161 protein-coding genes, 1 tRNA gene, 1 rRNA gene, 4 pseudogenes and 1 riboswitch are annotated in these 171,636 nt (G+C 74.0%); of the genes and pseudogenes, 94 read left to right on the top strand and 73 right to left on the bottom strand.

Features of this window, described 5'->3' with window-relative positions; translation table 11 throughout:
- The first annotated feature begins 163 nt into the window (after window positions 1-163).
- Window positions 164-280, top strand: a 5S ribosomal RNA gene (rrf, locus tag BM339_RS39815).
- A gap of 62 nt (window positions 281-342) precedes the next feature.
- On the opposite strand, the gene BM339_RS50355 is transcribed toward rrf, so the two are convergent.
- On the bottom strand, window positions 343-1,323 hold the full coding sequence (locus BM339_RS50355; protein ID WP_177287890.1) for a hypothetical protein: 981 nt from the start codon (window positions 1,321-1,323) through the stop codon (window positions 343-345).
- On the opposite strand from BM339_RS50355, the gene BM339_RS39810 reads away from it, so the two are divergent.
- Both BM339_RS39810 and BM339_RS39805 read left to right on the top strand, forming a co-directional pair.
- Complete coding sequence (locus BM339_RS39810) at window positions 1,312-2,163, top strand: hypothetical protein (RefSeq protein WP_256255736.1); 852 nt, start codon at window positions 1,312-1,314, stop codon at window positions 2,161-2,163. The genes BM339_RS50355 and BM339_RS39810 overlap by 12 nt on opposite strands.
- Window positions 2,164-2,269: 106 nt before the next feature.
- Window positions 2,270-3,436, top strand: a complete 1,167-nt coding sequence (locus tag BM339_RS39805; protein ID WP_218163883.1) for an alkaline phosphatase PhoX — start codon at window positions 2,270-2,272, stop codon at window positions 3,434-3,436.
- Between the two features lie 53 nt (window positions 3,437-3,489).
- Here BM339_RS39805 and BM339_RS39800 read toward each other — a convergent pair whose 3' ends face one another.
- Window positions 3,490-4,428 carry an MBL fold metallo-hydrolase gene (locus tag BM339_RS39800; RefSeq protein WP_075024216.1) on the bottom strand — a complete coding sequence of 313 codons (939 nt, stop codon included), beginning with the start codon at window positions 4,426-4,428 and terminating at the stop codon, window positions 3,490-3,492.
- Between the two features lie 7 nt (window positions 4,429-4,435).
- Window positions 4,436-5,782 carry a DUF1015 family protein gene (locus BM339_RS39795; RefSeq protein WP_083598427.1) on the bottom strand — a complete coding sequence of 449 codons (1,347 nt, stop codon included), beginning with the start codon at window positions 5,780-5,782 and terminating at the stop codon, window positions 4,436-4,438.
- Between the two features lie 72 nt (window positions 5,783-5,854).
- On the opposite strand from BM339_RS39795, the gene BM339_RS39790 reads away from it, so the two are divergent.
- Window positions 5,855-6,298: a tetratricopeptide repeat protein gene (locus BM339_RS39790; protein WP_021598871.1), complete on the top strand. Its 444-nt coding sequence runs from the start codon at window positions 5,855-5,857 to the stop codon at window positions 6,296-6,298.
- Window positions 6,299-6,353: 55 nt separating this feature from the next.
- Window positions 6,354-7,355, top strand: a complete 1,002-nt coding sequence (locus BM339_RS39785) for an HAD-IIA family hydrolase (RefSeq protein ID WP_021598872.1) — start codon at window positions 6,354-6,356, stop codon at window positions 7,353-7,355.
- 41 nt (window positions 7,356-7,396) lie between these two features.
- On the opposite strand, the gene BM339_RS39780 is transcribed toward BM339_RS39785, so the two are convergent.
- Window positions 7,397-7,738, bottom strand: coding sequence for an SCP2 sterol-binding domain-containing protein (locus BM339_RS39780; RefSeq protein WP_021598873.1), 342 nt, complete (start codon window positions 7,736-7,738; stop codon window positions 7,397-7,399).
- Window positions 7,739-7,853: 115 nt separating this feature from the next.
- On the opposite strand from BM339_RS39780, the gene BM339_RS39775 reads away from it, so the two are divergent.
- The 11 genes and pseudogenes from BM339_RS39775 (at window position 7,854) to BM339_RS39725 (ending at window position 21,643) form a co-directional block, all read left to right on the top strand.
- Window positions 7,854-8,129 (top strand): hypothetical protein, encoded by a 276-nt coding sequence (locus BM339_RS39775; RefSeq protein WP_075024215.1) that lies wholly within the window; start codon window positions 7,854-7,856, stop codon window positions 8,127-8,129.
- A gap of 52 nt (window positions 8,130-8,181) precedes the next feature.
- Window positions 8,182-8,982, top strand: a complete 801-nt coding sequence (locus BM339_RS39770) for a TlyA family RNA methyltransferase (protein ID WP_075024214.1) — start codon at window positions 8,182-8,184, stop codon at window positions 8,980-8,982.
- 112 nt (window positions 8,983-9,094) lie between these two features.
- A pseudogene (locus BM339_RS39765) lies at window positions 9,095-9,982 on the top strand (NAD kinase); the annotation flags it as partial.
- 211 nt (window positions 9,983-10,193) lie between these two features.
- A complete protein-coding gene (recN, locus tag BM339_RS39760) occupies window positions 10,194-11,900 on the top strand; it encodes a DNA repair protein RecN (RefSeq protein ID WP_024935086.1) in 1,707 nt (568 codons plus the stop codon).
- Between the two features lie 134 nt (window positions 11,901-12,034).
- Window positions 12,035-13,273 (top strand): putative cytokinetic ring protein SteA, encoded by a 1,239-nt coding sequence (steA, locus tag BM339_RS39755; protein ID WP_021599456.1) that lies wholly within the window; start codon window positions 12,035-12,037, stop codon window positions 13,271-13,273.
- The gene (locus BM339_RS39750; RefSeq protein WP_024935087.1) at window positions 13,270-14,226 is read left to right on the top strand and encodes a copper transporter; all 957 of its coding nucleotides are present in this window, start codon (window positions 13,270-13,272) and stop codon (window positions 14,224-14,226) included. The genes steA and BM339_RS39750 overlap by 4 nt, the downstream gene beginning before the upstream one ends.
- 4 nt (window positions 14,227-14,230) lie before the next feature.
- Window positions 14,231-15,211, top strand: a complete 981-nt coding sequence (locus BM339_RS39745) for a hypothetical protein (RefSeq protein WP_075024213.1) — start codon at window positions 14,231-14,233, stop codon at window positions 15,209-15,211.
- A gap of 46 nt (window positions 15,212-15,257) precedes the next feature.
- Window positions 15,258-16,922: a murein biosynthesis integral membrane protein MurJ gene (gene murJ, locus BM339_RS39740; protein ID WP_244938675.1), complete on the top strand. Its 1,665-nt coding sequence runs from the start codon at window positions 15,258-15,260 to the stop codon at window positions 16,920-16,922.
- On the top strand, window positions 16,912-18,108 hold the full coding sequence (locus BM339_RS39735; protein WP_177287893.1) for a glycosyltransferase family 4 protein: 1,197 nt from the start codon (window positions 16,912-16,914) through the stop codon (window positions 18,106-18,108). The genes murJ and BM339_RS39735 overlap by 11 nt, the downstream gene beginning before the upstream one ends.
- A gap of 258 nt (window positions 18,109-18,366) precedes the next feature.
- Window positions 18,367-19,371, top strand: coding sequence for a TerC family protein (locus tag BM339_RS39730; RefSeq protein WP_024935091.1), 1,005 nt, complete (start codon window positions 18,367-18,369; stop codon window positions 19,369-19,371).
- Window positions 19,372-19,447: 76 nt separating this feature from the next.
- Complete coding sequence (locus tag BM339_RS39725; RefSeq protein ID WP_075024211.1) at window positions 19,448-21,643, top strand: acyl-CoA dehydrogenase family protein; 2,196 nt, start codon at window positions 19,448-19,450, stop codon at window positions 21,641-21,643.
- Between the two features lie 7 nt (window positions 21,644-21,650).
- On the opposite strand, the gene BM339_RS39720 is transcribed toward BM339_RS39725, so the two are convergent.
- Entirely contained in the window at window positions 21,651-22,007 is a 357-nt protein-coding gene (locus tag BM339_RS39720; protein ID WP_075024210.1) for a hypothetical protein, read from the bottom strand.
- Window positions 22,008-22,135: 128 nt separating this feature from the next.
- Between BM339_RS39720 and BM339_RS39715 the strand changes: the two genes are divergently transcribed.
- From BM339_RS39715 to BM339_RS39705, 3 genes are read left to right on the top strand one after another with little or no spacing between them, the layout of a single operon-like run.
- Entirely contained in the window at window positions 22,136-22,582 is a 447-nt protein-coding gene (locus BM339_RS39715; RefSeq protein WP_143118781.1) for a hypothetical protein, read from the top strand.
- A complete protein-coding gene (locus BM339_RS39710; RefSeq protein WP_021598962.1) occupies window positions 22,579-23,448 on the top strand; it encodes an AAA family ATPase in 870 nt (289 codons plus the stop codon). Before BM339_RS39715 ends, BM339_RS39710 begins: the two co-directional genes overlap by 4 nt.
- 1 nt (window position 23,449) lies before the next feature.
- Window positions 23,450-24,847 (top strand): vWA domain-containing protein, encoded by a 1,398-nt coding sequence (locus tag BM339_RS39705; protein ID WP_075024209.1) that lies wholly within the window; start codon window positions 23,450-23,452, stop codon window positions 24,845-24,847.
- Between the two features lie 13 nt (window positions 24,848-24,860).
- Here BM339_RS39705 and BM339_RS39700 read toward each other — a convergent pair whose 3' ends face one another.
- Window positions 24,861-26,246: an MFS transporter gene (locus tag BM339_RS39700; RefSeq protein WP_075024208.1), complete on the bottom strand. Its 1,386-nt coding sequence runs from the start codon at window positions 26,244-26,246 to the stop codon at window positions 24,861-24,863.
- A gap of 90 nt (window positions 26,247-26,336) precedes the next feature.
- Between BM339_RS39700 and BM339_RS39695 the strand changes: the two genes are divergently transcribed.
- Both BM339_RS39695 and BM339_RS39690 read left to right on the top strand, forming a co-directional pair.
- Window positions 26,337-26,831 carry a winged helix-turn-helix transcriptional regulator gene (locus tag BM339_RS39695; protein WP_021600420.1) on the top strand — a complete coding sequence of 165 codons (495 nt, stop codon included), beginning with the start codon at window positions 26,337-26,339 and terminating at the stop codon, window positions 26,829-26,831.
- A gap of 74 nt (window positions 26,832-26,905) precedes the next feature.
- On the top strand, window positions 26,906-28,576 hold the full coding sequence (locus BM339_RS39690) for an adenylate/guanylate cyclase domain-containing protein (protein WP_083598423.1): 1,671 nt from the start codon (window positions 26,906-26,908) through the stop codon (window positions 28,574-28,576).
- Here BM339_RS39690 and BM339_RS39685 read toward each other — a convergent pair.
- The 3 genes from BM339_RS39685 to BM339_RS39675 all read right to left on the bottom strand — a co-directional run bounded on the left by BM339_RS39685 (window position 28,573) and on the right by BM339_RS39675 (window position 31,124).
- On the bottom strand, window positions 28,573-29,331 hold the full coding sequence (locus BM339_RS39685) for an RlpA-like double-psi beta-barrel domain-containing protein (RefSeq protein WP_075024207.1): 759 nt from the start codon (window positions 29,329-29,331) through the stop codon (window positions 28,573-28,575). The genes BM339_RS39690 and BM339_RS39685 overlap by 4 nt on opposite strands.
- Window positions 29,332-29,409: 78 nt before the next feature.
- A complete protein-coding gene (locus BM339_RS39680; RefSeq protein ID WP_218163884.1) occupies window positions 29,410-30,042 on the bottom strand; it encodes an MBL fold metallo-hydrolase in 633 nt (210 codons plus the stop codon).
- Window positions 30,039-31,124 (bottom strand): S-(hydroxymethyl)mycothiol dehydrogenase, encoded by a 1,086-nt coding sequence (locus BM339_RS39675; RefSeq protein ID WP_075024206.1) that lies wholly within the window; start codon window positions 31,122-31,124, stop codon window positions 30,039-30,041. Before BM339_RS39675 ends, BM339_RS39680 begins: the two co-directional genes overlap by 4 nt.
- Before the next feature lie 160 nt (window positions 31,125-31,284).
- Between BM339_RS39675 and BM339_RS39670 the strand changes: the two genes are divergently transcribed.
- The gene (locus BM339_RS39670) at window positions 31,285-32,544 is read left to right on the top strand and encodes an alpha/beta hydrolase (protein WP_075024205.1); all 1,260 of its coding nucleotides are present in this window, start codon (window positions 31,285-31,287) and stop codon (window positions 32,542-32,544) included.
- On the opposite strand, the gene BM339_RS39665 is transcribed toward BM339_RS39670, so the two are convergent.
- Together BM339_RS39665 and BM339_RS39660 are read right to left on the bottom strand one after the other, a co-directional pair.
- Entirely contained in the window at window positions 32,537-33,112 is a 576-nt protein-coding gene (locus BM339_RS39665; protein ID WP_021599116.1) for an ATP-binding protein, read from the bottom strand. The genes BM339_RS39670 and BM339_RS39665 overlap by 8 nt on opposite strands.
- A 97-nt stretch (window positions 33,113-33,209) precedes the next feature.
- A complete protein-coding gene (locus BM339_RS39660) occupies window positions 33,210-33,875 on the bottom strand; it encodes an MBL fold metallo-hydrolase (RefSeq protein WP_021599115.1) in 666 nt (221 codons plus the stop codon).
- A 197-nt stretch (window positions 33,876-34,072) separates the two neighbouring features.
- Here BM339_RS39660 and BM339_RS39655 point away from each other — a divergent pair, with 197 nt between their 5' ends.
- The 3 genes from BM339_RS39655 (at window position 34,073) to BM339_RS39645 (ending at window position 39,222) form a co-directional block, all read left to right on the top strand.
- Window positions 34,073-34,561 (top strand): hypothetical protein, encoded by a 489-nt coding sequence (locus BM339_RS39655; protein ID WP_075024204.1) that lies wholly within the window; start codon window positions 34,073-34,075, stop codon window positions 34,559-34,561.
- Between the two features lie 4 nt (window positions 34,562-34,565).
- The gene (locus BM339_RS39650) at window positions 34,566-38,408 is read left to right on the top strand and encodes a tetratricopeptide repeat protein (RefSeq protein ID WP_075024203.1); all 3,843 of its coding nucleotides are present in this window, start codon (window positions 34,566-34,568) and stop codon (window positions 38,406-38,408) included.
- Between the two features lie 100 nt (window positions 38,409-38,508).
- Window positions 38,509-39,222, top strand: a complete 714-nt coding sequence (locus BM339_RS39645; RefSeq protein ID WP_075024202.1) for a Crp/Fnr family transcriptional regulator — start codon at window positions 38,509-38,511, stop codon at window positions 39,220-39,222.
- On the opposite strand, the gene BM339_RS39640 is transcribed toward BM339_RS39645, so the two are convergent.
- Window positions 39,219-39,965 (bottom strand): maleylpyruvate isomerase family mycothiol-dependent enzyme, encoded by a 747-nt coding sequence (locus BM339_RS39640; protein ID WP_075024201.1) that lies wholly within the window; start codon window positions 39,963-39,965, stop codon window positions 39,219-39,221. The genes BM339_RS39645 and BM339_RS39640 overlap by 4 nt on opposite strands.
- A gap of 69 nt (window positions 39,966-40,034) precedes the next feature.
- On the opposite strand from BM339_RS39640, the gene BM339_RS39635 reads away from it, so the two are divergent.
- From BM339_RS39635 to BM339_RS39620, 4 genes are all read left to right on the top strand, one after another.
- Window positions 40,035-40,826, top strand: a complete 792-nt coding sequence (locus tag BM339_RS39635) for an MBL fold metallo-hydrolase (protein WP_218163882.1) — start codon at window positions 40,035-40,037, stop codon at window positions 40,824-40,826.
- Between the two features lie 299 nt (window positions 40,827-41,125).
- The gene (uvrA, locus tag BM339_RS39630) at window positions 41,126-43,960 is read left to right on the top strand and encodes an excinuclease ABC subunit UvrA (protein ID WP_024935099.1); all 2,835 of its coding nucleotides are present in this window, start codon (window positions 41,126-41,128) and stop codon (window positions 43,958-43,960) included.
- A gap of 47 nt (window positions 43,961-44,007) precedes the next feature.
- On the top strand, window positions 44,008-44,451 hold the full coding sequence (locus BM339_RS39625) for a Rieske (2Fe-2S) protein (protein WP_075024199.1): 444 nt from the start codon (window positions 44,008-44,010) through the stop codon (window positions 44,449-44,451).
- A gap of 107 nt (window positions 44,452-44,558) precedes the next feature.
- The gene (locus BM339_RS39620) at window positions 44,559-45,062 is read left to right on the top strand and encodes a Rieske (2Fe-2S) protein (RefSeq protein ID WP_075024198.1); all 504 of its coding nucleotides are present in this window, start codon (window positions 44,559-44,561) and stop codon (window positions 45,060-45,062) included.
- Here the strand turns inward: BM339_RS39620 and BM339_RS39615 are convergent.
- On the bottom strand, window positions 45,049-46,281 hold the full coding sequence (locus tag BM339_RS39615; protein WP_052357446.1) for a mechanosensitive ion channel family protein: 1,233 nt from the start codon (window positions 46,279-46,281) through the stop codon (window positions 45,049-45,051). The two genes, BM339_RS39620 and BM339_RS39615, sit on opposite strands and share 14 nt — an antisense overlap.
- Window positions 46,282-46,392: 111 nt before the next feature.
- Here BM339_RS39615 and uvrC point away from each other — a divergent pair, with 111 nt between their 5' ends.
- The 4 genes from uvrC (at window position 46,393) to whiA (ending at window position 51,379) form a co-directional block, all read left to right on the top strand.
- Complete coding sequence (gene uvrC, locus BM339_RS39610) at window positions 46,393-48,444, top strand: excinuclease ABC subunit UvrC (protein ID WP_412521009.1); 2,052 nt, start codon at window positions 46,393-46,395, stop codon at window positions 48,442-48,444.
- Window positions 48,441-49,319 (top strand): RNase adapter RapZ, encoded by an 879-nt coding sequence (rapZ, locus tag BM339_RS39605; protein WP_021595676.1) that lies wholly within the window; start codon window positions 48,441-48,443, stop codon window positions 49,317-49,319. Before uvrC ends, rapZ begins: the two co-directional genes overlap by 4 nt.
- Window positions 49,320-49,371: 52 nt before the next feature.
- The gene (locus BM339_RS39600; protein WP_033331494.1) at window positions 49,372-50,337 is read left to right on the top strand and encodes a gluconeogenesis factor YvcK family protein; all 966 of its coding nucleotides are present in this window, start codon (window positions 49,372-49,374) and stop codon (window positions 50,335-50,337) included.
- A gap of 61 nt (window positions 50,338-50,398) precedes the next feature.
- Window positions 50,399-51,379: a DNA-binding protein WhiA gene (whiA, locus tag BM339_RS39595; protein WP_021595674.1), complete on the top strand. Its 981-nt coding sequence runs from the start codon at window positions 50,399-50,401 to the stop codon at window positions 51,377-51,379.
- Between the two features lie 7 nt (window positions 51,380-51,386).
- Here the strand turns inward: whiA and BM339_RS39590 are convergent, their stop codons facing one another.
- Genes BM339_RS39590 through BM339_RS39570 form a run of 3 tightly spaced genes read right to left on the bottom strand, consistent with a single transcriptional unit; the run spans window position 51,387 to window position 54,554 of the window.
- A complete protein-coding gene (locus tag BM339_RS39590; protein ID WP_075024197.1) occupies window positions 51,387-52,583 on the bottom strand; it encodes a hypothetical protein in 1,197 nt (398 codons plus the stop codon).
- Complete coding sequence (locus BM339_RS49210; RefSeq protein WP_111833649.1) at window positions 52,573-53,844, bottom strand: hypothetical protein; 1,272 nt, start codon at window positions 53,842-53,844, stop codon at window positions 52,573-52,575. The genes BM339_RS39590 and BM339_RS49210 overlap by 11 nt, the downstream gene beginning before the upstream one ends.
- Complete coding sequence (locus tag BM339_RS39570) at window positions 53,841-54,554, bottom strand: hypothetical protein (protein ID WP_143118780.1); 714 nt, start codon at window positions 54,552-54,554, stop codon at window positions 53,841-53,843. The genes BM339_RS49210 and BM339_RS39570 overlap by 4 nt, the downstream gene beginning before the upstream one ends.
- Before the next feature lie 172 nt (window positions 54,555-54,726).
- Here BM339_RS39570 and gap point away from each other — a divergent pair, with 172 nt between their 5' ends.
- From gap to BM339_RS39520, 10 genes and pseudogenes are all read left to right on the top strand, one after another.
- Window positions 54,727-55,731 carry a type I glyceraldehyde-3-phosphate dehydrogenase gene (gap, locus tag BM339_RS39565; protein ID WP_024935105.1) on the top strand — a complete coding sequence of 335 codons (1,005 nt, stop codon included), beginning with the start codon at window positions 54,727-54,729 and terminating at the stop codon, window positions 55,729-55,731.
- Window positions 55,732-55,809: 78 nt separating this feature from the next.
- The gene (locus tag BM339_RS39560) at window positions 55,810-56,997 is read left to right on the top strand and encodes a phosphoglycerate kinase (protein WP_021595669.1); all 1,188 of its coding nucleotides are present in this window, start codon (window positions 55,810-55,812) and stop codon (window positions 56,995-56,997) included.
- Between the two features lie 3 nt (window positions 56,998-57,000).
- On the top strand, window positions 57,001-57,810 hold the full coding sequence (gene tpiA, locus BM339_RS39555; RefSeq protein WP_021595668.1) for a triose-phosphate isomerase: 810 nt from the start codon (window positions 57,001-57,003) through the stop codon (window positions 57,808-57,810).
- 137 nt (window positions 57,811-57,947) lie between these two features.
- A complete protein-coding gene (gene secG / locus BM339_RS39550) occupies window positions 57,948-58,187 on the top strand; it encodes a preprotein translocase subunit SecG (RefSeq protein WP_021595667.1) in 240 nt (79 codons plus the stop codon).
- An 81-nt stretch (window positions 58,188-58,268) separates the two neighbouring features.
- Complete coding sequence (locus BM339_RS39545; RefSeq protein WP_075024192.1) at window positions 58,269-58,640, top strand: RNA polymerase-binding protein RbpA; 372 nt, start codon at window positions 58,269-58,271, stop codon at window positions 58,638-58,640.
- Between the two features lie 215 nt (window positions 58,641-58,855).
- Window positions 58,856-59,781: pseudogene (gene bla / locus BM339_RS39540) on the top strand (class A beta-lactamase).
- A gap of 24 nt (window positions 59,782-59,805) precedes the next feature.
- The gene (locus BM339_RS39535; protein ID WP_075024191.1) at window positions 59,806-60,993 is read left to right on the top strand and encodes an MFS transporter; all 1,188 of its coding nucleotides are present in this window, start codon (window positions 59,806-59,808) and stop codon (window positions 60,991-60,993) included.
- Window positions 60,994-61,088: 95 nt separating this feature from the next.
- Window positions 61,089-61,580 carry an Lrp/AsnC family transcriptional regulator gene (locus BM339_RS39530; protein ID WP_021595663.1) on the top strand — a complete coding sequence of 164 codons (492 nt, stop codon included), beginning with the start codon at window positions 61,089-61,091 and terminating at the stop codon, window positions 61,578-61,580.
- A 110-nt stretch (window positions 61,581-61,690) separates the two neighbouring features.
- Window positions 61,691-62,491 (top strand): annotated as a pseudogene (locus BM339_RS52785) (DMT family transporter); the annotation flags it as partial.
- A gap of 104 nt (window positions 62,492-62,595) precedes the next feature.
- Window positions 62,596-62,682, top strand: a riboswitch (ZMP/ZTP riboswitch).
- 53 nt (window positions 62,683-62,735) lie between these two features.
- Entirely contained in the window at window positions 62,736-64,007 is a 1,272-nt protein-coding gene (locus tag BM339_RS39520) for a serine hydroxymethyltransferase (protein ID WP_021595661.1), read from the top strand.
- Between the two features lie 18 nt (window positions 64,008-64,025).
- Here BM339_RS39520 and BM339_RS39515 read toward each other — a convergent pair whose 3' ends face one another.
- Together BM339_RS39515 and BM339_RS39510 are read right to left on the bottom strand one after the other, a co-directional pair.
- Window positions 64,026-64,808, bottom strand: a complete 783-nt coding sequence (locus BM339_RS39515) for a class I SAM-dependent methyltransferase (RefSeq protein WP_021595660.1) — start codon at window positions 64,806-64,808, stop codon at window positions 64,026-64,028.
- Window positions 64,792-65,874 (bottom strand): GNAT family N-acetyltransferase, encoded by a 1,083-nt coding sequence (locus BM339_RS39510; protein ID WP_024935108.1) that lies wholly within the window; start codon window positions 65,872-65,874, stop codon window positions 64,792-64,794. The genes BM339_RS39515 and BM339_RS39510 overlap by 17 nt, the downstream gene beginning before the upstream one ends.
- Window positions 65,875-66,038: 164 nt before the next feature.
- Here BM339_RS39510 and BM339_RS39505 point away from each other — a divergent pair, with 164 nt between their 5' ends.
- Genes BM339_RS39505 through BM339_RS39495 form a run of 3 tightly spaced genes read left to right on the top strand, consistent with a single transcriptional unit; the run spans window position 66,039 to window position 68,793 of the window.
- Complete coding sequence (locus BM339_RS39505; protein ID WP_024935109.1) at window positions 66,039-66,719, top strand: carboxymuconolactone decarboxylase family protein; 681 nt, start codon at window positions 66,039-66,041, stop codon at window positions 66,717-66,719.
- On the top strand, window positions 66,719-67,306 hold the full coding sequence (locus BM339_RS39500) for a GNAT family N-acetyltransferase (protein ID WP_021600361.1): 588 nt from the start codon (window positions 66,719-66,721) through the stop codon (window positions 67,304-67,306). Before BM339_RS39505 ends, BM339_RS39500 begins: the two co-directional genes overlap by 1 nt.
- A gap of 50 nt (window positions 67,307-67,356) precedes the next feature.
- Window positions 67,357-68,793 (top strand): NAD(P)/FAD-dependent oxidoreductase, encoded by a 1,437-nt coding sequence (locus tag BM339_RS39495; RefSeq protein ID WP_075024190.1) that lies wholly within the window; start codon window positions 67,357-67,359, stop codon window positions 68,791-68,793.
- Window positions 68,794-68,811: 18 nt separating this feature from the next.
- Here the strand turns inward: BM339_RS39495 and BM339_RS39490 are convergent, their stop codons facing one another.
- On the bottom strand, window positions 68,812-69,306 hold the full coding sequence (locus tag BM339_RS39490; protein ID WP_177287892.1) for a MarR family winged helix-turn-helix transcriptional regulator: 495 nt from the start codon (window positions 69,304-69,306) through the stop codon (window positions 68,812-68,814).
- A 50-nt stretch (window positions 69,307-69,356) separates the two neighbouring features.
- Between BM339_RS39490 and BM339_RS39485 the strand changes: the two genes are divergently transcribed.
- Window positions 69,357-70,493 (top strand): amidohydrolase family protein, encoded by a 1,137-nt coding sequence (locus BM339_RS39485; RefSeq protein ID WP_218163880.1) that lies wholly within the window; start codon window positions 69,357-69,359, stop codon window positions 70,491-70,493.
- Here the strand turns inward: BM339_RS39485 and BM339_RS39480 are convergent.
- Complete coding sequence (locus tag BM339_RS39480; RefSeq protein ID WP_021599690.1) at window positions 70,483-71,214, bottom strand: aspartate/glutamate racemase family protein; 732 nt, start codon at window positions 71,212-71,214, stop codon at window positions 70,483-70,485. The genes BM339_RS39485 and BM339_RS39480 overlap by 11 nt on opposite strands.
- A gap of 99 nt (window positions 71,215-71,313) precedes the next feature.
- On the opposite strand from BM339_RS39480, the gene BM339_RS39475 reads away from it, so the two are divergent.
- Window positions 71,314-71,859, top strand: coding sequence for a helix-turn-helix domain-containing protein (locus BM339_RS39475; protein WP_075024188.1), 546 nt, complete (start codon window positions 71,314-71,316; stop codon window positions 71,857-71,859).
- Window positions 71,860-71,879: 20 nt separating this feature from the next.
- Here BM339_RS39475 and BM339_RS39470 read toward each other — a convergent pair whose 3' ends face one another.
- Genes BM339_RS39470 through BM339_RS39455 form a run of 4 tightly spaced genes read right to left on the bottom strand, consistent with a single transcriptional unit; the run spans window position 71,880 to window position 76,109 of the window.
- The gene (locus BM339_RS39470) at window positions 71,880-73,274 is read right to left on the bottom strand and encodes an MmgE/PrpD family protein (RefSeq protein ID WP_024935113.1); all 1,395 of its coding nucleotides are present in this window, start codon (window positions 73,272-73,274) and stop codon (window positions 71,880-71,882) included.
- Window positions 73,271-74,083 (bottom strand): cyclase family protein, encoded by an 813-nt coding sequence (locus tag BM339_RS39465; protein WP_024935114.1) that lies wholly within the window; start codon window positions 74,081-74,083, stop codon window positions 73,271-73,273. Before BM339_RS39465 ends, BM339_RS39470 begins: the two co-directional genes overlap by 4 nt.
- The gene (locus BM339_RS39460) at window positions 74,080-74,925 is read right to left on the bottom strand and encodes an HpcH/HpaI aldolase/citrate lyase family protein (protein ID WP_024935115.1); all 846 of its coding nucleotides are present in this window, start codon (window positions 74,923-74,925) and stop codon (window positions 74,080-74,082) included. The genes BM339_RS39465 and BM339_RS39460 overlap by 4 nt, the downstream gene beginning before the upstream one ends.
- Entirely contained in the window at window positions 74,922-76,109 is a 1,188-nt protein-coding gene (locus BM339_RS39455; protein ID WP_024935116.1) for a CaiB/BaiF CoA transferase family protein, read from the bottom strand. The genes BM339_RS39460 and BM339_RS39455 overlap by 4 nt, the downstream gene beginning before the upstream one ends.
- Window positions 76,110-76,350: 241 nt before the next feature.
- Between BM339_RS39455 and BM339_RS39450 the strand changes: the two genes are divergently transcribed.
- From BM339_RS39450 to BM339_RS39405, 10 genes are read left to right on the top strand one after another with little or no spacing between them, the layout of a single operon-like run.
- A complete protein-coding gene (locus tag BM339_RS39450) occupies window positions 76,351-77,601 on the top strand; it encodes an ABC transporter substrate-binding protein (protein ID WP_021599156.1) in 1,251 nt (416 codons plus the stop codon).
- Window positions 77,598-78,620 carry a branched-chain amino acid ABC transporter permease gene (locus BM339_RS39445; protein WP_081842563.1) on the top strand — a complete coding sequence of 341 codons (1,023 nt, stop codon included), beginning with the start codon at window positions 77,598-77,600 and terminating at the stop codon, window positions 78,618-78,620. Before BM339_RS39450 ends, BM339_RS39445 begins: the two co-directional genes overlap by 4 nt.
- The gene (locus BM339_RS39440; protein ID WP_021599154.1) at window positions 78,617-79,672 is read left to right on the top strand and encodes a branched-chain amino acid ABC transporter permease; all 1,056 of its coding nucleotides are present in this window, start codon (window positions 78,617-78,619) and stop codon (window positions 79,670-79,672) included. The genes BM339_RS39445 and BM339_RS39440 overlap by 4 nt, the downstream gene beginning before the upstream one ends.
- Window positions 79,669-80,403, top strand: coding sequence for an ABC transporter ATP-binding protein (locus BM339_RS39435; RefSeq protein WP_024935117.1), 735 nt, complete (start codon window positions 79,669-79,671; stop codon window positions 80,401-80,403). Before BM339_RS39440 ends, BM339_RS39435 begins: the two co-directional genes overlap by 4 nt.
- Entirely contained in the window at window positions 80,390-81,088 is a 699-nt protein-coding gene (locus BM339_RS39430) for an ABC transporter ATP-binding protein (protein ID WP_021599152.1), read from the top strand. Before BM339_RS39435 ends, BM339_RS39430 begins: the two co-directional genes overlap by 14 nt.
- Window positions 81,085-82,443, top strand: a complete 1,359-nt coding sequence (locus BM339_RS39425; protein ID WP_218163879.1) for an MmgE/PrpD family protein — start codon at window positions 81,085-81,087, stop codon at window positions 82,441-82,443. Before BM339_RS39430 ends, BM339_RS39425 begins: the two co-directional genes overlap by 4 nt.
- Complete coding sequence (locus tag BM339_RS39420; RefSeq protein WP_075024187.1) at window positions 82,443-83,090, top strand: aspartate/glutamate racemase family protein; 648 nt, start codon at window positions 82,443-82,445, stop codon at window positions 83,088-83,090. Before BM339_RS39425 ends, BM339_RS39420 begins: the two co-directional genes overlap by 1 nt.
- The gene (locus BM339_RS39415; RefSeq protein WP_021596822.1) at window positions 83,087-84,478 is read left to right on the top strand and encodes an FAD-dependent oxidoreductase; all 1,392 of its coding nucleotides are present in this window, start codon (window positions 83,087-83,089) and stop codon (window positions 84,476-84,478) included. Before BM339_RS39420 ends, BM339_RS39415 begins: the two co-directional genes overlap by 4 nt.
- 11 nt (window positions 84,479-84,489) lie before the next feature.
- On the top strand, window positions 84,490-85,959 hold the full coding sequence (locus BM339_RS39410; protein ID WP_075024186.1) for a dihydroorotase: 1,470 nt from the start codon (window positions 84,490-84,492) through the stop codon (window positions 85,957-85,959).
- Between the two features lie 22 nt (window positions 85,960-85,981).
- Complete coding sequence (locus BM339_RS39405) at window positions 85,982-86,770, top strand: IclR family transcriptional regulator (protein ID WP_021596820.1); 789 nt, start codon at window positions 85,982-85,984, stop codon at window positions 86,768-86,770.
- On the opposite strand, the gene BM339_RS39400 is transcribed toward BM339_RS39405, so the two are convergent.
- The gene (locus BM339_RS39400) at window positions 86,755-87,483 is read right to left on the bottom strand and encodes a phosphodiesterase (protein WP_021596819.1); all 729 of its coding nucleotides are present in this window, start codon (window positions 87,481-87,483) and stop codon (window positions 86,755-86,757) included. The genes BM339_RS39405 and BM339_RS39400 overlap by 16 nt on opposite strands.
- Window positions 87,484-87,530: 47 nt before the next feature.
- Between BM339_RS39400 and pdxR the strand changes: the two genes are divergently transcribed.
- Window positions 87,531-88,967: a MocR-like pyridoxine biosynthesis transcription factor PdxR gene (gene pdxR, locus BM339_RS39395; protein ID WP_075024185.1), complete on the top strand. Its 1,437-nt coding sequence runs from the start codon at window positions 87,531-87,533 to the stop codon at window positions 88,965-88,967.
- Between the two features lie 86 nt (window positions 88,968-89,053).
- Here the strand turns inward: pdxR and BM339_RS50350 are convergent, their stop codons facing one another.
- The 11 genes from BM339_RS50350 to BM339_RS39340 all read right to left on the bottom strand — a co-directional run bounded on the left by BM339_RS50350 (window position 89,054) and on the right by BM339_RS39340 (window position 97,178).
- Window positions 89,054-89,377, bottom strand: a complete 324-nt coding sequence (locus tag BM339_RS50350) for a hypothetical protein (RefSeq protein ID WP_021596817.1) — start codon at window positions 89,375-89,377, stop codon at window positions 89,054-89,056.
- A 120-nt stretch (window positions 89,378-89,497) separates the two neighbouring features.
- Window positions 89,498-90,085 (bottom strand): TIGR03086 family metal-binding protein, encoded by a 588-nt coding sequence (locus tag BM339_RS39385; protein ID WP_075024184.1) that lies wholly within the window; start codon window positions 90,083-90,085, stop codon window positions 89,498-89,500.
- Entirely contained in the window at window positions 90,072-90,554 is a 483-nt protein-coding gene (locus BM339_RS39380) for an SRPBCC family protein (RefSeq protein WP_024935119.1), read from the bottom strand. Before BM339_RS39380 ends, BM339_RS39385 begins: the two co-directional genes overlap by 14 nt.
- Window positions 90,487-90,882, bottom strand: a complete 396-nt coding sequence (locus BM339_RS39375; RefSeq protein ID WP_021596814.1) for an ArsR/SmtB family transcription factor — start codon at window positions 90,880-90,882, stop codon at window positions 90,487-90,489. The genes BM339_RS39380 and BM339_RS39375 overlap by 68 nt, the downstream gene beginning before the upstream one ends.
- A 120-nt stretch (window positions 90,883-91,002) precedes the next feature.
- Complete coding sequence (locus BM339_RS39370; RefSeq protein ID WP_021596813.1) at window positions 91,003-91,797, bottom strand: SDR family NAD(P)-dependent oxidoreductase; 795 nt, start codon at window positions 91,795-91,797, stop codon at window positions 91,003-91,005.
- A 27-nt stretch (window positions 91,798-91,824) separates the two neighbouring features.
- Window positions 91,825-93,933: an MMPL family transporter gene (locus BM339_RS39365; protein WP_075024183.1), complete on the bottom strand. Its 2,109-nt coding sequence runs from the start codon at window positions 93,931-93,933 to the stop codon at window positions 91,825-91,827.
- Between the two features lies 1 nt (window position 93,934).
- On the bottom strand, window positions 93,935-94,147 hold the full coding sequence (locus tag BM339_RS39360) for a hypothetical protein (RefSeq protein WP_143118779.1): 213 nt from the start codon (window positions 94,145-94,147) through the stop codon (window positions 93,935-93,937).
- Window positions 94,148-94,237: 90 nt separating this feature from the next.
- Window positions 94,238-94,912: a response regulator gene (locus tag BM339_RS39355; RefSeq protein ID WP_021596810.1), complete on the bottom strand. Its 675-nt coding sequence runs from the start codon at window positions 94,910-94,912 to the stop codon at window positions 94,238-94,240.
- Window positions 94,909-96,048: a sensor histidine kinase gene (locus tag BM339_RS39350; RefSeq protein WP_075024181.1), complete on the bottom strand. Its 1,140-nt coding sequence runs from the start codon at window positions 96,046-96,048 to the stop codon at window positions 94,909-94,911. Before BM339_RS39350 ends, BM339_RS39355 begins: the two co-directional genes overlap by 4 nt.
- 129 nt (window positions 96,049-96,177) lie before the next feature.
- Window positions 96,178-96,858, bottom strand: a complete 681-nt coding sequence (locus BM339_RS39345) for a permease prefix domain 1-containing protein (protein ID WP_075024180.1) — start codon at window positions 96,856-96,858, stop codon at window positions 96,178-96,180.
- The gene (locus BM339_RS39340) at window positions 96,855-97,178 is read right to left on the bottom strand and encodes a PadR family transcriptional regulator (RefSeq protein ID WP_021599466.1); all 324 of its coding nucleotides are present in this window, start codon (window positions 97,176-97,178) and stop codon (window positions 96,855-96,857) included. Before BM339_RS39340 ends, BM339_RS39345 begins: the two co-directional genes overlap by 4 nt.
- Window positions 97,179-97,292: 114 nt before the next feature.
- On the opposite strand from BM339_RS39340, the gene BM339_RS39335 reads away from it, so the two are divergent.
- Complete coding sequence (locus BM339_RS39335) at window positions 97,293-97,736, top strand: hypothetical protein (RefSeq protein WP_021599465.1); 444 nt, start codon at window positions 97,293-97,295, stop codon at window positions 97,734-97,736.
- A 5-nt stretch (window positions 97,737-97,741) separates the two neighbouring features.
- On the top strand, window positions 97,742-97,996 hold the full coding sequence (locus tag BM339_RS39330; protein ID WP_075024218.1) for a DUF3817 domain-containing protein: 255 nt from the start codon (window positions 97,742-97,744) through the stop codon (window positions 97,994-97,996).
- Here the strand turns inward: BM339_RS39330 and BM339_RS39325 are convergent.
- Window positions 97,984-98,439 (bottom strand): MarR family winged helix-turn-helix transcriptional regulator, encoded by a 456-nt coding sequence (locus BM339_RS39325; RefSeq protein WP_075024179.1) that lies wholly within the window; start codon window positions 98,437-98,439, stop codon window positions 97,984-97,986. The genes BM339_RS39330 and BM339_RS39325 overlap by 13 nt on opposite strands.
- Before the next feature lie 85 nt (window positions 98,440-98,524).
- Between BM339_RS39325 and BM339_RS39320 the strand changes: the two genes are divergently transcribed.
- Window positions 98,525-100,039, top strand: coding sequence for an MDR family MFS transporter (locus BM339_RS39320; RefSeq protein WP_075024178.1), 1,515 nt, complete (start codon window positions 98,525-98,527; stop codon window positions 100,037-100,039).
- On the opposite strand, the gene BM339_RS39315 is transcribed toward BM339_RS39320, so the two are convergent.
- The 5 genes from BM339_RS39315 to BM339_RS39295 all read right to left on the bottom strand — a co-directional run bounded on the left by BM339_RS39315 (window position 100,036) and on the right by BM339_RS39295 (window position 104,593).
- On the bottom strand, window positions 100,036-100,701 hold the full coding sequence (locus tag BM339_RS39315; protein ID WP_024935121.1) for a response regulator transcription factor: 666 nt from the start codon (window positions 100,699-100,701) through the stop codon (window positions 100,036-100,038). The two genes, BM339_RS39320 and BM339_RS39315, sit on opposite strands and share 4 nt — an antisense overlap.
- Window positions 100,702-100,729: 28 nt before the next feature.
- A complete protein-coding gene (locus BM339_RS39310; RefSeq protein ID WP_024935122.1) occupies window positions 100,730-101,158 on the bottom strand; it encodes a pyridoxamine 5'-phosphate oxidase family protein in 429 nt (142 codons plus the stop codon).
- Window positions 101,139-102,338 (bottom strand): sensor histidine kinase, encoded by a 1,200-nt coding sequence (locus tag BM339_RS39305; protein WP_075024177.1) that lies wholly within the window; start codon window positions 102,336-102,338, stop codon window positions 101,139-101,141. Before BM339_RS39305 ends, BM339_RS39310 begins: the two co-directional genes overlap by 20 nt.
- A gap of 127 nt (window positions 102,339-102,465) precedes the next feature.
- On the bottom strand, window positions 102,466-103,989 hold the full coding sequence (locus BM339_RS39300; protein ID WP_075024176.1) for a DHA2 family efflux MFS transporter permease subunit: 1,524 nt from the start codon (window positions 103,987-103,989) through the stop codon (window positions 102,466-102,468).
- A 73-nt stretch (window positions 103,990-104,062) separates the two neighbouring features.
- Window positions 104,063-104,593 (bottom strand): TetR/AcrR family transcriptional regulator, encoded by a 531-nt coding sequence (locus BM339_RS39295; protein ID WP_075024175.1) that lies wholly within the window; start codon window positions 104,591-104,593, stop codon window positions 104,063-104,065.
- Between the two features lie 156 nt (window positions 104,594-104,749).
- Between BM339_RS39295 and BM339_RS39290 the strand changes: the two genes are divergently transcribed.
- From BM339_RS39290 to BM339_RS39275, 4 genes are all read left to right on the top strand, one after another.
- Entirely contained in the window at window positions 104,750-105,715 is a 966-nt protein-coding gene (locus tag BM339_RS39290; RefSeq protein ID WP_075024174.1) for a serine hydrolase domain-containing protein, read from the top strand.
- 11 nt (window positions 105,716-105,726) lie between these two features.
- On the top strand, window positions 105,727-107,265 hold the full coding sequence (locus BM339_RS39285) for an alpha/beta hydrolase (protein WP_075024217.1): 1,539 nt from the start codon (window positions 105,727-105,729) through the stop codon (window positions 107,263-107,265).
- A gap of 65 nt (window positions 107,266-107,330) precedes the next feature.
- Window positions 107,331-107,654 (top strand): ferredoxin, encoded by a 324-nt coding sequence (gene fdxA, locus BM339_RS39280; protein WP_021599582.1) that lies wholly within the window; start codon window positions 107,331-107,333, stop codon window positions 107,652-107,654.
- 5 nt (window positions 107,655-107,659) lie between these two features.
- On the top strand, window positions 107,660-108,319 hold the full coding sequence (locus tag BM339_RS39275) for a helix-turn-helix transcriptional regulator (RefSeq protein ID WP_075024173.1): 660 nt from the start codon (window positions 107,660-107,662) through the stop codon (window positions 108,317-108,319).
- Here the strand turns inward: BM339_RS39275 and BM339_RS39270 are convergent.
- The 9 genes from BM339_RS39270 to tkt all read right to left on the bottom strand — a co-directional run bounded on the left by BM339_RS39270 (window position 108,297) and on the right by tkt (window position 121,458).
- Complete coding sequence (locus BM339_RS39270; RefSeq protein WP_021599584.1) at window positions 108,297-109,502, bottom strand: L,D-transpeptidase; 1,206 nt, start codon at window positions 109,500-109,502, stop codon at window positions 108,297-108,299. The genes BM339_RS39275 and BM339_RS39270 overlap by 23 nt on opposite strands.
- Window positions 109,503-109,631: 129 nt before the next feature.
- Window positions 109,632-110,411: a 6-phosphogluconolactonase gene (gene pgl / locus BM339_RS39265; RefSeq protein WP_075024172.1), complete on the bottom strand. Its 780-nt coding sequence runs from the start codon at window positions 110,409-110,411 to the stop codon at window positions 109,632-109,634.
- On the bottom strand, window positions 110,408-111,451 hold the full coding sequence (gene opcA, locus BM339_RS39260) for a glucose-6-phosphate dehydrogenase assembly protein OpcA (protein ID WP_075024171.1): 1,044 nt from the start codon (window positions 111,449-111,451) through the stop codon (window positions 110,408-110,410). The genes pgl and opcA overlap by 4 nt, the downstream gene beginning before the upstream one ends.
- The gene (zwf, locus tag BM339_RS39255; RefSeq protein ID WP_021600164.1) at window positions 111,452-112,978 is read right to left on the bottom strand and encodes a glucose-6-phosphate dehydrogenase; all 1,527 of its coding nucleotides are present in this window, start codon (window positions 112,976-112,978) and stop codon (window positions 111,452-111,454) included.
- Between the two features lie 138 nt (window positions 112,979-113,116).
- Window positions 113,117-114,733, bottom strand: coding sequence for a hypothetical protein (locus tag BM339_RS39250; protein WP_024935127.1), 1,617 nt, complete (start codon window positions 114,731-114,733; stop codon window positions 113,117-113,119).
- Complete coding sequence (locus BM339_RS39245) at window positions 114,730-116,430, bottom strand: phosphoheptose isomerase (RefSeq protein ID WP_024935128.1); 1,701 nt, start codon at window positions 116,428-116,430, stop codon at window positions 114,730-114,732. Before BM339_RS39245 ends, BM339_RS39250 begins: the two co-directional genes overlap by 4 nt.
- Before the next feature lie 125 nt (window positions 116,431-116,555).
- A complete protein-coding gene (locus BM339_RS39240) occupies window positions 116,556-118,211 on the bottom strand; it encodes a glucose-6-phosphate isomerase (RefSeq protein ID WP_075024170.1) in 1,656 nt (551 codons plus the stop codon).
- Window positions 118,208-119,323, bottom strand: a complete 1,116-nt coding sequence (gene tal / locus BM339_RS39235) for a transaldolase (protein ID WP_075024169.1) — start codon at window positions 119,321-119,323, stop codon at window positions 118,208-118,210. The genes BM339_RS39240 and tal overlap by 4 nt, the downstream gene beginning before the upstream one ends.
- 83 nt (window positions 119,324-119,406) lie before the next feature.
- Window positions 119,407-121,458 (bottom strand): transketolase, encoded by a 2,052-nt coding sequence (tkt, locus tag BM339_RS39230; protein WP_337959948.1) that lies wholly within the window; start codon window positions 121,456-121,458, stop codon window positions 119,407-119,409.
- 736 nt (window positions 121,459-122,194) lie between these two features.
- Between tkt and BM339_RS39225 the strand changes: the two genes are divergently transcribed.
- From BM339_RS39225 to BM339_RS39215, 3 genes are all read left to right on the top strand, one after another.
- Window positions 122,195-123,124, top strand: a complete 930-nt coding sequence (locus tag BM339_RS39225) for a heme o synthase (protein WP_052357450.1) — start codon at window positions 122,195-122,197, stop codon at window positions 123,122-123,124.
- 83 nt (window positions 123,125-123,207) lie between these two features.
- Window positions 123,208-124,428 (top strand): PrsW family intramembrane metalloprotease, encoded by a 1,221-nt coding sequence (locus BM339_RS39220; protein ID WP_021595148.1) that lies wholly within the window; start codon window positions 123,208-123,210, stop codon window positions 124,426-124,428.
- 62 nt (window positions 124,429-124,490) lie between these two features.
- Window positions 124,491-125,498 (top strand): COX15/CtaA family protein, encoded by a 1,008-nt coding sequence (locus tag BM339_RS39215; protein WP_420865748.1) that lies wholly within the window; start codon window positions 124,491-124,493, stop codon window positions 125,496-125,498.
- Between the two features lie 24 nt (window positions 125,499-125,522).
- On the opposite strand, the gene polX is transcribed toward BM339_RS39215, so the two are convergent.
- The 5 genes from polX to BM339_RS39190 form a co-directional block, all read right to left on the bottom strand.
- On the bottom strand, window positions 125,523-127,241 hold the full coding sequence (gene polX / locus BM339_RS39210; protein ID WP_075024167.1) for a DNA polymerase/3'-5' exonuclease PolX: 1,719 nt from the start codon (window positions 127,239-127,241) through the stop codon (window positions 125,523-125,525).
- Between the two features lie 39 nt (window positions 127,242-127,280).
- Entirely contained in the window at window positions 127,281-128,117 is an 837-nt protein-coding gene (gene prcB, locus BM339_RS39205) for a proteasome subunit beta (protein ID WP_021595151.1), read from the bottom strand.
- Window positions 128,118-128,246: 129 nt separating this feature from the next.
- Window positions 128,247-129,239, bottom strand: a complete 993-nt coding sequence (locus BM339_RS39200) for an EamA family transporter (protein ID WP_083598420.1) — start codon at window positions 129,237-129,239, stop codon at window positions 128,247-128,249.
- Window positions 129,240-129,242: 3 nt separating this feature from the next.
- A complete protein-coding gene (locus tag BM339_RS39195; RefSeq protein WP_083598425.1) occupies window positions 129,243-129,959 on the bottom strand; it encodes an ABC transporter permease in 717 nt (238 codons plus the stop codon).
- An 80-nt stretch (window positions 129,960-130,039) separates the two neighbouring features.
- Window positions 130,040-130,978: an ABC transporter ATP-binding protein gene (locus tag BM339_RS39190; protein WP_075024165.1), complete on the bottom strand. Its 939-nt coding sequence runs from the start codon at window positions 130,976-130,978 to the stop codon at window positions 130,040-130,042.
- Between the two features lie 187 nt (window positions 130,979-131,165).
- On the opposite strand from BM339_RS39190, the gene BM339_RS39185 reads away from it, so the two are divergent.
- From BM339_RS39185 to BM339_RS39145, 9 genes are all read left to right on the top strand, one after another.
- Entirely contained in the window at window positions 131,166-132,101 is a 936-nt protein-coding gene (locus BM339_RS39185; protein ID WP_075024164.1) for a carbamate kinase, read from the top strand.
- Between the two features lie 162 nt (window positions 132,102-132,263).
- The gene (locus BM339_RS39180; RefSeq protein ID WP_177287891.1) at window positions 132,264-133,094 is read left to right on the top strand and encodes a helix-turn-helix transcriptional regulator; all 831 of its coding nucleotides are present in this window, start codon (window positions 132,264-132,266) and stop codon (window positions 133,092-133,094) included.
- A gap of 93 nt (window positions 133,095-133,187) precedes the next feature.
- Window positions 133,188-134,600, top strand: coding sequence for a Fe-S cluster assembly protein SufB (sufB, locus tag BM339_RS39175; protein WP_021595157.1), 1,413 nt, complete (start codon window positions 133,188-133,190; stop codon window positions 134,598-134,600).
- Window positions 134,600-135,736: a Fe-S cluster assembly protein SufD gene (gene sufD / locus BM339_RS39170; protein ID WP_021595158.1), complete on the top strand. Its 1,137-nt coding sequence runs from the start codon at window positions 134,600-134,602 to the stop codon at window positions 135,734-135,736. The genes sufB and sufD overlap by 1 nt, the downstream gene beginning before the upstream one ends.
- Complete coding sequence (locus tag BM339_RS39165) at window positions 135,733-136,047, top strand: non-heme iron oxygenase ferredoxin subunit (protein ID WP_021595159.1); 315 nt, start codon at window positions 135,733-135,735, stop codon at window positions 136,045-136,047. The genes sufD and BM339_RS39165 overlap by 4 nt, the downstream gene beginning before the upstream one ends.
- A 26-nt stretch (window positions 136,048-136,073) precedes the next feature.
- On the top strand, window positions 136,074-136,838 hold the full coding sequence (sufC, locus tag BM339_RS39160; RefSeq protein ID WP_021595160.1) for a Fe-S cluster assembly ATPase SufC: 765 nt from the start codon (window positions 136,074-136,076) through the stop codon (window positions 136,836-136,838).
- The gene (locus BM339_RS39155; RefSeq protein WP_021595161.1) at window positions 136,835-138,100 is read left to right on the top strand and encodes a cysteine desulfurase; all 1,266 of its coding nucleotides are present in this window, start codon (window positions 136,835-136,837) and stop codon (window positions 138,098-138,100) included. Before sufC ends, BM339_RS39155 begins: the two co-directional genes overlap by 4 nt.
- A 57-nt stretch (window positions 138,101-138,157) precedes the next feature.
- On the top strand, window positions 138,158-138,616 hold the full coding sequence (gene sufU, locus BM339_RS39150) for a Fe-S cluster assembly sulfur transfer protein SufU (RefSeq protein WP_075024163.1): 459 nt from the start codon (window positions 138,158-138,160) through the stop codon (window positions 138,614-138,616).
- Window positions 138,613-138,978 carry a metal-sulfur cluster assembly factor gene (locus BM339_RS39145; RefSeq protein ID WP_075024162.1) on the top strand — a complete coding sequence of 122 codons (366 nt, stop codon included), beginning with the start codon at window positions 138,613-138,615 and terminating at the stop codon, window positions 138,976-138,978. The genes sufU and BM339_RS39145 overlap by 4 nt, the downstream gene beginning before the upstream one ends.
- A 49-nt stretch (window positions 138,979-139,027) precedes the next feature.
- On the opposite strand, the gene BM339_RS39140 is transcribed toward BM339_RS39145, so the two are convergent.
- The gene (locus BM339_RS39140) at window positions 139,028-139,597 is read right to left on the bottom strand and encodes a hypothetical protein (RefSeq protein ID WP_021595164.1); all 570 of its coding nucleotides are present in this window, start codon (window positions 139,595-139,597) and stop codon (window positions 139,028-139,030) included.
- 154 nt (window positions 139,598-139,751) lie between these two features.
- Between BM339_RS39140 and BM339_RS39135 the strand changes: the two genes are divergently transcribed.
- Both BM339_RS39135 and BM339_RS39130 read left to right on the top strand, forming a co-directional pair.
- Complete coding sequence (locus tag BM339_RS39135) at window positions 139,752-140,933, top strand: sensor histidine kinase (protein ID WP_075024161.1); 1,182 nt, start codon at window positions 139,752-139,754, stop codon at window positions 140,931-140,933.
- Entirely contained in the window at window positions 140,930-141,607 is a 678-nt protein-coding gene (locus BM339_RS39130; protein WP_021595167.1) for a response regulator, read from the top strand. Before BM339_RS39135 ends, BM339_RS39130 begins: the two co-directional genes overlap by 4 nt.
- 16 nt (window positions 141,608-141,623) lie before the next feature.
- Here the strand turns inward: BM339_RS39130 and BM339_RS39125 are convergent, their stop codons facing one another.
- The gene (locus BM339_RS39125) at window positions 141,624-142,754 is read right to left on the bottom strand and encodes an EAL domain-containing protein (protein WP_075024160.1); all 1,131 of its coding nucleotides are present in this window, start codon (window positions 142,752-142,754) and stop codon (window positions 141,624-141,626) included.
- Between the two features lie 121 nt (window positions 142,755-142,875).
- The gene (locus tag BM339_RS39120) at window positions 142,876-143,271 is read right to left on the bottom strand and encodes a hypothetical protein (RefSeq protein WP_021596732.1); all 396 of its coding nucleotides are present in this window, start codon (window positions 143,269-143,271) and stop codon (window positions 142,876-142,878) included.
- Between the two features lie 68 nt (window positions 143,272-143,339).
- Here BM339_RS39120 and BM339_RS39115 point away from each other — a divergent pair, with 68 nt between their 5' ends.
- From BM339_RS39115 to BM339_RS39105, 3 genes are read left to right on the top strand one after another with little or no spacing between them, the layout of a single operon-like run.
- A complete protein-coding gene (locus tag BM339_RS39115; protein ID WP_235206403.1) occupies window positions 143,340-143,978 on the top strand; it encodes an AIM24 family protein in 639 nt (212 codons plus the stop codon).
- On the top strand, window positions 143,978-144,631 hold the full coding sequence (locus BM339_RS39110; protein ID WP_021596734.1) for an AIM24 family protein: 654 nt from the start codon (window positions 143,978-143,980) through the stop codon (window positions 144,629-144,631). Before BM339_RS39115 ends, BM339_RS39110 begins: the two co-directional genes overlap by 1 nt.
- A gap of 2 nt (window positions 144,632-144,633) precedes the next feature.
- On the top strand, window positions 144,634-145,395 hold the full coding sequence (locus BM339_RS39105; protein WP_021596735.1) for an AIM24 family protein: 762 nt from the start codon (window positions 144,634-144,636) through the stop codon (window positions 145,393-145,395).
- A gap of 39 nt (window positions 145,396-145,434) precedes the next feature.
- Here the strand turns inward: BM339_RS39105 and BM339_RS39100 are convergent, their stop codons facing one another.
- The gene (locus BM339_RS39100) at window positions 145,435-146,226 is read right to left on the bottom strand and encodes a VOC family protein (protein WP_021596736.1); all 792 of its coding nucleotides are present in this window, start codon (window positions 146,224-146,226) and stop codon (window positions 145,435-145,437) included.
- 334 nt (window positions 146,227-146,560) lie between these two features.
- On the opposite strand from BM339_RS39100, the gene BM339_RS39095 reads away from it, so the two are divergent.
- The 3 genes from BM339_RS39095 to BM339_RS39085 all read left to right on the top strand — a co-directional run bounded on the left by BM339_RS39095 (window position 146,561) and on the right by BM339_RS39085 (window position 149,456).
- Window positions 146,561-148,159, top strand: a complete 1,599-nt coding sequence (locus BM339_RS39095) for an ABC-F family ATP-binding cassette domain-containing protein (protein ID WP_075024159.1) — start codon at window positions 146,561-146,563, stop codon at window positions 148,157-148,159.
- A 116-nt stretch (window positions 148,160-148,275) separates the two neighbouring features.
- Entirely contained in the window at window positions 148,276-148,488 is a 213-nt protein-coding gene (locus BM339_RS39090) for a helix-turn-helix domain-containing protein (protein ID WP_021596738.1), read from the top strand.
- Window positions 148,489-148,634: 146 nt separating this feature from the next.
- On the top strand, window positions 148,635-149,456 hold the full coding sequence (locus BM339_RS39085) for an enoyl-CoA hydratase/isomerase family protein (RefSeq protein ID WP_021596739.1): 822 nt from the start codon (window positions 148,635-148,637) through the stop codon (window positions 149,454-149,456).
- 42 nt (window positions 149,457-149,498) lie between these two features.
- Here the strand turns inward: BM339_RS39085 and BM339_RS39080 are convergent, their stop codons facing one another.
- The gene (locus tag BM339_RS39080; protein ID WP_075024158.1) at window positions 149,499-151,415 is read right to left on the bottom strand and encodes a Xaa-Pro dipeptidyl-peptidase; all 1,917 of its coding nucleotides are present in this window, start codon (window positions 151,413-151,415) and stop codon (window positions 149,499-149,501) included.
- A gap of 182 nt (window positions 151,416-151,597) precedes the next feature.
- Between BM339_RS39080 and BM339_RS39075 the strand changes: the two genes are divergently transcribed.
- A complete protein-coding gene (locus BM339_RS39075) occupies window positions 151,598-153,547 on the top strand; it encodes an ABC transporter ATP-binding protein (protein ID WP_412521002.1) in 1,950 nt (649 codons plus the stop codon).
- 6 nt (window positions 153,548-153,553) lie between these two features.
- On the opposite strand, the gene BM339_RS39070 is transcribed toward BM339_RS39075, so the two are convergent.
- Window positions 153,554-154,522 (bottom strand): sulfotransferase family protein, encoded by a 969-nt coding sequence (locus BM339_RS39070; protein ID WP_075024156.1) that lies wholly within the window; start codon window positions 154,520-154,522, stop codon window positions 153,554-153,556.
- A gap of 143 nt (window positions 154,523-154,665) precedes the next feature.
- Here BM339_RS39070 and BM339_RS39065 point away from each other — a divergent pair, with 143 nt between their 5' ends.
- The 4 genes from BM339_RS39065 to BM339_RS39050 all read left to right on the top strand — a co-directional run bounded on the left by BM339_RS39065 (window position 154,666) and on the right by BM339_RS39050 (window position 158,648).
- A complete protein-coding gene (locus tag BM339_RS39065) occupies window positions 154,666-155,433 on the top strand; it encodes an SIR2 family NAD-dependent protein deacylase (protein ID WP_256255714.1) in 768 nt (255 codons plus the stop codon).
- Window positions 155,434-155,521: 88 nt separating this feature from the next.
- Window positions 155,522-156,634: a S66 peptidase family protein gene (locus BM339_RS39060; protein WP_021596748.1), complete on the top strand. Its 1,113-nt coding sequence runs from the start codon at window positions 155,522-155,524 to the stop codon at window positions 156,632-156,634.
- Entirely contained in the window at window positions 156,631-157,521 is an 891-nt protein-coding gene (locus BM339_RS39055) for a hypothetical protein (RefSeq protein ID WP_021596749.1), read from the top strand. Before BM339_RS39060 ends, BM339_RS39055 begins: the two co-directional genes overlap by 4 nt.
- Complete coding sequence (locus BM339_RS39050) at window positions 157,521-158,648, top strand: glycerate kinase (protein ID WP_075024154.1); 1,128 nt, start codon at window positions 157,521-157,523, stop codon at window positions 158,646-158,648. The genes BM339_RS39055 and BM339_RS39050 overlap by 1 nt, the downstream gene beginning before the upstream one ends.
- Here the strand turns inward: BM339_RS39050 and yczE are convergent.
- Window positions 158,645-159,277 (bottom strand): membrane protein YczE, encoded by a 633-nt coding sequence (gene yczE / locus BM339_RS39045; RefSeq protein WP_021600518.1) that lies wholly within the window; start codon window positions 159,275-159,277, stop codon window positions 158,645-158,647. The genes BM339_RS39050 and yczE overlap by 4 nt on opposite strands.
- Before the next feature lie 93 nt (window positions 159,278-159,370).
- Between yczE and yczR the strand changes: the two genes are divergently transcribed.
- Window positions 159,371-160,852 carry a MocR-like transcription factor YczR gene (yczR, locus tag BM339_RS39040; RefSeq protein ID WP_075024153.1) on the top strand — a complete coding sequence of 494 codons (1,482 nt, stop codon included), beginning with the start codon at window positions 159,371-159,373 and terminating at the stop codon, window positions 160,850-160,852.
- A gap of 24 nt (window positions 160,853-160,876) precedes the next feature.
- Here yczR and BM339_RS39035 read toward each other — a convergent pair whose 3' ends face one another.
- The 9 genes and pseudogenes from BM339_RS39035 to BM339_RS38995 form a co-directional block, all read right to left on the bottom strand.
- Window positions 160,877-161,311 (bottom strand): CBS domain-containing protein, encoded by a 435-nt coding sequence (locus BM339_RS39035; RefSeq protein WP_024936717.1) that lies wholly within the window; start codon window positions 161,309-161,311, stop codon window positions 160,877-160,879.
- Window positions 161,312-161,495: 184 nt separating this feature from the next.
- A complete protein-coding gene (locus BM339_RS39030) occupies window positions 161,496-163,109 on the bottom strand; it encodes a phytoene desaturase family protein (RefSeq protein WP_075024152.1) in 1,614 nt (537 codons plus the stop codon).
- Between the two features lie 50 nt (window positions 163,110-163,159).
- Window positions 163,160-164,929: an SDR family oxidoreductase gene (locus BM339_RS39025; protein ID WP_075024151.1), complete on the bottom strand. Its 1,770-nt coding sequence runs from the start codon at window positions 164,927-164,929 to the stop codon at window positions 163,160-163,162.
- Window positions 164,930-165,000: 71 nt separating this feature from the next.
- Window positions 165,001-165,933: a metal-dependent hydrolase gene (locus tag BM339_RS39020; protein ID WP_021597796.1), complete on the bottom strand. Its 933-nt coding sequence runs from the start codon at window positions 165,931-165,933 to the stop codon at window positions 165,001-165,003.
- Window positions 165,934-166,093: 160 nt separating this feature from the next.
- Entirely contained in the window at window positions 166,094-166,906 is an 813-nt protein-coding gene (gene fdhD, locus BM339_RS39015; RefSeq protein WP_021597797.1) for a formate dehydrogenase accessory sulfurtransferase FdhD, read from the bottom strand.
- Between the two features lie 48 nt (window positions 166,907-166,954).
- Entirely contained in the window at window positions 166,955-167,581 is a 627-nt protein-coding gene (locus tag BM339_RS39010) for a trimeric intracellular cation channel family protein (RefSeq protein ID WP_075024150.1), read from the bottom strand.
- A pseudogene (locus BM339_RS39005) lies at window positions 167,578-167,781 on the bottom strand (DUF3099 domain-containing protein); the annotation flags it as partial. The pseudogene BM339_RS39005 and the gene BM339_RS39010, both read right to left, overlap by 4 nt.
- 39 nt (window positions 167,782-167,820) lie before the next feature.
- Window positions 167,821-167,916: transfer RNA gene (locus tag BM339_RS39000), tRNA-Sec, on the bottom strand.
- Between the two features lie 10 nt (window positions 167,917-167,926).
- Window positions 167,927-169,765: an AMP-dependent synthetase/ligase gene (locus tag BM339_RS38995; RefSeq protein ID WP_075024149.1), complete on the bottom strand. Its 1,839-nt coding sequence runs from the start codon at window positions 169,763-169,765 to the stop codon at window positions 167,927-167,929.
- 178 nt (window positions 169,766-169,943) lie between these two features.
- Between BM339_RS38995 and selD the strand changes: the two genes are divergently transcribed.
- Window positions 169,944-170,936, top strand: coding sequence for a selenide, water dikinase SelD (selD, locus tag BM339_RS38990; RefSeq protein WP_021597800.1), 993 nt, complete (start codon window positions 169,944-169,946; stop codon window positions 170,934-170,936).
- Window positions 170,937-171,017: 81 nt separating this feature from the next.
- Window positions 171,018-171,290 carry a hypothetical protein gene (locus BM339_RS38985; RefSeq protein WP_075024148.1) on the top strand — a complete coding sequence of 91 codons (273 nt, stop codon included), beginning with the start codon at window positions 171,018-171,020 and terminating at the stop codon, window positions 171,288-171,290.
- A gap of 24 nt (window positions 171,291-171,314) precedes the next feature.
- Here BM339_RS38985 and BM339_RS38980 read toward each other — a convergent pair.
- A partial coding sequence (locus BM339_RS38980; protein WP_143118777.1) for an integrase core domain-containing protein occupies window positions 171,315-171,636 on the bottom strand: 322 nt, incomplete at its 5' end.

The raw sequence follows: 171,636 nt of genomic DNA, 5'->3' as shown, positions 1-171,636 counted from the left end.
CTTGAACACACATGACGTTCAAACCGAATCGCTGTTGTGAGTTGTTCGCGTCCCTGTGTGGTTCCTGGAAAACAACCGGGAACCCGCATTAATCAAGTGAATACCGAGCCTGGCTCGGACGTTGAGGCTTGCACACCCCTGCTGGGGGTGGTGCGTTGAGGCGTTCGGTGGTTTTGGCGAGGGGGAAACACCCGGTCCCATTCCGAACCCGGAAGTTAAGCCTCTCAGCGCCGATGGTACTGCATGGGAGACTGTGTGGGAGAGTAGGACACCGCCGGACTCATATTGGTCGAGGGTCGCCCCGATTTCCCGGGGCGGCCCTCGACGCATGTGGTGGTCTTCTCAAAGTAGGGTGAAGAGTCCACCGAACTTCCATCGAGAACAGTGACGGACGTGATGAGCGCGGAAGAGGACGGCCGCGGCGACGACAGCCGCGAGCGGCGGGGCGACAACGGGCGGCGGAACGCGCCGGCGCGGCGCGGGGGATACCCCCGCGGCGGTCAGGGAGCGTCGCCTTCCGGACCCCGCAAGGGCGGCGGCCCCCGTGGCGGTGCTCCTCGCGGTGGTGCTCCTCGCGCCGGTGGCCCGCAGGGCGGGCGCGGTCGTCCCGGTGGTGGCAAGGAGTGGGACGCGCGCGGCAAGCGTGATGACCGCGGTCAGCGCGGCGAGCGTCGTTTCGATGGTCCCCGTGCCGGTCAGGGAAGGCCGGGAGAGCGACGGCCTTCCGGAGGCCAGGGCGGCGAGCGTCGAGAGGGCCGTCCGGCCGGACCCCGTGGTCCGCGTGCGGGTCAAGGCGGTGGGCCGCGTCGCGACGGGCGTCCGGGTGGTCCCCAGGCCCGCGGCGGCCAGGGTGAGCGGCGCTTTGAGGGACGTCCGCAGGACCGCCCCGCCAGGGGACGCCGTGATGAGCGTGACGAAAGACGTCCGGGCGCGCGTCCGTTCGAGGGGAAGCGCGAAGACCGCCCCGGCGCGCGTCCGTTCGAGGGGAAGCGCGATGGCCGCTCCGGCGGGCGGCGGTTCGAGGGCAAGCGCGAAGGACGTCCGGGAGAGCGCGAGAAGCCGTTCAAGGGCCGTGGCGGACCGAAGCGTCCGCAGGACCGGCGTCGGCAGGACGGGCGCCCGCAGGGCGCGGGCAACCGCTCCTACGGGCCTCCTCGCGAGCGAGACGGCCGGAAGGCCCGGTTCGAGGAACGTGAGCGGCCGGCGCCGAAGCACGATGATCCGCTGCTGCCGGACGAGGTCACCGGTGACGAGCTGGACGCGGACGCGCGCGTCGAGTTGCGCACCCTGCCGAAGGAACTGGCCGCCAAGGTGGCCCGCCACCTCGTGATGGCCGGGCGGCTCGCCGAGGAGGAGCCGGAGCTGTCCTACCGGCACGCCAAGGCCGCAAGGCGGCTGGCGTCCCGTGTCGGCATCGTCCGGGAGGCCGCCGGGATCGCCGCCTACCACGCCGGGGAGTGGGCGGAGGCGCTCGCCGAGCTGCGGGCCGCGCGGCGGCTGGGCGCCGGTGACGACGCCTACCTGCCGTTGATGGCCGACTGCGAGCGCGGCCTCGACCGTCCCGAGCGGGCCCTCGACCTCGTCAAGTCACCGGAGGCCGAGAAACTCGACCCGATGGGACGCGTCGAGCTGCGCATCGTGGAGTCGGGCGTGCGCCGCGACCTCGGGCAGTACGACGCGGCCGTCGTCACGCTGCAGATCCCCGAGCTGCGCGACCGCCGGCTCAGGCCGTGGTCGATGCGGCTGTTCTACGCCTACGCGGACGCGCTCGTCGAGGCGGGACGCGAGGGGGAGGCGGCCGACTGGTTCGCGCGGGCCGCGGCGGCCGACCGGGACGGCGACACCGACGCCGCCGAACGCTACGCCGAGATCGAGGGCCTCCACATCCTCGACACCGAGGAAGACGGCGAAGCGCAGACCGGCGAAGCGCAGACCGGCGAAGCGCAGACCGGCGAAGCGCAGACCGGCGAAGCGCAGACCGGCGCAGAGCAGGCCGGCGGCGACCACGGGGCGGAGCCCGGCGAGGTCTCGGCGACCGACATCGCGTTCAAGCCAGCCGAACCCGAGGTGCAGGACGCCCTAGACGAGGACGCGCCCGAGGCCGCGGCGGTCTTCCTGGAGCCGAAGCCCGCCGGTGAGGAGCAGCCTCCTCCCGCGGAGTGACGCCCGGTACTTGACTGGCGGGTAGCTTTCCCGGATATTCCACGGGACCGCGCCATTCGGGGGGCCGCCGGAACAGCCCGGCGGTGATCGACCCCCGAGGAGTGCCATGCCCCTGAACCGCCGCTCGTTCCTGCGCGTCACCGCCGTCGCCGGAGGCACGACCGCCCTCTCAGGCGCCCTGTGGGGGCGGGCGTTCGCGTCCGGCCCGGCACAGCCCGGACCCAGCCCGTACGGTCCGCTGCGGGCCGCCGACGGCAACGGGCTGCAACTGCCGGACGGGTTCACCAGCAGGATCGTGGCGCGTTCCCTGCAACGCGTCGAGGGGACGAGGCACACGTGGCATCCGGCGCCCGACGGCGGCGCGTGCTTCCCCGCCGGGGATGGCTGGATCTACGTGAGCAACTCGGAGGTCCCGATCGTCGGCGGTGTGTCCGCGGTGCGGTTCGACGCGTCGGGGAAGGTCACGTCCGCCTACCGGATCCTGAACGGCACCTCGCTGAACTGCGCGGGCGGGGCGACGCCGTGGAACACGTGGCTGTCCTGCGAGGAACATGACATCGGGCTCGTCCACGAGACGGACCCGACAGGGCAGCAGGGGGCCACGGCCCGCCCGGCGATGGGCCGGTTCAAGCACGAGGCTGCGGCGTCCGACCCCGATCGGAAGGTCATCTACCTGACCGAGGACCAGTCGGACGGCTGCTTCTACCGGTTCCGGCCGAACACGTGGGGTGATCTGTCGTCGGGCAGGCTCGAAGTGCTGGTCGGCTCAGGGACAGGTCCCGTCCAGTGGGCGAAGGTGCCCAATCCCGAGTTCTGGCTCACGCCTACCCGTGAGCAGGTGGAGGGCGCCATGCATTTCGACGGTGGTGAAGGCTGCTACTACACGCACGGCGTCTGCTACTTCACCACCAAGGGGGACAACCGCGTCTGGGCGTATGACGCGGCAGCCCAGCGCCTCGACATCGCGTACGACGACGACCTCGTCACCACCGGCGAGGCCCCGCTGCACGGCGTCGACAATCTGACCGCGACGGCGTCCGGCGACCTCTACGTCGCCGAGGACGGCGACAACATGGAGATCAACATCGTGACGACGGACGGGGTGGTGGCGCCGGTCCTGCGCATCATCGGCCACGACGAGTCGGAGATCACCGGGCCGGCGTTCAGCCCGGACGGATCGCGCCTCTACTTCTCGTCCCAGCGCGGTAAGAGCGGGTTCATCGGCGGCACGGACGGCTACACCTTCGAGGTCACCGGCCCGTTCCGCCGCTGAGGCCCTCCCGGCCCGTTCCTCCGCTAGGCGGGCTTGCCCGGCCCGCTCCGCCGCTAGGCGGGCCTGCTGAGGGCGTGCAGGATGCCGGCGACGTTGCTCTCGGCGCTGTTCAGCACCTCGTACCTGGCGGCCAGCTCGGGGTCGATGTCGTCGCCAAGGATGGCGTAGCGGTCCTTGGTGCGCTCGACGACCATCGCGACGGCGTGGTCGAGGTCGAGGCCCTCGTCCTTGGCGTCGCGGACGGCGTCCACCCAGACCCGGAGCTCCTCCGCGGACCGCTCCAGCGTGTCGTCGACCTCCGCCACGGGCCCGTAGTGGGCGAACAGCAGCCGCTGCGGGCCCAGCGACCGGAACATCCCGAGCGACTTCAGCGCCGTGTCGAGGTCGAAGTCCGGCGGCGGCGTCGAGGGCTTCACGTCCGCCGTCTCGGGGATGTAGACGCCGGCCGCGTCGCCGACGTACAGGTCGCCGGTCTGCGAGTCCATCAGCCCGACATGGTGCTTGGCGTGCCCGGGGGAGTAGTGCGACTCCAGCCGGCGCCCGCCGCCGAGGTCGATCACGCCGGTGTCCTCGACGGCCCGGATCCGCGCCGCCTCCGTCGGCTTCAGCTCCCCGAACAGCGTGTCGAGGGCGTCGCCGTACACCATCCGGGCGCTGCGCAGGAGCCGGGACGGGTCCGCCAGGTGCCGCGCGCCCTTCTCGTGGACGACGACCTCGGCGCGCGGGTAGAGCCGGGCGATGTCGCCGACGCCGCCCGCGTGGTCGAGGTGGATGTGGGTCACGACCACGCTCGCGAGATCGTCCGGCCCGACGCCCAGCTCCCGCAGCGCCCACTGCATGGTGGGAGCGGAGGTGGACGTGCCGGGCTCCACCAGGCATGGCCGGTCGGACAGAATCAGGTATCCGGCGGTGATGCCGCTGTATCCGGCCATCCGGGTGTCGATCTCGTAGACGTCCCCGCCGAGCGGCGTGACCGTGGTCGTGGTGTCCATCCCCCGATCATGGCCTCTCGTCCAGGGCTGGGTCGAGAAGGCGCAGGACGAGGCCTGTGCGGGGCTTCGGGCCGAACGAGGTGGATTTGCGCGGTACGCGCTCGCCCTGTCCGGCGATGGCCAGCACGTCCTCCGTCTTGAGCGGGTTGAGGATCACCGCCGTGCCGCCCACGCGCCTGGCCCGGACGATCGCGGCGGACGGGTCGTCGTGCACCACCTCGATGGCGTTCTCGTTCTCCGGGACGTTCCACACGTTCCCGATGAGCAGATGGTCGAGGACCGCCGTGTCGAGCCGCCGCCAGCGCGGTGAGTGCTCGGACGGCATCGACCGGTTCAGCGCGTCCGGGTCGGGGTCGGCCAGCAGGTGGAGCGGGCCGCCGCCGAGCAGGAAGGCGGGGCCGTCCGCCGCCGCGAGCGCGTCGAGCGCCGCGCCCTCGTCCCCGAAGCCGGTCACGCGGAACACCTTGCGGGCCCTGCTCAGCGCCTCGTCCGGACGCAGGCCCGGCAGGACGCGGTGGATCGCGCCCAGGTGCGGCGGGTACCGCGTGGAGTCGACGAGCAGGGCGAGGCCCGCGTCCCAGGGGCCGGGGCCGTCGCCCGCGGCGTGATGGCGGGCCTGGAGGGCGCGGTAGGTGGCGTAGCGGTGGTGCCCGTCCGCGATGAGCGCCTGCCTGCCGCGCAGATCGGCGGCCACCCGGGCGTGCAGCGCGGGGTCGGTGACGCGCCACAGCCGGTGCGTCAGCCCGTCGTCGGCGCCGAACTCCAGCAGCGGCGGCTCGGCCGCGGCGCCGTCGACGATGCGGGCCGCGTCCCCGCCGCCCTCGTACACCAGGAAGATCGGCTCCAGGTTCGCGTTCGCCGCCGCCATCAGCGCCAGCCGATCGCGGACCGGGCCGGGGAAGACGTTCTCGTGCGGCAGGACGACGCGCTCGGCCTCCGCGCGCAGGCCCAGCCCGCCGATCAGGCCGCGCTGCAGGACCGTCCCGCCGCGGGCCGCCTCGTAGACGTACAGGGCCGGGACGGGGTCGACGGTGAGCGCGCCCTCGGCCAGCCAGCGGCGCAGGCGGTCGCCCGCCGCGTCGTAGCCCTCCCCGGCCGCGCGCGGCAGGTTGAGCCGGACGATGTTGTGGCCGCCGCCCGCCAGCAGCCGCATCGCCGCCGCCTCGTCGATGAGGTCGTAGGGCGGCATGGTCACCGACGCCAGATCGCCCGCGACCTCGGGGACGAAGCGGACGCCGCGGAACGGGGCCAGCTCCAGGCCCCCACCCGTCCGCGGCCCCGCCGTCCCGAAGATCCTGGCGCTGAACTCCTCCGGCCCGAGCCCGGAGGGGAGGTCGTCGTCCACGGGGGGCATCGTATGCACCCCGTGGCGTCCGGCGGCGTGCCGGGTACGTTCATAGTGGTCGGTGTCCGAGGGGAGGTCCACGTGAGTGATCAAGGGACCGGACGGCCCGAGGATTCCCCGGGCGACGATCCCGGCGAGCATGCGGCCTCGCCGGGAGGCGGGGTCTACGAGTGGTACACCCGGGGCCTGGAGCTGCTGAGGTCGGGCAGCGCCGCGGCGGCGCTGCAGCTGCTGGCGCGGGCCGCCGAGGCCGAGCCGCGGTCGCACAGCATCCGGGAGGCGCTCGCCCGCGCGCAGTTCGGCGCGCGGCAGTTCGGCGCGGCGGCGGAGAGTTTCCGCGGGATCGTGGAGGAGGAGCCCGCGGAGGACTACGCGCGGTTCGGGCTCGGGCTGGCGCTCAGCCGCATGGGCGACTTCCAGGGCGCCGTCGAGCATCTGGCGCTGGCGGCGGCCATGCGGCCGGAGAACCAGGACTACGCGAAGGCGCTGCGGCACGCCAGGGCCACGCTCGCGTCACGGCGCTGACCCGGCCGTTACCAGCCGGTACCGCCCCCTTACGATCGCAGGCATGAGGAGCCCCATGAAAGGCAGCGAGCGTCCGCTGAGCGAGGCGTACGACGTCGCCCTGCTCGACCTCGACGGGGTCGTCTACATCGGCCGCAGGCCCGTCCCGGCGGCGGCCGAGTCGCTCGCCAAGGCCCGCGCGGCGGGGCAGCGGCTCGCGTTCGTGACCAACAACGCCTCCCGGACGCCGTCGGCGGTCGCGGCCCTGCTCACCGACGTCGGCGTCCCGGCCGACCCGCGGGACGTGGTGACCTCCGCGCAGGCCGCCGCGCGCCTGCTCGCCGAACGGCTGCCCGCCGGGGCGGAGGTGCTCGTGGTCGGCGGCATGGGGCTGCGCCACGCCCTGTACCAGCAGGGCCTGCGCCCGGTGTCGACGGCGGCCGGACGTCCCGCCGCGGTCGTGCAGGGCTACCACCCCGACCTCGGCTACGGGCTCCTCTCCGAGGGCGCGCAGGCGGTCAGCATGGGCGCCCTGTTCGTCGGGTCCAACGGCGACCTGACCATCCCGGGCGGCGACGGGCCGCCCCATCCCGGCAACGGGTCCCTCCTCCGCGTGATCAGCGGTGCGACCGGGGTCGAGCCGATCGTCACCGGCAAGCCCGAGCGGCCCCTGCACCACGAGTCGATCCTGCGGACCGGCGCCGAGCGCCCGCTGGTGGTCGGCGACCGCCTCGACACCGACATCGAGGGCGCGCACAACGGGGGCGCCGACAGCCTCCTCGTCTTCACCGGGGTCACCGACCCCCTCCAGGCCCTGACCGCCCCGCCCGAGCGGCGGCCCACCTACTTGGCCGCCGACCTGACCGGGCTGCTCGTCCCGCACCCGGAGCCCGTCCGGGAGGACGGCGGCCACCGGTGCGGCGGCTGGACGGCCCGCCGCGACGGCGGCGCGTTCGCGGTCAGCGGATCCGGCGACCCCTACGACGGCCTCCGCGCCCTCGCGTCCGCCGCCTGGGAGACCGCAGCGCCCCCGTCGGCCGAAGCCCTGAGCGAGGCGCTGGAGACCCTCGCGCTCTGAGCCCGCCGCCGCGCGCCCCCGCGGATCGCAGGGACCGCGGGTCAGAGGAACTTGCGCAGGCGGAGGAGGTCGAAGATGCTCGCCTCGATCTTGAGGCGCCCGGCCGCCCACGCCTTGGCCGGGTTCAGCTCGTCGTTGGCCATCGCGACGAGGTCGTCGCTGTCCATGGTCAGCCGCACCTGCGCGGCCCCCGGGTCGCCGTCGGGCTCGAACGGGTCGAGGCCGCCCGCGTGCAGGCGGGTGCGGTAGGCCAGCCCGAGGTCCGGCACCCGGCAGCTGATCGTCCGCTCGACGACGTGCTCGGCGAGCCGGTCGGCGTCCACCTCCGCCAGGCGCGCCGCGACGCGCTCCAGCGCCGCGCGGCAGTCCTCCTCGTTCGCCATGGTCAGGCCGTTCCCCGTTCGTCCGGCAACGATGTCGTTCAGGGACGGTAGCGTTCATGGTGAGCCGGAGGCGACTCGTCACGGGCGCTCCGGGAGCACTGGGAGGTAAAACGTGATGTCCGACGAGGCCGCGGAGGAGCCGGGCTTCCCGGCCGTGCCGCCGCCCGACCCCACCGGCGACCCCCGCGTGGACGCCGCCGTGGCGCGCCTCGGCGAGCTCGGCGGGCGGCCCGTCCCCGAGCACGTGGAGATCTTCGAGGACGTCCACCAGCGGCTCCAGGAGCTCCTCGCGTCCGCCGGCCAGGACGAGGGGCCCGGCCTAGCCGAGCGGCCCGAGCGGCCCGAGCCGCCCCGTCCCGCCTTCCCCGGCGCCCTGCGCCCGCGCCCGTGAGCCGTGCGAGGGGCCCGGCGCGCCCGCCGGGCGGCCGGGCGGAGGCCCGGCGATGAGCAGGCGCAGGCTGGACGCGGAGCTGGTGCGGCGCGGCCTTGCCCGGTCGCGCGAGCACGCCGGGCAGCTGATCGGCGACGGCCGGGTCCGCGTCGGCGGGCAGACCGCGGCGAAGGCGGCGACGCAGGTCGAGGCCGGGGCCGCGATCGTCGTGGACGAGGCCGGCGGCGGCCCCGAGTACGTCTCCCGCGGCGGGCACAAGCTCGCCGGCGCGCTGGAGGCGTTCGGTGACCTGCGCGTGAAGGGCCGCGTATGCCTGGACGCGGGCGCCTCGACCGGCGGGTTCACCGATGTCCTGCTGCGCGCGGGCGCGGCGCGCGTGTACGCGGTCGACGTCGGCTACGGGCAGATCGCCTGGTCGCTGCGCACCGACGACCGGGTCACCGTCCTTGAACGGGTCAACGTCCGCGACCTGGAACCCGGCATGCTCGGCGGCCCGCCCGCGGGCCTGGTCGTCGGCGACCTGTCGTTCATCTCGCTGAAGCTCGTGCTCGCGCCGCTCCAGAGGTGCGCGGCCCCCGAGGCCGACTACGCCGTCATGGTGAAGCCGCAGTTCGAGGTCGGCAAGGACCGGGTGGGCGCGGGCGGCGTCGTACGCGACCCGGAGCTGCGCGCCGGCGCCGTGCGCGGCGTGGCCGGGCACGCGGCCACGCTCGGCCTCGGCGTCCTCGGGGTGACGGCGAGCCCGCTGCCCGGCCCGTCCGGCAACGTGGAGTACTTCCTGTGGCTGCGCGCGGGCGCCCCGCCGCTCGACGACGAGGCGCTGCGGAAGGCCATCGAGGCGGGTCCGCAATGAGCGGCGGCGGTCCCCGGAACGTACAGAGGACGTCCGAACCGGGAACGTCCCAGCGAGGGACGTTCGTCCAGACGTCTGTACGCCGTAGCGCGTCGGGGAGTGGGGCGAGAGCATGAGCAAGAGGTCGGTGCTGGTCGTGGCGCACACCGGGCGGCCCGAGGCGGTCCGCAGCGCGCAGCTGGTCATCGAGCGGCTCAGCCAGGCCGGGATCTGCGTCCGGGTCCTGGACGAGGAGGCCGGGGAGATCGGCTGCACGGGCGTGGACGTGATGCCCGGCACCGCCGCGGCGGCCGACGGCGCCGAGGTCGTCATGGTCCTCGGCGGCGACGGGACGCTGCTGCGCGCCGCCGACCTGACCCGCTCGTCCGGCACCCCGCTGCTCGGCGTCAACCTCGGCCACGTCGGGTTCCTCGCCGAGGCCGAGCGGGACGACCTCGCCGCCACCGTCGACCGCGTGTGCACCCGCCGCTACGACGTCGAGGAGCGGATGACCATCGACGTCATCGCGCGCCGCAACGGCACCGTCCTCGGCACGACCTGGGCGCTGAACGAGGCGAGCATCGAGAAGGCCGAGCGGGAGCGGATGCTGGAGGTCGTCGCCGAGATCGACGGCCGGCCGCTGTCGAACTGGGGCTGCGACGGCGTGGTGTGCGCCACACCGACCGGCTCCACCGCGTACGCGTTCTCCGCCGGCGGCCCGGTCGTGTGGCCCGAGGTGGAGGCGATGCTGGTCGTCCCGATCAGCGCGCACTCGCTGTTCGCGCGGCCGCTGGTGGTGTCGCCGCGGTCGTCGGTCGCGGTCGAGGTGCTGCCGGGCACGCCCCGCGCCGTCCTGTGGTGCGACGGGCGCCGCACCCTCGACCTGCCGCCGGGGGCGCGGGTGGAGGTCCGCCGCGGCGCCGAGCCGGTGCGGCTCGCGCGGCTGCACCTCACCCCGTTCACCGACCGGCTGGTCACCAAGTTCGGGCTGCCCGTGACGGGGTGGCGCGGGCGGGTCAGGCAGCCCTCCCGGCCGTCCCCGCCGCTCGGGGACTCGCAGGTCGGGGACGCCCCGGCGGCCGGCGGCATCGCCGAGTACCCGGGCCCCGGATTCGCCCCGGAGGGCGTGCCCCCGGAGCGGGACGGGGAGGCGTCCGGCGGGCAGAGGGGATAATCTCCACAGGCGCTGATCGGGGATCTGTTTGCGGAGGGTTGTGACGCTGGTGCGTCCGATGGTCGATGAGGTGCGGATCCAGGGCCTCGGTGTGATCGACGAGGCCGTGCTCGATCTGTCGCCGGGCTTCAACGTGGTGACCGGGGAGACCGGGGCGGGCAAGACCATGGTGGTCACCAGCCTCGGCCTGCTGTTCGGCGGCCGCGCCGACCCGCAGCGGGTCAGGCCGGGCGCGGACCGCGCCACGGTCGAGGGCCGGATCGTCGTCGATCCCGGCGGCCGGGTGGTCGAGCGGGTCGAGGAGTCCGGCGGCGAGCTGGACGACGGCGCGCTGATCGTCACCCGGTCGGTGTCGGCGGAGGGCCGCTCCCGCGCGTTCCTCGGCGGCCGGTCCGTCCCGGTGAACGTGCTGATCAACCTGGCCGACGACCTGGTCGCCGTGCACGGCCAGTCCGACCAGCAGCGGCTGCTCCAGTCGTCCCGGCAGCGCGGCGCGCTCGACCGGTACGCGGGCGGCGCGCTGACCAAGCCGATGCGGGCCTACACCAAGGCGTACCAGCGGCACCGCCAGGTCAGCGCGCTGCTGGAGGAGCTGACCACGCGGGCCCGCGAGCGCGCCCAGGAGGCGGACCTGCTGCGCTTCGGCCTGGAGGAGATCGAGAAGGTCGACCCCAAGGAGGGCGAGGACACCGACCTCGCAGCCGAGGAGGAGCGGCTCGGTCACGCCGACGCGCTGCGCGGCGCCGCCGACACCGCGCACGAGGCGCTGCTCGGCGACCCGGCCGCCGCGTTCGAGGCCGCGAACGTGACGAGCCTGCTCGGCACCGCCCGCAACGCGCTGGAGGCCGTCCGCGACCACGACCCGGAGCTGGCGGCGCTCGCCGACCGGCTCACCGAGGCCGGCTACCTCGTCTCCGACGTCGGCACCGACCTCGCCTCCTACGCCGAGTCGGTGGACGCCGACCCGGCGCGGCTCGCCGCCGTCCAGGAGCGGCGCGCCGAGCTGACCGCGCTGACCCGCAAGTACGGCGGGACGGACGGGAGCGTCGCCGAGGTCCTCGAATGGGCCCGCACGTCCGCGTCCCGGCTCGGGGAGCTGGAGGGCGACGACGACCGCATCGACGAGCTGCGCGCCGAGCACGCCGAGCTGACCGAGCGGCTCACCGCCGAGGCGGCGGAGCTGACCGCCGTCCGCACCCGTGCCGCCGAGCGGTTCTCCGGCGCCGTCACCGAGGAGCTGACCGCGCTGGCGATGCCGCACGCCCGCGTCGTCGTCACCGTGACCCCGACCGGGGACTACGGCCCGCACGGCGTCGACGAGGTCGAGGTGCGGCTCGCGCCGCATCCGGGGTCGCCGCCGCTGCCGCTGCACAAGGGCGCCTCGGGCGGCGAGCTGTCCCGGGTGATGCTGGCGATCGAGGTCGTGTTCGCCGGCGCCGACCCGGTGCCGACGTTCGTGTTCGACGAGGTGGACGCCGGCGTCGGCGGCAAGGCCGCGGTGGAGATCGGGCGGCGGCTGGCCCGGCTGGCCCGCAACGCGCAGGTGATCGTCGTCACGCACCTGCCGCAGGTCGCCGCGTTCGCCGACCAGCACCTGCTGGTGGAGAAGTCCGACGACGGGACGGTCACCAGGAGCGGCGTGACCGCGCTGGACCGGGAGGGCCGCGTGCGGGAGCTGTCCCGGATGCTCGCCGGGCTGGAGGACTCCGAACTCGGCCGCGCCCACGCCGAGGAGCTCCTCGCCATGGCGGCCGAGGAGGACTGACCGCTCCACCCGGGCGCCGCGGCGGAGCCAGCACCGGCCGTCCCGGCAAAGACTACAGAGAGTGCGCGAACGGACACGCCAGGACAGTCGATCTTTCCGGCGGCCACCGCCGTGCTCTGGCAGGATGGTTGGTGATGAACGAGTCGTCACCCGCCACTGAGCGCCGCGTCCGGCTGACCGGAAAACTGCCGCGGCGCGTGCTCACGCTGGGCCGAGGCCGCGACGACGGCCGGCCGGGGGTCTGCGCCACCGTCCGGCTCGACCGCCGCACCAAGGACCTGACCAAGCGGCTGCAGCCCGGCGAGGTCGCGGTGATCGACCATGTCGACCTGGACCGGGTCAGCGCCGAGGCGCTGGTGTCGCGCGAGGTCGGCGCGGTCGTCAACGTCGCGCCCAGCATCTCCGGCCGGTACCCCAACCTCGGCCCGCAGATCCTGATCGAGGCCGGCATCCCGCTGGTGGACGACGTCGGCCCGGAGATCTTCGGCAAGCTGCACGAGGGCGACCAGGTCCGCGTCGAGGGGTGCGCCGTGCACCGCGGCGAGGACGTCGTCGCCAAGGGCACCGAGCAGACCGCCGAGTCCGTCGAGGAGGCGCTGACCGAGGCCAAGGCGGGGCTGTCGGCCCAGCTGGAGGCGTTCGTCGCCAACACGATGGAGTACGTCAAGCGCGAGCGCGACCTGCTCATCGACGGCGTCGGCGTCCCCGAGGTGGCCACGAAGATCAGCGGGCGGCACGCGCTGATCGTCGTCCGCGGCTACCACTACCGCGAGGACATCGCGACCCTGCGGCCCTACCTGCGCGAGTACCGGCCCGTGCTGATCGGGGTGGACGGCGGCGCCGACGCGCTGATGGAGGCCGGCTACCGCCCCGACATGATCGTCGGCGACATGGACTCGGTCTCCGACGACGCCCTCACCAGCGGCGCCGAGCTCGTCGTGCACGCCTACCGGGACGGGCGGGCGCCCGGCCTCAAGCGCGTCCACGAGCTGGGGCAGGAGGCCGTGGTCTTCCCGGCCGCCGCCACCAGCGAGGACATCGCCATGCTGCTCGCCGACGACAAGGGCGCCTCGCTGATCGTCGCGGTCGGCACGCACGCCAACATGGAGGAGTTCTTCGACAAGGGGCGCGCCGGCATGGCCAGCACGTTCCTCACCCGCCTGCGCGTCGGCAGCAAGCTCGTCGACGCCAAGGGCGTGAGCCGGCTCTACCGCAGCCGCATCTCCACCTGGTCGCTGCTGTTCCTCGTCCTCGGCGCGTTCATCGCCATCGTCACCGCCGTCGCCATGTCCCCGGCGGGGGACGTCATCAGTCCCCTGCTCGCCGACCGCTGGCACGCCTTCGTCTTCTGGCTGACCGGACTCTTCACGTGATCGATTTCCGTTACCACCTCGTCTCCATCGTCGCGATCTTCCTCGCGCTGGCGCTCGGCATCGTGCTCGGCTCGACCACGCTGTCGAACTCGGTGAGCGACACCCTGCGCCAGCAGGCGAACTCCGCGGCCAAGACCGCCCAGCAGGCCCGGCTGGCGCAGCGCGACCTGCAGCACCAGGTGAACGGGCAGGAGCAGTTCACCGAGGTGCTCTCGCCGCAGCTCGTCGAGAACCGGCTCAAGGGCCAGTCCGTGGTCCTGGTCGAGACGCCGGGCGCCGGCGACGACAGCATCGAGCAGGTCAGCGAGCTCGCCAAGAACGCCGGTGCCGCCGTCACCGGGCGTGTCACGATCCAGACCAAGTTCCTGGACGACGACCAGCAGACCACCGTCGACGAGCTCGCCACGCAGCTCAAGGCCGACGACGTCACGTTCCCCGACGACGCGAACGCCTACACCAAGGCCGGCGCGGTCCTCGCCAACGCGCTCGTCACCAAGGACCCCGCCAAGTCCGGCCGCGAGGACGCCGCCGGCGGCGCCGTCCTCAACGGCTTCAAGGAGGCCGGATACGTCACCACCAGCGGCAAGCCCGGCCAGCACGCGACGCTCGCGGTGATGGTCGCCCCCTCCGCGCCCTACGCCTACGACGGCGGCGGCGACGACAACAAGGCACTGATCTCGCTGGCCTCCGCACTCGACGGCGCCGGGCGCGGTACCGTCGTCGGTGGCCCGCCGACCTCCGCGCAGGAGGGCGGGCTGATCGCGGCGCTGCGCGACTCCGACGCCGCCGACTCGGTCTCCGCCGTCGACGTGGTGGACACCGCGTCCGGCCAGGTCGTGGCGATCCTGGCGCTGCAGAAGGAGATCGGCGGCAAGTCCGGGCAGTACGGCACGGGCGCCGGCGTGAGCGGCTACCTGCCCTCGCCCGCGCCCACGGCGGGGAAGAACGGGTGACCTGATGAGACGAGGCATCGCCACCGGTGCGCGGTTCGCGGCCGGGCTCGGCCTGGGCGCCGCGGCCGCACGCGCCGCCTACGCCGCGCTGACGCGCCGCCCTCCGGGCCTGAACGGCCTGCCCGGCGAGGAGGTCTGGGGCCGCACCAACCACCGCGGCGAACCGGTGACGCTGCTGGAGGGGCCCGCCGTCGTCGCGGGCGCCGCCGCGGCCGGGCTGGTCGCGCCCGGGGTCCCCGGCCGGATGCGCGCGGCGGCCCTGCTCGCGGGCGCCGGCTCCGGCGTCCTCGGCGGCTATGACGACCTCGCCGGCTCCGGCTCGTCCCGCGGCTTCAAGGGCCACCTGGCCGCCCTCGCCCGCGGCGAGGTGACCAGCGGCGCGGTGAAGATCCTCGGCATCGGCGCGACCGGGCTGGCCGCCGCGGCCGTCGCCGGGTCGCCCGCCCCGTCCCGGACGGGACGCGCGTTCGACACCCTGCTCAACGGCGCGATCATCGCCGGGTCGGCGAACCTGATGAACCTGTTCGACCTGCGTCCCGGCCGCGCCGTCAAGGTCGGGCTCATCGCCGGCACGCCGCTGGCGCTGACCCGGTCCGGCTCCGCGGTCGTCGCCGCGCCGCTCGGCGCCGCCGCCGCGCTGCTCCCCGAGGACCTCGGCGAGCGCGCGATGCTCGGCGACACCGGCGCCAACGCGCTCGGCGCGCTGCTCGGCCTCGCCGCGACCCGCCTCGGGCGGGGGCCGCGGCTCGCCGTCCTCACCGGGATCGCCGGGCTGAACGCGGCCAGCGAGTTCGTCAGCTTCACCAAGGTCATCGCCGGCAACCCGGTGCTGAACCGCATCGACATGCTCGGCCGCCGCCCGGCCGCCGTGCCCGTCCCCGCCCCGGCGGAGGCGGACAAGCCGGTGACGGACGACGCGTTCCACGCGTCCGTGCCGCCGCAAGCGGGCCCGGCGGGCAACGGCGTGGCCGCCGACCCGGCCTAGCGCGCGGACGGCCCCCCGCCCCTCTCGCAGCGTGCCTTCCTCCACCGTGCCCTCGTCCGAAGCGTCCCCGCCGACCAGGCCGGCGTCCGCCATGCGCAGGCTGACCGGCGGGCTCGCCGGTGCCGCCCTGGTCATCGCGGTCATCACGGTGCTGTCCAGGCTCGCCGGGTTCGGGCGCACCTACGCGTTCTCGCAGACGGTCACCACGTCCTGCCTCAGCCAGGCGTACTTCACCTCCACGCAGTTCCCCAGCATCGTGTACGAGATCGTCGCGGGCGGCGCGCTCGCCAGCATGGTCGTGCCGGTGCTGGCGGGCCCCGCCGAGCGCGGCGACCGGGACGAGGTCCGCCGGATCGGGTCGGCGCTGCTCACCTGGATCGTCGTGCTGATGGTGCCGCTGTCGGCGCTGATGGCGCTCGCGTCCCGCCCGGTGATGGAGCTGCTGGCGGGCGGCGACCTGCAGGGATGCTCGCGCGGCCAGATCGTCGACGTCGGCTCGACCATGCTCGCGATCCAGTCCGTCCAGATGGTGATGTACGGGATGGCGGTCGTGCTGTACGGGCTGCTGCAGTCGCACCGCCGGTTCGTCGCGCCGGCGCTGGCGCCGCTGATGTCGAGCCTGGTGGTGATCGGCGCCTACGTCGCGTACGCGCCCCTCGGCCGCGGGTTCGAGAACGACCTCGCAGGGCTCCCGACGGGCGCGATGCTGACGCTGTCGGTCGGGACGGCGCTCGGCGGTGTCGCGATGGCCGCCACCGCGGGGATCGCGGCCTGGCGGCTGCGGCTCCGGCTGCGCCCGACGCTGCGCTTCCCGGACGGGGTGGCGCCGCGGGTGCGGCGGCTCGCGGTCGCCGGCCTGGCGACGGTCGCGGCGCAGCAGCTGTCGGCGCTGCTCGTGGTCCGGCTCAGCTACGAGGGGACGGGCGGCGCGCTCGCGAACTACCAGTACGCGTGGGCGATCTACCTGCTGCCGTGGGCGATCCTGGCGGTGCCGATCGCGACCAGCGCGTTCCCGATGCTGTCGGCGCGGATGAGCGCCGGGGAGCGGGAGCGGTTCGACCAGGTCACCGCGTCCACCACCCGCGCGGTGGTCCTGGTGTCGTGCGCGGGGGCCGCCGTGCTCGCGGCCGTCGCGCTGCCGGTCGGGGCCGTGTTCAACCCTGGCCACCCCGGCCAGCAGGACGTGCTGTCCAAGGCGGTGCTCGCGTTCGCGCCCGGCCTGCTCGGATACGGTCTCGTCGCGCATCTCCAGCGGGTGCTGTTCGCGTGCCACAAGGGCCGGATGGGCGCCTCGGCGATCGTCGTGGGCTGGCTCGTCGTGATGGTCGCCGACGTCGCGCTGGTGCTGTCGGTCGACCGGCAATGGGTGGTCGCCGCGCTCGGCATCGGCAACGCGGCCGGCATGACGGTCGCCGGGGTGCTGCTCCTCGGGACGCTCGCCCGCGCGCGGGGCGCGGCGTCCGTGCGCGGGCTCCCGCGCGCGCTGGCCGCCGGGCTGCTCGGCGCCGCCGCGGGCGGGGCCGCCGGATACGCGACGGCCGCGCTGCTCGGCCTCGGCGGGACCGGCCCGGCGGGGGAGCTGCGCAACGCCGGGACGGGGGCGCTCGCCGCGCTCGTCGCCGCCGCGGTGTTCCTGATCATCGCATTCGTGATCGACGGCCGGGATCTGCGGGCCGTCCTCAGCCGGAAGGTCACCCGCAATGTCCGATGAGCATCTGGACGGCCTGCGCGTGGCGCTGGTCCTCGGCACCAGCGCCGGCGGCGTCGGCCGGCACGTCCGGTCGGTCGCCGAGCGCCTGGCCGGGCGCGGCGCCCGCGTCCTGGTCTGCGGCCCGGCGTCGACCGAGGAGCTGTTCGGGTTCGCCGAGGGCGGCGCCCGCTTCGCCGAGGTCGACCTCGCCGACCGGGCACGTCCGGTGAGCGACGCCAGGGCCGCCGCCCGGCTGCGTGGGCTGCTGCGCGACGCGGACGTCGTCCACGCCCACGGGCTGCGCGCGGGAGCCCTCGCGGTCGCGGCGTGCGCGCGCGTCGCGCCGGGGCCGCTGCGCTTCGCGCGGGGCGGGCCGCCGCTGGTCGTCACCCTGCACAACGCCGTCATCGCGGGCGGGCGGACCGCCGCCGTCTACGGGCTGCTGGAGCGCGTCGTGGCGCGCGGCGCCGCCCGGGTCCTCGGCGTCTCACCCGATCTGGAGGACCGGATGCGCGGCCTCGGCGCCCGCTCGGTCGGGCATGCGATCGTCCCCGCCCCCGCGCCGCGGGCCCAGCCGGGCCCCGCCGTGCGCGCCGACCTGCGGGCGGAGCTGGGCGTGGGGGAGCGGCCGCTGATCGTCACGGTCGGGCGGCTGGCCCGGCAGAAGGGCCTGCCGACCCTGCTGGACGCGGCGCGCGGCTGGACGGGGCGCACCCCGCCGCCGCTGGTCGCGATCGCCGGCGACGGGCCGCTGGAGGACGAGCTGCGCGCCCGCGTCGAGGCCGAGGACCTGCCCGTCCGGCTGCTCGGCCGCCGCTCCGACGTCGCCGCGCTGCTGGCCGCCTGCGACGTGGCGGTCGTGCCGAGCGTGTGGGAGGGGCAGCCGCTGATCGTCCAGGAGATCCTGCGGGCCGGGCGGCCGCTGGTGGCGACCCGGGTCGGCGGCATCCCCGGGATGCTCGGCGCGGCGGAGCGTGGCGGGGAGGAGCCGCTGCTCCAGGGGCCGGAGAGCGAGGCGGCCCTGCTGGTGCCGCCGAACGACGCGGAGGCGCTCGGCCGCGCGGTGGACCGCGTCCTGGACGACCCGTCGCTCGCGGCGCGGCTCGCCTCGGCCGCCGCCCAGCGGTCGGCGCTGCTGCCGGACGAGGACGACGCCGCCGATCAGCTCGCGGCCCTCTACCTGGAAGTGGTGGGAACCCGCCGCTGACCCCCGCGGGGGTGGGAGGTGACCGGACCTTAGACGCCGCGTCCGGCGCTCCGGTTCGGAACGGGATCAAGAATTTTCGCCGGCCCGGGAACCACACCGCCCCGGGCCGCGTTCAAGGAGGTAATCGGAGGGGAGTATCCCTGCGCGCGGTTCCCGTCAATACGGCCGGTCCATACCTGCCCGGGTTCCGCGGCCCTCGCGCACTCTGGGCGGGAGAGACCTCCGGCGCTCGTTTCGTGTCCGCCGGAGGGGTTCACGTTGTCTGTTCCACCCTTGGTCTGGGCCCTCACCATCGCGGGCATTCTCGCGATCATCGCGGCCGACCTGTTCCTGATCCACCGCAACGACACGCGGGAGTTCACCACCCGCAGGGCCGCGTTCTGGTCCACCGTCTACATCGGCCTCGCCGCGCTGTTCGGCCTCGGCGTGTGGGCGTTCTCCGGCGGTGAGCACGCCGCGGAGTACTTCGGCGGGTTCGTCACCGAGAAGAGCCTCAGCGTCGACAACCTGTTCGTGTTCATGGTGATCCTGACCCGGTTCGCCGTGCCGAAGCACGCGCAGCACACCGTGCTGATGGCGGGCATCGTGATCGCGCTGGTGCTGCGCGGCATCTTCATCGCGGTCGGCGCCGCGGCCATCGCGACCTTCACGTGGGTCTTCTTCATCTTCGGCGCGTTCCTCATCTGGACGGCGATCGGCCTGGTCCGCGGCGGCGACGAGGACGAGTTCAAGGAGAACGCGCTGCTGCGCTGGGCGAAGCGCGTCATCCCCACGTCCGACGAGTACGACGGCAGCCGGTTCGTCACCCGGAGGTCGGGGCGCCGGCTGGTCACCCCGATGGCCATCGTCATGATCGCGATCGGCTCCACCGACGTGCTGTTCGCGCTGGACTCGATCCCCGCGATCTTCGGGCTGACGACCGAGCCGTACCTGGTCTTCACCGCCAACGCGTTCGCCCTGATGGGCCTCGTCCAGCTGTACTTCCTGCTCGGCGGGCTCACCGACCGGCTGGTCTACCTCGGGCACGGGCTGGCGTTCATCCTCGGGTTCATCGGGGTCAAGCTGATCTTCCACGCGCTGCACGAGTACGGCGTCGCGTGGGCGCCGGAGGTGCCGATCTGGCTGTCCCTGGCGGTGATCGCCGGGACGCTGGCCGCCACCACCGTCGCGAGCCTCGCCGCCGGGCCGAAGCGGTCCGGCGGCAAGCCGGCCGTGACCGGGCCCGCGGCCGAGCCCGCCGCGGAGACGACACGCGACGGATGAGAGCGGGATCACCTCCCCCAGACATCCGAATGCTGTTCTAGAATCGCGGTCAAAAGGTCTGAGAGAGGGTTCACGCATGGCCATCGGGCTGACCGAGGAGCACGAGGCGCTCGCCGAATCGGTGCGCGGCTTCGCCGACCGCAACATCCCCGCGACGGCCGTCCGGGCCGCGCTGGACGCCGACGAGGAGACCAGGCCCGCGTTCTGGCCGGCCCTCGCCGAGCAGGGCCTGCTCGGCCTGCACCTTGACGAGGAGCACGGCGGGCAGGGCTTCGGCCTGCTGGAGCTGGCGGTCGTCCTGGAGGAGCTCGGCCGCGCCGCGGCGCCGGGCCCGTTCCTGCCGACCGTGCTCGCGAGCGCGGTCATCGACGCCTCCAGCAACGCCAAGCTGCGCGCGGAGCTCCTGCCGGGGCTGGCCGACGGGTCGAGGACGGCCGCGGTGGCGCTGGACGGCGAGCTGACCGGCCGCCGCGACGGCGACTCCCTGGTGGTCTCCGGGACGTCGGCGACGGTGCTCGGCGCCGCGCTCGCCGACGTGCTCGTCCTGCCGGTGTCGGACGGTGACGGCGAGCATTGGGTCGCGGTCGACGCGGCCGACCTCACCGTCACGCCGGTCGTGAGCCTGGACCGGGTCCGCCGCGTCGCCTCCGTCGAGGCCTCCGCCGTCGCCGTCGCCGCCGACCGCGTCCTGGACGGCCTCACCACCGGCCGGGTCAGGGACATCGCCGCCGCCCTCTTCGGCGCGGAGGCCGCGGGCCTGTCCGGCTGGCTGGTGTCGACCGCGGCCGAGTACGCCAAGGTCCGCGAGCAGTTCGGCCGCCCGATCGGGCAGTTCCAGGGCGTCAAGCACAAGGCCGCCCGCAGCCTCATCGCGCTGGAGCAGGCCCGCGCCGCCGCGTGGGACGCCGCCCGCGCGCTCGACGAGGGCACCGGGGACGCCGGGTTCGCCGCCGCGGTCTCAGCCGTGATCGCGCTCGACGCGGGCGTGCAGACCGCGCGCGACGCCATCCAGATCCTCGGCGGCATCGGCTTCACCTGGGAGCACGACGCGCACGTCTACCTGCGCCGCGCCCTCACCCTGCGGGCGCTGCTCGGCCCGTCCAAGGAGTGGGCCGCCAAGGTCGCCGGGCTCGCGCTGGACGGTGGGCGCCGCGAGGTCGTGCTGGAGTTGGACGAGGACGCCGCGCCGCTGCGCGAGCGCATCCGCGCCGAGGTCGCCGAGCTGGCCGCGATCGAGGACAAGGCCGAACTGCACGCCCGGCTGGGGGACGAGGGCTGGACCGTCCCGCACTTCCCCGAGCCGTGGGGGCGGGAGGCCGGGCCGGTCGAGCAGATCCTCATCCAGCAGGAGTTGCGTGCCGCGAAGGTCAAGACCCCTAACCTCGGGATCGGCGCCTGGCTGGTGCCCTCCCTCGTTCGGTACGGGTCGGACGAGCAGAAGGAGCGGTTCCTGCGCCCGACGCTGCGCGGGAAGATCGTCTGGTGCCAGCTGTTCTCCGAGCCGGGCGCGGGCTCCGACCTGGCGTCCCTGTCGATGAAGGCGGAGCGGGTCGAGGGCGGCTGGAAGCTCACCGGCCAGAAGATCTGGACGTCGCTCGCCCACCAGGCCGAGTGGGGCTTCTGCATCGCCCGCACCGACCCCGACGCGCCGAAGCACGACGGCATCACCTACTTCCTGATCGACATGAAGTCGGCGGGGGTGGACGTTCGCCCGCTGCGCGAGCTGACCGGTGACGCGCTGTTCAACGAGGTGTTCCTCGACGGCGTCTTCGTCCCGGACGAGCACGTGGTCGGCGAGGTGAACCGGGGCTGGCAGGTCGCGCGCAACACGCTGTCCAACGAGCGGGTGTCGCTGTCCACGGGCGGCGGCCTCGGCATGGGCGTCCCCGAGCTGCTGGCGTTCTTCGCCCGGCGGGAGCCGGACGCGATCGCGGCCGCCGAGGTCGGACGGCTCGTCGCGCAGGGCCAGTCGATCGACCTGCTCGGCCTGCGGACGACGCTCAAGCAGCTGAACGGCGTGGAGCCGGGCGCGGAGGCCAGCGTCCGCAAGCTCCTCGGCGTCCAGTTCAACCAGGACGTCGCCGACTACTGCTGGGCGGCCCAGGGCACCGCCGCGGCGACGGAGGTGCCGATGGCCGAGAGCGGCATCGTGGGCCGCGCCATGCTGTTCAGCCGCGCGATGACGATCTACGGCGGGACCACGGAGGTGCAGCTCAACATCATTGGCGAGCGCATCCTGGGCCTTCCCCGCGACCCCGAGCCCGGTAGGTGACCGAGCGCTAGCGGCGCGGCCGGAAGGTGTAGGTGAAGTTCACCAGCACGATGGCGGCGAGAGCGAGCAGCAGCCCCGGCAGGCCGGCGTTGACCACCCCGATCGCGCTCAGCGGGATCGCGGCGAGCAGCGACAGCACGGCCATGGCGAGACTGTGATCGCGGTCGCCGCCCTCGCGCCGCGGCTCCGGCTCAGGCCAGGCCCGGGACCGCGGCCGCGGCGCGGCGGTGGCACGCGCGTCCAGCGCCTCCTCGATGCGGTCCACGACCGTCTCGATGAAGGCGTCGTCGTAGTCGGGCCCGAGCTCGCGCCGGGCCGCCATGGCCGCCGTGATGTCCTCGCGCGGCAGTTTCGGGGGCGTCATGGTTCCGTTATAGGCGGGTTCGCTCGGACGCCGCGTCACCCTGCCGGGCGAGCTCTCGGCTCACCCTCAGGTGTGAGCGGACTCGTCGGTAAACTTCCGCTTTCGCCCCAGAACATCCGGAGGTATCCGTGACAGTGCGGGCCCGTTCGACCGCCCTCGCCGTCTGCGCCGCCGTGGCGGGGCTGCTCCTCGCGGGGTGCGGCGGCGGCGAGAAGAAGGACGCCGCCGGTTCGTCCGCGCCGCCCACCACCCTGGCGCCGCTGCCCGCGGTCCGGCCCGCGGACATGAAGCCGCTGGTCGGACGCTGGGTCGGCGCGGCCAAGGACTACTTCCAGTTCACGGCCGACGGGAGGGGCGTGTGGGTGCGGGCGGGCCAGAAACTGTGGAGCGGCTCGGTCATCCCCGAAGGCGGCGGGAAGTACCGCTTCTCCTGGAAGGGCGGTGACCCACAGACCGCGTCCTATTGGGGGGTCGCCCTGAGCGAGAACAAGACGTCCTTCGTGTTCGCCGGCACCAACCAGACCTACAAGAAGGCCGCGGTGAAGACGCGCGCCACGAAGAGGGGCAACGGATGACCGACGGGATGTTCGCCTCGCCCGCCGATGTGGAGCGCAGGCTGGCCGGCGTCCGCTACCTCGCGGACGAGGCGATCGCGACGACCGTCTACCTCGCGCAGGCGCTCGGCAAGCCGCTGCTCGTGGAGGGCCCCGCCGGGGTCGGCAAGACGGAGCTGGCCAAGGCCGTCGCGACCGCGACCGGCGCGGAGCTGATCCGCCTCCAGTGCTACGAGGGCCTGGACGAGGCCCGCGCGCTCTACGAGTTCAACTACAAGAAGCAGCTCCTCGCCATCCAGGCCGCTCCGGCGGACCGGGCGTGGCAGGAGACCCACGACGACATCTTCTCCGAGGAGTTCCTGCTCGAACGGCCGCTGCTGGCGGCGATCCGGCGGGCGGACCCGACCGTCCTGCTGATCGACGAGGCGGACAAGGCCGATGTCGAGGTGGAGGGCATGCTGCTGGAGGTCCTGTCGGACTTCCAGGTCACGATCCCCGAGCTGGGCACGGTCGCCGCCGTCCGCCGCCCGTTCGTGGTGATCACTTCGAACGCGGCGCGGGAGCTGTCGGAGGCCCTCAAGCGCCGCTGCCTCTACCTGCACCTGGACTACCCGGCGCCGGACCGGGAACGCGACATCGTCCTCGCCCAGGTCCCGGGGATCGAGGCGGAGCTGGCCGAGCAGCTCGTCCGGACCGTGGGCACGCTGCGCGACCTGGAGATCAAGAAGGCGCCGTCGATCGCCGAGACCGTCGACTGGGCCCGCACCCTGCTCGCCCTCGGGCTGGACGACCTGGACGAGGCCGCCGTCGGCCGGACCCTCGGCGTCGTCCTCAAGCACGTCTCCGACCAGGAACGCGCGGCCAGGGAACTCGGGCTGAAGGGCTGACATGGCGTCCCTGGTCGACCGGCACACCGGGTTCGTCGCGGAGCTGCGGCGGGCCGGGCTGCCGGTGTCGGTCGCCGAAGGGCTGGACGCGGTGCGGGCCATGCAGGCGGTCGACCTGCTCGACCGCGAGTCGCTGCGCGCCGCCTACGCGGCGACGGTCGTCAAGCGGCCCCAGCACCGCCCGACGTTCGACACGCTCTTCGACCTGTGGTTCCCCGCGGCGGTCGGCGACGGCGCGGGCGCCGGGCCCGCTCCGGGACGGGACGCCCGCACGCTGGACGAAGACGGCCGTCCCGTCCCGCCGGCGCTGGACCCCCGGGTGCAGGCTCGCCGCGGCGAGCTGGCGGACCTCCTGCTCGCCGGGGACGACGCCGGGCTGCGCCAGTTCGCCCGCCTGGCCGTCGCCGAGTTCGGCCGGACGCCCGGGCAGGAATCGTGGTTCTCGTCCGGCGTCCTGAACGCGCTGTCGCCGGAGACGCTGATGGCGCGGCTGCTCGGCGCCGTCCTCGGCGGCCAGGAGCGCGGCGGCATGGCCGAGCGGGTCGCGCGCCGCACGTTCCGCGACCGCATCGCCCGGTTCCAGGACCTCGTCGCGGGCGAGGTGCGGCGCCGCATCGCCGAGGACACCGGCGTGGAGCGGACCGCCCGGATCGCCGTCCGGCCGCCGCTGGAGCGGCTCGACTTCGCCGGCGCCACCCGCGCCGAGATGGAGGCGCTGCGCCGCGAGGTGTACCCGCTGGCGCGCAAGCTCGCCTCCCGGCTCGTGCAGAGGCAGCGGCACGGCAGGCGCGGGCGGCTCGACTTCCGCCGGACGGTCCGCGCGTCCCTGGCCAGCGGGGGAGTGCCGCTCACCACCCACCACCGGCCGCGGCGCCCGCACAAGCCCGAACTGGTCGTGCTGTGCGACGCCAGCGACTCGGTGTCGGCGTTCGCGCACTTCACGCTGCTGCTGACGTTCGCGCTGCGGGAGCAGTTCAGCAAGGTCCGCGCGTTCGCGTTCATCGACGCCACCGACGAGATCACCAAGTACTTCGCCCCGGGCGTGGACGTCGCGGACGCGATGACCCGCCTCGCCGCCGAGGCCGACCTGGTCTGGATCACCGGGCGGTCCAACTACGGGCACGCGATCAAGGTGTTCGACGACCGGTACCGCGACGCGATCACGCCGAAGACGTCCCTGCTGATCCTCGGCGACGCCCGCTCCAATTACGGCGAGCTGTCGCTGCCGATCCTGCGGTCGCTGGTGGACCGCGCCCGCCACGCCTACTGGCTCAACCCCGAGCCGCGCAGGCAGTGGGACACCGGCGACTCGGCCGCGTCCCGTTACGGCGAGCTCGTCCCCATGTACGAGTGCCGCAACCTGACGCAGCTCGCCGCGTTCGTCGAGGAACTCGCCTAGCCGGCCGGCCCGCTCAGGCCCGCTCGCGGATCACCAGGGCCAGTCCCGCGTAGGCGAGGGCGGCGGCGGCCGAGACGACCAGCGCGACGTTCGTGCCGTGCGCCAGCGCGGACGGGTCGTGCCCCGACCCGGTCGCGATGGCCCCGACGATCGCCACGCCCAGCGACGCGCCGATGTAGCGGGCGGTGTTGTTGGCGCCCGCGCCCATGCTCGCGCGGCCGGCGGGGACGCTCTCCACGGCCAGCCGGGCGAGCATCGCGTTGGTCACGCCGCTGGCGACGCCGGCGGCGGCCAGGCCGGGGGCCAGCCGCCACCAGTGCGCGCCGGGCGCCAGGCCCGCCATCGCGAGCTCGCTGCCGGCGGCGAGCGCGAACCCGCCGGCCAGCAGCCGCCGGACCGGCAGCCGCGCGGGAAGGCGGTGCGCCTGCAGCGCGACGACGAACGACAGCGCCGACCAGATCGCGAGCACCAGCGCCGCCCCGACCGGGGACAGGCCCATCACCAGGATCATCATCGTCGCGAGGTAGGTCATGATCCCGATCACGGAGAGCCCGGTGACGAGCGCCCCCGACACCGACAGCAGGAACGCGGGCCGCCGGAACAGCGCCAGGTCGACCATCGGTTCCCGCCGCCGCGCCTCGACCAGGGTGAACGCGGCGAGCAGGACGGCCGCCGCCGCGAACAGCGCGAGCACGCCCGGGGCGGTCCAGCCGGTGCGCCCCCAGGTGATGGCCGCCAGCAGTGCCGCCACGCCCAGGCTCATGGTGACCAGACCCGGCACGTCGAGCCCGCGCGGGCGTTCGGCCCGGGACTCGCCGAGCCCGCGGGCCGCCGCCGCGCCGAGCAGCACCGCCGCGGCGACCGTCGCCCAGTACCACGACCGCCAGCCGGCGGCGACGGTCAGCCCGGCGGCCGCGATCGGGCCGAGCGCGATGCCGAGGCCGACCATCGCGCCCCACATGCCGGTGGCGCGCGCCCGGCGGGGGCCGGACTCGAACGAGGCGCCGAGGATGCCGAGGCCGGTCACCAGCAGCGCGGCGCTCGCCGCGCCCTGCGCGATCCGGCCCGCGATGAACACCGGGGCGTTGGGCGCGAGGGCGCAGGCGACGCTGGAGACGGCGAGCGCCGCCGCGCCGATCACGAACGTCCGCTTGCGGCCGTGGTCGTCGGCCAGGCTGCCGGCGGCGAGCAGCGCCGCCGAGAGGCCCAGGCTGATCGAGCTCATCAGCCAGATCTGCGCGGTCGGCCCGGCGTGCAGCCCGCGGGCGGTCTCGGCCAGAGTCGCCGCCGGGGCGCAGTAGTTCATCAGCGCCAGCAGGGTGGCGGCGGCCGTCAGCGTCAGCGCGGCGGCGGAGCCGGGCGCGCGCCGTGCGGTCCGGGGGGTCGCCAGGGTCGTCATCCGGTCTCCAGGTTCAGTGAACGAACTGATGGGGCGACGGTAGCACGCGGAGTTCAGTGAACGAACCTCGGAGTGGGTAGTGTGGTGCGCATGGCACTCGGCAAGGACTACGCGGCGCAGGACTGCTCGCTGGCCCGCGCGCTGGAGGTCGTGGGGGAGCGCTGGACGCTGCTCATCGTCCGGGACGCCTTCTACGGCGTCCGCCGGTTCAGCGACTTCCTCGTCCACCTGGACATCCCCCGGGCTGTGCTGTCCGCACGCCTCCAGGCGCTCGTCGACACCGGCGTCCTCGTCAAGGACGGCCACGACTACGTGCTGACGGACAAGGGCAAGGATCTGTGGCCCGTCGTCCATTCCCTCGCCCGCTGGGCGGAGGACCACCTGTCCGCCGAACCGTGCCGCCTGTTCGTGCACGTGGCCTGCGGAACCCAGGTGGGCCCGGACGGGACCTGCGCCGCGTGCGGGCGCCATGTGAAGCCGGAGGATCTGGAGATCCACGCGGGCCCCGGCGTCCGCCGCCGCACCGACCCGGTCAGCATGATCCTGCGCTCCCCGCACCGGCTCTTCGACCCGATCCGCACCTGAGTGAGCAATCCCTCCCCGAGGTCGCTCCGCGGGCGTGGCGATACGGCCGATCCGACCGGATAACCTGCACGCTCATGGAGACCGAACAGGCGGAGCCCGCGCCGCGACCGGGGCGGACCCCGATCGGTCTCGCCACCGGCGGCGGCCGGCCGGGCGGCCCGGCCCCGGCCTCCTCCCAGGCGCCCCGCCGGGGGCCCTGGCTCGGCCCCCTGTGGCGCTTCGTCGACGGGGCGCCCGGCGACTCGCGCGCCCGCATCGCCCGCCGGGCCCGCATCCTGGTGACCGTCGCCACCGGCCTCGCCAACCTCGGCGGCGCCCTGGTCGTGCTGGCGTTCGCGGTCGTCGTCCCCGACCCGGTCGGCGAGGTCTCCGAGCGGCTCCGGCTCGTCAACCTGATCGTCTTCGCCGCCTACGTCGCCGCCGCGGTGCCCGTCGGGCTCCTGCTCGGCGAGCGGTTCTTCCGCCGCGTCCGGCGCATGGCCGAGGCGCACGACGAGCCCGACCGGCACGAGCGCCTCCTGCTGCTGTACGGGCCGCTGCGGCTGATGGCGCTGCACCTGACGCTCTGGGGGATCGGGACGGTCGGCTGGGTCGTCATCAACGCCCCGTTCTCCGCGCTGCTGGCCGTCAAGCTCGGCCTGACGAGCCTGCTCGGCGGCCTCACCACCTGCACGGTCGTCTACCTGCTGACCGAGCGGCTGCTGCGGCGCACGGTGACCGCGACGCTGCGCAGCGAGATGCCGCGCCGCACCGGGCTGCCCGGCGTCGTCGCCCGCTCCGTGCTGGCCTGGGGGCTCGGCACCGCCGTCCCGATCCTCGGGCTGATCACCCTGGCGATCGGCTCGTTCCTCATCGCGAAGATCACCGTACGGGACTTCGCGGTCGCCGTGCTCGCCCTCGGCGGTATCGCGCTGATCGTCGGCCTCGGCGTCACCTACGGCGCCGCCCGCGCCATCGCCGACCCGGTCGAGTCGGTCCGGCTCGGCCTCGCCCGCGTCGAGCGCGGCGACCTGGACGTCGAGGTGCCCGTCTACGACGCCAGCGAGGTCGGGCTGCTGCAGGCCGGGTTCAACCACATGGCCGCCGGGCTGCGCGAGCACGAGCGGCTCCAGGACCTGTTCGGCCGCCAGGTCGGCGCGGACGTCGCCCGCGTCGCCCTGGAGCGCGGCATCGACCTCGGCGGCGAGCTGCGCGAGGTCGCGGTGATCTTCGTGGACCTGCTCGGCTCCACCCGGCTGGCCGCCGACCGGCCGCCCGGCGAGGTCGTCCGGCTGCTGAACGCCTTCTTCGCCGTGGTCGTCGAGGTCATCGGCGCGCACGGCGGGTGGATCAACAAGTTCGAGGGCGACGCCGCGCTGGCGGTGTTCGGGGCGCCGCTCGCGCTGGAGGGCGCCCCCGGCCGCGCGCTCGCCGCCTCCCGGGAGCTCGACCGGCGGCTGCGCGCGGACGTCCCCGAGCTGGAGGCGGCCATCGGCGTCTCGGCGGGCGAGGCCGTCGCCGGGCACATCGGCGCCGAGGAGCGCTTCGAGTACACCGTGATCGGCGACCCGGTGAACGAGGCCGCCCGCCTGACCGACATGGCCAAGACCACCGAGGCGCGGGTCCTGGCGGCCGGCTCCCTCCTCTCGCAGGCCTCCCCGGGGGAGGCGGCCCGCTGGTCGCTCGGCGACGAGGTCACCCTGCGGGGCCGGACCCGGGCCACCCGGCTCGCCTCACCCCGTCCGGGCGACCGCGTCCCGTCCTAGGACGGGACGAGGGTGGCGCCCTTCAGCGTGGTGTAGAAGGGCGAGCCGGACATGAGGGATCCCTTCTCCTCGCCGAGGTAGACGTCGGCGTGGTTCTCGCCGCCGTATCCCGGACGGAAGAGATCGGTGACCGTCCAGCGAGCCTTCCGGAACCTCTCGCACACCTCGGCGGGAATCGGCCGCCCGTTCCCGTCCCCGCCGCAGCCGGCGATCGCGAACCGCTGCCCGCGCGCGAGGACCGACTTGTCGGCCGCCGCCGACACCCACGGCTTGAGGGGACGCCCTCGCGAGTCGCGCGTGGTGTCGTCCAGCCAGAAGCCCACGCTGTGCGACCAGTTGAGGTACCGGCCCCGCTGCGGGCCCGCGGTGATGCGTCCGCTGCCCTCGGTCTGGACGACCTTCAGGAAGTCCGCCGGATAGCTGCCGAGCGGTGTCTTCCCATGCGAGCAATGGAACCGGGTGCAGCCGCGCACCGCCTTCCGTTTGCCGCGGTAGAGGCTTTCCAGCGCCGTGTAGTACGTGGTGATGCGCCACCCGCCCTGCCGCCCGAGCAGAGCCGGAGCCGACGACGACGAGGAGGGCGGCGACGCCGGGACGGCCGAGGTGGGCGCGGGCACGGTCGATGTGGGGACCCTCGATGCGGGGACGGTCGGCGGGGGCACGGCCGGCGGCTCGGCGCCCGCGCCGCGAGCGCTCTGGCCGCAGCCCGCGACGGCCGCGCACAGCAGGAGCGCCAGGGGTGCCCTGCGCCGCATCGCACCCCCTAGGGCCGCGGTGGAATCCGGGACGGCTCGCCCGCCACCGCGGACCCTATCGCCACCTCGCCGCGGCGGTCAGTGGCCGCGCGCCATCCACTCCTCCAGGTGCGGTGCCTCGGCCCCGATGGTGGTCGAGTCGCCGTGCCCGGTGCGGACGACCGTGTCCGCCGGGAGCGTCAGCAGGCGCTCCCGGATCGAGGTGATGATCGTCGGGAAGTCGGAGAACGAGCGCCCGGTCGCGCCCGGACCGCCGTTGAACAGGGTGTCGCCGGAGAAGACCGTCCCCAGCGCGGGCGCGTGCAGGCACACGGCCCCGGGGCTGTGGCCCGGCGTGTGCAGGACGGTGAGGTCCGTGCCCGCGACGCTGATGACCTGGCCGTCGGACAGGTCGCCGTCGGGGGAGGAGTCCGGGTGCTTCTGCTTCCACAGCATCAGGTCGTCCGGATGCAGCAGGACGGGCGCGCCGGTGCGGGCCTTCAGCGCGGGCGCGGCGTCGATGTGGTCGTCGTGCCCGTGCGTGGACACGATCGCCACCAGCCTCCGGCCGCCGAGCGCCTCCGCGATCGCCCCGGCGTCGTGCGCGGCGTCGATGACGATCGCCTCGCTGTCGTCGCCGACGATCCAGACGTTGTTGTCGACGTCCCACGTCCCGCCGTCCAGGGAGAACGTCCCGGACGTGACGACGTGGTCGACGCGGGCCGCCATCAGAGGACCACCACCGACCGCAGCACGTCGCCGTGGTGCATCTTCTCGAAGGCGGCCTCGACACCGTCCAGCTCGATCGTCTCCGACACGAACGTGTCGAGGTCCAGGCGGCCCTGCAGGTAGAGGTCGATCAGCATCGGGAAGTCGCGCGAGGGCAGGCAGTCGCCGTACCAGGACGACTTGAGCGACCCGCCGCGCCCGAAGACCTCCAGCAGCGGCAGCTCCAGCTTCATCTCCGGCGTCGGCACCCCGACCAGCACCACGGTCCCGGCCAGGTCGCGGGCGTAGAACGCCTGCTCGTAGGTCTCCGGGCGGCCGACCGCCTCGACGACGACGTCGGCGCCGAACCCGCCGGTCAGCTCCCGCACCGTCTCGACGACGTTCTTGTCCTTGCCGTTGACGGTGTGCGTCGCGCCGAGCGACGAGGCGGTGGCGAGCTTGCGCTCGTCCAGGTCCACCGCGATGATCGTCGCGGCCCCGGCCAGCCGGGCGCCGAGCACCGCCGCCGCGCCGACGCCGCCGCAGCCGATGACCGCGACCGAGTCGCCGCGCCCGACCCCGCCGGTGTTGATCGCCGCGCCGAGCCCCGCCATCACGCCGCACCCGAGCAGGCCCGCGACCTCCGGCCGGGCCGCCGGGTCGACCTTCGTGCACTGCCCGGCCGCGACGAGCGTCTTGTCGGCGAACGCGCCGATCCCGAGCGCGGGCGACAGCTCGGTGCCGTCCTCGAGCGTCATCTTCTGCTTCGCGTTGTGCGTGTTGAAGCAGTACCAGGGACGTCCCCGCAGGCAGGCCCGGCACTGGCCGCACACCGCCCGCCAGTTCAGGATCACGAAGTCGCCGGGCTCCACCTCGGTCACCCCGTCGCCGACCGACTCGACGACCCCGGCCGCCTCGTGGCCCAGCAGGAACGGGAACTCGTCGTTGATCCCGCCCTCGCGGTAGTGCAGGTCGGTGTGGCAGACCCCGCACGCCTGGACCCTGACGACCGCCTCCCCGGGCCCGGGGTCCGGAACGATGATCGTCTCGATCCGCACCGGCCGTCCCTTGCCCGGTGCGACGACCCCGCGTACCTGCTGCGCCATGCTCCCGCCTCTCATAGCCTCGATCTTTCCCGACCCTATCCATCCCGCCTCCGGCCCGTCCGTGCCCTTCTGTTGCCTGGAAGGCCCTCTCAGGTAGGGGGTGGGAGATCACCTGCGTGCGCGATGCGGGTTCGGGCGGGCGGAACGAACGCTGGACCCCATGAAACGCACCATCTCCGCCCTGACGGCCGGCCTGGCGGTCGCCGCCGTCACCGCCACCGTGACCGCCACCATGCCCGCCACCGCGTCCGCCAGTGTCCCCGAGCGGCCCGCCGTCGGCCACGAGCACACCGCTCGCGGGCACCTCGTCTCCGCCGTCCATCTGCGCACCATGCCGGCCGGCCAGGTGCGCGCCTGGCTGGCGACCGAGGGGTTCGACGCCGCGTCCGTCCGGTACGGCGTGGACACCTACCGGCTCGTGTACCGGACGATCGACACCCGCGGCCGGGCGACGACGGCCAGCGGCCTGCTCGTGCTGCCCCGCAACGACGACCGCCGCCTGCGCACCGTCTCCTACGCGCACGGGACCATGAACTACAAGCCGGACGCCCCGTCGACGGCCGGCGACGTCTGGGGGCCGGGGCCGGCCGTGACCTTCGGAGCCGCGGGCTTCGCCGCCGTCGCCCCCGACTACCTCGGGCTCGGGAAGGGGCCGGGCGCGCACCCGTGGAAGGACGTGCCGTCCGAGACGTCCGCGTCCCTCGACATGTTGCGCGCGGCCCGCCAGTTCGTGCCGCGGGAGGGCCGGGTCCTCGACGGCCGGGTGCTGGTCACCGGGTTCTCGCAGGGCGCCTCGTCCGCGCTCGGCCTGGCCCGGGCCCTGCAGGAGGGCGCCGACCCGCACTTCCGGCTTCGTGCCGCCGCCCCGATCAGCGGCGCCTACGACTTCCGCGGCGCCGAGCTTCCGGCCTTGCTGAACGGCGAGGTGGCCCCGAAACTGGCCGTCGCCTACACCTCCTACCTGCTCACGGCGTGGAACCGCATCCACGGCGGTATCTACAGGCAACCGTCCGATGTGTTCCAGGAGCCGTACGCGAGCCGGGTCGAGAAGCTCTTCGACGGCACGACTCCCGGGCAGGTCATGCTGGAGGGCCTTCCCGACGAGCTCGGCCAGCTCCTCACCCCTCGGGGATTCCGGCTCCTGCGCCACCCGTCCGGGACGTTCGCCGAGGCGCTGCGCGTGGACGCGCAGGTGTGCACGGCATGGACCCCGCGGGTCCCCGTGCGCCTCTACAAGATCAGCGATGACGAGCAGGCCGTCGACGCCAACACCCCCGCCTGCGTCGCGGGCTTCCGCGCACGCGGCGCGGACGTCCCGGTCGTCGACGTGGGCGACACGGTCTACGAGGGCTCCCGCCATCTCGGCGCGAACCTGGCCGGCACCGCGATGATCGTCCGCTGGTTCGGCGCGCTCAGCTGAAGCGGATGGCCTGGAGCTTGTCGGCGGCGTCGCGGTCGAGGACCGTGACGCCGGCGGCGGGCGGGAGGGGGTCGCCGCTGCGGGCGCGATCGATCAGCGGCCGCCAGCGGCGGCAGTGCCGGGCGAACGTGGTGGCCGTGACGACGCGGCCGCGGGCGAACTGGCCGGCGCGGGCCGTCTCGGGGGCGACGTCGATGAGGATCAGGTGCAGCGTGCGGCCCCGGCGGCGCGCCAGCCAGGCGAAGCAGTAGAGGATGTGCGGCCAGGTGCCGCGGGTGTGCGCGACGACGGCGTGCCCGGCGACGATCGCGCGGCCGATGCGCCACACGTGCGTGGCGTGCACGAGCGGGGTCCGCATCCGCACGGGCAGCGGGCGCAGGAACCGCGCCCACCAGTTCCGGGCCTGCCGCGAGTCGATCACGAGGACGTCGTCGGCGCACACCGGTGCCGTCTCGTCGCCGTGCAGCCCGTACAGGCGGTTGAGCAGCGTGCTCTTGCCGGCCCCTGGGAGGCCGGCGACCAGTACCAGGGAACCCGCGGGGTAGCGCAGGGCGGGTCCCGGATCCACCTCGTGGGGTTCGCGGATGTCGACTCCTGGGCTCGGGCGGAAGTGTGTTGGGGCCAACGAACACCCCACACCGCTTGTTCCGTCCCGCGCCGGGGAGTCACCAGCCGCGGGCGCGCCACTCCGGGATCGACGGGCGCTCCCGGCCGAGCGTCGAGTCCTTGCCGTGGCCCGGGTAGAACCAGGTCGCGTCGGGGAGGCGGTCGAAGACGCGCTCCTCCACGTCCGACAGCAGCTGCTTGAACCGGGTGGGGTCGCCCCACGTGTTGCCGACGCCGCCGGGGAACAGGCTGTCGCCGGTGAACAGGTGCGGGCCGTCGGCCAGCTCGCCGCCGGCGTCGTACAGCAGCGCGATCGAGCCGGGCGTGTGGCCGCGCAGGTGGATGACGTCGAGGGACGCGCGCCCGACGGTGACGGTGTCGCCGTGCTCGACGGGCTCGGCGACCGGCTCGGGCAGGGCGCCGGCGTCGCGCGGGTTGGCGGCGACGGGCGCGCCGGTGGCGCGCACCACCTCGCTCAGCGCCATCCAGTGGTCCTCGTGCCGGTGCGTGGTGACGATCCGCGCCAGCGGCCCGTCGCCGATCAGCTCAAGCAGCCGGGGCGCCTCGTTCGCCGCGTCGATGAGCAGCCGCTCCCCGGTGGCGGTGCAGCGCAGGATGTAGGCGTTGTTGTCGTACGGGCCGACCGCCACCTTCGTGACCGTCAGCCCGGGCAGCTCCCGGACGTCGGGACGCCCGCCGGTCTCCACGTTCCCGGTGTAGGTCATGGGGTCCTCCCGTCGGTGGTTCGGAGACCATCTTCCATCATCGGCGGGGGTGATCCCGCCGCGCGGGGACCCTGGAAACGGAAATGAGTCACCAGACGCAGCCGGAACGTGTGCTCGCGGACGGAAATTCTCTCCTTGCCACCGCACCATGGTGAATGGAAGATCAGGATCGACTCCGTGAGGACGGTGACGCCTTGGTGACCGCTTTCCGTCCCGGACCGGACAGGGAGACGCCGGAGGACCTCCTCGGGCACGCCTGCACGCTGGTCCGGCTGTGCGGCCGGGACTCCGCCATCGCCGCGGTGTTCCTCGCACTCGTGCTGGCCGGGACCGCCACCCGGCTCGCGGCCGGCGTGCCCGGCCTCCCCGCGCTGGCGCTGCTGCCGGTGCTGGCCGGCGCGTTCGCCGTCTCCGTCGGCCACGCCGTCCGGGCCCGCCGGACGCTGGTGGCGGTGCTCGGCGAGGTGCGCGGCCGCACCGGCTCACCCCTCGACCCGGCCGTGCCGTGGACGCCGTTCGCCTCCGCGGTAGCGCTGGACGACCGGGTCCGCGACGCGGAGCTGCGCCGGCTGCTGTCGGCGGCCCACCGCTGCGGCGAGTTGTCCTGGCAGGCCGTCGCCTGGTCGGCGGCCACCGGCGTGCTGTTCCTGTTCTGGACGCTGGCGGCGGCGATGGCGGGAGGATGACCGGGTGATCGGCGACATCGCCGGCGGGGGGACGGGCCAGGGCGCCGCCCTGGACGTCCGGCCGGGCAGCTTCTGGGAGCGGCTGGCGCCCACCGACCGGCAGGCCCTGCGCGCCATGGGCCGGCGCACCGACATCCCGCCCGGCGGCATGCTGTGCCACCAGGGCTCGGTCGCGCCGGCCGTGTACGTGGTGTTCAAGGCGTCGCCGCGCGCGGCGAGCAACGCGGTCGCCAAGGAGTTCGTCGACTCCAGCGACGGCGACGAGTCGATCATCGATCTGTTCGGGGCGGGCGACCTGGTCGGCGTCCTCGGCCCCTGGGGGCACCCGCAGCGCGGCACGGTCGCCGCGCTCGACCACGTCACGGCGCTGCGCGTGGACCGCCGCAAGTTCCGCAGCCTGCTGGCGGCGAGCCCGCAGGTCGCCGAGGCGATGATGCACGCGATCTCCGAGAGCGTCACGTTCGGCGGCCGGCGGCACGCGGTGCGGGCGGCCGACCATCCGCAGCGGCTCGCCTACCACCTGCTGGAGCTGGCGCACCGGTTCGGCGAGCACCGTCCCGGGCAGGGGACGCGGATCCCGCTGAAGCTCAGCCAGGCGGAGCTGGCGAACTGGGCGGGGATCTCCCGCGAGACGCTGGTCCGCTGGTTCCGGCTGTGGCGGGCGCGGGGGATCCTCGACCGGCGGGCCCGCCCGCTGACCATCCTCGACGTCGAGCGGCTCCGCCGCGCCGCGAGCCCCTGGGGCGACGAGTGGCCCGTCACCGAGCCCGAGCGCGCAGCCGCCGCCGAGGGCGGGCCGGAGGGGGCCGGCATCGCGGCGCACGAGCCGGTGCGCCTCGACGCCCCGGGCGGCCGGCCCGCCGTGCGGCTGCCCGCCGACAACCCGTACTTCGCCGGGCGGACGGTGAGCCTCGGCAAGCTCGACCTGCTCGTCGGCCAGTCGGTGTGGCCGCGCGCGGTGGTCGTCCAGGGCATGGCGGGGGTCGGGAAGACGACGCTCGCGCTGCACTGGGCGCACCGCGTCGTGGACCGCTTCCCCGATGGCGTCCTGTTCGCCGACCTGCGCGGCACGAGCGGCGGCCCGGTCACGCCCGCGGAGGCGATGGGCCAGGTGCTGCGCGCGGCGGGGGTGCCCGGCGACCAGCTCCCGCGCACCGAGTCGGAGCTGGCCGCGCAGTGCCGGTCGCTGCTGGGCGACCGCAGGATGCTGCTCATCCTCGACAACGCCGTCCGGCCCGAGCAGATCAGGCCGCTGCTCGCCGCGGTGTCGTCCGGGCTGGTGCTCGTCACCAGCCGGTGGCGGCTGCCCGCCCTGCTCGAAGGCGCCGACATCCGGACCCTGGAACTGGGGGAGATGGCGACGCAGGAGGCGGTCGACCTGATCTCCAACGTCCTCGGGCCGGGCGACGCCCGGGTCCGCGACGAGCACAAGGCGGTCGTGCGGCTCGCCCGCGAGTGCGGACACCTGCCGCTGGCGCTCGGCGTCATGGCCGGGCGGCTCGCCGAGAACCCCGGCGAGTCGATCGCCGGGACCGTCCGGGAGCTGGCCGCCCGGGACGCGCAGGGCGCCGCGCCGTACGGGCCGGGCCTCGCGGGGGCGGGCCTGGGCGAGGGCGCGGCGCACGGCGCGTCCGGACCGGGCCTGAGCGCCGTCGTCAACCCGACCTTCGACGTCGCCTACCGGAGCCTGCGCCGCCACCAGCGGGAGGCGTTCCGCAGGCTCGGCCTCGTCGCCGGCCCCGACTTCACGCCCGCCGCGCTCGCCGCGCTGCAGGACCTGACGGTGGACGAGGCGCGCGAATGCCTGGAGGGGCTGCGGCAGGCGTACCTCGTCCAGGACGTCGGCCCCGGCCGGTACCGCATGCACGACCTGCTGCGCGAGTTCGCCCGCGAGCGCGGACTCGGGGAGGACTCCGACGGCGAGCTGCAGGCGGCGCAGCGGCGGCTGCTGGCCGGGTACCTCGCCGAGGCGCGGCGGGCGGGCGCGGCCCTGCCCGGACGGCCGCGCCCGGCCGTGCACCGAGCCGAGGCCCGCGGCCGGCCGCCGGACGCGGCCGAGCGCGCGGCGGGCCTCGCCTGGTTCGAGGCCGAGCGCCGCAACCTGGTCGCGGCGGTGCACCAGGCCGCGCGGCTCGGCCTGCACCGGACCTGCTGGGAACTCGCCGACGCGCTGTTCGACTTCCAGGACTTCCGGCGCTACAGCGAGGACAACATCGCCGTCCACCAGGCGGGCCTGCACGCCGCCCGGACCGAGGAGGACTGGGCGGCGGCGGCCGTCATGCTGCACAACCTGGCGGTTGCGCACTTCGAGATGGGCAGCTCCGTCCAGGCCATCGGGTACGGGGAGGACGCGCGGCGGGGGTTCCGCGCGGTCGACCCGCCCGACCGGTACGGGGAGGCCGTCACGCTGGCCACCCTCGCCGACGTCCACGTGGTGCTGGGCCGCTACCTCACGTCGATCGACCATGCGCGGCGGTCCCTGGAGATCCACGAGGACCTGCGGGACGACGCGGGCGTGGCCAAGAGCCGCAGCACCCTCGCGCGCGCCCATCTGGGCCTCGGCGACTACGAGACGGCACTGGAACACGCCGCGCTGGCGCTCGACGTCCGCCGCCGGCTGAACGACCAGGCGGGCGTGGCCGAGACGCTGCTCACCGTGGCGGGGGTCCATCGCCGCCAGGGGAACGTCCACGAGGCGGTGTCGCACGCACTGGAAGCCCTGTACATCCGGCAGGAGCTCGCCGACATGCACGGCGCGGCGCAGGCCCTGACGGAACTGGCCCGCATGAACGCCTCGCTCGGCCTGCGCGGAATGGCGCAGCAGGACGCCGAACAGGCACTCCGCACGTACCGGGCACTGGGCGCACGCCACGGGGAGGCGCGCGCGCTGACCACGCTGGGCATGCTGATGTGCGAGGCGACGAAGTTCGCGGAGGCCTTCACCTACTGCGGGCAGGCGCTCCGGCTGCACCGCGACATCAGCGACCGGCACGGCGAGGCCGAGGCGCTCGCGCAGATCGGGATCGTCCACTGGCGCCTCGGCCGGTACCGGGACGCGCGCGAGCACCTGCTCCGGGCGCTGGAGATCCGCCGCGAGATCGGCGACCAGCACGGCGAGGCCAACGACCTGGAGCACCTGTCGGTCGTGATGCGCCGCCTCGGCCGCCACCAGGAGGCGCTCGTGCTCGGCCTGGAGGCCCTCGACCTGTGGCACCAGCTCGGCGCGCAGGGCCGGATGGCCGGGACCCTCGGCAGCCTGGCCCGCACGTACTCGCGGCTCGGCCTGCCCGCCGAGGCCGAGCGCGCCGCGCGGCAGGCGCTCGGCATCCGCGAGTCCGGCGGCGACTGGTACGGCCTCGGCGTCGGCATGGACACCCTCGCCGCCGTCCTGCGCCGCGCCGGGCGGCACGAGGAGGCGCTGGAACGGGAGCTGGAGGCGCTGCGCCTGCTCGGCGAGGTCGGCGACCGGCACAGCGAGGCCACCGGCCTGGTCCACCTCGCCGCCATCCACCTCGACCTCGGGCACGCCGACGAGGCGCTGGAGACGGGCCGGCGCGGCCTCGACCTCGCCGCCGAGCTCGGCGCCGCCCGCGAGCAGGCGTACGCGCTGCACGCCATGGCCCGCGCATCCCAGCTGATCGGCAAGCACGCCCGCGCGGTCGAGCACGTGAACGCCGAGATCGTCATCCGCCGCGACATGGACGACCAGCGGGGCCTGCGGCAGGCGCTGGAACTGCTGCGCGACTCGCACCTCGCGCTCGGCGACCAGGCCGCGGCGGCGGACTGCGTCCGGCGCGTTCGCGCCCTCGACAACCTGCTGGAATCGGAAAGATCGCTCGACATGTGACGAACGACCTGGTCCATCGGCGCAGCGCCGCGTTCACTGGACCCTGCGGCCCCGGTCATGGGTGACCCCTGCCCGGATCCGGTCCCGGTGAGGAGGCGAGATGGAGATCACCAGCTTCTGGGACGCGCTGGCCCCGCCCGTCCGGGAGGAGCTGCGGCGGACGGGCGCGCCCGTGGTGATCAGGCCGGGCGCGTTCCTCATGCGCGAGCACACCCGCGCCTCCCAGGTCTTCGTGCTGCGCTCCGGGGCGGTCAGGGTCTGGGTGGACCGGCACGGCGAGATCGCCATCCTCGACGTCCTCGGCCCCGGCGACCTGGTCGGGGAGCTGGAGGCGGCGGACGGCGGCGTCCGGCACGCCAACGTCGAGGCGCTGACCCGCGTCGAGGCGCTCGTGCTGCCCGCCGCCCGGTTCCGGCGCGTCCTGGACGCCCACCCCGGCGCGGCGTGGGCCGTCGCCGCCGTCCTCGCCGAACGGCTCCGCGACTCCAACGAGCTGCGCGTCGCCCACTTCCCCGACGACCCGGGGCGCCGCCTCGCCGGCCGGCTCCTGCGGCTGGTCGCCCGGTTCGGCTCCCCGGCCAAGCAGGACGGTCCGGACGGCGTGACCGAGGAGGCCGTGCACGTCCGGGTCCCCGTCTCCCAGCAGGACCTCGGCCGGTGGGCCGGCATGGGCCGCCGCAAGGTCGCGCAGCTGCTGGCCGCCGAGCCGGTCCGCGGCGGGCTGACCCTCACCCGGAGCGCGATCGTCGTCCGCTCGGTGGACGCCCTGCACCGCCTCGCCGGGCACGACTCCGACCAGAGGGACTTCGACTAGAGGCCCGCCGGCGCGTGCGGCCAAGGCGGCGGCACCGGCGGCGGCCCCTCCGGCCGGACGCTCACGCCCGCGCCGTCCGACCGGCCGCTCAGCCAGCCCAGCAGGGCCCGCCCCGACCCGGACGCCTCCGGCCCGCCGGGCGCCCAGCCGAGGTCGGCGGACTCCCCGGAGTCGGTCGCGGTGATCCGGTACCCGGCCAGCCCGCCGAGCAGCTCCTCCGGCAGCGCCGCCATGTCCGTCAGCGTGGCCGCCGCGGACCACCGGACGTAGGGCTCCGGCCAGTCGGCCGGCCCGTACCCGGCGGCGAGGTCGACATGGTGCGCCTCCACCTCGTTCCAGCGGCGGTACACCGAGTACCAGGCGGGGTGCCACCACCCCATCATCGACCGCACGGGAGCGTTCCAGGCGTCCTCCGGGAGCGTGCGCGCCTGTTCGGAGAAGCGGGCCGCCGTGGCCATGACGTCCTCGACCAGCTCGGCGCGGCCGCGTCCCGCGCCCGCGTCGAGATCGGCGTTGCGCGTGTCGATGCTCGGGTACTGCGGGATCTCCACGCCCGTCCGCGCCCATTCGAGCAGGTTCCACAGGGACTCGGCGTTCCGTGCGACGTGCGTGGCCACATGCCCGCGGCTCCACCCGGGCAGGGCCGAGGGGGCGCGCATCTCCTCGTCGGAGAGCCTCTCCAGCGTCCCGACGACGGCCAGCACGCCCCGGTCCAGTTCGTCGAGCGCATCGCGCCAGTCCATGACCCCTCCTCAGCGAGACGGCCCTCCATCCTTTCGCACGGGCCCGGCCCGTGCCAGAGAATGGTGATCATGGAGCTACCGATCTGCGTGACCTGCGGCGTCCAGTACGGGGGACCTCGCGCTGACTGCCCGATCTGCGAGGACGAGCGGCAGTACGTCGGCTGGGACGGCCAGAAATGGACGACGCTGGAGGAACTGCGCGCCGGCCACCGGGGCCGGGTCGCCGAGGAGGGGCCGGACGTCATCGGGATCGGCGCGGAGCCGTCCACCGCCATCGGCCAGCGCGCCCTGCTGGCGCGCACCCCGTCCGGCAACGTCCTGTGGGACATGATCACTTACATCGACGACGACCTGGTCCGCCAGGTGACCGAGCTCGGCGGCGTCTCGGCCGTCGCGGTCAGCCACCCGCACTTCTACGGCAGCATGATCGAGTGGGCGCACGCGTTCGACGCCCCCGTCTACATCCACGAGGCCGACCGCCAATGGGCGGCCCGCCCGGACGACTCGGTCGTCTACTGGACGGGCGACACCCACGAGCTGGCCGACGGCCTCACGCTGATCAACGCGGGCGTCCACTTCGACGGCGGCCAGGTCCTGCACTGGCGGGACGCCCGCGCGCTCTTCTCCGGCGACATCCTCACGGTCGTCAACGACCGCGACTGGGTGAGCTTCATGTACAGCTATCCGAACTTCATCCCGGAGCGTCCCCGCACCATCCGGCGTGCCCTGCGCCTGCTGGAGCCGTACGACTTCGACCGCGTCTACGGCGCCTGGTGGCGGAAGATCGTCCACACCGACGGCAAGAGCGCCGTCCGCCGCTCCGCCGACCGCTACCTGGACTTCGCGCTCGACGACGAGTGACTCGGCAGAGCGCCTCTGCGATCGCGGCCCGGTCCTGGCCCTCGTCCTGGACGCCCTCCGTGCCCGTTGAAGGTGCCCGCTGATGATGCTCGGGGTGTTCCGGTGGCGGGGGGTGTTCGAACACGTGTACGGTCGGAGTGCCGTCCGGACCTCTCGGGACGGACGGGTAGCTTCATGAAATGCAGCGGCGAGCGCCGCTGTTGAGGACTCGGGGGATTCTGTCGTACCCCGTGGCTAGCCTTGAGACCGACCTGTCTCTCCCCACAGCCGCGCCCCAGAAGAGGAACCGGAAGTACACCGTGCATGACCGACTCATCGTGCGTGGAGCACGCGAGCACAACCTGAAGGACGTCTCGCTCGACCTCCCGCGGGACTCCATGATCGTGTTCACCGGTCTGTCGGGTTCCGGGAAGTCCAGCCTGGCCTTCGACACGATCTTCGCGGAGGGCCAGCGCCGGTACGTGGAGTCGCTGTCGGCCTACGCCCGGCAGTTCCTCGGCCAGATGGACAAGCCCGACGTCGACTTCATCGAGGGGCTGTCCCCGGCGGTGTCGATCGACCAGAAGTCGACCAGCAAGAACCCGCGGTCGACGGTCGGGACGATCACCGAGGTGTACGACTACCTGCGGCTGCTCTACGCCCGGATCGGGCACCCGCACTGCCCCGAGTGCGGCCGGCCGATCAGCCGGCAGGCGCCGCAGCAGATCGTCGACCGGGTGCTGGAGCTGGAGCCCGGCACCCGCTTCCAGGTCCTCGCGCCGGTGATCCGCGGGCGCAAGGGGGAGTACCTGGAGCTGTTCCGCGAGCTGCAGTCCAAGGGCTACTCGCGGGCGCTTGTCGACGGGCAGATGGTCCGCCTGGACGAGCCGCCCAAGCTCAAGAAGCAGGAGAAGCACGACATCTCCGTCGTGGTCGACCGGCTCTCGGTGAAGGACTCCGCCCGGCAGCGCCTCGCCGACTCGGTCGAGACGGCGCTGGGGCTCGCGGGCGGCACCATCGTTCTCGACTTCGTCGACCTGCCCGAGGACGACGAGCACCGCACCCGGATGTACTCCGAGCACCTCTACTGCCCCTACGACGACCTGTCGTTCGAGGAGCTGGAGCCCCGGTCGTTCTCGTTCAACTCGCCCTACGGCGCCTGCCCCGACTGCACCGGCCTCGGGACGCGGATGGAGGTCGACCCCGAGCTCGTCATCCCGGACGGCGAGCTGACCCTCGGCGAGGGCGCGATCCAGCCGTGGTCCAACGGGCACGTGAGCGACTACTTCCTGCGCCTGCTGTCCGCCCTCGGCGACGCGATGGGCTTCGACCTGAACACGCCGTGGGACAAGCTGCCCGCCAAGGCGCGCAAGGCCATCCTGAACGGGCACGAGACGCAGGTCCACGTCCGCTACAAGAACCGGTACGGGCGGACGAGGTCGTACTACACCGCGTACGAGGGCGTGATCCCCTACATCCAGAGGCGGCACGCCGAGTCCGAGAGCGACTCCAGCCGGGAGCGGTACGAGGGCTACATGCGGGAGATCCCCTGCCCGACGTGCGAGGGCGCCCGGCTCAAGCCGGTCGTGCTCGCCGTCACCATGGGCGGGCGGTCGATCGCCGAGGTCGCCGCGATGCCGATCGGCGAGGCCGCGAAGTTCCTGCTCGCGATGGAGCTGGGCGAGCGCGAGCGGCACATCGCCGAGCGCGTGCTCAAGGAGATCAACGCCAGGCTCGGCTTCCTGCTGGACGTCGGCCTCGACTACCTCACCCTCGACCGGGCGTCGGCGACGCTCGCCGGCGGCGAGGCGCAGCGCATCCGGCTGGCGACGCAGATCGGGTCCGGCCTGGTCGGCGTCCTCTACGTGCTGGACGAGCCGTCCATCGGCCTGCACCAGCGCGACAACCACCGGCTGCTGGAGACGCTGCTCCGGCTCCGCGACATGGGCAACACCCTGATCGTCGTCGAGCACGACGAGGACACCATCGCCTCCGCCGACTGGATCGTCGACATCGGCCCCCGCGCGGGCGAGCACGGCGGCGAGATCGTCGTGTCCGGCACGGTCGAGGACCTGAAGAAGTCCGAGCGCTCCCTGACCGGCGCCTACCTGGACGGGCGCCGCGAGATCGCCGTCCCGCAGATCCGCCGGCCCCGGACCAGGGGCCGGGAGGTCACCGTCAAGGGCGCCCAGCAGAACAACCTCCGCGACGTGGACGTCTCGTTCCCGCTCGGCGTGCTCACCGCCGTGACCGGAGTGTCGGGGTCCGGCAAGTCGACGCTGGTCAACGACATCCTCTACAGCGCGCTGGCGAAGAAGCTGAACGGGGCGAAGACCGTCCCCGGCAAGCACAAGCGCGTCAACGGCGTCGACCAGCTCGACAAGGTCGTGCACGTCGACCAGTCGCCGATCGGCCGCACCCCGCGGTCCAATCCGGCGACCTACACCGGCGTCTTCGACCACATCCGAAAGCTGTTCGCGCAGACCACCGAGGCGAAGGTGCGCGGCTACCAGCCGGGCCGGTTCTCCTTCAACGTCAAGGGCGGCCGCTGCGAGAACTGCTCCGGCGACGGCACCATCAAGATCGAGATGAACTTCCTGCCGGACGTCTACGTCCCGTGCGAGGTCTGCCACGGCGCCCGGTACAACCGGGAGACCCTGGAGGTCCACTACAAGGGCAAGACGATCTCCGAGGTGCTCGACATGCCGATCGAGCAGGCCACCGGGTTCTTCGAGCCGATCAAGGCGATCCACCGGCACCTGAAGACCCTCAACGACGTCGGCCTCGGCTACGTCCGGCTCGGCCAGCCCGCCCCCACCCTGTCCGGCGGCGAGGCGCAGCGCGTCAAGCTGGCCTCGGAGCTGCAGAAGCGCTCCACGGGGCGCACCATCTACGTCCTGGACGAGCCGACCACCGGCCTGCACTTCGAGGACATCCGCAAGCTCCTCGGCGTCCTGAACGGGCTGGTCGACAAGGGCAACACGGTGATCGTCATCGAGCACAACCTGGACGTCATCAAGACCGCCGACTGGATCATCGACATGGGTCCCGAAGGCGGCTCGCGCGGCGGCACCGTCGTCGCCACCGGCACGCCCGAGGACGTGGCCGCGGTGGAGGCGAGCCACACCGGCCAGTTCCTCAAGAAGATCCTCTGACCCCGCCCCGCGCGGGGCGCCCGTGGGCCGTCCACCAAGATGGGACCATGGGAGACGATGTGACGCCCGGGGTCGAGCACGCCTCCGGCGAGCGGGGGATCGGACGGCGGGCCGTGCTGTGCGGCGGGGCCGGTGCGGCCGGTGCGGCCGTGCTCGCCGGCTGCGCCGGGGGAGGCGGGGCGCCGCCCGCCGCCGACCTGAAGGGCGAGGAGATCGCGAAGGCCGCCGACATCCCGGTCGGCGGCGGGAAGGTCTACGGGGACCGCAAGGTCGTCGTGACGCAGCCGACCCAGGGCGCCTTCAAGGCGTTCACGGCGGTGTGCACGCACCAGGGGTGCACCGTGGGCGGCGTCGCCGACGGGTTGATCAACTGCCCGTGCCACGGCAGCGAGTTCGCCATCGCGGACGGATCGGTGCGGCGCGGCCCGGCAAAGGAGCCGCTCAAGGAGTATCCGGTGCAGGTCAAGGGCGGTGCCGTCGTCGTCACCTGACCGCCCGCGTACATGAGAATTTGGTTTCGCTTTGAACCACCTTGGTCGCGCATCCGTGCTTCCTGGTGACGGACAGATACCGACGAACATGTCACCGGAGGGCGAGAATGCCACAGAGGTCCGAGACGCAGGCGGACGAATCGGAGCAGCAGCCGGGGGAGGCGCCGGCCGCGGGCGGGACCCGCAGAGGCCTGCTCATCGGTGCCGGGCTCGCGGGCGTGGCCGGGCTGGCGGCGGCGTGCGGCGGGTCCGGCGGCGACGATGACGCGGGCGGCTCCGGCGGCGACTCGGGCGGCTCGGGCGGCGGCTCGGGCGGGTCCGGCGGTGGCGCGCTGGCGGCGGCGAGCGAGATCCCGGTCGGCGGCGGCAAGGTCTTCGAGGACGCCAAGGTCGTCGTGTGCCAGCCCCGGCAGGGCGAGTTCAAGGCGTTCTCCGCCGCCTGCACCCACCGCGGGTGCAGCGTCGGGTCGGTGTCCGGCGGCACGATCAACTGCCCGTGCCACGGCAGCAAGTTCAAGATCGACGACGGGTCGGTGGTGGCCCCGCCCGCGGACAAGCCCCTGGAGGAGAAGAAGATCACCGTCCAGGGGGACCAGATCATGCTCGCCTGAGCGTCTCCGCGTGCGCCGGGCCGTCCTCGCGCGGGACGGCCCGCGCGCCGTCGGCGTGCCGTCCCTCCGCGACGGCGCCGTCCGCCGGCGGCCCGGCACCGGGCCCGGCGGGCCCGGCGGGCTGCGCGGGTTCCGCGCCGTCCGCGACGGGGTCGGGGCCGACGCGGAACCGGGGGAGGGCCTCCGGGTGATGGTCGCGGACATAGGAGACGAGGTGCTCCCGCACGTCGCAGCGCAGGTCCCAGGTGCTGGCCGAGTCGGCGGCGCTCATCAGCGCCCGGAGCCTGACGACGCCGTTCGGCAGGACGTCCACCACCTGCAGCATCCACTCCCGGCGGTCCCACAGCGGGTTCTCCTGCAGCGCCTTGTACAGTTCGGCGCGCAGTTCCTCGACCGGGACCGTCCAGTCCACGTGAAGTTCCACCGAGCCGAGGAGCCGGCTGGAGTGGCGCGTCCAGTTCTCGAACGGCTGCTCGGTGAAGTGCGACACCGGGAAGATCATCCGCCGGTCGTCCCAGAGCTGGAGCACCACGTACGACAGCGTCAGCTCCTCGACCCGCCCCCAGATGTCCTGCGTGACGACGACGTCGTCCAGCCGCAGCGCGTCGCTGAACGCCAGCTGCAGCCCGGCGAGCAGGTTGCCGAGCGTCGGCCGCGCCGCGATGCCGACGACCAGCCCGGCGACGCCCGCCGACGCCAGCACCCCGGCGCCGACCGCCCGCACGGCCGGGAAGGTGAACAGGGCCGCGCCGACCGCGAGGACCACGATGATCATCGCGGTGATGCGGCGCAGCAGCAGCATCTGCGTGCGGGCCCGCCTGGCCCGCCGGTTGCGCTCTCCCTCGATGCGCATCAGCCGCGCCAGCGGCGGGTCGCTCAGCGCGTAGGCGATGCGCAGCACCAGCCAGGTGGTCGCGCCGATGGCCGCGATCCGCAGCGCGTGCCGGACGGCGCCCTCGGCCTGGCCGTCGACGAGCTGGTACGGCATCGCGGCGCTGGAGCTCACCACCGCCGCGAAGGCGAACGCCGGCGCGGCGCAGCGGCGGGCGACGCGTCCGGCGCCGGGCCAGCGCGCCGACAGCCGGCCCGCGAGCAGCCGCCGGCCTCCTTCCACGATGATCACGGACGTGGCGACGACGGCCGCCAGGACGATCCATGCCCAGAGGGCGGACATCTGCGGAACGACCCCCTTCCCGTGCTGCCGGGGAACGATGCTCAACCTGCGTCTGACCTTCCCTTTCCGCGTACTTTGCGGTCATCCGGCATTAAACGGGAGATCTACATCACTCCCCGACGTACGGCGACAGAACGGGCGCGCACCGGCGCACGCCTGTCGGTACGGCCCATTAGGCTTCTGAACGTGGCAGATCCGGCGACCTACCGACCCGCACCGGGCTCCATCCCTGAATCCCCCGGGGTGTACCGATTCCGGGATGAGCACGGCCGGGTCATCTACGTGGGCAAGGCGAAGAACCTGCGCTCGCGCCTGAACTCCTACTTCGCCGACTTCTCCGCGCTGCACCCCCGAACCCAGACGATGGTGCAGACGGCCGCGAGGGTCGACTGGACGGTCGTCGGCACCGAGGTCGAGGCCCTCCAGCTGGAGTACTCCTGGATCAAGGAGTTCGACCCCCGGTTCAACGTCCGCTACCGCGACGACAAGTCGTACCCGTATCTCGCCGTCACCCTGAACGAGGAGTTCCCGAGGGTGATGGTGATGCGGGGCGCCAAGCGGAAGGGCGTGCGCTACTTCGGGCCGTACTCCCACGCGTGGGCGATCCGGGAGACGGTCGACCAGCTGCTGCGCGTGTTCCCCGTCCGGACGTGCAGCGCCGGGGTGTTCAAGCGCCAGCACCAGCTCGACCGCCCCTGCCTGCTCGGCTACATCGGCAAGTGCTCCGCGCCGTGCGTGGGCCGCGTCTCCCCGGAGGAGCACCGCCTGCTCGCCGAGGACTTCTGCGACTTCATGGCGGGCACCACCTCCCGCTTCATCAAGCGCCTCGAACGCGACATGCGCGAGGCCGCCGCGGCCCAGGAGTACGAGCGCGCCGCCCGCCTGCGCGACGACATCCGCGCCCTGGAGCGCGCCCTGGAGAAGCAGACGGTCGTCCTGCCCGACCGCACCGACTGCGACATGATCGCCTTCGCCGAGGACGAGCTGGAGGCGGCCGTCCAGGTCTTCTACGTGCGCGGCGGCCGCATCCGCGGGCAGCGCGGGTGGGTCGTCGACAAGGTCGAGGACGTCACCACCTCCGACCTCGTCGAGCACTTCCTCATCCAGGTCTACGGCGAGAGCGAGTCGGTGCCCCGCGAGGTCTTCGTGCCGGCCCTGCCGCCGGAGGAGGACGCCATGACCGAGCTGCTGTCCGAGCAGCGCGGCGGGCCCGTCCGGCTGCGCGTCCCGCAGCGGGGCGACAAGAAGACGTTGCTGGAGACGGTCGCCCGCAACGCCCACGAGGCGCTCAAGCAGCACAAGACGCGCCGCGCGTCCGACCTCACCACCCGCAGCCGCGCCCTCCAGGAGATCCAGGACGCCCTGGAGCTGGACGACGCGCCCCTGCGCATCGAGTGCTACGACGTCTCCAACCTCCAGGGCACCAACGTGGTCGCGTCCATGGTCGTGTTCGAGGACGGCCTGGCCCGCAAGAGCGAGTACCGCCGCTTCACGATCAAGGCCGTGGAGGGGCAGGACGACGTCCGGTCCATCCACGAGGTCATCACCCGCCGGTTCCGCCGCTACCTCGCCGAGAGCGAGAAGACGGGCGAGCTGGACACGCTCGGCGATCCCTCGGAGGCGGCCGCCGAGGCGGCCGAGGGCGGCTCCCCGGAGAGCGAGGCGGACGAGGGCGCGCACCAGCCGATCGACCCGGAGACGGGGCGGCCGCGCAAGTTCGCCTACCCGCCCAACCTGGTGATCGTCGACGGCGGCCCGCCGCAGGTCGCCGCCGCGCAGCGCGCCCTCGACGAGCTGGGCGTCGACGACATCGCGGTCTGCGGGATCGCCAAGCGGCTCGAAGAGATCTGGCTGCCCGGCGAGGCCGACCCCGTCGTCCTGCCGCGCAACAGCGAGGGCATGTTCCTCGTCCAGCGGGTACGCGACGAGGCGCACCGGTTCGCCATCACCTTCCACCGGCAGCGGCGGTCGAAGTCCATGACGGTCAGCGAACTCGATAACGTTCCTGGTCTGGGCCCGGCGCGGCGCGCGGCGCTGCTGAAGCACTTCGGCTCGCTCAAGCGGCTGAAGGACGCGACGCCCGAGCAGGTCGCCGAGGTCCCGGGCATCGGCATGCGCAGCGCCGAGAGCATCGTCGCGGCGCTGCACGGCGGCGCCGTCCCGGCGGGCGGCGCGGGCGACGGGGAGCACAGGGGGAGACGGTCATGACGAGCGAGACGAAGATCCCGGACATCGTGATAGTCACCGGCATGTCCGGGGCGGGCCGCAGCACCGCGGCCAAGTCCCTGGAGGACCTCGACTGGTTCGTGGTCGACAACCTGCCGCCGGGACTGCTCGCCACGATGGCCGACCTCGGCGGCCGGGTGAAGGACGCGGTGCCGCGCATCGCCGTGGTCGTCGACGTCCGCAGCCGCGCGTTCACCGAGGACCTGCACTCCTCGATCGCCGAGCTGGAGGCGCGCGGCGTCCACCCGCGGGTGGTGTTCCTGGAGGCCGGCGACGCCGACCTCGTGCGCCGTTTCGAGAGCGTCCGCCGCCCGCACCCCTTGCAGGGCGACGGGCGCCTGGTGGACGGCATCGCCCGCGAGCGCGAGCTCGTCCGCGAGGTCCGCGCCGAGGCCGACCTGGTCATCGACACCAGCGGCCTGAACGTGCACGAGCTGCGCAACAAGATCATCGGGTTCTTCGGCAACGACACCGGCGAGTCCAGCCTGCGCGCGACCGTCGTGTCGTTCGGCTACAAGTACGGCCTGCCCGTCGACGCCGACCTGGTGGTCGACTGCCGGTTCCTGCCGAACCCGCACTGGGTGCCGGAGCTGCGGCCGAAGACGGGCCGCGACGCCGCCGTCCGCGACTACGTCCTCGGGCAGCGCGGCGCCAAGGAGTTCCTGGACGCCTACTCCGAGGTGCTGCGGCTCCTCGCCGACGGCTACGAGCGCGAGGGCAAGCACTACGTGACCCTCGCCGTGGGATGCACGGGCGGAAAACACCGTAGTGTGGCCATGGCGGAACAGATCGCCGCCCGGCTGCGGGACGAGGGCCTCGAGGTGCAGGTCGCCCATCGTGACCTCGGCCGCGAGTGACAGCCCGCGCCGGGCCCCGGCGGGGCTCCCGGACGAGGAGAGAAACGGCACGGTGAAGCCGCCAGGCCCGAAGGTCGTCGCGCTCGGCGGGGGCCACGGCCTCTACGCCTCGCTGTCGGCGCTGCGCCGCGTCACCGACCGGCTGACGGCGATCGTCACCGTCGCCGACGACGGCGGCTCCAGCGGACGGCTCCGCCGCGAACTCGGCGTGCTGCCGCCCGGCGACCTGCGGATGGCGCTCGCCGCCCTGTGCGGCGACGACGAATGGGGGCAGACCTGGCGGGACGTGGTCCAGCACCGCTTCCGCAGCCAGGGCGACCTGCAGGACCACGCCGTCGGCAACCTCCTCATCGTCGCGCTGTGGGAACTGCTCGGCGGCGACGCCGCGCCCGGCTCCACCGTCGCCGGCCTCGACTGGGTCGGCCGCCTGCTCGGCGCGCACGGCCGCGTCCTGCCGATGGCCGCCGTGCCGATGGACATCGTCGCCGACGTGCGCGGCGCCGACCCGTCCCGCCCCGACGAGATCACCCACGTCAAGGGGCAGGTGGCCTGCGCGAAGACGCCCGGCAGCGTGCTCGGGGTGTCGCTCGTGCCCGCCGACCCGCCCGCCTGCCCGGAGGCACTCGCCGCCGTCGACGACGCCGACTGGATCGTGTTCGGCCCCGGCTCCTGGTTCACCAGCGTCCTGCCGCACCTCAAGGTGCCCGCGCTGGCCCGCGCCCTCACCACCTCCCGCGCCCGCCGCGCCGTCGCGCTGAACCTCGCGCCGCAGCCCGGCGAGACCGACGACTTCTCGCCGCAGACCCACCTGGAGGTCTTGCAGGCGCACGCGCCGGACCTTCGTGTGGACGTCGTCCTCGCCGACCGCGGCGTGGTGGACGACACCGCGGCGCTCGACAAGGCCGTCCAGGACCTCGGCGGGCGCCTCGTCCTCGCCGACGTCGCCGCCGACGACGGCTCGCCGCGTCATGAACCCGCCCGCCTGGCCCAAGCCTTCGTACAGATATTCGCCGAGTGACGACCGGCGCGGCCGTCATCGGCCAGACTGCTGGAAGTCCGATAGGGGGAGGGTTCATCAGATGGCGATGACCGGTGTGGTCAAGGACGAGCTGAGCAGGCTCACGGTGCTGAAGCCGTGCTGCCGCAAGGCCGAGGTCTCGACGCTGCTGCGGTTCGCGGGCGGCCTGCACCTGGTCAGCGGCCGCATCGTGATCGAGGCCGAGATCGACACCGGGGTCGCGGCCCGGCGCCTGATCAAGGACATCGCGGAGGTGTTCGGGCACACCTCCGAGGTCGTCGTCCTCGCGCCGAGCGGCCTGCGCAAGGGCAACCGCTACGTGGTCCGCGTCTTCCGGGACGGCGAGTCGCTGGCCCGCCAGACCGGCCTCATCGACAACAACGGCCGCCCCGTCCGGGGCCTGCCCCGGCACGTGGTCGCGGGTGCCGCCTGCGACGCCGAGTCGGCCTGGCGCGGCGCCTTCCTCGCGCACGGCTCCCTCACCGAACCGGGCCGGTCCATGTCCCTCGAAGTGACCTGCCCGGGCCCGGAGGCCGCGCTCGCCCTCGTGGGCGCCGCCCGCCGCCTGAAGATCCACGCCAAGGCCCGCGAGGTCCGCGGCGTCGACCGCGTCGTCGTCCGCGACGGCGACGCCATCAGCGCCCTGCTCACCCGGCTCGGCGCGCACGACAGCGTCCTCGCCTGGGAGGAGCGCCGCATGCGCCGCGAGGTCCGCGCCACCGCCAACCGCCTCGCGAACTTCGACGACGCCAACCTCCGCCGCTCCGCCCGCGCCGCCGTCGCCGCCGGCGCCCGCGTCGCCCGCGCCCTGGAGATCCTCGGCGACGACGCCCCCGAGCACCTCGTCAACGCCGGCCGCCTCCGCCTGGAGCACAAGCAGGCGTCCCTGGAGGAACTCGGCCAGCTCGCCGACCCGCCCCTCACCAAGGACGCCATCGCCGGCCGCATCCGCCGCCTCCTCGCCATGGCCGACAAGCGCGCCGGCGACCAGGGCATCCCCGGCACCGAGGCCAACCTCACCGCGGACATGCTGGCGCCGTAGGTCCGGGTCAGTCGCCTCTGAGGATCCGGGGGATCAGGTCTTCGCGGAGCTGGCCGTAGCCGGTCTCGGCCCAGACGCTCTGGGCGGGGTCGGCCTCGTAGTAGGGGACCTTGCGGCCGTCGCGGCGGTCGGTGAGGACGTCGGGGGTCTGCTTTTCGCGGGTGGCGCGGGCGCACGGGCGGCAGGTCTGGACGCGGAGGCGCTCGCGGGAGCCGACGGGGCGCCAGTCGAGCTTGTTCGTGGCGTCGCCGTGGAGGGGGTTGAAGAAGCACAGGGGGACCGGCGGGATCTCCGGCTTGCCGTTCGCCAGGGACCGGGCGGAGGCGAGCGCGTCCCGGCCCTGGTCGAGCAGGACGAGGACGCCGGCCAGGTCGGGGACGCCTTCCGCGGCGTCGAGGGTCTTCCCGGCGGCCTGGTAGGCGTCCAGGGCCGTGGCCATCAGGGTGCGGGTCCGCTCGTCGGTGGTGGGGACGGTGGTCTCGTCCAGAAGCTCGCCGAACGCGATGACCTCGCGGGAGGCCTGCTCGCGGAGCTGGTCCTCCGTGGCGCGGTTCGCCGTGGCGAACACCGTGCGCGGCATGAGAAGGCCTTCGGCCTCGCGGCGGACGGACGGCATGCGGCGGCGGCGCCACAGGAGGAAGCCGCCGACGCCGAGGACGGCCAAGCCGGCCACCCCCGCGCCGAGCGGGACGAGTGAGCCGTCGCCCTCCTCCTCGGCTGCCTCGGGTCGCGTGCTGCGGCGTGCGTTGACGCGCTTGTCGAGCTCGTCGGAGAGGCGGTCGTACTCCCGTGCGGCGGTGCCGGAGATGAGCAGGTCGAGGGCGCGGCCGAGCTTCGCCGCGAGCGGCGCGTCGTCCATGGCGCGGTCGATGGTGACGGCGCCGGTGGCGTCCCGGGCGCTGTGGTCGCCGCCCCACTCCCGGGCCGTCAGGTTCTCGGTGTCGTCGTCGAAGGTGATGAAGACGCCGTCGCGGCCGAGGCGGTCGTGGACGACGGTCGCGAGCTGGTCGGCGTCCGTCCACGTGCCGCCCTTGACCATGGGGACCAGCACGATGAAGACCCGGGTCGGCGCCTTCCTCAGCTTGGAGAGGAGCCTGCGGCGCTCCGCCGCGGGGAGCGCGGAGGCGAGGGACGGGTCGACGTGGATCGGGGAGCGGCGGAGGGACGCGGCCAGCCGCTCGCCAGGGGACGGTTCAGTCAACACCGAGGTACCTCATCACACGGGGGAGGAAGTTCTTGCCGCGGCTGCCCCACGCCGTGTCCTGCCACACTCCGGGGACGAGGGTGTGGGGGCGGCGGCCGTCCGGGCCGGGGATCTTGAGGAGGTGCTGCTCGCCGAGGCCGTACCGCTTGTCGAACTCGTGGCAGTTCCTGCAGAGCGGGCATTCCCGGGGCAGGCCGTGCTCCTCCAGCTTCCGGACGCGCTTGCGGAGGGCGGATTCCCCGTGGAGGGGGTTGACCAGGCACGGCGAGGGCGGGGACGCGAGGTCCCGGTCGAGCGCGAGGCGACCCTGCCGGGCGAGGACGATGGCGCCGACCAGGTCGATCGCCTTGTCCTGGTCGTCCTTGGCGTCGTCGTAGAGGATCTGTGCGGCGTCGTAGGCGGAGACGGCGTAGCGGCGCCCGCGCCCCTCGTCCGTGGCGGCGAGCAGGCGGTTCAGCCGCGCCACCTCCTTGGCCGCCTCGCGCCGGAGGCGGCGCATGCTCGGGGTGCGGCTCGCCCAGGAACGGCGCCGGACCTCGGTCCCCTCGCGGCGGCGGCCGAGGAGGGCGAGGACGCCGATGCCGAGCCAGTACAGGACCGCGGCGCCGGCCGGGCCGGCGAGGAGGAGGCCGGTCAGGAGCGGAGCCTGGATCTCGGGGTCGGCCGGCGTCAGCTCGTTCTCCTTCCCGAACGGGTCGGGGGTGGAGTACAGCTCCGGCGTTTCCGGCGACGCCGTGGGCGCCGTGGCGTAACCGTCCAGGCGCTGGGAGATCCGGTCCGCGAGCCCGGTGAACGGGCGTTCGGGGTCGGCCGGCTCGTAGCCGCCCGGATCGTCCTCGTCCAGGGAGGAGTAGGGGAGCCGGCGGGGGACGCGGAAGGCCACCGACTCCAGGTATCCGCGCCCGTTGACCATCAGGTAGAGCCCGTCGCGGCCCGAACGGTCGTGGAGCATGTGCAGGAACGCCCTGTCGCGGCCCTGCGACTCCGATTCGCTCGGGTTCGGGATCACCACGACGTACACCGGCGTGCCGATCAGCTTCGCGGTCCTGCCGATGGCCGCGTGGAGCCGTGCGCGGTCGGGCCCGCCGAGCGCCGCGGAGACGTCCGGGTCGACGAACAGCGGGTCCTTGGCGAGCGCCGCACCGACCCGGTCCAGCCGGTGGTAGGCGTGCGGCGGCTCCTCCGCGAAGGCGGCGGACGGCCGCGCGGCGGGCCACGCGGCGAGGACGATGGCGGCGAGCAGAAGGCAGATCCGTCTCATCGGCGCCCCTTCGCCGGTGTCTTCTTCTTCTTCGGTTTCGCGCGGCGGACGCGGTGGCCGATGAGCAGGGCGAGGATGGTCCCTCCGCTGAGGGCCGTCCCGGCACTGAACACGCCCCATTCGATGTAGGCCGCGCGCCGGTCGGCCGCGTCGTCGGCGTCCAGCGCCTTCCTGACTTCGGACTCGGGCCTCGGACGCGGATGGTCGCGGCGTTCTCTGGCCCGGCCCGACAGGGCGATCTCCACGAACCGCTCGATCATCTCGGCCGCGCTCGCGTCATAGGGGAGCTCGAACTTCGCGGCCCACCAGGCGTCGTCGACCGCGAGCCGCCGTCCCCCGCCGAACTGCCGCGCCTCGCCGTAGCCGCTGGACGGAGAGACCACGATGTACACGCCGTCCTTGCGCAGCCGGTCCCGGAGCAGGGACACCAGGGAGTCGGTGGGGTCGTCCTCCCCCAGCCCGGAGGTGGGCGTCACCGCCACGTACGCGGGGACGCCGAGCCGCGCGACGGACGCCTTGATCCGTGCGGCCGCGTCGGCGGGCAGGCCGCGCGGGGCGTGGTCGGTCACGTAGACGGGATCGCGGCGGAGCGCGGCGGCGATGTGGTCCGCCCTGCTCACCGGCTTGGCGGGCTTCGGCGCCGCCGAAGCGGCAGGAGCCAACATCGCCCCCACAAGTCCCACGAACAGGACGAAGCACCCGCGCCACATGGTCGGGGAGTGTAGTGATGATCGTGCCCGATCCCCCCATCGGGGGAGCGGTGGATCACCCTGGAATCCCACGCGACCGGTGTCGGGCTACCCGTGGGTCATTGGATAGGGTCTGAGGTGGGGGAGAACCCCGGATCGACAGTAGCTGACGATGTACGAGGAGAGCCGTTCCGTGACCATCCGAGTAGGCATCAACGGGTTCGGCCGGATCGGCCGTAACTTCTACCGCGCGGTGAAGGCGTCCGGGGCCGACATCGAGGTCGTGGCGGTCAACGACCTGACGGACAACGCCACGCTGGCCCAGCTGCTCAAGTACGACAGCATTCTCGGCCGTTTCCCCGAGGACGTGCGCGCCACCTCCGACGAGATCGTCGTCGGCGGCAAGGCGATCAAGGCGTTCGAGGAGCGCGACCCAGCGAACCTCAAGTGGAGCGACGTCGGCGCCGACGTCGTCGTGGAGTCCACCGGCTTCTTCACCGACGCCACCAAGGCCAAGGTGCACGCCGACAACGGCGCCCAGAAGGTGATCATCTCCGCGCCGGCCAAGAACGAGGACCTCACCGTCGTCCTCGGCGTGAACGAGGACAAGTACGACCCGGCGAACCACACGGTGATCTCCAACGCGTCCTGCACCACCAACTGCCTGGCCCCGCTGGCGAAGGTCCTGCACGACAGCTTCGTCATCGAGAAGGGCCTGATGACGACGATCCACGCCTACACGCAGGACCAGAACCTGCAGGACGCGCCGCACAAGGACCTGCGCCGCGCCCGCGCCGCCGCGCTGAACGTCGTGCCGACCTCCACCGGCGCCGCCAAGGCGATCGGCTTGGTGCTGCCCGAGCTGAACGGCAAGCTGGACGGCTACGCGCTGCGCGTCCCGGTGCCGACCGGCTCCGCCACCGACCTCACCGCCACGCTGTCCCGCGAGGTGACGGCGGAGGAGGTCAACGAGGCGTTCAAGGCCGCCGCCGAGGGCCCGCTGAAGGGCTACCTCACCTACACCGAGGACCCGATCGTCTCCAGCGACATCGTCACCGACCCGGCGTCCTGCATCTTCGACTCCGGGCTGACCAAGGTCATCGGCGACCAGGTGAAGGTCGTCGGCTGGTACGACAACGAGTGGGGCTACTCCAACCGCCTCGTCGACCTCGTCAAGCTCGTCGGCGCGTCGCTGTAATCGACCGCCACCCGCGCCGTGGCCGCGCACGAACCCGCGGCCACGGCGCGGCCGTGCACGGAAGGACATCGCAACCCGATGCGCACCATTGACGATCTCGACGTCGCCGGCCGGCGCGTCCTCGTCCGCGCGGATCTGAACGTCCCCCTGGAGGACGGCCGGATCACCGACGACGGCCGGATCCGGGCCAGCCTGCCGACGATCGAGACGCTGCGGACCCGGGGCGCCAAGGTCATCGTCTGCGCCCACCTGGGCCGCCCCAAGGGCCAGGTCAAGCCCGAGTTCTCGCTGGCCCCGGTGGCCGCGCGGCTCGGCGAGCTGCTGGGCACGGACGTGGCGTTCGCCGCGGACGTCGTCGGCGACTCCGCCCGCGCCGCGGCCGAGGGCCTCTCCGGCGGCGGGGTCGCGCTGCTGGAGAATTTGCGCTTCGAACCGGGCGAGACGAGCAAGGACGACGCCGAGCGCGGCGCCCTGGCCGACCGGCTGGCCGCCCTCGCCGACCTCTACGTCGGCGACGGGTTCGGCGCCGTGCACCGCAGGCACGCCTCGGTCTACGACGTTCCGGCGCGGCTCCCGCACGCCGCCGGCGGGCTGATCGCCGCCGAGGTCGAGGTGCTGAGGAGGCTCACCGAGGACGTCGAGCGCCCCTACGCGGTGGCCCTCGGCGGCTCCAAGGTGTCCGACAAGCTCGGGGTGATCGACAACCTGCTCGGCAAGGCCGACCGCATCCTGATCGGCGGCGGCATGGTGTTCACCTTCCTCAAGGCGCAGGGCCACGAGGTCGGCAAGAGCCTCCTGGAAGAGGACCAGCTCGGCACCGTCCGCGAGTACCTGCGGCGCGCCGGGGAGTCGGGCGTGGAGTTCGTGCTGCCCGTCGACGTCGTCGCGGCCGCGGCGTTCGCCGCCGACGCCGACCACGACGTGGTGGCTGCGGACGCGATCCCGTCCGACCGGCTCGGCCTCGACATCGGCCCGGAGTCGGGCAAGCTGTTCGCCTCGCGTCTCGCCGACGCCAGGACGATCTTCTGGAACGGCCCCATGGGCGTGTTCGAGATGGAGCCGTACTCGCACGGCACGCGTGCCGTCGCGCAGGGCCTCATCGACTCGGGCGCGTTCACCGTGGTCGGCGGCGGCGACTCCGCCGCGGCCGTCCGGCGGCTCGGCTTCGACGAGGCCGCCTTCTCCCACATCTCGACCGGCGGCGGCGCGAGCCTCGAATACCTCGAGGGCAAGACGCTGCCGGGCCTGCAGGCTCTGGAGGACTGACCGATGGCCCCCGCGACACCGTCCGGCAGGCAGAGCGGCCGCAAGCCGCTGATGGCCGGCAACTGGAAGATGAACAAGACGCACCTCGAGGCGATCGCGCTCATCCAGAAGATGGCGTTCGCGCTCAAGGACGCCGACTACGACGCCGTGGACGTCGTCGTGCTCCCGCCGTTCACCGCGCTCCGCTCGGCGCAGACGCTGATCGAGGCGGACAAGCTCGGGATCCAGTACGGCGCGCAGGACGTCTCCCAGCACGCCTCCGGCGCCTACACCGGCGAGATCTCCGCCGAGATGCTGGCCAAGCTCGGCTGCTCCCACGTCACCGTCGGGCACTCCGAGCGCCGCCAGTACCACGCCGAGGACGACGCGACCGTCAACGCCAAGGCCAGGGCCGCGCTCGCCGCCGACATCTCCCCGATCCTGTGCATCGGGGAGGGCCTGGACGTCCGCAAGGCCGGCGGCCACGTCCCGCACTGCGTCGAGCAGCTCGACGGCGGGCTGGAGAAGATCACCGCCGAGCAGGTCCGGCGCACCGTGATCGCCTACGAGCCGGTCTGGGCGATCGGCACCGGCGAGGTCGCCACCCCGCAGGACGCGCAGGAGGTCTGCGCGGCCGTCAGGACGCGGCTCGCCGAGCTCTACGACGGCGGAGTGGCCGACGAAGTGCGTATCCTGTACGGCGGTTCGGTCAAGGGCGGCAACGTCGCCGGGATCATGGCGCAGGACGATGTGGACGGCGCCCTGGTCGGTGGTGCCAGCCTGGACCCGGGAGAGTTCGTCAAAATCTGCCGGTACCGGGATCTGCCCGCCTGATCAAAACTGATCAATTCTGCGTGAACTGGGGGTTCTTGCCGAACCAGCGGGCACTTCGTCGTACCCTTCGTAGCTGACGGGTAAACCGCCCGGCCCGGCCCCCAGGTCCTGAACTACAGACAAGGCGCTGAAGAAACGTGATCATCGCATCTTCCATCGTGCTCATCGTCACGAGCCTGCTGATGGTGGTCCTCGTCCTGATGCACAAGGGCAAGGGCGGCGGGCTGTCGGACATGTTCGGCGGCGGGGTCTCGTCGTCCCTGGGCGGGTCGTCGGTGGTCGAGCGCAACCTCGACCGGCTGACCGTAGGGGTCGGGGTGGTCTGGTTCGCCTCGATCATCGTGCTCGGGCTGCTGTTCACGCACAAGGGCGTCTGAGCCGCCCGTCCAACACATGCGAGCGCCGCGCCGTCCTCGGAGGTCACGGGCGGCGGCGGAACACCAAGCGAGGAGTAATCCGTGGGTAGTGGCAACGCGATCCGGGGCAGCCGTGTCGGGGCCGGTCCGATGGGAGAGGCGGAGCGCGGCGACGCCGCCCCCCGCGTCTGGGTGACCTTCTACTGCGCCAACCGGCACGAGACCCGCCCCAGCTTCGCGACGGACGTCGCGGTTCCCGAGACCTGGGACTGCCCGCGCTGCGGGTTCCCCGCCGGGCAGGACGCGGACAACCCTCCGGCCCCGCCGAAGACCGAGCCGTACAAGACGCACCTCGCGTACGTGAAGGAGCGCCGCAGCGACGAGGACGGCGAGGCCATCCTCGAGGAGGCGCTGGCCAAGCTGCGCGAGAAGCGCGCCGCCGTCAAGCAGGCCATGCAGGCCGCGGCCCGCTGACGACGCGCCCGCACCCTGTGGCCCGGCCCCGCTGAGGGGTGCGGGCCACTTGCCGTTCCAGGGGCGTGGCGCCCGGCCGACCAGGGTGTGCGACCTGGTTCGATATCGGCTTCCCTATCGGTTCCGGGTGGATATCCATATTGGACACCGCATGATCGACTCTGGTCTGCTGGGCGGCGTCGGAACCACCTCCCGGGGGAAGCAGGTGCCACCGCATGCCGTTCGAGCAGCCCGGCCCGTCGCGCCGCGCCCTTTTGGTGGCCTCCGCGCTCCTGCCGCTGGCGGGATGCGGCGGGGACGACCGGCCGGCCTCCGCGACGCCCACGGCGCCGGAGAGCACCGCGCCCCGGACGGCGGACGTCTCCCGCTACGCGGCGCTCGAACGCGAGCACGGCGCCCGCCTGGGCGTGTTCGCCGTGGCGACCGGTACCGGCGCCACGGTCGCCTACAGGGCGGGCGAGCGCTTCGCGTTCTGCTCCACCTTCAAGACGCTCGCCGCGGCGGCGGTGCTGCACCGCCATCCGCTCGCCCACCTGGAGGACCGCGTCACCTACACGCGGGCCGACATCGACTCCATCTCACCGATCACCGAGGACCACGTCGCGACCGGAATGACCATCAGGCAGCTGTGCGACGCCGCCATCCGCTTCAGCGACGGCACGGCCGGCAACCTGCTGATGCGCGACATCGGCGGCCCGGCGGGGCTGACCGCCTACCTGCGCGAACTGGGAGACGGCGTCAGCCGCATGGACGACTACGAGCCCGAGCTGAACAGGGTCCGCCCAGGGGATCCGCGGGACACGACCACGCCGCGGGCGATCGCCGAGGATTACCGCAGGCTCGTGCTGGGGACCGCGCTGCCCCCGGACAAGCGCGCTCTGATCAAGGACTGGCTCGAACGCAGCACCACGGCAGTCGGCGCCAAACGCATCCGGGCCGGGCTGCCCGGAGGGTGGAAGGCGGCGGAGAAGACCGGAACCGGCGACTACGGCAGGGCCAACGCGACATCGCGGTCGTGTGGCCGCCCGGTGCGGCCCCGCTCGTCGTGGCCGTCCTGTCCGACCGGCCGGGCCGTGACGCGCGGCCCGACGACGCGCTGATCGCCGCGGCCACCAGGCGGATCGTCGCCGACCTCGCCTAGGGCGTGCCGCGAAGTGAGAAGGCCATGACCGTCGCCGCTCCCGCTCCCGCCGCCGCGGCGCCCGCCGGGGCCCCCTCCGGCCGCCGGGTGGTCGTGACCGTCGTCGCGATCCAGCTCGCCGCCTGCCTGGGGTTCTTCTCGGTGATGGCGCACCTGGTCGCGCATCTCCGGCACGACCTCGGGCTGCTGGCCGGAACGGTCGGGCTCGTCCTCGGGGTGCGGGTCGGCCTGCAGTTCGCGCTCCTGCTGCCCGTCGGGGCGGTCACCGACGCGATCGGCGCGCGGCGCACCGGGGCGATCGCCTGCGCCGTCCGCGCGGCGGGCTTCGCGCTGCTCGGCGCCGCCGACGGGGTCGGCGCGCTGCTGTGCGCGGCCGTGGTCCTCGCCGTGGGCGGGGCGCTCTACAACCCGGCCGCCCAGAGCCTGCTGGCCGGGGTGGACCCCGCCCGCAGGTCCGGCGGCTTCGCCGCCTACGTCGCGACCCAGCACATCGCGACGGTCGCGGGCCCGCCCCTGGGGCTCGCCCTGGTCACCATCGGGCCGGGGTTCGGGGCCCTGGCGGGCACGGCCGCCTCCCTGTGGGCGATCGCCGGCGGCCTGTTCCTCCTCCTGCCCCGGTCCGGTGGGAGGCCGGAGCCCGCGCGGTTCGGCGCCATCGCCGCGGGAGCGCGGGCGGCGCTCGGCGACCGCTCGTTCCTGCTGTTCGCGCTGATGACCGCCCCCACGACGCTGCTCGCCAACCACATCATGACCGCCGTGCCGCTCCTCGGGTTCACCTCCGGGGCGGCGACCCTCTGCTTCTGCGTGCTGGCCGCGGTCGCGGCGGCCCTCCAGCCGCTGGTGGCCGCCGGGCGCCGGGGCGAGCGGCCGTGGGTGCTGCGCCTCGGGCTGCTCTGCGCGGCGGCGGCGTTCTGCGTCCTCGCGCCGCTGGACGGGACGCAGACCGGCCCGCTGATGCTCGCGGCCGTCCTGAACGGCGTGGCGAACGGCCTCATCCAGCCGGCGATCTTCCGGCGCGCCGCCCGGCACGCGCCGTCCGGGCGCTTCGGCTCGTACTACGGCGTCCTGGCGTTCTGCGCCGGAATGTTCGCGTTCGCGGGGGACCTGGTGATCGGACGGCTGTTCGACCTCGGCCCGGCGGGCGCGGCCGGGGCGCTGCTCGGGGTCGGCGCCTTCGCGCTCGCCGCCGCGATCGGCACCCGTGGCCCGTGACCCGCGGCGTCGAATAATCTTCGGTGTACGGGACGTCCGGGCGCGTTTTCCGCGCGGGAGTTCGGCGTCCGGCGGCGAGTTCGGAAGGCGGGGACGTGGACGCGATCGACCAGGCGATCCTGCGGCGCCTGCAGCGGGACGGGCGGCAGACCAACCGGGAACTGGCCGAGGCGGTGGGGATCGCGCCGTCCACCGCCCTTGAGCGCACGAGGGCGCTGCGCGCCCGGGGCGTCATCACCGGCGTCCACGCGGCCGTCGACCTGGAGCGGCTGGGGCGCGGAGTCCAGGCGCTGATCTCGATCAGGATCCGGCCGCAGTCGCGCGAGGCCATCGAGTCCGCCCGCGACAGCATGGCGTCGATGCCCGAGACGATCGGCGTCTTCGTCGTCACGGGGAACGAGGACCTGCTCGTCCACGTGGCCGTGTCGAGCACCGCCTACCTGCGCGACTTCGTCCTCGACCGGCTGGCCCGCCGCAAGGAGTACGTGGACGTCCGGACCATCGTCGTGTACGACTACGTCCAGCCGGTGGAGCAGTCCGAACTTCCGTCGGCAGGGCCGCCCGAGAGCCGAACGCCGTACAGCTGATCGACGATAACCGCGTCTCAGGCCGAACGATCGACCGGCACCTAGTAGGAGAGTCGAACGAACGACGTCCCGTCGGACGATGGGCCGCACGTTTTCCTAGCGTCGTTCGCATGCACCGACGAAACACCTCCCTTGGCGCGTGGTCAGTCCTGGCAGCGGGCGTTCTGTGGGGGACGGTCGGGCCGGCGCAGGTGCTGGCCGACTCCTCCGCCGGCGCCGTCGCGGTCGGCGGCGCCCGGATCTTCTCCGGCGGGCTGATCCTCGCCGTCCTGGTGCTGGCGACGGACCGGCGCGCCTACCGCGCGCTGACCCGGCGGGCCTGGCCGCCGGTGCTGGCGGCCTCGGCCGCGACCGGGATCTTCCAGGCGTCGTTCTTCAGCGCGGTCGACCGGACCGGCGCCGCCGTCGCGACCGCCGTCGTGTTCGGGCTCGCCCCCGTCTCCACCGGCCTCTGCGAGCGGCTCGTCCTCGGCACCCGGCTCGGCCGCCGCTGGTGGGCGGGCACGGCCTGCGCGATCGGCGGCGTCGCGCTGCTGATGGTCCCGGCGTCGGCCGTCCACGCCGACCCGGCCGGGATCGCGCTCAGCCTCGTCGGCGGCACGTGCTTCGGCGTCTACACGGTCTCCGCCAAGGTCCTGACCGGCCGGGACGTCGGCATGGCCGCCGCGGTGTCGGTCACGCTGCTGGCCGGGGGAGCGGCCCTGCTGCCCTGGACGCTCGCCGAGCTGCCGGCCCTGGCCGAGCCGCGGTCGGCGGCGCTGGTGGCCTGGCTCGGCGTCGCCGCGACCGCCGTCGCGTACATGTCCTTCGTCGCCGGCCTCGGCCGCGTGACGGCCGCGACCGCGGGGACGCTCAGCCTCGCCGAGCCGCTCGTGGCCACCGCGCTCGCGATCGTCGTCCTCGGGGAACGGCTGTCGGCGCCGGTCGCGGCCGGATCGCTGCTCCTGCTCGGCGGCCTGTTCGTCGTCTCGGTCCCGGCGAAGGCCCGGCGCCGGGAGGAGCCGGCTCGGTATGATGGCTGGCACGCGACTGGCGCAGTCAAGGTGGAGACGACCACCGGGGAGCGAAAGTAGTCCGCACACCGCGCGCCTGGGTGTACGGGTCCCCGTCGCCGGGGCGCCCGAAGTCCCGGCGCCAACAGCGCGGAGGCTTGCGATGCACGAACCGGCCGTACCCCATCTGCAGGGCCAGGACCCCGAGATCGCCGGCCTGGTGGAGGCCGAGGCCCGCCGCCAGTACGAGAAGATCCGGCTGATCGCCTCGGAGAACTACGTGTCGGCCGCGGTCCTGGAGGCCGCCGGCACGGTCCTGACCAACAAGTACTCCGAGGGCTACGCGGGCAAGCGGTACTACGAGGGCCAGCAGAACGTCGACCCGATCGAGCTGCTCGCCATCGAGCGGGCGAGGGAGCTGTTCGGCGTCGAGCACGCCAACGTCCAGCCCTACTCCGGCTCGCCCGCCAACCTCGCCGTCTACATGGCGTTCCTGGAGCCCGGCGACCCGGTGATGGGCCTGTCGCTGCCGATGGGCGGCCACCTCACGCACGGCTGGTCGGTGTCGGCGACCGGGAAGTGGTTCCGCCCCGTCCGGTACGACGTGCGCGCCGACACCGGCCGGGTCGACATGGACCAGGTGCGCGACCTCGCCCTCAAGGAGCGCCCGAAGCTGATCTGGTGCGGTGGCACCGCCATCCCGCGGACGATCGACTTCCCCGCGTTCGCCGAGATCGCCCGCGAGGCTGGCGCGGTGCTCGCCGCCGACATCGCGCACATCGCGGGCCTCGTCGCCGGCGGCGCGCACCCGTCCCCGGTGGGCCACGCCGACGTGATCACCACGACCACGCACAAGACGCTGCGCGGTCCGCGCGGCGCGATGGTGCTGTCGACCGCCGAGCACGCGAAGGCGGTCGACAAGGCCGTCTTCCCCGGCCTGCAGGGCGGCCCGCACAACCACACCACCGCCGCGATCGCCGTCGCGCTGAAGGAGGCGGCGCGGCCGGACTTCACCGGCTACGCCCGGCAGGTCGTCGCGAACGCCAAGGTCCTCGCCGCCGCGCTGCTGGACCGCGGCTACGACCTGATCTCCGGCGGCACCGACAACCACCTGATCCTGATCGACCTGACGAACAAGGGCGTCGCCGGCAAGCCCGCCGCGCAGGCCCTCGACCGCGCCGGGATCGAGCTGAACTACAACGCCGTCCCGTTCGACCCGCGCAAGCCGTTCGACCCGTCCGGGCTGCGGCTCGGCACCGCCGCGATCACCACCCGCGGTGTCGGGGAGGACCGGATGCCGCGGATCGCGGCGTGGATCGACGAGGTCGTCCAGGCCGCCGCCAAGCAGGACGAGACGGTCGTGGATCGGGTCGCCGGGCAGGTCCGCGAGATGCTCGCGGCCTACCCGATGCCCGGCTGGAAGCCCGCGCCCTGACCCCGGCGGGGGAGGGCCTCAGCTCGGGCGCAGCAGCGTGATCATGCGCCAGGCCTCGGGGTCGGTGAGGGCGACCGCGTCCTCGCCGGCCCCGAAGTCGCCGTACCGCGCCACCGCCTCCAGGCCGCCGGCGAGGCGGACCGCGGCGTCCAGCTCGGTGGCGCTCCAGAACCGGTAGGGCACCACGTCGCGGATCACGCGCGTCGCGCCGTCCCCGGTGATGGTCATGGTGACGTGGTCGTCGGCGATCTGGGTGACCGGGTCCAGCCGGTCGGACGGCTCGCCCCACCGCACGCTCGCCTGGACGCCGTCCCGCTCGACCGTCCACCCCGTGCTGACGCTCGGTTCGTCGCCCAGCCGGTCCCGCGGGTGCGACATCTCCACGATGTAGAGGCCGCCGGGCGCCAGGTGCGCGACCACGCGGCGCAGGTGCGCGACGAACGCGTCCAGCGTCATCAGGTGGGACGTGGAGTCCAGCATGGTCACGACGAGGTCGAACCGGCGGCCGAGGTCGAACCGCGTCATGTCGTCCTGGACGACCTCCAGCCCGACGCCCCCGCGCTCGGCCCGGCGGGCGGCGTGGGCGCACATCCGCGGGTTGAGGTCGAGCGCGGTCGCGGCCACCCCGCGGCGGGCGAACTCGCGGGCGTGCTCGGCGGGCCCGGCGGCCAGCTCCAGCACCGTCGCGGGCGCCGCGCCCCGTTCGGCGCACCAGGCGAGGAGCACCTCCACCTCGGCCGGCACGTCGCGGAACGAGCACGCCAGCTCGTACGCCCACGGGTCGTCATAGATGCCGCTCACCCGCCCATCCTGCCAGCGCGCCGTCGGTCCCGGCGGGGCGGCCGTCGAGCCGCAGCCTGATCTCCACGACCGCGGTGTCCCCGGTGCGGCGCGTCCGCCCGCCGAGCGAGGTCAGCAGCCGCCGCATCCGCGCGTTCTCGCTGAGCGCCGTCGCGCGCACCTCGACCAGGCCGCGGTCGCGGGCCAGCGCCAGCAGCAGCCCCGCGAGCCCGCGGCCGAGCCCCCGCCCCTGCCAGGCGTCCTCGACCAGGAACGCGAGCTCCGCGACGCCCGGATCGACGACGTGGATGAGGTGGGCGAGTGCGAGCAGCGACCCGTCCGGTCCCTCCGCGACCAGCGTCAGGCCGCGCGACCGGTCGCAGAACCGCTCGATGACCCGCCGCGGCGGGTACGGCTCGGGGCTGAAGTACCGCATCCTCCGGCTGTCCTGCGAGCAGCGCTCGTGCAGCGCCCGGACGGCCTCGGCGTCGCGCCGCTCGATCGGCCGGACGACCACCTGCGTGCCGTCGCGCAGCACGATCCGGCGGGACGCGGGGCGGCGGGGCGCGGCGGGCAGCGCGGCCCGCACCAGCGCGTCCGCCCGCGCCGCCTCGGTCGCGGTGAACGGCAGCCCGAACCTGCGCAGCCGCACGGAACGGCCGCGGACCGGCACGTCCAGGACGCACCGGTCCGGGTCGCGCCCCTCCGGGGCCGCACCCGCGGGCGCGGCCCACCGCGCCTCGTCGGCGCGCAGCAGCTCGCCCAGGACCTCGGGCACCGCGTGCGGTTCGGCGCGCAGGCGGGCGGCCAGGGCGAGGGCGCGGGTCGGCTCGTCCACCAGCTCGTGCGGCCGGGCCGGGAGCACCGCGGTGCGCGCCCCGCCCGCCGCGCCCAGCGTCTCGGCGAGGGTCCGCGCGTCCGCGCCGCCGCGCGGCACGTCCACGATGAACTCGTCCACCACCCCGTCGGCGTCGAGCTGGACGGACAGCCCGAGGATGTTGGCGCCGCGCCGGCCCAGCGCGGCGGTGAGCAGGGCCAGCCGGCCGGGCCGGTCCTCGATCTCGGTGCGGATGCGGAACAGCGGCATGGGAACGTTCCCTCCGGGGTCCGGGAGCCCCGTTCGTGCCCGGTGCGGTCGCCGACCAGGCTCGCCGACCCGTGTTACGCGACCGCTACGTCATCGTGTGCCAGGGGTTTCACATTCCGGACGGGGGGTTGAGCCGCCCGCGCCGACCGCCTAGCGTGCGGTAAGTGATCGACCCCGTGAGCGGTGAGCACGTCAACGATCGACCGCGGCCCGGCCCGTCCACGACGCGGCTGCCGCTGCTGCTCCCCGGCTCGCTCAGCGACGAGCAGCGAGCCGTGTACGAGGCGGTGACGGGCGGTCCCCGCGCCGCCGGCCGCACCCCGCCGTTCGGGCTCGCCGACGACATCGGCCGGCTCCAGGGCCCGTTCAACGCGATGCTGTACAGCCCGGCCGTCGGGCTCCCGCTGCAGGACCTCGGCGCCGCGCTGCGCTTCCGGACCGGGTTCACCAAGCGCGAGCGGGAGATCGCGACGCTGGTCGTCGCGGCGCACGCCCGGTCCGACTACGAGTGGTACGCGCACGAGCGGATCGGGCGCCGGCACGGGCTCGGCGACGACGAGATGGACGCGCTGCGCCAGGGTCGCGCGCCGATGTTCGCCGACGTCCGAGAGCGCGTGGTGTACGAGGCGGCGCGGCAGCTCGCCGCCGAGGGCGACCTCGCCGACGCGGTGTTCACCGAGGCCGCCGCGACGCTCGGCCGCGCGGCCGTCGTCGAGCTGGTCGCGCTCGTCGGCTACTACCAGGCGCTCGCGCTGCAGCTGCGCGTCTTCCGGGTCGGCGTCCCGGAGGGCGAGCCCGCGCCCGAATGGCCCGCGGAACCCGCCGCGGGGGACGGCGATGACTGATGACTGAGGTGCTGCGCACGGTGCGGCTCGTCCTGCACCCGGTGTCGATGCGCGACCACCGCGCCCTGCTGACGCACTGGACGGGGCCGCTCGTCCGGCGCCACCTGTTCGACGACCGGATGGTCACGCCCGTCCAGGTCAGCGAGATCATCGAGGCCAGCGAGCGGGACTTCGCGACCGAGGGGTACGGGCTGTGGGCGCTGCGCCCCGCCCGCTGGTCCGCGGGCGTCGACGACCCGGTGCCGGGCGACCCGCTGGTCGGCGTGGCGGGGCTGAGCCACCACGAGGGGCCGCTCGGCCACGGCGTGGACGTGGAGATCCTCTACAGCCTGGAGCCGGACCACTGGGGGCAGGGCCTGGCCGCCGAGGCGTCCCGCGCGGTGCTCGACTACGCGTTCGGGGTGGTCGGGGTGCACCGGATCACCGCCGAGATCGACACGGCCAACGCCGCGTCGGCGGAGATCGCCCTGCAGCTCGGGATGCGCCGGTGGCGGGACGGGCCGGCCGGTCCGGACGGCGCCGCCTATTACGCGGCCGACCGGTCGCGCTGGATCGGATCCCGTCGAATTGTCGACGCGGTCCCATAGATTCCGTTGTCAACGGTTGATTTTGGTGCCGAATACAGCAGTATGAGCCCATGAGTTCCTCTGCGGGCCGGGTGCCGCTCGCCCCCGGCTTCGTCAACGGCGGCGTGTCCTTCTGGTACCGGGAGGCCGGGCGCCCGGTCCCCGGGCCCCGCCTGCCGGGCCCGCGCACCGCCGACGTGTGCGTCGTCGGCGCCGGGTACACCGGGCTCTGGACGGCCTACTACCTCAAGCGAGCCCGCCCCGACCTGCGGATCGTCGTGCTGGAGCGCGAGTTCGCCGGGTTCGGCGCGTCCGGCCGCAACGGCGGCTGGGTGCTGGGCGAGATCGCCGGGTCCCGGGAGCGCTATGCCGCCCGGCACGGCCGGCCGGCCGCGATCGCGCTGCAGCGCGCCATGTTCGGGGCGGTGGACGAGGTCGTCCGGGTCGCCGCCGAGGAGGGCATCGACGCCGGGCTCGTCAAGGGCGGCGTCCTGCACGTCGCCCGCAACGCCGCCCAGCGGGCCCGGCTCGCCGCCATGGTCGCCGAGGCCCGCTGCTGGGGCTGGACCGACGACGACTTCGTCCCGCTGCCCGCCGGCGAGCGCGACGACCGGCTGCGCGTCGAGGGCGCCACCGGCGCCGCCTGGAGCCCGCACTGCGCCCGCGCGCAGCCCGCCGCGCTCGTCCGCGGCCTCGCCCGGGTGGTCCGGGACCTCGGCGTGCGGATCTACGAGGGGACGCCCGTCGTCCGCATCAACCCCCGCCGCACCGGCGGGCCCGCCGCCGCGGTCACGCCGTACGGGACCGTCACCGCCGGGTACGTCCTGCGCGCCACCGAGGGGTTCACCGCCGGGCTCCCCGGGCACCGCCGCGACTGGCTGCCGATGAACAGCTCCATGATCGTCACCACCCCGCTGCCCGCCCGGACCTGGAAGGCGATCGGCTGGGAGCGCCGCGAGCTGCTCGGCGACATGGCGCACTACTACATATACGCCCAGCGCACCGCCGGCGACCGGATCGCGTTCGGCGGCCGGGGCCGCCCGTACCGCTACGGGTCCCGCATCGACGACGGGGGCCGCACCGAGCCGTCCACGATCGACGCGCTCTGGACGACGCTGACCGCGATGTTCCCCGCCGTCGCCGACGAAGGGCGGGTCGACCACGCCTGGTCGGGTGTTCTCGGCGTCCCCCGCGACTGGTGCGCGACGGTCGTGCTCGACCCCGCGACCGGCCTCGGCCACGCCGGCGGCTACACCGGGCACGGCGTCGCCGGCGCGAACCTCGCGGGCCGCACCTTCCGCGACCTCGTCCTGGGGGAGGACACCGAGCTGACCGCGCTGCCCTGGGTGGATCGGCGCGTCCGCCGCTGGGAGCCGGAACCGCTGCGCTGGCTCGGCGTCCACGCGATGTACGCCCTCTACCGCGCGGCCGACGCCCGCGAGTCGTCCGCCGGGTCGGCGCGGACGTCGTCCCTGGCCCTCCTCGCCGACCGGATCACCGGCCACTGACGAGGCGCCCGCCCAAGGTCAGGAGCGCCCGGATTCCTCGCCGGACGCCGGCGCCGCCGCGCGTTCCACGATGCCGGCGAGCAGCGCGACGAGCCGTTCGCGGTCGGCGGGGGAGAGCCGTCCGAACAGCCGCCCCCCGACGGCGCCCGCCGTCTCCGCGGACGAGCGCGCGCGCCGCCGGCCCTCGGCGGTCAGCTCGATCGCGTAGGCGCGCCGGTCGTGGGCGCTTCTGTTGCGCACCGCGAGCCCGAGCCGCTCCAGCTCGTCCATGATCCGGACGACCGCGGACTTGTCCAGGCCGAGGAGCGCGCCGAGGCGCCGCTGGCTGGTGGGCCCGAGCCGGTCGAGCGCGGACAGCACGGCGAAATGCCTCGTCTCGATCCCCAGCGGCCGCAGCTCGTCGCCCAGCGCGCCGCGCGCGGCCTGGTGGGCGGAGGCGAGCAGGAAGCCCAGCGCGGCGTCGTCGGTCCGCGGGTCGCCGAGCGCGGTCGGCTCCGGAGATTGGGTGTCCACCCTCCAGATATTAGGGGCCGATCATATAGTCTCACATAAGATGTTCTCGTATGCTCCTAGTGGGCGGCTTCGACGAGAGGTTGGAGGCACGTATGCGCGCCGAGGACGACGACCGTTCGAGTGGCGGGCCGAGCCGCCGGCGGGTGCTGACGTCGGCGGCCGCGGCCGGCGCCGCCGTGGCCGTGACCGGGCTGGGCTCGGCCGGTGCCGCCGCGGCGCCGGGGAGCGGCCAGCGGAGGGGACGGATCGACACCCACCACCACGCGCTGCCGCCCGCGCTCAGGGAGTGGGCGATCGAGCACGGCCTGCTGCCGCCCGAAGGCGGGCCGAACTGGGGCCGGTGGGACCTGAACCGGACCCTGGACACCATGGACGCCCTCGGCATCGCCGCCGGGGTGGCCTCGGCGCCCGCGCCGCCCGAGGCGCTGCGCGACCGGAAGACCGCCGTCTCGGGGACGCGCGTGTTCAACGAGTCGCTGGCGGGCCTCGTCCGCGACCATCCCACCCGGTTCGGCTTCTTCGCCTACCTGCCGCTGTTCCACGTCGATGTGGCGATCAAGGAGGCCGCCTACGCCCTGGACGAGCTGGGCGCCGACGGCGTCCTGCTGATGACCCACGCCGGCGGCCGCTATCTGGGGGACCCCGTGTTCGAGCCGCTGTTCGCCGAGCTGGACCGGCGCCGCGCGGTCGTGTTCACCCACCCGGTGGGCCTCGCCGACGCGCGGCCCGTCCCGGGGATCGACGAGTGGATCGCCGACTTCATGCTCGACACCACCCGCACCGCCCTCAGCCTGATCAACGCGGGCACCCTCGACCGGCACCGGCGCCTGTCGGTGATCCTCTCCCACGCGGGGGGCTTCCTGCCCTACCTTGGCGGACGGGTCGAGCACGCCGGCCGCCAGGGCGAGGGGCCGAGCCCCGGGGCGTTCCGGCGCGCCGTGCGGCGCTTCTACTACGACACCGCCATGCCCGCCTCGCCGTACGCGACGCCCAGCCTGCTGGCAGCAGCGGGAGCGGGGCGCCTGCTCTTCGGCACCGACTGGCCGCAGGTCGAGCGTCCCGAAGTGGACAGGACGACGGCGCTGCTCGACCGCGACCCGTCGCTGAGCCGGCGGGCGCGCGCCGCCGTCGTCCGGGAGAACGCGCTGCGCCTCCTGCCGACCCTGGCGAGGCGGCTCAGGCGGTGAGAGCCGGGCCGCCGCGCCAGGTAGGGATGGCGCGGCGGCCCACCGCCGCGTCGAACGCGGCGCGGGCCAGCAGGCGCGTGGAGTCGAGCGTCGGCAGCGGCGAGACCTCCGGCGCGACCAGGAGCGGGATCTCGGTGCACACCAGCGCGACGGCGTCGCAGCCGCGCTCGGCGAGCCGGCCGATGATCCGGACGTACTCGCGCCGGGAGTCCTCGGTGACGACCCCGTTCACCAGCTCCTCGAAGATGATCCGGTTGACGGTCTCCCGGTCGGCGGCCTCGGGGACCTCGGCGGCGATGCCGCGCGCGGCCAGCTCGCGCGGGTAGACGGGGCCGTCCATGGTGTAGCGGGTGCCGAGCACGCCGACGCGCGTGCGGCCGTCGCGGGCGGCCCGGTCGGCGACGACCCGCGCGATGTGCAGTCCGGGCAGCGCCAGGTCGCCGCCGGGGCGTTCCAGGGCCATGTGCGCGGTGTTGTCCGGGCACGCGAAGAAGTCCGCGCCCGCCGCGGCGAGCCGCCGGACGCTCTCGGCCAGGGTCTCCCGGATCGAGTCGTGGTCCCCGGCGTCCCACGCGGGCATGCTGCGCGCCAGCGCGATGAGGTCGAGCGTCACGTCCGGATGGTCGTCGGGGCCGAGCTCCCGGAAGCCCTCCTGGCAGAAGGTCCGGAAGCACAGCGCGGCGCCTTCGGCGCTGTGGGCGAGGATGCCGAGATGCCTCATGGGCCCGCTCCAGTTCGATATGGCGAACAATCGTCCAGTAGCCTGAACATACCCGAGAATGTTCGCCGAACCGAATATGTGGACGTCTGGAGCGAACGCATGGACCTCATCGCGCGGATCGCCGCGTCGATCCGCCGCGAGCGCAAGCGCGCCGGGCTCTCCCAGACCGAGCTGGCCAGGCGCGCCGGGCTGGCGAAGTCGACGCTCTCCCAGCTGGAGTCGGGCACCGGCAACCCGAGCGTCGAGACCCTCTGGGCCCTCGGCACGGCCCTGAACGTCCCGTTCAGCCGCCTGGTCGATCCGCCGCGCCCGGCCGTCCGGGTGATCCGCGCGGGGGAGGGGCCCGCCGCGCACTCGGACACGTCCGACTACACGGCCGCGCTGCTCGCGTCCTGCCCGCCGAACGCCCGCCGCGACCTCTACCGCGTCACCGCGGAGCCCGGGACGCCGCGCCTCTCCGATCCCCATCCACCGGGCACGACCGAGCACGTAGTCCTGAGCGCGGGCCGTGCCCTCGCCGGGCCCTCGGCCGAGCCGGTCGAACTGGCCCCCGGCGACTACATCACCTACCCCGGCGACGCCCCGCACGTCTTCGAGGCCCTGGCCCCCGGCACCTCGGCGATCTACCTGATGGAGCACATCTGAGGTCAGGCCGGGATCCGAGGTCAGGCCAGCAGGGACGTCAGCGAGCGCAGGTCCTCCACGCCGGCGAGACCGTAGGCGATGTCGGTGATCCGCTCGGCCTGGGACTCCGTGACACGCCGCACGGCGTTCAGCCGGAACTTCGTCGCCAGCTCGTCCGCCGAGAGCGGGTCGTCCGGCCCGCCCCGGTTGGCGTCCACCCGCTCCTCCAGGAGCGCCCCCTCCCGGGTGCGGACGCGCAGGACGGCCGGGAACTGGTGCGGGAAGATCTCGTCGCAGCGGGCGTCCGGCACGCAGCGGACCTTGGCGGCCAGCGCCAGGCGGCGGGGGTCCGCGGCGGCCTCGTCGGTGAAGTCCTCGTGGAAGACCCCGAGCCCGCCGCCGCCGAGGAGGGCCGCCGCGACGGTGTACGGGCCGGAGAACGCGGCGTGGTACCCGGACTCGGGACGGACCTTGTCCTCGTGCGGCTCGCCGATCGTCCGCAGGACGGGGCCCGGCGCGCCCAGCTCGATCGACTCGACGTCGCCTGGGTCCAGGCCGCGGGCGCGCAGCCGCAGCGCGGCGTCGATGCCGGCGTGCGTGAAGTGGTTGCACGGATACGGCTTGAAGAAGATGCCGGGAAGCTCCCAGTGCTCGCCCAGGCCGGAGGTGAGCGCGTCCAGGTCGACCCGGTCGCCGCAGAACGCCTGGAGCAGGCCGAACCGGCCTTCGAGGACGGTCGGCGGCCCCGTGATCCCCGTGCGGGCGAGCCCGGCGGCGGTCACGGCGGCGTGCGCGGCCCACCCGCAGTGGATCCGCTTCACCGTGCCGCCGGTGCGGTTGGCCTCCAGGATCCCCGCGCCCATGCTCGCCGCGATGCCCATGGCGTCGGCTATCCCAGCGGCGTCCAGGCCGGACAGCACGGCGGCGGACGCGGCGGCGCCGACCGCCCCGCAGATCGCCGTGGCGTGCTGGCCGCGCTCGAAGAACACCGAGTTGCCGAGCTCGCGGTCGTACCCGGCCATGCCGAGCCGCACGGTGATCTCGACGCCGGCCCCGACCGCGTCCAGCAGCCGGGCCCCGCCCGCCCCCCGCGCCTCCGCGACGGCCAGCGCCGCGGGCACCACGGACGCCGACGGGTGCAGGACGGACGGCAGGTGCGTGTCGTCGAAGTCCAGCGAGTGGGCGAGCGTCCCGTTGAGCAGGGCGGCGCTCGGCTCGGGGAGCCGCGCGCCGGTGCCGATCGCGGTGGCGCGGCCGGCCCCGCCCCATTCGGCGACCAGCTCCCCGACGGCCCTGGCCGGGCGCTCCCCGGTGGCCGCCAGGCTGTTGCCGAGCGCGTCCAGGACGCGGCGGGCGGCGTCGGCGCGCAGCTCCGCGGGCAGGCCGCGGGAGGCGGCGGACGCCGCCAGGTCCGCGAGCCGCTGGACGGGCGTCATGCCGACACCGCGGCGAGGGGGCGGACGGGAGAGCCGGTCCCGCCCTTGATCCGCAGCGGGGCCAGCACGAACACGAACTCGTGCAGCCGGGCCTCGGCGAGCGCCTCCAGGTTCAGGTGCTCCAGGATGAAGATCCCCGACTCGACCAGCAGGATCCGGTGCACGGGCAGCACCGCGTGGCCCGCGCCCTCGGGGATCTGCTCGTAGGCGGTCGTGTCGGCGCCCGTCGCGACGACCCCCCGCTCGGCCAGCCACCGCGCGGCGGACGGCGTCGCGCCCGGCACGCCGGTCTCCTTGCCGAGGTAGGCGGTCGCGTCGCCGAAGGTGCGGGCCCATCCGGTGCGGATCAGCGCCACGTCGCCCGGCCCGGGCTCGGCCCCCGCGCGCTTGGCGGCGAGGTCGAGGTCCTCGGCCGTGACGCCGTGGCCGGGCGGCAGCGTCGCCACCTCGTGGACGGCCGCCACGTCCAGCAGGACGCCCCGGCGGAGCAGGCCGGGAAGGTTCTCGGCCCCGTGCCGGGTGAAGACGCCCCCGCGCTGCGCGTCGGCCGCGGAGACCCCGCCGTGCAGCTCCCCGTCGTGGCTGACGTGCGAGAGCGCGTCGATGTGCGTGCCGACGTGCCCGCCCGTCACGATGATCTCGTTGGCGGCGGAGCCGCCGTCGGGGCGCTCCATGTCGCCGTGCCGCCGGATCAGCGTCATCCGGAACCCCGGATGGTTGGGGGAGCAGGGCATGCCGGTGAAGAACGGCTGGCCCAGCTCGATGAGCCGGACTCCTCCGGCCACGGCGGCGAGGAGCGGGTCGGTCATGGGGTGCGGCCTTCCTTGAGGGGGCGGGCGGCGGACTCGGCGGAGGCGGCGGCGTCGAGGACCCAGGCGGCGCGCTCGACGACGGCCCTGTCCACGAACCGGCCGGTGGAGTCGATCCACGCGGCGTCGCCGCGTTCGGTCAGCCGGCTCATCAGCTCGCGCGCCCAGGCGACGTCGCCGGGGTCGGGCGCGCAGGCCTCGTGCACGACGGGGATCTGCGCGGGGTGGATCACCGAGCGGCCGAAGAACCCGGCGCGGCGCCCGGCGAGGGTGTCGGCGCGGAGCCCGTCCAGGTCGCGGACGGCGGTCCACACGCTCTGCGGCGGGGACGGGAGCCCGGCGGCCCGCGCCGCCACCACCACCCGGGACCGCGGCCACGCCAGCGCGTCGCCGCCGGACACCCGCAGGTCGGCGGCCAGGTCGGCCTCGCCGAGCGAGATCCCGGCGACCAGCGGGTGCGCGGTCGCGAGGGCCAGGGCGTTCTCGACGCCGAGGGCCGACTCCAGGAGGGGGAACACCGGGACGCCGAGCGCGCCGGCGACGCGGCGCAGCTCGCCCGGGTCCTCGCATTTGGGGATCCGGACCCCGGCGAGCCCGCCCGGCGCGCTCGCGAGCAGGGCGATGTCGTCGGCGCCGTCCGGCGTGGCGGGCGCGTTGATCCGCACGTGGGCGGCGTGCCCGGCGGTGAGCGTGTCGAGGACGGTGCGCCGCGCCCCCGACTTGGCGGACGGGGCGACCGCGTCCTCCAGGTCGAGGACCACCGCGTCCGCGCCCGACGCGAGCGCCTTGCCGATGCGGTCCGGCCGGTCGCCCGGGACGTACAGCCAGGAGCGGGGCGTCACCTGATCACCCCCTTGCCGCGCAGGTCGTCCAGGCCGGCCTCGTCCACCCCGTACCGGGCGAGGATCTCGGCGGTGTGCGCGCCGAGCGGAGGCCCGGCCGACGCGATCCGCCCCGGGGTCCGCGACAGCCGGAACAGGATGTTCTGCATCCGCACCGGCCCGAGCTCGTCGTCGGGGACGGTCGCGATGGTGCCGAGCGCCTCGAACTGCGGGTCGGCCATGACGTCGGCGGCGGTGTAGACGGGCGCGACCGCGGCCTGCGCCTCCTCGAAGGCCGTGACGACCTCGTCCCGGTCGCGCGCGGCGATCCAGGAGCCGACGGCCTCGTCCAGCACGTCGGCGTGCGCGGCGCGCTCGGCCCCGGTGCCGAACCACGGCTCGTCGATCAGCTCGGGCCGGCCGACCAGCCGCATCACGCGCTCGGCGATCGACTGGGCGCTGGTGGAGATCGCGACCCAGCCGCCGTCGCGGGTCCGGTAGGTGTTGCGCGGCGCGTTGTTGTGGGAGCGGTTCCCGGTGCGGGCCTGCAGCTCGCCGAGCTGGTCGTAGGTGATGATCTGCGGGCCGAGCAGGGTGAGGATCGGCTCGATGATCGCCAGGTCGACCACCTGCCCCTCGCCGGTCGCCTCCCGCGCCCGCAGCGCCGTCATCACCGCGAAAGCGGTGGTCAGCGCGGCGATCCCGTCGGCGAGGCCGAACGGCGGCAGGGTCGGCGGGCCGTCCGGCTCCCCGGTGATCGCGGCGAACCCGCTCATCGCCTCGGCGAGCGTCCCGAACCCGGGCCGCCCGGCGTACGGTCCGGTCTGCCCGAACCCGGTCACCCGCGCGAGGACGAGCCGCGGGTTGGTCCTGCGCAGCTCGTCGTAGCCGAGGCCCCAGCGCTCCAGCGTCCCCGGCCGGAAGTTCTCGATCACCACGTCGGCGTCGGCGGCCATGCGGCGGAACAGGTCCTGGCCCTCGGGCGAGCCGAGGTAGAGGGTCATCGCCTTCTTGTTCCGGCCGAGCATCTTCCACCAGAGCCCGACGCCGTCGCGCCGCGCGCCATGACTGCGCACCGGGTCGCCCCTCGGGTGCTCGATCTTGATGACCTCGGCCCCGAAGTCGCCGAGCAGCGTCGCGGCGAGCGGGCCGGCGAACAGCGTGGCCGCGTCGAGGACCCGGACTCCGGACAGGGCGTCGGTCATGGACGGTACCGCCTTCACAGGAAGATCGTTCCGCTGGGAGAAACGGTTGTCGGTGATTCGGCCGGTTCGCGGACGCGCCCCGGACTTTCCAAATTGGCACTGCCTGTTGAGTTACGTCAAGTTAGCCCCAGATATTGACCGGGCGGCGTGACGGGTGCCACGATGGCGCATCAGTGACCTGCTGTTCCTCCTAGCGGAACACACGAGGGTGGAGCATCGGGCAGAGCGGCAGGAGAGATGAATGTCGGCTCGAAAGCTCGCCGCCGGGCTGGCGACGTGCGCGGTCCTGCTGGCCGCGGCCGGCTGCGGCGGCTCGGCGCCGTCCGGCGCGGCCGGAGTGGCGGCCGGACGCGACGAGGGCCCGGTGAAGATCGGTGCGCTGCATCCGGTCAGCGGCGCCAACGCGGTCGACGGCCAGCAGATGCGGCGCGGCGCGCAGATGGCGGTGGAGGCGATCAACGCCGCGGGCGGCATCAGGTCCCTCGGCGGACGCGAGGTCGAGCTGGAGACGGGCGACACCCAGGGCAAGGCGGAGGTCGGCCAGAGCGAGGCCCAGCGGCTCATCTCCGAAGGGGCGGTCGGGCTCGTCGGCACCTACCAGAGCGCCGTCAGCACCAACGTCGCGGTCGTCGCCGAACGCAACCGGGTGCCGTTCGTCATGGACGTCACCGCCTCGGACGCGATCTTCGCGAACGGCTACCGGTACTCGTTCCGGGTCCAGCCCGGCAGCGCGGCCATCGCGGGCGCCGCCGCCCGCTACCTCAAGGAGGTGTCGGACCGGGCGGGCAGGCCCGTGCGGAAGGTCGCGTTCCTGCACGAACAGACCGACTTCGGCAGCGGCGCCGCCGAGGCGTTCGCCAAGGCGGCGGGAAGGCTCGGCATCGAGGTCGGCCCCGACATCAGCTACGACGCGCTCACCGTGTCCGACCTCACCGCGCAGGTCACCCAGGTCAAGGCGTCCGGCGCGGACGTGCTGGCCGTCGCCGGCTACTACCGCGACAGCCTGCTCGCCGCCAAGGCGGTCGCCGCGGTGAAACCGGACCTGAACGCGGTCTGGGGCGTCTCGAACGGCGCCTACGACCAGCCGAAGTTCGTCACCGACGGTGGCGCCACCGCCGAGCGGATCTTCAGCACCAACTACCACTTCGACGCCAGGAACCCGAAGACGGCCCGGCTGCGGGCGGACTACCAGCGGCGCTACGGCGCCCCCATGCGCACGGGCGCGGTCCTCGCCTACGACGCGGTCCAGGTGATCGCGCAGGGCGTGGAGCGCGCGGGCACCACCGACGCGGAGAAGGTGCGCGACGCCATCGCGTCCTCGAAGGTCGAGCCCCTCACGGTCGGCACCGGCCCGATCACCTTCGCCCCCAACGGGGACAACGGCAACGCCCTGCCCGTCCTCATGCAGGTGCAGGGCGGCCAGGTCAAGCAGGTCTATCCGCAGGAGAAGGCCGAATCCCAGCCCAACTACTCGGTGACGTGGCGGTCATGAGCGACACAGGAACGAAGGCCCAGTCCCCTCCCGCCCCCGCTGCCCCCCGCCGCCCCCTCCTCGGCGGCGACGGGACCGGGGCCCTCCTCAAGCGCGCCGCCGTCACCGGCGGCCTGGTGGCCGCCGCGATCGCGGTCGCCCTGGTCAAGTCCGGCAGCGGCCTGGTCGTCTGGCAGTCGGTGGTCACCGGCCTGCTGATGGGCGGGCTGTACGGCCTGATCGCGATGGGCCTCACGCTGATCTTCGGCGTGCTGGACATCGTCAACTTCGCGCACGGCGCGCTGCTCGCCATCGCGATGTTCATCGCGTTCGGCGTCGTGCAGGGCACCGGCCTGCACCCCTACCTGACCCTGCTGGTCGCCGTGCCGGCGCTGTTCCTCATCGGCGCGGTCGCGCACCGCGGGCTGCTCAGCGGGACGGGCGGCGCGTCCCTGGAGAACCAGCTGCTCATCACGCTCGGCCTGTCGCTGCTGCTGGAGAACGGGCTGCTGATGTTCTTCGGTGCCGAGCCCAAGAACGTCGCGCTGCCCGGCGACTTCCAGTTCTCGCTGTTCGGCGCGGTCGTCCCCGGCGCCCGGCTGTACGCCTTCCTCGGCGCGATCCTGATCGGCGCGGCGCTGTTCTGGCTGCTGCGCCGCACCCGGCTCGGAACGGCGATCCGCGCGGTCGCCGCGAACGGGCAGGGCGCCGAACTGGTCGGCGTGAACGTCCGGCGCGTCCACACCCTCACGTTCGCGATCGGGACGGCCTGCGCCGGGGCCGCCGCGGTGCTGGCCGCGCCGCTGGTCACGGTCACGCCGACGCTCGGCGAGCAGTTCAACATCACCGCGTTCGTCGTCGTGGTGCTCGGCGGCATGGGCAACGTCGCCGGCGCGCTCGCCGGCGGGCTGCTGATCGGGCTGGTCGAGCAGCTCACCACGATCTACATGGACGGCCAGAGCTCGCTGCTCGGCGTGTTCGCCGTCTTCCTGGTCGTGCTGTTCCTCCGGCCGCAGGGGCTCTTCGGGAGGCGGTCATGACGGGCATCACCCTGACCGGCCGCTCCGGCGCGGGCGCCGCCCGCCCGGCCAAGGCGCCGCCGCTGCGGCCGCAGAACCGGCAGGTCGCCGTCCTCGCGGTGCTGCTGGTGGCCGCGATCCCGCTGCCGCTGGTGCTGCCGCCCGCGCAGGGCGCCGTCGCCGTCCGCATCCTGATCTTCGCGCTGATGGCCATCGGCTGGAACGTGATGAGCGGGTTCGGCGGGATGTTCAGCTTCGGGCACGCCGCGTTCTTCGGCCTCGGCGCCTACACCAGCGCCTACCTGCTGGTCGAGCACAACGTGTCGCCGTGGATCGGGATGCTCGCCGGGATGGCGGTCGCCGCCGCGGTCGCCGTCGTCATCGGCTTCTTCGCGTTCCGCTACAAGCTCCAGGGCGCCTACTTCGCGCTGGCGACGTTCGCGTTCGCCGAGATGCTCCGGCTGGTCGTCACGACGACGGAGTTCACCAACAAGGCGGTCGGGTTCACCGTCCCGCTGATCCAGGGCGCGTCGTTCTGGAAGATCCAGTTCGCGGCGGACTCGCCCGCCTACTTCTGGATCGCGCTCGGCCTGGCCGGCCTGGCCGCCCTCGTCAGCATCCTGTTCCTGCACTCGCGGACCGGCCGCTACGTCACCGCCATCCGCGACGACGAGCTCGCCGCGGCGTCCCTCGGCACGCCCGTGATGCGGTACAAGCTGGTCACGGTCGCCCTGTCGGCCGCGATCACCGCGGTCGCCGGCGCCTTCTACACGCAGTACTACCTGTTCGTGAACCCGGACCTGGCGTTCGGGTCGGCGGTGTCCATCCAGGCGATCGCGACCGTCGTCATCGGCGGCATCGGCACGATCTGGGGCCCGGTCGTCGGTGCGGTCATCCTCGGCGCGCTGTCGGACGTCACCGCCACCCTGCTGCGGACGCCGCCCGACTCCCTGAGCTTCCTGCAGGGACGGAGCGGGCTGGACGTCGCCGTCTACGCGGTCCTGCTGATCCTGATCGTCCGGCTGCTGCCCAAGGGCATCGTCGGCACGATCGCCGAGAGGTGGCGCAGATGAGCATCCTCACCGTGACCGGCGTCGGCAAGGGCTTCCGGGGCCTGCGGGCGCTGTCGGAGATCGACTTCCAGGTCGGGGAGGGCGAGATCCTCGGCATCATCGGCCCCAACGGAGCCGGGAAGACGACGCTGTTCGACGTCGTCTCCGGCGCCCTCGCCCCCGACGCGGGACGGGTGGTGTTCGGCGGCCGGGACGTCACGGGGTCCTCGCCCGACCGCATCGCCCGCGCCGGCATGGTCCGGACGTTCCAGCTGATGCGGCCGTTCGGGAGCATGACCGTCCTGGAGAACGTCGGCCTCGCCGCCCAGCACCGGCGCCAGTCGCCGCACCGGCTGCGCCGGCGGTCGCTGGACGTCGTGGAGCGCGTCGGCCTCGGGCCGTGGGCGCACTGCAACGCCACCGAGCTGCCCACCGCCGGGCTGAAGCGCCTCGAACTCGCGCGGGCACTGGCGATGCGGCCGAAGGTCCTGCTGCTGGACGAGGTGCTCGCCGGGCTCGTCCCGGCCGAGCGCGAACCCGTCCTGGACCTGCTCGCGGCGCTCCGCTCGGAGGACGGCACGACGCTGCTGTTCATCGAGCACATCATGGCCGCGGTGATGCGGCTGTCCGACCGGGTCCTCGTCCTGGACCAGGGCCGGGTGCTGGCCACCGGAACGGCCGAGGAGGTCACCTCCGATCCCCGGGTGATCGAGGCGTACCTCGGAGAGGAGCCCGGCGATGTTGAGGCTTGACAAGCTCTGCGCCGGCTACGGGCGGATGCGGATTCTGCACGAGGTCGACCTGCGGCTCGACGAGGGCGAGATCGTCGCGCTCGTCGGCGCGAACGGCGCGGGCAAGACCACGACGCTGCGCGCGATCTGCGGCCAGCTGCGCCCGGAGTCCGGCACGATCACGTTCGGCGGGACGGCGACGGCCGGGCGGCGCCCCGACCAGCTCGTCCGGGACGGGCTCGTGCACGTCCCCGAGGGGCGGGCCCTGTTCGGCACGCTCACCGTCGAGGAGAACCTGCGGATGGGCGCCTGGACGTGCCCCGCCGAGACCGCCGCCGGCCTGCGCGAGGTGTTCGAGCTGTTCCCCGTCCTCGCCGAGCGCCGCACGCAGGTCGCGCAGACGTTCAGCGGCGGGCAGCAGCAGATGCTCGCGATCGGCCGCGCGCTGATGGCCCGGCCGAAGCTGCTGATGCTCGACGAGCCGTCCACCGGCCTGTCGCCGAAGCTGACGTGGGCGGTGCTGGACGCGGTCAAGCGGATCCGCGACTCCGGCGTGGCGGTGCTGCTTGTCGAGCAGAACGCCAAGCAGGCCCTCGGCATCGCCGACCGCGCCTACGTCATGGAGAGCGGGTCGACCGTCCTGCATGGCACGGGCGGCGAGCTGGCCGGGTCCGCCGAGGTCAGGAAGGCGTACCTGGGCCTGTGAGGAACGCGGCTTCGACGGACGCGCGGACGGCCACGGCCCGGCTGGGGGAGTGGGCGGCCCGCTTGGACGCGGCCGGCGTTCCGGCGCCGGTGCTCGACCGGCTGTCGCTCGTCCTGCTCGACGTCGCGGGCGTGACCGCCCTCGGCGCCGGGCAGGACGGCATGCGCGCGGTGCGCTCGTCCTGGAACGCTCCCGGCGGGCCCGCCCCGCTCATCGGCGGCGGCCGGTGCGTGCCGGTGGACGCCGCCGCCTGGCTGAACGCGATGGCCCTCGTCCGCCTCGAACTGGACGAGGGCAACAAGTACGCCAAGGGGCATCCCGCGGCGCACGGCTTCCCGGCCGTCCTGGCGCTGGCGTGCGAGCTGGACGCCTCGGGGCCCGACACCGCCGCCGCGCTGCTCGCCGCCTACGAGGTCGCGTCCCGGTTCGGGCGGGCGACGCGGCTGCGGCCCGGCGCGCATCCGCACGGCAGCTGGGGCGTCGCGGGCGCCGCCGCCGGGTGCGCGCGGCTGCTCGGCCTCGGCCCGGACGCGGTCGCCGCCGCGATCGACACGGGGGCCGGGCTGCCGGTCGCCGGCCATTTCGCGTCCGCGACGGACGGCAACCCGGTGCGGGACGCGTGGATGGGCGCCGCCAACATGTCCGGCCTGGTGGCGGCGCGGATGGCGGCCGCCGGGATCGCCCGCAACACCGGCACGGCGGCGCTCTCCCTCGGGAGCCTGCTGGGCGGGTTCGAGCCGTCCGAGCTGACCGGCGGCCTCGGCGAGCGCTGGGACATCACGCGCGGCTACTTCAAGCGGCACGCCTCCTGCTCGTTCACCCACCCGGCCGCCGACGCGGTGCTCGGCCTGCGCGGCGGCCTCGATCCGTCCCGGATCACCGGGATCCTGGTCGAGACGCACGCGCTCGGCGCCGGCCTGGCCTCGGCGGAGTGGGACAACCGGCTGTCGGCGATGTTCTCCACGCCGTTCGCCGTCGCCGCGGCCCTGCTCCACGGCGAGGTCGGGCCGCGCACCGACACCGGCGACCCGGCCCTGCGGGCGCTGGCGCGGCGCGTCCGGCTGGCGGAGGCGGCCGACCTGACCGCGCGCCTCCCGGACGAGCGCGCCGCCCGCGTCACGGTCTCGCTGGACGACGGGACGACCCGCACCCGCGAGGTGCCGAACCCCGTCGGCGACGCCGACCACGACCCGCTGGGCGAACAGGACGTCCTGGCGCTGCTCAAGGGCTGGCTGCCCGGACGCGCCGGCCTGGTGGACCGCGCGGCGGCCCTCGCCCGCGCCCTGCCCGCCCTGGCCCACGTCGGCGAGCCCCTGCGCGGGCTCGCCGGCGACGAGACGAAGGAGCCGCACTGATGCGCGCACTGGCGGTGACGCCGATCCATCTGCCGCCGGAGGAGATCCGGCGCAGGCAGGCCCGCTACGACCGGCTCGCCCCGCCCGGCCTCGCGGTCGAGCTGCGCGACGTCGGCCCGGCCGCGCCCGGATCCCTGGACGACGAGGCGTCGGTCCGGGCGTCCGAACGGGAGGTCGCCGCCGCGCTGGCGGGGGTGGGGCAGGGTTTCGACGTCGCGTTCCCCGACTGCGTGCTCGACCCGGCCGTCCCGGACGGCCCGGCTTCTGACCAGGGCGTTCCGGTCAACGGGCTGCTTAAGCTGAGCGGTATGCACCTTGCCGCGGCGAACGTCCGGTTCGGGACGGTGGTGCGGAACGAGGCGATCGGCGCGGAGCTCGGGCGCCGTCTCAAGGACTACGGCCTGGAGGCCTATGTCGCCGGGATCGCGGTCCTGGACCTGCCGTTCGACGCCATCGCCGACGCCGACGCCTGGAACGCCGCCCTCGCCGAGGCCGTGGACGCGCTCGCCGCCGCCGGCGCCGCCGCCGTGATCAACGGCTGCTCGGCCGTCGACGTCGAGGAGGACCGGTTCGCGGCCCGCGTCGTCGATCCCACGGCCCTCGCACTGAAGCTGATGACCCTGACGACGATGGGGAGGAGCGCGTGACGGGCGGTCCCGACCTCGTCGTCGCCGGCGCGGGCGGCGGCCTCGCCGGGGCGCTGCGCGCCGCCGAACTCGGCCTCACCGTGCTCGTCGTCGAGGCGAGCGAGCACTTCCGGCGCGGCAACAACACCTCGATGTCCACCGCGATGTTCCCCGGCGCGGGCTCCCGCTGGCAGGCGTCCGAAGGTGTGGGCGACTCGCCGGAGCGCTTCGTGGCCGACATCATGGCCAAGACCGGGGGACACGCGGACGCCCGCCTCGCCCGGACGCTCGCCGGCGTCAGCGGCCCCCTCGTGGAATGGCTCGCCGACTCGGCCGGGCTGCCGCTGTCCCTGGTGACCGACTTCAACTACCCCGGGCATTCCGTACCGCGCTGCCACTCCGTGCCCGGACGGCACGGCTCCACCGTGATCGACCACCTCGCCCGCCGCGTCCGCGACCATCCGGACATCGACCTGCTCGTCCCGGCCAGGCTCGTGGACGTGCGCACCGGCCCGGACGGCGCGGTGCGCGCCGCCGTCGTCCAGTACCCGGACGGGACGCGCGAGGACATCCCGACCGGCGCCGTGCTGCTCGCGACCAACGGCTTCGGCGCCGACCGCGCGCTCGTGGAACGCCACCTGCCGGAGATCGCCGGTGCCCTCTACCAGGGCGGTGACCAGTCCCTGGGCGACGCGCTGCGCATCGGCCGCGGCCTCGGCGCCGCCACCGGCTACCTGGACGCCTACCAGGGCCACGGCGCCGTCGCCGCCGGCGCGGGCACCCTGGTCGGCTGGGCCACCGTCATCCACGGCGCGATCATGGTCGACCTCGGCGGGCGCCGGTTCGGGAACGAGACCCGCGGCTACTCCGAGTACGCCGCCGAGCTGGCCGCCCGGCCCGGCGGCACCGGCTGGATCGTCCTGGACGAGACGGTCGCCGGGCAGTGCGAGCGGTTCAAGGACTTCCGCGACACCGTCGAGTCGGGGGTGCTCGTCCGGGCGGACGACGCCGAGGGACTCGCCGAGGCCACCGGCCTGCCCGCCGGAGCCCTCGCCGCCGAGCTCGCGGCGAGCGCCTCCGCCGCGCGCGGCGAACGTCCCGACGAGCACGGCCGCACCCACTGGGAACGGCCGCTCGCCCCTCCGTACGCCGCGGTCCGCGTGGTCCCCGCCCTGTTCCACACGCAGGGCGGGCTGCTCGTCGACGAGGACGCGGCCGTCGTCGACCCGGACGACCGCCCCATCCCCGGCCTGTACGCGGCGGGCGGCGCCGCCGCCGGGATCTCCGGCCACGGAGCCGGCGGGTACCTGCCCGGCAACGGCCTGCTGCCCGCCTTCGGGCTCGCTTACCTTGCGGCCGGCGCCGTCGCCCGTGAGCGAGCCGCCCACATGACCACCCGCGAGAACTGAGGAGAGATCTCATGGCGACTACCGAGCTGCTGCTGAAGAACGTGCGGGTGGTCCGCCCCGACGCGCCCGAGGGCACCGAGCCCGAGCTCGCGGACATCGCGGCGAACGACGGCACCATCGTCCGCGTCGCGCCCGGCCTGCCGGACGACGACGCCGCCACCGTGGTCGACGGGGGCGGACGGCTCGCCTTCCCCGGCGTCGTGGACGCCCACCAGCACTGGGGCATCTACAACGACCTCGCCACCGACACCCGCAGCGAGAGCCGCGCCGGCGCCCAGGGCGGCGTCACCACGTCCCTGACCTACATGCGCACCGGGCAGTACTACCTGAACAAGGGCGGGCCGTACCGCGAGTTCTTCCCCGAGGTGCTGGGCGCCGCGCAGGGCAACGCCCACGTCGACTACGCCTTCCACCTCGCGCCGATGATGGCCGAGCACATCGGCGAGATCCCGTACCTCGTCGAGGAGCACGGCGTCACCTCGTTCAAGATCTTCATGTTCTACGGGAGCCACGGCCTGCACGGACGCTCGTCCAGCCAGAGCGACTTCCTCATGACGCCGCCGGACGAGCGCTACGACCTCGCGCACTTCGAGTTCGTCATGCGCGGCGTCCAGAAGGCCCGGGAGCGGCTCGCGGAGTACGCGCCGCACATCTCGCTGTCGCTGCACTGCGAGACCGCCGAGATCATGACCGCCTACACCAGGATGGTCGAGGACGACGGGTCCCTCAGCGGGCTGCGCGCCTACAGCGCGTCCCGCCCGCCGCACTCGGAGGGGCTCGCCGTCACGATCGCGTCCTACCTCGCGCACGAGACGGGCCTGCCCAACATCAACCTCCTGCACCTGTCGTCGGAGAAGGCGCTGTCGGCCGCGCTCACCATGGCGGCCGCGTTCCCGCACGTCGACTTCCGCCGCGAGGTCACCATCGGGCACCTGCTCGCCGACGTCGACACCGCGCACGGACTCGGCGGCAAGGTCAACCCGCCGCTGCGCGACCGCGCCGACGTCGAGGCGCTCTGGCGGCACGTGCTCGCCGGCGAGGTCGACTGGGTCGTCAGCGACCACGCCTGCTGCCGCGACGAGATGAAATTCGGCGCCGACCGCGACGACGTCTTCCTCGCCAAGTCCGGCTTCGGCGGCGCCGAGTACCTGCTGCCGGGGCTCGTCGGGGAGGGGCTCAAGCGCGGCCTGCCGCTCCAGCGCGTCGCACGGCTGACGTCCTGGAACCCGGCCCGCCGCTACGGCCTGCTCCGCAAGGGCGCCATCGCCGAGGGCTACGACGCCGACATCGCGCTGGTCGACCCGGACGCCTCCTGGACGGTCCGCGCCGCCGACTCCGAGTCCGCGCAGGAGTACACGCCGTTCGAGGGGTTCGCCATGACCGCCCGGGTCACCGACACCTTCGTCCGCGGCCACCACGTGTACGCGGGCGGCCGCGTCGCCGGCGACCCGGTCGGGCGCTACCTGCGCCGCGGCCGGTGAGCCCGTTCCCTAGGATCGTCCAGTGACCGATCAGACCGCCGCTCCACCCTCGGGGGGAACCGAGGTCGCCGGGCGCGTCGCGGACGTGCTGCTGCTGTTCGCCGGAGGCCCCGAGCACCTCGGCGTCACCGCGATCAGCCGCGAGCTCGGCATCTCCAAGGCCGTCGTCTACCGCATCCTGCAGTCGCTGGTGTCGCGGGAGATGCTGGAGGCGGGCTCGTCCGGCTACCGGCTCGGGCCCGCCGCCGTCGCCCTCGGCGTCAGCGCGCTGCGCGCCTTCAACGTCCGGCAGGCCGCCGCGCCCGTCCTGCGCCGCCTGCGGGACGACACCGGCGAGACGACCACGCTGTCCGGGCTCGTCGGGGACGAGCGGGTCTACCTCGACCAGTTCGAGAGCCCCCGCGAGGTCAAGATGACCGTCGAGGTGGGCCGGCGCTTCCCGCTGCACGCCGGCTCCTCGGGCCGGGTGATCCTCGCCTTCCTGCCCGAGGAGCGGCGCGAGGCGATCCTGGCCCGTCCGCTGGCGGCGCTGACCGAGCGGACCGTCACCGATGAGGCGGCCCTGCGGGACCAGCTCGCCGCGACGTCCCGGGAGGGAGTCGCCGTCTCCCTCGGGGAACGCCAGGCCGACGCCGGATCCGTCGCCGCGCCGCTCTTCGGCCCGGACGGCGAGGTGCACGGCTCGATCAGCGTGTGCGGCCCGCGGCACCGCTTCACCCCGGAGGCCGTCGACCGCTACCGGACGCTCGTCCGCGACGCCGCCGAGCAGATCACCCGGACCTGGACGACGCACCGCTACACGGTGCGGTAGTGCGTGGTCAGGCGGCCCTCGTCGTCCAGGACGTGGAACGCCAGGCCTGGGGGAGCGCCGTGGTCGGCGATGTCCCCGCCCTGCCAGGGCAGGGTGAGGGTGGACACGACACCCGGCGCGACGAGCAGCGGCCGTCCCGCGAAGGCCGTGGCCGCCGCCGTGTGGGCATGCCCGCACAGCACCGCCACCACCTGCGGATGGCGGGCGATGACCTCGGCCAGGCGCTCCTCCTGGAACTGGCGGATCTCGTCCACGTACGGGATCCCCAGCTTCACCGGCGGATGGTGGAAGCAGACGAACGCCGGTTCTCCGGGCGCCTCCGCGAGCCGCCGGTCGAGCCAGCCGATCGTCTCGTCGTCCAGGAGCCCGTGATCCTCTCCGGGGACGGACGAGTCGCACATCGCGAACGTGGCACCCGCGATCTTGTAGACCCGGTTGACCGGGCCGCCGGTGGGCGGCTCGTCCAGGAGGACCTCCCGGTACGGGCCGCGCACGTCGTGGTTGCCGGGGCACATGAGCACCGGATGCGGGGACGCCAGAACCTTCCGGGCCCGCACGTACTCGGCGGGCTCGCCGTGGTCGGCGATGTCTCCGGTGACGAGGACGGCGTCGACCGGCATGGCGTTCACGTGGTCCATGACCCGCGCGGTGCGCTCGAAGCTCCGGTGGCCGCCGTCCAGATGCGTGTCGCTGAGCTGGGCGATAACAATCATGCCCGCGAATCTAGGCCGCCACCGGACCAGAACTAAGATCCGGTCACATGCCGAAATCCTGGTCCGGTTCCGTCGACCTGCATCTAGACATCGATGCGTCCGGCGGCCGCCGGGCCGGTCTGGAACGCGCCCTCCGCGCCGCGATCGGCACCGGACGCCTCGCCCCCGGCGCACCGCTCCCCTCGACCCGCGCCCTCGCCGCGGAACTCGGCTTCTCGCGCGGCACCGTGAGCGCCGCCTACGACCAGCTCACCGCCGAAGGCCACATCGTCGCCGTCCCCGGCTCCGGCACCCGCGTGGCGGACCACGTGCGCCCCGGGGGCTCTCCGGCCCCGCCGGTCTGGGCCGGACTCGCTTCCGCCGAGGCCGGCCTTCCCGCCTCGGCGGACCGGCCGCGCACGGAGCCGCCGGCACACGATCTGCTGCCCGGACGGCCCGACCTGAGCACGTTCCCGTCCGCGGCGTGGCTGCGATCGACCCGCCGTGTCCTGTCGACGGCGCCGCCCGAGGCGCACGCGCTCACGGATCCGCGCGGCCGTCCCGAGCTGCGCGAGGCGCTGGCCGGCTACCTCGGACGGGCCCGGGGCGTCCACGCCGACCCGGCGCGGATCGTGATCACCTCCGGCTATGCCCAGTCCCTCGGCCTTCTTGCCTCCGTCCTGCGGGACGCGGGCGCGGCCGCGTTCGCGATGGAGGAGCCGGGGCACCCGTTCCACCGTGCGATCGTCCGGCGGGCAGGGATGGACGTCGTGCCGCTCCCGGTGGACGACCAGGGCGCACGACCCGGGGCGCTCGAACGGGCCGGCGCGGCCGTGCTCACGCCGGCGCACCAGTACCCGTCCGGCGCCACCCTCCGCCCGGAGCGCCGCCGCGCCTTCGTCACCTGGGCGCGCGACACCGGTGGCCTTCTCGTGGAGGACGACTACGACGGCGAGTTCCGCTACGACCGCCAGCCCGTCGGCGCCTTGCAGGGGAACGCTCCGGATCACGTCGTCTACGGGGGAACCGCGTCCAAGACCCTGGCCCCCGCGCTGCGCCTGGCCTGGACGGTGCTGCCGCCGCGCCTGGTCGAGCCCTTCGTGGAGGCCAAGCGCCTCGCCGACGCCCACACCCAGTCGCTCGCCCAGCTCGTCCTCGCCGACCTCATCGACACGAACGCCTACGACCGCCACATCCGGGCCTCCCGCCTCCGCTACCGGCGGCGGCGCGACCTCCTGGTGGAGACGCTCCGTGCGCGCGTCCCGCGCGTCCGCGTCGAGGGCGTCGCGGCGGGTCTGCACGCCCTGATCCTGCTCCCGGCCGGCGGTCCGGACGAAGCCGAGACCATGCGCCGCGCCGCGTCCCTCGGGCTGGCCTTGATGCCCCTCCGCGGCCACTGGCAGAACTCCGAGGGACGGCCGCGGGGATTCATCATCGGCTACAGCACCCCACTCGCCGCCGCCTATCCGCCGGCCCTTGACGCGCTGTGCACGGCGCTCGCCTGAGCGGCCGGAGCGTCTCACCGACGGCATGAATCCGCCGTCCCGCTCCATGTGGGCGAGACGGCGGATTCCGCGCGAGGCTCTACCTCTTAGCGGCCGTGGTAGTGGTGGCCGTGGTGGTGACCACCGTGGTGGTGACCGTGGTGGTGTCCGTGGTGCCAGCCGTGGTGGTGGCCGTGCTGGTGGTGGCCGTGGTGGTGACCACCGTGGTGGTGTCCGTGGTGACGCACGCACCTGTGAAGAAGGAAACTCCAGTGCGTCCCGTAGGGGCACGTGTGGGACACCGCGGCCTGGGCCGCGGTCGTCTGCGTGGCGCTCGCCGTCGCGGCGGGCCCGAACGCGGCCAGGCCAGAGGCCATGAGCAGGCCGGCGGCGGTGAGCGCCGCCGAGCGCAGCGGAGTCCGAATCTTCATGCTTCCTCCAGTGGTAAGGGCACCGGGCCCGTGTGTCCTCACCAGCTCTACCCGCACTGTGATCAAGTGACTACAGAGAGCGGGTATAGGGGCGACCCAGAAGCACGCGTTGGAGGTGGGTCACGGGCCGTTCGGACCGGGTTTCCGCCAGAACGGGTCGCGTCCGATGAATCCGAGCATCTGGGTCTGGACATCCGCATCTGCGGGGACTTCGACGCGAGGTCCGTACTGACCGGAAGACCGGAGAACGTCCTCGATCGGCCGCATCCCCTCGAGAAGTTGCGCGCAGAAGCCGGGGTCCAGGCGGTCGTCCTGGCCGGTGGCCCTGGAGAGGTCCCAGGTGTGCATGAACACGTCGGCCGTGTAGAACCGGTCGATCGCGGTGTCCAGCGGAAGGCTGCCGATGTGGGGGTTGGTGAGCTTCCGGTCCGGCGTCTCCGGATCGTCCAGCAGCGCTTGCACGCCGTCGCGGTGAACTCGCCACGCCGCCGCCGGGTCCTCGTCCACGGACGGTCCGCGGGGGAGGTCGATCCCGGCGCCGGAGGCGAGGAACCCGGGGAACCAGTCGGTCAGGTGGCGGACGACGTCGCGCGCGGTCCAGTCCGCGACCGGGGACGGCGCGTCCCAGGACCGGGTGCCGAGGACGCGGTCGGTGAACAGCCCGGCGACCTGCCGGTGCCGCTCGGGCGGGTCATCAGACAGTGCCATCGGCGAACATCCTCTCCAGCTTCGCGTAACCCTGGTCGACACCGACCTCCATGCCGCTGCGCAGCCACGCGTCGCGGCCCTCGAAGCTGTCGACCAGCGACTGCGTCCGCAGCCGTGTCCGGCCGCCCCCGAGGTCGTCGAACCACAGCGTCTCCAGCGCGACTCCATCGGGCTCGCCCTCGTACGTGAAGGTCTGCACGATGCGGCCCGGCCCCACTTCGTGGAAGCAGCCGTGGAAGCCGTACTCCTCGCCGTCCCGCGTCGAGACGAACCGCCAGCTGCCGCCGGTGGTGGCGTCCCAATGCTCGATCCGCGTGCTCATGCCGTCGGGCCCGATCCACCTGGCGAACAGCGCGGCGTCGGTGTGGGCGCGGAGCACCCGGTCGGGCGCCGCCGCGAAGTCACGGGTCATCCGGATGATCGGCAGTTTCGGGTCGGCCTCGATGACCGTCTCTCTGAGATCGCTCACTTTCGTCTCCCTCCATTTCCGCCAGGACGGTGTCAAGGCGGCGGTGGCGCCGCTCCATGCGGCGCCGGTGGCGTTCGATCCAGGCGTCCATCAGGTCGAGGGCGCCGGCCTCCAGGCGCACCGGCCGGGGCTGCGGGCCGCGCGGCCGGCTGACGAGCCCCGCGTCCTCAAGGACCCGCAGGTGCTTGTAGACGGCCTGCAGCGAGATCCGGTACGGCTCGGCCAGCCGGCTCACGGTCGCGTCGCCCTCCGAGAGCCGGGCCACCATGTCGCGCCGGGTCGGATCCGCGAGGGCCGCGAAGACTTGGGACAGCGTGTCCGTGGCCATCGCCCCCACTTTCAACTCAACGGTTGAAACAACGCTACCCCGCAGGCCGCGTGCCTGTAAACCGTGCGGTTGAAAGCCCTGGTCGTAAAGGAAGATGAGGCGCCCGGGGAGAGAGCGGGGTCAGGGGAGGATCGCGTCGATGTAGCCCCCGTCCACCCGGACGGCGCCGCCGGTCGTGGCCGAGGCGTGGGAGGAGCTCAGATAGACGACCATGTTCGCTATCTCGTCCGGTTCGATGAGGCGCTGGAGGAGGGAGTTCGGGCGGTGCTCGGCCATGAAGCGGCGCTGCGCGGCGTCCCAGGGAAGGTCGTCGCCGACGAGGCCGGCGACGAAGTCCTCGACGCCGCCGGTGTGGGTCGGGCCGGCCATGACCGTGTTGACGGTGACGCCCGTTCCGGCGGCGGCCTTCGCGTAGCCGCGGGAGACGGCGAGCAGCGCGGTCTTCGACATGCCGTAGTGCACCATCTCCTCGGGGATCACGACCGCCGAGTCGCTGGCGATGAACTGCACCCGGCCCCAGCCGCGCTCCATCATGCCGGGCAGGTAGAGCCGGGTGAGGCGCACGCCGGACAGGACGTTGACCTCGAAGTACCGCCGCCATTCGGCGTCGTCGAGCTCCAGCACGGGACGCGGCTCGAAGATGCCGAGGTTGTTGACCAGGATGTCGGCGGACGGCAGCTCGGCGAGAAGCGCCCGCGCTCCCTCCGCGGTGGCGACGTCGGCGGCCACGCCGCGCAGGCCGGCGCCGGGCAGCTCGTCCCGGAGCGCCCCGAGGGCCTCGGTGACGCTCTTCTCGGACCGTCCGTTGATCACTGTGGTGGCGCCGGACCGGGCCAGCCCCGCGGCGATGGCCCGGCCGATGCCCTGGGTGGAGCCGCTCACGAAGGCGGTCCGTCCGGTGAGATCGATGTCCATGCGACGATCCTTCCCGAAGCGGCGCCCCTATGCGCGGCCCTCGGCGGGGCGCTCCAGCGCGACCTTCGGCAGGCGCCGGGCGAGCGGCGCGGGCAGCCACCAGGCGTGCCGGCCGAGCAGGCCCATGACGGCCGGGACGATCAGGCAGCGGATGACCACGGCGTCCAGCAGGACGGCCACGGCGAGGCCCAGCCCGAACTGCTGGAGCATGCGGTCGGGGCTGAGCACGAACGCCGCGAACACGACGATCATGATGGCGGCGGCGGCCGTGATGACCTTGCCGGTCGCGGCCAGCCCCTCCCGGACGGCGTGCGACGGGTCCCGCGTGCGCTCCCACTCCTCGTGGACGCGCGACACCAGGAACACCTCGTAGTCCATGGACAGCCCGAACACGATCGCGAAGATCATCACTGGGATGAACGCCTCGATGGGGCCGCTCTGCGCGCCGAACCGGCCGTCCTGGAACACCAGGGTGATCGCGCCGAGGGCGGCCGAGATGGACAGCAGGTTGAGCAGCGCGGCCTTGACCGGGATCAGCAGCGAGCGGAACACCACCATCAGCAGCAGGGCGGACAGGCCGACGACGACGGCGACGAACAGCGGCATCCGCGCCGACACCGAGTCCGAGAAGTCCTGCGCGGCGGCGGTCGGGCCGCCGACCAGGTAGCCGGTGCCGGTGCGGGCCGACAGCGACGGGAGTACCTCCTCGCGCAGCTCGTGGACGAGGGCGGTGGTGGCCTCGTCCTGCGGCGCCGTGGTGGGGTAGGCGATGACGGCGGACACGGCCCCGTCCCCGGACGGCAGCGGCGGTGTCGCGGCGGCGATGCCCGCGGTCCCGGTCAGGGTCTGCCTGAGCGGCCCGGGGTCGCCCTGGGCGACCACGATGAGCGGGCCGTTGAAGCCGGGGCCGAACCCCTCGGCCAGCAGGTCGTAGGCCTGCCTGCTGGTCGTGGACGGGGCGTCGTTGCCGGCGTCGGCGAAGCCGAGGCGCATGTCCAGCGCGGGCGCCGAGAGGGCGAGCAGCGCGGCGACGGCGACGAGCAGCGCGGGCAGCGGGCGGCGCTGGACGGCCGAGGCCAGCCGCCGCCAGCCGCCCTCCCGCGGACGCTCCTTCGCGGCCCGCTTGAGGACGTGGCGCCGGATCCGCTCGCCGAAGACGCCCAGCAGCGCGGGCAGCAGCGTCAGCGACGCCGCCATGGTGACCAGCACGGTCAGGGCCACGGCCAGCGCGACGCCCTGGAGCGACCCGAGGCCGAGCGCGATCAGGCCGAGCAGCGCGATGATCACGGTGCAGCCGGCGAAGAACACCGTCCGCCCGGCCGCGTCCAGGGACCGGCGGGTCGCGGCGGCGGGATCGGCGCCCTCGCGCAGCTCCTGCCGGTACCGGTAGAAGATGAGCAGCGCGTAGTCGACGCCGACGCCGAGCCCGATCAGCATCATGATCGGCGGGGTGAAGTCGGCGACCGTGAAGGCGTGCGAGGCCAGCGCGATCAGCCCGATCGCGCCGCCCACCGCGAACAGGGCGGTGACCAGCGGGAGCGCGGCGGCGACGAGGGAGCCGAACAGCAGCACGAGGATGACCAGCGCGGCCAGCATCCCCGCGCCCTCGGCCCCGCCGCCCCCGCCCTCCTCGGCGCCGCGGACCGGGTCGCCGCCGAGCTCGATCCGCAGGCCGTCGCCGGACGCGGCCCGCGCGGTATCGATGATCTTGGTGACGCGGTCCGCGGGAACGTCCTGCGCCGTCCCGTCCAGCGTGACGGTGGCGTAGCCGATCGTGCCGGACTCCGAGATCGTCAGCGGGCCGACGGCGGCGACCGACGGGAGCCCGCGCACGCCGGCCAGCATCGCGTCGACGTCCGGGCGGTCGCCGGCGAGGCCCCGCGGGTTCTCGGCGACGATCTGGACGGTGGCGCCCGCCTCCCGGGAGCCGTGCTCGGTCATCAGGTCGGCGGCGGCCTGCGAATCGGTCCCGGGCAGCGCGAAGTCGTTGTGGTAGGCGGTGCCGGCGGCCTGCGAGCCGACGGTGATCACCGCGACCACGACGGCCCACAGCGCGAGCGCGGCCCAGCGGTGGCGCTGCGACCAGGCGGCCAGGCGTCCGAAACGGCCGGCCGGGGGAGTGCCGGGGGTGGTCATGTCAACCTCGCTTCGTGATGCGGGCGCCGGCGGCGGCGCCGATCAGGGCGGACAGGACCGGCACGGCGACGAAGGCGGCGAGCAGCACGGGCGTGCCGTCGACGTCGAGCGTGCGGTCCAGGACGAAGGTGAAGAACGCGCCCACGGTCTCGGTCAGCAGGAAGCCCGCGGCCCCGCCGACGAAGAACCCGATGAAGGCGCCGGTGACGTTCATGGCCTCAGCGTCCGGGCGCGGGAGGCCGCCGCGCATCGGCCCGCGGTCGGCATCCGGGCCACCCCACCGGTTGCGGGGCGGGCGGGCCGGTTACCTCCCGGGTCGCATCCAGCGGGGGTTGACCATGCCCGACTCGTAGGCCAGCACGACCAGCTGGGCGCGGTCGCGCGCGTCCACCTTCGCCATGATGCGGCTGACGTGCGACTTGACGGTGGCGGGGCTGAGGACGAGCCGGTCGGCGATCTCGTCGTTGCTCTGCCCGGCGGCGACGAGCAGCATGACCTCGCGCTCGCGGTCGGTGAGGGACCTCAGGCGGGGACCGGGCTCGGGCACCTCGACCCGCCCGGCGAACTCGCCGATGAGCCGCCGCGTGACGGACGGGGTGATCAGCGCGTCGCCGCGCGCCGCGACCCGCACGGCGTGGATCAGCTCGGCCGGCTCGGTGTCCTTCAGCAGGAAGCCGGTGGCACCCGCGCGCAGCGCGCCGTACACGTACTCGTCCAGGTCGAACGTGGTGAGGATGACGACGCGGACGCCGTCCAGTCGCGGGTCGGCGGTGATCCGCCGGGCGGCCTCCAGGCCGTCCATCCGGGGCATCCGGACGTCCAGCAGCGCCACGTCGGGGCGCAGCTCGCGGCAGGCCGCCACGGCCCGCTCGCCGTCGGCGGCCTCCCCGGTCACCGTGATGTCGTCCTCGTCGTCGAGGATGGAGCGGAACCCGGCCCGCACCAGGCCCTGGTCGTCGGCCAGCAGTACCTCGATCACCGTGCGGACACCTCGTTCCGGTAGGGCAGCCGGGCCCGGACGAGGAAGCCGCCGTGCGGCCCGGGTCCCGCGGTCAGCTCGCCGCCGAGGGCGCGGGCCCGCTCCCGCATGCCGTCCACCCCGCTGCCCGCGCCCGGGGCGGCGGCCTGGCCGGGGCCGTCGTCGGCGACCTCGATCAGCAGCTCGCCCCGCCCGTGCTCACCGGGGCCGTGCTCGACGGTCACGGTGACCTCCGCGGCGGCGGCGTGCCGTGACACGTTGGTGAGGGACTCCTGGACGATCCGGTAGGCGGCCAGGCCGACCTCGGTGGGCGGGGCCGCGGCACCGGTGACGCGGCTGTGCACGGTGAGCCCCGCCGACCGCGCGGACCCGATCAGGTCGCCGAGCGCGTCCAGGCCCGGGGCGGGAGCCGTCGGCGCCTCCTCGTCGGCCTGCCGGAGCACCCCGAGCGTCGCGCGCAGGTCGCGCAGGGCGTCCCGGCTGGACTCCTTGATGGCGGCCAGCGCGGCCTCACCCTGCGCCGGGTCGCGGTGGAAGCGGTGCAGCGACGTCCCGGCCTGGACGTTGATGAGCGAGAGGTGGTGCCCGACCACGTCGTGCAGCTCGCGGGCGATGCGGAGCCGCTCCTCGCCCGCGGCGCGCCGCTCGGCCTCCCTCAGATAGGCGAGGCGGCTGTGCCGGACCCAGCCGAGCGCGACCATCGCCACCACCCATCCGGTCAGCATGAACAGCGCGACGCCGTTGACGTCCTCGTTCCCGAGCAGCGTCCCCGTCCCGGTGCAGATCACGGTGAGGGCGGCGAGGACGACGGCCGGCTGGAGCCGGCCGCCCGCCGCGACCATGTAGAGGGCGACGATGAGCGCGATCATCAGGCCGCCGTCGTGGACGCTCGCGACGTAGTACAGCCCGGTCGTGACGAGGGACAGGGCGGCGACGGTCACCGGGTACCGGCGCGCGAAGTACAGCGCCCCGCAGGTGAGGAGGATCAGCGCCCAGCCGAGCGCCGTGCGCGGCCACGGTTCGTCGCCGGCGCCGATGACCGAGTTCAGGCTGCTGACCGACACCACCAGCAGGACACCGCCGGCCAGGGCCGCGTCCCGGACACGGCCGCGCTGCAGGGGACCGCCACCACCCATGCGACCAGCGTAGGCGCGCCGCACGTCCGGCACCGTCCTCCGCCCGGGCTAACGCCCCGGCCCGCACCTGCAACCGCTGGTGTAGGCGGACGCTCCACGGCCGCGACCAGAGGATGATGCGGCGGGGCGTCAGGCGTGGGCGGCGCCGGACCCCGGAAGCCGGGCGCACTCCCGGCAGGCGCGGGACGAGCCCGCGACCACCGCATGGGACGCGGCGGTGAACCCGCCGGAGAGCACCATCAGCGGCCAGTCCCCGGCGAGCGCCGAGGAGACGACCAGGGCGAGCGCGGCGAGGCCCATGGCCACGGCGGACGCGGTGCCGGTCCACGCGACCGCCAGGGGCAGCCGGGCCGGCACCGGCACGCGGCGGGCGACCGGGCCGGTGGCGGCCAGGGTGGCGGCGGCGAGCAGCCCGGCGGTGACGGCGACGCAGGCGACATGGACGGCGAGCAGCCGCAGCGGCCAGCCGTGGCCGGGCCCGGACGCCCAGATCAGCAGCCAGCACAGGGTCAGGAACGGGACGGCCAGCGCGGCGGCGCGGGCCGTGCGGCGGGTCTGGGCGATGGTCAGCTCCCGCTGGCAGCAGGGGGCCAGCTCCTCGGCGGTGCCGAACTCGTGCACCGCCCGGCGGACGGCGTGCTCGTGGGGGAGTCCCGCACCGGCGTGGGCGGCGACGGTGTCGGCGAACCCGTCGCGGATCTCCTCGACCATGCGCGCCTTGGCGCGTGCCGGGCCGCGCAGGGCGCCCGCCAGGGCGGCGGCGTACTCCTCGGCGCACGCCTCGACGGGGTCGGCTCCGGGCGCGGTCATGTGGCCGGGTTCAGGACGGAGCCGATCGCGGCGGTGAACTCGCGCCACGCCGCCCGCTCGTCGGCGAGGGCGCCCCGCCCCGCGTCGGTCAGCTCGTAGCGGCGGCGCCGCCGCTCGCCGACCGCGTCCCAGCTGCTGCGCAGGTACCCGAGCCGCTCCAGCCGCTGCAGTGTCGGGTAGATCGTGCCGGTGCGCAGCTCCAGCGCGCCGCCGCTGCGGCGCTGCACCGCGGTGATGATCGCGTAGCCGTGCAGGGGCCCGTGCTCCAGCACGGCCAGCAGCAGGCCGTCCAGATGCCCGCGCACCGCGTCCGCCCTCATGTCCGTGCTCTCATGATCCGCCCCTCATGAGTAGGCAGCCTACACATGGCCCGCGTAGGCGTGGTACCTATTGGCAGCAAACATATTGAGAGCCGACCTATGGAGGGGCCAGTCATGACCAAGGTGCTGCTGTCCGTGCACGTCCTCGCGGCGATCCTGGCGATCGGCCCGATCGCCGTCGCCGCCTCGGTGTTCCCCCGCTGCGTGCGCCAGGCGGAACCGGGCGACGGGACGGCCGCGTTCCTGCACCGCATCTGCCGCGGTTACACGGTCCTCGGCGCCGCCGTCCCGGCCTTCGGGCTCGCGACGGGCGCGAAGATGGGGGTGCTCACCGACGCGTGGCTGATCGCGTCGATCATCCTGACCGCCATCGCCGCCGCGCTGCTCGCGCTGGCGATCCTGCCCGGGCAGCGCAGGCTGCTCGCCCTCGCGCCCGGCGGGGACGTCCCGGCCTCGGCGGTGGCGCGGCTGGCCGGGCTCACCGGAACGTTCAACCTGCTGTGGGCGATCGTCGTCGTGCTCATGATCGTCCGCCCCGGCTCCACCACGGGAGCGTGAGGCCGGTGCGCGCCCTGCGGATCGCGGCGGCCGCCGAGGCCGTCTCCCTGGTCGTCCTGCTGGTCAACCTGGCCACCGTGCACGCGCCGGCGGTCTCCTCCCTCATCGGCCCGCTGCACGGCACGGCCTATCTCGCCGTGATCGCGCTCACCCTGCTGGAGCCGCCCGTGCCGGGCGCCCGGCTGCGCGCCGTCGTCCCCGGGATCGGCGGCCTGCTCGCCCTGCGGCGGCTCGGCACCCGGGACGCTCAGCCCTCGTAGGTGTGGACGAAGCGGGCGAGGAGGCGGGCGAACTCGGCGCGCTCCTCGCCCGTCCAGCCGCTCATGGCCTTGGCGAAATGCTCCTGCCGGGTGCGGCGGGTGGCCTCCACGACGGCCCGCCCGGCACCGGTCAGCTCCAGGTGGATGCGGCGGCCGTCCTCCTGGGACGCGACGCGGCGGACGTAGCCGGACTTGACCGCCTCGGCGACGATCCGGCTGCCGCGCGAGGCGTCGACGCCGAGCCGGGACGCGACCAGCCCGACGCTCATCTCCTCCCCGGGCCGGTCGGGGCCCTCGTCCACGACGTCCACGACATGCAGGACCTGCACGTCCACGGGGAGGTTGTGGTCGCGGATCGCCGCCTTGCCGAGCCGCTGCCGCGACATGCCCCGGCGCAGCCTGACCATGCTCCGCTCGACCGCGTCCAGTGCCTCGTCGCCCATGGCGGCCAGTCTAGCTAGGTTGCCTCGCTCATCTGTATGCGTATAGCATTCACTTGCTCAAAGCATATGACTGCGAGGTGCATTCATGGTGACGACGGCGCCGATGACCCACCGCCGGCGGCTGCTGGTCTTCGGCGGGCTGATGCTCGCCGGGCTCATGTCCTCGCTGGACGCGACGGTGCTCGGCACCGCGCTGCCGGCGATCGTCGGCGACCTCGGCGGGCTCGGCCGCATCGCCTGGGTGTCCACCGCGTACGTGCTGGCCACCAGCGTGACCGTCCCGCTGTCGGGGCGGCTCGGGGACCTGTTCGGGCGCCGTCCCGTCCTGCTGACCGGCCTGCTGGGCTTCCTCGCCGGGTCGGCGGCCTGCGGGGCCGCGCCGGACATGACCTGGCTGATCGTGTTCCGCGCCGTCCAGGGCGCCGCCGCCGGGTGCCTGATGAGCTCGATGTTCGCGCTCACCGGCGAGCTGTTCGAGCCGCGGGAGCGGGCCAGGTACCAGGGATACTCGGCGGCGATCTTCGCCGTCTCCAGCATCGCGGGCCCGCTCGCCGGCGGGTTCCTCACCGACCACGCCTCCTGGCGGTGGGTGTTCTACGTCAACCTGCCGCTAGGCCTCGCCGCCACCGCCACGACCGTGCTGTTCCTGCGCCTGCCGAAACCCCGCCGCCGCCCGCGGATCGACGTCACCGGCATCGTCCTGCTCGGCTCGGCGGTCACCTGCTTCACCCTGTTCACCAGCTGGGCCGGGACGCGCCACGCGTGGACGTCGCCGGTCGTGCTCGGGCTGGCCGCGGCGGCGGCGGTGCTCTTCACGGTGTGGGTCCTCGCCGAGCGGACGGCGGCCGAGCCGGTCATCCCGCCCCGCCTCTTCCGCGACCGGTCGTTCAGCGTGGCCTGCGCCGTCGCCGCCGCCGGCGGCGCCACCGGGTTCGGCCTCGCCACCTACCTCCCGATGTTCTTCCAGGTCGTCAAGGGAGTGGACGCCACCCGATCGGGCCTGCTGCTCTTGCCGATGATGGCCGCGCTCCTCATCGCCTCGACGGCCGCCGGGCGCCGCATCCACCGGACCGGCCGCTACCACCGGCTGCCCGCCGCCGGCATGGCGATCAGCGCGGCGGGCGTCGCGCTGCTGGCGACCATGGACACCGGCACCGGCCCGTTCACCGCCGGCTGCTTCATGGCCGTCCTCGGGTTCGGGGCCGGGCTGTCCCAGCAGGTCGTCCTGCTCATCGCGCAGAACGCGGCGCCGCCCGGGGATCTCGGCGCGGCCGGCTCCGGGGTGTTCGCGACCCGCATGCTCGGGACGGCCGCCGGGATGGCGGTCTTCGGCGCCATCGTGTCCCACCGGTTCGCCGAGGAGGTCGTCCGGCACGTCCCGGACGGGCGGGCGCCCGCGTACGCCGACGCCGTCCGCCCCGAGGTGCTCGGCTCGCTCCCCGCCCCGGTCCGGGACGGTGTCGCCGAGGCGTTCGCGGACGCCTTCTCCACCCTGTTCGTCGCGGCGCTGCCCGTCCTCGCCGCCGGCCTCGCCGCGGCGCTGCTGCTCAGGCACGTCCCCCTGGCCCCGCGCGGACCCGCGAAGCCCCCGCCGGACTAGTCGTCGAGCGCGGCGTCGTGGACGAGCAGCGCGATCTGGACGCGGTTGTTCAGCTCCAGCTTCGTGAGCAGCCGCGACACGTACGCCTTCACGGTGGCGACGCTCAGTGACAGCTCCCGGCCGATCTCGCTGTTGGTCCGGCCGCGGCCGACGAGAGCGGCCACCGCCCGCTCGCCGTCGCTCAGCCTGCCGAGCAGCTCGCGGGCGCGGGCCCGGCGCGGGTCGGCGCCGCTCTCGGCCACGTACGACATCATCTTGCGCAGCACCGCCGGCGACATCATCGGCTCGCCCGCCGCGACCTGCCGGATCGCGCGGACGATCTCCGGCGGCGGGGTGTGCTTCAGCAGGAACCCGCTGGCGCCCGCCCGCATCGCCCGCAGGATGTGGTCGTCGGTGTCGAACGTCGTCAGGATGATGATCTCGGGCGGGTCGCGGCGGGAGCGCAGCAGCCCGGTCGCGGCGAGACCGTCCACCCGCGGCATCCGGATGTCCATCAGCACGACGTCGGGACGGTGCTGGTTGACCGCGGCGACGACCTCGGCGCCGTCGGAGACGTCGGCGACGACCTCGAGGTCCTCGGCGCTCGACAGCATCATCGACAGGCCGGCGCGGACGAGCGCGTCGTCGTCCACGATCAGCACCCGGACGTGAGGGGAGTCCATCCGGTCACCCTACGGCCCGCGGGCCGGGTCAGGGCCGGCGCAGGCGGCGTCCGCTGACCTCCGTCGCCGCGAGCCGGAACCACGCCTCCCGGTCGCCGCCGGGCCAGGACTCGAGCCGCGGGACCTCGGCCTTCTCCTCCTCCGTCAGGGGATGGGCGCCGCCGCGCAGGAGCACGCTCCAGCCCTCGTGGCTCGCCTCGTCGAACCGGTCGACCTGGAACGCCGCCCGTACCTCGCCGCCGACCACGGACGTCAGCAGGCTGTGGCTCAGCCGCCCGGACACCGACGTCCGGAAGACCACCGCGTCGCCGGCGACGGCGTAGTTCACCGGGATGACCGTCGGCCCCTCGCCGTCGTCGAACGCGACGCGGCCGATGGCGCCCCCGGAGATGAGCCGCAGGCACTCGGCGCGGTCGAGTTCTTCCAGCACCGGCCGCTCAGAGGAGTTCGCTGCCATGCGTATCACCCTTCCCAGCGGCCCCGGCGCCATGCGCGGTCTCCAGCGGGAGGCGGGCGCGCAGCCGGAACCGGCCGTCCCCGGTGCGGCCGTGCTCCAGCGTCCCGCCCAGCAGGGCCACGCGTTCGGCGAGCCCGACGAGCCCCGCGCCGGAACCGGGCAGCGGGAGCGCCGGCGGGCCCGGCGGCAGGGCGTTGACGATCTCGATGTCCAGGTCGCTCCCGGCGGCGAGGGTCACCCTGACCCGGGCGCCCGGCGCGTGCTTGCGCGCGTTGGTCAGCCCCTCCTGGACGATCCGGTAGGCGTGCCGCCCGACCCGGGACGGGATCCGGTCCGGCTTCGGGACGTCCTCCTCCAGCGTGACGCGGCCCCCGGCGCGCCGCGACTCCTGGACGAGCGCGGCCACGTCGCCGAGCGTCGGCTGGGGCCGCTCGGGCTCCGCGCCGGCCGCGTCGTCCCGCAGCACGCCGATCACCTCGCGCAGGTCCTCCATCGCCTCGTAGGCGCTCTGCCGGATGATCCCGGCCGCCTCGCGCTGGTCGGCGGGCGCGTCCGGGCGGAACTCCAGCGCCCCCGCGTGCACCGCCAGCAGCGAGATCCGGTGCGCCAGGACGTCGTGCATCTCGCGGGCGATGCGCTCGCGCTCCAGCAGCCGGGCCTCCTCGACCCGCAGCCGCTGCTCGGTCTCGGCGGCGCGGGCCCGCTCCTCCAGCGACGCGATCAGCTGGCGGCGGGAGCGGACGAGCATCCCCGCGGTGATCAGCACCGCGTACAGGAGCGCGAACGTGACGGCGCCCTGGCGGAACTGGTGGTCGGGCGAGGTGATCCGGAACAGCGCCAGGATCAGCGCGAGGTTCGCCGCGGCGATCGGCAGGAGCGTCCGCCAGGGGCGCAGCATCGCCAGGGAGTACATCGCGATGGCGGTGGCGCCGAGGGCCGAGGTCGCGGACCACTGCGTGAAGGTCATCGTCACCGCGACGGCGACCGGGTAGCGGCGGCGGAACAGCAGGAGGGCCACGCAGTGCAGCCCGCCGAACGCCAGGTCGCGCGGAACGGAGATCGTCTCGCCCGAGGGCGGGTCCTCCACCGTGCCGAGGAGGAGCAGCGCGCCGAGCAGCGCCGCGATGACGGCCAGCGCCGCGTCGTCCAGCCATTCGCGCCACGATCGCCTTGGGGTCACGGGCCCAACGGTAGCCAGGCGGCCCGTTTCCGGCAGTGGCCGCAGGTCGCGGCGCCATCGACTTTGGTATGCGGGCGTGCCGGAGGGGCCGCACGGGATGCCCGCGCGGCCCCTCCGGGCGGTCGGCTCAGCCGCGGCCGGGCAGGTACCGGACGGCGAGCGCCGCGGTGACCAGGATGACGGCCGCCGTGACCAGCACGCCGAGGCCGGCGCCGTGGACGAACGCCTGCGCGGCGGTCTCCCGCAGCGAGGCCGCGGCGGGCGCGGGCAGGTGCCGCGCGATCCCGGCGGCGGAGCCGACCGACTCGCCCGCGGCGCCGTCCGGCATGGAGCCGGAGTAGGCGGTGGCGGCGATGCTGCCGACGACCGCGACGCCGAGGACGGTGCCGAGGTTGCGGGTGGTGTTGCTGACCGCCGAGCCGACGCCGGTCTTGGCGGGCGGCAGCGAGGACATGACCGACTGGGTGGCCGGGGCCATGGTCAGCCCGATCCCGGCGCACAGCACCACCGACGCGGTCATGTAGTGGACGTAGCCGGTCCCGCCGGACGCGGTGGCGAAGAACCCCAGCCCCGCGGCGGCGGCCAGCAGCCCGGACGTCATCGCGGCGCGGATCCCGAACCGGGCGGCGAGCCGGGTCCCGGCGGGGGACGCGACGGTCAGCGCGAGCGCGCCGGGCAGCGACCGGACCCCGGCCTCCAGCGGCGAGTAGCCCAGGACGAACTGGTAGATCTGGGTGAGCACGAAGGTGACTCCGGCGAGCCCGAAGAACAGCACCATCACCGAGACCGCGGCGGCGGTGAACCGGCCGTCCCGGAACAGGCTCAGATCCAGCATCGGGTGGGCGCCGCGCACCTGCGAGACGCCGAAGGCCGCCAGCAAGACGAGCGCGGCCGCGAAGCGCAGCAGCGTCCCGGACGTGGCCCAGCCGCTCTCGCCCGCCTGGATGACCGCGTAGGTGAGCGAACCCAGCCCGGCCGCGGCGAGGACCGCGCCGGTCGCGTCGATCCGCGGCCGGTGCGGCGCCGACGAGGCCGGCACGAGGAACCGGCCCGCGACCAGCGCGACGAGGACGACCGGCAGGTTCACCGCGAAGATCGCGCCCCACGAGTAGTGCTGGAGCAGCCAGCCGCCCGCCGTCGGGCCGATCGCGACGCCGAGGCCGCTCACCGCCGACCACAGGCCGATCGCCCTGGCCCGCTCGCGCGGGTCGGTGAACACGGCGGTCAGCAGCGCCAGCGTCGCGGGCATGATCAGTGCGGCGCCGACGCCCATGACCGCGCGGGCGGCGATCAGTTGCGCGGCGGTGGACGACACCGCGGCGCCGAGCGATCCGGCGCCGAACACGAGCATCCCGGCGGTGAGCGCGCGGTGCCGGCCGAACCGGTCGCCGAGGGTTCCGGCGGGCAGCAGCAGGGCGGCGAAGACCAGGGTGTAGGAGTCGACGATCCAGGCCAGCGCCCCGGCGCCGACACCGAGCGAGGAGGCCAGGGTGGGGATCGCTACGTTGACGATCGTCGTGTCGACGACGATCACCAGCAGTGACAGGCACAGCACGGCCAGCGTGTACCAGCGGCGCGGGTAGGCGGCGGGCGCCTGCCCGATGGGCGATGCGCTCTTCGGCGCGGTGAGCGATGTGGTGGGGGAGGACACTGCGGGCTCCTATTGATTGATAGACCTATAAATACGGTGCCGAAAAGGAGTCCTGCCGTGGCGGGACGGGGGGTCAGAAGACCATGTCGATGTACTCGGACGGGAGGTCGAGCACCGCGCCGAGGTTGAGCAGGTTGCCGGCGGCCATGAAGCGCGCCACCGTCGCGTGGTCGGCCCCCGTCCGCTCCCTGAGCATGTCGGAGACCTCCATGAAACCGCGCCTCATGAACTCGCGGATCTCCGGATCGGCGGAGGCGGCGTACCCCTGCATCTGGAGGCGCCGCGCGTCGGTGTCGCCGAGGAGGCCGCGGTAGGTCCGGCCGAGCACGGCGAGCGTCTCCTCCGGGGTGTCGCGGGGCGTCCAGGCCGCCGCGAACGCGTCCCTGATCTGCTCGCGCGAGCGTTGCAGGCAGGCGAGGAACAGGGCCTTCTTGTCGTCGAACAGGGCGTAGATGTAGGGCTGGGAGATGCCGGCCCGCTTGGCGATGTCGGCGGTCTTCGTGGCGTGGTACCCGAACTCGGCGAACACGCTGATCCCGACTTCGAGCACCTGGTCGCGGCGTTCTTCGGCGGTGGGTCTGCGGCTGCCTCGTGTCGTCGCCATGGGTTCATTATTGATATACCAATCAATACACGTCAACCCCCGCCGCGGGTTTCTCCATGGGGTAGCCCCCACCGTGCGGCGGACCGCTGCCCGGAGCCCGGTTCCGGGTGATCACCGGAGTGTTTCGCCGGACGCGCCCGCCTAGCGTCAGCGCACATGACGACGACGGAGACCAGGCGGTGGCACCGCACGGCGGGCCGGCCGGTCGCGGTACTCGCGGCCGGGGCCGCGGTGACCGGTGCCGCCGTCGCGGCGCCGGGCGGGACGTCCGGCTGCGCCGACAGCCCCGCGCTGGCCGGGGAGGGCCGGATCTCGCTGGACGCCCCGGTGCACTGCTACCTGCCCGGCCTGATCGACCGCAACGGCTACGACGGCCGGACGATCACCGTGCGGAGCCTGCTGCGGCACACCAGCGGCCTGCCCGACCACATGGACACCTTCGAGACCATCGAGGAGTTCCGCTTCCGGCATTTCGAACCCGCCGTACTGGTGGAGCGCGCGCTGGCGCTGCCGCGTCCCGAGACCCGCTGGCACTACTCGACCACCAACTACCCCATCGCGGGGCTCCTGGTCGAGAAGGTGACCGGGCGCACCCTGGAGGACGAGGTGCGGCACCGGATCATCGGGCCGCTGCGGCTCCGCGACACCTACTGGCCGGGCGACGAGACGCGCATCAGGGGGCCGCACGCGCGCGGCTACGTCCGCGAGGAGCGCGGCGGGACCGTCCGGCGGTCCGACTACACCGCGATGAACCTGAGCGTCGGGTGGGCGGGCGGCGCGCTGATCTCCAGCGCCCAGGACATGAACGCCTTCTTCGCGGCCCTGCTGGGCGGCCGGCTGCTGCCGCCGGCGATGCTCGCGGAGATGAAGCGCACCGTGCCCGCCGATCCGGACCGCCTGTGGGAGGGCGCGTCCTACGGCCTCGGCTTCATCGGGACGCCGCTGCGCTGCGGCGGCTCCTGGTGGGGGCACGCCGGCGGCATCGGCGGCTACATCACGGTCTCCGGCGTCGCGCCGTCGGGGCGCCGCGCCTCCGTCGTCCTCAACGAGAACGTGACCACCAAGGAGACGTTCGACGACCAGATGAGGCTCGGCGAGACGGCCTTCTGCGACCCGCGATGAACGGAGCGACGATGACGAGGAGACTGGCCGCCGCGGCGGGACTGGCCGTGGCGGCGGCACTGGCGGTGCCCGCCGGATCGGCGGCGGCGGAACCGGCGGCGAGACCGGGGGAGGGCGGCCTCGACCGCTTCTACCACCAGCGCCTGGCCTGGACGGCGTGCACGCTCGGGCCCGGCGACCAGGTGGGCGAGGAGCTCGACAAGGCCGGGGCGAAGTGCGCGGACGTGACCGTGCCGCTCGACTACACCGACCCCGGCGGGCGCACGATCGAGATCGCGATCTCCCGGCTCGCGGCGTCCGACCGGGCACACCGGATCGGGACGATGATCCTCAACGGCGGCGGGCCGGGCCCGGCCATCGACATGCCGCCCTACATGCGCGACCTCATGGGCGCGGCCGGGCCCCGGTACGACCTGGTCGGCATGGACCCGCGCTCCCTCGGCCGCAGCGCCGCGGTCGACTGCGGCTGGCCCGCCGCCACCTGGATCAGGTCGGCGGGGGAGAGCCGCCGCTCCTTCGCCCGGTCCACCGCGTTCGCCAGGGACCTCGCCCGGCGGTGCGCGCGGACGAACGCGGGCCTCCTCCCGCACATCAGCACGCGCGACATCGCCCGGGACATGGACGTCGTCCGGGGCGTCCTCGGGGAGCGGAAGGTGTCGTACAACGGCGCTTCCTACGGCACCTATCTCGGGTCCGTGTACGCGACGATGTTCCCGGGCAGGCTCGACCGCGTCGTCCTGGACAGCTCGGTCGATCCGGCCGCGTGGAGCCCGCGGCTCCTGGCCGGGACCGAGCGGGCCAACGACCACGCGCTCGGCTCCTGGGCGGCGTGGGCGGCGGAGCGCGACGGCGAGTACGGCCTCGGCGCCTCCCGCGCGGAGGTCCTCGGGACGGTGCGCGGGCTCGTCGAGGCGTCCGCCCGCGAGCCCCTCGCCGTCGGCCGGTACCGGGTGGACGACACGACGCTGCCGGTCGTCCTGTTCGACAACCTCGGCACCGACGAGGACCGGGCCAGGGCCGTCCTGGCGGAGTCGGTGCGCGTCTTCGCGAAGGCCGCGGGCGGCGAGCCCGCCGAGCCGACCGAGGAACTGGACGAGGAACTGGCGTTCCTGCTGACCGGCGCCGAGTCCCGCTACGGGAGCGGGCAGAGCGCGATCATCTGCGGGGACGCGGCCGCGCCGCGCGACCCCGCGGCCTACTGGCGCGACATCCAGCGGAACCGGGGGGCCAGCCCGGTGTTCGCGCCGCTCACCCGCAACGTCGGCCCGTGCGCGTTCTGGCCGGTGCGCCCCGCCGAGCCGCCGACCTCGGTCGGCGGGCGCCTGCCGGCGTTGATGGTCGCGGCGACCGGCGACACCCGGACGACCTACGCGAGCAGCCGGGCCCTCCACCGGCTGCTGCCGGGCTCCCGGATGATCACGCTGGACGCCGACGTGCACGCGCCCTACCAGCGCGGATACCCGAACACCTGCGTTCGTGACACGGTCAACGGCTACCTGGCCACCGGCCGGCTGCCCGCCGGCGACCTGGCCTGCCCCGCGGGTGGCTGACGGGCGGCGCCCTCGCTCGCACAATTAATACATGTAGTATTGTATTAATTCGCGAGGAGGGCGCCGTGACCTATGTGATCGCCGAGCCGTGCGTGGACGTCAAGGACCGCGCCTGCGTCGACGAATGCCCGGTCGACTGCATCTACGAGGGCGAGCGCATGCTCTACATCCACCCGGACGAGTGCGTCGACTGCGGCGCGTGCGAGCCGGTGTGCCCGGTCGAGGCGATCTACTACGAGGACGACCTCCCGGAGAAGTGGAAGGCCTACACCGCCGCCAACGCCGAGTTCTTCGACGACCTGGGCTCGCCCGGAGGCGCGGGCAAGCTGGGCGCGCTCGACCGCGACCACCCCCTGATCGCGGCGCTGCCGCCGGCGGGGGGAGGATGAGCGGCATGCCGTCCGAACGCCCCCGCCCCGAGCAGTCCTCGCGCCGCCGAGAGGTCCTGGACGTCCTGCGCGACGAGGGCGCCCCGCTCGGCGTCACCGAGGTCGCCGAACGCCTCGGCGTCCACGTCAACACCGCGCGCTTCCACCTGGACGCCCTCGCCGCCGAGGGCGCGGTCGAGCGCACCGTCGAGCAGGCCTCCGGTCCGGGCCGCCCGCGGACCGTCTACGCCCCGCGGCCCGGCATGGACCGCGGCGGCGCCCGCGGCTACCGCCTGCTCGCCCAGATCCTGCTCAGCCGGCTGGCCTCCGAGGGCGCCGCCGCCCGCGGCGACGCCGCTCGGGCCGGACGGGAGTGGGGCCGCTACCTCGTGGAGCGTCCTCCGCCGTTCCGGCCGATGACGGGTGAGGAGGCCACCGGCCGCCTCACCGCGCTTCTGGACGACCTCGACTTCGCCCCGCGCCACGACGGCGACGTCATCCGGCTCCGGCACTGCCCGTTCCTCGAGCTGGCCGAGGAGTACGGGCCGCTGGTCTGCGACGTCCACCTGGGGATCATGCAGGGGGCGCTGGCGGAGCTGGACGCCCCCGTCGCGGCCGACCGGCTGGAGCCGTTCGCCGAACCCGGCGCCTGCCTGGCCCACCTCACTTCAACGGAGCGCCCGTGACCGGCTTGCCGGTCGCGCTGCCGGCGAGCCAGCCGTCCCAGTCCTTCGCCCACGGGGTCGGGCCGTTCCCGAACCGCAGCTGCCGCGACGTTCCGGTCACCTTCACGATGTCGCCGCGGTTGGTGAAGTCGTAGAACCACTTGGCGTCCGAGGGCGAGGCGTTCACGCACCCGTGGCTGACGTTGTCGTTGCCCTGCGAGTCGGTGGACCACGGCGCCGAGTGGACGAACGTCCCGCTGTAGGTGAGGCGGACGTTCCACTTGGTCGGGATCCGGTACTCGCCCGGGTTCCCGGTGGTGGCCGAGTCCATGATGATCTTCGCCGCCTTCTCCTGGGCGATCATCGTGCCGCTGTAGCTGTCGTGGCCCGGCTTGCCCAGGCTGACCCTCATCGTCCGCACGGTCTTGCCGCCGTCGGTCACCGTCGCGCGGTGCTTCTTGGCGTCGATCGTGGTGACGTGCCGCGGGCCCACCGTGAAGCCGACGCTGCGGTCCTTCATCCCGTACATGCCCTCGCCGGCCTTCAGGCCCGCCAGGTGCGCGACGACCTCCACCTTCTGGCCGGACGGCCAGTACTCGCGGGGCCGGAAGTCGACCTCCTTGTCGCTGACCCAGTACCAGGCGCCCTCGACCGGCTTGGACATGCGGACCTCGAGCGCCTTCTCGACCGCCACCTTGCCGGCCTTGGTGCTCACGGGCCTGGACAGCAGCAACTGCACCGGCATGCCGACGCCGACGGTCTCGCCGTCCAGCGGCGACATGCCGCTCTCCAGCTTCTTCTGCGGCGTCAGGGTCGTGAACGTGGACGTGGCGGTGACCTGCTTGCCGTCGTCGCCCGTGCCCTGCGCGGTGACCGTGTAGGTGGTCGAGGGCCGCAGCGTCCACGCCGACTTCCACGAGGTGCGGTCCTGCGCGAGCGCGCCCTCGGCCTTGGTCTTCTTCTTGCCGTAGGTGAGGGTCACGCTCGTCAGCTTCCCGTTGGCGGCGGTGACCGTGACGGGCTTGTCGGGCGCGGCCTGCTTGGTGCCGGTCGCCGGCGCGATGGCCAGCTTCACGGCGTCTCCGCCCTTGCCGCCGCCGTCCCCGCCCTTGCCGCCGTCTCCGCCGGACGAGCAGCCCGCCGCGGCGATCACCACCGCGCCGATGATCGCCGCACCTGCCGTCCCGGTCCGACCCTTGAGCACCTGAGAACTCCTCACGCTCGACGCGGGCTATCCCTTGGTCAGGGTATGCACGGTTTTACGCGAGGCATGCGAAACCGCGAGGACTGTTCACCGTTCTCTCAGGAAGCGCGGGCGTTCCCCAGCGCAGGGTCAAGCGGGCGCCGCGCTTTCCCTGCCTGGTGGGAGGCCGGATGCGGCGGCGTTGTCCAGCAGGAACAGGGTGCGTTCCCGGCCGCGCGCGCCGGCGCACGGGACCCGCTCGGGTTCCGCCTCCGGGGAGAGCCCCAGCCGGACGGCCTCCGCCTTCGACTCGCCCGCCGCCAGGATCCACACCTCCCGCGCGGCCCGCAGGGCGGGGAACGTCAGCGAGATCCGGGTCGGGGGCGGCTTCGGCGCGCCCCGCACCGCCACCACCGAGAGCTTCTCCTCCCGCGGTCCCGCCATCTCGGGGAACAGCGACGCCACATGCGCGTCGGGGCCGACGCCCAGCATCAGCACGTCGAACGGCGGCACGGAGCCCCCGGCGCCCGCGGCGGCCCGAAGCTCGGCGGCGTACCGCTCGGCCGCCGCCTCCGGGTCGTCGCCGCCGGGGTCGTCCGGCGCCGGCATGGCGTGCACCCGCGCCGGGTCGACCGGCACGCGGTCGAGCAGCGCCGCGCGGGCCCCGGTCTCGTTGCGCTCGGGGTCGCCGCGGGGCACGAACCGCTCGTCGCCCCACCACAGGTCGAGCCGGCCCCAGTCGACCGCGTCCCGGGCGCCGGCGGCGGCCAGCGCGGCGAGCACCGCCGTGCCGACGCCGCCGCCGGTCAGCACGACCGACGCCGAGCCGCGCGCCGCCTGGGCGTCGGCGATCCGCGTCACCAGCCTCGCCGCGGCGGCCTCGGCGAGGACGTCCTGGTCCCGGTGGACCAGGACCGCCGGGGGGGTCATCCGGCCCCCGACCCGCCGCGCGGCTTCTTCGCCGCCGACCTGGAGCGCGGCGGCTTGGCCGCCTCCTTCCCGGCGGCCTCGGCGGTCGCCGACACCGGCTCGCTCGCCACGCCCGGCTCCTCCGTCCCGCCCGCGAGGTCCTTGGCGAACCGCGCGGCGGCCTCCTGGTAGACCTCGTCGGGGTCCAGGCGCCGCAGCTCCTCGGCCAGCAGCTCGGCCATCGGGCGCCGCATCAGCGACACCTGCCGGTCGGGCTGGCCGGGACGGCACAGCGTCGCCACCCGCCCGTCCGGGCGGTGGATCACGATGTCGCCGCCGGACGTCGCCAGCCGGACCCCGGTGATGCCGGGCCCCTCGGAGACCGTCCGGTCCACCGGGACGCCGAGCCGGATCGACAGCCACGCCGCGAGCAGCTCCGCGCTCGGCGAGTCCGGCTCGGCCAGCACCTCGCCGCCGGTGATCTCGTCGTGGTCCTGGTCGAGCGCCGCGGCCAGCAGCGACCGCCACGACGTCAGCCGCGTCCAGGTGAAGTCGGTGTCGCCCGGCCGGTACCCCTCGGCGAGCTGGGCGAGGGTGCCGAGCCGGTCGCGCGCCGCGTAGGAGTCGGTCACCCGGCGCTGCGCGAGCACGCCGAGCGGGTCCTTCGCCGGGACCTTCGGCACCTTGCCGCCCGGCCACCACGTCACCACCGGCGTGTCGGGCATCAGCAGCGGCACGACGACCGAGTCGGCGTGCTCGGCGAGCGGCCCGTACATGCGCAGCAGCACCGTCTCGCCGGGGCCGGTCTCGCCCATGCGGATCTCGGCGTCCAGCCGGGAGGAGTTGCCCCGCGGGTCCCGCGAGATGACGGTCAGCACCCGGTACGGGTGCTCCCGCGCCGCCTCCGTCGCGGCCCGCACCGCGTCGTACTGCGCCGACTCGTCCGTCACGATGATCAGGGTGAGCACCATCCCGACGGCCGGGCCGCCCATCAGATGCCGGGACTGGGTCAGCGCGTCCTGGATCTTCCGGGTGGTGGTGCCGGTGAGATCGATGTTCATCTAGAGCCGCCTCCAAGTGCGCCCGTCGCGCGCCATCAGCTCGTCGGCGCTGTCGGGTCCGTAGCCGCCGGACTTGTACTGGTCGAGGCCGCCCCGGCTCGCCCAGTACTCCTCGATCGGGTCGAGGATCCGCCAGGACAGCTCGACCTCCTCCTGCCGGGGGAACAGCGGCGGGTCGCCGATCAGCACGTCCAGCAGCAGCCGCTCGTAGGCCTCCGGGGACGCCTCGGTGAACGACTCCCCGTAGGCGAAGTCCATGTTGACGTCCCGGATCTCCATCGAGGTGCCGGGCACCTTCGAGCCGAACCGGACCGTGATGCCCTCGTCCGGCTGCACCCGCATCACCAGGGCGTTCTGCCCGAGCTCCTCGGTGTCGGTGTGCGAGAACGGAAGGTGCGGCGCCTGCTGGAACACCATCGCCACCTCCGTCACCCGGCGGCTGAGCCGCTTGCCGGTGCGCAGGTAGAACGGGACGCCCGCCCAGCGGCGGTTGTCGATCTCCAGCTTCACCGCGGCGTAGGTCTCGGTGCGGGAGTCGGCGGGGATGCCGTCCTCGTCCAGGTACCCGTTGACCTTCACGCCGCCCTGCCAGCCCGCCGCGTACTGCCCGCGCGCGGTCGAGTCGGCGAGGTCGCCGGCCACCCGCACCGCCGACAGGATCTTGGCCTTCTCCGCGCGGACCGCCTCCGCCTGGAAGGAGGTGGGCTCCTCCATCGCGGTCAGCGCCAGCAGTTGCAGCAGGTGGTTCTGGATGACGTCGCGGGCGGCGCCGATGCCGTCGTAGTAGCCGGCCCGGCCGCCGATCCCGATGTCCTCGGCCATCGTGATCTGCACGTGGTCGACGAACGAGCGGTTCCAGATCGGCTCGAACATCGTGTTGGCGAACCGCAGCGCCAGGATGTTCTGCACCGTCTCCTTGCCGAGGTAGTGGTCGATCCGGAAGATCGACTCCTCGGGGAAGACGCGGTGCACGGTGTCGTTCAGCTCCTGCGCGGTCTTCAGGTCGCGGCCGAACGGCTTCTCGATGACGACCCGGCGCCAGGCGCCCTCCTCGCGGTCGGCGAGCCCGCTGCGCTGCAGCTGCTCGACGACCTGCGGGAACGCCCTCGGCGGTATCGACAGGTAGAAGGCGTAGTTGCCGCCCGTGCCGCGGCTCTCGTCCAGCTCCTTGACCGCCATCGACAGGGCGTCGAACGCCCCCGCGTCGTCGAACGTGCCGGGGACGAAGTGCATGCCCTCCGACAGGTGCGTCCACACGTCCTCGCGGAACGGCGTCCGGGCGTGCGCCTTCACCGACTCGTAGGCGATCTGGCGGAAGTCCTCGTGCTCCCAGTCGCGGCGCGCGAAGCCCACCAGGGAGAAGCCCGGCGGCAGCAGCCCGCGGTTCGCCAGGTCGTAGATGGCGGGGAGCAGCTTCTTGCGCGACAGGTCCCCGGTGACCCCGAACAGCACGAGCACGCACGGCCCCGCCACCCGCGGCAGGCGCTTGTCCCGCGGGTCGCGGAGCGGATTGGCTGTGTTGGTCACGTGGCCCCCTCAGTTAGCACTGCGCCTTCTTCTGCTTCTGCTCCTAGTACTGCTGCAAGCATCCTGCCCCAACTCGTCCGGCGGGCCGCAATCGTCGACTCCCCGTCCGGGGCCCCGCCCGCCGCCCGCGGCGCGCGCTCACCCGTCGCCCCGGGCCGCGTCGAGCAGCCGGGTGAGCCCCGCCCAGCGGTTCTGCAGATGGAGCCGTACCACCGGGCTGCCCGCCGCGCGCGCGTCGCGGGCGTCCCCGAGCGCCCGCGCGAGCTGCAGCATGCCGAGCCGGTGGTGCCGGCCGGGGACCGGTACGTCGCGGACGACGTTCCCGGTCACGAGGAGGTATACGCCCGGGTCGGGTCGATCATTCCCGGGCGCGGGCGGCCGGGCGCCCCAGCCCACCGTGACCGGGCGGCCGCAGCGGGCCGCGAGGAGCGCGGCCAGCCGGCGCACCTGCGCGCCCTGGCCGCCGCCCGCCTCGCCGGGATCCAGGTAGGCGACGAGCGCGAGGTGCCCGCCCGCGCCGACCCCGCGGGCCAGCGCGTCCAGCAGTTCCTCCAGCCCGGACGCGCCGGCGAGCGCGGGGACGGTCGTGTGCACCTCCACGGCCCGGCCCGGGTCGCCGTCGGCGAACAGCGGCTCGCCGGTCCCGTCGTCCAGCGTCATCGGGGCCGGGCGGCTCGCCGGCACGAGCGGGTCGGCGTCCAGCAGGTAGCAGGCGACGGCGGCGGCGTACTCCCAGACGACGAGCAGCGCGGCGAGCGGCCCGGCGACGGTGGCGTCGTCCTGGTGGGGGCGGCCGCCGAACGCCACCAGGAACAGGTCGTCGGCGGGGACGATCGGCATGCCGCCGGTCTGGACGACCGGGGTCAGCAGGCCGCCGGTCGTCTCCTCCAGCAGCGCGGCGACCCACCCGGCGATGCCGGGCAGCGCCTCCGGCCGGCCGCCGAGCACGGCCGCCCGCCGCCCGGCGCGGACCGCGCCGCCGAGGATCGCGCCGAGGACGAGGCCCGGGTTGTTCTCCGGCCGGGTCAGCGACGGCAGGACGGCGGTGGCCTCCTCCAGCAGCGTCCGGACGCCGACCCCGGCCAGCGCGGCCGGCACCAGCGCGTAGGGGGACAGGGCGCCGAACGCGGTGGCGGCGGGCGCCTCCACCAGCGGGTGCCCCGCCTCCATCGCGTGCTTGGCGGCGGCGGCGCCCGGCTCGGCGACCGTGACGAACCGGCGCTCCGCCTCGGCGGGGGACAGGCCGTGGTCCGCCAGCGCCTCCGCGAACACCTGCCGGAGCGTCTCGGTGCCGGCGTCGTCGCCGGTGACGACGACCATCGTCCGGTCGAGCCGCTCCCCGTCCTCCCGGATGCGCAGCAGCGGCCCGGGTTCGGGCCCGTCCAGCACGGTGAGCGGCGACGGGCCCCGGCCTGTGGCGCCCCGGTGGGCGTTGACGATCAGCTCGGCGGCGCGGGCCGGGGCGCCGCCGCCGAGCAGCACGACCTCGGTCAGCCCGGCTTCGCGCGCGTGTGCGCGCAGCTCCTCGGCACGGTCCAGGACGGCGCGGCCGGGCCCCGGCTGGCCCGGCCAGCACAGCGGACGGCCGTCCACCCCGGCGGTGGCCGCGGACGGCCACAGCGACGCGTCCTCCGACGCCAGGCGCACCGGGACCTGGTCGATCCAGAGCCGGCCGAGCACCCGCTCGGCGTCCTCCTTGAGCGGCCCGCGGGCGGTGATGGCCGTCTCCCCCGAGACGACGGCGGTGAAGCTCACGGCCGGCGCGCCCCCGCGACCGCCCGCACCGCCTCGAGAAGCCGCTCCGTGCCCTCCACCGGGTTGCGCAGGTGCAGCCGGATCACCGGCAGCCTGCGCTCGCGCAGCGCCCGCAGCTCGCCGAGCGCCCGCGCGATCTGCAGCTGCGCCAGGCTGTAGGGGCGGCCCGGCACGGGATGCGCGGCGAGCTCGTCGCCCGGCGCCGGGTCGCCGGTGATGATCAGGAACGCGCCGTTGCCGGGGCCGTCCTTGTGGACGGGCCCGGTCGCGTGCGGGTATCCCGGGCCCGGCCCGTAGGCGACCGGGCGGCCGGACGCGCGGGCCAGCGACGGCGCGAGGTAGCGGCCGGAGAAGTCGCCCGACAGGTACGTCATCACCGCCAGGTAGCCGTCGGACGGGACGGCCGCGACCAGCCCGCCGAGGACGGTCCGCAGCTCGGCCCCGGGCGGCCACGGGAAGTCGGCGTGCACCTCGATGTCGTCCTCGACGTACACGGGCCGCTCGGAGGTGAGCGGCCCGCCGCCGGCCGTGCGCAGCAGCGTCGCCGCGTCGTCCTCGGCCTCCTGGACGACCGTGCTGCCCGCCTCGAACGGGTTCACCCCGAGCAGCCACCCGGCGACCGCCGTCGCGTACTCCCACAGCAGGAACTGCGCGCCGAGCGGCGCCCACACCGACGTGTCGGACTCGTCCTGCGCCGCCGACCGCGGGTTGACCGACACGCCGTGCACGTCGGGGAAGTCGCCCTTGCCGCCGGGCGGCTCGAACGCCAGCACGCCGCGGCCCCGCTTGCCGGTGCCGACCGCGAGGAGCTGGGTGATCCACGAGGTCAGCGCGCCCGAGCCGCCGGGCTCGCGCAGCAGCACCTTGTCGCGGGCGATGCCGTCGGGCCCCTGCTGCGCGCTGCCGCCGAGGACCGCGCCGAGCAGCAGGCCCGGGTTGTCCTCGTCCTTGGCCAGCGACGGCACCAGGGACGCCGCCTCCTCCAGCAGCCGGTCGGCGTCCGCGCCCGCCAGCACCGCCGGGACGAGCCCGTACGCCGACAGGGCGCCGTAGTGCCCGGGCAGGTACGGGTCGGTCAGCCCGATCCGGTACCCGCACTGCCGGGCGAAGTCGTGCAGCGGGCTGCCGTGGTCGGTGATGACCAGGAACCGCCCCGCGATCTCCCGCTCGGACAGGCCCCGCTCGCGGAACGCGGCCGAGAAGATCCTGCGGTAGGCGTCGCCCTCCAGCGACACGCCCGCCTTGCTCGCCAGCACGACCAGCGTCCGGTCGAGCCGCTCCATGGCGAACGCCAGCGCGGCGGTGTCGCCGCCGTCCAGGACGGTCAGCTCGCCCGCCGGGCGGTCGCCCTCGCCGGGGCCGGCCGCGCCCGCCCCGGCGCCGGCGAGCGCGGGCGCGTGCGCCTCCATGATCGCCTGGGCGGCGAGGCTCTCCGCGCCGACACCGATCAGCACGATGTGGTCGAGGCCCGAGTAGCGCGCCTCCGAGACCAGGCCGTTCACCTGGTTCAGCAGGCCGCGGGAGGCGAAGGGCAGGTCGAGCCAGCCCAGCCGGCTGTGGTCCACCGCCCGCCGCCCCCACAGCCGGGGGTCCTTGGCGGCCAGCGCGCCGGGGACGCCGCAGCTCACGAGGTAGTCCCTCGCCTGCAGCGCCGAGTCCAGCACCTCGCCGCGCGTCAGTACGTCGAATCCGGACACCGTTCCCTCCCGGCCCCCATCGTTTCAGGAGAGAAAGGGCATCCGCGACCATCTCCCTCGATCTTCTTGGTCGCATCCCGGACGGGACCGGTCGCCCTGCGTCCGGGCCGGCGGGAGAAGCGGGCTCAGCCGAGCGCCCGGGTGAGCTGCGCGATGCCCTCGGTCCGGTCGCGAAGGTGGAGCCGGACGGCGGGGCGCCCCAGCGAGCGCAGCACGCGCAGGTCGCCGAACGCCTGAGCCAGTTGCAGTTCGCCCAGGGTGTACGGCCGGCCCGGCACCGGGACGTCCTCGGCGACCGCGCCCGTGATCTGCAGGAACGTTCCGCCGGGCGGCCCGCCCTTGTGGTACTGGCCGGCGGTGTGCAGGTAGCGGGGCCCCCAGCCGAACGTCACCGGGACCGCGCGCTTGCGGACCTCGGAGCCGCGTGCGGCCAGCAGCGGCCGCAGCCCGGCGGCCGCGGCATCGCCCTGACGGCTCAGGTACGCGAGGACGGCGAGGTAGCCGCCGTCCCGGACGTCCTCCAGGAGCGTCTCCAGCGCCTCCGCCAGCGTCCGCGCGCCGCGCAGCCCGCCCTCCGGGGCGTGGACCTCGACCGCGCCCTCGACCAGTTCCGGCGGCCTGCGCAGGACCGTCGGCGCCGTGCCCTCCTCCGACCGCAGCAGCGCCGCCGTACTCTCCCGCGACTCGCCGACGTCCGGCTCGGCGAACGGGTCGACGCCGATCACCCGGCACGCCACCGCGACCGCGTACTCCCACAGCAGGAACTGCGCGCCGAGCGGCCCGGCGACGGTCACCCCCGCCTCCCGGCCCGGGCCCGGGTCGTCCGGCCGCCGGCCGAGGACGATCCGCCGCAGGTCGTCGGTCAGCTCGAACCCGGGGGAGTCGACGCTCTCCACCGCCACCGGGAGCAGGCCCTTGCCGTCCTTGCCCATCGCTCCGGCGACCAGCTGCTCCGCCCACGCGGCGAACCCGGCCAGGCCGGAACCGAGGTCGGCGATCACCAGCTTGTCGCGGGCCCCCAGCGCCGACGATCCCAGTGCCGCGCCGAGCGCCAGTGCCGGGTTGTCGTAGGGCTGCCGCAGCGCCGCCGCGAACCGGGACGCCTCGTCCAGCGGGACGTCGGCGTCCACGCCCGCGAGCATCGCCGGCACCAGCGTCCGGGCGCCGAGAGCGCCGAAGCGCCCGTCCACGTCGGGTTCGGCCAGGACGAGATGGTGGCCGGTCTCGCGGGCGGCGCGTTCGAGCGCGGACCCCTCCTCGGCGACGACGACGAACCGGCGCGCCAGATCCGCGCCGCGCAGCCCGGCCGCGGAGAACGCGCGCCCGAAGACGCGCCGCAGCGCCCCGGCCTCGGCGCTGTCGTCCGCGACCACCACCAGCGTCCGGTCCAGGTCCCCGGCGAGGACGCCCGACACCTCGTGCGGATCGGTGGTGTCGAGGACGGTCAGCCCGGCGCCCGCCGTGCGGCAGATCGCGTCGGCGGCCAGCGCGGTCCCCCCGGACGCGGCCAGCACGATCCGGTCGAGGCCGGCGCCGCGGGCGTCGGCCGCCAGGCCGGCCAGCCGGTCCCGCAGGGACCGCGAGGTCTCCGGCAGGCCCAGCCAGCCGAGCCGGCGGGCGGCGAGGGGGGCCGCGTCGGGCCCCCACAGCTTGGCGTTCCGGGACGTCAGCGACCCCGGCACGCCGTCGGAGACGAGGCGGTCCAGGACCGTCTCGCTCTCGTCGACGACCGCGCCGCGGATGGTGACCGAGATCCCCCCGGCGGTCACCACCGAGGTCATGCGTCGTCCTTCTTGTCCTCCAGCTCGCCGGTGATGGTGTCGAGCAGTTCCTTCCAGGAGGCCGCGAACTTGTCCACACCCTCCTCCTCCAGGACCCTCACGACGTCGTCGTAGTCGACGCCGGCCTCCTTCAGCGCGGCCATGTGCGCGCGGGCGTCGTCGTAGGCGTCCCGGACGGCGTCGCCGCGCACCTGGCCGTGGTCGGCGACCGCGTCCAGGGTCGCCTCCGGCATCGTGTTGACCGTCCCCGGCGCGACAAGCTCGACGACGTACAGGGTGTCGGGGAGGTCCGGGTCCTTCACACCGGTCGACGCCCACAGCGGGCGCTGGGGACGGGCCCCGGCGTCCTTCAGCGCCTTCCACCGGTCCGTGCCGAACCTGTCCTCGTACAGCGCGTACGCGAGCCGGGCGTTGGCGACGCCCGCCTTGGAGCGCAGCGCCCCGGCCCCGTCCGAGCCGATCTTGTCCAGGCGCTTGTCGATCTCGGTGTCGACCCGGCTGACGAAGAAGGACGCCACCGAGGCGATCTTCGACAGGTCGTGGCCGTTCTCCCGGGCCTGCTCCAGGCCGGCGAAGAACGCGTCGATGACCCGGCCGTAGCGCTCCAGCGAGAAGATCAGCGTCACGTTCACGCTGATGCCCTCCGCGAGCGCCGCGGTGATGGCCGGCAGGCCCTCCTCCGTCGCCGGGATCTTGATGTACAGGTTGGGCCGGTCCACCAGCCACCACAGCGCGCGCGCCTCCGCGAGCGTCCGGCGGGTGTCGCGGGCCAGCCGCGGGTCGACCTCGATCGAGACGCGGCCGTCCAGGCCCTCCGTCCGGTCGTACACCGGGCGGAGCACGTCGCAGCCCCAGCGGATGTCGTAGGTGGTGATCGCGCGGGACGCCTCCTCGACGTCCACGCCGCGCGCCGCGAGGTCGCGGACCTGGTCGTCGTAGGCGCTGCCCTTGCTCAGCGCCTTGGCGAAGATCGTCGGGTTGGACGTGACGCCGACGACGTTCCGCTCCCGGACCAGCTTCTCCAGGTTGCCGGTGCTCAGGCGCTCGCGGCTGATGTCGTCCAGCCAGATCGACACGCCCTCGTCCGAGAGCCTCTTCAGATTGTCGCTCATCGCTTTCTCCTCGTCTTCGTCAGTGCGCCGGGCGGGACGCGGGGCCCCGGCGCGCGGAGCCCCGCCCGCCTCGCGGCCCGTTCTCAGTTGCCGGTGGTCTCGCCGCGCCCGGCGTGCTTCACGTTCGCCTTGATCAGGCTGGCCTTGGCGGCCGCCACGACCCGCTCGGACGTGAGCCCGAACTGCAGGAACAGCGTCTTGTAGTCGGCGGAGGCGCCGAAGTGCTCCAGGCTCACCGACTCGCCGGCGTCGCCGACGTAGCCGCGCCAGCCGAGCGCGACCCCGGCCTCCACGGACACGCGGGCGCGCACCCCCGGCGGCAGGACCTCCTGCCGGTAGGCGTCGGTCTGCTCCTCGAACCACTCCACGCACGGCATCGACACGACACGGGTCGGGGTGCCCTCGGCCTCCAGCGTCTCGCGGGCCTCCAGCGCCAGCTGGACCTCGCTGCCCGTCGCGATGATGATCACGTCGGGGTGCCCGCCCTCGGCGTCCGCCAGCACGTACCCGCCCCGGGCGACCCCCTCCGCGGACGCGAGGTCGCCCGCGCGGTCCAGCGTCGGCAGCTTCTGCCGGGTCAGCGCGATGCCCGCCGGGCGGTCGGTGTGCCGCAGGACGGTCCGCCACGCGACCGCCGTCTCGCCGGCGTCCGCCGGCCGGACGACGTCCAGCCCGGGGATCGCCCGCAGCGCCCACAGGTGCTCGACGGGCTGGTGCGTCGGGCCGTCCTCGCCGAGGCCGATCGAGTCGTGCGTCCAGACGAAGGCGACCGGCAGCTTCATCAGCGCCGCGAGCCGGACCGCCGGGCGCATGTAGTCGCTGAAGATCAGGAACGTGCCGCCGTACGGGCGGGTGCCGCCGTGCAGCGCGATGCCGTTGCAGATCGCGGCCATCGCGTGCTCCCGGACGCCGAAGTGCAGCGTCCGGCCGTAGCGGTGGCCGGGGAACTCCTTGGTCTGGAACTCCTCCGGGACGAAGGACGGCTCGCCCTTCATCGTCGTGTTGTTGCTCTCCGCGAGGTCGGCCGAGCCGCCCCACAGCTCCGGCAGCACCGGCGCCAGCGCCGCCAGCACCTCGCCGGACGCCGCGCGGGTCGCGAGGTCCTTGCCGGGCGCGAACGTCGGCAGCGCCGCGTCCCAGCCGTCGGGGAGGGTGCGGGAGGAGATCCGGTCGTATTCGGCGGCCCGCTCGGGGTTCGCGGCGCGCCACGCCTCGAACGTCTTGGTCCACTCGGCGTGGCTCGCGCGGCCCCGGTCGCTCACGGCGCGGGCGTGCGCCAGCACGTCCTCGGGGACGTGGAAGCTCTCCGCCGGGTCCATGCCGAGGAGCCGCTTGGTCGCGGCGACCTCGTCGGCGCCGAGCGCCGAGCCGTGGATCTTCCCGGTGTTCTTCTTGTTCGGCGCCGGCCAGCCGATGATCGTGCGCAGCGCGATGAAGGACGGGCGCGCCGTCTCCGCCTTCGCCGCGGCGAAGGCGGCCGCGAGCGCGGCGACGTTCTCCTCGTAGTCGCCGTTCTCGGTCCAGTCGACGTGGTGGACGTCCCAGCCGTACGCCGCGTAGCGGGCCCGCACGTCCTCCGACAGCGCGATCGCCGTGTCGTCCTCGATCGAGATGTGGTTGTCGTCGTAGAGCAGGACCAGGTTGCCGAGCCGCTGGTGGGCCGCGAGCGCGCTCGCCTCGTGGCTGATGCCCTCCTCGATGTCGCCGTCGGACGCGAACGCCCAGACGGTGTGGTCGAAGGGGGACTCGCCCTGCGGCGCGTCGGGGTCGAAGAGGCCGCGCTCGCGGCGGGCCGCCATCGCCATGCCCACCGCGTTCGCGATGCCCTGCCCGAGCGGCCCGGTGGTCGTCTCCACGCCGGCCGTGTGCCCGAACTCGGGGTGCCCCGGGGTGAGGCTGCCCCACTTGCGCAACGACTTCAGGTCGTCCAGCGTCATCGGGTAGCCCGACAGGTACAGCTGGATGTAGAGGGTGAGGCTGGAGTGCCCGCAGGAGAGCACGAACCTGTCCCGCCCGGGCCAGTGCGGGTCGGTCGGGTCGTGCTTCAGGAACCGCTGGAAGAGAAGGTAGGCGGCGGGGGCGAGGCTCATCGCGGTCCCGGGGTGACCCGATCCGGCCTCCTCGACGGCGTCCATGGCGAGGGCGCGGATGACGTCCACCGCCCGCCGGTCCTGGTCGGACCATTCAAACGTGCTGTTGTTCCTGCTCACGGAACGCCAGGCTCCTCTCGAACCGGTGTCAGAATCCACTCTGTACGTTGTTCGCCGTACTCGTGCGCCGCGCCCCGCCCGGCGCTGAGCGCCGTGCACGGCCCGCGGGGCCCGCAGAGGACAACGTCCGGCGGCGCGGCGCCTCTTCCCCCGCCCCGCGCGGCCGCCCGTCCGCGGCCCAGCGACGATCATGTGCGCTCGTCGCGAGCCTATCGCGCGGGAGGGCCGCCGCAGGCGGAGAGCGGGGCGCGCGGCGGTGGGACCGGACACCCGGCCGCACCGCTCATGCACCCTTGCCCGAACGCCCCGCGGGCTAACCCCCCGCACGGGTGATCCCGCGGGTGATCCGCGTCCCTCCGCCGCACCCCGCCCCCCACCCTCGGCGGGCGCGCGGGCGGGCCCAACGGCGCGTCCGGCGACCCGGTGCGCGCCCCCCGGAGGGGGCGGACTACAGTGATTGCGCGGCTGACGGCAGTGGCCGCGGCAACACGACCAAGCCGAAGTCGCACCATGCCGAGGCCGGCCCGGATCGCGGGGGCATCGCCGAGGGTGGCGGCGGCTTTCTCATCCCTAGTCAGACGTGGACCCGATTGTGACGGTGCTGAGTAACAAGCGCGGGATCGAGCTCGACGAGCACGTCCCGGACGTGCCGGACGTGCCGGTGGGCACGCTCGTGCCCTCGCCCGCCGAGCGGGCCGCCCGGTGGACGCCCGCGGCGAGCGTCCGCGCCTACGTGGCGCTGACCAAGCCGCGCGTCATCGAGCTGCTCCTGATCACCACGATCCCGGTGATGTTCCTCGCCGAGCGGGGCGTGCCGCCGCTGCCCGCCGTCCTGCTGACGCTGGCGTTCGGCACCATGTCCGCGGGCGCCGCGAACGCGATCAACTGCTACATCGACCGCGACATCGACGCCAAGATGCGCCGCACCCGGCGCCGCCCGCTGGCCCGCCACCAGGTCACCCCGGCCCGTGCCCTCATCTTCGGGGTGACGCTCGCCGTGCTGTCCACGGCCGGGTTCCTGCTCACCGTCAACCCGGTCGCCGCGGCCGGGTCGCTGTTCGCGATCCTGTTCTACGTCTTCGTCTACTCGCTGCTGCTCAAGCGGCGCACCGCGCAGAACGTGGTGTGGGGCGGCATCGCCGGATGCATGCCCGTCCTCATCGGCTGGGCCGCCATCACGGGCGGCGTCGCCTGGACGCCGCTCGTCCTGTTCGGCGTCGTGTTCCTCTGGACGCCGCCGCACACGTGGACCCTCGCGATGCGGTACCGCGAGGACTACGCGATCGCCAAGGTCCCGATGCTGCCCGTCGTCGCGTCCGAGCGCCGCGTCGTGACCGAGAGCCTGGCCTACACCTACGCCACCGTCGCCTGCTCGCTGCTGCTGTGGCCCGTCGCCGGGATGGGCCCGGTGTACGGGGCCGTCGCGGTCGTCCTCGGGGCGGTCTTCCTCGCGGAGGGCCACCGGCTGCTGAAGGCGGTCCGCGCCGGGGTGACCGGCGTCCACCTGCGGCCGATGCGGTTCTTCCACCTCTCCAACGTCTACCTCGCGCTGCTGTTCACGGCCGTGGCGGTCGACCCGCTCCTGCACTGACGGGGGCGGGCCGCCGCCGGGCGGACACCGTCCGTCACGCATGCCCGTACGGCCCGGTCCCACCTGCCGTTACCCTTCGCGGTATGGCGCCCATCGACCCCAAGGCCGTGCTCGAAGGCCGGATCCCCGGCCGCCCCCCGGTCGGCCTGATCCTCGGCATGACCGTCTCCGGGCTGTGCGCCGTGGTCGCGCTCGGCGCGGACGCCGCGCTCGGCGGAGCCGGCTTCTGGGTGGGCGTCCTGCTCGCCATCCTGCCGATCCCCGTGCTGATCGCGCTCGCGCTCACCCTCGACCGGCTGGAGCCCGAGCCGCCCCGCGCGCTCGCCTTCGCGTTCATGTGGGGCGCGGGCGTCGCCGTGCTGGGCGCCCTCGTCCTCAACACCGCCGGCCTGCTGTACGTGACCGTGCCGATCTTCGGGGAGACCGACGGGCACTTCGTCAGCGCCACGTTCGGCGCGCCCGTCATCGAGGAGACGCTGAAGGGCGCCGTCCTGTTCGGCCTGCTCTGGTTCCGCCGCAACGAGATCGACGGCTTCGCCGACGGCATCATCTACGCCGCCATGGTCGGCCTCGGCTTCGCCATGATGGAGAACGTCACCTACTACATGCGGGCGTTCGAGGACGGCGGCGCGCAGCAGCTCCAGGCGGTGTTCATCCTGCGCGGCCTGATCGCGCCGCTGAGCCACCCGCTGTTCACCTCGATGACCGGCCTCGGCGTCGCCTACGCCGCCACCCACCGGCGCGGCCAGCTCCTCGCGCCGCTCGCCGGGCTGCTCGGCGCGATGATCCTGCACGGCCTGTGGAACGGGTCGGCCGCGTTCGGGCTCGGTGGCCTCGGCATCGTCTATCTGCTGGACTTCGGCGTCCTGGTCACGCTGATCGTGGTGGTCTTCGCCGAGCGCCGCCACACCGTCCGCCGCATCGAGGCCTACCTGCCGACCTACGCGGGGACGGGCCTGGTCACGCCGCAGGACGTGCGGATGCTGCGCTCCATCCCGTCGCGCCGCGCCGCCCGCCGCTGGGCCCGCTCGGTCGGCGGCGCGCCCGCCGCCCGCGCCATGACCGACTACCAGCTCGCCGCGACCGAGCTGGCGCTGCTGCACCAGCGCGCCGAGCGCGGCGTCGCCGACCCGCACTGGTTCGGCACCCGCCGCGACTCGCTGCTGGAGCTGATGTCGCTGGCCAAGCAGGCGTTCCTGCGCACCCCGCAGCGCCCGGGCACGAGCCGGGCGGGCGGCCCGCCGTGGGCGGCGCAGGGCCCGTCCGGGTTCCTGCCGCCGCAGCCGCCCGGCCCGTACGGCTGACCGGGCCGGCGTAACCGGGGGGCGGGTCACGGTCGCCGCGACCCGCCCATACGATGGTCACCGTGGCTGAGCGACCGTCGGTGAACCCCCTGATCCGGACCTGGAACGCCGTGTGGCGTCCGACTCCCGGGTCGCTGCGGCTGCTCGCCCTCCTCGGCGTCATCGGCAACGTGGTGATCGTCGTCAGCGGCGGCGCCGTCCGGGTCACCAAGTCCGGCCTCGGCTGCCCCGACTGGCCGCGCTGCACCGGCGACAGCCTCGTTCCCACGCACAATCCCGAGCACCACGTGCTCAACATGTCGATCGAGTTCGGCAACCGGCTGATCACGTTCGTGGTGCTCGGCATCGGCGTGCTGGTGTTCGTCGCCGCGCTGCGGCTGCGCCCGCGCCGCCGCGACCTGGTCCGGTGGGCGCTCGCCCAGCCGATGAGCGTGGTCGCGCAGGCGGTCATCGGCGGCATCGTCGTGCTGACCGAGCTGCACCCGGCCGCCGTCTCCCTGCACTTCCTCGTCTCGCCCGCCCTGCTGGTGTTCTGCGTGGCGCTGTGGGTCCGCGCGGGGGAGGGGGACGCGCCGCCCCGGCGGCTCGCCGGCCCCCGGACGCGCGCGCTGGCCGCCGCGCTCCTGGTCTCGTGCGCCGCCGTGCTCGTCGCCGGCACGGTCGTCACCGGCACCGGCCCGCACGCGGGCGACGCCGAGGCCCGCCGCTACGGCTTCGACATCACCGACGTCGCCCGCATCCACGGCGAGCTGGCCTGGGCCACCATCGCGCTCACCGCCGCCGTCATCATCGCCCTGTACCGGTCGGGCGCCGCGGCCGGCCGCGACCTGGGCCCCGCCCGCCGCCGCGCCTTCGAGCTGGCCGGGATCATCCTCGCCCAGGGCGCCGTCGGCTACGTCCAGTACGCGCTCGGGGTTCCCGAGTGGCTCGTGCTCCTGCACATGCTCGGCGCGGTCCTGATGTGGATCGCGGCGTTCCGCCTCTTCTTCGCGCTCCGCGACCGCGGGCCCGTCCCCGCCGAGGAGGCGCCTCCCGTCACCTGCCGGGCCGAGGCGCCGCAGCCGGTCTGACCCGGGTCCCGGTACCCGGGGACGTCAGCGCTTCCGCAGGAATTCGCGCAGCCGCTCCAGCGGCCAGGTGTTGATGACGTCGTCGGGGGTCAGCCACCCGCGCTGGGCGGTGCCCACTCCGTAGCGGATGTTGCGGTGGTGGCCGAGGGAGTGCGCGTCGGTGTCGATGGAGAACTTCACGCCGAGCCGCTTCGCGCGCCGGATCAGGTCGGCGGGCAGGTCGAGGCGGTCCGGGAAGGAGTCGATCTCCATGGCGGTGCCGGTGCGCGCCGCCGCGCGGAAGACCTCGTCCCAGTCGGCGTCGACGGGCGGGCGGCGGCCGATGCTGCGGGCGGTGGGGTGCCCGATGACGTGCACGTGCGGGTTCTCGCAGGCCCGGACGAGGCGGCGCGTCATGGCGTCCTGGTCCTGGGTGAAGTGGGAGTGGACCGAGGCGACGCACACGTCGAAGCCGGAGAGGAAGCCGGCGTCCCAGTCGACGCCGCCGTCCGGGTCGATGTTCAGCTCGGTGCCGTGCAGCAGCCTCAGCCCGGGGTACTCCTTCTGGAGTTCGGCGACCTTCACGCGCTGGGCGAGCATCTTCTCGTCCGTCATCCGCTGCATGACCAGGTTCGGCGCGTGGTCGGTGATGGCGTAGTACTCCAGGCCGCGGGCGTGCGCGGCGGCGACCATGTCCTCCAGGGAGGCGACGCCGTCGGTCAGGTCGGTGTGGCTGTGCAGGTCGCCGCGGAGGTCCTCGACGGTGACGAGGCGCGGCAGCTCATCCTCCAGAGCGGCCTCGATCTCGCCGGTGTCCTCGCGGAGCGCCGGATGCACCCAGGGCAGGCCGAGGCGCTCGTAGACCTCCTCCTCGGTCTCCGACACGATCAGCTCGCCGGTCTCGGCGTCGAAGAGGCCGTACTCGGAGAGCTTGAGGCCCGCCTTCACGGCGATCTCCCGGGTGCGGATGTTGTGGGCCTGCGAGCCGGTGAAGTACTGGAGCGCCGCGCCCCACGACTCGGGCGGGACGACCCGCAGGTCGACCTGCAGGCCCTTGGCCGTCCGGACCGACGTCTTCTTGTCGCCGCCCGCGATGACCTCGGCGACGAACGGGAGCGCGGTGAACGCCTCCATGATCGGACGCGGGTCGCGGGACGCGGCGAGGACGTCCACGTCGCCGATCGTCTCGCGCATGCGGCGCAGCGACCCGGCATGGGCGCAGCGCTCGACCTGGGGGAGCCGGGAGAGCGTGGCGACGACCTCGTCGGCGACGCTCGCGGCGGCGTCGACGAGGACGCGCGTGCCGGAGCTCTCCATCAGCTCGATGCCGCGCAGGATGTTCTCCTCGGTCTTGGCGCCGAAGCCCTTGAGGCCCCGGAGCCGGCCCTCCTTGATCGCGGTGCCCAGCTCGTCCACCGAGGAGATGCCGAGCTCCTCGTAGACGGCGAGGGCCTTCTTCGGACCGAGCGTGGGGATGGCGGTGAGCGCCCGCACCCCGGCCGGGATCTGCGTGCGCAGCTCCTCGACCTGCCGGATCGTGCCGGTGGCGGTGTAGTCGAGGACCTTCTTGGCGATCGCCTCGCCCACGGTCGGGATCTTGCGCAGCCCGGCGAGGTCGAGCTCGGAGATGTCGTCGGGATGGCCGGCGATCGCCCGCGCGGCCTTCTCGTACGCCCTGATCTTGAAGGCGTCCCCGCCCGTGATCGAGAGCAGGTCGGCCAGTTCCTGGATGAGGGCCGCAGCCTCGTCGTTCGCCCGTGCCATACGGCCGAGTCTAGAAGCCGGGTCCGACGTTCCCGGAGATCAGCGCAGCGGCGCGGCCGGCCCTCCGGGACGGTCCATCCGGCCCCGCACGACCTCGTCGGCGATGGCCGAGACCTGCTCCTCGGGGAGGCGCCGGTAGCCGTCGTCGGTGACCACCGCGACCGTCGGGTAGATGCGCCGCGTCGGATCGGGGCCGCCCGTGGCGGCGTCGTCGTCGGCCGCGTCGTAGAGCGCCTGGACGCAGACCGTGGCCGCGTCCTCCAGCGACAGGTCGTTCCGGTAGAGCTTCTTCAGGGCGCCCAGCGCGTAGGGAGAGCCCGAGCCGTCCGCGTGGAAGTCGCGGGCCTCCTGCGGGGCGCCGGTGATGTCGTAGGTGTAGATCCGCCCCCCGCCCGACTCCGGGTCGTAGCCGGTGAACAGCGGGACGACCGCGAGGCCCTGCAGCGCCTGGGCGAGGTTGGCCTGGATGACGGCGCCGAGCCGGCGGGCCTTGCCCGGCAGCGACAGCGGAACCGTCTCCATCTTCTCGTAGTGCTCCAGCTCCACCTGGAACAGGCGCACCATCTCCAGCGCCAGCCCGACCGTCCCCGCGAACGCGACGGCGGAGTACTCATCCGCCCGCTGGACCTTGTCCAGCTCCCGGTAGGCGATGCGGTTGCCCTGCGTTGCGCGCCGGTCGCCGGCCATCATGACCCCGCCCGGGAACGTCAGCGCCAGCACGGTCGTCCCGTGCGGCAGCTCCGGGGCGTCCCCCTCCGGCACCCGGTTGACGGGAAGCAGTTCGGGGGAGTGGACGCGCAGGAAGTCGACGAACGACGCCGACCCCGCCTCGAAGAACTCGGGCGGAATCCCTTGGTCCTCGGTCCGGCCGATCACGGGCGGCTCCTCTCCGGCTGGCTGATCCGACGCCTGATCCTTTCACCCTGCCACAGGATCCCGCGACACGACGCCGCCCGCGCCCATGCCCTTTGGGGGACGACCCCCCACACCCCCGGATCGCTTCGCTCAAGCTTCGGGCGCCTCCGGCGGGTTCTGCTGGCTCCGGGTGGCGCCCGCGCAGGCCACGATGACGCAGCAGATCGCGACCCACTGGCGGAAGGTGAGGATCTCGCCGAGCAGCGCCACCCCGACGAGCGCGGCCACGGCGGGCTCCAGGCTCATCAGGATCCCGAAGACGCGGGCGGGCATCCGCCGCAGCGCCTCCAGCTCCAGCGAGTACGGGATCACCGACGACAGGAGCCCCACCCCGAGGCCGATCAGCAGCAGCTGCGGGTCGAGCAGCGCGGTGCCCGCGGACGCCACCCCGAGCGGCAGGATCGCGATCGTCCCGACGACGCTGGCGAGCGCGAGGCCGGTGGAGCCGGAGAACCGCCGGCCGGTGGCGGCGGTGAGCACGATGTACCCCGCCCAGCACGCCCCGGCCAGCAGCGCGAACGCGACGCCGACCGGGTCCACGGCGCCCGTCCCGCCCCGGGCCAGCAGGACGACGCCCGCCCCCGCGAGGACGACCCACAGCGCGTCGCGGGGACGCCTGGACGCGACGATCGACACCGTCAGCGGCCCGAGGAACTCGATCGTGACCGCCACCCCCAGCGGGATCCGCGAGAACGACTGGTAGATCGAGAAGTTCATCAGCGCCAGCGCCAGCCCGAAGCCCGCGGCGATGGCGATGCTGGAGCGGGAGTGGTCGCGCAGGACGGTCCGCAGCGCCTTGCGGGCGAGGAACCCCAGCACGATCGCCGACGTCAGCAGCCGCATCGTCACGACGGCGCTCGGCGGGAGCCGGTCGAACAGGTGCTTGGCGAGCCCCGCCCCGACCTGGAGGGAGATGATGCCGAGCAGGATCAGCGCCGGCGGCGGCACCGACCCCAGCGACAGCGCCCGCAGCCGGCCGGACGCCCGCGAAACGCCACCCAATGAGCCTGTGCCCTGTGAGGGGACGACCCCCCACACCCCCCGGTTCGCTTCGCTCGGGTTGGCCGCCTCAGCCAATGCCATGCGTCACTCCCACCTGAAGAACCGGGCGGCGAGGGCCAGGCCGGCGACGGCCCAGACCGCGAGGACGAGCAGCGGGCCGCCGGGAAGCGTGGCGCCGTCCTGCAGGACCTGCCGCAGCCCGTCGGCGAGCGCCGAGATGGGCAGCAGCTCCAGGGCGCCCTGCACCGGGCCGGGGAACCTGTCCAGCGGGAACACGACGCCGCCGACGGCCAGCAGCAGGACGTAGACGAGGTTCGCCGCGGCGAGCGTGGCCTCGGCGCGCAGCGTCCCGGCCATGAGCAGCCCGAACCCGCTGAACGCGGCGGTGCCGAGCAGCAGCAGGACGACCACGGAGGCGGGGTCGCCGCGCGGGTGCCAGCCGAGCGCCAGCGCGACCGCGCAGATCACCGCGGCCTGGACCGCCTCGACGGCGACCACGCTGAGCGTCTTGGCGGCGATGAGCCCGCCGCGCGGCAGCGGGGTGGCGCCGAGCCGCTTGAGGACGCCGTAGCGCCGCTCGAAGCCGGTGCCGATGGCCTGGCCGGTGAACGCGGTGGACATGACCGCGAGCGCGAGGATGCCCGGCGCGAGGAAGTCGACCCGGCGGCCGGCGCCGAGGTCGAGCAGCGAGGTGCCGCTGAACAGGGCGAGCAGCACGACCGGGATGATCAGGGTGAGCAGCAGCTGCTCGCCGTTGCGCAGCACGGCCCGGAACTCGTAGCCCGCCTGCGACGCGATCATCCGCGGCAGCGGGACCGAGCCGGGCGCGGGGGCGAGGTCCAGGGCGGGGGGCTCGGGCGAGGCGGCGTTCTCCGCGGCGGTCACGAGCGCAGCTCCCGTCCGGTCAGTTCCAGGAAGACGTCCTCCAAGGTGCGGCGCTCGATCCGCAGGTCCTCGGTCATGACGCCGTGCGAGGCGCACCAGGCGGTGACGGTGGCCAGCAGCTCGGGCCGCACGTCCGCCTCGATCAGGTAGTGCCCGGCGGGCGACTCCTTGGCCGCGCTCCCCGCGGGCAGCGCCGACAGCAGCTCCTCCAGGCCGAGGCCGGGACGGGCGCGGAACCGCAGCTGCCGCTCGGCGCCGGTCAGCTCCTCGGGGGCGCCCTCGGCGACCACCCTGCCGTGGTCGACGATGACGACATGGTCGGAGAGCCGCTCGGCCTCTTCCATGTTGTGGGTGGTGAGCACGACCGAGACCCCCGCCGCGCGCAGCTCCCCGATCAGGTCCCAGGTGGCGTGCCTGGCCTGCGGGTCGAGCCCGGTCGTGGGCTCGTCCAGGAAGACGAGCTCGGGCCGCCCGACCACGGCGACCGCCAGCGACAGCCGCTGCTGCTGCCCGCCCGACATGCGGCGGAACGGGGTGCGGGCGTGCTCGGTGAGGCCGAGCCGCTCCAGCAGGACGGACGTGTCGAGCGGCCTCGCGTGGAACGACGCGACGAGGTTCAGGAACTCGCCGGCGCGGGCCGTCCCCGGGACGCCGCCGGACTGCGGCATCACGCCGACCCGCGGTTTCAGCGCCCGCCCGTCCGCGAGCGGGTCGAGGCCGAGCACGCGGACGGTGCCGGAGTCGGGGCGGCGGAACCCCTCGCAGATCTCGATCGTGGTGGTCTTGCCGGCGCCGTTCGGGCCGAGCAGCGCGGTGACGGCGCCCCGGGCGGCGGTGAGCGTCAGGCCGTCCACGGCCGGCCGTGCGGCGCCCGCCGCGCCGTAGCGCTTGACGAGCGAGTCCAGCTCGACGGCGCCGTCTCCGGGGGTTGTCATGGAGACGAGTTTAGGTCCGGGGGAGCGGGACTCCGCGCCCGGTCCCGCCGCCGGGCCGGAGCCGGGCGCGGTCGGAGCGCCGGGTGGAGGGCGATCCGGTTTCGCCGGCCGCGCCCGGGGGAATCGCCGACGTGTCGCGGAGCGGCCCCGGACGCCCGGCCGGACCGCCGGGGGACGGGAGGGCACGATGCGCGTGGTCGTCGCGCTCGGTGGGAACGCGCTGGTCAAGCGGGGCGAGACGCCCGACGACGCGCTGCAGCGCGCCGGGGTCGACCGGGCCGTGCGGTCGCTGGCGCCGCTCGCCGAGCGGCACGAGCTGATCATCACGCACGGGAACGGGCCACAGGTCGGGGTGCTGTCGCTGGAGAGCGTGCACGACTCGAACCTGTCCCGGCCGTACCCGCTGGACACGATCGGCGCCGAGACCCAGGGCATGATCGGCTACTGGCTGCTGCAGGCGCTGCAGAACGCGCTGCCGGGCCGCCAGGTGATGGCGATGATCAACCAGACGCTGGTGTCGGCGGTGGACCCGGCGTTCGGGAACCCGTCGAAGTTCGTCGGCCAGGTCTACGACCGGGACGAGGCGGAGAAGCTCGCCGCCGAGTACGGCTGGACGGTCCGCCCCGACGGCGACCGCTGGCGCCGCGTGGTGCCGTCGCCGCGCCCCCAGCGGGTGATCGAGACCCGGCTGATCAGGGAGCTGGTCCGGCTCGGGACGGTCGTGGTCTGCGCGGGCGGCGGCGGCATCCCGGTGGTCCGCAACGACGTCGGGCGGCTGGAGGGCGTCGAGGCCGTGATCGACAAGGACCTCACCGCGTCCGTCCTGGCCGAGAGCATGGACGCCGACGCACTGCTCATCCTCACCGACGTGCCGCGCGTGCTGCGCGGCTTCGGCACGCCGGACGAGGAGGAGATCGCGCACACCACGCCGCACGAGTTGCGCGCCGAGGACTTCCCGGCCGGGTCGATGGGCCCGAAGGCCGAGGCGGCGGCGAGCTTCGTCGAGCGGACGGGCGACATGGCCGCGATCGGGCTGCTCGACCAGTGCGAGCGGATCCTCGAGGGGACCGCCGGCACGATCGTCACGCCGAACGCCACCTGGCCGCTCGCGAGCACGCTCTGACGACGCGGTACACCTCTGAGGACGCGGTATACAGGGCGGCGGCGCTCCGTGCCGCCGGAGGACGAAAGCCCAGGTTAGGTAAGGCTTACCTGCGTGAGCTACGACATCGGGATTCCGGTGTTTCGCGGGAAGTAATTACGGCACACTGATGTTGTGAAAAACGTGAGCGAGGATCAGACGAGCGCGCCGGCCGCCACTGCGCGGCCGTTCGGCGTGCCGTCGGCGCCTGGCCGCACCGAGCGCGACACGCGCGCGCGGGTGGCCCGGCTGATCCTCGAGCACGGGCCGGTCACGGCGTCCACGCTGGGGGAGCGCGTCGGGCTCACGCCGGCCGCGGTCCGCCGGCACCTGGACGCCCTGCTGGCCGAGGGCATGATCGAGGTCCGCAAGGCGCGGGTTCCGCAGACCCGGCGCGGCCGGGGGCGTCCCGCCAAGTGGTTCGCCATCACCGACGCCGGGCGCAGCGCCTTCGTGCACGCCTACGACGACCTGGCGACCAGCGCGCTGCGGTTCCTCGCCGAGGCGGCCGGCGACCACGCGGTCGCCGAGTTCGCCCGGCGGCAGATCGCCGACCTGGAGCGGCGGTACCGGCCGGTCGTGCAGGGCGCGCCGCCCCACCAGCGGGTGCGCATCCTCGCCGAGGCGCTCTCGGGCGACGGCTACGCGGCCGCCGCGGCGAAGGCGCCCCAGCCGGGCGGCGGCGAGCAGCTGTGCCAGCACCACTGCCCGGTCGCGCACGTCGCCGCGGAGTTCCCGCAGCTGTGCGAGGCCGAGACCGAGGCGTTCAGCCGGCTGCTCGGCACTCCCGTGCAGCGGCTGGCGACGATCGCCCACGGCGACGGCATCTGCACCACCCACGTCAGCCCGGTCGACTTGTGTGCCGACCGGGCCCGAGGTGACGGTCCGGAGGGACCTCCCTTTGACATCCACCCACCGGCCGAGGCCGAGGGATCCGACCCGGGGGGCGAGGTTGACGCTTCACAGACCGCCTAACGGCGAAGTCTCCACGTCCTGCGACGGCATGCCCTGCCGCCGGCCGCTTGGTTATCGCGACGTGACTAACATATCACTCTCTGGAGTTGTTCTATGACTACGGCAGCCCACCCAGAGCTGGAAGGGCTCGACAGGTACAAGTTCGGCTGGGCCGACCCCGACGAGGCCGGCGCCTCGGCGAAGCGCGGGCTGAACGAGGACGTCGTCCGCGACATCTCGGGCAAGAAGAACGAACCCCAGTGGATGCTCGACCTGCGCCTCAAGGGGCTGCGGCTGTTCAGCAAGAAGCCGATGCCCACCTGGGGCTCCGACCTGTCGGACATCGACTTCGACAACATCAAGTACTTCGTGCGGTCCACCGAGCAGCAGGCCGCCTCCTGGGAGGAGCTCCCGGAGGACATCAAGAACACCTACGACAAGCTCGGCATCCCCGAGGCCGAGAAGCAGCGCCTCATCGCCGGCGTCGCCGCGCAGTACGAGTCGGAGGTCGTCTACCACAAGATCCGCGAGGACCTTGAGGAGAAGGGCGTCATCTTCGTCGACACCGACACCGGCCTGCGCGAGCACCCGGAGATCTTCCAGGAGTACTTCGGCTCGGTGATCCCCGTCGGCGACAACAAGTTCGCCGCGCTCAACACCGCCGTGTGGTCGGGCGGCTCGTTCATCTACGTCCCGCCGGGCGTGCACGTCGAGATCCCGCTGCAGGCCTACTTCCGGATCAACACCGAGAACATGGGCCAGTTCGAGCGGACGCTGATCATCGCCGACGAGGGCTCCTACGTCCACTACGTCGAGGGCTGTACCGCCCCGATCTACAAGTCGGACTCGCTGCACTCCGCCGTCGTGGAGATCGTCGTGAAGAAGGACGCCCGCGTCCGCTACACGACCATCCAGAACTGGTCCAACAACGTCTACAACCTGGTGACCAAGCGCGCCGTCGCCTACGAGGGCGCCACCATGGAGTGGGTCGACGGCAACATCGGCTCCAAGGTCACCATGAAGTACCCGGCGGTGTACCTGCTCGGCGAGCACGCCAAGGGCGAGACCCTGTCGATCGCGTTCGCGGGCGAGGACCAGCACCAGGACGCCGGCGCCAAGATGGTGCACGCCGCGCCCAACACCTCCTCCAGCATCATCTCCAAGTCGGTGGCGCGCGGCGGTGGCCGCACGTCCTACCGGGGGCTGGTGCAGATCCAGGAGGGCGCCGAGCACAGCAAGTCCACGGTCAAGTGCGACGCGCTGCTCATCGACCAGATCAGCCGGTCCGACACCTACCCCTACGTCGACGTCCGCGAGGACGACGTCGAGATGGGCCACGAGGCGACCGTCTCCAAGGTGTCGGAGCAGCAGCTGTTCTACCTGATGAGCCGCGGCCTCACCGAGGACGAGGCGATGGCGATGATCGTGCGCGGGTTCGTCGAGCCGATCGCGCGCGAGCTGCCGATGGAGTACGCGCTCGAGCTGAACCGGCTCATCGAACTGCAGATGGAAGGAGCCGTCGGCTGATGGGGCTGGAGCAGAAGCCTCTCTCGACGCTGCACGAGAAGGCGTCCTTCGAGGTGGGCGACTTCGACGTGCCGACGGGCCGCGAAGAGGAGTGGCGGTTCACCCCGCTGCGCCGGCTGCGCGGCCTGCACAACGGCACCGCCGAGGACGGCGGCAAGGTGCTGCTGGAGGCCGAGGCGGCGCCGGAGGTGACGGTCGAGACCGTCGGCCGCGACGACGAGCGCCTCGGCAGGGCCTACGTCCCCGCCGACCGGGTGAGCGCCCAGGCGTGGGACTCCTTCACCCACGCCACCGTCGTCACGGTGCCGAAGGAGACCGTGGCCTCGGTGCCGACCGTGCTGCGGCTCCGCGGCGAGGACGCCTCGGCCGCCGCCTACGGGCACACGACCGTCGTCCTGGAGCCGTTCGCCGAGGCCACCGTCGTGCTCGCGCACCGCGGCTCGGCGACCTACGCCGACAACGTCGAGTTCGTCGTCGGCGACGGCGCCCGGCTGTCGGTGATCAGCCTGCAGGACTGGTCGGACGACAGCGTCCACGTCTCCCACCAGCACGCCCGCCTCGGCCGCGACGCCCGGTTCGTCTCGCACAACATCTCGCTCGGCGGCGACGTCGTGCGGATCTCGCCGTCGGTCGCCTACGACGGGCCCGGCGGCGACGCCGAGCTGTACGGGGTGTACTTCGTCGACGGCGGCCAGCACCTGGAGCACCGGCTCCTCGTCGACCACGCCGTCCCGCACTGCCGCAGCCGCGTCGACTACCGCGGCGCGCTCCAGGACCAGGACGCGCACGCCGTCTGGATCGGCGACGTGATCATCCGCGCGGAGGCCGAGGGCACCGACACCTACGAGCTGAACCGCAACCTCGTCCTCACCGACGGGACGCGGGTCGACTCCGTCCCCAACCTGGAGATCCTCACCGGCGAGGTCACCGGCGCGGGGCACGCCTCGGCGTCCGGCCGGCTGGACGACGAGCACCTGTTCTACCTGCAGGCGCGCGGCATCACCTTCGACCAGGCGCGCCGCATGGTGGTCCGGGGCTTCCTCGGCCAGCTGGTCGAGCGCATCGAGGTCGCCGAGGTCCGCGACAAGGTGAGCGAGGCGATCGAGGCCGAGCTCGACCGGGGAGCGGGCGCATGACGTACGTCAAGGTGTGCGCGCTGGACGAGGTCCCGCCGGACGGGGCGCTCGCCGTGGAGGTGGACGACACGCCGGTCGCCATCGCGCGCAGCGGCGACGACGTGTTCGCCCTGAGCGACATCTGCTCGCACGCCGAGGTCTCGCTGTCCGAGGGCGAGATCTACAACGGCACGATCGAGTGCTGGCTGCACGGGTCCTGCTTCGACCTGCGCACCGGAAAGCCCACCAACCCGCCGGCCACGCAGCCGGTCGCCACCTACAAGGTCAAGGTCGAGGGCGGGGACGTCTACGTCTCGCTCACCGGCGACTGACCGCACGACGAAGGACTACACGCACTATGGCCACGCTAGAGATCCGCGACCTCCACGTCTCCGTCGGCGACGGCTCCGACGGGGCGAAGGAGATCCTGCGCGGGGTCGACCTGACCGTGAAGGCCGGCGAGACCCACGCGATCATGGGGCCGAACGGCTCCGGCAAGTCCACCCTCGCCTACGCGATCGCCGGCCACCCGAAGTACGAGGTGACCTCCGGCACGGTCACGCTGGACGGCGAGGACGTCCTCGCCATGTCGGTCGACGAGCGCGCCCGCGCCGGGCTGTTCCTCGCGATGCAGTACCCGGTCGAGGTGCCGGGCGTCTCGGTCTCCAACTTCCTGCGCTCGGCCGTGACCGCCGTCCGCGGCGAGGCCCCGAAGCTCCGCCAGTTCTCCAAGGAGATGAAGCAGGCGATGGACGGCCTGTCCATCGACCCGGCGTTCGCGCAGCGGAGCCTGAACGAGGGCTTCTCCGGCGGCGAGAAGAAGCGGCACGAGATCCTGCAGCTGGAGATGCTGAAGCCGAAGGTCGCGATCCTGGACGAGACCGACTCCGGCCTCGACGTCGACGCCCTCAAGGTCGTCTCCGAGGGCGTCAACCGGTTCGCCTCCGGTGACACCGGCGTCCTGCTCATCACGCACTACACCCGCATCCTGCGGTACGTGAAGCCCGACTTCGTGCACGTGTTCGCGGCCGGCCGCGTCGTCGCCGAGGGCGGGCCCGAGCTGGCCGACGAGCTGGAGAACGAGGGCTACGAGAAGTACTCGAAGGCGGGCGCTTCCCGATGAGCGATCTGCTGCCCGAGGAGATCAAGAAGGACTTCCCGCTGCTGGGGCGCACGGTGCGCGGCGGGCGTCCTCTGGTGTACCTCGACTCGGGCGCGACCTCGCAGAAGCCCGTCCGGGTGCTGGACGCCGAGCGTGCGTTCTACGAGCAGCACAACGCGGCACCGCACCGCGGTGCGCACCTGCTCGCCGAGGAGGCGACGGAGGCCTACGAGAACGCCCGCGCCTCGATCGCCCGGTTCATCGGCGCGACGCCCGGCGAGATCGTGTTCACCAAGAACGCGACCGAGGGCATCAACCTGGTCGCGTACGCGATGAGCAACGCGGCCACCGCGGGCCCGGAGGCCGGGCGGTTCGCCGTCGGCCCCGGCGACGAGGTCGTGGTGTCGGAGATGGAGCACCACGCCAACCTCGTCCCGTGGCAGCAGCTGTGCCTGCGGACCGGGGCGACGCTGCGCTGGTTCGGCATCACCGACGAGGGCCGGCTCGACCTCGCGAACCTCGACGAGCTGGTCAACGAGCGCACGAAGATCGTGGCGCTGACGCACCAGTCGAACGTGCTGGGGACCGTCCCGCCGGTCGAGCGGATCGTGGAGCGTGCCCACGCCGTCGGCGCGCTCGTGCTGCTGGACGCCGCGCAGTCGGTTCCGCACCAGCCGGTGGACGTCACCCGGCTGGGCGCCGACTTCCTCGCGTTCTCCGGGCACAAGATGCTGGGCCCGACCGGCATCGGCGTCCTGTGGGGGCGGAGCGAACTGCTGGAGGCCATGCCGCCGTTCATCACCGGCGGTTCCATGATCGAGGTCGTCCGGATGGAGGAGACCACGTTCATGCCGCCGCCGCAGCGGTTCGAGGCCGGCGTGCCGATGACGGCGCAGGCGGTCGGGCTCGGCGTGGCCTGCGACTACCTCGCCGAGATCGGCATGGACCGCGTGCACGCCCACGAGGAGGCCCTCGTCGCCTACTCGCTGGAGCGGCTCGGCGAGATCCCCGGCGTCCGCATCATCGGGCCCGGCACCACCGAGGCCCGCGGCGGCGCGGTGTCGTTCACCGTCGAGGACATCCACCCGCACGACGTCGGCCAGGTCCTGGACGACCTGGGCGTCGAGGTGCGCGTCGGCCACCACTGCGCGTGGCCGATCTGCCGCCGCTTCGGCATCCCGGCGACCACCCGCGCGACGTTCTACCTCTACAACACCCTCGGCGACGTGGACGCGCTCGCCGACGCGGTCCGGCAGGCCCAGAAGTTCTTCGGGACCGCCTGACAGGAACAGGCCGGGCCGGGCCCTGGTTGTAGCGAGGAAAGGCTTGGAAAGGACGACATGCAGCTGGAGGCGATGTACCAGGAGGTCATCCTGGACCATTACCGCAACCCCCTCCACAAGGGGTTGCGGGAGCCGTTCGAGGGCGAGGCGCACCACGTCAACCCCACGTGCGGCGACGAGGTGACGCTGCGCGTCCACCTGGACGGCGAGGGCCAGGCCGCCACGGTCGCCGACGTCTCCTACGACGCCATGGGCTGCTCGATCAGCCAGGCGAGCGCCTCGGTGATGTCCGACCTGGTCATCGGCAAGTCCGTGAAGGAGGCGATGGCGGTCGGCGAGGAGTTCCTGTCGCTGATGCAGTCCCGCGGCCAGGACGTCGAGCCCGACGAGGACGTCCTGGAGGACGCCATCGCCTTCGCCGGGGTCTCCAAGTACCCCGCCAGGATCAAGTGCGCCCTGCTCGCCTGGATGGCGTGGAAGGACGCGACCGCCCGCGCTCTCGGAGAGGCATCATGACCGACACGCCCGCGACCGACACCCCGGCGACCGACGCGCCCCTCGAGGAGGCGCTGTCCCCCGAGCAGGAGGAGGTCCTGGAGGCGCTGAAGGACGTCGTCGACCCCGAACTCGGCATCAACGTCGTCGACCTCGGCCTCGTCTACGGCGTCGACCTGTCCGACGAGGTCGCCACCCTGGACATGACGCTGACCAGCGCCGCCTGCCCGCTCACCGACGTGATCGAGGACCAGGCGCACTCCGCCCTGGACGGCCTGGTCAAGGACGTCAAGATCAACTGGGTCTGGCTCCCGCCGTGGGGCCCCGACAAGATCACCGACGACGGCCGCGACCAGCTCCGCGCCCTCGGCTTCAACGTCTGACCGCACCGCACCGTGAGGCCGCGCCCCGCCCGGGGCGCGGCCTCACGCGTCATCGGGGCCGCGCGTGCTCGGCGTGCTCCGCGGCGTCCTTGGGTCTGGGCGGCCAGAGGGTGGTGGTGATCGGCCACAGGGACCAGATCGCCAGGACCGTGCCGAGGCGCCCCAGCCAGCCGCCGAGGGCCTCCGTGCGGTCGCCGTCGTCGACGAGGGCGATCATGCCGAGGAGGAGCCCGCAGGCGATCGCGGTCGCCAGGGCGGCCTTCCCGAACTCGCGCCACTCGTAGCGGACGCGGGCCGCCCCGTACTTGGGCCTGCCGCGCGGCGGGGGACCGCCGGCGAAGCGGTGCGCGAACCGCTCGTCGGCCCAGCGGACCATGCTGTGGCCGAAGGCGACGGAGTATCCGAGGTAGGCGGCGGCCAGGCCGTGGCCGGTGCCCGCGGTCGCGCCGCCGCGCAGGTCGATCACCGTGGCGGCCAGCAGGACCAGGTCGATCAGCGGGACGCACAGCAGGAGCGCCGCGCCGGTGCGGCGGAGGCGCAGCGGGTAGCGGGCGGCGAGACCGGCCGCCAGCACGACCCAGAACCCGATCTCGCACGCCGCGATGATCCCTATCAGCACGTGACCTCCCTGCTGGACACCGGATTCCATCGTCTGTCCGGTCAGCGCGCGGAATCGTCCTCTGGGGTGAGGTTCCGCGGGTCCTCCGAAGGATGTACGGGGGCTCCTCACGCGGGTGGACGGCGGACCCCGGCGGGGATGCTGTGATGGAGGCGTGCACAGGCTCCGACGTCTCACCACCCGGCAGGACGCCCTGATCGCCGCGGCCGCGCTCGCCGGCGGGCTGGCGGTGCTGGCGGCGCACGGGTACACGCTGTGGTCCAAGGACTGGGACGTGTCGCTGTGGGTGCGGCTCGTGCCACTGTCCGGGCTCTGCCTCGCGATGCTGCTCCGGCGGACGGCCCCGATCACCGGGCTGCTGGTGGCGACGCCGTTCAACGTCGCCGACGTGGTCTTCGGGCCGAGCCTGGCCACCGCGATGATCTACGGGGACGCGCTGTACGCGGCGAGCCTGTACGGGCGCCGCCGCACCGCGGAGTGGCTGCTCGGCGTGACGCTCGCGGGCAGCCTCGCGGTGGCGGCCGGGGTCGCGATCGCGCTGCACGGCGTCGCCGTCGGGGTGGTGGGCGGTTCGGTCGCCGGGGTCGTGTGGGTGGCGCCGGTGCTGACCGCGATGGCCGTCCGGGAGCACCGGGAGCGGGCGGAGGCGGAGCGGCAGCGGGCCGAGCAGGTCGCGCGGCTGGCCGAGATGGACCGGCGGGCCGCGGTGACCGCCGAGCGCGCCCGGATGGCCCGCGAGCTGCACGACGTGATCGCCAACCATCTGAGCGCGGTCGCGCTGCACTCCTCGGCCGTCCTGAAGGTGCCCGACCTCGACCGGGACGGGGTGAACCGGGCCATGGAGGTCATCCGGGAGAACAGCGTCCAGGGCCTGGCCGAGATGCGCCGGATGATCGGGCTGCTGCGGGAGGGCGGCGCGGAGGACCCGGCCGCCCAGCCGCGGCTGGCCGAGCTCGGGCGGCTCGTCCGGGGCAGCGCGCGGTCGGACCTGTCGGCGCGGCTGGAGGTCACCGGCGACCCGCCCGAGCTGCCGGCGGCGGTCGAGCTGGCCGCCTACCGGATCGTCCAGGAGGCGCTGACCAACGCGCTGAAGCACGCCGGGCCCGGCCACGCCGACGTGCGGGTCGCCTACGGCGGCAGGCGCGTGGTGATCGACGTGCTCAGCCCGCTGGGCCGGGACGGCTCGCGGCTGCCCGGCACCGGAAGCGGCCTGGTCGGGATGCGCGAGCGGGCCGTCATGCTCGCCGGGGAGTTCGACGCGGGCCCGGACGGCGCGCACTGGCGCGTGCACGCCGAGCTGCCCGTCGACCATCTGCAGGGTGGGAGGGCGTCATGATCGAGGTGCTGGTCGCCGACGACCAGGCGGCGGTGCGGGCGGGCCTGGTGCTGATCCTCGGGTCCGCCCCCGACGTCCGGGTGGTCGGGGAGGCCGCCGACGGGGCGCGGGCGGTGGAGCTGGCCCGGGAGCTGCGCCCGGACGTGGTGCTCATGGACGTGCGCATGCCCCGCCTGGACGGCATCGCCGCCACCCGGGAGATCGCGGGCTTCACCGACGTCCTGGTGCTGACGACGTTCGACATGGACGAGTACGTGTTCGGCGCCCTGCGGGCGGGGGCCGCCGGGTTCCTGCTCAAGGACGTCGACGCCGACAGGCTGGTGGACGCCGTGCGGACCGTGGCGGCGGGGGAGGGGATCATCGCCCCGAAGGTCACCCGGCGGCTCATCGGCGCCTTCGCGTCCCGGCCCGCCGCGCCCGCGGAGACGCCGGGCCTGGACGAGCTGACGCCGCGCGAGCGGGAGGTGTTCCGGTGCCTCGGCGAGGGGCTGTCCAACGGGCAGATCGCGGCCCGCCTCGCCATGGCCGAGACGACCACCAAGACGCACGTCAGCCGCATCCTCGGCAAGCTCGGGCTCGCCAGCCGCGTCCAGGCGGCCATCCTCGCCCAGGAGACGGCCGCTCGCGGCCTTTTCCCCCTTGATCCACATAAAGGATCATCCGGGGCGTCCTGAGCCCGCAGCGGCGATCTCAGCGCGACATCGCCCGGATCAGGTCGGCGACGCGGACGATGCCGAGGCAGCGCCCCACCTCGTCCACCACGACCAGGTCGTCGTAGACGCGGTCGTCGTCCGCCCCCGCGGCGCGCAGCGCGGCGACCGCCGGGACGGTGCGCGGCACCGGCCGCGGCGGGTCGGCGAGCCGCGCGGCCGGCCTCCGCGCGTGCAGGGCGTGCCCGTAGGCGCCCGACAGCTGGAGCAGGAACCGGGTCCGGTGGACGGTGTGCAGGGGACGCTGCCGGTCGTCCACGAGGACGACGCAGGTCGCGCCGGTCTCGGCGGTCAGCACGTCGAGGACCTCGCCCGCGGTCGCCGTGTGCGGCAGCGACACCGCGGGCAGCGTGAACTCCGACACCCGCGGGCCGAGGTCGGCGCCGGGCCGCGGGGGCGCCGCGTGCCCGGCCGTCACCGGGATGCTGACCGGCATGCCGGGGCGCCACTCCGGCGGCGCGAGGGCCGGCCCCTGGACGAGCCGGACGCCCGCCGCGCGCAGGTGCATCACCTGGTCGGGCGTCGCCATGCCGGGCGCGAGGACGTGCGTCTCCAGCCGGTGCGCCAGCTCCACCAGGCCCGCCACGAGCTCCGACCGGCGGGGCTCGGTGAGCGCGGCGCGGGCCAGCTCGGGGTCGAGCTTGAGCAGATAGGACGCGCCGTCCGCCATCAGGTCCAGCGGGGCGTGCGCGGAGCCGAGCCCGGCGAGCCCGACGAGGTAGCCGGTGCGGCGCAGCGCCGAGAGCGCGGCGTTCAGGGGCGGGCGCCGGGCGGGTGGGAACCCGCCGGTGACGCAGAGGATGATCTCCTGCGGGCGCCGGCCGGTGCGGCCGAGCCCGCGGTGCAGCTCGCCCAGCAGGTCCTCGCCCGCCGCGAGGGTCTCGGCGCGCAGCCCGATCTGCAGCGGCAGCGGCGTGCCGAGGCCGGCGGCGGCGCGGGCCGCCTCGACCGCGCGGCGCACGTCCTCGGAGGCGGGGTCGGATCGCACCGGCGCCCGGGACGGCGCGGCGTGCGCCTCCACGGCGACGACGGCGCCCGTGCCGAGGTCGACGACGGGATGGAAGACCGCCCTGGCCGGGAGGAGCGCATCGAGGGTGTCGGTGGCGGACACACGCGCATCATGACCCCCATACGACGACGAAACCACACCTGTCAGGAGAAGTTAACCGACAGTTCTTCCAGGTCGCGGCCATGGACGACGGAGGGATGGACGACGGACGGGAGGCGGAGCGTCACAGCCCGCGGCCGGCGGCCGCCGCCGACAGCAGGTACGTCACCCCGGCGACGGCCGCCAGCCACGCGTAGGGGGCGACGTCGGCGCCGCGCAGCGCCTGGACGACGAGCGCGGCGACGACCGCGACGGTCAGCATGTCGCCCGTCATGGCGGCGGCGCGCAGGTGCGCGCGGGCCCGGGTGCCGGACCCGAACGACTCGCTGAACGGCAGCGCCGGCTCGTTGCGCCGGTACGCGAGGTAGGCGGCGTACCCGGCGAGCGCGGCGAGCGCGACCAGGGCCGTTCCCGACCGCCCGTCGGCGGCCAGCACGGCCCCGACCACCACACCGGCGCCGAGGACGAGCCCTGGCACGGCCCAGCGGCTGAGACTGCGGCGTTCGGGAGCGATCCACATGGCGCTCATCCTCCCTGATCCGCGCGTGCGGCGGACCGTCAACGCGCCGGGCGGTATCTTCTCGCATCGTGGCGCAATTTCGGTTGAACGGCTCGAAGATGCTCGCCGTCGACCTCGGCGGGGAGACCATCAGGGCGCTGAACGGCTCCATGGTCGCCTACGAGGGGCAGATGGCGTTCAAACGGCAGGGCATGACGGGCGGCGAGGGCCTGCGCGGCGCCCTCAAGCGCAGGATCGCCGGCGAGGGCATGACCCTCATGGAGATCACCGGGCAGGGGACGGTCTACCTGGCGAGCGAGGCGACGGAGGTCACGCTCGTCCAGCTCACCGGCGACACGCTCTTCGTGGAGTCGGAGAGCCTCCTCGCCCTCGACGGGAACCTGCAGACCGGCGTGCAGTTCGTCGGCCTGCGGGGCATGGGCACCGGCCAGGGGCTCGCCACCACCAAGGTGGACGGCCACGGGACGGTCGCGATCCTCTCCCAGGGGCCCGCGATCGCGCTGGAGGTGACACCGCAGACGCCGCTGTGCGTCGACCCGCACGCCTACGTCTGCCATCACGGGCAGCTCCAGCAGGACGTGGTCACCGACGTCAACTGGCGGACGGTGATAGGCCAAGGATCGGGGGAGAGCGTGCAGTTCCGGTATCAGGGGCACGGGCTGGTCTACGTCCAGCCCGCTGAACGCGGTGGAATCTTGGAGATCTGATGCCGGGCTACCAGTCGATCAACTCCAAGATGCTCCAGGTGCCGATCGGGCCGGGGCAGGAGGTCTACAGCAAGCGCGGCGCGATGCTCGCCTACACCGGGCCGGTGTCGTTCGCCCCGTCCACCACGGCCGGGCAGAGCATGGGCGGCGCCATCGGGCGCGCCGTCGCCGGCGAGCGCAGCGCGATGATGCACGTGACCGGGCAGGGCACCGTCATGTTCGGCCACGGCGGCCTGCACGTCACGGTCATCGACCTGAACGGCGCCGACACCCTGTACGCCGAGGCCGACCGGCTCCTGGTGCACGACGCGACCCTGCAGGTCGGGACGATGTTCATGGGCGAGCAGGGCGGCGTCCGCGGGATCGTCCGCGGCGCGGTCACCGGGCAGGGCCTGTTCACCACGACGCTCACGGGGCACGGCTCGTGCGCGCTGCTGTCGCACGGCGGCGTGATGGAGCTGCCGATCGGCCCGCAGCGTCCCGTGCACGTCGACCCGCAGGCCTACGTGGCCCACCGCGGCCAGGTGGAGAACAAGCTCACCGCCGCGGCAGGCCTGCGCGACCTGGTCGGTCGCGGCTCCGGCGAGGCGTTCCAGCTGCAGCTGAGCGGTTCCGGCGTCGTCTACGTCCAGGCCAGCGAGAGGAAGATCTGACCGTGAGCACGTTCGGCACGCAGACCTGGAACCCGCACACCCTCCCGGCCAACGACAACGTCAACCCCTACGCCTTCAGCGTCGACCTCAACGGGCAGTGGTTCGCGCAGAAGGGCAAGATGATCGCCTACTACGGGCAGATCAGGTTCGAGGCGCTGTCGGCGGGCCCGCTGGACTCCCTCGTCGCGCACGCCTTCAACTCGCCGCTGTACGCGCAGGACTGGATCGTCGCGCAGGGGCAGGGCAAGCTCGTCCTCGCCGACCGCGGGTTCGACGTCAACTCCTTCGACCTGGAGAACGGCAACCTGACCGTCCGGGCCGGGAACCTGCTGGCGTTCGAGCCCGGCCTGGAGCTCAAGCAGTCGATCATCCCCGGGTTCCTGACGCTGATCGGCACGGGGCGGTTCGTGGCCGCCTCCAACGGGCCCGTCCACTTCGTGGAGCCGCCGATCCGGGTCGACCCGCAGGCGCTGCTCGGCTGGGCCGACTGCCCCTCCCCGTGCCACCACTACGACCACTCCTACATGCGCGGGGCGTTCGGCGCCGCCCGGATGGTCTTCGGGATCGGCGGCTCGTCGGGCGAGGAGCACCAGTTCGACTTCACCGGCCAGGGGACCGTGCTGATGCAGTCGTCCGAGGTCGTGATGAACGAGGACGTCCTGCTGCGCGACCTGGAGGGCCAGATCGGGCTGGTGGGCACGTCCGGCCTCCAGCGGCTCCAGCAGACGATCACCCGGCGGCTGTCGGCCGAGCGCCAGGGCTGAGCCCCCCGGGGGCCCGGACGCCGGGCCCCCGGGCAGGCGTCACGCCTCGGGGTCGGGCGCGGGCTTCATCACGTGGAACGGCACCCCGAACGGGTCGCGGACGGCCGCCGACCGCCCGTACGGGCTGTCCTGCGGCTCGGCGTCGACCGTGCCGCCTCCCGCGCGGACCTTGCGGACCGCCTCGTCGGCGTCGTCGACGGCGAAGTACGTCGTCCAGGACGAGACGGGCCCGCCGCCGCCGAGGACGATGGTCGAGCCGCCGAGGATGCCGCCGATGTAGCGGCCGTCGCCGGGGCGCTTCAGGGCGGTGTAGTCCATGCCGGGCACCGCCTCCGGCTCGTAGCCGAACACCGCCGTGTAGAACTCGCCGGCGGCCGCCGAGTCCTGCGTGACCAGCTCGTTCCAGACGAACGACCCGGGGTCGTTGACGATCCGCGAGCCCGGGTGGTTGCGGCCCTGCCACAGGCCGAACTGCCCGCCCTGCGGGTCCCTGACGATCGCCATGCGCCCCAGGTCCATCACGTCCATGGCCGGGACGACGACCTCGCCGCCCGCGTCCGTGACGCGCTTGACGGTCCCGTCGCAGTCGTCGGCGGCGAAGTAGACGTCCCACCAGTACACGTCCGGCTCGTCCTCGGGGTTCGTCATCATCCCGGCGACGGGCTCGCCGCGCAGGGTGCACAGGTTGTAGTGGCCGCCCTCCGGCCCCGTGTCCTCGAACCGCCAGCCGAAGAGCTCCCCGTAGAACGTCTTGGCCCGGTCGAGGTCGGGCACGCCGATGTCGAGCCAGTTGGGCGTCCCGTCGGGCACGTTGCCCGTGACATGGGTCATCCGACTCACACTCCTTCGTGCTGGGACCGTTGGCCCCGATGTCGTCCCGTCGCACGTCCCCCACCGTCCATCCTCGCCCCGCGAGCCCCGTTCACACATCCGCCGGGCACCATGGGCATGGCCGGGACCGGCATGGCCGGGTCCGGCCGCCGTTCTCCGGCCCCCACCCGCCGCGGCCGGGCGGACGAGCCCGGCCCGGCCGTCACGTACACTGGACGGATGGTTCCGCTCCCGAACTGACAGGCCGCACAGCGCGCCCCGGTCACGCGACCGCGCGGCGCGCTGTTTCGTGCGTCCGTCCATCGAGCCGTCCCTCCAGGGGAGCCCAGTCACTGTGATCATCGCGAAAGACGTCGAGCTGCGCGCCGGTTCCCGGCTGCTGATCGAGGCCGCCACGTTCCGGGTCAACCCCGGCGACCGGGTCGGCTTCGTCGGCCGCAACGGCGCCGGCAAGACGACCCTCACCAAGGTCCTGGCGGGGGAGGCGCTGCCCGCGCAGGGCGCCGTGACGTCCTCCGGCACGATCGGCTACCTGCCGCAGGACCCGCGCGGCGTCGACCTGGCCGAGCTGGCCCGCGACCGGATCCTGTCCGCCCGCGGGCTGGACGAGGTGATCCGCGAGCTGCGCGCCGCGGAGGACGCCATGGCGACCGCGACGGGCGCCGACCGCGACAAGGCCGTCCGCCGGTACGGGCGCCTGGAGGAGCGGCTGCACGTGCTCGGCGGCTACGGCGCGGAGGCGGAGGCCGCGTCGATCGCCTCCAGCCTCGGCCTCCCCGACCGGGTGATGACCCAGCCGCTCGGGACGCTGTCGGGCGGCCAGCGGCGCCGGGTCGAGCTGGCCCGCATCCTGTTCTCCGGCGCCGACACGCTGCTGCTGGACGAGCCGACGAACCACCTGGACGCCGACTCGGTCGTGTGGCTCCGCGACTTCCTCAAGGGCCACCAGGGCGGCCTCGTGGTGATCAGCCACGACGTGGAGCTGCTGGACGCGGTGGTCAACCGGGTGTTCCACCTGGACGCCAACCGGTGCGTCGTCGACATCTACAACGTCGGCTGGAAGAAGTACCTCGACCAGCGCGAGACCGACGAGCGGCGCCGCAAGCGCGAGTCCGCCAACGCGCATCGGCAGGCCTCGGCGCTGCTGTCGCAGGCCGACAAGATGCGCGCGAAGGCCACCAAGGCGAAGGCCGCCCAGCAGATGGACCGGCGCGCCCGGCAGCTCCTGGCGGGCGTCGAGGGGGAGCGGCAGGCCGACAAGGTCGCCAAGATCCGCTTCCCGGACCCGGCTCCGTGCGGCAAGACCCCCCTCACCGCGGAGGGTTTGTCGAAATCGTACGGATCTTTGGAGATTTTCACCGACGTGGACCTGGCCGTCGACCGGGGCAGCCGCGTCGTCGTCCTCGGCCTTAACGGCGCCGGGAAGACGACGCTGCTGCGCCTGCTGGCGGGCGTCGACAAGCCCGACACAGGCGCGGTGGTCCCCGGCCACGGCCTGCGAATCGGCTACTACGCCCAGGAGCACGAGACCCTGGACGTCGAGCGGTCCGTGCTGGAGAACATGCAGTCGGCCGCGCCCGGCATGATGCCGGTCGAGGTCCGCAAGATCCTCGGCTCGTTCCTGTTCTCCGGCGACGACGTCGACAAGCCCGCAGGCGTGCTGTCCGGCGGCGAGAAGACCCGGCTGGCGCTGGCCATGCTCGTGGTGTCCAGCGCCAACGTGCTGCTGCTGGACGAGCCCACCAACAACCTCGACCCGGCCAGCCGCGCGGAGATCCTCGGGGCGCTGCGGACGTTCGCCGGAGCCATCGTCCTGGTCACCCACGACGAGGGCGCGGTCGAGGCGCTCGCGCCGGAAAGAGTGATTTTGCTCCCGGATGGTGTGGAAGATATCTGGAGTGACGAGTTTGCCGATCTGGTGGCGCTCGCGTGACCTGCGGGGTGACTTCCGCAGATCTTTTCTGGCCGAGTGGGTAGCCGAACCGGCGGGAATGACTGATCATGGCGGGGGATAACGCAGCGGTCACCACATCACTACGGGAGGTACTCGTGGCCGAGACCCTCAAGAAGGGCACCCGCGTGACCGGTGCCGAGCGCGACAAGCTGGCGGCGGACCTGAAGAAGAGGTACGACTCCGGCGAGAGCATCCGCGCCCTGGCAGCCGCCACCGGCCGCTCGTACGGTTTCATCCACCGGATTCTGACCGAGTCCGGCGTCAACCTGCGCGGTCGCGGTGGCGCGACCCGGGGCAAGAAGTCCTGAACGGACACCGGCCCCCGGATGAGCGCACCGCCTGACCCGGCGCCGCGACCGGCCGAGTAAGGTTCGGTCGCGGCGGCGGACAGGTTCCGGGTCCCGCCCCGTGGACGGCGGGGCGGGCCCGGCTTGGCTCATCGAAAGGACGGCCCATGGGGGACGCGACGACCGGCGTGCGGCCGGAAACGGCCACCGGCCCTTCCCAGGAGGGCCCCGCACCGGCGGACCTCGAAGAGGCGGGGCTCCGCCTGGACGTGGACGGCGCGGTCGCGACCGTCACCCTGAACCGGCCCGAGCGGCGCAACGCCATGACCTTCACCACGTGGCGCGGGCTCGCCGCGATCGGGCGCTCCCTGCCCCCGGACGTGCGCGTCGTGGTCCTGCGGGGCGAGGGCCCGTCGTTCTCGGCGGGCATCGACCTCGGCATGTTCTCGGGCGGCGGCGAGGGCTTCGCCGACGGCGCCGACGCCGAGGGCACCGACCGCTTCATCGCCGAGTTGCAGGAGGGCTACACCTGGCTGCGGCGCCCCGGCATCGTCAGCGTGGCGGCGGTGCACGGCCACGCCATCGGCGCCGGCTTCCAGCTCGCGCTGGCCTGTGACATCCGCGTCGTGGCCGACGACGCCAAGTTCTGCATGAAGGAGCCCGCGCTCGGGCTCGTCCCCGACCTGACCGGCACCAAGCCGCTCGTCGAGATCGTCGGCATCGGACGCGCCCTGGAGCTGTGCCTGACCGCCCGGACCGTCCCCGCCGAGGAAGCGGCGCGGATCGGCCTCGCCGAGACCCTGGTGCCGCGCGACGGCCTGGACGCCGCCGTCCGCGACCTGGTCGGCGCGCTGCTCGCCGTCAACCCCGGGGCGGCCGTGGCGACCAAGCGGCTGCTGTGGGAGGCGGCCGAGAACTCCCTCGACGAGCAGTGCGCCGCCGAGCGCCGCGAGCAGATCGGCCGGCTCCGCGAGCTCTTCGGCAAATGACCGGTGGGCCGGAGACGCGCACGCCCCCGGCCCGTCCGAGATCTACTTGAGGGACTCCGCTCCGCCGCGCGCCAGCGGCAGCAGCACCCTGCTGACGCCCGGCCGCACGGTGACCTCGGTCCCCGCCGGGTAGCGGAGCGTGTAGTCGTAGTCGGTCGACAGCAGGACGACGCCGAGCCGGTGCCCGGCCTTCACGACGTAGTCGGTGGGTTCGAGGTCCCACCGGAACGTGTAGGTGCGGCCCGGCTCGACCGGGTCGGTGCGGCCGAGGCCGTGCCGGTTCCGCGCGTCCAGCCACCCCCGCGTGACGATCTTGTAGGGGGCCGTCTCGGTCCGCAGCACCTGCCGGGTCGTGCAGCCGGAGTCGCCCGGCACGCTCTGCCCGAAGCAGACCTCCTGGCCGGTGCCGTCGCGGGCGCCCGTGGGACGGGCGTCGGTGCCGTAGTCGACCAGCAGCGCCGTCAGGTACGGCGACCGCCCGTCGAGCGATGCCCGCAGCGACACGGAAGGGATGCCGTCCACCCGGACGGGCCGGGGCAGCGGCCCGGTCAGGTAGGCGAGCCGGTTCGGGTCGGCCTGATTCTCGTTGACCAGGAGCTGCTCGGCGGTGCGGGTCTTGCCGGCGTCGGTGAACGACTGCGGCCCGCCGGGCACCGGGCGCGGGCCGAGGGTGCCGGGCTGTCCGGCCGGCCCGGCGTTCAGGCTCACCGGGACGGTGCGGGTGCCCGGGACGGGCCAGTCCCTCGCCGTCTCCCACGTCCCGTCGGCGCGCTCGACGTCGACGCGCGGTTCCTTCTCGATCCCGTTGCGGATGCCGTAGAGGTACCGGTCGAACCAGTGGTGCGTCTGCCGCAGCCACTCCTCGACGCGCCACCGGAACGGCGTGGCGTGGTTGCCCTGGTGCAGCCACAGCTTGCGCGGCACACCGGCTTTCTTGAGGGCGTTCCACCACTGCACGGAGTTCTTGACCTTGACGTTCCAGTCGTTCAGCCCGTGCACGACCATGACCGCGGCGCGGACGTCGCGCGCCTGACCGACGTAGTCGCGTTCGGCCCACACCTTGGAGTAGTCGCCGGTCTCCCGGTCCTGGGTCGCCTCGATGTCGTCGATGACCTTCGCGCAGACCTCGGGGTTCTGCCGGGTGAGCACCGCCTTGGCCAGGACGTCCAGGTCCTCGCCCTGGAAGCCGCCGGGCGCGACGACGCCGCCGTTCGCGCGGTAGTAGTCGTACCAGCTGGAGATCCCGGCGATCGGGACGATCGCCTTCAGCCCCCGCACGCCGGTGGCGGCGGCCATGTTCGGCAGGGTCCCGTTGTAGGACTGGCCGATCATGCCGACGTCGCCGGTGGACCAGGCCGCCTTCACCGGCTTCCCGTCGGGCGACCAGCCCCGGGCGCGGCCGTTGAGCCAGTCGACGGCGGCCTTGGCGCCCGCCTGCTCGCTGCGGTCGCCGGACGTCGGGCAGCCGGTCGAGCCGCCCGTCCCGATGCTGTCGAGGTTCGCGACGGCGTACCCGCGCGGCAGGAAGTAGTTGTCGTAGTAACCGGGGAAGATCTCCGCGAGGTTCCGGTGCGTCGTGGTCAGCGAGCGCGCCCGCGCGTCGCCGATGTCGACGGGGTGGTTCGGGACGTCGTTGATGCCGGCCCAGTACGGGCTGGGCTCCAGGATCGTGGGTACCTTGAGACCGGCGGTGGCGGTCTCCTTCGGCCGCATGATCCGCATCTGCACGCGGTCCCGCACGCCGTCGCGGTCGCTGTCGGCGGTCGTCTCGATCATGACGGTCTGGGTGACGGCGTCGGCGCGGGAGAACACCGGCTGGGTCTCGCCGCCCCGCACGGTCACCTGGTGCGCGCCGGGGGCCGGCCTCGTGGGTCCGGCCGCCGCCGCGGGCGCCGCGGTCGCGGCGAGGGCGGCGGTGAGGGTGATCACGCCGGCGCCGCCGGCGAGGCGTCTTCTCATGGGGGCTCCTGGGGGGTGTGAGCCTGGCGGTGACGATCACGCTCGCACCGGCGGGACGCCTTGTCCAGAGGCGGTTACGCCGTGAGCGGAGCCGGGAAGGCACGAGGCCGGGCGCGCGTTGACCCGGCCGGACACTTGAGATGCTTACTTGATTACGTCGACATCCGGAGGCGCTCGTGGGAATGCCGGGAATGCCGGGCAACGGCTGGCAGGTGATGGCCTCGTTCCGCAAGGACAGCTCCGTCACCCGGCAGAAGCTCAAGCCCGGCACCGTGCGGCGGATCGCGGGCTACGCCCGGCCCTACGTCCGCGAGCTGGTGCTGTTCCTCGGGCTGAACACGATCTCCGCGCTGATCGTCGTCGCCAACCCGCTGCTGCTCAAGGGGATCATCGACCAGGGCATCGTGCCCGGACGGCAGGGCATCGTCATCTGGCTCGCCGCCGCCGTCGCCGGGCTCGCCGTGGTCGAGGCGGTGCTGGGCCTCGTGCAGCGCTGGTACTCGGCGCGCGTCGGCGAGGGACTGATCTACGACCTGCGCAGCCAGGTGTTCGCGCACGTCCAGCGGCAGCCCGTCGCGTTCTTCATGCGGGCGCAGACGGGCTCGCTCGTCAGCCGCCTCAACAACGACGTCATCGGCGCGCAGCGCGCCCTCACCACCACCCTGTCGTCGGTGGTGTCCAACGTGATCAGCCTGGTCCTGGTGCTGGTGACGATGCTGATCCTGTCGTGGCAGGTCACGCTGATCGCGCTGCTGCTCCTGCCGATCTTCATCCTGCCGGCCAAGTGGGTCGGCAAGCGGCTCCAGCGCGTCAGCCGCGAGCAGATGGTGCTGGACGCCGAGATGGGCTCGCTGATGACCGAGCGGTTCAACGTCGCCGGCGCCATGCTCGCCAAGCTCTACGGCCGCCCCGCCGAGGAGGAGGAGAACTTCTCCGGGCGCGCCGCCCGCGTCCGCGACGTCGGGATCGTGGCCGCCATGTACGGGCGGGTCTTCTTCACCGCGCTGACGCTGGTCGCCGCGCTCGCCACCGCCATGGTCTACGGCGTCGGCGGCTACCTGGTCGTGGACGGCACCTTCCAGCTGGGCACGCTCGTCGCGCTCGCCACCCTGCTGACCCGCATGTACGGGCCGCTCACCGCCCTGTCGAACGTCCACGTCGACGTGATGACCGCGCTGGTGAGCTTCGACCGGGTCTTCGAGGTGCTCGACCTCAAGCCGCTCATCCGCGACCGCGACGGCGCCCGCGCGCTCGCCGAGGCGCGCTCCTCGGGGAACGGCGGCGGGCCCGCCCTGACCAAGGCGCCGGCGATCGAGTTCGACCGCGTCCGGTTCGCCTACCCGTCGGCGGAGGAGGTGTCGCTGGCCTCGCTGGAGTCGATCGCGCGCACCGACACCGCGCCCGGCCGGGAGGTGCTGCACGACGTGTCCTTCAGCGCCGCGCCGGGGCAGCTCGTGGCGCTGGTCGGGCCGTCCGGCGCCGGCAAGTCGACGATCACGCACCTGGTGTCGCGGCTCTACGACGTGTCCGGCGGCGCGGTGCGGATCGGGGGCGCCGACGTCCGCGACGTCACCCTGGAATCGCTGCGGGCCGAGGTCGGCGTCGTCAGCCAGGACGCGCACCTGTTCCACGACTCGATCCGCGAGAACATGCGCTACGCGCGCCCGGACGCCACCGACGAGGAGATCCTCGCCGCGCTGGACGCCGCGCAGATCGGCGATCTCGTCGGCGCGATGCCCGAGGGCCTGGACACCGTGGTCGGCGATCGCGGCTACCGGCTGTCGGGCGGGGAGAAGCAGCGCCTCTCGATCGCCCGGCTGCTGCTCAAGGCGCCTTCGGTGGTCGTCCTCGACGAGGCGACCGCGCACCTGGACTCCGAGTCCGAGGCGGCCGTCCAGCGGGCGCTGCGCACCGCGCTCGCGGGCCGGACGTCCCTGGTGATCGCGCACCGGCTGTCCACGATCCGGGAGGCCGACCAGATCCTGGTGATCGAGGAGGGCCGGGTGGCCGAGCGCGGCCGGCACGAGGAGCTGCTGCTGGAGGGCGGCCTGTACGCCGAGCTGTACCGCACGCAGTTCTCCCGCCGCCGCGAGGAGGAGGAGCGGGAGACCGAGCCGCTCGGCGCCGAATGACGGCGCTCAGGCGTCGGAGCCGAGCCGGTAGCCGAGCCGGCGCAGCTCGGTGCCGGCGACCTTCTCGACCTGGGCGGCCTGCCGCGGGGTGAGGCGCTCGCGCCAGGACCCGACGCCCGGGTCGGCGGCGTCGCGCGCCCCGGCACGCACCAGGCCCGTCAGAGCGGTCTTGGACAGCGGCGCGTCCAGGTACTCCGCCAGGTCGGCGGCGACGTGGCGCGGCTTGGCGACGAGCTCCTCGTAGCGGACGGTGAACAGCTGGTCCTCGGGCACCTGGAGCCGCAGCCTGGCGCTGAGCCGCACCGAGCCGCGCCACCGCAGCGCGCACTTGACGGCGGCGGCCGCGCGGGGCCACCGGTCGCGCTCGGTGTGGTCCTCGACGCCGAAGAACGGGTTCGGGAACACCGTGTCGAGGTTGGCGAGGCCGGGCTTGAACCAGGCCAGGCAGCGCTCGTCGGCGAGCATGTCGGCGACCGCGTCCCGGCCGTCCCGGATCAGCTGGACGAGCTGGGCGTCGGGGAACGCGTCCAGGATCACGTCGGCGCTGTAGATCAGGTCGGGGGAGGCGTCGGCGAACCGGGCGAGCCCGTGCGGCTCCACGCAGGGCCCCGGCAGGTCGGCGTCGGGCACCGGGCGGCCGGGGGGCGCCGGCGGGCGCGGCGGCAGCCCGGCCAGCTCCCGGCACTCGTCCGGGCACTCCGCGCAGGCGCGCGCCGAGACCTGCCACGCCTGTGCGTAGGCGTCCCGCAGCACCCGCGCGGCGCCCTTCCCGCGCTCGGAGGCGATCGACGGCTGCCGGGCGAACGCGTAGGTCACGCGCAGGACCCCGGGCCGGCCGGTGGTCAGGTGGAAGCCGGGGGAGCGCTTGACCGCGCGCGCCAGGAGCTCCGCACCCGAGTGCGGAGCGCCCAGGATGAACACCGGGCGGCGGACCTTGGTGCCGTTGATCACCAAGATGTGCGGCGTCGATCTCATACCGGGCCAAGTTTGTCACCTTTTGAGGCCCGGTCAGGCCGTGACCCTCCGTAAGGGGCGGCCCGATACCCATCCGTTAGCCGCCGCGGACCGGTTCGTTGCGCGAACCACGGGGAGCGTTCCTGGCGCTTACCATGTGGAGGGTGGACGCTCCCCTGACGCTCGCCGAGCTTTTGCCGAAGGCCGGTTCGATCACGGTGCTCACCGGCGCCGGCATCTCCACCGACAGCGGGATCCCCGACTTCCGCGGCCCGCAGGGCGTCTGGACGAAGGACCCGGCGGCCGAGGCGATGTCCACGATCGGCGCCTACCTCGCCGACCCCGAGGTGCGGCGCCGCGCCTGGCGGGCCCGCCGCGACAACCCCGTCTGGGAGGCCGAGCCCAACGCCGCCCACACCGCCCTGGCCGAGCTGGAGCGGGCGGGGCGGCTGCGCGCGCTGATCACCCAGAACATCGACGGGCTGCACCAGCGCGCCGGGTCGTCCGGCGAGAAGGTCATCGAGATCCACGGCACCATGCGGGACGCCGTCTGCCTGTCCTGCGGCCTGCGCACCCCGATGCCCGACATCCTCGCCCGCGTCGACGCGGGGGAGGACGACCCGCCCTGCCTGGAGTGCGGGGGCATCCAGAAGTCCGCGACGATCTCCTTCGGCCAGGCCCTCGACCAGGACGTGCTGGACGCGGCGATCGCCGCCGCCCGCTCCTGCGACCTGTTCCTCGCCGTCGGCACCTCGCTGACGGTCCAGCCCGCCGCCGGGCTCTGCCTGGAGGCGGTCGACCACGGCGCCCGCCTGGTGATCATCAACGCCGAGGAGACCCCGTACGATGGCGTGGCCGACGCGGTGCTGCGGCGGCCGATCGGCGAGACGCTGCCGCGCCTCGCCGGCCTCGCGCTCGGCACGGGGCGATGATCTGTTGGCGGGTCGTGACCGGTCGCCCCTTCCGCTGGCGTCCGGATCCTGACAAGCTCTATCCGTCGCGGTGCGAGGAGGGATCGGGTTGAACAGCGGGGGCGCCCGCGCGGAGGTGGCCGGCGGGCCGTCCGACGCGCCCGCCGTCGGCATGCCCGGCGGCCTGCCGCATGCGCGAGAAGCCCACAGGTACCGGCGGTTGCGGCCGGGCGACCGGGTCGTGGTGGTCGCTCCGAGCGGCCCCGCCGAGCCCGCCCGCCTGGAGGCGGGCTGCGCGGTCCTGCGCGACCTCGGCCTTGACGCGGTGGTCGGAAAGCACGCCCTCGACCGTGTCAACCTGGGCGTGCCCGGGCCCGTCCGAGACGACTGGCACCGGCTGGCCGGAAGCGACGCCGACCGGGCCGCCGACCTGCAGGACGCCTGGTGCGACCCCCGGGTCGGCGCGGTGATCTGCGCACGCGGCGGATACGGCGCCACCCGCCTTCTGGACCTGCTCGACTGGAACGCTCTGCGCGCCGCGACCGAGGAGTCCCTCGCGTCCGGCGCCGGCCCGAAGATCCTGCACGGCTCCAGCGACGTCACCGCGCTGCACACCGCCTTCGGCGCGCGCCTCGGCGTCACCACGTCCTTCGGCCCGATGCCGGCCGGCCTGATCGCCGACCCGGTCGCGCCGCGGGAATCGCTGGACGCCCTGCGCGCCGCCCTGTTCGGCGGCCCCGTGACCCTGCCCGGCACCCGCGCGCTGCGGCCCGGACGCGCGGAGGGCCCGCTCACCGGCGGCACGCTCTCGCTCCTGGCGGCCCTGCTCGGCACCCCGTACGCCCCGCCGCCCGCCGCGGGCCGCATCGTCTTCCTGGAGGACGTCACCGAGGCGCCCTACCGGGTCGACCGGATGCTCGTCCAGCTGCTCCAGGCGGGATGGCTCGACGGGGCGGCCGGCGTGGCGCTCGGCACCTGGACCGACTGCGGCGACCCGGCCGAGCTCGACTCGGTCTTCGCCGCCCGGCTCGGCCCGCTCGGCGTCCCGGTCCTGGCGGGCCTCCCCGCCGGGCACGGGCCGCGCCAGCACAGCCTGGAGATCGGCGCCCCCGCCGTCCTGCACGCACCCGACCCAGCAGACCCCGCAGCGAAAGATCCGCACCCCGCCGTGCCGGACCCCGGCGCGCTCACCCTCGAAGCGCCCTCGGGAGGTGCGCGATGAGCGGCCGCCACGCCCGTCCCGAGTCCTGGGACGACGGGACCCTCGACTCACTGCTCGTCCTGGTCGCCGAGAGCCTCGGCTACGCCTGCAGCCGCGCGCCCGGCGAGGTCATGCTGCTGGAGGGCGCGAACCGGCTGCACGTCAGCCTGCGCGACCTGCGGCAGCTCGCCCGGCTCGTGCCGCGCGACGACTGGCCGGCGCTGGTCTCCGACCACGTCACCACGATCGTCACCGCGGTCGAGGAGCCGCTGGACCTCAGCGACTTCGACCTCGCCCAGCACCTGCTGCGCACCCGCATCTACCCGGCGGAGGCCGACAACGGCGTCCTCGCGGCGCGGCCGTTCGCGCCCGGCCTGATCGAGGTCGTGGTGGTCGACACGCCCACCACCGTCCGCACGGTCACCACCGAGGAGATGAACGGCTGGCCGGTGTCGGGCGACGCGCTGTTCATGCTGGGCCGCGCCAACGTCCGCGCCGACGGACCGCTCCAGCTGGACGAGCAGGACCTCGGCGGCGTCCGCGTCTCGGTCCTGCACGGCTGGACCTTCTACGCCGTCACCCACCTGGCGTGGCTGGAGGAGTACCTGCCGATCGGCCCGTACGGCGCGCTGGTCATCGCCCCCAACCGCAGCCTCATCGTCGCCCACCCGCTCCAGATCTCCGCGGGCCATCCGAGGGCCCGCTACCGCGAGGCCGTCGCCGCGGCGACGGAGCTGCAGGCGCAGGCCCACCGCGCCTACGAGGAGGGGCCGGGGTCGCTCAGCCCGCACCTGTACTGGTGGCGCGCCGGGGAGCTGACGTACCTGGCGACCCGCTACGAGGGCGACACGATGGTCCTGCCGGAGGAGTTCGCCTCCGTGCTGGCCACGCTCGCGGCCGAGCGGTGATGCGGGTCGTCGTCGCGCCCGACTCGTTCAAGGGCAGCCTGTCCGCCGCGGCGGTGTGCGCCGCCGTGGAGGAGGGCGTCCGCCGGGCCGCGCCCGCCGCCGAGGTCGTCGCGGTCCCGATGGCCGACGGCGGCGAGGGCACCCTGGACTGCTTCCTCCGCGCCCGCGCGGGCGCGGCGGTCGAGGTCGCCGCGACCGACCCGCTCGGACGCCCGGTCAAGGCCCGCTACGCCCTCTCCGGCGACGGGACGTCCGCGGTCGTGGAGCTCGCGGCGGCGTCCGGGCTGCCGCTGGTCGAGGACGTCCCGCCCGACCCGATGAGCGCCGCCACCACCGGCACCGGCGAGCTGATCGCGGACGCGGTCCGGCGCGGTGCCCGGGACGTCCTGGTCTGCATCGGCGGCAGCGCCAGCACCGACGGGGGCGCCGGGCTGCTGCGCGCCCTCGGCGTCCGCTTCCTGGACGCCGCCGGCGAGGAGCTGCCGCCGGGCGGTGCCGCGCTCGCCCGGCTCGCGTCGGTCGACGACTCCGGGCTGCCGCGGGAGGTGCGCGACGCCCGGTTCCGGGTCGCCTGCGACGTGACCAACCCCCTCGTCGGGCCGGACGGCGCCGCCGCCGTGTTCGGCCCGCAGAAGGGCGCGTCCCCGGGGCAGGTGGCCGAGCTCGACGCCGCCCTCACCGTCTTCGCCGACGTGCTGGCCGAGCACGGCGGGGTCCGCGTCCACGACCTGCCGGGCGCGGGCGCGGCCGGCGGCACCTGCGGCGGCCTGGTCGCCGTGCTCGGCGCCGAGCCGTCGGGCGGCGCCGCCCTCGTCGCCGAGGCCGTCGGCCTCCCGGCCGCGCTCGCGGGCGCGGACCTGGTGTTCACCGGGGAGGGCCGGGTGGACGGGCAGAGCGCCGCGGGCAAGGTCGTCTCGGCCGTCGCGGCGCTCGCCCGCGACCGGGGCGCGCCGTGCGTCGCCCTGGCCGGCGGGGTGGCGGGGCCGCTGGACGACCTGCACGCGCTCGGCCTGACCGCCGCGTTCAGCCTGGCCGACGGCCCGCGGACGCTCGCCGAGCTGAAGGCGGACGCCGCGCCGCTGCTGGCCGCGCTCGCCGAGCAGGCCGTCCGCCTCTACCTCCGCTAGGGGACGCCCGCCGGCTCCGGCTCCGGTTCCCGCACGGGCTCGGCGGTGCGAGGCTTGATCGTCAGAACGGGCAGCAGGACGTGGGTCAGCGGCCCGATCGCGACGGCGTACAGCAGCGTCCCGACGCCGACGGTGCCGCCGAGCAGCCAGCCGGCTCCCAGCACGGTCAGCTCGATCGCCGTCCGGACCGCGCGGATCGAGCGGCCCCGCGCGGCGAACCCGGTCATCAGGCCGTCGCGCGGCCCCGGGCCGAGCCCGGCGCCGATGTAGCAGGCGGTCGCGAAGCCGCCCACCAGGACGGCCGTGACCAGGTACGCCCAGCGCGCGGCGAGCGGACCCGGGTCGGGCAGCAGCCACAGGAACAGGTCGGCGAACAGGCCGATGAGGACGACGTTGCTGATCGTCCCGATGCCGGGGCGCTGCCGCAGCGGGATCCACGCGAGCATCACGGCCGCGCCCACGATGATGATCCAGGCCCCGATCGACAGCCCGAAACGCCGCGAGAGGCCCTGGTGGAAGACGTCCCACGGATCGTTGCCGAGGCCGGAGGACACCTGGAGGGCGATCCCCAGCCCGTACAAGGCCAATCCGATGAAGAGCTGCACCAGACGGCGCGCCATCAAGGCCATTATCGTTTCTCCCCCACTAGTGGCCATTATTTCGTCCTACTCTGCGGGGAAGTGGACTGGAAGATGTAGGACCAATATGCGAAAGTGGCCTGTATGAGCACGCGTTACGTGAGCGGTCCGAACCTGGCCCGGCTGCTGGGCGACCTGTCGGGCGAACGCCCCGTCTACGCGGCCCTGGCGCGGGCCGTGCGCGGGCTCGTCCTGGACGGCCGGCTCGCGCTGCGGACCAGGCTGCCCGCCGAGCGCGACCTGGCCGCCGCGCTCGGCGTCAGCCGCACCACCGTGACCACCGCCTACGACCGGCTCCGCGACGAGGGCTACATCGAGAGCCGGCAGGGGGCGGGGAGCTGGACGGCGCTGCCGCCCGTGCGCATGTCGTCCGCCGGTGAGCCGGGCCCGCCCGGCGGTGCCGTCCCGGCCGGGCGGCGGTACGGCATGGCCCACCCGACGCCCGACGACCCGTCCTTCATCGACCTCGGCTGCGCCGCCCCCGGCGCCCCGGCCGTCTTCGGCGACGCCGTCGCCGCGGCCGTGGCGGAGCTGCCCCGCCACAGCGCGGGGCCCGGCTACGAGCCCGCCGGGCTGGCGGGCCTGCGGCAGGTCATCGCGGACGGCTACACGGCGCGCGGCGTCCCTACCCGGGCCGACCAGATCGTCGTGACCACCGGCGCGCAGCACGCGTTCACGCTGCTGACCCAGCTCCTGGTGGAGGCGGGCGACGCCGTCATGGTGGAGCGGCCCACGTACCCGCACGCGCTCGGCGCCCTCCGCCGGCGCGGCGCCCGCCTCGTCCCCGTCGGCGTCAACGAGGGCTGGGACGTCGAGCTCGTCGCGGGCGCCATGCGGCAGGCCGCCGTCCGGATGGCGTACCTGATCCCCGACTTCCAGAACCCGACCGGGTACCTGATGTCCGCGGACGAGCGGGCCGCGCTCGTCGACGCCGCGCGCCGGGCCGACGCGTTCCTCGTCGCCGACGAGACCTTCGCCGACCTCGCCCACGATCCGCGGGCGCCGCGCGAGCCGCCGCTCGCCTCCTTCGACGCCGGCGGGCGGGTCGTCACGATCGGGTCGGCGTCCAAGCTGCTGTGGGGCGGGCTGCGGATCGGCTGGATCCGCGCCACCGCGCCGCTGGCCCGCCGCCTGGTGCTCGCCCGCGAGCCGTTCGACATGGCGAGCCCGGTCCTGGACCAGCTGATCGTCCGGGAGCTGCTGCTGCGGGTGGAGGAGGTGCGCGCCGAGCGCGCCGAGACCCTGCTGCGGAGCCGGGACGCGCTCGCCGGGGCGCTGCGCGAGCTGCTGCCCGGCTGGGACTTCCGGCTCCCCGCCGGGGGCATGTCGCTGTGGGCGCGGATCGGCGCGCCCGTCTCGTCGCGGCTCGCGGAGGCGTCCGAGCGGCTCGGCGTCCGCGTGGTCGCCGGGCCGGTCTTCGGCGCGGACGGCGTCCTGGAGGACTACGTGCGGCTCCCGTACGTCCTGCCGCCGGACACGCTCCGGCAGGCCGCCGAGCGCATCGCGCTCGCCTTCCGGGAGGTCGAGGCGGCGCCGGCGGCCCGGCCCCTGCCCGCCTACGTCTGACCGCCCGCCTGCGTCCGACCGGGGCTAGGGGGCGCGCTGGATGTAGTCCACGAGGTGCTCGCGCTCGCTCTCCAGCTCGTCGATGGCGCTCTTGACGACGTCGCCGATGCTGACGATCCCGGCGAGCCGGCCGCCGTCGACGACGGGCACGTGCCGGAACCGGTGCTCGGTCATGGCCTGCCGCAGGTCGTCCACCTTGTCGGCGGGCCCGCAGCTGCGGACCTCGGAGGTCATGATCTCGGAGACGGGACGGTCGAGCAGCGCCGCGCCGTGCTCGTGCAGCCGCCGCACCACGTCCCGCTCGGAGGCGATGCCGGCGATCGACGCGCCGTCGGGCGAGACCACCACCGCCCCGATGTTGTGCTCCGCCAGGACGGCGAGCAGCTGCCGCACGGTGGCCTCGGGCCGTACCGTGGCCACCGCGTCTCCCTTCCTCCGCAGGATGTCGCGAATCCGCATGCCTCACGCTCCGGTGCCGGTTCGGACCTGGGACGACGGCCGCCGGGGGCGGGGGCCGGTCGCCGGGCTTGTTCCTGCAAAGGTCGCATGTTCCGGCGTCCGGGGAAACCCCGAGCCGGTAAACCTCCGGCTCCCGCGCCGGGAAGGCGGGCCGTCGTCCGGTTTTCGCCCCGGCCCGCGGTCGCTAGGGGGCGAGGAGGCGGGACAGGGCGTTGAGGGCGGGGGTGAGGAGGCGTCCCCCCGGGCCCGCGTGGGCGAGCGCCGCGCGGGCCGCGTTGGCGCCGCACGCGCCGTGCACGCCGCCGCCGGGATGCGCGGACGCGGAGGCCAGGTAGAGTCCCGCGACCGGTGTCTCGGCGCGGCCGAGGCCGGGGACCGGGCGGAACACGAACTGCTGGTGGATCATCGCCGTCCCGCCGTTCAGCGCGCCGCCGCGCAGGTTGGCGTCGTGCTCCTCGAACCCGGGCGGGGCGGTGACGCGGCGGTCCAGGATCGTTGCGCGGAAGCCGGGCGCGAGGCGCTCCACGGCGTCCTCCAGCCGGTCCGCCATGGCCGCCCGCTCGCGCTCGTCCCAGGCGCCGGTGATGCCGTCGGGGCCGGCGTCGGCCCTCACCCGGTGCGGGACGTGGGTGTAGGCCCACACCGACTCGGTTCCGGCGGGGGAGCGGGCGGGGTCGGCGGTCGTCATCTGGCCGAGGAGCGCGAACGGCTCGGACGGGACGCGCCCCGTGGCGAGGTGCGCGCTGTAGTCGGTCAGCGCGTCGACGCCGGGGGAGAGGTGGACCGTCCCGGCGCGTCCGGCGCCGGGGGAGGCCCAGGGGATCGGCCGCGACAGCGCCCAGTCGACCTTGAAGGTGGCGTGGTCCCAGTCGAAGCGGCGCATGTCCGCCCGGAGCGAGCCGGGCAGGTCCTCCCAGCCGACGAGGCCGCCGTACAGGGCCGGCGCCGACACGTCCGCGAGCACGGCTCTGGTGGCCCGCACCGGCTCGCCGGACGCGGTGCGGACGCCCAGCGCGCGCCCGTTCCGGACGACGACCGACGCGACGGGGGTGCCGCAGCGCACCCGCCCGCCCCGCGACTCCAGCCGCCGTACGAGCGCGGCCGTCAGCTCGCCCGCGCCGCCCTCGGGGACGGGCCACCCGTCCCGCTGGCCGATCATCGCCAGGAGCCAGCCGAAGACCGACCCGGCCGTCGTCTCGGGGAACATGTCGGTGTGCAGCGCCGATCCGGCGAGCAGCAGCGGGCCGCCCGGTCCGGTGAACTCCTGCTCCCCGAGCGTGCGGACGGGCGCCAGCAGGGAGCGCAGGACGCGGAGCCCGCCCGCGCGCCGCGCCGACACCGCCAGCGGCAGCGCCGCCCGGACCGGGGGGAACGGGGTGAACAGGGCGCGCAGCACGTCCTCCCCCATCTCATCCCAGATGCGGCAGAGCCGGAGCCAGGCCTCCCCGTCGCCGCCGCCGAGCGCGTCGAGGCCGCCGGCCGTGGCGTCCCGGTCGCGTTCGAGGACCGCGCTGCGCCCGTCCGGCAGCGGGTGGGCGAGGACGGCCGGGGCGTGCCGCCAGCGCAGCCCGTGCCGTTCGAGCTCCATCGCCCGCATCACCGGCGACGCCACGCCGAGCGGGTAGAACGCGCTGCACAGGTCGCTGACGAAGTCCGGGTGGACGCCCCGGTCGCTGCGCACGGCGCCGCCGGGCTCGGGCTGCGCCTCCAGGACCTCCACGTCCCAGCCCGCGTCGGCCAGCATGTTGGCCGCCACGAGCCCGTTGTGGCCCGCGCCGACGACCACGGCGTCCGCCATGAAGCACCGCCTCCCGGTGATCACCCTACGGGTACCCGGGCGGGCGGCGTTCAGCCCACGTCGAGGCGGGCGAGGAGCCGCAGCACGCCCGGCGCCACCCGGGACGTCAGGGAGGCGAGGCGCGCCTCCGGCGTGACCGGGACGACCGCGCGGTCGCGGCGCACGGTGGCGACGATCCGCTCCGCGACGCGCTCGGGCCCGAAGCCGCGGCGCGCGTAGGCCCGCGCCACCCGCTCCCGGCTGCGCGCCTCGTCGGCGCCGCCCTTGCCGACGAACCGGGCCGTCCGGGTGATGCCGGTGTCGACGATCCCCGGGCAGACGGCGCTGACGGCGATGCCCTCGCCCTTCAGCTCGGCGCGCAGGCACTGCGACAGCATGAGCACGGCCGCCTTGCTCGTCGAGTAGGCGGGCAGCGCGCGGGACGGCGTGAACGCCGCCGCCGACGACGTGTTGACGATGTGGCCGCCCTGCCCGCGCTCCACCATCTGCCGGGCGAACAGCCGCGAGCCGTGGATGACGCCCCACAGGTTGACGTCCAGGACCTCGCGCCAGTCGCCGGCGGTGTGGTCCAGGAAGGACCCGGCCATGCCGATCCCGGCGTTGTTGACGACGACGTCGGGCACCCCGTGCGCGTGCAGGACGGACTTGGCGAAGTCCTCCATTGCGGCGGGGTCGGAGACGTCCACCTGGAACGCGTGGCCGGGCGGCCCCGCGCGTCCGGCGAGCTCGGCGGTGCGCTCCGCGGCGGCCGGGTCGAGGTCGGCGGCGATCACCTCGGCGCCGCGTTCGGCGAAGGCGAGCGCGGTCGCGCGGCCGATGCCGCCGCCCGCGCCGGTGACGACGACGAGGGAGCCCTCGAAGGAGCGCCGGTCCTGGCCGACCCGGGCGCGCCGGAGGGCGCGGGACTCCGCGGCGCCGAGCGGGTGGCCCTGGACGCCGGTGACGTGCTCGGTGATCCAGCGGGCGACGACGTCCGGGTGGCTGCGCGGCACCCAGTGCCCGGCCGCGATCGGGCGCAGCGAGAGGTTCGGGACCCGCTCGGCGAGCCGCCCGACCAGGTGCGGCGAGACGAACAGGTCCTTCGTCGGGACGATGACCTGCGTCGGCACGTCGGTGCGGCGGTCGCGGGGCCTGCGGAGGCGCTGGAGCACATTCGCCCGGTAGAGCCCGACACCCGCCGCGGCGTCGCGGGCCATCGTCCTCGCCGGGTGGCCGTCGCGCGGGGTGACGCCCTCGCCCAGCTCCAGTGCCTTGGTGAACGGCTTGGACAGCCCGGCCAGCCACAGCAGCTCCGGCAGCAGCGGCGTCCGGAAGAGGTGGATGTACCAGGACCGGGCGGCCTGCCCCGCGGCCCGCCGCAGGTTGGACGGCGTCGGGCGGGCCAGGTTGCGCCGCGTCCAGTGCGCGACGTGGTCGAGGCACGGCCCGGAGATCGAGGTGAAGGAGGCGAAGCGGTCCGGCATCGTGCAGGCCGCCTCCCACGCCTGGATCGACCCCCAGTCGTGGCCGACGAGGTGCACCTTGCGCTCCGGTGCGGTGGCGTCCAGCACGGCCTGCATGTCCGACATCAGGTAGGCGAACGTGTAGCGCCTGCGCCCGAACGGCCGGGACGACGCGCCCGCGCCCCGCACGTCGTACCGGACGACGTGGAACCGCTCGGCGAGGCGTCCGGCCACCTCGTCCCAGACCGCGTGGGTGTCGGGGTAGCCGTGGACCAGGAGGACGGTCGGGCGCGATCTGTCGCCCTGCTCGTACACGGCGAGGTCGACACCGTCGCCCCGGACGCGCCTCGTGCTGGCGGGTGGTGCGGGGGGTGTCATGGCGGTCTCCTGTGTGGTCTGGAGGAACCGTACACCGGTTCCGCGCGCCGTGACGCCCGCCGCGGGCGGGGCTAGTACGGGTCGTAACCCGCGGCCTTCGCGGCCGGGGACCGCTTCAGGTACTCCAGCGCCCGCGGCGTCGAGCACACCTTCGACGGGTGGTGGTTCGGCTTGAGGTAGACCGGAGCCTCGCCGAGCAGCAGCTTGAAGATGCCCGGCACGTGCCCGAGCCGGACGGACCTGCGGTAGGAGCGGTAGACGCGCAGCGGCGTCACCCTCCGCTTGATCGTCGGGTCGTGCTTGAGCAGGTACAGGGAGCCGCCGATCAGTGCCCAGTACAGGAAGAACAGCGACACCGTCCACGCCGCGACGCGGGTGGCGTACCCGCCGCCCATCGCCTTGTAGACGTCGAACACCACCGACCGGTGCTCGACCTCCTCGGCGCCGTGCCAGCGCAGCAGGTCCAGCATCGTCGGGTCCACGCCGGACTTCTCGAACCGCTCGTTGTCCATGATCCACTGGCCGAGCACGGCGGTGTAGTGCTCGATCGAGGCGACCGCGGCCAGCTCGAACCGCAGCCGGCGCCGCCACGCCCGCGGGTTGCGCTCCTTCAGCGCCGCCATCTGCGCGGGCCGCTCGGCGTTGCCGCGCGCCGCCGCGTCGGTGATCTTCGAGACGTCGATCCCGGCGCGCTCCAGGATCTGGTCGAGGACGCCCTGGTGCGAGCGGGCGTGCACCATCTCCTGCCCGATGAACCCCTTGATCTCCTCCAGCAGCCGCTCGTCCTTGATGTGGGGGCGCGCGTCCTTGACGCACTGGATGAACCACTTCTCGCCCTCGGGCAGGACGATGTGGAAGGAGTTGATGATGTGCGTGGCCACCGGGTCGCCCGGCACCCAGTGCAGCGGGGTCTTCGACCAGTCGAAGGTGACGCGCCGCGGCTTGATCGGAGGATGGCGCTCGTCGATGGACGCCGCCGCGCCGTCCGCCAGGGGCCTCGTCATACCGTCCTCGCCTTCCACACGCATGGAGCCGCGCGGCGCGGGGCGCCCGCACGCGTATGCATCGGGAAAGCAGTCAACTGCAGTGAAGCGATGGGTTTCTTGAGGCCGATCCAACAAGTTACCGGTTGGTTTTCGGCCCGTGATGACAAGTGGCGCCGCGCTACAGGGCGATACGCTCCGCACCCGCGTAGACGTTCATGGTCTCGCCGCGCAGGAAGCCGACCAGCGTCATCCCGGCGTCCTCGGCGAGGTCGACGGCCAGCGACGACGGCGCCGACACCGCCGCCAGCACCGGCACGCCCGCGGTCATCGCCTTCTGCGTCAGCTCGAACGACGCGCGCCCGCTCACCATGAGCACCGTCCCGGCCAGCGGCAGCCGGCCCTGCCGCAGCGCCCACCCGACGACCTTGTCGACGGCGTTGTGCCGGCCGACGTCCTCCCGCAGCGCCAGCAGCTCGCCGCCCGCGTCGAACAGGCCGGCCGCGTGCAGGCCGCCCGTCCGGTCGAACACCCGCTGCGCCTCGCGCAGCCGCCCGGGCAGCGCGGCGAGGACGTCCGGGGTGAGCAGGACCGGATCGCCGGCCACCTCGTAGGGCCGGTCGGAGCGCAGCGCCTCGATGCTGGACTTGCCGCAGACCCCGCACGCGCTCGTCGTGGTGAACGCCCGGGTCATGGAGTCGTCCGGCGGCGGGACGCCCGGGGCCAGCGCGACGTCCAGCGTGTTCTGCTCGGCGGTGTCGGCGCAGTACCGCATGGTCGCCAGGTCGCCGGCGCCCGCGATCACGCCCTCGGCCGCCAGGAAGCCGGCGACGAGGTCGAAGTCGTGGCCGGGCGTGCGCATCGTGATGGTGAGCGGCTTGCCGGCGACGCGGATCTCCAGCGGTTCCTCGACCGCGAGGGTGTCGGGCCTGCGGCCGCGCGTGCCGGAGGTGCTCACCCGCAGCACGGGCCGTCGCACGGTGATCCGCCCCATGATGTGGACGGTACCCGGATACGCGCCGGTAATGAACGGGCGCCGCGGTCAGTCGGGCATGCCGCGCGGCCGGGGCGCCCGCCAGCCGTACCGCATGGCGGTCACCCGGAGCCCGAACGCCAGGACGGCGCCGCCCGCGACGAAGGCCGCGCCGTGCAGCCCGGCCTCGTCCGCGGCGGCCGTGACGGCGGCGCCGAGCAGCGCGGGCAGCGCGTACAGCTGCCGGTCGTACAGCACCGCCGGGATCTGCCCGCTGAGCGCGTCGCGCAGGATGCCGCCGCCCACCGCCGTGACGACCCCGAGGAACACCGCGTGGATCGGAGACAGCCCGTGGTCGAGCGCCTTGACCGTGCCGGTCGTGCAGAACAGCCCGAGCCCGGCCGCGTCGAACAGCAGCACCGCCGGAAGCAGCCGGGTCACCTGCGGATGCCAGAAGAACACCAGCGCCGACGCCGCGAGCGGCACCAGCACGTACCCGAGGTCGGTGAACGCGGCCGGGGGCACCGCCCCGATCACCAGGTCCCGGATGATCCCGCCGCCGAGCGCGGTGATCTCGGCCAGCACCACCATCCCGACGACGTCCAGCTGCTGCCGGACGGCCGCCAGCGCGCCGGACACCGCGAACACGAAGATCCCGGCGAGGTCCAGCAGGGCCGCGACGCCCGGCCCCGTCACTCCCGGCGGTCCGTCCGGTCGATGTTCCAGTTCGCCACCACCGCCGCGAACGGCGGGATCACCAGCGCCGCCACCGACATCGCGATCGCCGCGGCGTGCGAGTAGAACCGCACCACCGCCCAGGCCAGCACGAACAGGGTGAGGCACGTCCCCATCATCACCCCGTACGCGGCCTTGCGATGCCTCATGCCCTCACCGTACGCGGCGCCCGCGCCGGGGAGAGGCGCAGGGAACGGAGGTGGCGGAGGCGTACGGGAATCGAACCCGCCGTCCCGAGATCCTCGGGACCGTCGGCTTTGAAGGCCGGGGAGGCCACCAGGCGCTCACACGCCTCCGTCGGCGATCTTAGCCGGTGTAGAGCCCGTCGATGTCGGCGGAGTACTTGGTGTGCACGACGCGGCGCTTCAGCTTGAGGGTGGGGGTCAGCTCCTCGCTCTCGGCGGTCCACTCGGCGGGGAGCAGCCGCCATTTCTTGACCTGCTGGACGCGGGCGAGGCGGGTGTTGGCGTCGTCGACGGCCCTCGCGACCTCCTCCAGGACGAGGGGGTGCGCGGCGAGGGCGGCCAGGTCGGTGGCGTCGACGCCGCGGGCGGCGGCCCAGACGGGGGCGACCTCGCCGTCGAGGGTGATGAGGGCGACGACGTAGGGGCGGCGGTCGCCGAAGGCGAGGGCCTGGCCGACGAGGGGGTGCTCCTTGAGGTGGTTCTCGATCAGGGACGGGGCGATGTTCTCGCCGCCGGCGGTGATGATCAGCTCCTTCTTGCGGTCGACGACGGTGAGGAAGCCGTCGTCGTCCAGGCGGCCCACGTCGCCGGTGTGCACCCAGCCGTCCGCGTCGATCAGGTCGGCGGTCGCGTCCGGGCGGTGCAGGTAGCCGGGGGTGCAGGTGGCGCCGCGGACGAGGATCTCGCCGTCGGCGGCCAGTTTCAGCTCCACGCCTGGGAAGGGGCGGCCGACGGTGCCGAGCTTGAAGGAGTCGGCGAGGTTGGCGGTGACGGCGCCGGTGGTCTCGGTCATCCCGTAGGCGTCGAAGATCTTCAGGCCGAGGCCGGCGAAGAAGCGGGCCACCTCGACCGGCAGCGGCGCGGCGGCGCTGGAGGCCTGCCGGACGCGGTCCAGGCCGAGCAGGGCGCGCATCGGGGTGAGGACGGCCCGGTCGGCGGCCTCGAACGCGGCGGCGGTCTCCGGGGTGAGGGTGTTGCCGTACTCCTGGGCGGTGACGTGGGCGCGGCCCGCGTCGAGGGCCTGGGCGACGGCGCGCTTCCTCTCCTCGTCCTGCTCGGCGGACAGCACGGCCTGGATGCCGGCCATGATCTTCTCCCAGACGCGCGGGACGCCGAAGAAGGAGTGCGGCCGCACCTCGCCCAGCACGCCGGTCAGCTGGGCGGGGTCGGGGCAGAAGTGGACGTGGGAGGCCAGCCGGATCGGCAGGTAGTAGCTGAGGACGCGGTCGGCGATGTGCGCGAACGGCAGGTAGGAGACGCCGGCCGGGTGCTCGGGCAGGACGGAGGTGCGCCGCACCATCTCCGCCTCGTGCAGCACCATCGAGTGGGTGATCAGGACGCCCTTGGGGTCGCCGGTGGTGCCGGAGGTGTAGAGGAGCGTGACGGTGTCGGCGGGCTTGACGGCCCGCCAGCGCCGGTCGATCTCGTCGGGGTCGGCGGCGAGCCGCTCGCGGCCGAGCTCGGTGAGGGCGTCCCAGGACAGGTAGCGGTCGCCGTCCGGGCAGGCGCCGGCGTCCACCACGATGACCTTGCGCAGGTCGGGCAGGCGGTCGAGGACGGGCTGCCAGCGGTCCAGCTGGTCCTTGCCGTCCAGGACGGCGTACCGGGCCGCGCAGTGGCCGGCGACGAAGGCGACCTGGTCGGGCGCGAGGGTCGCGTAGACCGTGGTCGGGACGCCGCCGGCGTGGACGGCGCCGAGGTCGGCCAGGACGTGCTCGGACCGGTTCGGCATCATCAGCGCGACGACCTCGCCCGGCTCCAGCCCGAGCGCGGCGAGTCCGGCGGCCGTCTCCAGCGCGCGGCGCCGGGTGTCCGCCCAGGTGAGGGTCGTCCATCCGCCGTCGGCGCGGTCGGAGTAGGCGGGCCTGCCGGCGTGCCGCTCGGCGGTCTCGGCCAGGACCGTGCAGACGGTGCTCCCCGCGAGGGCCGGGTCGAGTGCGGCCTGTTCCTGGATCCCCATGTCGCCCCTTGAAAGTAAGTGATAACTTGCAGAGGGGAATCGCATCATGCCGAACGATGTTCGGACAAGCCGTTTCGCCGATTTCCGTGCTGGTCGGGCGGTGTGTTCGGCCCACCGTGACCGCCCCCGTACTGTCCGTTTGTTGATCATTTGCGGTAGTTGTGGGTTAAATCTTGCGGTGACCCGACTCGCCCCCGTCGCCCGCCTGACGCAGTACGCGCACGGCGGCGGCGGCGCGTGCAAGATCCCGCCGGGGGAGCTGGAGCGGGTCGTGGCCGGACTGACCGGCGGGGACGACGCCCTGCTCGTCGGCGGCCCGGACGGCGACGACGCGGCCGTGCTGCGGATCGAGGGCGGCCGGGCCGTGGTGTCGACCGCCGACTTCTTCACCCCGGTCGTCGACGACGCCTACGACTGGGGCCGCATCGCCGCGGCCAACGCGCTCTCCGACGTCTACGCGGTCGGCGGCGAGCCGCTGATGGCCCTCAACCTGCTGGGCTGGCCGTCCGACGCGCTGCCCGCCGAGCTGGCCCGCGAGGTGCTGCGCGGCGGGCGGGACATGGCGGCCCTCGCCGGGTGCGCGATCGCCGGCGGGCACAGCATCGACGACCCCGAGCCGAAGTACGGGCTGGCGGTGACCGGCATCGCCGACCCGGACCGGCTGCTGCGGCTGGACGCGGGCCGTCCCGGCGTCCCCCTGACGCTGACCAAGCCGCTCGGCGTCGGCGTCCTCAACGCCCGGCACAAGGCGACCGGCGAGGTGTTCCCCCACGCGGTCGACGCGATGACGGAGCTGAACGCCGAGTCCGGGCTGGCCGCCCTCGAACGCGGCGCCACCTGCGCCACCGACGTCTCCGGTTTCGGGCTGCTCGGCCACCTGTACAAGCTGGCGCGGGCGAGCGGCGTGACGGCCGTGGTCGACGCCTCCGCCGTCCCGTACCTGGACGGCGCGCGGGCAGCGGTGCGGGACGGGTTCGTCCCCGGCGGCACCCGCCGCAACCTGGCCTGGGTGTCCCCGCACACCGACTTCCGCCGCATCGCCGAGGAGGAGCGGCTGCTCCTCGCCGACGCCCAGACCTCCGGAGGGCTGCTGGTCGCCGGGGAGGTCCCGGGCGCGCCGGTCGTCGGCGAGCTGGTCGGCCGGGGGCGGCACGCCCTCGTCATCCGCTGACCCGCGGCCGGGTGTTCCGGACACCAGGTCCGGGGTAGGGACCCGTGAAGGGACGCTACGGGGGAAGTAAAGGGAGCGCTGATGACCATCGGGGGGCTCGCCGCCGCCGTCGTCGTGGGCGCGGCGATCGGCGCGCTCGGGCGGCTGGTCGTGCCGGGACGGCCCGGCATGCCGGCCTGGCTGCTGATGGCCGCGGGCGTGGTCGCGGCGTTCGCCGGGACGGGCCTGGCGAACCTGACCGGCCTGACCGAGGGAGGCTGGAGCCTTTGGGAGGCCTTCCTGCAGATCGCCCTCGCCGCCGTCGGCGTGTCCCTGGTGGCGATCGTCTGGCCCGAACGGACCCACCACCCCTAGCGGCGGCGCGCTAGGTGTACTCGGTCATGATCTTGGTGACAGTCGGGTGATGGGCGGCTTGCCGCCCAGGGCTGAGTGGGGGCGTGCGGTGTTGTAGTGCTCCAGCCAGGGTCCGAGTGCTTGTGTGCGCTGGTCGTTGCTGGTGTAGGGGCGTCGGTAGGCCCATTCGGTGGCCAGGGTGCGGTTGAGGCGTTCGGCCTTGCCGTTGGTCCATGGGCAGCGGGGGCGGGTGAACTTCTGCCGGGCGCCCAGTTCGGTGCAGGCCTGCTGGAAGGCGGCCGAGACTCGGTAGTTGCGGGCGTTGTCGGTCAGGACCCGCTGGATGCGGGTGATGCCGTGGGCGGCG

The organism is Actinomadura madurae (assembly GCF_900115095.1).
GTDB classification, from domain to species: domain Bacteria; phylum Actinomycetota; class Actinomycetes; order Streptosporangiales; family Streptosporangiaceae; genus Spirillospora; species Spirillospora madurae.
The sequence above is the reverse complement of the archived record's forward strand: the minus strand, read 5'-3'. Positions and strand labels throughout refer to the sequence as shown.

Excerpts from the sequence above, each read along its gene's own strand:
- BM339_RS39805 (WP_218163883.1), top strand. The coding sequence starts at position 2,270 with ATGCCCCTGAACCGCCGCTCGTTCCTGCGCGTCACCGCCGTCGCCGGA.
- BM339_RS39800 (WP_075024216.1), bottom strand. The coding sequence starts at position 4,428 with ATGGACACCACGACCACGGTCACGCCGCTCGGCGGGGACGTCTACGAG.
- BM339_RS39795 (WP_083598427.1), bottom strand. The coding sequence starts at position 5,782 with ATGCCCCCCGTGGACGACGACCTCCCCTCCGGGCTCGGGCCGGAGGAG.
- BM339_RS39785 (WP_021598872.1), top strand. The coding sequence starts at position 6,354 with ATGAAAGGCAGCGAGCGTCCGCTGAGCGAGGCGTACGACGTCGCCCTG.
- BM339_RS39780 (WP_021598873.1), bottom strand. The coding sequence starts at position 7,738 with ATGGCGAACGAGGAGGACTGCCGCGCGGCGCTGGAGCGCGTCGCGGCG.
- BM339_RS39775 (WP_075024215.1), top strand. The coding sequence starts at position 7,854 with ATGTCCGACGAGGCCGCGGAGGAGCCGGGCTTCCCGGCCGTGCCGCCG.
- BM339_RS39770 (WP_075024214.1), top strand. The coding sequence starts at position 8,182 with ATGAGCAGGCGCAGGCTGGACGCGGAGCTGGTGCGGCGCGGCCTTGCC.
- recN (WP_024935086.1), top strand. The coding sequence starts at position 10,194 with ATGGTCGATGAGGTGCGGATCCAGGGCCTCGGTGTGATCGACGAGGCC.
- steA (WP_021599456.1), top strand. The coding sequence starts at position 12,035 with ATGAACGAGTCGTCACCCGCCACTGAGCGCCGCGTCCGGCTGACCGGA.
- BM339_RS39745 (WP_075024213.1), top strand. The coding sequence starts at position 14,231 with ATGAGACGAGGCATCGCCACCGGTGCGCGGTTCGCGGCCGGGCTCGGC.
- BM339_RS39735 (WP_177287893.1), top strand. The coding sequence starts at position 16,912 with ATGTCCGATGAGCATCTGGACGGCCTGCGCGTGGCGCTGGTCCTCGGC.
- BM339_RS39725 (WP_075024211.1), top strand. The coding sequence starts at position 19,448 with ATGGCCATCGGGCTGACCGAGGAGCACGAGGCGCTCGCCGAATCGGTG.
- BM339_RS39720 (WP_075024210.1), bottom strand. The coding sequence starts at position 22,007 with ATGACGCCCCCGAAACTGCCGCGCGAGGACATCACGGCGGCCATGGCG.
- BM339_RS39710 (WP_021598962.1), top strand. The coding sequence starts at position 22,579 with ATGACCGACGGGATGTTCGCCTCGCCCGCCGATGTGGAGCGCAGGCTG.
- BM339_RS39705 (WP_075024209.1), top strand. The coding sequence starts at position 23,450 with ATGGCGTCCCTGGTCGACCGGCACACCGGGTTCGTCGCGGAGCTGCGG.
- BM339_RS39700 (WP_075024208.1), bottom strand. The coding sequence starts at position 26,246 with ATGACGACCCTGGCGACCCCCCGGACCGCACGGCGCGCGCCCGGCTCC.
- BM339_RS39695 (WP_021600420.1), top strand. The coding sequence starts at position 26,337 with ATGGCACTCGGCAAGGACTACGCGGCGCAGGACTGCTCGCTGGCCCGC.
- BM339_RS39690 (WP_083598423.1), top strand. The coding sequence starts at position 26,906 with ATGGAGACCGAACAGGCGGAGCCCGCGCCGCGACCGGGGCGGACCCCG.
- BM339_RS39685 (WP_075024207.1), bottom strand. The coding sequence starts at position 29,331 with ATGCGGCGCAGGGCACCCCTGGCGCTCCTGCTGTGCGCGGCCGTCGCG.
- BM339_RS39675 (WP_075024206.1), bottom strand. The coding sequence starts at position 31,124 with ATGGCGCAGCAGGTACGCGGGGTCGTCGCACCGGGCAAGGGACGGCCG.
- BM339_RS39670 (WP_075024205.1), top strand. The coding sequence starts at position 31,285 with ATGAAACGCACCATCTCCGCCCTGACGGCCGGCCTGGCGGTCGCCGCC.
- BM339_RS39660 (WP_021599115.1), bottom strand. The coding sequence starts at position 33,875 with ATGACCTACACCGGGAACGTGGAGACCGGCGGGCGTCCCGACGTCCGG.
- BM339_RS39645 (WP_075024202.1), top strand. The coding sequence starts at position 38,509 with ATGGAGATCACCAGCTTCTGGGACGCGCTGGCCCCGCCCGTCCGGGAG.
- BM339_RS39640 (WP_075024201.1), bottom strand. The coding sequence starts at position 39,965 with ATGGACTGGCGCGATGCGCTCGACGAACTGGACCGGGGCGTGCTGGCC.
- BM339_RS39635 (WP_218163882.1), top strand. The coding sequence starts at position 40,035 with ATGGAGCTACCGATCTGCGTGACCTGCGGCGTCCAGTACGGGGGACCT.
- BM339_RS39625 (WP_075024199.1), top strand. The coding sequence starts at position 44,008 with ATGGGAGACGATGTGACGCCCGGGGTCGAGCACGCCTCCGGCGAGCGG.
- BM339_RS39620 (WP_075024198.1), top strand. The coding sequence starts at position 44,559 with ATGCCACAGAGGTCCGAGACGCAGGCGGACGAATCGGAGCAGCAGCCG.
- rapZ (WP_021595676.1), top strand. The coding sequence starts at position 48,441 with ATGACGAGCGAGACGAAGATCCCGGACATCGTGATAGTCACCGGCATG.
- whiA (WP_021595674.1), top strand. The coding sequence starts at position 50,399 with ATGGCGATGACCGGTGTGGTCAAGGACGAGCTGAGCAGGCTCACGGTG.
- BM339_RS49210 (WP_111833649.1), bottom strand. The coding sequence starts at position 53,844 with ATGAGACGGATCTGCCTTCTGCTCGCCGCCATCGTCCTCGCCGCGTGG.
- BM339_RS39570 (WP_143118780.1), bottom strand. The coding sequence starts at position 54,554 with ATGTGGCGCGGGTGCTTCGTCCTGTTCGTGGGACTTGTGGGGGCGATG.
- BM339_RS39560 (WP_021595669.1), top strand. The coding sequence starts at position 55,810 with ATGCGCACCATTGACGATCTCGACGTCGCCGGCCGGCGCGTCCTCGTC.
- tpiA (WP_021595668.1), top strand. The coding sequence starts at position 57,001 with ATGGCCCCCGCGACACCGTCCGGCAGGCAGAGCGGCCGCAAGCCGCTG.
- BM339_RS39535 (WP_075024191.1), top strand. The coding sequence starts at position 59,806 with ATGACCGTCGCCGCTCCCGCTCCCGCCGCCGCGGCGCCCGCCGGGGCC.
- BM339_RS39520 (WP_021595661.1), top strand. The coding sequence starts at position 62,736 with ATGCACGAACCGGCCGTACCCCATCTGCAGGGCCAGGACCCCGAGATC.
- BM339_RS39510 (WP_024935108.1), bottom strand. The coding sequence starts at position 65,874 with ATGCCGCTGTTCCGCATCCGCACCGAGATCGAGGACCGGCCCGGCCGG.
- BM339_RS39500 (WP_021600361.1), top strand. The coding sequence starts at position 66,719 with ATGACTGAGGTGCTGCGCACGGTGCGGCTCGTCCTGCACCCGGTGTCG.
- BM339_RS39495 (WP_075024190.1), top strand. The coding sequence starts at position 67,357 with ATGAGTTCCTCTGCGGGCCGGGTGCCGCTCGCCCCCGGCTTCGTCAAC.
- BM339_RS39485 (WP_218163880.1), top strand. The coding sequence starts at position 69,357 with ATGCTCCTAGTGGGCGGCTTCGACGAGAGGTTGGAGGCACGTATGCGC.
- BM339_RS39480 (WP_021599690.1), bottom strand. The coding sequence starts at position 71,214 with ATGAGGCATCTCGGCATCCTCGCCCACAGCGCCGAAGGCGCCGCGCTG.
- BM339_RS39475 (WP_075024188.1), top strand. The coding sequence starts at position 71,314 with ATGGACCTCATCGCGCGGATCGCCGCGTCGATCCGCCGCGAGCGCAAG.
- BM339_RS39470 (WP_024935113.1), bottom strand. The coding sequence starts at position 73,274 with ATGACGCCCGTCCAGCGGCTCGCGGACCTGGCGGCGTCCGCCGCCTCC.
- BM339_RS39465 (WP_024935114.1), bottom strand. The coding sequence starts at position 74,083 with ATGACCGACCCGCTCCTCGCCGCCGTGGCCGGAGGAGTCCGGCTCATC.
- BM339_RS39455 (WP_024935116.1), bottom strand. The coding sequence starts at position 76,109 with ATGACCGACGCCCTGTCCGGAGTCCGGGTCCTCGACGCGGCCACGCTG.
- BM339_RS39450 (WP_021599156.1), top strand. The coding sequence starts at position 76,351 with ATGTCGGCTCGAAAGCTCGCCGCCGGGCTGGCGACGTGCGCGGTCCTG.
- BM339_RS39445 (WP_081842563.1), top strand. The coding sequence starts at position 77,598 with ATGAGCGACACAGGAACGAAGGCCCAGTCCCCTCCCGCCCCCGCTGCC.
- BM339_RS39440 (WP_021599154.1), top strand. The coding sequence starts at position 78,617 with ATGACGGGCATCACCCTGACCGGCCGCTCCGGCGCGGGCGCCGCCCGC.
- BM339_RS39435 (WP_024935117.1), top strand. The coding sequence starts at position 79,669 with ATGAGCATCCTCACCGTGACCGGCGTCGGCAAGGGCTTCCGGGGCCTG.
- BM339_RS39430 (WP_021599152.1), top strand. The coding sequence starts at position 80,390 with ATGTTGAGGCTTGACAAGCTCTGCGCCGGCTACGGGCGGATGCGGATT.
- BM339_RS39420 (WP_075024187.1), top strand. The coding sequence starts at position 82,443 with ATGCGCGCACTGGCGGTGACGCCGATCCATCTGCCGCCGGAGGAGATC.
- BM339_RS39410 (WP_075024186.1), top strand. The coding sequence starts at position 84,490 with ATGGCGACTACCGAGCTGCTGCTGAAGAACGTGCGGGTGGTCCGCCCC.
- BM339_RS39400 (WP_021596819.1), bottom strand. The coding sequence starts at position 87,483 with ATGATTGTTATCGCCCAGCTCAGCGACACGCATCTGGACGGCGGCCAC.
- pdxR (WP_075024185.1), top strand. The coding sequence starts at position 87,531 with ATGCCGAAATCCTGGTCCGGTTCCGTCGACCTGCATCTAGACATCGAT.
- BM339_RS50350 (WP_021596817.1), bottom strand. The coding sequence starts at position 89,377 with ATGAAGATTCGGACTCCGCTGCGCTCGGCGGCGCTCACCGCCGCCGGC.
- BM339_RS39385 (WP_075024184.1), bottom strand. The coding sequence starts at position 90,085 with ATGGCACTGTCTGATGACCCGCCCGAGCGGCACCGGCAGGTCGCCGGG.
- BM339_RS39375 (WP_021596814.1), bottom strand. The coding sequence starts at position 90,882 with ATGGCCACGGACACGCTGTCCCAAGTCTTCGCGGCCCTCGCGGATCCG.
- BM339_RS39370 (WP_021596813.1), bottom strand. The coding sequence starts at position 91,797 with ATGGACATCGATCTCACCGGACGGACCGCCTTCGTGAGCGGCTCCACC.
- BM339_RS39365 (WP_075024183.1), bottom strand. The coding sequence starts at position 93,933 with ATGACCACCCCCGGCACTCCCCCGGCCGGCCGTTTCGGACGCCTGGCC.
- BM339_RS39360 (WP_143118779.1), bottom strand. The coding sequence starts at position 94,147 with ATGAACGTCACCGGCGCCTTCATCGGGTTCTTCGTCGGCGGGGCCGCG.
- BM339_RS39350 (WP_075024181.1), bottom strand. The coding sequence starts at position 96,048 with ATGGGTGGTGGCGGTCCCCTGCAGCGCGGCCGTGTCCGGGACGCGGCC.
- BM339_RS39345 (WP_075024180.1), bottom strand. The coding sequence starts at position 96,858 with ATGACCGCGCCCGGAGCCGACCCCGTCGAGGCGTGCGCCGAGGAGTAC.
- BM339_RS39340 (WP_021599466.1), bottom strand. The coding sequence starts at position 97,178 with ATGAGGGCGGACGCGGTGCGCGGGCATCTGGACGGCCTGCTGCTGGCC.
- BM339_RS39335 (WP_021599465.1), top strand. The coding sequence starts at position 97,293 with ATGACCAAGGTGCTGCTGTCCGTGCACGTCCTCGCGGCGATCCTGGCG.
- BM339_RS39325 (WP_075024179.1), bottom strand. The coding sequence starts at position 98,439 with ATGGGCGACGAGGCACTGGACGCGGTCGAGCGGAGCATGGTCAGGCTG.
- BM339_RS39320 (WP_075024178.1), top strand. The coding sequence starts at position 98,525 with ATGGTGACGACGGCGCCGATGACCCACCGCCGGCGGCTGCTGGTCTTC.
- BM339_RS39315 (WP_024935121.1), bottom strand. The coding sequence starts at position 100,701 with ATGGACTCCCCTCACGTCCGGGTGCTGATCGTGGACGACGACGCGCTC.
- BM339_RS39310 (WP_024935122.1), bottom strand. The coding sequence starts at position 101,158 with ATGGCAGCGAACTCCTCTGAGCGGCCGGTGCTGGAAGAACTCGACCGC.
- BM339_RS39295 (WP_075024175.1), bottom strand. The coding sequence starts at position 104,593 with ATGGCGACGACACGAGGCAGCCGCAGACCCACCGCCGAAGAACGCCGC.
- BM339_RS39290 (WP_075024174.1), top strand. The coding sequence starts at position 104,750 with ATGACGACGACGGAGACCAGGCGGTGGCACCGCACGGCGGGCCGGCCG.
- BM339_RS39285 (WP_075024217.1), top strand. The coding sequence starts at position 105,727 with ATGACGAGGAGACTGGCCGCCGCGGCGGGACTGGCCGTGGCGGCGGCA.
- BM339_RS39275 (WP_075024173.1), top strand. The coding sequence starts at position 107,660 with ATGCCGTCCGAACGCCCCCGCCCCGAGCAGTCCTCGCGCCGCCGAGAG.
- pgl (WP_075024172.1), bottom strand. The coding sequence starts at position 110,411 with ATGACCCCCCCGGCGGTCCTGGTCCACCGGGACCAGGACGTCCTCGCC.
- opcA (WP_075024171.1), bottom strand. The coding sequence starts at position 111,451 with ATGAACATCGATCTCACCGGCACCACCACCCGGAAGATCCAGGACGCG.
- BM339_RS39240 (WP_075024170.1), bottom strand. The coding sequence starts at position 118,211 with ATGACCTCGGTGGTGACCGCCGGGGGGATCTCGGTCACCATCCGCGGC.
- tal (WP_075024169.1), bottom strand. The coding sequence starts at position 119,323 with ATGAGCGACAATCTGAAGAGGCTCTCGGACGAGGGCGTGTCGATCTGG.
- tkt (WP_337959948.1), bottom strand. The coding sequence starts at position 121,458 with ATGGACGCCGTCGAGGAGGCCGGATCGGGTCACCCCGGGACCGCGATG.
- BM339_RS39220 (WP_021595148.1), top strand. The coding sequence starts at position 123,208 with ATGGCGCCCATCGACCCCAAGGCCGTGCTCGAAGGCCGGATCCCCGGC.
- polX (WP_075024167.1), bottom strand. The coding sequence starts at position 127,241 with ATGGCACGGGCGAACGACGAGGCTGCGGCCCTCATCCAGGAACTGGCC.
- BM339_RS39200 (WP_083598420.1), bottom strand. The coding sequence starts at position 129,239 with ATGGCATTGGCTGAGGCGGCCAACCCGAGCGAAGCGAACCGGGGGGTG.
- BM339_RS39195 (WP_083598425.1), bottom strand. The coding sequence starts at position 129,959 with ATGATCGCGTCGCAGGCGGGCTACGAGTTCCGGGCCGTGCTGCGCAAC.
- BM339_RS39190 (WP_075024165.1), bottom strand. The coding sequence starts at position 130,978 with ATGACAACCCCCGGAGACGGCGCCGTCGAGCTGGACTCGCTCGTCAAG.
- BM339_RS39185 (WP_075024164.1), top strand. The coding sequence starts at position 131,166 with ATGCGCGTGGTCGTCGCGCTCGGTGGGAACGCGCTGGTCAAGCGGGGC.
- sufB (WP_021595157.1), top strand. The coding sequence starts at position 133,188 with ATGACTACGGCAGCCCACCCAGAGCTGGAAGGGCTCGACAGGTACAAG.
- sufD (WP_021595158.1), top strand. The coding sequence starts at position 134,600 with ATGGGGCTGGAGCAGAAGCCTCTCTCGACGCTGCACGAGAAGGCGTCC.
- BM339_RS39165 (WP_021595159.1), top strand. The coding sequence starts at position 135,733 with ATGACGTACGTCAAGGTGTGCGCGCTGGACGAGGTCCCGCCGGACGGG.
- sufC (WP_021595160.1), top strand. The coding sequence starts at position 136,074 with ATGGCCACGCTAGAGATCCGCGACCTCCACGTCTCCGTCGGCGACGGC.
- BM339_RS39155 (WP_021595161.1), top strand. The coding sequence starts at position 136,835 with ATGAGCGATCTGCTGCCCGAGGAGATCAAGAAGGACTTCCCGCTGCTG.
- sufU (WP_075024163.1), top strand. The coding sequence starts at position 138,158 with ATGCAGCTGGAGGCGATGTACCAGGAGGTCATCCTGGACCATTACCGC.
- BM339_RS39145 (WP_075024162.1), top strand. The coding sequence starts at position 138,613 with ATGACCGACACGCCCGCGACCGACACCCCGGCGACCGACGCGCCCCTC.
- BM339_RS39130 (WP_021595167.1), top strand. The coding sequence starts at position 140,930 with ATGATCGAGGTGCTGGTCGCCGACGACCAGGCGGCGGTGCGGGCGGGC.
- BM339_RS39120 (WP_021596732.1), bottom strand. The coding sequence starts at position 143,271 with ATGTGGATCGCTCCCGAACGCCGCAGTCTCAGCCGCTGGGCCGTGCCA.
- BM339_RS39110 (WP_021596734.1), top strand. The coding sequence starts at position 143,978 with ATGCCGGGCTACCAGTCGATCAACTCCAAGATGCTCCAGGTGCCGATC.
- BM339_RS39100 (WP_021596736.1), bottom strand. The coding sequence starts at position 146,226 with ATGACCCATGTCACGGGCAACGTGCCCGACGGGACGCCCAACTGGCTC.
- BM339_RS39085 (WP_021596739.1), top strand. The coding sequence starts at position 148,635 with ATGGGGGACGCGACGACCGGCGTGCGGCCGGAAACGGCCACCGGCCCT.
- BM339_RS39080 (WP_075024158.1), bottom strand. The coding sequence starts at position 151,415 with ATGAGAAGACGCCTCGCCGGCGGCGCCGGCGTGATCACCCTCACCGCC.
- BM339_RS39075 (WP_412521002.1), top strand. The coding sequence starts at position 151,598 with ATGCCGGGAATGCCGGGCAACGGCTGGCAGGTGATGGCCTCGTTCCGC.
- BM339_RS39070 (WP_075024156.1), bottom strand. The coding sequence starts at position 154,522 with ATGAGATCGACGCCGCACATCTTGGTGATCAACGGCACCAAGGTCCGC.
- BM339_RS39055 (WP_021596749.1), top strand. The coding sequence starts at position 156,631 with ATGAGCGGCCGCCACGCCCGTCCCGAGTCCTGGGACGACGGGACCCTC.
- BM339_RS39050 (WP_075024154.1), top strand. The coding sequence starts at position 157,521 with ATGCGGGTCGTCGTCGCGCCCGACTCGTTCAAGGGCAGCCTGTCCGCC.
- yczE (WP_021600518.1), bottom strand. The coding sequence starts at position 159,277 with ATGGCCTTGATGGCGCGCCGTCTGGTGCAGCTCTTCATCGGATTGGCC.
- yczR (WP_075024153.1), top strand. The coding sequence starts at position 159,371 with ATGAGCACGCGTTACGTGAGCGGTCCGAACCTGGCCCGGCTGCTGGGC.
- BM339_RS39035 (WP_024936717.1), bottom strand. The coding sequence starts at position 161,311 with ATGCGGATTCGCGACATCCTGCGGAGGAAGGGAGACGCGGTGGCCACG.
- BM339_RS39030 (WP_075024152.1), bottom strand. The coding sequence starts at position 163,109 with ATGGCGGACGCCGTGGTCGTCGGCGCGGGCCACAACGGGCTCGTGGCG.
- BM339_RS39025 (WP_075024151.1), bottom strand. The coding sequence starts at position 164,929 with ATGACACCCCCCGCACCACCCGCCAGCACGAGGCGCGTCCGGGGCGAC.
- BM339_RS39020 (WP_021597796.1), bottom strand. The coding sequence starts at position 165,933 with ATGACGAGGCCCCTGGCGGACGGCGCGGCGGCGTCCATCGACGAGCGC.
- fdhD (WP_021597797.1), bottom strand. The coding sequence starts at position 166,906 with ATGGGGCGGATCACCGTGCGACGGCCCGTGCTGCGGGTGAGCACCTCC.
- BM339_RS38995 (WP_075024149.1), bottom strand. The coding sequence starts at position 169,765 with ATGGGGATCCAGGAACAGGCCGCACTCGACCCGGCCCTCGCGGGGAGC.
- BM339_RS38985 (WP_075024148.1), top strand. The coding sequence starts at position 171,018 with ATGACCATCGGGGGGCTCGCCGCCGCCGTCGTCGTGGGCGCGGCGATC.